The following is a 169,570-nucleotide window of genomic DNA, read 5'->3' on the forward strand; positions in this document are numbered from 1 at the left end:
CCAATCCAGGTCCTTCTGTGACCGCGATAGCATCGATATCAGAAAAGTGGAGGTTTGCTTTTTCCATTGCTTCTTCAAGAACCACTGTCAACTGTTCTACATGGTGCCGGGAAGCAATTTCAGGGACAACTCCACCAAAGCGTTTATGACTTTCTATTTGTGAAGCAACAACATTCGCAACTATTTCACGGCCATTTTTTACAATAGCGACAGCTGTTTCATCACAGCTTGTTTCGATTCCCATAATATATTGATCTTTTTTCATAAATTCACCCACATTACTAAAGCATCTTCGTGATTATCTGTATAATAGCCTTTTCGTATTGCACCATCTTGAAACCCTAGCTTCCGATAAAGGGACTGAGCAATATAGTTAGTTACTCGAACTTCCAATGTCATTGATTTCGCTCCCTTTTCTCTTGCAACCTCGATCACTTTTCTCAATAAGGCTTCCCCTAGTTTTTTCCCTCTATACTGCGGAAGCAGGGCAATATTGGTTATATGCGCTTCATCTGCTATGAGCCACATTCCACAATACCCAAATACCTCTTTTTCTTCTTCAAATACGATATACACAGCAAACTGATTTTTCGTTAACTCATTTTCGAATGATTCTCTGCTCCAAGGAGTTGTAAAGGATTCATGCTCAACCTTTAATATTTGATCAATATCCTTTTCTTCCATGTATCTGAAAGTTAATTGTTTATTCATATTCTTTCTTCCTAGTCCTTTAATTTATTGGCCTCCAGCCATTTCGATTCCGCCTCTGCCAAACGAATATAATTCGGAACAAAGGAATGAATCTCTTCCCCTTCCATATCCGTTCCTAATAGCGCTAACTCCGCTGGACGTGGATTATGTTCCGTTATCTCTGCAAAAAGCGCCTGACTACCCAGAATATCAGTTAAAGTAGACTTATGTAATGGCAGATCATTCCCGACAAAAAGAATAGGCTCTGACGATTCTTTCAGTTGTGCTGCCCAATCCTTCGCTAAAAGAATTTGATCCTCTACACTTGTCGTAAATTTCGCATCCTCATAACGATATAGACCAGTATAAATTTGTCCTCTTCTTGCATCAAATAAAGGAGAGACACTTCCTTGGTAATAACGCCCTACTGATGAAGCTAAAATCGCTAAACTTGAAACTCCGACAAGAGGAATGTTTAAGGTCCATGCCAATGTCTTTGCAATGGTTACCCCTATTCTAACACCTGTATAAGATCCTGGTCCCTTTGCTACAACAATTTTTGTTAAATCCGCGGGCTTTAAATCACAATCCAGTAACAACCTTTCAATAGAGGGCATGACACGGATGGAATGATTCTTCTTTACGTTAGTGATATATTCCCCTATCACCTTTTCCCCGTCAATGACGGCAATCCCCAAAGCATAATTAGAAGTATCGATGGCTAAAATTTTCATGAAAATAACTCCTTACATAATTGCTCATACCTCGGACCCTTTGGTTGTAACACGATTTTTCTCGTATCATCCCCAGTATGTCTTAATTGAATGGTCAAAATCTCTTCCGGAAGCTGTTCTTCAATTAAATGAGCCCATTCAACAACGGTTACTCCACTGCCTTCGAAGTACTCATCAAACCCCAGATCTTCACTGGAATCACTCAAACGATACACGTCCATATGGTATAATGGCATCTTTCCGTTATACTCTTTAATAATAGTAAAAGTAGGACTATTAACAGTTCTTGTTATATCCAGGCCTAAGGCTAGTCCCTTAGTAAATGTAGTTTTTCCTGCACCTAAGTCTCCTTCTAATGCAATGACGTCACTCGGCTGTAAAAGTGCAGCAAGCCTTTTCGCAAAATCTAGTGTATCCTGTGTCTGAGTCGAAATAAACTCATATTCACTCATATCTTTATCACCTTTTATTCTTAGCATTTTATCTATATGGTTAATATCTCGTTCGCACACCTATTAAAAAACCTTAGGATGCGTGTCCTAAGGATTCATGATCACATATGTAGTTTACCTTAATTTTGTCAATTGAGCAAAAATGCCACTTTCCAAATTAAGGATTTAATGCATAAAAAAAACGAAACTTAGTTTCGTTGTTAATTTATTATTTAAATGGCGGTCCGGACGGGACTCGAACCCGCGACCTCCTGCGTGACAGGCAGGCATTCTAACCAACTGAACTACCGGACCAGAGATTTTTCGAGGTACGAGAAAATATCTTTCCTTCTCTTCCTTGAAAAAACTTGATTGCGGGGACAGGATTTGAACCTGCGACCTTCGGGTTATGAGCCCGACGAGCTACCAGACTGCTCCACCCCGCGATAATATTATTAACATAGTATTTCCTATGCTTATAGTGAACATAATGACTGTCCCGATCTCTAGAAGCTTACTCAAGCAGCAATTTCGATCGGTACAACTCGCAGTATTTCAATGAAGCATATGCTCGTTGCTCCACCCCGCGATAATATTATAATTTTAATGGCGGAGGAAGAGGGATTCGAACCCCCGCGCGGTTTAACCCGCCTGTCGGTTTTCAAGACCGATCCCTTCAGCCGGACTTGGGTATTCCTCCGCAAAATATAACTGGTGGACCTTGTAGGACTCGAACCTACGACCGGACGGTTATGAGCCGTCTGCTCTAACCAGCTGAGCTAAAGGTCCTAATTTAAATGGTAGCGGCGGAGGGGATCGAACCCCCGACCTTACGGGTATGAACCGTACGCTCTAGCCAGCTGAGCTACACCGCCATGAATTATTATAATGATATTTATTGGTGGAGCCTAGCGGGATCGAACCGCTGACCTCCTGCGTGCAAGGCAGGCGCTCTCCCAGCTGAGCTAAGGCCCCAATATATTCTACATAATGGTCGGGAAGACAGGATTCGAACCTGCGACCCCTTGGTCCCAAACCAAGTGCTCTACCAAGCTGAGCTACTTCCCGTATTACTTAAATAACGCGCCCGACAGGAGTCGAACCCATAACCTTCTGATCCGTAGTCAGACGCTCTATCCAATTGAGCTACGGGCGCATAGAAGGTAAGTATTTTACACTTTCAAGAAAAACAATGGTGCCGAGGACCGGAATCGAACCGGTACGGTAGTCACCTACCGCAGGATTTTAAGTCCTGTGCGTCTGCCAGTTCCGCCACCCCGGCTTACTTGGAGCGGAAGACGGGATTCGAACCCGCGACCCCCACCTTGGCAAGGTGGTGTTCTACCACTGAACTACTTCCGCAAATAATAAAGGTCAATACACAAAACTATGGTGCGGGTGAAGGGAGTCGAACCCCCACGCCTTGCGGCGCTAGATCCTAAGTCTAGTGCGTCTGCCAATTCCGCCACACCCGCATAATGAAAGCTATTTGCTATTGCAAAAAACTATGGTGAGCCATGAAGGACTCGAACCTTCGACCCTCTGATTAAAAGTCAGATGCTCTACCGACTGAGCTAATGGCTCATAAAAATAACCAATTACTACATTTGAAACAAATACATCAACGATGTTCCCATTATTTATTTCACGCTTAAGAACATGTTTCAAAGTCCTTAGGACTTTGTCGCAGATTTTAAAAGATGCCATTCGGAGAAGAAATGCTTCGATGTAGCATTTTTAAAATCTGGTGCCGGCCAGAGGACTTGAACCCCCAACCTACTGATTACAAGTCAGTTGCTCTACCAATTGAGCTAGGCCGGCATAATGTATATGGTGGAGGATGACGGGATCGAACCGCCGACCCCCTGCTTGTAAGGCAGGTGCTCTCCCAGCTGAGCTAATCCTCCATTTATATTAGCGACAAAATTTATTATACTATTTTTTATAGAATTTTCAAGAGAAATTTTAAAATTTCTTCTCTCAAAACTTGTCACATTATGGAACTAAAAAACGACTTAATTAATATATCACATATTGTGAAACATAGTCAACATCGCCTAAGTTCACAAATACTTCTAAACCTATAAGTCATAGATAAGAAAGCTTGTACATATATTTTAACTAAGATTATTCTTTATGAAAGGAATGAAATCATGTTAGAATCCGCAGCTTTATATCTATCATTTATCATGGCCGTTTATTTATTTGCTTTTTCCTTTTTTGAAGGAATAAAAATTGCTGATTCAGATGAAAAGGTGAATGGAGGGACATTTATTTTCTCCTTTACTTCTGCGTTTATCTTTTCTGGTTTAACATACATGCTTTAATCGCTATCTTAAGTAATGAAAAAAGAAATCTAGCCTAGATAAAAAGGGTTTCTTTTACTATAGTAACTAACACAATGGCATGCGAAGTTGTTTCGCATGCCATTCATTAAATAGGTCCAGAAATATGTAATAGAAATAGTAGCCTTATGCTGTTATTTTATAGAAACTATAAAAACTTTATTTTATATGGTCATCATTACTTGATGTGATACTTCTGCTTCTCTTCCTATCAGGTTTTAGTCTTCATTCACTTGATGAAAACCTTTTTCCTTCTGTTTCCTACCAGGTCTCGGTCTTCATTCTCTTGATGAAGACCGCTTTCCCTTCTCTTCCTACCTGGTTTCGGTCTTCATCCTCTTGATGAAGACCGCTTTCCCTTCTCTTCCTACCTGGTTTCAGTCTTCATTCTCTTGATGAAGACCGCTTTCCCTTCTCTTCCTACCTGGTTTCGGTCTTCATTCTCTTCATGAAGACCGCTTTCCCTTCTTTTCCTACCAGGATTCGGTCTTCATTCACTTAATGAAGACCGCTTTCCCTTCTCTTCCTACCTGGTTTCGGTCTTCATTCTCTTGATGAAAACCGCTTTCCTTCTCTTCCTACCAGGTTTCGGTCTTCATCCTCTTCATGAAGACCGCTTTCCCTTCTCTTCCTACCTGGTTTCGGTCTTCATTCACTTATTGAAGACCGCTTTCCTTCTCTTCCTACCTGGATTCGGTCTTCATTAACTTAATGAAGACCGCTTTCCCTTCTCGACTAACCGATCTTTGGTCTTCATCCACTTAATGAAAACCGCTTTCCCTTCTCGCCATACTAAGCTTTGCTTCAAATACGTTTTCATAACATTTTAGTCAAAATTGATTAAAAAACTCTTCTCTTAAAACTGCTGCAATGGCTGCATCAACAAATTTTCCCTTTTCTAAGAACCGTTTCTTTAAGATCCCTTCTATTTTGAAACCATTTTTTTCTAAAACCTTTTGCGAACCATGGTTTAGCGGTTCATAAAAAGCTTCTACACGATTTAGTTCAAGATTTGTAAAACCATACTCTACGACCCTTTGGATTACTTCCGTCATAATGCCCTTGTTCCAATAATCTGGATGAAGCTCATAACCGATTTCTGCTTTAAAATGTTCTAATTCCAGCGCATGAAAACCACAGCTGCCTATGATCCCTAAACGATCTTTCGGTTGTATCCCCCACCTAATTTGCTTTTTCGCCTTATATCGATATAAAAGACTGTGAATTAACTCAATCGCTTCCTGTTCCGAAGAAAATGTCTCCAGGTCATAAAATTTTGTGACCTCATTTTTTGAGAAATAATTAAAAATACTCTTCGCATCTGTAAGCTCAATTTTCCTTAGATAAAATCTTTCCGTCTCTAACACCGGAAAATCTTCAAACGCATCATCCCAGCCCATCTACTCGTTCCTCCCTATGGTCATAAAGATTAATGATAATGCCCACATCATCAATCATTGTTTAGCCCTAGCGATGCTTGCTTCTTCCTTTTTTCTTGCCTTTTTCCATCAATTAAAAAAATCGCTAATGATCCAATTATGATAGAACCACCCAAAACTTGAGTCCAGAGAATATTTTCACCCAGCAAATAATAAGCCAAAATCGCTGCTCCTACTGGTTCCAACAAAATTGCCATCGAAATAACTGACGTACTCACCCATTTAACTGACCAATTAAAAAGTGAATGTCCTAATAATGTTGGAACAATCGCCATAAGAATAAAGTATATCCAATCACTTGCCGGATAGGGAAATAAGGGTTCCTGAACAACAAGAACGTACACAAATAACGAAATGGCGCTAACGCTATACACGACAAAAGTGTAGGTGACAAGGGAGACTCTTTGCCGTACAGCTTGTCCAAACATCAAATAAGCAGTTATTAACGCACATGCCGCTAAAGCAAGAAAATCACCGAACAATGCAGTACCGCTTATTCGAAAATCACCCCAGCTGATGATCACACTTCCCATCACAGCAAAAATACCGCATATAACTGATTTTAAACTGAATTTTTCTTTAAAAATAACATATGTTCCAATGAAAGCGAAAAGCGGCTGCAGCGTAACTAAAACAGTCGAACTTGCAACAGATGTGTAATTAAGAGACTCAAACCAAAGAATAAAGTGGAACGCTAAAAACATCCCGGCAATACTCGAAAATACCCAATCTCGCTTCGTTATAAATTTTATTTCAGAAACATACCTTAAAATAAAAAACGGAAACATAATCATTACAGTAAAAAATAACCGGTAAAATGCGATAATCCCAGCTGGTGCTGAGGAGAGTTTTACCAATATCGCGGATGTGGAAACTGAAATAACACCTATCAACAAGACAACATACGGATTAAAAGTAGGTCTTTTCATAACAAACTCCTTAAGTCATAATGAAAATATCTATCCTATTTTACATTGTTATGCTTGCTTCTACTAACATATCGTTTCTTTATTATTCATAGAAAAGAGAGATTTTTATGATGCCCATTGGTATTGATGTGGAGATTTTAATGAAATTAGGAATCACTGCGTTTCTAGGACTTATTATTGGATTGGAAAGAGAATTAAAGAGAAAACCAGTTGGTCTAAAAACAAGCTTGGTCATTTCAATTGTCAGCTGTTTGCTGACCATTGTATCCATTGAATCTGCCTACATGTTTCCACATAACGATAATATCAATATCACCATGGATCCGCTTCGATTAGCAGCGCAAATTGTTTCAGGGATTGGATTTTTAGGTGCTGGCGTCATTTTACGAAGAGGAAATGACAGCATATCGGGATTAACTACCGCTGCATTAATTTGGGGAGCAGCAGGAGTAGGAATTGCTGTAGGTGCAGGATTTTATTGGGAAGCTGCGACAGGAGTTGCTCTTTTAATTATCAGTGTGGAGATTATTCCTATTATTATGGCATTAATTGGACCAAGACAATTACGTGAAAAAGAAATTAAACTTCAGCTTAACATCCAAAATAAGGAGAAAATTGTCGAGGTGATCACAGCCATGCGAGAAGAAAAGCTCTCCATCAAACATTTACGAATCAAGGATTTGGATAATGGCGACCATCTCGTCCAACTTAAAGTTACCGTGAACTATAAAAGACAGACTACAGATGTTTATTACACGATCTCAAAAATTAATGGAGTAAGAGGGGTAGAAATAGAAAGCTTATAACTAAACACTAAAATTTTCACACCAAAGTTAAGCGAGAGAAGGGATAAACTCAATCCCCTTCTCTCGCTTTATTTTTATGTTATGCAGCATACAACTCAAAAATTTCCATTTTCATTCATTTTGCTAAAATTCGACAATATCAGCGTTTTTCATATAGTAAAATCAAACTAGTACTATTGACACCTTAGAGGACCACTAGAAATCATTTTTTTGGTCAAAGTAGTAATTAGGGGGAATCGAAGAATATGAAAGGATTTGTTGGCAGACAACCAATCTTTAATAAAGATGAAGATATTTTCGCTTATGAACTTCTATATCGAAGCAATGATGAAAATATTTTTCCTAATATAGATGGAGATCAAGCGACAGCAGATGTGATCATTAACAGCTTTGTAAATATCGGAATCGAGGAGCTATCTAACGGCAAACCTTGCTTTATCAATTTTACAGAAAACTTGCTGCAGTTAAGAGTACCCACTTATTTTCAGCCAAATGATATTGTAGTAGAAATATTAGAAGATGTGCTTCCCGGTCCGGAAATTATTAAGATTTGTAAAGAATTAAAGCAGCTGGGGTACAAAATTGCTTTAGATGACTTTATCTATCATGACAATAATCCTTATTTTAGTGAATACCTGAAATATGCTGACATCATTAAAGTAGATGTCCTTAAAACACCACTTAAAATACGAGAAAAAATTGAATTTACGGCAAGAATGATGAATATAGAACTTCTCGCTGAGAAGGTTGAGACACGCAGTGATTACGAACTGTTAAAGAAAGAAGGATATGACTATTTTCAAGGATATTTTTTCTCAAAGCCTGTTATCGTTTCGACTCATGATATCCCAACCTACTTTCTATCTTATATAGATCTCATTAAAAACCTTTCCATGACCGAACCAAATGTAGATGTGATTACTGAATTAATTGAAAGAGATTTATCACTCTCTTATAAACTATTAAAACTCATTAACTCACCTGCTTTACGTCCGAGAAATAAAATAAGCTCAATTAGACAAGCAATTGTTTTATTAGGTTTCACTGAATTACAGAAATGGGTGTATGTTCTTTCTATACGTGGATCGCTAATCGGGAAAAGTGAAATGTCTGATGAGGTTATTCGCACGAGCCTAACTAGAGCAAGATTATGTGAATCTATCAGCCGCTTGAAGAAAAACCCTTCGTCAGAAGCTGGCTATTTCATGACTGGAATGTTTTCTTTAATGGATTCCATCATAGGTACACCGATGGACAAAATAGTAAACAGCCTGCCTCTTAAAGAGGAAATTTGTCAGGCCCTTATTGGACATGACAACCAGTACAAACAGGTACTAGACTTGGCAATTGCCGTTGAACAAGGAAAGTGGGAAATCATATCTGAAAGATGCAGGACTTTTATGATTGATGAGAGTGAACTATTCACAGAGTATTTTAATGCTCTTAATTGGTCCAATGAGTTAATTCTTTTAGAAAAACATTAAAAATAAAAAGAGCCAATCCTGACTACATCAAGATTGACTCTTAATCACACTATCAAGTTATGGAGAATAGGGGGCTCGAACCCCTGACCTCAACGCTGCCAGCGTTGCGCTCTCCCAGCTGAGCTAATCCCCCGTATCTATTATAAAAATTATTATACAATTGAAGCACGAGGTAAATCAAGTGAAAAATTTTAAAAAATACAGCCCAATCTATTCGACCTGAAAATAGATTGAGCAGGTATATTATTTCACAAGAGTGCTTGCAGCCCTGGATAAGGCTTGTTTATTTTGTTCATCGAGAACCGCCACTTGTTTACTAGTTTCCTCCAGCTTAATATCAACCTTTTTTGCTTCCTCAATATGTTGCTGTATTAGTTCATTAACTTCTTCAAAAAGCGACTTTGTGCTAGTGATTTCACTCATCACTTTCGTTGAATAGTCCGTTTGCTCCTCAATTTTCACGATTACATCACCAACCTCTGATTCCACTTGATGAATAACCGATGAAATAAACTCAATACTATTCGAAGTATTTTTGCTTAAGTCAATACCTTCCTTAATTAATCCTGCACTTGTCGTAGTCGATTGCATCGTATCTTTAATGTCTTTCTGAATATTCTTTGTAAGGATGCTTATATTGTTTGTACTATCCGCTGTATTTTCAGCCAGTTTTCGTACCTCTTCTGCAACAACCGCAAAGCCTTTTCCGTGTTCACCAGCTCTGGCAGCCTCAATGGAAGCATTTAACGCAAGAAGATTCGTCTGATCTGCAATCTCCTTAATTACCTTCACGATCATCTCAATTTCCTTTGATCTGTCGTTTAATTGATTCATTTTCTGGTAAGTTTCACCGAGCTTGTCTCCCAATTGGGTAATAAGCTGTTCCACCTTATTTACTAAATCTTTTCCTTCATCCGATTTAGTAACCATTTCCCCAGCAGACTGTAATAGATTGCCGCCCTTTTGTGAAAGCTCTCTGCTATTAACCACTGAAAGCTGACTAATATGATTCACTTGATCAAAATGCTCTTTTATTTTAGCCACCATGTCCCCCATTACATAATGCTGACGATTGACAAGCTCATGTTGTTTAATGGTTTCGCTGAGCTCATCGTTGAAGCTTTCCAGAAACACTTCGAAAAAGGATTCTTTTTCTTGACACTCCGAATAAATTTTATCAAATTTCTCCTGTAACTCCCTTTTTTCTTCTTCAATTAACAATAAACGCTTCTTTGTAATTAGCATATTTATTCCCCTATCAATTTGAAGATAAATCCTTCCTTTGATCCAATATAGTAATTAGTATAACAAGTTGAATACACTTGAAAATTGATTAATATCAATATTTTTCAATTACATAATCAGTTATAAATATTATATAGTACTTTTGGTATATAAGAACGAGCATCAGTTTATATATATTGAACATTTCGTGAATAGATGGATTTTTAAAACTTAATAATAAAATTCATAAATAATATTATTATCGGTAAAATATTTTCGTCGTTACTTTTGTTAAGAAACTTTGAATTTATGACAATTTTGTTAAAATTCCTTAATTTATTTGCCTATTTCTGAAAATTTTGATATGTTTAGTGTGTAGTATATTTCGACAAATTTTTTAGTAAAGGGATATGACATATGAGAAAACAAATCATTAATATGCAAGCGTTAATTAATAATAATAAGAAGGAAATTCTATCGAATAAGAAAGAAATGGCTAAGATTGAAAAAAGAATCGATGATAAGCATTATAAGCAATTAAAGATGACAACTAACCTTTCCAACTAAAGTTTCATCAAATTTCGACAAAAACGAAAGCGGCCTCTTCTTTAGAGAGCCGCTTTCTTCTTTTAAAAAATTATCTTAAATACTATTCATTTTTAAAACAGATGCTATATTGAAAGCTGTATTTTCCACATTTTCTTCTGCATTTTGAAGTGCATCTTCCAAGTCTGTAACACCAGGAACAACACTAAAAAGAGCATCAATGCCATGCTGATAAACAATGCTGCTGTCTCTTGACACATTGCCGGCTACTCCAATAACTGGCACACCAAACGTCTTTGCGGTTTTTGCAACACCGATTGGGGTCTTCCCATAAATCGTCTGACTATCAATTTTACCTTCTCCTGTAATCACTAAATCTGCATCTTTAACTAGTTGAAGAAGATTTGTTGCACTAATTACAATGTCCACTCCTCGCTTCAATTCAGCAGGTAAAAATGCCAGCAAACCTCCCCCAAGCCCGCCTGCAGCACCTGATCCAGGAACAATCATAATATCTCTACCTAAATCTCTTTTAATAATGCCAGCATAATGCTCAAGATTCTGATCTAGCTGCACGACCATTTCGGGAGTCGCTCCTTTCTGAGGCCCAAAGATGGCTGATGCTCCTTTCTCACCTGTCAGTGGGTTATCGACGTCACATGCGACTTCGATTTTAGTATCTTTTAAACGAGAATCGATGGAAGAGATATCAATAGAATGCAAATCTGCGAGTGAACCGCCGCCTTCTCCTATTTCCTTCCCTTCCTTATTCAAAAAGCGCACACCTAAAGCCTTGGCCATCCCTGCACCGCCGTCATTCGTTGCACTGCCGCCAATTCCGATAATAATATGATTAACCCCATAATCAAGACAAGCGGCAATCAACTCACCTGTCCCTCTCGTGGTTGTTTTTAATGGATTTCGTTTATCTTTAGGAACAAGGTGTAAACCTGATGCAGCAGCCATCTCAATAACCGCTGTTTTTCCATCACCGAGAAGCCCGAAAAAGGCGTTCACAGGCTCCCCAAGAGGACCTTTTACTATTTTATTAATAATTTTCCCATCTGTTGCGTCAACAAGTGACTGAACCGTTCCTTCACCGCCATCTGCCATCGGTACTTTAATGTACTCACTATCTGGGAACACTCTTTTAAATCCATTTTCAATCGAAACAGCCACTTCAAGTGCTGTTAAGCTTTCTTTAAATGAATCAGGTGCGATAACGATTTTCATGCCTGCGTCCTCCTACACAAATAATTTAAATACACCAAAAACCAAAGTAGAAATAATAGCAATGGTCAATCCAACTAACGATTCGTATGGGATTAACTTCAATCGTTCATTAATTTCCATATTGACACTTCCTCCAGTTGCATGGAAAAAGCTTCCGTGAGGCAAATGGTCTAAAACTGTAGCACCAGCATGAATCATAGCTGCACCTGCTAATGAGGCTACGCCCATTTCTAAAATCGTAGTGCTAAACACCTGACTTGCAACCGCTGTACCAGCAGTAGTAGATGCTGTTGCTGCAGACATGAAGATACCTGAGATTGGTGCAAGTGCAAATGCAGGAAGTCCAAGTGTATTCAAGCTATCAATTAAGACATCCTTCAAACCAGAGTTTGAAATAATTCCTGCTAGTGTACCTGTTCCAAGAAGCATGATCGCAACACCCGTCATTTTCCCAAGACCTGATACTGCATACTCATTAATTTTTCTGCCTCTCCCCATTATAATTGCTCCGACAATTCCTCCTGCCGGCAGGGCAACCATTGGATCAATATTAATATCAAACAACGGTCTTAATGCTAAAAGAATGATTGTCACTAATGGTGCTGCAATCGCAGGCAAAAACAATGGCAGCTTTTCCCCTTCACGACTTTCAATTTCATCTACTTTAACAAAAGTTCCTTTATTTACGAGCTTTTTCGCAATTAAATAAGTAACGATTAGTCCGAAAATACCTGGGATTATTCCAGCAGCCATAATCGATGTTAAAGGAACGTTAAATGCATCTGATGCCGCAATCGCATTAGGATTTGGTGACATGATGTTTCCCGCTTTTCCTCCACCGATCATAGCAAGCAGGATAGCCATTTTAGAAATTCCAGCTCTGCTTGCCAGAGCTAATGCAATTGGAGCGACCGTGATGACAGCCACATCGACAAATACCCCTACAGCCGTTAGGATCATCGTCGCAATTGCTAAAGCCAGCAACGCCTTCGTCTCACCAAGTTTTCTTACAATCGTTTCCGCAATGACAGCTGCAGCACCCGATTCGATTAGTACACCTGCCAAAATACCAGCAGCTAAAATCCTTAAAACAGCGGGGATAATACCTTTAGCTCCCTCCATCATTAAGGTTACCGTATTCGTTATATCAACTCCGCCTACTAGGCCGCCGATTAAAGCACCGGCTATCATACCATAGGCTGGAGACACCTTTTTCAAAATCAAAACAATCGCAATCACTAGTGCAACAAGAGCACCTAAAGCGCTTACTTGAATATCCATGCTGATTCCTCCCTTCAACTTATACACCCATTGTAAGCGGTATCAAACATGAATACATTGGCTAAATCATTAAAAATAAAACGAGGAATACAATTATTTTTGTGCAAATGCACAAAAGTGTTAGGATGAAGATTTTATTCGTCCCTTTGTGACCGACAAATAAAGATATATTAAATCCTTTACCCTCCTAGGGTCCTTTCCTGTTAATTCCACTATTTTGTCTAGACGATAGCGAAGTGTATTGCGATGTATGTATAATTTACTGGTAATGGCGTTGATATCTCCATTCTCTTCAAGATAAGCTAAAAGAGTTTGGATCAGCTCTCCTTTTTTGTCATGTTTTTGCAATTGTTCATAATAAGGTCCAATCCATTCTCCTAACCCTAGAGATTCTGCTTGAGCAAGGAATACCGGAAGCTTATAATCATCATAAAAATAAACCTTTTTGTCTGGATCAAGTCTAGAACCGACTTCCAACGTTAATTCCGCTTGTCTATAAGCTTTTGAAACACCTTCAACAGAAGGATAATATTGACCTGCGCTTATTCTGCATAAGATCCCTTTATCTTTTTTAAGAAAAGATGCCCATTGATCCATTTTTTTCAATAGAGCTCCATGATCCCATTTTTGATCCTTCAATGTAATTGTTTTCAGGATAATTACATGCCCTGACATCATAACAATTAAATCCTGTTCATCAAGCTTCACCTTCATGGCTTTATACAATTTCGGTCTATTTTCTGTAGTAAAAATAATAGGCACACGCGGAATAGTTAAATCAATTTTGAGCCGGTGAATTCTATCAAAATAAAGTGAATCCAGTTCTTCCTTCCCATTTAGAAGCTGGATGATCAACTCTTCCTTCAGTCTTTCATCCCATTGAATTTCTTCTGTTAGTTCTGCCTGCTGCAAGATCATTTCGGCCGCCATTTTCACCAGTTCTCCAAAACTTCGAATTTCATCAGGATGACCTGTTATTCCAATAACACCAATAATATTTCCTCTAAACTTAATCGGTAGATTTACCCCTTCTTTTACACCTTGGAGATTTTCTGAATCATCCCGATTAATCTCGTATTCACACTGTTTTTCAATCACCCTTAAGGCCCCTTCGTGAACGGAGTCTATCCTGCTTTGATCACCAGAACCAATAATGATTCCTTTGTCATTCATAACATTAATATTTCGGTTGATGATTTTCATCGTTCGATTCACAATTTCCTGGGCCAATGATTTATTTAAATAGATCATCCTAAATCTCCCCTTTTAATCTGATAACCATCTTTCACTATACACCAATTTTTGATGAGAGAAGATAAGCAAAAAGACATCTCACCTTTGTGGATGTCTTTTTGCGGGTAAAGCATTATGGTGTTTTGGGATTCTGTTTAGTACTTTTAGGTTTTTTCGGTTTAAGATACAAGCCAAGCTCTTTCTTTTCCCTCGTCAATGACTTATAGAGTGAAAGCATCATCAAAATCATAATAAAGGAAAATGGAAAAGCTGCGGCTATCAGTGCATTTTGTAAAGCTTGCAGCCCTCCGCTATATAAAAGAATTAAAGCTACGGTTGATTGAGCTATCCCCCATGTGAATTTAACACGGTTTGGAGGGGTAAGCGAACCATACGTAGTTTGCATCCCCAGTACGAATGTAGCTGAGTCCGCTGACGTAATAAAGAAAGTACTCACAAGTAAAATCGCAATAATTGATAAAATCGCAGACCACGGTAATTCACCAAAAACAGCGAACAATACTTCCTCTGTAGCAAATTGAGATAAATCGATATTCCCCGCCTTTTGAATTTCAATAGCTGAAGTTCCAAAGACTGAGAACCAGAAAAAGCTAACAAGCGCAGGAAGCAATAAAACACCAATGATAAATTCGCGAATTGTTCTTCCTCTTGAAACACGCGCAATGAAAATACCAACAAATGGAGACCAAGAAATCCACCACGCCCAATAGAAAATCGTCCATCCATTGATCCACTCCCGGTGATCTTCGTTGAGTGGAGCAATTCGGAAACTCATGCGAACAATATTCTGTATGTATCCGCCAATTGAATCAGTGAACATATCCAGAATGAGCACAGTAGGTCCGACGATGAAGAGTAACAAAAGCAAAGCAACTGCTAAAACCATATTTGCATTACTTAAAATCTTAATTCCCTTTCCTAAGCCAGTAGAAGCTGAAATCATAAAAAGAACCGTAACAACAGCGACAATGATAAATTGAACAAAGAAACTCACAGGAATCCCGAATAAGTACGATAATCCACCATTAATTTGAGCTGCACCAAATCCTAATGTTGTCGCAACACCAATAACAGTTGCAAACACCGCTAAAACATCGACAACCGTTCCCCATACTCCGTCCATACTTTTTCCTAAAACAGGTTTTAACGTGGCTGAAATCAATCCTGGTTCATCATGACGGAATTGAAAGTAGGCCAGCGCAAGCGCAACAATGGCATATATCCCCCAAGCATGTATCCCCCAATGGAAAAATGTGTAGCGCAAGGCTTCTTTGTATGCCTCATTTGTTCCTGGCTCCGCAAGAGGAGGTGCCATAAAGTGAGAAAGCGGTTCAGCTGCTCCCCAAAAAACTAATCCAATTCCCATACCTGCACTAAAGAGCATCGCAAACCAACTCATTCTAGTGAATTCAGGTTTCTCATCAGGTTTTCCCAGTCTAATGGCCCCAACAGGACTAAAAATTAGAAATAAGCAAAAAAGGACAATAATCGTAACTAAAATTAAATAATACCAACCAAAGGATGACGTTAAGAATGTCTGTATGTTTCCGGTTGCCTCTTCAAAACCTTCTGGAGCTGCCACCCCAAAAATAACTGAAGCAAGTACAAGTGCAACCGTTATCCAGAATACGTTCGAAATCTTTTTCATTGTACGTTCCTTTCCATAAAACTTAATAATTTTTTTGAACTGATAAATTTGTTTTTATTTAGCTCTGATTCATATGTCCCCCTTATTTTGTAAAAGAAAGGTGGAAATTATGTTAGTGATTTCAAGGTTTTACTTTAATGAATGAAAAGAGCGGGCATTTAATAGGTATGTACGCATACATTCGCTTTGTTACATCACAACCGCGGCGAGTTAAAACTTGTAATATCAGCTTGCTGATCATTTATTTTTAAAAGAACCATCGTTATATCGTCCTTTTGAGGAAGTCCTTCTGTAAACTCAATGATGGAATCCATTACACATTTCTCTAATTCTCCAACATCTTTTTCTATATGCCTTATAAGTGTTTGAATCAGGCGTTTCAATTGATATTGTTCACCTTCTTGATTCATTGCTTCGATGATTCCATCAGTGTAAAAGAAAATAGTATCCAGACTATCTAATTTTACAGATTCTTCTTCATATTCTTGATTCGGCAGGCCACCTACCATAATCCCTTTTACCTTAGGAAGTTCATTGATTTCATGGCTCTTTCCTCTAATAAAAAGAGGAAGGTGATGCCCAGCATTAGCATAGCTAAATATCCCTGTTTGCGGGTCCCAATCTGCACAAAATAAGGTAACAAAGGAACGCAATGTTCTTAGATCTTCATAAATAGCCTGATTCATCGCTGTTAATGTTTCACCAGGTCCTTGCGTACTTTCTGCCGCACTGCGAAACGCTCCTCTAGTTAAAATCATCAGCATGGCAGCTGGAATCCCCTTGCCCATTACATCGCCGATCACAATCCGAATTTTTCCATTCACTAATGGATAAAAGTCATAATAATCTCCGCCAATTAACCTTGCGGGAAGAGTATTCCCAGATACTTCGCCCCCCTCGAATGTCGGTGTTTTTCCATTTAAAAGCTTCGTTTGGATATTCCTAGCGATGTTAATTTCCCGTTGCAATGTTTTATCAATTAATTGCTGCTCATCTTGTGTGTTTCTAACTGTAAGATTGTCTAAAATCATCACACACCCTCCAATTGGAGGGTATTCAAAATCTGATAAAGTCCGACTGTTTCAAACACTTCATTTGTCAGTTCATCAACACCCTGAAGTTCAAGCCTAAACTGTTTCTCTTGAGACAGATAGATCGCATTCATGATGGAACCAATGCCGGTAGAATCAATAAATTCTAATTTACTAAAATCAATCACAAGTGTTTTAACCGTTCCTATGTTTTCTAAATAATCATCTATTACACCACTTGTTGAAATATCCAATACCCCTTGAAGCGTAAAGATAGTAGTCAAACCTTGTATTTCTTTTTTAACTTTTAGACTCAACTAATTTCCCTCCCCTTTATAGCTTAAAATTACTCATTCTCTCGAGCATTGTATTTGAAATAAAAGATAATTCTCTCGATTGTTCATACAAAGATTGCAGTAAATCTGATAGTGTAATCGTAATATTTGTTGTAGCAGCGGTATATTGATTAGCCCTTTCTCGCATCTTACCCATGCTCTCTAAAATATCCTGAACATTTTCATCATGATTATATGGAATCAATGTCATTTCAACTTTTTTTAAATAATCATTTATTTCATCTAATTGTTCTCTGGCATCTATCGTTATTTCTGTTGATAGTTCGTAAATTCTTTCTAAGGAGTCGGATGCCTCAGACTCTAATTCCTCTGAAAGGACTTGCGTTTTTACTGCTTGCTCCTGAGTATCCTTTATAAACTTGTTTATATTATCTACCATGATATTCGTAGTAACAGAAAGCGAAGAAAGTTCACCCGCATTAAGGACTTGACTCTTTACCGTTAAATCTCCCGTTTCCAGTATTCTTATCTGTTTTATAATTTTCTTGATATTTTCATAGATTTTATCAAAAAATTTAATCGTCATTATAGAAAGAACAATTAGTGACACAAAACTTGAAATTACCAAAATAATTGAGTGACGGTAAATTTGGCCTGTCACTTGGTTGTAATCCATGGAAATATATATCACTTGTCCATTCTCCACTTGTAAATATAACTTCAGTACTTTTTCACCATTTATTTTTTGTATACTTTTCTCTTTCCCTTTTTCACCAAGCTTTTTGATCATTTCTATATCCTCCTCTGATAAAAACCCTAAAGGAGGAGCGTTTTGCTTCTCTAAATCGGTATTCTGAAATTCTTTTAAATCAATGACAGTGATATCATGAATAAACGTATGATCTCTTTCCATTTTTTGAATCCAAAAATTCAAGCCAACTTCATCGGTAAATCCATATGATTCCTGTGCTTCAAAATACGCGTTGATACCATGTACAATAATCGTTGACCATGTTTCCAGTTCATGCTTCACTTGCATATTAATAAAATATAATTGCAGACTCCCTGAAATGATTGTGATGATCATTAGAACCGTTAACATTCTAATGATAAATTTCGTTCTCAAAGATGAGATTCTTAATTTCAAAGTAAAATCCCCTTTCCCCCATATATCATTTTGCTCATTGGTGAAGAGTTACTTTGTGATCCTTCCTCGGTCCATTCGGCGGTGTTTATCATTTCTTTAAAATACTGACAGAACTCAGTATTTCTTCACTTTTCCGCGTCCCAAGATCGAATATTAGAATGAGAGTGGATCCTTTTGGAGAAGTGTATAACAAGATTTGTTTTGCCATTTTCCTCATGATCGTAAACCCTTGCCCCATCGATCTTTTCGTTGAATACCCTGATAAAAGAATTTTCTTAGGTAAATCTTCAAGAGGAAATCCCGGTCCTTTATCTTGAATAACAAAAAGCAGTTCATTTTGTTCGTCATTTTCTATCAGTATCAATTGGCCTTCTTCAGCATGCTTGATCGTATTCGTAATCGCTTCAGAAAGTGCTAATAACCAGCTCATCATCTTAGCATTGGCGAGCCCCTTCTTTTCCAGTACTTTTTGAACAGAATTTCGAGTTTTGGGAATATCTGATCTCTCCTTTATCGTGCCGTTGCAGAGAATATTTCCTGTTAAATATGCTGTTGCTTCTCTTTCTGAAATGAGCATAAACTGACCTTGAGTAGCAGCGAACATAACATCGCGATAAATTCTCCACTCATTTTGTTTTTCTTCCGATAAATGAATTTTTTCGTGTTCCATTGCCAAAGTAGATTGTAAAAAAAGATCTCTCCTATGTACCTCATAAACCTTCATCATTGCATTTTGTATTTTGATATGAATATCCAGGTCCATGATTTTCTTTTGAATATCTTCATTTCGTTTATTCCATTCCAACATTTGTTGTGACAGATAAAGGATAAGTTCATTTTCATTTTCAAAATTAACTTGAGAAAATGATACGTTCTTTAATGAAGAATAAAATAATTTATCCCATTCTAACGATTCCAACCCAAGATATTGGCCTATTTTCTTAGCGAGATATCCTCGATTAGTTTTATAGATCAATTCTTTGTAGGAAACATCTAACGGCGGAGACGGTAGCTCAATATATTTTGTCTCAGTGGATTTCTTATACTTACTAAAAAGCCGTCTCAACGGTCCTAAGCCTCCTTAAAAACCTTTTTGTAATAAGAGGAAAAACTCACCAATAATTTTTGGAGAGTTTTCCCTAAAAGTTATCACCTTAAATTAATTTAACGATAAATAAACTTTTTCTCTCAAGATTTCATCAAGTTGAAGGATTTCAAAAACCTCTCTTACCATAGGTTGTATTTTCTTTATTTTGATCTGAACATCCTCTTGGTTGTTTTTTAGTGAATCAATCAGATTCAGCAATAGACCAATACCAGTCGAATCCACAAACGGAACTCCATCAAAATCTAACTCAACACAAGCAAAATTCATTAATGCTGGGATAATTTCATCTTCAATTAATTCTGAGACCTCTATATCAAAATCCCCATTAAATTGAACTGAAACAGATTGATCTATTTTGTCTAATTTGTATGTAAACATTCCTATAGCTCCTCTTCCTAAGGTTAAAAGACTAATCTTGCATTTTCGTCTAACCTAGCATTGATGTTCCTGCACTCCTCCTGAAATGTATGCTTTACTTTTCCTATTTGAATTACCGTGCCTTCTCTAGCCAGGTCCATTCTAATCTTCCCATCACTAGGCACAATAATTTTATTCATAACACCACCTTCTGAGCCGGATTCCCTAATGTTCACTCCCTGTGCAGAATAGATTTCTCCCCCTCGAAAGACACCGTTAATATCGACAACTCCGCCAGCGTGAATTTTGGAATTATAGCACCCTTGTCCACTAATACGGACATCTCCGCCAGAATAGATATGGCTATTTAGTGCATAGCTTAGGTGTATAAAGCAGTCCTTGTCTTGATCCTCAGCATATTGTCCTATCATTTCTGCTAAATTCTTCTCCAAAGCGATCATACTGTCAAAAGAATGATATTCATTCATGACTGTAGAAAAAAAGCACGATTTCAATTGTCCTGCTAGGGCTAGCCATTGATGATCTAAAAGATGATTTCCTTTTTGGCTCAAAGAGATAAACTGTTTCACACTTGTACCTAATAATTTAAACTTCTTTTCTATCAAGATTTTTATGAGAGGAAGCAGTCCTTTCTTGCCATGATCTGTCATTTTTAGAGCTGGCAAGTTCATTAACTGTTCTATCGTTAAGATCATCTTTTTCATCTCTTCTTGAATATTTCTTAGTAGATAAACCATTTGTGAGGCAAAAATATTTTGTTTTCCAGCTGAAATCATACTGCCAATTGCATTTCCGCGAATGACAACATTCGTATTAGACGAGACCGATGCAGAATAGACATTTTTAAAAATCTCAACATTTCCTTCTGCTTCTACCATCATTCCATCCTCTACATTTCCAAGCACATCAATGTCACCTTTAAAACGGATATTTCCAGATGAAATATTCACTTCACCGCGATGAACTAATTTTTCAATAATCGAGACCTTTGCCATTAACCCATTTTGTTCAAAAAAGGGACGCCCCTTTTCTGTTGCAACCAGCTTGTTTTGACTTTCTAAAAAGGTAATCCCTTTTCCACACTGAACAACAAGAGGATAGGTCTGTTTCGGAGGAATCGGTTCGTTTGTAACTGTATACCCTGGTATCCCTGGAACAGGCTGATGGATCTTAGCGACTACTTGGCCCTTTTGTACAGTAGGGATCACTTGAATATCTCGGAAATCCACTGTACCGTTTGCACGTTCTTTTAAACCCATTTTCTTTTCGGTTTCTACAATGAGCTCAATTCTGCCATTTTTACCTTCTTTAGGACTTACCCCGCTGGCAATTGTAAATGTCCCTGGTGTATCCGTATTAACAGCTTTCATAATTTCACTGTGATTAAAACCGTGGATCACCCTTAATTCATTTAGTGCTTGCAGTATTTCTTTATACTCTAAGTCATTTATAATCTCGACAGTCTCTTCAGCTTCCAAAACAATATGATAATCCGGTTCAATGTCCTTTATTTTGCTTGTCTTTTTCATCCCAGGTTCGATATGCAAGTAGACATTTAACTTCTCGGAATCCATCGTTATATTCCATATGGTATCTTTACTATCATCCTGTGTTTGAATTTCAAATCTGTCTTCTTTTGTAGCAATGGTTGAAAGCGCAATTTGTTCATTATTCTTTAAAAGCTTGATTCCATTGCCAACAGAAATTGTCGGATAGTGAAGCTCTGACGGCTGACAGTAAATCTGACCTTCCTTAACCCATACCTTCCCACCAAGCTGTTCATCAGGGCGATGTTCATCGGCCTTGGCGTTCATTGAGACAAGTTCGACCTTTTTATCTGCCAATCCCAAATTGTCGACAACCTTCTCAATCACAGCGAGATCCACTGACATCGAAGCACTTTCACGATGGGTACTATTTGCTTTGATTTTCGTTAATTTTACTACTGCCTGTCTTGACCTTAACTGCAAAAATCCTTTAGTTTCTTTCTGAATGATTTCGATGGCGGCTTCCTCTTTACCGATCCCTAACAAATCCAGTCCGAGTTCTATTGCTTCCCTAACATTTTTTCCTTTTGAAAGAATCGTTTGTTCCATTTCCCTTCACCATTCCTTGTAATATAGAAACTCACGTTAATATTTATAATCGTTATAAAAGATAGATCAGATTATTTAAAACTCCATTTTCCAAGTTAGCTTGTCTGTAAACACATTATCCTTTAACTTCCATATCCAGGGTATCACCTAGTATTCCCATTCTCACAATTAGGACAGATTAGGAGTCTATTCCCATTGTATTCCTAGTCCACTTTTTACTAGAATTTAAGCAAGCCTAATGAACATCATTATGATAAAATAAGAATCCCTAAAGAAATTTAAGGCTTAGTACAATTTGGGATGTGAAAAAGTGAATAATAATAAAATTTGGCTCCTCAGCATTAGCATGACCATTTTTATCGAAGTAATCATATTCTTTAATATTGATAGTTGGAAGGTACCGTTCGTCTTTTACCTGCTGCCGTTATTATCATTGATTCCTATTTTTACGGCAGATAGTAAACTAAAAAGACTAGTAGATAATCGTAATAAAGATGTTCAGGCATTAACCGGCAGAATCAATTTATTAGAAGAGAAACTAGAGGATTATCAATATTTCGAAAAAGAATATCGGAACATTTTGGATCAAAATCAAGGTTATATATTCTCATACAATACGGATGATCAAAGAGGGTTTATATCCAGCGAATTTAAGCAGGAAACTGAAATGACGATAGAAGATTTCGCTCTCTCCTTAAAAGCGATCGAAGAAAATATTCATGAAGAAGATAGAGCCCGATACTTAAAAAAGAAACAACAATGGATGGCAGGTGTACCTGTAAACATTGAATTTAGAATGATACTAGGAGAAGAACAAATTCACTGGAAAGAGCTGCGAGCCTCTTCCAAGATGACAGAATCCGGGGAAGGCAAAAATATTACTGGGATGATAATTGATATCACAGATAGAAAAGTGAAGGAAGAAAGATTGTCACAAATGGCATTCTATGACAGTCTGACCGACCTCCCAAATCGATCGATGCTGAAAAGTCATTTAAAGAAAGCACTATCTCGTGCAAGGCGTAAAGAACATGAAGTAGACATCATGTTCATTGATTTGGATGGCTTTAAAAGTATTAACGACACTTTAGGTCATGATGTAGGGGATTCCCTGCTGAAACAAGTCGCTGAACGCTTAATCGAAACTGTTCGTGAGGAAGATTTAATTTCGAGACTGGGCGGCGACGAATTTATCGTCGTATTTGAAGAAACAAATAAGGAAGAAATAAGCGGCATTGCTGAACGAATCCTGCAAAGTATCTCGACTCCCTTCCTTATTGACGATAACAATGTTACTGTTACGCCAAGTATTGGAATCGCTATCTATCCAGATAATGGATCAGATATCGAAGCATTAGTTAGAAATGCAGACAAAGCCATGTATTATGTTAAATCAAAAGGAAAAGGCCACTATGAATTCTACAGCACTGATTTGGATGATATCGTTCCAAAGAAGTCACTTTTCGACAAGGTTTTAAGTTTATTTCAAAAATAATACAAAAAAAGCTTACTCTCTTTCCATCCGAGAGTAAGCTTTTTTATATTAATCTATAATACGGTTGACTCGCCCATTAAATTTTTGTTTCCAGTATCCTGATGACATATCTGCAATCGCAACACCCGTTGAACTTTGAGAGCCAATGAACTTGCCACCGCCTACATAAATCCCAACATGTCCATCTCTTTTATACGTATCAAAGAATACAAGATCTCCTGGTCGCATTTCACCAACAGAAACGCGCTTCCCTTGACCTTTCAATGCATCTGTACTTGCACCAACTTTAATTCCTGCTTGTGAAAATGCATAATGCACAAAACCAGAACAATCAAAACGGCCATTGGCAATGTCATATGAATTTCTTCCACCGCCAAATACATATACGGAATTTCCGATGTATTTATAGCCTGCTTTGATAACATCATTCACATTTCCGCTGTAAGTTGCAGCTGTATATGTATAATTTGCTCCGCTAGTACTTTTAGCACCAGATACAGAAGATACGGAAGATACAGAAGCTTGAGCTGCAATTAATTGTCTTAACTTTTCTGCTTCTAAATCACTTTTCTCAGCTGTTAATGCTTGAATCTTCTCTTCTAACTCTACTTTTAGCGCATCATTTTGCTCTTTTTGCTCCGTCATTAGAGCCTTCATACCTTCAAGTTCTTCCATCATGCTGTTAAGATTGGCCAGCTTATCCTTTACAGCATTTTGCTTCTGCTCAACTTCCGCTTTGTCTGCTTCATGCTTATTAATTAACTCTTTATCTGCATTTGCAATTTGCGCAACGGCGAACGCACGATCAATAAAATCACTGAAATCCTCAGATCCAAGTAAAACCTCGATGTAGCTTACGGTTCCACCAGTTTCCTGATAGGATTGAGCTCTCAATTTTAGGACATCCGTTCTTTTCGCAATGGTTTCTTTTAATACACTAATTTCTGCTTCTAATACTTTTACTTCATTTTGTGTCGCTTCTATATCTTTTTCAGTCTTTGCTATTAAATTATTATTATCTTCTAAAGCTTTTTCAACACGTTGGATTTGCTGTGCCAACTCCGTTAGTTCACTTTGAGCTTTAGTAATATCTTGTGTTAATTCTTGAATTTGGGTATTTACATCCTCCGCACTTGCTGTTGGAATCCCTACTAAACTACCTACCCCAAGTAGAATTGTTGTGTTAAGCACTAATAATTTCTTCTTAATCATTCTTAATCCTCCGACTGCCATATGTACTTATATGAAATAAGTATGAGATTATTACACTTTCAAGAATATATTATTCATCTACTTGAATCTGACAAAATCTAATCTAAAAATACAAATTTCTTAATTTCTTTTTTCTCTACTCTAGTACTATAGCAGGCAATGATAACAAAAAGATTATAATAATATTACATTTATATTTCAATTTCGGTACCAGGTACCGCTCGTGGACAGATAACTTGATTTTGTCTTTGTGGGGAGGACAGTTTTTAGGTATATTTTCACTTTATTTTTAATATTTGTTAATTTGCCACGAATTCGACTTATTTCGTGCTATTTGACAATATTTTTTCTAATTGCGATTGACAATTTTTGAAATATTTTATAATTTATGTAGGTATTTAGATGCGTATTCTTCAAAGTGTATTTTTATGCAATTAGTACTACATTCATAGTGTTAACCAGATTCATTAGCTAGCATGATACATCGCATTACATGATCTTTATCCACTACTAGTTTTTTTACCAAATCCATCATCCATCATGATTCTTTATCAGACCATCCTTACCATTCCAAAAGAAGCAACAAAAATTAGCTGAAGGGAAGAGAGTACAATGAAAAGCATCCAAACAAAATTAATGATTCTTGTTACGTCCCTCATTATATTAGTGTCGCTAGGTGAAGGTATCGTTAATATGTTTCTTACTAGAACTGCATTGGAAAACCAAGCGATGCAAAGTTTACAACTTCAAACAGAAGAATTAAACAATCTGCTGAGTGAATCAGAAAAGTCAGTAGATTTATTAAGAGAACAAGCACTTGATTCTTATGACAACAACATCCGAAATCAAGTTGAAAATGCGATTAGCTTAGTGAACTCCTTTTATCAACAAACTCAGGATGGAATTCTTACGGAAACAAAAGCCAAGTCAGAGGCGCTGCGCAGCCTTAGAAACATTGTCTATGGTGAAAACGGTTACTTCTGGATTGATGATACAGAGTATAACCTTGTCCTTCTTCCTCCTTCTCCTCAACAAGAGGGCATATACCGCGGGAACGCAACCGATCAAAATGGTACGCAGTATGCAAAGCTATTTGTTGATGGAGCCTTACAGGGCAATGATAATTTTGTTGATTACTATTTTCCAAAACCAGGGGATGACACAATAGCCTATCAAAAACGCGGATATACGAAATTATTCGAACCATGGGGATGGGTCATCGGAACAGGGAACTATGTGGATGATATTGAAGCCGCTATTAGCCAATACGAGGAGGAAATGAAAGAGAATATTAATGCCAGCGTAACCAAACTAGGAGAACACGGAGGAGCAGGAGTCCTTTCTGCCGATGGTATTCTGCAATACTTTAATGACCCTAAAGCAATCGGAACGAAAATTGAAGTAGTTGACCTTCAAAATGGTGAAGATGTTGTTAAAAAAATAGTTGAAACAAAAAATGATTTTCTAACTTACGAGATTCAAAATCCAATCACGGGTCAAACGCAAAAAGAAATTTCATATGTCCATTATGATGAGGACCAAAACCGTTTTGTCTTTATTTCAAAAGCAGAGGAGCATATCTATCAAGGTGCTTCTAAATCTGTTTTTAATACCATTATCGTCATTGTAATCGGGGTTATCCTTGCATTCGCAGCTACCTACTATGCCGCTAGGGGGTTCGCACGTCCCATCTTACAAATACAAAGAGTCAGCGAAGAAATTAGCAGCGGCAACCTAAGCGTTCCAAAATTAACATTAAAATCAAAAGATGAAATAGGCAGACTGGCCCAAAGTACCAACATTATGATTGAAAAAGTGAAAGAAATGATCATGCAAGCTGCAGATATCTCCAGGAAAGTCTCTTCCTCCAGTGAAGAACTTACTGCTTCTGCAAACGAAATGAGAGATAGCATCGAACAAGTATCTGCTACTAGTGAGGAAATTGCCAGCGGGGCCACTTCTCAGGCTAGTGATGCGACAGAGACGTTAGAAAAAGTAAGATCGGCAGCAGAACAAATGGAGATGATGACAAGTTTTACTTTTGAAATGAAACAGAATTCAGATAAAGCAAACCTTGCCTCTCAGCATGGTCTGAAAAGTGTTGATCAGTCGATGCAGCAAATTCAAATGATTGAAGAAAGAGTTTCCGAGACTGCTCGCGTCATACAATCCTTAAGTGAAAAATCAAAGGATATTAACCACATTTTATCTGTGATTCATGACATTTCAAACCAAACGAACTTACTTGCCCTTAATGCTGCGATTGAGGCAGCACGTGCTGGTGAACACGGGAAAGGATTTGCGGTTGTAGCTGATGAAGTTCGAAAGCTTGCTGAGGAAACATCCTCTTCTACAAAGCAAATTTTTGAAATCATAACTGCAGTTGAAAACGAGTCTGAACAGGCGGGACAGTCTATGGCAGCGATGGTTAGCGAAGTAAATGTCGGAATGACAGTCATAGAGGGAAATAAAGACGCTTTTCATGAAATTAGAGAAGCAATCAGTCAGTTAACAGAACGCATTATGGAAGTGACTATTTTAACAGAAAAGAACGCTGATAACATGACGGATATATTAAAGCTTGTTGAAAACATTGCAGCCGTCACAGAGGAGTCTTCTGCAGGCACAGAACAATTATCGGCAACTATGGAAGAGCAGAATGCTTCCGTTCAACAAATCAGCTCAATGGCGTCAGAACTCTCTAGTCTAGTCGATGAATTAAACAAGACGATTTCCAAATTCAACTATTAATAGGGATGAAAGTCTAAAAAGAAAGGCTGCCACACGGCAGCCTTTCTCATATAGTAGATTAATTACTTTTTATACTTTCACTATAAGCACTGACACTTTCAAGTAATACTTTTACAAAATCATTCCCTGTCCTGATATCAGAACGATTGAGAATAAATGTTTTTGCAGCTGTCAGACAGATTTTCTCTGCTAAAACGCGGTCGTTATCATCCGTAATTGAAGTAATGTCCTTCACCTTCGCAAGCCCAATGATTCTGCGCGATAACTCAAGTCCCGTTACTGCAGCAGTATCTTCAAGAATTGAATTCAAGTAAACTTCTTTAAAGCCTGGATATTTTGCAGTTCTCTCTGTTGCCTTCTCATCCCATAGTTTTAAGAATTTATCCGTAAACAACTGTACTACATCTGAAATTGTATTTTTCAAGTATAGCAGATAATCCTCTTTCTTCTCTTGATCCTCAATCACAAAGTTTGAACTCACATAAGCAAAGATCAAGTTGGCAATTACGTTGCCAATATCATAGCCCGCAGGTCCATAAAAGGCGAACTCAGGGTCGATAATTTTAGTAGAATCCTTCTTGATAAAAATCGATCCAGTATGAAGATCGCCATGTATCAAGCTTTGCGCCTTTGTCATGAACTCAAACTTAAGCTTAGCTGTTTCCAATGCTAATTTTTGATCATTCCAGAACTCTTCAACAACGAATTCTTTCGTCCCAGGAAACACTTCATTTTGTTCACAATCATAAAACGGTTCTGTGTACACTAAATCTTCAGATATCTCACAAAGCTCAGGATTGATAAATTGCTTTACCAAATCCTTTTTATCCTTATGCTCTAACACCACATCTGAAGTTAGCAGCAATGTATTCGCAAGGAAAGTAGAAATATGATCAGCGAACAACGGAAACTTTTGATGCTTCAACAGTGCTGAACGCATAATTTCATGGTCCGATAAATCATCCATCACACAGCAATTCATAATAGGATCATAGGAATATACTTCAGGAACAAATCCTGGAGCCAGTTCCCCTTTCAGCTTTAAGATGTCACTTTCAATTCGGTTACGATCGGGTGACAGCTTAAATGCATCCGAAATCCGCGCTACCGGCCCTGCCTGCTTAATAATAATTGATTTACCGCTCTTCTCATCCACGACTCTAAACACATAGTTTAGATTTCCATCCCCGATCTCCCGGCATGTCAGTTCAGCATTTTTATCGAAAAAATCCAGCTTTGTTCTGATATAATCCACTGCATCTTGTTCACTCATTGTAAAGTAAGCCGAAGTAAAGTCCTTCATCCTGTATCCCCTCCACTTATTTCTGTTTATAATACGTAAGCCCTAATGCAAATGCCAATACGGCCCCTTTTACAATATCCATGGCATAATAGGGAACGGACATCATCACAAGTCCATTTGATAGTATCCCTATAAGAATAGCACCGACAAATGTTCCAAACGCATTTGGCTTTCCAGCTCCAAGCACAGAAAACCCAATGAAAGCAGCCGCTACTGCGTCCATCAAATAAGGAGAACCAGCGTTGATTTCTGCTGTCATGACCCTTGACGCCAGCACCATTCCGCCGATTGCTGCAAGAACCGCTGACAATAAATAAGCGATTGTTTTATATTTATTTACCGGAATTCCTGATAGTCGTGCAGCTTCCTTATTTCCGCCAATGATATACATATAACGGCCATGTTTTGTGTAAGTAAGAAAAATATGAACCACAATGACAACCACTAGCATGACGACAATAATCCACGGAACCTGTCCCATTTTTACAAACAGAGGACTAATCACACCTGTCGCATATGACCCATCTGGCATGACCATATTTTCAGAAACGGTTGCCCCCTTTGTGTAGGTCAAAGCAATTCCTTGGATGATAAACATCGTAGCTAATGTAGTTAACATGTCTGGAATTCTTAACTTCACAATTAACAGTGAATTAATTAAGCCAATCAGTATGGCAGCCGCAAGTACGACAAGTATCGCCACAAACATATTTTGCGAATACCAGACGAACATAGAAATCACCACAGCATTTGCTACCGAGGCTGTGGAACCAACGGATAAATCGAATCCATTCACAGATAAAGAAATCGTCACTCCAATTGCGATGATCGTTACAATTGAAATGGATCGTAAAATATTAATTAAGTTATTGCCATCTATAAAAGCTGGGTTAGCCCAAGTAAAAATCAAAATTAGCAGTGCAATCGTTAAAATCGTGCCGTATTTATAAAAAAAGTCAAATAGTTTAAAAGGTTTCTTTACTAATTGTTTTTCTACTGTGGAGGCTTCTGGTTTTGTCATGTCTATTTTCCTCCTGTTGAATAAAATAAAATTTCTGCTTCATTGGTTGTTTTTGTTTCCATCTCTTTTACAATTTCTCCGTCATAAATAACACATAATCTGTCTGTCATTCCAAGAATATCTGTTAATTCGCTAGAGGCGTAAATGACCCCTTTTCCTTGGTCCGCTAATGCTGTGATCAGATCGAAAATCTCTCTCTTCGCCCCCACATCAACGCCCTTTGTCGGTTCATCAAAAATATAAATATCTGCATCAGTTTCGATACACTTTCCAATTACTACTTTTTGCTGATTTCCACCAGATAAATTCGCCACTTTAGTCTCAGACGAAGGAGTTTTTATGGCGAGCTGTTCAATCATTCTTTCGGCTTCCCTCTTCTCATGCTTGAAGTTTAAAAAGCCGCCCATTTGAGAGAATTTCTTTAAATTCGACATGCTTAAATTAGATGAAACAGATTCAGTTACCACCAAACCCTCTTTTCGTCTTTCTTCGGGAATAAGAACGATTCCTTGTCTAACCGCGTCATAAGGTGAAGATATTTTCACTTTCTTTCCGTTGATAAAAATTTCGCCGGAAACTGTGTCTGCTTCTCCGAATAGAGCTTTACATATTTCCGTTTTACCCGCACCTACAAGGCCGGCCAGTCCTAAAATTTCGCCCCTTTTTACATGTAAATCGAGATGATCGATCATGTTTCCATCAGATAATCCTTTTACTTCAAGGATATGTTCTCCATGTGAAGAAGACCTTTCAGGATATTGATCCGCCAGCGGTTTTCCCAGCATTTTTTCGACAACTTGGTTTGGTGAAGTTTCTGACACTTTTTCACTCATGACAGACTCACCATTTCTCATCACCATAATTTCCTCACAGATTTCAAACAGTTCTGGCAATCGATGGGAAATGAATATTATGGCCACACCTTGTTTTTTGAGCAACCCTATCAGCCGAAATAACTCTTCTGTTTCAGTTTGACTAAGAGGCGCAGTTGGTTCATCCAATATCAGACACTTACAAGAATCCGAAACAGCCCGTGCTATCAGAACCATTTGCTTTTGTGCGAGTGTCAATTCGCTGATCGATTTTGTTGTAGGGATATTCACATGAAGGCTGGCGAGGATTTCTGCAGCCTTTTCATGGATACTCTTCCAATGAATAAACTGTTTTTTACCCATCCCGTGAACCATGCTTTCAAGCATGATGTTTTCTCCAACAGATAAAGAAGGAATAAGGGCAGTGTCAACTTCCTGATATACCATTTGAATGCCGAGCTGCTTTGCGTCCTTCGGTGTCCGTATGGTTACCTTCTCCCCATGCAGATAAATTTCACCGCTATAATGATCATAGGCCCCTGAAAGAACCTTCATTAGCGTTGATTTTCCTGCTCCGTTTGCTCCAATTAAAGCATGAGCTTTCCCTTCTTCAACTAGGAAACTAACATTTTTTAATGCGGCCACGCCGGGGAAGTGGATGGATATATTGTTCATTTGAATCATGTATTTGCCTTCCTTCCTAGTGGCTTTTTGCAGCCTTGCTTTCTAATTGGCTCTTTTTATTTCTATTGTTCACGAATCCGCGCCGTGATGACCCTTTCCACATGCTGTTATTCATCTCAGAAAAAAGGCACGTTCTAAGGACCCATCACTCTGCTAGTATTTAATTAATACATTATTTGTTTTTCATAGACATTTCATTAAAGAAGAAATCGGTACGCTGACCGATTTCTCTTAACAAAGAACTTTTTTATTTTTGATAATGTTCTTTCAACGTCTTCATCCAGTCTTCTTCAAAATCTGTTGATTCTCCCCAGCCTGCTACAACTTTTGATAAGTTGACCATGTTGATTGGTTCTTCAGAAGAAGCTAGTTCTTCCTGTGAAATTAAGCTTGCGTCAAGTGCGTATTCCTGCGGCGTTTCTTCACCAGCTAATTTCTTAGCCAAAATTCTCATATTTACTTTACCAATCAAAGCAGGGTCAACCGCTGCTGTATACTTCCAAGTGCTTCCTTCTTCTTGCATCAATTGTAAATCTGCATTCGAAACATCAATTCCATAGATTTTAATTTCATCACGACCTGCTTCTTTTAACGCACGAACTGCCCCTGTAGCAAAAGCATCCCAGGTTGCGAAAATCGCATCCAGTTCACCTTCTGGGTACTTTTTTAGCATTGCTGCGACAGCATTCTGTGTATCAACAGACGTATTAGCAGATGCTACACCAAAACGGTCAATTTCTTTAATTCCTGGGTTGTTCTTCAATGCTTCTTCATACACAGCATTACGGCGAACCATCGGCGGAAATCCATCTACCCAAAGGTAAGCAATTTTTGCTTCACCATTAAAATCATTAATAAGCTGATCCAATGCTAATTTCGCAAGCGCTTGGTCATCTTGAGCAGTCAACGTAACCCCTTCAACTTCTTTTAAACCATCAATCGAATCAAACGTCACAACTTTCTTATCTTTTTCTACAAGATCCTTAACAGCATCAACTGTCGCCGCATCGTCACCGTGTGAAATGATGACACCATCATAATCTTGAGTGGAAGCTTGAGCAATCGCATCGTGGAACTTAGCGGTATCCCCATTTGCAGTAAAAGTATCTACTGTAAATCCTAGTTCCTCGCCCTCTTTTTTAGCTCCTGCCAAATACTGAGCTGTATGATCGTCACCGCCAATTTTACGAATGACCATTATTTTTACTTCTTCTCCATTAGCAAATCTCTCTGGAACATTTTCAATCGGTGTTTTTGTTTCTTCTGTTGAAGAGGTCTTCTCTCCTGAAGAACATCCAGTCAAAAGAAGGGATAAAGCCAAACCAGTTACAGCAAACTTTTTAAATAATCCTTTCATGTGAAATTCCCCTTTTTATTTATATTTTTTTTAAAAATAACACTTTATTAAATCTCATTTAACCAATTTGTTAAATCAGAATTAAACTTGTACATAGGCAATGCGTTTTCTATTAAGGTAAAATGATTAGATCTGTCCTACCCGCATTAGACTTGCTTTTGCCTGCATTAATTTAAGCTGGTACTGAAATAAAAACTCGCATGCTTCAAGAACTTTCTTTGCTTCAAAACTATCTTTTCCCCAAACCGTTATGCCGTGATTGCGAATCAGCACAGCTCCACGATCTTCATTTACATACGGAGCCATTGTCGCTGCGAGTGTAGGAATATGGGCAAAGTTATGAATAATCGGGATCTTCCATTCCGCATCTTCTTCCCAAAGTCCATATGCTTTGATCAGTTCCTGTCCTCTAAATACGACTTCCCCTTCATCACCATACAGTTCAGAAATGACATTATTTGCCACTGTATGAACATGAAGACTGCAGCCAGCATTGCTTCTACTGTAGATCTCACAATGCAGAAGGGTTTCAGCTGACGGCTTCAAATTCGTCTCGCCAACTGGGTTTCCTTCTCCATCAACAAGTAAAAAATCCTCATGTGTTCTTTTCCGCTTGTCCTTCCCGCTTGCTGTTACAAAAAATTGAACAGGGTCATCTTGAACCTTAATCGCTAAGTTTCCGCTCGTTCCCATGAACCAGTCACGCTCTGCCAGCTCTGCCTTAATATCGGCAAGCTCGTTTACTCTTGATACCACTACACTCATCTTTCTTCACCTGCTTTAGTCTTTAAACTTTCTAATATATTAATACAATCGTAAAAAGTTTCAAATGGTTGAAAGGGAATCGAAAGCTCTTCACATTTTGATGTTAAATAATCTCTTGAAATCACTGTATGAGCCATTTTTGCAGCCTCTACATCCGTAACTGAATCACCAATCATAATGGTATGGGCATCAGAATGGGCTAGACTCCTGATGACAGCCGGCTTACAGCAGCCGCAATTTTGATTGGTGCAGCGTTCATCACAGGAATGCGGCCATTCTATGCGGATGGTGTCACCGCTGAAATCAGCTTGATTGCAATACAATCCAGTAATGTCACCGAACTGCTTTAACATCGGTTCTACAAAAAAGTCAATTCCCCCGCTGACAATATAAAGCGGAATGTCATGCTGCTTTGTATATTGAACAAACTCACCAAAGCCATCTCTAATTTGGGCTGTCTCTAGTACGTATTGAATAATTTCTTCTTTTTTAGCAGAGGGAAGGAGTGCAAACATATTGCCTACCCCCTCCTGAATGCTGATTTCTTGAGACAGGACCCCGTCCTTCCATTTCTCCCAGCCTGGCGGGTTAAAGTGTTTCATAATGCTGACAATATTATCCTTCTTGGTTACCGTTCCATCGAAGTCACAGAAGATAACTGGTTTTTTCATGATGTACTGACCTCTTTCCAACCCCAAAGTTTAATCGCCTCTTGTAATTCTGCTGCCTCATCTGCCTCTGGCAGCTGTTTTCCGTTCAACACAGCTTCAATCGCCTGACGAAAAGCCTTTCCTCCGCCTTGTGCACCTTGCGGATGGCCGTGAACCCCGCCTCCTGCATTAATCACGCAATCATTTCCAAAATCATGCATAAGCTGCGGTACTAGTCCAGGATGAATACCAGCTGATGGTACAGGTAAAGTCCGTTTCAGCGCTGTTTCTTTAACCAATTCTTCCTTCAACGCCATTACCTTTTCTTTCTCTAGTGCCACACTTCCATAAGGAGATGGGAACAGTGAAAGGTCAGCTCCTGCTAATCTTGTCAGCGTTCCTAATAGCAGTGCATGAGTGACGCCATATTTCTCAGACGATGTAAACGCACCGCTGAATGCCGGATGTGCCATGATTGGCAAACTAATCTCATCATCTTCCCGCAATGCTTGAAGGACGTCTAATCCGTATGTATGAACATTAAACAGAAGAATGTCCGCACCTAATTCTTTCGCTTTCCTTGCTTTATCTCTTAATTCAAACGTTCTGCCAGACAAGTTAACGGCATAAAGTGTGCGATGTCCCGTTTCTTCGAAAACCTGCTGAAGGACCTTTTTTCCTTCTGTAATTCTTTGCTCGAAAGGAGTAAGCTCATTATCAAAAAGAATTTCGTCATCCTTGACGAGGTCGACACCGCCTAATGCTTGTTCCCGCAATTGGCCTAGCAGATAATCCATATCTCTTCCAATTACACCTTTAAAAATACTCATAACTAAAGGTCTGTCATATACGCCAAGCTTCTCGCGTATCCCTTCGATACCAAATCTTGGACCGGGAAAGCTTTTTAGAAGATCTTCATCAACCTTCAAATCTACTAATTTAACTTCTCCATCCAGTGATAACTTTCCAAACGTTGTCGTGAGGATCGCTGGGATATCATTTGAAAAGTTTGCGCTTGGGAAGTCAATTTCGTATCTGGCGATGGTTTTCCCTGTCTCTTTGTCCTCGCCCAGTTCAGTTATACTGACAACCTGCCCTTTATGCTTTTTTAATTGTTCCTGTTCTAAAAGAGGAAGATTCGTCCATGAACCAATCGTAAGTCCCAATGCGATTTCTTCACCTTTTTTTTCTAATTTGGCCTTATCTAAAATGATTTGATAAGCTGCTGTAACTTTACTCATGTTAGGTACCCTCTTATCTCTAGTTTTTATTCATTCTATTAAAAAAACCTCTTCCAAAATAAGAAGAGGTTTCCGTAAAAACAACTTCTTATCTTTCAGCTTTCGCTGTGAGAATTAGCACCGTGCTCATACAAAATAAGTCGGTTGCCGGGCTTCATAGGGCTCTTCCCTCCACCTGCTCTTGATAAGAGATTATTTATTAAATTTATATATTCAAATAACTTTACTGCTGTAATGAATTATCGCATTCCATTTTAACACTGTCAACATGTTATTTATGATTTTTTTAGTGTAAACGCTTTTATTTTTATTCATCTGTCAGTGTTAATCCACAGGATGCCGCAATTAATTCTACTAGGTGAACAACTTCTATTTTTTCTTCAAGTTTTTCTCGATGAACTCCTAGACGCATTTGAAGAAGACATCCTGGATTGGTTGTGACAATCATCTCCACGTCTTGCTCTACTCCCTTCATTTTCTCATCAAGGATCTTCATGGATTCATGGAAGTGTACAAGATTATATATCCCTGCAGATCCACAGCACATCTCCGCCTTGCTCAACGGTTTGAAGATCACACCAGGAATGCTTTCTAACAATTGCAGTGGTTCATCCACCACCCCTTGGACATTCGTCATATGACAAGAAGGCTGATAGGTGACCTTTCTATCCATCTCAACATTCCCTAACGGCAGCTCGCATTGTACGAGGATCTGACTAATATCTCTTGTCTTCTGAACAAACGCATGAGCCCGTTCTGCCCACTCTTCATCATTCTCAAGCAATTTATCATATTCGGCTAACATCGCACCGCAGCCGCCTGCATTATTCACGATATAATCAATATCCATTTCTTCAAATGCCGCAATATTTTTCTTTGCTAATTGGATTGCATCCTGCTTGCGTCCAGAATGGGCATGGAGAGCACCACAGCATGTCTGTTCTGGAATTACGTGTACTTCACAGCCCGCTAACTTCAGTAATTCAAGAGAAAGGCTGTTCACCTTCTCAAACAAACCATCCATAATACACCCTGTAAAAAAGGCTATTTTCCACTTAGGACTAGTACTTGGCTTCAACACTGCTGCACGTTTTTTCCGTTTGGCAGGTGATGCTGCCTCAGGTAAAATCTTCTCAAATGAAGACAGTGAACCTGGCAATACATCAGTGAGTTTTGTTTTTCGAGCTAGCTTTTGCAGCCCGCTAGACTGATAGAACCAAAGCAGGTTCGCTCCTCGAGTTATTTGCTTTGAGCTCGGAATTACCTTTCGAAACAAAAGATCCTGCGTTCTTTGAAAAGGAAGTGAAGAATTCTCCCGGTGGTTGTGATAGAGTGCTTCCCGAGTTTCTTCAAGAATTTTTCCATATTTCACACCTGATGGACAAGCTGTTTCACAGGCGCGGCAGCCTAGGCACAGATCAATGGGTTCTTTTAACTCATCATAAGAAATAACCCCCTCTGCAGCCAGCTTCACCAAGTTTATCCTCCCTCGCGGCGAATGAGTCTCGGTCCTTTTACTAAGGTAGGTCGGACAAGCCGGCAGGCAGTAACCGCATTGAACACATTGAATCGTTTCATCATATGGCAGACTGTTCACAGGACTACTCCCCTTCCATTAACGAGAAAACTTGGTCTTTTCCCGGAAAAATTTTACCAGGATTCATGATTCCATTCGGATCCCAGCTTTCCTTAATTCTTTTCATCATGTCCAATCCGACAGGCCCCAGTTCCATTTCCAAAAACGACGACTTCATCGTGCCAATGCCATGTTCTCCTGAAAGAGTGCCTCCCAATTGCAACGCTGCTTCAAAGATCTCTTTCACAGCCTGCTCCACTCGTTTCATCTCATCACTGTCCCGTTTATCAGCCAAAATATTAGGATGAAGATTGCCATCTCCCGCATGTCCAAAAATGACGAGATCAAGCTGATACTTCTCTTTTATATTCTTCAGTTTTTCAAACATATCAGGAATTTTACTGATAGGTATCGTAGCATCTTCTGATATTTTCGTCGGCTTTATTCTCGTAATCGCCGGTGACACCATTTTTCGTGCCTTCCAGAGATTTGCTTGTTGAGATAATTCCGTCGCCATTACGACGTTTCTTGCCCCTGAGCTGCGGCAAATTTCACCGACCTCCTGAATTTCTTCTGCCACCGATAACGGTTTCCCATCCACCTCGATAAGCAAAATCGCCTCAGCATCTAAAGGCAGGCCAGAAGGGGAATAGTCTTCTACTGCTGCAATGCACGCTTGATCAATCATTTCGATTTTTGACGGGAGGATACCTGATGTGAGGATCGTGGAGATTGCTTTCCCTGAAGTTACCACGTCATCAAATATCGCCATAGCTGTTGCTGTACTCGGTGGTTTTGGAATCACTTGCAGCGTCGCTTCTGTGATGATACCAAGCGTACCTTCAGAGCCGATAATCAACTTGGTTAGGTCGTAGCCTGTCACATTCTTGACCGTTTTCCCGCCCGTTCGAATAATATCCCCTTGTGGAGTCACGACTTCAAGACCGAGGACATAATCCTTCGTCACTCCATATTTCAGCCCCCTTGGTCCCCCAGAGTTCTCAGCAAGGTTCCCGCCGATCGTTGAAATGGCAGAACTGCTTGGATCAGGCGGATAAAAAAGACCATATTTTTCTGCTGCCTCATGAATAGCACCTGTTAATACTCCTGGTGACACAATCACAATAAGATCCTCTGGAATAACATCTAATTTCTGGTCCATTCTCGATAGATCTAAAACGATTCCCCCTTCAACCGGCAGCGGGCCGCCTGAAAGTGAAGTCGATTGCCCGCGTGGATAGATCGGTATGGACTTTTCGTTAGCCAGCTTCACAATGTCTGCCGCCTCTTGAGTTGTTAACGGTTGAATGACCACTTCTGGAAAATAAGTACCGAAAGAGGCATCAAACGAATAGCCGGCAAGATCATTTTTGTCTGTCAACACACGACTATGTTCGGGGATTATATCTTTTATCAACTCTATAATTTGACGATCAATTTTCTGAAATACCAAATGATTTCCTCCTCAATAATGGTGCTTCTTTACGTATTTTCCATGTATAGGCCGAATTCCTCTAAAAGAGCGGCATAAAGTGTTCTACATAATCCCGCTGTCCTGTTTTTTCAATAACAAAAAGACACCTTCACATAGGTGCCTCACAGTCATATCAATATTTCCTTACACTAGCTGCTTCGTATAATAAACCATTGCGATTTCATCACAATTATGCAGCTTTGGACAATGGATACAATCAATCCATACCTTTTGCGGCATCGTGTCTTTTACCGTCACCTCAAAACCGCATTTTGAAAAGAATTCCACTTGGTAGGTTAAAGATATAAGTTTATCAATCTCTAAATTTTTTGTTTCATCAACGACTTTTTCAACTAAACGCTTTCCGATCCCTAGCTTCCCTTGATCCTCAGCAACAACCAACGAACGAATTTCCGCTAATTGCTTATCTAAAATATGCAAACTTGCGGAGCCCACCACTTTATTATCCTTAACAGCTACAAAGATTGCTTGGAGGTTTTGATATAAAGACTCTCTTGTCCGTGCTAAAAGGAGCCCCTGTTCTGCATAAAGTTGAATTAAATCAAAAATCGCCTCAACATCAGACACCTTTGCTTTTCTAATCTGTATCATGTTTTCTCACCTTTTTATATGTCCTTTAGTTCATTCTAAAGAATTGAAGTTTATATTAATATTTAATCATAAACCTGTATAAATATAAACCATTATTTTTTATATTTGTTAAAAAACTCCCCCTTCCTACAGATAAAAAAAAGCAGGAGCACTTCCTGCTTATAAAAACACTGCTTTCAATTATTGAACATCCTTTTATTCATAAATAATTTCATCCGTTACTGGATCGTAGGTAACATTGCTTGTAATTGGAACGAGCTTTCCATCTTTTGCTTGAGTCAAGAATAGGGTTGTTGTTCCATAGCGGTGTTCCGGTGTATAAGTAACACCATTATAGAAAGAACCATCCCAGTTATCGAATGTTTCCATTTGTTTAATGAAATTATCCCATGTTAAATCATCACCAGAACGCTTTAATCCTTCAACAAAAACCTGTGCGGTTGACCATGCCCCTTGAGAAAGAGCTCCGAGTGTTTCCTCGCCGAATTCCTCTGTTACGTATTCAACATATTTTTGAACATCTGGATCATCCATACTGTCTTCATAGCCAATATTTGTTATAGAGCTAATGGTACCTTCCCAGACATCCTCACCCGCTAAGTTAAATTGGTTCTTGTCTCCACCTGCAGTGGTTGTCACAATGAACGGTGTATCCATTAAACCAATTTTGTGCATTTCCTTACGAAGTGCTGCAGAAGGCGCTGGTGTCGAGTTCATGATAAATACATCAGCACCCGTTTTCTTCATCTGCTGCGCCTGTGAGCTGAATTCTTTATCCGTCGCTAAGAATGGAATTTCCGCTACAATTTCTACCCCTTCATACTTTTCAAGATTATCTTTAACTGCTTGAAGCCCCTGCTTACCAAAATCATCATTTTGATATATAATAGCAATCTTCTTAGCATTCAATTGTGTTGCTGCATAATCCAAGAACAATTTTGCCTCAATAACATAATTAAATGTTCCTCCAAAAATATTCTTCTTTGGCGGGTTTACAAACTTATCTGCTCCTGTTCCTAATCCAGTTACCGGAATTCCTGTTTCATCTAGAAGCTGCATGGCAGCTGCGATATTTGCTGTTCCGATTGGATAAAGAATAGAGAATACTTTATCTTCTTCAATTAATCTTTGCATACCTTGAAGAGTCTTCGCTGGCTGGTACTGATCATCATATGCGATCAGCTTAAGCTTTCTTCCGTTCACACCGCCATTATCATTTACATATTTGAAATGCGCCTCTAAGCCTTTGCGAACTTTATCATATTCAGCTACCGGGCCTGTCTGCGGTCCTAAATGTCCAACTAGTATCTCTGTATCCGTTACCCCTTGGGCCAGCTGTTTGCCATCACTAGAACCATCATTCCCGTTTGACTGGTTCCCAGCATCTTCACTGCTGCACGCCACTAGTAACATAAACGCTATAAAGATCGTTAAAAAAACATGGAGCTTCTTTTTCATTCAACAATTCCCCCTTCGAAAATTTCTATTAAATTTTTATAAATGAATGCACGATAATAAAAGATTTACAGCTGATGTTTCTACCTCCCTCCTCTATCACCGCAATCTACGAGGAAAACACCCCCATTGTAAGCCTTTTCATCTCAACCGGTTGCGGAGTATAGAATTAAGTGTAATAACATTTTTACTATTTTTCAATATATTTTTTAGAAATTTTAAACTATTCTGAATAAAGTTATTTCAGAATTATATCTAGTAAATAGAATTAGGTTGTTTTCATTTTAAAAGTATTGAAAAAAGCTGCCCATTGGACAGCTTTTTTCAATACTTATCATTATCATTATTCAGCAGTTTCTTCTACTAGAGATAGTTGATAATTATATTGCGAACGATCAACCGGCTCAAAATTTTCCGGTGCATAGAATCGTAATAAATCTCCATTTACCACTCTATCAGAGAGAGCTAATTTTTGCTCTGCAATTTCCTGATATTTTTTCGCTTCCTCAATTTGTTCTTCTGGCAATTCTTGACCTGTTCTTGAATCAAAGAATTTTCCATCCACAAATGTAATCGTTGGACTTACAAAATCACCGTTACGGAACGGAATCACTTCATCATGGTCCTCTGATAATAAATCTGTCCCAAACTGAACATATTCTTTCGTATCAATACCCAGCAAGTGAAGAAGTGTTGGCAGAAGATCAATTTGACCTCCATATTCATGATTTACCCCGCCTTCTAGGCCTGGAACACGAATAAATAATGGCACACGTTGTAATTCTGCTTTACTTACAAACGGCGTCACTTCTTTTCCAAGAACCGTATTCATCGCTTTATTGTGGTTTTGCGAGATACCATAGTGGTCTCCGTACATTATAATAATAGAATTATCATATAACCCTGATTCTTTAAGAGAAGCGAAGAACTGCTCTAAAGCTTCATCTGCATAACGCGCAGTTTGGAAATAGTTATCTACTGATTTATCACCTGTTGTATGTGGTGCAATCGTTGTTTTTTCCTGGTCCATTTTATACGGATAGTGGTGCGTAACCGTAATAAACTTTGAATAAAATGGCTGCGGCAGTGTTTGCAGCATTGGTATTGATTGCTCAAAGAATGGTTTGTCCATTAAACCGTATTCTGCAAGATCTTCCGGCAGCATATTGTAGGCACTAGAGTCAAAAAAGTGATCATAACCGAATGATTTGTAAATTTCGTCGCGGTTCCAGAAGCTTCCTGAATTTCCATGGAATACTGCTGATGTGTAACCACGTTGTCCTAAAATCGCCGGTGCAGCTTGATATGTGTTAAGACCCTTCGTTGTAAAAGCTGAACCTTGCGGCAAGCCGTACAATGAATTTTCTAAAATAAATTCTGCGTCGGCCGTTTTCCCTTGCGCTGTTTGATGGAAGAAGTTATCAAAATAAATCGTATTTTCATCTCTGATTAAAGAGTTCAAGAACGGTGTTACTTCTTCCCCATGAAGCTGATAATCCATTAAGAATGATTGTATTGATTCGAGGTGAAGATAAATCACGTTCATTCCTTCACCAACACCAAAGTATTCTGGATTTGGTTCTGCATAATTAGATCTCGTGAAGTTAATGACTTCTGTAATATCATTACTGTCCGCCATAACTCGTTGTGCAGAAGCCTTTGTACTTTGAACAGCATCGTAAATAGTGTAATTATACATACCTAAATATTTCACAATATAATTGCGGTCAAAGCCTCTTGTTAATAATTGCGGGCGATCAGTTTCTGCCATAGCAAGGTTTAAGCTTGAAATACCTAAAGCCATTAACAGTAGTGCAGCAACCTTACGGCGTCCAAAATTCTTCATATCAATCTTCACAGTTTTAAATGAAAGCAATCCAATCAATAGAAGAATATCAACAAAGAAAAGAACATCATATGGTCTAACTAAAGTGATGACACTCCCGCTTACATCGCCAAAGTTCTCTGTTTGGAAAAGCGTTGGCAGCGTGATAAAGTCATTGAAAAAACGGTAATATAATACATTGGCATATAAAAGAAAAGTTAAGACAAAATCTAAAATAATCAGCCAAATATATTTTTTTCTGCCTTTAAAAATGGCTGCCAAACCTAAAAATAATATGGAAGATCCTAAAGGATTTAAAAACAATAAGAATTTTTGCAGTGAGTTATCTATTCCTAAGTCAAACTGCGTTAATTGTATCACGTATGTTTTTAGCCAAAGTAAGACTACTGCCAAAAAGAAAAAGCCAATATATTTGTTAAAAATACTTTGACCTTTCTGTAATGTGTTATTCATTTTGTTACACCTACCTCTACCAAACTAGTATACCTAATATGGTTAATTTATATGACTATGAATGTCCACCAGTAATACCAATAATTATCATACCTGCAAAATATGAACAAATTATTAACAAACAAAAAATAAATCATTAATAAAAACTTAACACAATACAAGAATCATACTTCTTTTTTAAAATTTGTCAAGACTTACTTTTGTCATATAAGAGAATAATCCTATCTTTAAAGAATGCCGTCATATAGCGGTTAAGATCACTTTTTATTGAATCATCATCAACCATTATATGTAAAAAGAAAATGAGTATGTCCATAAAAATGAACATACTCTTCATAATCTTTTTACTTATATACCCTTTTTCTTTTCGTCTTCTGGCTTATCATCATCCATTAATCCTTTTGTCGAATTTTTAAATTCTCTTAAGGATTGACCAACAGCTCGTCCCATTTCAGGCAGCTTCTTTGGCCCAAAAATAACAAGTGCAATAATTAAAATTAATATTAAACCGGGGACTCCAATGTTTGATAACATGTAACCCACTCCTCTTAAAATGTCTATCTCACAGACAGGATTTGTAACCGATTTTACGCCGTCACAAACTAAAAATCAACCCATTGTCCTAAAATACATCGACAACATCTTTTACATGCAGCACATAAAATCCTCTAAATTCCTTGTAACAGTACTTTTTTGTTATCTCTATTATACGACATAACCATGACCTTAACAATATTCGCGCTTTCTCGACAAGCACTCTCCTATTATTGAAAATCTCCATTATCCTTGTCGAAAATAATAGAAAAAAGCAGGATTATGATCGCCAATGTAAGGCCTTCCATTTTCTTAGAATCCGGCTTTATCATCTCAAAATTCGACATGTTTTTGTCAGATTAAAGGAGTATTTGATCGTAACTTACATAAAGGACTTTATATCATAAGTTGTACTTTTTTATCCTAGTTTCTTCATATTATATTATCTGACTGTTCAACCAAATGTTTTTTATAATTGTGTCAAAAATCACAGCCTTTCTTTTCGTCCTATATTAAGATTGGAATAAATGACTAAAAAGGGGGTTTTTCCCATGTTTCAAATTTTTGAAAAAGACGATTTAATCAAAATGATCGAAGCACTTCGATTGGATATGATTAAAATTGGACTTGTTCATGGATTAAGCAGCAAGAAAGTAATTCAGCTTAGCGAACAGCTTGATTATTATATTGTACAGTACCAAACGCTGCACATAAAAAACGATAACAAGACATTCCACTAACCACTTCAACATCCTGGAATCACCATAATTGCGTAAAACCAAAGCTTTACAACTTCTAGTCTTTAACACATATAATGGGTTTCCTACACAGATCATATCAATCTACTACAACATCAACTTTCTAATCTTCTACATATTTATGATACTCCTACATAGAATTATTAATGGTACTGCAGTACTATTCCCATTATCAATTAGAATGTATAATTCTTAATTCTAAACCATTTCATCACTATATTTTCAACGATAGATATCATTCTTCTATACGCGACAGCACTCTATAATTAAGGTAAAGTAATTAGCATTGATATTTTAGTAATATTTTTTATTAATAATTATTATAATTTAGTATTGATTTTTTACTGAGAAGTGTTATCATTGTAATCAAGAGTTATCAAACAATAAATTTATGAGGTGATTGTTTTGACTAATAATAACAAGAAACTTACTACTAGCTGGGGTGCACCTGTCGGTGATAATCAAAACTCTATGACGGCTGGTCAAAGAGGTCCAACTTTACTTCAAGATGTACATCTTCTTGAGAAACTTGCCCATTTTAATAGAGAACGCGTACCTGAGCGTGTTGTACATGCTAAAGGCGGCGGTGCACACGGATACTTTGAAGTGACAAACGACATGTCTAAATATACTAAAGCAAAAGTGTTTAATGGAGTTGGCAAACGCACACGAATGTTCATCCGTTTCTCTACTGTTGCTGGCGAATTAGGTTCTGCAGATACAGTGCGTGACCCACGTGGTTTTGCTGTAAAATTCTATACGGAAGAAGGAAATTACGACCTAGTTGGAAACAACACACCAATTTTCTTCATTCGTGATGCGATTAAATTCCCTGACTTTATCCATACACAAAAAAGAGATCCAAAGACACATTTGAAAAACCCTACGGCTGTTTGGGACTTCTGGTCTCATTCTCCAGAATCGCTGCACCAAGTTACGTATTTAATGGGTGACCGCGGCCTGCCAGCTACTTGGCGCCATATGAACGGTTACGGAAGCCATACATTCAAATGGGTAAATGAAGATGGTGAAGGCGTATGGGTTAAGTACCACTTCATTACTGATCAAGGTGTTAAAAATATTTCAAATGAAGTTGCTGGAAAGCTTGCTGGTGAAAATCCTGATTATCATACAGAAGATTTATTTAATGCGATCGAAAAAGGCGACTACCCGTCATGGACATTAAAGGTACAAATCATGCCGCTTGAAGATGCAGATACTTACCGTTTCGATCCATTTGATGTGACAAAGGTGTGGTCTCATAAAGACTATCCACTTATTGAAGTAGGCCGTATGGTTTTAGATAGAAACCCTGAAAACTATTTTGCTGAAGTAGAGCAAGCAACATTCTCTCCAGGAACATTAGTACCAGGTATTGAGCCTTCTCCAGATAAAATGTTACAAGGTCGTCTGTTTGCTTATGCTGATGCACATCGCTATCGTGTCGGAGCGAACCATAATTCACTTCCAATTAACCGTCCAAAATCAGAAGTGAACAGCTATCAACGCGACGGCCAAATGCGTCCAGATAATAACGGCGGCGGTTCAGTATACTACGAACCAAATAGCTTTGGCGGTCCAAAGGAAACACCTGAAAACAAAACAACCGCTTACCCTGTAACAGGTGTAGCTGAAAACGTGGCATATGATCATGATGATCACTACACTCAAGCTGGTGATTTATATCGTCTGATGAGTGAAGAAGAACGCACAAGACTTGTCAATACCATTGTAGAAGCAATGAAGCCTGTCTCATTAGAAGAAATCAAACTTCGTCAAATCTCGCATTTCTACAAAGCTGACGCAGAGTACGGTACTCGCATCGCAAAAGGTCTAGGACTAAGCGTACCGCAGGAAGTGTAAGAGATTTTTATATAAAGTAATATTTTTTGAAACTCTTTCTCTAGTATTCTCAAACTTTATTCTCAAAAATTCACAACAACTTCTCATCATAAAAAGCCTAAGGGACCCCCTTAGGCTTTTCTAATTATCGTAATTATTTTGATGAATTCATTCCATTAGAAGTGTTAATTGTAAGTTGGTTTGCGCGTTTCTTGTTTGTTGCAATAATATAGATAGCTGCAATTGCGATAAGCGCAACAATAATCGATCCGAGATTAAAAAGTCCCTTTTCTGCATACCAAACAATGGAAAAGCCTAATGCTCCTGAAAATAATGCATAGTATACGAACGGTAAAAGTGTTTTCCTGATAACCGATCCTTCTTTCCCTACCATGCCTACAACAGCAGAGGCAGCAACAACGTTATGCACACAAATCATATTTCCAGCAGCTCCGCCGACAGCCTGTAAAGCCACGATCCACGCCGGGTTCACTCCAATTTGCGCACCCACATCGTATTGGAATAGTGAGAACATCATATTACTTACCGTATTACTTCCAGCAATAAAGGCCCCAAGCCCGCCAATGAAAGTAGCAAAAAATGGCCAAAACTCTCCCGTCAATGATGCGACTGCATCCGCCAGTACAATTGGCATTCTTTCAAAGCCAGCAGCACCGTCCGTTGTATTTAAAAATACTTGTACCATTGGCACCGTGAACACTAAAGCAGTCGAAGCAGAAAGCATTGTTTTTCCAGATGCTGACCATGCACGCCCATAAGCTTTTCCATTCATACCATGAATAAAGTACGTAATGATCGATACTAAAATAAAAATAGCTCCTGGTGAATATAACGGCTGGAAACTTGTCGTAATTCCTGAACCAAAAATATTTTCCCATTTTAACGTCCAAGCCTGAGACCATTCTAGTAGTGGAAGTGATTTCAATCTAGTTAAAACTAAGAATAAACCAATAAGTACATACGGTGCCCATGCTCGAACGCCGCTCATCGTGCCGCTTTTATGTGCAATGTCCTTAATTTCCAGCTTTCCATTCCACTCAGGATCCCATTTTGATTTCTCCTCAAAATCCCAAACTTCCTCTTTTGGAGGCATAAGAAAACCTTTTTTAGCTGCCGTAATAACAATTGCTAATCCAACTAATCCCCCGATCATAGATGGGAATTCAGGTCCAAGTGTATTGGCAACAATCACATATGGTATGGTCATAGCAAAGGCCGAGAAGATAGCAAACTTCCAAACTTTCAATCCTTCTGTAAATGATTTGTTTTTGCCAAAAAATCTGGTCATAAATGCCACAACGATAAGCGGGACAAGGGTTCCTGCGATTGTATGAAGAATCGCCACTTTCCCTCCGATATCTACAGTCAAAGCCAGAAAGTCATTTGTAATGCTAGTATCAGCAGCTAAACCAGTTTGAACTCCGACCAACATTGGTGTCCCTACTGCACCGAATGATACAGGTGTACTTTGGATAATCATCCCAGCGACAACTGCTGCCATAGCCGGAAACCCTAAACCAACCATTAAAGGTACAGCTACTGCAGCAGGTGTCCCAAAGCCCGCAGATCCTTCAATGAAGGAACCAAATAACCAAGCAACAATTATTACTTGAATCCGTCTATCCGGAGAAATATCAATAAATCCTTGACGTATCGTCTTCATTCCTCCACTTTCTTGGAGTGTGTTTAATAGAAGAATCGCTCCAAAAATGATATACAACAATGTTAATGCGGTAAAGAAGCCATGTAAAGAAGCAGCAGCAACCTTTGCTCCAGGCACCTGCCATACAAACAAAGCAAGTGCAATCGCTACCAAATAAGAAATTGGCATTGCTTTACTAGCTGGCCATCTAAGACCAACGAGGAAGACTCCAACTGCAATAATTGGCAGCAGCGATAATAAAGCTAACAACCCAGTACTCATAAAACTTTTCCCCTTCCCTTTTCATAATAAGAAACAATAAGTTCACTTTGTTGCGGTTTACGAAACATTGTTATATAAAAATAGAATAATGTTATATAACAGTTAGTAAACCTAAATCTATTATACAAATTTCTGTAAGAATAGCAATAATTTTTTGAAAATTCAGTACTGAAAATAACAAAAAAAAAATTTGTACAAAATATCTTTATTTCAAAGAGTTTGTACAAATTTTATTATGCTTATTTTGTAATGTATCCTAATCTTGCTGAAATCTCTTTGCTTGCATGAAGCATTTTCTCTTTCAAACTTTCTAACCGTTCCTCTGTCATCCTCATTGTCGGCCCCGAGATACTTACCGATGCCACAACCCGGCCTAAATGATCAAAGATTGGTGCTGCAATACAGGTGATTCCATACTCATTCTCTTCTAGGTCGAGAGCGTACCCCTTTTGCTTAATTCCGTTAAGCTCTTTCAAGAATGACTCTTTTTCCGTAATCGTATTTTCTGTATGCATCGGCAGGCCTTTACGATCGATAATATCCATTACAGTAGTTGATGGCAAATGGGCAAGAATGGCTTTTCCAACAGACGTACAGTGCATAGGAGCCCTTTTTCCGACTCTTGAATGGGTTCTCAGTGTTTCTGTGCCCTCAAGCTTTTCGATGTAAACTACCTCGCCTTGATCATAGACAACGAGGTGAATCACTTCATTTGTTTCTCTCTCTAATTCTTGCAGAAACGGTTTCGCTTCCATGCGCAGGTCAATCGAATCTAACAACTTCGAGCTGACTTCCAAAAATTTATAGCCCAACTTATATTTGCCGGTATCCGCATCCTGCTCAATATAACCATACTGTGCAAGTGTAGAAAGAATGCGGTAAACGGAACTTTTATTTATATCAATTTGGTTGGCAATTTCTGTAACGCCTAATCCACCCTTTTTAGCGCTGACCAGGTCAATGATATCCAATGCCCGGCCGACAGATTTAACCATATTATCTCTTTCCAACCTCTCTCACCTCTCAAATAATGAGCTCATTATATCATACCGGGCATTTCATTGTGATTAACGATTCAATTGACTTTCCCGTACAGCTGCAAAGGTATTCTTTAGTGTACCAATGCCTTTAATTTCACATTCAATGATACTGCCTGCTCCGACAAATTCCGCACCAACTGGGCTCCCTGTTAAAATAACATCTCCTTGCTTGAGCGTCATCACTTTAGATAGATAAGAAATCATCTTGCGAATAGGAACAATCATTAACTCTGTGCTGCTGTTTTGTTTCTCCACCCCATCCAGTCTTGCTTCTACTATAACCTCAGATGGGTCGAGCTCTGTTTCAATCACTGGCCCTAAAGGTGTGAACGTGTCAAAGGATTTTCCGATCGTCCAATGACCTGCTTCATGAAAGAACTGCGGTGCTGTCACATCATTGCCCACTGTATAACCAAAGACATAATCCAACACATCATTCTCAGAGATATTCTTCGCTTCTTTCCCAATAATGACCGCTAATTCTGACTCGAATTTAATCTCTTTTATCCCGCCTGGAATGATAATGTCTTCTTCAGGACCAATAACAGAGGAAGTTGGTTTAAAAAAGAAAACAGGGATTTCAGGTAATTCTTTTGGAAGTTCCTCTACTTTCGATACAAAATTCGCACCAATGCCAATAATTTGGTTTGGTTCTAGCGGCGCAAGAAGCTTTACATCATTTTTATCGAACGTCTTTCCCGTATATTCCCAAACACCAAATATATCTCCAATGATCTCCTTAATTTCTCTTCCTTCAATTGTGCCCTTATATGTAGTCGAATTGGCTGTAAACCGAATAAATTTCATTTAGCTTTTCTCCTCTCTAATTGTAGAGTCATTCTCTTTTCTTTAGCAGTCTAAAAAGTTAATTTAACAGATTATCCGATAACTGATCTTATGAAGAGAGCATTCTAAAAAGTATTTAGAATGCCCTCTAGTTCAATTATAATGTTCATCTGTGTATCCACGATACTCGAACATCAGTATTTAGTTTATTGGCCGACTTTCACTTTCGCTTTGAATTCAGCACGGCGGCGATGAAGGATTGGTTCAGTATATCCGCTTGGCTGCTCATAGCCTTTGAAGACCAGTTCCAATGCAGCTTGGAATGCAGTTGAATTGTCATAATCTGCTGCCATTGGACGGTACGCATCGTCCCCTGCATTTTGTTCGTCTACAACCTTCGCCATGCGCTTAAATGTTTCAAGCACTTGCTCCTTCGTTACAATTCCATGGTGTAGCCAGTTAGCGATATGCTGGCTGGAAATACGCAATGTTGCACGATCTTCCATTAAACCGATGTTGTTAATATCCAATACCTTTGAACAGCCAATGCCCTGCTCAACCCAGCGGACAACATAACCAAGAATTCCTTGTGCATTGTTATCAATCTCAGCTTGAATTTCATCAGAACTCCAATTAGGATTTTCAGAAACCGGAATTTGAAGGATATCATCCTGTAAATCTGCCTTTCCCGCATCCTTTAGCAATTCATCCTGGATAGCTTTTACATTCACCTCATGATAGTGAAGCGCATGCAGTGTTGCTGCAGTTGGAGAAGGCACCCACGCCGTATTTGCACCTGTCTTAGGGTGACCAATCTTTTGTTTAATCATCTCTGCCATCAGATCAGGCATAGCCCACATACCTTTACCAATTTGTGCATGCCCTTGGAAACCTACTGATAAGCCAACATTTACGTTGGATTTTTCATACCCTTGCAGCCAGCTTGTATTTTTCATATCGTTCTTGCGGATCATTGGACCAGCTTCCATGGACGTATGCATTTCATCACCCGTACGATCAAGAAAACCAGTATTGATAAATACGATTCTTTCTTTAACTTGACTGATGGCATTCTTCAAGTTTAATGTTGTACGGCGTTCTTCATCCATAACCCCGATTTTGATCGTATTGCGCTTAAGTCCCAGCAAGTCTTCAGCACGATTAAAGAGCTGATTTGCAAATGCTACTTCCTCAGAACCATGCATTTTCGGCTTAACAATGTAAATCGAACCTTTTGAGGAGTTCTGGAATTTTCCGTTTCCAAGGATTGTATGCTTACCAACTAAGCTCGTTACAACCGTATCCATGATTCCCTCTGGAATTTCTTGTCCGTCAGCATCGAGGATCACATTTGTTGTCATTAAATGCCCCACATTTCGTGTGAACATTAAAGAACGACCTTTTAATGTTACTTCTCCTCCGTTTGGAGCATTGTAAATACGATCAGGATTCATCGCACGAGTCATCGTTTTACCATCTTTGCCAAACGTCGCTGTTAAGTCGCCTTTCATTAGGCCTAACCAGTTGCGGTACACATGAACTTTATCTTCAGCGTCTACAGCAGCAACGGAGTCTTCACAATCCATAATGGTTGAAACAGCTGCTTCCATTAAAATATCTTTTACTCCAGCTTTATCGGTTTTACCTATCGGTGAATTGCGATCAACCTGTATTTCGAAGTGAAGCCCATTGTTTTTGATTAAAACAGCAGAAGGCTCTCCTGCCTCTCCTTGATAACCTGCAAGCTTTGATTCATCTGCAAGCCCTGTTGTTTGGCCGTTTTCAAGTGTCACTGTTAATTTTCCGTCCTGGATGGCATAGTTAACAGCATCCTTGTGTGAACCGTCTGTTAAAGACGCTGATTTGTCTAGGAAGTCACGGCCAAACCTAATGACTTTTTCTCCGCGAACAGGATTATAAGCTCCGCCGCGATGTGCCCCATCTTCTTCACTGATTGCGTCTGTTCCATAAAGTGCATCGTATAGACTTCCCCAGCGTGCATTCGCAGCATTGAGGGCGTAGCGGGCATTGTCGACTGGTACAACGAGCTGCGGCCCTGCCTGAAGGGCAACTTCCTCATCAACGTTCTCTGTAGTTACCTTGTAATCTTCAACCTCTGGCTCTAAGTAGCCGATCTCTTTTAAAAATGCTTTATATTGATTGAAATCAAATTCCTTATTTTCCTTATGCCATGTATGAATCTTTTCTTGAATAACCTCTCGATGAGCGAGTAACGCCTTATTAACTGGCGCCAAGTCATTTATAAGTGCTTCAAAGCCCGCCCAGAAGCTTTCGCGGTCAATACCGCTTTCAGGAAGTGCTTCATTGTTAATAAAGTCTGCAAAAATATCCGCTACTTGAAGATTTCCGATTTTAACATATTGAGTCATGATAAAATTCCTCCTTAAATTTCAACTAGATGTTTTCCTACTCACGATACACCTGTTTCCTATTGCAAAACACCGTTTCTGTTTTTATCAAAAAAGAGATATTAGCAAATTACTAATCTATCAATGATATCCATGTCTCTTTTTGTTTGTTATTACGAAACAGCGTTTCATAAATAATCCTTAATAGGATAATAACATGCTGTTTAAGATATTTTCAACAATTTTCTAAAAATAATCTATATTTTTTGGAAGAGGGAACGCGTTCAATTTACATCCCCCCTATTGGTTTAATTTGCAGCGGTGGAAGCGGCCTTCATTTCCTTTTTAATCTCCACACAGCGTCCTGGAGTCGGAAATAACTTACCAGCATTCAAGAGATTCTTAGGGTTAAAAACTTCCCGTATATCAGTTTGAGCAATAATCTCCTCATCCTTGAATACAAAGCGCATTTCTTCCCTTTTTTCAATCCCAACTCCATGCTCTCCTGTAATCGTACCGCCAACATCCGCACATACTTGTAGACATGCACTTCCAGCTGCTAGTGCTTTTTCTGTTTCCCCAGGTATTCTTGCATCAAAAAGAACAAGCGGATGGAGATTCCCATCTCCTGCGTGGAAAATATTAGAGATTCTTAAGCCGTATTCTTCACTAATTTGATTAATTCGTTCCAATACGATAGGAAGCTTGCTTCTAGGGATCACCCCATCTTGAACAAGATAGTCAGGGGAAATCGCTCCCATTGCACCAAAGCCTGTTTTCCGGTTCGCCCACCATCTGCCTCTTTCAGCTTCATCTTGGGCGACCTTGACCTCGCGAACATTGCGCTTTTTACAAACATCGAGAATCTCGTTAATCTGTTCATCAATCCCCGCTGAGATGCCGTCTACTTCAATCAGAAGAACGGCTTCAATATCTTTCGGGTGACCTACCGGAAAAGCAGCTGCTTCTACCCCTTCAATAGCCGTCTTATCCATCATTTCTAGAGCAGCAGGGACGATTCCCGCTGAAATAATATCAGAAACCGCCTGACTGCCATCCGCAACTTTATCAAAATAGGCCAATACGGTTTGTTTTGCTTCTGGATTCTTTAAGATACGGACAGTTATTTTCGTCACGATCCCCAAAGTACCCTCCGAACCTGTCAATAATCCCAATAAGTCATATCCTGGCGCATCTGGTATGCCGTTTGCCCCGATTTCGATGATTTCCCCATTCGGCATAACCACTTCTAATCCCAAAATATGGTTCGTTGTTACACCGTATTTCAAGCAGTGGGCACCACCTGCATTTTCAGCAACATTTCCGCCAATCGTACAACAGTATTGACTCGATGGGTCCGGTGCATAGTAATAGCCTTTATCAGAGATCGAGTTTGTTAGTTTTAAGTTAACAAAGCCCGGTTCTACCACCGCTCTTCTATTTTCAAGGTCAACACTTAATAGCTTCTTCATTCTAACCAAGCTGATAATAACCTCCCCATTTAAAGGGATGGCACCTCCGCTTAACCCCGTTCCCGCACCCCGCGCAAGGAAAGGAAGATCATGTTCATGACAGTACTTTACGAGACGCGCGACTTCCTCGGTGTTTTTTGGAAAAACAACAGCTCTAGGTAAATGCTTGTGAATCGTAAAGCCATCGCAATCATAAGCAAGCAAATCCTCTTTTTGATAAAGAATCGAACGAGGGCTGTTAACGATATTTGCGAGATTGATAATATGCTGGTCCTTTGTTTTCAAGCCTTTTACCGCCATTATTTCCCCTCCTTCCCTTCATCTTCTTTTTGATAAGCCCAATCTAATAGCTGTACCGTATGCACAACTTGTTGGTTTCTTCCATATTTTTGCACGCCAATGGCCATTTGCAGCATACAACCTGGATTGCCCATCGAAATCATTTCCACATCATCAGGGACGTTTTCCATCTTGCTTTCCAGCACCGCACCAGCCATTTCTGGATTGGTAATATTATAAACGCCAGCACTTCCACAGCAGCGGTCAGAGTTTGGCATATGAACCATTTCAACCCCTGGAATATTAAGGAGCAGATCGCGCGGCTCCTGCCGGATACCCTGGCCATGTGCAAGGTGACACGCATCGTGATACGTAATCCGCTTGTTAATCTCTGCCTTTGGCTTTTCATAACCTGTATCATAAAGATATTTTGAGATATCCTCTACTTTTTTAGAAAACTCTTCCGCTTTCTCATGCCATTCTGGCTCCTCACGGAATAATTCCGGATACTCCTTTAACATACAGCCGCAGCCAGCCGCATTAACAATGATTTTTTCAGAGTCCTGAAACGCTTCAATGTTTTGCTTCGCAAGCTTTCGCCCTGTCTCTCGGTCACCAGCATGAACATGGAGGGCACCGCAGCATGTTTGGTTTTTCGGTATTTTCACGTCATTCCCATTCCGTGTCAGTACGTTAATCGTTGCTTCATTAATATCACCGAACATCACATCCATGACACAGCCCGTTAAGAAAGAGACCTCATGCTTTGACTCACCCTTCGCCTTGATGACGTTTTCATTTTTATATTTTTTACGTACAGATTCCTTGATTTCCGGCATGATCGATTCCATCTCTACCAGATGCTTCGGCATGATGTTTATCAGCCCTGTTTTCCTTACCGCCTTTTGCAGACCGCTTTTTTGGTAAAATTTTAAGAGTCCTCCCAAAGAATCTAAGCGGTTAGGGTGCGGGAATAACCCCTCTAGTATGGCTTTGCTGACCGTGCCCTTCCATCCTGTTAGCGGCATCGCTTGACGAACCTGCCCTCTCGCTTCTTCAATTAAACCTCCGACATCAACATCCGCCGGACACGCCGTTGTACAAGCGCGGCAATCCAAACACTGAAAGACTGGATCTGCAAACATCTCATTTACTTTCAGCTTTCCTTCAGCAACCGACTTGATTAAATGAACACGTCCGCGCGGAGAATGCTGCTCCTGTCCGGTATGTTCGTAGGTAGGACAAGATTCCAAACACATACCGCAGTGTACACAATCCGCCCATTTATTTTCATCTGGCGGGTCACTCCATAAATAATTGCTCAAACTGTTAGTTGTACAAGATGGATCTGCTTTAATATCCATTTCTCTTACGCTCACCTTATATCCCCCCAACAAACCTTCTAGGATTCATAATTCCATTGCTATCGATTTTCGATTTAATTCCTTGCAGAAGGAAGAAATAGGATGGGTTATCTCCCCATACATTGACCTTCTGTCTTAAGGAGTATGGAAGATGCTTCACAATCGCATAGCCGTTATTCTTTTCGGCAGATTCTCTAAGGTGTTTTATGGCTGATTCAACATCACCGATCGCACCGCGCACATGGATTTGACACAGACCATGACCAAGCCCGCCGTGCGCCTCAACGACTAAATTATGGCTGTCACGAAGGAGTTCGCTTTCTCTTACAATCTCAAGTACATCAAGATTCACCACGCCGACTTTTAAGGAAGCTTCCGTTTCATTTGTTGAACTGCTTCTTGCTCCATTAGGGCCATTTTTATAAAAAGCATTCCAAAATTCTTGTGCCTTTTCTCTTTTGTAAATCTCCAACTTCGCCTCAAACGGCTTCATTTTCTTAACCATATCTTCCTGATAATGAACCGAGCTCTCAACATCCTCGAAAGCGATTACCAATGTATAAAGCTTTTCTCCCGTTAATTTTTCTGATAAAGAAGGGCTTAAGAGCTCCAACGAAACCGGTTCTAGCATGGAATCTAAAAGCTTTACTGCGAACGATTTCATTTCGTCTGATTTACCTTCAGGAAAAGATAAAAGAATAAGACTTTCATATTTCGGCAGAGGGCGCAGCTTTAACGTTACTTCAGATAATACACCTAACGTCCCCATCGAACCGATGAATAATTTGTTCATATCGTATCCTGCTACATTTTTAACAACCTTGCCTCCAGCACGAATCACCTGGCCATCCGGATAGACCACTCTGAGGCCGATCACGGCATCCCGTGAAGACCCGTAGCCTAAGCGCTTCGGTCCGCTTTCATTCGCCGCAATGATTCCGCCTATAGTGGCATCTTCTGGCCATGCTGGGTCAAGTGCAATTTTTTGATTATGCTTAGCAAGATAGTCCTGAAGTTCTTTAAAAGAGGTACCAGGCTTTACGGTTAATGTCATATCTCCAACGGTATGCTCAACAATTCCTTTATAGTTTTCAAGCGAGAGCAGTAAATCATTATTCTCAGAAAGACCGCCAAATCCTCTCTTTGTCCCGCCGCTAACGACAGATATGGTTTTTCCATTAAGATTTGCATAGTTTAAAAGCTTTGAAATTTCCTCTTCAGTTTCTGGACAAACCTTCACCTTGCCGCTGTTTCCCAGAGGATGATCTAACTCATGATTTTCCCCTATACGTTCTTCGGGTAAAATCATTTTTAATTCATTGACTAAATCAGCTGTAACCACTCTGTACACCTCCAATGTCTCTACTACTGTTATTGCGATATTTCATGCAAAATGCTGTTCTTTAAAATGTTCTCAACATAATCTAAATGCTCTATCATCGCTTGTCCTGCGTTCCCCTGTTTACTATTTTTAATAGCTTGATAGATAGATTCATGCTGTGCATCTATTTTCATTACAATGGATTGATTTTCTTGGATGTATTGGTGAAAGTCATTCATGGCTTTTTTCGTGGTAGTTGAGATGAATTGCATAAGTTGAGTAATAATATCATTTCCCGTTGCGTTTGCTATAGCCATGTGGAAGTTATAATCAGATTCCCAGCCTTGTGAGTTTTCGTTAAAAAGCGCATTCTCCATTGCTTCAAGGTCAATGTCATTTCGATTTAATGCTGCTGTCTCTGCAATGCCAGGTTCGAGAATTTTTCTTACTTGAAAAAGCTGACGAATGTCTTTAATGTCTGGAAGAATCAATTGACTGGTAAATAATTTCGTAGAATCAAATTTACGTATAAATGTCCCTTCTCCTTGTTTTACATCTACCGCCCCTTTCCCTTTTAGTGTAATGATGGCATCTCGAACAGCAGACCTGCCGACACCAAACATTTCACAAAGTTCACGAACAGACGGAAGCTTTTCCCCTGGGAGAAAGGTACCCTCCTCAATTAGCTTTTCAACTTGTTCTACAACAGACTCTGAAACCTTCTTAATTGAGATCTTTTTTACATTCACGAATTCCCCTCCATCTTGGTTGTTCTATCTGGTTTTCAGATATCTGATATCTGATCTATAACAGCTAATTACTATTAAACCATCGACTTTATCATTTTTCAATAAGTTTTTTGAATTTAAATAAAAATCAGAAATAATGAACTCGCTTCTCTTTCGCTGCATACAATAATAATAATATTAATGTAAGCGCTATCATTTCCTTATAATAATTGGTAATTATTTTGTGAATACATGTATAAATTCTGCTCATTTATTAAAAACTATAATAAAAATCGAGGTGAATTCCATGGGGCTCCTAAATGCTTTTAATGAGTGGAGAACAGCACGTTACGAGAATCATGTGACGCAGATGAAAGATGAAAACAAATGTCCGGAATGCTACGGAAGAGGATTCTTGATCTATCCTGCCAACGAGTTCGTCTATCTTGCTAACCCGTTTGAATGCCCTGGCTGCAATGGGAGCGGGCTTTATAGCGAGTGGTCGGACCTAGTTTAAACAAGCCTAATAAAAATGCACAAGAGGTGTAAGTTGGCCTCTTGTGCATTTTTTATGGGCATTTGACACGGACATTGATGCTGAGCGGGCGCTCATGGACCGGTTTTCTCCAAAAATAACAAACTAGGGTCTTTAGAGAGATTCTTATGACCTATTATCAGGTGATTTTTCACTTTTTGGGTCATTAGAAACTTCTCATGACCCTTTTATCAATTATTTTTCACTTTTTGGGCTATTAGAACTTCTCTTATAACAGAGTAACTTCCAGTATATTACATATTTAAGTTTTAAAAATTTTATTTAAACAAGGTTTTTCCGAAAAATTACATATCTTCTTGCAAAAGTTCCTTTTTCAACAAACATCTTCCATATATCCCCTATTTCAAGCTTAATCAAGCCAGTCACGAGCGCCGGCTGCTCTTCGGGTCAAATGCATCCCGAAGCCCATCACCAATAAAGTTGATGCAAAGTACAGTCACCAAGATCGCCAGCCCCGGCGGCAGCCACGCCTCAGGGCTATTGCGCAGCACCCGGATGCTTTGTGCCTCGGAGATCATATTTCCCCATGTTGGCGTTGGCTGTGGGATTCCGAAGCCAATAAAGCTCAGCGCGGATTCGATAATGATGTAAGTCGCCATCATCAACGTGGCGTTAACAACAATGGGCCCAATCGCGTTTGGCATGAAGTGTTTTAAAATTATTCGCAAATCACTTGCGCCAATTGCTTTTGCTCCTTGTATAAATTCCTGTTCCCTAAGTTTTAAATAAGCACCTCGGATGATCCTCGTTAAATTAGGCCACGAAGTTAACGCAATAATCGCGACAAAAATGCCAATCGTTACTTTTTCTAAAATCGCGACGATCGTTAAGCACAGAACTAAAAACGGCAGCATAAGCATCAGATCGGTCAGCCGCATAATGATGGCATCGACTTTTCCGCCGTAATAACCTGCCAGCGAGCCTAGCGTGACCCCGATGATCAAGGTAAAAAACATTGCACTGAAGCCAACAATAAGCGAAACACGTCCTCCATATAAAAGACGGCTTAAATTATCCCGGCCAGAACTGTCTGTACCTAATGGATGATCATCACTTGGGGGACGTTCAATCAACATTAAGTTCGTTTTCGTTGGACTGTGATCCGTCAAAAATGGAGCGCAAATAACAGCTGAAATAATCACTATAAGGACAACGACACTGACAACGGCCAGTTTGTTTTTTAAGAACCTTCGCAGTGCAATTTGTGATGGACTTGTTCCGCGAACCCCTTTTTTTACTCCAACGGCAGAGTTTCCATCAATATTTCCTTGGGGTTTCAATTCCATGATTTCTCACCTCAATCATAGCGGATTCGTGGATCAACGATACTGTAGAAAATATCAGCAAGTAAATTTCCAACCAGGACAAATAAACCGAGCATTAAGTTGATTGTCATAATCACTGGATAGTCCCTGTTTCCAATAGAGCTGATGAATAATGTGCCAATTCCGGGATACTGAAAGACTGCTTCCGTGATGACAGCGCCGCTTAGCAATATTCCAATTTCGAGCCCAAGCAAGGTAATAATCGGAATCAATGCATTGCGGAGTGTGTGCTTGTACAAGATCACTGGTTCTGTCATTCCCTTCGCTCTTGCAGTCCGGATATAGTCGCTGCCGAGCACATCCAAAACCTCAGACCGCATGTACCTCATATAAGTAGCAGTTCCTGCTAAACCAAGAGTGATGCCAGGGAGAATTAGATGCTGAAGTTTATTAAAAAATAACTCAAGCCCTTCTAATCCTGGTTTACTGACAGACCCTTGGGCGGGCAGCCATCCGAGTTGAATCGAAAAGACATAGATCGCCACAAGACCGAAGAAGAAATTTGGGACAGCCAACCCGAAAAATCCGAAAGCCGTCGCCCCGTAATCTAACAGCGAATAAGGGTGCCGTGCCGAATAAATGCCGATCGGAATCGCAACGATTATTGTAATAAAAATCGTAAAAATACCAAGATAAACGGTGTTGCTTAACCTTTCAGCGATCAATTCTGATACAGACCGTCCTTTATAAATGAGCGAATCACCAAAGTCACCTCTAACAGCACCTTTTAGCCAATTCCAATATTGAACATGAACAGGATCGTTCAGACCAAGTGCCTCTCTTTGTTTTTCATAAACTTCTCGATCAACATTCGGATCCATTTTTCCCGTAAAAGGATCTCCAGGGGCAGCTAGAATAAGAGCAAAAACCAAAACGGTCAGGATAAACAGCATGGGAATAAACACCAAAATACGCCGGATGATGTATTTGTACAACGTGATCAGCCCTCCTTTTACAAGAAAAGAACGTTGCGCGGAGACCGAACGTCCTTTTCTTGACTGTCATTTCAATGTTTTCACTCTGTTACATACCAAAGATGTGTTTTATTAATAAAATTGTATGGCAGGACATCAACATTTTTCAGACGGCTGTTATGTGCGTATAACTTGTTCTGAGCATATAGAATTAACGCAGGCAGATCCTCGCCAAATTCCACTTGCCATTCGCTATATTTTTGTTTGCGGAACTCTTCTTCAAATGCATCTGGTGCTGTTGAAGCTTCTTTTAAAAGTGCGTCAGCATCCGGGTTATGCCAGCGTGAATAATTGTAAGCTGCTGTCGAGGACCATAAACCACTTGGATCAGGATCCGTACTATCCAAGCTCCAGCCAAGCAAATAAAAATCCCAATCTTGGGCATTCTTTTCAAGATCCTCGAAATAGCTTTGCGCTTCCTTCGGCTGGCGAAGGTCAATGTTAATGCCTACCTCTTCTAAGAACTCTTCAATAATTGGAGCTGACCTTTCGCGAAGCTGATTTCCAGTTGGATAGTTTAAATTTAATATCCACTCTTCTCCGTCTGGATTTTCACGGAAGCCATCACCATCAAGATCGACATACCCCGCTTCTTCAAGGAGTTCCTTAGCTTGTTCTGGATCATATTCGTATTGCGGTGGATTAGTATCATCATAGGCCCAGAATTGAGTAGCGATCGGTGAGTTTTGCACCGTGCCTTTTCCATATAACAAGCCATCAATGATACCTTGACGGTCAACTGCGTATGCAATCGCCTGACGGACCTTTTGATCTTTTAATTTTTCATTGACTGTCCACTTCGATGGATCAAGCGTCATATCTCCTTTTGCACGGTGATTGACCATCATTCCCATAATTTGATAGCCAAAATCAGCCTGCTCGATGATTTCGATATGTTCCATATCCTCAACAATTTCATAGTCAGCAGCCTGGAAACCATTCGGCTCCGCGACAAAGTCAATTTCCCCATTTTCTAGTAATCCTAAAATAACGGCTTGATCGACGACTCTCCAAATAACGCTGTCAAGATAGGGTTCACCTTGCCAGTAGTCTGCATGCTTTTCAAGAACATACTGCTCCCCTTGCACCATTTCCGTAAATTTGAACGGACCTGTACCAATTACTTCCCCGGCATTGCGTGATGCACTTGCGGCAGGCATGTCAGCAATCGGGATATCTTTAAAAATATGTTCGGGAATGATTTTGAAAGCTGCATCAGAAAGAGCTTTTACATTTGGCTCTGCAAACTTAAAGGTCACAGTCAAATCATCTTCAGCTACAACACCTTGAAATTCGGAGCTTTCACCTGAGCTGAACTCCTCATAACCAAGTAGTTTTTCGGCATAGTAGGAACGAATCCCGCCGGCCTCAATGTAACCAGGCGATGAAAGAATTTTATACGTAAAGACCACATCATCTGCTGTAAAAGGTTCTCCGTCATGCCAAGTTACATTATCCTGTAAATGAAAGGTGACTTCAGTGTGATCTTCATTGAATGTCCAATCCTTAGCCAACTGCGGAATGAAACCAAGCGTCTTATCCTGACCTACCAACGCTTCATGTGTGATGTCTAGAATGTTCGCTTCATATGCTTCTTCATAAAAGACAGGGTTAAACTGACCTGATGGAGCAGTGTCCATAGCACCGATAACGGTTCCACCCTTCTGCGGCCCTGCTTGTTCTGCATCCTTTTCATTCTCTTCATTTGTCGACGATGATTCGTTATTGCCTGAACATGCTGCCAGTACACCAAAGATTAAAACAAAGCTTAGCAGTAAAAACCATCTATTCTTTAAATTCAAAAGCCTTCACTCCTTTTTCCGGAATATTCTTTATTTTAAAAAGTCCAAATTCCCCTATAAGACATTCCTAGCCCCATCACCCCCTTAACTGAACAACATAACACTACGCATAGAGATGGCAAGCAACCATATGGCCTTCTCCTGCATCCATTAACTCTGGACGTTCTACTGCACAGCGATCATGCGCCTTTGGGCAGCGCGTTCTGAATCCACAGCCAGATGGAGGATTCGCCGGACTCGGAAGATCACCTTTTAAAATAATTTTTTGACGGCGATTCAGGACATCGGTGGATGGCACGGATGATAATAAGGCTTGTGTATAAGGATGAAGTGGATTTTCATAGAGGTTTTTCTTAGGAGCTATTTCTGCCAAACGTCCGAGATACATGACGGCTAGGCGATCGCTAATATGTTTCACCACGCTTAAATCATGTGCAATAAATAAATACGTTAAATTCAATTCTTCCTGCAAATCGGCCATTAAATTAAGGACCTGTGCTTGGATGGACACATCGAGAGAGGATACAGGCTCATCGCAAACAACAAATTTAGGATTTAAAGATAGAGCACGAGCAATACTGATGCGCTGACGCTGTCCTCCAGAAAATTCATGAGGATATTTCAATCTGTCGTCTGCACGCAGACCCACTTTCTCAAGCAGGCTGATTGCTTTTTCTTCCCTGATCCTTTTTTTGATAGATGTTTGCACAAGCAGCGGTTCTTCAATCAATTCCTGAACATTCATTTTTGGATTAAGCGAAGCATACGGGTCCTGAAACACGATTTGCATATCCCGCCGAAGCGGACGAAGCTGTCTATTTTTAAGCTTAGAGATATCCTCATTTTCAAAATAAATCCTGCCGTCTGTTGGTTCTAATAGGCGCAGGATTACCCGTCCAAGTGTGGATTTCCCCGATCCAGACTCCCCAACAATGCCCAGCGTCTCCCCCTTCACAATGCTGAGTGAAAGATCATCAACCGCCTTTATATGGCCGACAGTTCTCTTCATAATCCCGCCTTTAATAGGGAAGTATTTTTTGATATTCCTCGCTTCAAGTATATGATCTGTTTTTTGCGTCATATCATCGCCCCCTTACTCATACAAACAGCAGCGCACATTGTGCCCTGTTTGAATCGGTTTTAGATCAGGAATTTCTGTCCTGCATTTCTCCATCACATGCCGGCAGCGATCGGAGAAACGACAGCCACTTGGAAAATCGTATGCAGGCGGAACCATACCTGAGATAGCGCCAAGTCTATCAACCTCTTTCTCCAAAGATGGCAAACTATCAAGCAGTCCTTGTGTATAGGGATGCTTTGGATGCAAAAAGAGATTCTTGACCGTTGTTTCTTCGACAATTTGACCGCCATACATGACCATCACCCGGTCTGCATACTCAGCAACGACCCCTAAATCATGGGTGATTAAGAGAACGCCCATATTCAATTTATCTTTCATTTCATTGAGTAACTCCAATATCTGTGCCTGAATTGTGACATCCAGCGCAGTGGTTGGTTCATCGGCTATTAATAGCTTCGGATCACATGAGATCGCAATCGCAATCATCGCGCGCTGCCTCATTCCGCCGGAAAGCTGGTGGGGGTATTCTTTCATCGTGTCTTCTGCCCGAGGAAATCCTACTAGCTTAAGGAGCTCGATTGCTTTGCGTTCCGCCTCAGCTTTTGAAACTCTTGTATGCTTTCGTATGGTTTCCTTTAGTTGATTCCCAATTGTAAAAACAGGATTTAAGGCTGTCATGGGTTCTTGAAAAACCATCGATATTTCCTTGCCGCGAATTTTGGCCATTTGTTTTTCGCTTAGCGGCGTAATGTCTGTTCCATTCAGAATAATCCTGCCATCTTCAATTTTTCCAGGCTTATTTATCAGTTTTAGGATCGACAATGATGTGACACTTTTCCCGCTTCCAGACTCGCCCACCAGCGCGACCGTTTCACCTGGATGAACGTGAATGTCAACGCCATCAACTGCTTTGGCGACTTTCTTGCCTTCTAAGTAAAAATACGTTTTTAAATTCTTTACCTGTAACAAAGGCTCTGACAATGCTTGCACCTCTTTTCAAAAAAGAACTTCAAAGGTGGAAAATATTTCATATATCAAACTACTATATAATTAGCAGAATTATACTATTTAAGTGTAATTTTTTCAATATAAAGAAAATTTTAGCAAAATTGATGTGTGGTTCTAATTCATTTATATTGTGACTTTAGGTTAGCATGTTGAGGTATATTTGCGGGTGGAATTTACTAGAGGGAAGTTGGTGAAAACTAAGTAAAAGAGCACTTCTGCGACTTATTTTTTGCTTTTTCTATCCCTTATGGACCAATGTCTTCATCTTATCATTGATTACGGCTTTAAGACTCTTTCTAATGTCCCATAAATATCTAAAAATAATAATTTTGGGTCTAGAGAAACATTCTAAAGGCCGTAACTGCCTTTATTTACGAAAATTTGGGTCATAAGAACAAAATGAGGCACCCTTTTTCAAGGATGCCCTTAATATATGAGTCTATTAAACTTAAACAGCGTCCCTTTTCTTGGCAGTCGCCATCGTATTCTTCGACGAACTGAACGATTTTTCCAATAAATATCCAAAAAGGGAGGCGAGTACTTGCTGAAAAAGGATGCCGATCACCACAGGAACGGCCACTGCTGGTGGGAAGTAAGCAACGGCGATTACAGCACCTGAACTTATATTTCTCATTCCCCCAGTAAATACGAGAGAAATAATTTCATCTCTTTCCCATTTTAGTAACTTCCCAATCAACCAGGCAAGAATATACCCTGTTGCGGCAACAAGAAAAACAATCAATGCGGTAAAGACAAGCTTCGCATCAATATTTTTCAAATAAGGTGCAATTGTTGAACTGTTGATCATCACTACTATACCCAAAGCTATTTTTGAAAAAGGTGCTAATGGAGCTCCCAGCTTTTCATTAATTTTCCCTTTCGTAATCTGATTACAGATCATTCCTAATAGCGAAGGAATCACAACCATTCCAAAAAGACCCTTCATCATGGACAGGACGTCCATCTCAATGCTTTCTCCAAGTATAAAAGCCATGCTGGCTGGCACAATAAACGGAGAAAGGAATGTATCAATTAAAATAATCGAAAGTGCTAACGCGAAATTTCCTTTATAAATGGTGACCCATAAAAAACTTGTAACCCCAGTTGGAATAACAACGGCGAGTACAAGCCCAGTTATCGTGAAAACGTCACCTGGAAAAGCAATATGACCAACACTCCAAGCCCAAAGCGGCATAATAACATGCAGAATCAATAATGCCACGATAATATTAGAAGGATGGGCAAGAACATGTTTTAAAGAAGTAAAATTCGAGGAAAGACTTCCTGAAAACGTCATAAAGGCAAATAGCCAAACAACCAAAAAGGTATAAGAATCAAAAAAATCGGCAAGCAGCACTCCAATTACAACACTAGCGGGAGTAATCAGCGGCATAACCCGATTAAGAAAAGTATTTAAATGATTTAATGACATATTCCAAAACTTCTTTCTCTTCGTTTTGTGTGTCTTGCTAGTTACAAGTACACATTTTACCACTGTTTTGGAATATCGTCTATCGGTGTTCTAACTATTCTTATTATTTGCAAAGCTGTTTAGATTATTTATCGAAAAATTATGCTGTTTTTACTCATTAACCTGCCCATTATGAAGAATACTAAGCAAAGAACGCATGGAAAGGATTGCTTGCAGATGCTATCAAACGAACAGATTGAAACGTTTAAATCACAGCTAGAACAACAAAAGAAAGAAGCAGAAGATAGATTTGACCAAAATGATCATTTTGGTTTAACATCCGGACATGCCCATGAATCGGTAGGTGAATTATCGAGTTACGACAATCACCCAGGCGATGAAGGAACGGAGCTGTATGAAAGAGAAAAGGATATCGCTTTAAATGAACATTCTCAAAACGAACTAGGAAATATCACGAAAGCGTTACAAGCAATTGAAAATGGGACGTATGGAAAGTGCGAGGTGTGCGGGAAGGAAATTGCGGTGGCCCGCTTAGAAGCACTGCCAACCACCACTTATTGTATTGAACATACACCAGATCAAATTACATCACACGAACGCCCGCTAGAAGAAGGAGTCCTCATGCCTCCTTTTGGCAAGTTCGACCAAGATGAAAAGGATGAAACGACTGCTTTTGATGCGGAAGATGCTTGGCAAGAGGTCCAAAGCTGGGGCACATCGGAATCACCATCCGATTTTTACAATGTAGCCGGCCACTATAATGACGTTGGCAATGAGTCTGAAGAAAACACCGGCTATGTAGAGGAATATGAGAACTTTGTGGGTACGGATATCACAGGTAAGCATATTACGGTATATCCAAATAATCAGCATGAACGCTATGAACAGAACCTTGATGAAGAAGGAATCATGACGTCATTCGGCGATTTGCCGGCATTTGAGCATGATCCATATGTGGAAGAGAAAGAGGACAATGACTGAATGTGGTCATTGTCCTCTTTTCTAGAAAAGTAGTTCGTATATCTCATTTAATTGATTTGCACGTTCCTCGTCTTGCTCATTTTTAGCATAACTAATCGCATCTGAGAGAATTTGATCCAAAAAGCTAATATGCTGTTCATTGAGCTCTCGTACAAAAGATGACTCTGTTGTGAAATCTTTCTCCCGAATAATCGAGTAAATTTCCTGTGCTACATCTGACCGGTCTGTGTAATTCGATAAAAATTCTTTTAAATAGCCGACTGGTTGATTCATCTGCCACTATCCTTTCATCTTGTGATCCTTTACTTATTTTTACCAATTAAATAAAAATAATAAGGGATTTTTATATTGACACTGAATATGTTTAGCAATTATAATTCATTTAGAATTAAAATATCTCGAATTTGAGATTAACGAATTAAAAATATTATTTTAAAATAGGGAGAGATATTAGATGGTAAAAACAAAATGGGCAGTAGACACAGTACACAGCAGCGTAGATTTTTCTGTAAAACATATGATGATTGCAAACGTGAAAGGGACATTTAAGAACTTTGATGCAGCAATTGAGGCAGATCCAACTGATTTAACATCAGCTGTGATCGAATTCAGCATTGAGACTGCAAGCGTAGATACGCGTAACGAAGACCGCGATAACCACCTTCGTTCTGCAGATTTCTTTGATGCAGAAAACTATCCAAAAATGACATTCAAATCCACTTCTATCGCAAAAACAGATGACGGTGAATATGATGTAACAGGTGACTTCACGATTCGTGATGTAACAAAACCTCAAACGTTCAAGGTTACTTACGAAGGCTCTGGAAAAGATCCATGGGGCAATGAAAAAGTTGGATTTGGCGTTGAAGGCGTCATCAACCGCAGTGAGTACGGATTAACTTGGAACGCAGCACTAGAAACTGGCGGCGTGCTGGTTGGGGATAAGGTGAAGATTTCGTTGGATGTGCAGGGTGCGAAGGCGGAGTGATAATAGGGATTGGGAAATGCAGGCTTTCTTTTTGGGGGAGGGCCTGCATTTTTTGATATTTTTCAAACAAGAGGAATAATCCAGTATAAATGTAGAACATTAACACCCGAATATAGGATTGATGCAGCTACGACTAGGACCTTCGTACAAGTTTTAAGAGGAACCTTATTTATAAAAGCCAATATGCTTATTAAACAGGAAAGGAATACCTTGAAGAATAGAAATAACAAAGGATGCGCTTCAAAAAGAGCATTCATAAACGGATTCCATTCGTTGATGTAAGAAAAGCTAATGCCCCAAAAGGTTAAAACTCCATCTAGGATATTTAAAAAACCTAGATATAAGAATAGGAATTTCTGAGTAATTAACTTTCCACAACGACTAATAATTAGCATTCCCTCCCCATCTACCTGGCTCTTCATTACCCAAGATTTATAAATGTGTTGGTACTTGCTGAATCTCTAGCAATTTACTGATTTCTTTCTCTGTTGTTAAAATTGGCTCTCTATCCATATCTCGTATCCAAAGAAGCCCATCCGGAAGAGGATTAATTTTCTTTTCTAATGAAGGAAACTTTTGATAAAGCATGATATCTTTATATATTTCAGGCATATTCAGCCCTGCTTCTGTAAAGAAATAATTAGTCGTAAAAAAGCGCATGTTGATTTCAGTCGGATTTGGAAAATCATTTTGATCATATGTCATATCGACTCCATAGACGCCATGAGGTTTTGGATCAACCGCATAGATAGTGTCCTTTGCTACTCGATTAACCGTTTCATCAGAATATGTTTCACCAACACCAGTAATACCTGTTACACCTGAGAGTGTTCGATTTCCGAAGCCCCATGACTTTCTACGTCTTGTCTGAGCAACAACCAGTTCTCCCTCATACCAAATTGACAACCAGGTCACGGTTTTTTCAGACTGAAGTAATTCTGATGCTGTAAAACTTCCCCAGCCTTTATAGATATCAATCCAGTTTTGTGCAAACTCAAAATCATTTGTAGGAAGCGCACCTTTTCCACCCGCACCAATCGTTGATCTTAGCCAGACTTTCCCCTCTTTATCACCTAATTGTTCGAAAGCCTTTTTTAAATCAGATGATTCATTAATGGGAACAGTCTTTGGAACTTTAATTCCCTCTGACTCCCAGATCTTATAAGATAGATATTTATCTGTACATGTCTCAATAACTTCATGATCGGGCATAAATAACTTAGTGCCCACTGCTTGAATTTCATTTCGAAGCTTTGATACTTCTAAAATTTCTCTATCATTCATAAAAACTGCCAAACTCGGTTTTTCATCCGCTAGTAATTTGAGCAATGCTTTCTTATATTCATCCCCAAACGCATGCTCATATGGAATATGACGTTTTGTATCCGCTTTTGATGAAAATAGCTGAATTGGATTCCTCGAAACGCCAATGATTTCTTCTTTCTTTGCTGATTGATTAAATGACTTTATAACATTTTCTGCTGGAGCTACGCCAACATCTGTAATTAAGATTTTTTCCACAATAGCACCTCTTCAAATTTATAAGTTTTTCGACATTCCCTTGTAATGTTCCATACTATAGTGCTGCTTTGCACCAATGCCTTCTTTCTTCACAACCTTCACTACGGTCAAAATCAGTATTTTTAAATCTACAAGAAACGATTGATGGTCGACATACCAAATATCAAGTTCAAACTTTTCATCCCAGCTAATTGAGTTTCTTCCATTAATTTGTGCCCATCCTGTTATACCGGGCTTTACATCATGCCTTCTGGCTTGTTCGGCTGTATATAAAGATAGATATTCGGTTAGTAAGGGGCGTGGTCCGACCAAACTTAAATCTCCTTTGATGACATTAAAAAGCTGAGGCAGTTCATCCAAACTATATTTTCTTAAAAATATTCCGAGCTTTGTCAATCTTTCCTTTCCTGGAAGCATTTTGCCTGTCTCGTCCCTTTTATCAATCATTGTTCGAAACTTATACACATGAAAAAGCTTTTCATGTAATCCAGGTCGAGTATGTTTAAAAATAATTGGTGCCCCCATTTTGATCCGAATCAAACTTGCAATAAATAGCATAATAGGAGAAAAAAGAACGATAAGGATGATTGCAACCGTTAAATCCGTGATTCTTTTCAAACTAGTTTCACCTCCGAAGTAATGATTAAAGATTTTGTTCTTTGATCCGATTTAATGGATGATTATATAAGAAGAAATATTGCCTTCTTTTTTCAATATACTTTGGCTGGTTGATCTTGATGTCCGTTCCAGTTAATGTATTACTTGCATTCGTTTGCAAGTACTGCCGATAGTCAGAGGAATACTGACGATCTAAGAAATCATAACAACTTTGCAGTTCGAACTTTCGCCGAATATGATGATGGGCATCAGAAGCAATAAAATGAACAAGTTCATGATCCAATAAATGCCTGGAGAAATTTTTCAGCCTTTTTCCATGCATACCGGTAATACTTCCTGCAGTTACTTGGACTAGAATCCCGTTTTTTACCCATTTGTAGATGAGTCCAGGATTTTTTCTTATAATCCTATTTCTCTCCGGATGGGCAATAATAGGCGTGAACCCTTTCTTCTGCAATCGGGAAAGTGCTTCTTCCGTTTGCTCTGGCAGGTGATGGCAGGGGGGTTCGATAAGCATGTACTTTCCTGTATTATTTAACGTGAGAAAATCCTCGAATCTTTCTTCAATATCTTCAAGAATTTGCTCATGTAAATGAAATTCTATTCCAGGGTGAACTTCCAATGGGACATTCTGTTCCTTTAGCAATTCGTTAGCCTCTTCAACTAATTTCAAAATATTAGATGGACTATTTTCATAGAAATGTTTTTTATGTTGATGCTTATGATGCGGTGTGGCAATTACATGATCTATTCCTGTATCCACTGCTTGCCGGGCTAACAGAATCATTTCGTCCCAATTCTTAGGGCCATCATCTAGACCGGGAAGGATGTGATTATGGATGTCAACAATCAAACGTTCCTCCTCCTAACATATATTCTTAATTAAGAACACATAATTAATAAATATCCTTTATAAAAAGTTAACTTTACCTATATTCTGTTATTACTTATATTTTCTTCTTTTAGTTTTGGCAGTTTTTCTAAAAGTCTTAAATCGGTGATTATATCAGAGCTTATAATCAACGTTTCATAATTTTGGATATTGAATTCCATCTAGTTTAGGTTTTTTTATACTTAAACCTCTACTCCCTTAATAAATCTAATTATCCTTGAAAAATCGCTTGCAAATTGTCTAGTCTCGAACTGTATTAATCTTAAATAAACATCCTCCAGATAAAAAAGTTCTTTATTATTTATAGAATGAGTGTAAAAATAATCACTCAGGAGATTATTAATATCTGACTCCTTGAAGTACCTATTAATTCTTTCCAGAATATAATCATAAAATTCTTCTCCAAGAAAAGGGAATCTCGCTTTAAACTTAAGAAAATCATAAAAGGGAGTTCTAAATTCACAAAACTCCCAATCTATCAGTACTATTTCATTATTTACCTCTAGTAAATTGTCCTGTTTTATATCTCCATGACTAAAAGTTAGGATAATTTTATTTCGCGAATAACTTTTTATAAACTTTTCATACTCTATTTTAATGAAACTTTTTACTGTTTCTATTTGTTCTTCAGATAATTTCCCCGAATTTCTGTTTAGAATACCGAGAGATTTACTTAGTAAAAATTTGGCATAAACATGGGACTCAACTTCCTTAATAGCTGATTTATATAATAAATTTATAAACATATCACTTATTTTATCTCTAAGATGGTTATTAATAGAAGCGTTTATAAGGTTAGGATGGTGCCCGTTATAGAACCTTCCTTTTATTATCCTATTTTCAATATCTACATCGTAGATTTTTTCATACATTAAACTACTTTTATTAAATCTCAAACTCCTTAATATATAACTTTCGTTATGTTCATCATAAATCGTATAAATAACCCTATCTTTTAACCTTATTATTTTATAGTTATTGTTTCCTACACTTAGGGCAATATCCCCATCTATGATTAATGATTTCTTTTTGAACTTATTTTTTTTATATTGAAGAGCATAATTCAATATTACCTTAATCCTCTTAATTGGATTTCTAGGCATTAATGGTTTACAATTAAACAAAATTAACGGCCACAAAATTATAGGGAACTTCTTATTTATACTTATAAAATTATTAATAGATGAGTATTGGTACAACCGTGAATCACCTCGCTTAATTGGTCTCAAACTAATCACTGAATTATTACATAACAGACTGTTCCAAATTTTTTTTACTTTTTGACATTAACCTTCCATTGTTTATTTTAAAAACAACGTCACAATTTTGTATGGTGCTTAAGCGATGAGCTATTATAATTAATGTCTTCTCTCCCTTCAATCCGTTAATTGCCTTCATAATCTCTTGTTCTGTTCCATTATCAAGTGCAGATGTTGCTTCATCCATAAATAATATCTCTGGGTTATGGTAGAGAGCCCTGGCAATTCCAATACGTTGTCTTTGGCCTCCAGAAATTCTTACTCCTCGTTCTCCAACAGTTGTTTCTAATTTATCAGGCAAAGATTCAACATATTCCTTTAGCTGTGCCTGTTCTAGTGCTTTCCAAACTACAGCATCATCAATCTCTTTTTTGTTTATACCGAATGCAACATTCCCTCGAATAGTATCATCTGACAAATATATTGTTTGAGGAATATAACCAATTTTTTTTTGCCAAAGTGGTATTTGCTCGAATAAGTCTTTTCCATCTACAGTAACGGATCCCTCTTCTGGACGAAAGAGCCCAAGAATTATATCAACAATAGTTGTTTTTCCTGCACCAGATTCTCCGATAAAAGCCACTGATTGACCAATTGGAATTGTCAGCGAAATATCCTTAACTACTAAATTTTTCTGATTAGGATAACGGAATGAGACATTCTTTAATCGTATTTCTTCTTTAAACATTCTTTTTGGTAGATTGCTTTCTTCTTGTTTAAAAGTAGAATTCAGATTCGGTTCACTGTTTTCGCAAAGCTCATTATCCATAAATAAATCTTCGTAGACAGCGGACAATGCGGGTTGATTATAGCGTATACTATTAATTAATCCTATTACCCGACTTATAGACGGCATAAGTCTAAAAGCAGCCATTGCAAATAATGCCATAGTCGATACAAGATTAGAAGTATTTACATTTTGAAAAATAATGATTAGCATCGTTATTAATACTATTGATACTACTATGGTCTCTATAAAAAGTCTTGGTGCTAAATCTAACATCCGCATATATATACCATTCTTAGCGAGTAATACATTGGGTTTAGTATATGCATCAACAAAGAAATCTTCTTTTCCGGACACCTTAACTTCTTTACTTGCGCCCAATCCTTGATTTACCCATTTTATCAAATCACTATTAAATTCTGTCTGTTCAGCTCCTAATTCCTTAACTCTTTTCCTGAATATTCTTAAAAATAAAAATAAACTTCCACCTAATACGCTGGCCACTATAAGTGTTAAGAACGGTTCCGTTACTATCAGTAATAATACGATAAAGATGATAATAAGTATTTCTGTGAGTAAGTGAAATCCTGCCATAATAATCCCATTAAATACCTTAGGTACTTCTCTACTTACATTTCGAAGTAATGTAGCAGTATTTCTCTGTAAATGAAAAGAATATGGTTTTGTTAAGTATTTTTTGAATAATCTTTGGGATAGCTTGACTTGTTGATTGTATATTACCCTTCCCTGTGCATATTGAAAAAATAATATATATAAATTCTTTAATATAAAAACCGCTAATAATATAACAACTGAAAATGTCACAAATCCCTTATGGGAATTAAAATTCAGCAAATTATAAATATACTGCAAACTAGTTTGATTTTCAATTATTGTTGGGTCGGTAACAATTCCCACAAAGGGTACAATTAAACCTATTCCAACTGTTTCAAATAGCGCTGCGAAAATCATTAGAAAAAATAGTAATAATAATTTATACTTTTCTCTTTTGCTAAAAAGCATAATTATCTTATTTGTTGTATCCTTCACCTATATCATCCTTTTATAATTTTATATTCTCCTCCAAATGAGGGTAGGTGAGAAAAAGCTTCTATATAACTTAGTAAATAAAAAAAGTAAGTTTACAATTAAATCTATCAATCCCTATATCATTTTGAGTAGTTGGTGAATTTCAGAAATATTATCTACATCCATGGACCTGAGATTTGTTTCAAACTGTTTTAATACATACTCATTTTTTAACAATTGTTCTATTTTGTTGTATAAGCTTATTTCATCACATTTGACAATACTTCCCGTTCTTCCATCTATTATTTGTTCCATCGCTCCTGGAAAGTTAGTTGTAACGATTGGTTTAAATAGTGCTCTTGCCTCTGCTAAAGTAATACAATACCCTTCATGGCGAGAAGTTTGTACGTACAGATCACAATCTCTCATGTAAGGATAAGGATTATTCTTTGTACCAAGTAGAATTAATTTATCTTGTAAACCATTTTCAATTATTTTATTTTCTATTTCCTTTCTGGATTTACCATCACCTATACAATACCAACGGACATTATAGCCTTCTGAAACTAATCTACGAAGTATATTCGGAATAAGATCCTGACCTTTTTCAGGGGTTAATCTTCCTACGGTTAATATCCTTATACCATTAAAGCTATCTTCGAAGCCTATATTCTCCTCGGACATGCATTTAAGTTTCTCTTTATCTAAGATGTTGTAGAATACTGATGTAGTTTCTTTGAATTCAGGGAATAACTCATTAAATTTTAACATTGAATAATATGAAACACAGAATATCTTGTCATATTTATGATAAAATCTTCTATACTTCCCTAGAGAATTTTTATATTTGGAGACATCACTATGTATCCATGCAACTTTTTTATTTGCAATAATCTGATCGGCAACATAAACTACTGGAAAAGATGCAGGAACGTGGTAAGCAATTGCTAAATCATATCTATTTTCATCAAATGATATGGTCTTAGAAAGATACATTTCCTGCTTGAATACAGAATTAGCTCTTTTTGCTAAAGATGTATAAAGCCCAACCTTAAAAGCATCTATGAATTTTCTCCTCTTTATTAAATTCCATATTTTTTTTCCTGTAGTTTTTTCATTTCCATACATGCATTTTACTTTTACATGACTAGGGATTTTATCTAAAAGCTCTCCACCAGATCCCATCACTAAAATTGTTACATTATATTGATCTTTTGGAATTTTCTCCAGCATGGAAATTAATGCTCGTTCTATACCACCCATGATCATTCTTCGAGTAACTATAATGATACTTTTCATAAATCTCTACCCTTCTAATAAAAATACCTATTTAATTTAAAGCAGAAACGTTATTTTTTGAATATCTTTTGATAAACTACTTATATTTTTATTAGCTAAATTGTAGGAGAGGTTTTCTCGTAGAGTCTTATCTCTTAGTAATCTATTTATCCCATGATATATTTCTCCGACGTCTATAGGTACAATGATACCTGTTTCACCATTTTTTATTTGTTCTTTTGCCCCTGTAAAATCTGTAGCAATGATAGGCCTGTTCAGACACCTTACCTCAGCAAGTGTTATACAATATCCTTCATGCCGAGAAGGTTGTACATAGATATCGCATTGTTTCATGAATGGATATGGGTTTTCTTTTGCTCCAAGAAGGAAAAAATCATCTTCTAAGTTATGTTCTTTAATTAATCTTTCATATTCTTTTCTCTCTCTACCTTCACCTATACAGTACCATCGAACATTGTAGCCATCTTCTTTCAACTTAGCTAACACTTTGATTGTTAAATCCTGCCCCTTTTCCTTACTTAGCCTTCCTACAGTAAGGATTCTATATCCACAGAAGTCATCCTGGAATCCGCAGCCTTCTTCTGCAAGCCTTAAAACCTGTTCTTGAGACAAAAAATTTAAAAACTTCTCAGTTTTGTATTTTAAACTCGGTATAAGTTCAATAAGTTTTTGTTTACCTTCATTTGATACCACAAAAATCTTGTCAAACTGCCTATAAATTCTTTCTGCAAATTTCTTATTAAAACCAATTTTTGTAATATCAAAATGTATCCATTGTATCTTCTTTTTTGCCTTTATCTTATGAATAACAAAATAGCTTATAAGGTCCATGGGTCCTGCATAAGCTACTGCTGCATCATATTCTTCTTCTAGAACAGGGTAATTTCTTAAAATATACTTATAAAATAGACTTCTTTCTTTCTTCATCTTCGTTATAAGATGTACTGTTATTAAGCTAGTAGTATCAATGATTCTTCCTTTTTTTAAAAATTCTATTGCTGATACTTGAGGAGGATTATTAATAGTTTCTTTTATTCTGTCATACCCTTTTAAATATTTAACTTTAACTCCTTGAGGGATCGAATTTAGAAGTCCTCCGTATTCCTCTAGCATTAGCAGTGTAATATCATACTTTTCTTTCGGCATCTCAGATATCATATTGAGTAATGCTTTTTCTGTACCGCCTATATTCATATTAATAAGCATAAAAAGTATTTTTTTCTTCATTTAAGAATCACTCACAGAACTTAGATTTTCTTAACATATTAATCGATAAAATTTTTCTATTTCTTCCGTGTTTCCTTTTTTCTCATTTTGCAAGTAATTAATTATACTTTTCCTTAGTTCATGATCATTGATAATCCTAAGTATCGCTTCGCAAACTGCAACTGCATTTCTTTCGACAACTAGACCGTTTTTTTCATGTAACATTTGGTTGTAAACTGCATCAAATTCTGTTGTTACTACTGGGACATTAAGCATTCTTGCCTCAGCAATCGCAAGACCAAATCCTTCAAACCTTGAAGTTTGCACATACAAGTCAGAGTTTTTTATATACGGATAAGGATTTGCTTTGACTCCTAATAAAATAAAGTAGTCAGTTAAATCATTTTTACAAATATACTTTTCTATTTCCTCTCGCAAAGGCCCTTTACCCAAAACATACCATTTGAATTTAATGCCTTTATCCTTTAATTTTTTGCATGCCTCCAAAGCAACATCGTACCCCTTCTGATGAGCAAGCCTTCCGATAGTAAGAATTTTGATTCCATCAAATTCATCTTCTTGATTTTCTCCTAGCTCTGCCATATTGGTTATAAATTCAGGGTTATTAATATCGTAAATCACATCGACATAATTACTATATTGTGGAAAAGTTTCAAGGAATACCTCTTTAGTAGAATCTGATACTGCCACAATTTTATTAAATTTATCGTAAAAATGTTTCTGAAAATCTTTGTCCTTTTGTTCTAGTCGATAACTAACATTTACCCATGCAAACTTCTTCTTCGCTTTTACTTTTTCTGCTATATAGAAAGTCGGAACTCCCTGGGCATAACTTATCGCTATATCATAAGTAGTAGAATTCTCTTCAATAACAGGTGATATTTCTTCCCAAAACATCCTAGCTTTTTGAGCATTGCTACACTTATTTTTACGTATACGGATAGAATACCGAGTCCTAGCCGCTAACATTTTGAAATCAAATTTCTTTAACGAATACTTAGCGGATTCTATCAAAGCCATTTGACTAAAAAGTGTATATTTTAATGGTTTTAAAATATTTACTTCTGGAGGAACAAGCTCCTCGAGTACTTTTCCATGGGCAAATAACATAAGATCAACATTATATTTTTTATAATCTAAAAGATTAAGTAATGTGACTAAGCTTTTTTCCGCGCCTGCACAATCTAGAGAGTCAATAACAAATAATATTTTTTGTTTCAAATTACAAATCACCTCGTTTTCCGTAACTAATCGATATTAACCCTTCTTATCCCTTATTCTCCTGTTGCCACTTAATAAATTCGAGAAGAATCTTATAATCTTGAACTGTTTTTTTATCCACACCTCTTTCTTTTAATTCGTTTATTAGTTTTAGCCATTCTTTATCAATTGATGGAGTTGGTTCTGTTATATCTGCATTTGGATTAAGCAGAAGCTGTAGATCAACCTGCAGAACTCCGGAGATTTTCTCAAGTACTTGAATGGATGGGTTCTTATTCAAGCTGCGTTCGATATTGCTTAAGTACGACTTCGAGATTGCTGCCCTTTCAGCTAGTTCGGATAGTGTTAGACCTCTTTGTTTTCGAATTCGATAAATGTTTTTACCAATCATTTTTATACCTCTTTATTTTCTAATTAACTTCGCAATTATCAAACCACCTCTTGTTGCGAAATTTACTCATAAAAAAACCCATTTAAAGGTTTACTTTTTAAAAAGGAATTATATCCATTGACACAAGTATCAAGTTTCTCATCATAACATGTTGATGAGAGGTTTATGTATAAGCAAAAGTCGTCTTGTCGAAGTCTATTGCATCATAAATGTCTTTAATCTGGAGGAAAAGCCATGTTTTCAATTTTATCTAATCCATTTCAGACACTTAAAAAACGTTATCATCGAATCATGCACATGTACTATTACCATCTTTATAAAGATTGCTATGATCCTACATTTAAAGATAAGTTCTACATGAAGTGCATATATCATGAAAAGAAAATCATTTCATAAATTATAAACCTGTGCATCAATCAGATTGACTTACCTCTACACCTCTACTTTTAAGCTATTTCTTATACTATTTATTACTCTTGAAAGATCCTCTTCATTCATATTTGATCCAGATGGAAGACAAATACCAGTCTGAAACAACTGTTCTGAAACATTCTCACTTTCGCTGTGAGCATAAAAATCAGCATCTGCAAAGAGAGGCTGCATATGAAGCGGCTTCCAGACAGGCCGGGCTTCAATATTTTCTTCTGAAAGAATTTCTATTAATTCTTGTACAGAGATCCCTGTTCGCTCTTTATCAATGGTACAGGCTGTGAGCCAACGATTTGAGTAAGTGTTTTCCAGCTCAGGCATAAAAGTGATCCCTGAAATCGATACTAACTCGTGATAATACCTATCAAAGACAGCCCTTCTAGCTTCCACGCGGTTTTCCAATACCTCTAATTGTGCCCTTCCCACTCCCGCTAAAATATTGCTCATTCGATAATTGTAACCAACATTGCTATGCTGATAATGGGGAGCTGGATCTTGAGCCTGAGTTGCCAAAAAGCGCGCTTTTGCTAATGCTTCAACATCATCAGAAACGAGCATTCCTCCGCCTGATGTTGTAATGATCTTATTGCCGTTAAATGAATAAATTCCAAATCTGCCGAACGTCCCGCTTGCTTTCCCTTTATAAAAAGATCCCAATGACTCAGCAGCATCCTCAATTACAGGCACTCCATATCTATTGCATAATGTTAAGATTTCATCCATTTTAGCGCTTTGACCATATAGGTTAACGACGATAACAGCTTTTGGTATATTTCCTGAATGAACAGCATCAGTTAATGCACGTTCTAGCGCTTGAGGTGACATATTCCATGTTTCAGGTTCTGAGTCAATGAACACGGGCTTTGCTCCTAAATAGGCAATAGGATTGGCACTGGCAATAAAGGTAAGACTTGAACAAAAAACCGTGTCGTCTTTTTTCACATCTAACAATCTTAAAGCTAAATGAATAGCTGCAGTCCCTGAACTGACAGCTGCAGCTCCCTTCATGCCAACATATGATGCCAATTCCTCTTCAAAGGCATCGACATTTGGTCCAAGAGGGGCAATCCAATTCGTTTCAAAAGCATCTTGAATATACTTTTGTTCATTACCACTCATATGTGGTGAAGATAAATAAATTCTTTTATTATTCTTCATAAAACACACCCTTTGCCTATAGAAATAGCTCTTTATAAAATTATTTTTTTCTTCTCCACAATCCCGCGGTAAATTGGGAAAAAGTCTGGATTATATTCATAATTTTTCTTTACCAAGCCTGTTAGATCTTCATACACTTCCTGGCAATGAATTTTTTTCCCGATAAAATAGTCATAATGATTGCTATTAGTAAAAGATGCTTTAAAATGAAAAAGCCCATCATCTTCTTGATAGCCACCACCTAGGTGAAGAAGAGATGAGCCCTTTGACCGACAAAACTCAATCATAAAATCAAACAGCATATTATTGGGTCTAACATGCAGATAGTCTGTTTTAGAAGCACCTAGATGATAATGTGAAAATTCCGATCCTACCATCACCATCACAGCAGCAACAATGTTTTGGTTATATTCTGCAAACAATAAATACGTTTTGCTTTCATTTGTATCCTTAACTTGTTCAATGAAATACGCCTCATCAAAATAATAAAAAGGGCTGGCATGATTTCGATCCATTGTTTCTTTGTACAAGTCCATAAAAATCCTTATGTTTTCCAAATTATTCTCTGCAAGAAAGCAAGTGATCCCTTTCTTCTTTCCTTTTTTAATATTTCTCTTTACCATTGATGAATAATTTCTTCTAATCTCTTCTAATGGCAGTGATAAATCGACAGCTGTTGTCTTTCTTATATATTGGACAACCATACTGCTCGCAAAATTCCGCCGGTTATCCTTTAATGGATGGAACCTGATTGTTTCAGTAATAACATTATTTTCCCGGCAATATAGGCTGAATTTGTCATAAAAGTTTTGAACATTATCGATGCTTCCCTGTATGTGGGGGCCTCCGTAGCCATATGGTGTGACGATATCATATAGGCTTTCATCAATAATGGAGATCTTTCTTTTAATAAATGGATAAAAAACCTGTGTTGATCCTTCCTTATAATAAGCTGCCATTAATTCACCGGACTCATGATTACTCCATAACTTGCCATACTCATATGAATAATAGACATCTAGGTTAGTAAAGGAACTTGCTGCCCTTTTCCATGAAACTGGGTCTATAATAATACTGAATTCACTGAATTCACTCAATCCTCTCACCACTTCCTATTTGTTCTATTATTAGTCCTGTTCGCTTTGTTTAGATAACGCTGTAAGAAACTGTTTCTTTATTTCATTAACGAATTCTACTACTTCCATCATTTCTGATTCCTGGCCTTTTTGATATGTGTTTAGAAGTATTTCTTGAAAATCCTGTTTTGTTAACTTATCCGAAATATCCATTTCCCTACCTCATTCATAAAAATCAGTTCATTTTCATGCCGATCCCTTTCTGATTCTGAGATTCATATCCATTTGGATTTTGGAGCTGCCATCTCCAAGTATCTTCACACATTTCGTGAATATCTCTTTGTGCAGCCCACCCCATTTCCTTTTCTGCCTTTTTGGCGTTGGCATAACAGACAGCAATATCTCCAGGTCGTCGTTCCACGATTTTATAAGGAATCTTTCTCCCAGACGCTTCTTCAAATGCAGAAATCATTTCTAGTACACTGAAGCCCTTACCTGTTCCAAGATTATAAATCTCTACTCCCTTTACTCCTATAATTTTTTCGAGTGCACGAAGATGTCCTTTGGCAAGATCGACTACATGAATATAATCTCTGACCCCAGTTCCATCTGGTGTATCATAATCATTGCCAAAGACCTTTAACTCGCTGAGTTTCCCGACGGCTACCTGCGATATGTACGGAAGAAGATTATTGGGAGTCCCATTTGGATCTTCACCAATCAGCCCGCTTTTATGTGCACCAATTGGATTAAAATAACGCAAAAGAGCAACACTCCATTCACTGTCAGAAACAAACAGATCTTGTAAAATCTCTTCAATCATCTGCTTGGTTCGCCCATAAGGATTTGTTGCTCCTGTTAAAAAATCTTCATTGATTGGTACACGTTCTGGTACTCCGTAAACTGTTGCGGAGGAACTAAAAACTAGCTTTTTCACCTGATGCACTTTCATGACTTCACATAATCGAATCGTACCCGTAATATTATTTGAATAATACCAGAGCGGCTTTGATACTGATTCTCCAACAGCTTTTAGTCCGGCAAAGTGAATAACTGCATCTATATCGTTTTCTTTGAATATGGTATTGATTGTTTCACTATCAAGCAGGTCCGCTTGATAAAAGCTAAATTCCTTACCGGTAATTGTACGAATTCGATTCAATGCCTCTGGTTTGCTGTTTGAAAAATTGTCTACAATGACAATCTCATAACCCTCATTTAATAGTTCAATACATGTATGTGACCCAATATATCCAGCTCCACCGGTTACCAGGATTTTCACCATTCTCCCCTCCTAACACTAGTTATTTACATCAATATTCCTTTTCCACTTCATTCATGACCCTTTAAGCCAAAATAAAAAAGCCCTATTATGTTAATAGCACTTTTGACTTGTGATTATTTTTTAGATATATCCTTTTTCCATTGCTTCAATGGTTTTTATCACGATGTAATTTTGTACCTTAGTTTCGAACACTCTTAGCTGCGCTTCCTCTAATTTAAGCTGTGCTTGCTCAAAATCAAATCGAGATACTCTTCCCAGGTTATAGCGAACTTCTAAAAGTCCAAGATTGACTTTTGTGATTTCTAATTGCCGAACCGCCTCTTGGTACGCAGTGTATGAATTTTCACCATTACGGTATAGCTGCTCAATTTGATTTCTTAGATCGTTTTCTGTAGCAACAATATTTTTTTCAGCAATGGTAACAAGGTGCTCTTGATTTTCTTTTTCGTATTTTGTCGCTTTTCTTTTTTCATAATCCTCATAGGTTTGGTCGCGATTTAAAATAGCATTTTCTAAGTTTTTTTGTGCACTCTTCATCGTTAAGGAATTTTCAATCAATAAAGAAATATCAGATGGCGTTTCGACCTTTACTGGGTCTATTTCCAATGAATTTATCTTCACTTCCGGATTGTAGGAAACACCAATATCATAGCAAAGTGCTGCAACTGCATAATTTAAATTCTTTTCTTGCTCTTCTAATTGTTTCTCAGCGTTTTCATGAGCAATCCTTATCTGACGTAATTCCTCCTCAGATACTCTGCCAAACTTATATAGTATTTCAAATTTTTCTAGGTTTTTAATAGACGATTGGAATGATTTATTCATATTAACCAGCCAATCTTCCTGCAAGAGAAGATCTGTATAAGCAGTTGTCAGCATAAGCCGAACCCCATTTTTTGCAGCTTCTTCCTCTAACTGTAGATGCAACTCTCCCGATTCAAATTGTTGAATGGCTAATTCTAGTGCCTTAATCTTTTCTCTAAGAGCTTCTTGTTCCTCAAGATTATCTTTTCGTTCATCGAATGTATCCTCTTGCTCTCTTAGTTTATCCATACTATTTTTTAAGTCTTTTATTTGACGTTCAGTTTTTCTATGATCAGTTTTAGTAAGCAAAAAATCGTTTTTACTCATTTCTAATTCAAGCTGCAATACTGCAAGATTTACACTATTTTCCGTCCCTCTATGAATCACATCTTCTAGAGTTAATTCCTCAACCTTCTCTAGCTGACTTAACTCTTCTGCTACCTCCTTTACTTGTTCTTTATCTGTTATTTGATCACCTTCAGCTTCTTCCTGTATCCCACTAGCATGGGCTGTTGCAGCAATCGCTCCAATAACAATTGACACTGCAAAAATCAATGGAAGAATCTTTTTCATCGTTTTAGCCTCCTTCTCTCCAAATATATAAAAGTAATCGATTATAAAAAGCACACTTTCAAGAAAAGGTTCACCTACAAAGGGTTAATAATGTCTAATTAATGATTCATAAATTTTTTAAACAGAGATCTTTTGCTTAACAATCGTCGACGAAACACCCTTTGTGTATGGAAAATAGACGATTTCCACGCCAACGTTATGAAACTTCTTTTCTACTTCCTCAAAGAGAGGATTTCCCCTCCAATCATCTCCATGGAACATTACATCGAATTTATATTCTTCCCATGCAGCTAGTTTATCCATTGTCTCCTGGACTACTACTTTATCTACATATTTAATAGCTTCAACAATTTTGATTCTCTGTTCAAAAGGAATTATAGGTAATTTTTTTTTGTAACTTAATACTAAATCCTCAGTACTCACTCCCACGATCAAATAATTACACTGCTCTTTTGATCTTCTTAGAACATTAAGATGACCGACATGAAATAAATCAAAAACACCTGTTGTATAACCCACATTATATTTTTTCATAAGATTAAGTCCCCTTTTTTACAATTTCTTTTTCAATTTTTTGAAGTAAATTTCTGCTGGCATTTCCATTCTCATACGAATTTATTGTGTCTAATAATTCCAAAATATCTTTTGTATACCTTTCCTGGTTAAAATCATGTATATTATTAACCAAATCCTGCTGGGTTGTCGCACTTGGAAATGGTAGATCCCTCAAGTTAAAATATAGCTTCCTGTCATTTTTTAGATAGCTTTCTAGATCCGGAACATATAAAAAGCAGGGTTTTTTAGTTATTAGAAAACTAAACATAACTGAAGAATAATCAGTAATAAGTACATCCGATATATACATTAACTCTTGAACATCATCATAACTAGTTACATTTCGTATAGTATCCGTATTTTTAATTTCTGATGAAATTGCAGAAAGATGCGGGTGTAATCTTAAAAGTAAAATCCAGTTACCTCCGAATTTCTTCTTTAATTCGTTTAGTACTTCTTCATAATTAAGGTCATATACAGATATTTTGTTATCTTTCCTAAATGTTGGTGCATATAGTGCAACCTTAACTCCTAAAGGAATATCGAGTTTTTCAAAAATTTCACTTCTATTTTTTATACCAGTTTTAAAAAATATATCATTTGCTGGTGTACCGTGTTCAAAAATTTCTCCATCATACCAAAACGCTTGTTTGAAAATTTTTGTACTATACTCACATCCTGATAATAATAAATCACATTTTAGCGAATCCTTTTTTGCCATCTGTATGTAATGCCTTGGTAGAGTATCCTCTGCATCTTTTTCTATTTGTTTCAAACGTAAGGAGCTATGCCATGTTTGGATGTAATACTGATTTTTACGCTTGATAAATAAGTCAGTTGTTCTAAAGTTTGTAATAATTACTTTCGAGGTACAAATCTCATAAAAATATCTTAAAGACATTATCTTCACTTCTTTAAAGCCAGTAATACCTTTTTTTTGTTCAATTTCATCAAATGCCCATACGACGTCAAACTTATCTTTGGGATAATTTTTAAGTATATATTCGGAGATGTACTTAGGACTATCACCGTATTGACTGCCATAGTAACTAAAAAAGAAAATTTTATTCCTTTTGATCGGGAAACAATGAAAAAAATATATGATTGCAATGGCTGAGGTTTTCTTAAGATTAGTTATTATGCTGTTCATTTTGCTTTAACTCCTCTAGTATTAGTAAGTGAACTCCAATCCATACAATGTTCCGGCATTATAAGAGGGATATTTATTCACTGTTTAATAACTACCTTTTCTAACATTAAAGGCTTGGGTACAAGTCCTAGTGCCCTCAATATCTTTAGATAAATCAAATATGAAATGTAGAGAGTAGGATGTATCTTAAAAAGACACAATTGAATTTTTAGTTGCTTGTCGTCATTAACAGCATTTTTTAAAGTACTGTAATTTTCTTTAATATAGGTTTGTAGCTCATCCCTATATTTTCCGCCAGCATCCTTTCTTCGATTTACAAGTAGGAGATTATAATGGATCAAACTTGTCTTCAAAATCATCTTTAGGGATTCGTCTTTTAAATCTTGATAATACCTTTCGATGAAGTTATGTCTCTCCTTTAACCCTTTAATAATGTCTAGATTTCTTGGTGTGTAATTCGCTACTATACTATCACTGCGCTGATAGTAGTAGCATAAAGGCTGATTTAAAAGAACAAATGTATGAACCCTTTGCATTACTTGGTGAGCCCAGAAAACATCCTCAAATAAAACCCCTTTTTTAAAAGGAATGTCTTTAATTAGATTTGTTTTATAAAGCTTTCCCCACGCAAAATTCTTTACTCTTTCATTAATGACTAACTCCTTCATTAATGTTTGATTGTTTAATACAACTGGAAGGTCTTGTCTTTGATAGTAGCGATTGTCATAAAAAAGCTCATGGTCATGAGCATAATAAAAAGCTGTTTGGACAACATCTGCTCCATACTTTATACTTGTTTCCACCAATGTTTCAATCATGTTGTGTTCCAACCAGTCATCACTATCAACAAATATCGTAAACTCTCCTGTTGCATACTGCATGCCGTAATTTCTCGCATCCGATAAACCGCCGTTTTCCTTATGGACCGATAAGATGCGTTTATCATTTTCCGCATAGGCATCAGCGATTTTCCCGCACCCATCAGGAGATCCGTCATCCACTAAGATAATCTCTAGAATCGGATACGTTTGATTGACGATACTTTCAACACATCTATGAAGATATTTTTCTACTTTGTATATTGGTACAACCACGCTTACTTTTGGCAACATAAACTTAACCGCCTATCCTATAGGATCCATATCAACCCAACAGCGAATAAAGCTTTTCAACTTCTTTATTGTTCCCATAGTTGGTTTTTCTACAATTGTTCGCAAGTTCTTGTCTCCAAGATGGAGTCTGATATGCTTTTTCTATACCCGCAGCTATCCCCTCTACCGACAAATCGGTAATATAACCGTCATAACCATCCTTTACCTGACTTTTGGCCGTTGCATAATTCGTGATGACAACAGGCTTCGAGAGAATTTGAGCCTCCGATACCGTCACTGCTTTCCCCTCATATCTTGAAGGCTGGACATATAGATCAGCTTCTTTCATATAAGGATATGGATTTGTTTTCTTTCCTAACAAGATAAAGCTGTTCTCCAGACTAAGCTCTTTAATCAATCCTCTTATCTGTACCTCGTCCCCGCCATATCCAACGACATACCAAGAAATATTGTCATACCCTTTTTCCTTTAGCAGCTTCAAAGCCATAACAGCATGATCGATTCCTTTTGCGTGTGAGAGCCTTGCAACGGTTAGGATTTTAAATCGCTGGTCATTTTCCATCGGGTTTTCAACTGTTTCCTCTGCCATCTTTCGAATGAATTCTGGTGAAGTAATATTTTCCATGACCATTACCTTTGAACTTAGTTCACAATATTTCTTTAAAAACGACTGTTTGCATGACTCCGAAACAGCAGCGATATGATCGAATTTATTCCACATTTTTAAATCCAGCTTCACATTTGTTTCCACTGTAGAATAATCCGTGTGGATCCATGCTATTTTCTTTTTTGCATTCACCTTTTCACCTACAAAATAATGAGGCCATAAATAACTAATCGCAACATCATATTCAGTATCCATTTTTGGTAAAAACGGCAGTGCATACTTCCACATCAATTGCATCTGATAATAGCCTGGTTCCGCAGCTTTTGTTATTTTCCCAATAAAATTTGCATGCATTTTCGAAAGTATCCTCGAAAACCCAATCCCATATTGTTTATTCTTTAATATCTCTCCTATTGAACTTCTAAAAGTACTATATTGAGGTATTTCCGGAAGTAAATTAGGACCTTTCGGCAGCAAGGGCAGAAATTCTCCTTCATGTTTAAATAACATAAGATCTACGTCATATTTGTCATAATCGATATGATTAAGCAGGCCGATGAGACTGCGCTCAACCCCGCCAATTTCCATGTCAAATGTAGAGATCAGAATTCTTTGTTTCTCTTTCATCATCACACCTACTATTTCTCTTTGATTAAGCGTATAACTGTTCCCAATCTGAAACATTTCTTTTGATATCAAAACCCTTTTGTGCAATTTGATCGAAAATTTTTTCTTTAGTGGGCCTGATTTTATCAAAAGCTTCTTCAATTGCCTCTGCCCATAATTCAATCCCTGTATGAAGACTTAAGAACTTCATTAAATCTAAATTCATGTCTGTGCTAATAGGCACCTCCTCTGAGACAACACATGGTGTCCCAGCACATTGTGCTTCTATCGTTACAATTCCAAAGCCCTCAAATAACGATGGAAAAAGGAAAACATCAAAAGCTTTCATTAATCTAGGAATATCTGATCTGACACCTATAAAGCGGACCCTTTCAAAAACGCTTAGTGCTTTTGCTTCATCCTCTATTTGTTTCCTTAAAGGTCCATCGCCCGCAAACACGACATACACATTTTTATTTTCTACTAGCAGCCTATTTAAAGTTTTAAGTATAAAAGAATGATTTTTTGATTGAGAAAAGTGTCCAACATGGCCGATTAACTTAGCATCCATTGGAATGTGAAGCTCCTCTTTTACACTTCTTTTAGCACCGTCATTCATTTCGATAAATGGCTCTATATCGATACTATTTTTCAACATGTGAATCTTGTTTTCGTCCACCAATCTTCTCCCAAATAAAAAACGAGCAGCTTCAAAACTGCACGCACAATAATCTGTTGCTGAATACTTAATAATGCTTTTCAAGACTGCCAGGACTGATTTCTCCTTCAATTGATTACCTTTAGGGTAATGGTTGCTATGAGAGTGACAAATTCTTCTTTGAATACCTGCCATTTTTGCTGCCAATGCTGGAAAACCACTTTGATAATCTGTATGTGCATGAACAGCAACATAAGGTTCAAGTGACATGATTTTTCTTAATTCTTTTAAATAAGCAACGGGACCGCTATGTCCCAAACTGGAAATTCTATAGATCTTGCCCCCTAAGGACGTAATTTCATCATCGTAATCACCTTTATCCTGCCTATGAACAATAAAATCAAATTGAAGATGCTCTTTATTAATGTTCCGGTATACATTCATTAAAAGGGTTTCAGCACCGCCTCGATTCATTGCGCTAACAACATGTAAAACACGCTTCAACCTATTATTATTCACTTTTTTCATCACCCCCTAGATTCTTTATTTCACCCTTCCTAGCCGATAAAATCACTGCGATACTGAATACCCATCGTTAAAACAGCATCTAAATAAAAGTAAAGGAAATAACAGATTAATATTAGGTAATAGACCAGCCGTTGTGAGTTTTCCGTAAATAGTTTCGGCACCCATGAAATTAAAATTAACTGGTACAAACCAAAATAAATCGTAAATCGGGCAAAAATCCAATTTTGCGTGGCAATAATCATAAAAACAACAGCTAGCAACGACATATTTACAATATAATCGCCCTGTGGGAAAATAATTCGCAGCTTTTCTCTTCCGAAGTAGGCAAGGATAACTGGTGCTGCATACACCATCACCCTGATGATGTTGGCACCGCCTTCCGACGAACTTTCATAGTCGCCGTAAGTAGTATCTTCTATTGCTCCGAAGAGAATTTGTGAAAACTTATCAAACCCTAACGTAAAGACGATTGCAAGTAATAACATCATAAAGGTCGTACCGGTCCATGCTTTTCTCCTCACAATAAAATAAATCGGAATGAGGATAAGTGCACTTTGATGAAAGAAAGATGCAAAAAGGATGATTAAAGCATATTTTTTAAAATCCCCCTCAAATAAGTACTTCGTTGCCGTAAACAAAATGGCTGCTGCTAGAAATTGTCTAATCCCATTCATCGAAACGATGTGCATCCCTGAGGTAATGTATACATATAGCGCAAGCTCCGGAAGTCTGGAATATTTGTATAATACGATAATAATAAGAACATTCGTGATAAGGGCAGTAATAAAAACCATAATCTGAGAATCATCTGATATTTGTTGCAACAGCATTTGCATAATTCCAAAACCAATATCCTTTTGTGACAATACATATTCCCAAGTAAATTCATTACTATCGTAAATATGCCTATAAAAATACGTGTCACCTATATTCCTTCTTAACCCCGATACTAGAACAATAGTGAGCATAACCATGAATATCATGAGTTTATTGGGCTTAATAGAAGATATATTGGACAGTGAAGGAACTGAGAAGTATCTCGAGAAAAAAGAAAAAAAGTAGACTAGGGTAAGATTGATCCAAAGAACTGTCATTTGTTAATTCCCTTCAATCTTTAAATCAATAAGAAATTTTGGTCCTACTTAAAATATAGCAATATAGCAAAAGTCCAAAAGGCATGGCAATCAGCGTCAGACCCTTACAAGGTGTTTCTCTTAAGAAACGGCTATTATTTGAGATAAAACTGCTCGAAACATAATGAATGGCCTGCCTAAATTTAAAAGAGCTACTTGCAAATGGAAGCTTCATCAATTCTTTTCGATAGAATGCGAAACCGTTTGGATTTCTTCTATACTGATTTAACATATTTTTGGAAGAGCCGTCCGGTAAATACTCAACACAGCATAATACCTTGTTTATTAATAACATTTCGTATTGCTGATCAAGCATATAGTACTTGTAGGCTAAACCTACATATCTTTCATTTTGAAAAATGGGATAAGGATATTGTTTTGTTAATTCTGTCCGATAAACGAGTTTCTTATCACCTGTTACGCCATGTTTATAATAGAGGTTAAAAAGAGTGGAAGTCTTAATTTCTTCCGGTAATGTTGAACCAATGATTTCTCCGTCTTGGTAGGAATCAAGACCAATGATTCCGCTTACCTTATCACTCCCATACTTTTCCCAGAATGAAATAATATCCTCCACAGCTGTTTCTGGCATATAATCATCCGAATCGATACAAACATTTAATTCCGTATCAATCATTTCGTACGCAGTGTTATGTGCACCATGCATCCCTTGATTCTCTTGCCAATGATAACGAATTTCTACTGCATTCTCACCGCCCCATCCCTTTACCAATTCCTTCGTCCCATCTGTTGAACCATCATCGATAATTAACCAGACAAAGTCTTTACATGTCTGACGCTTTAAGCTTTCATAACAGATCTGAAGACAATAGGCACGATTATAAGATGGTGTAAAGACGGTTAATTTTTTCACATCATTCACCTCGCTATTGACATGTAAAAATTTTCGGTCCATTTCGCCGTATTTTTAATGTCGTATCCTTTTTCAGACAAAGTTGACATCGGTATCTGCCTTGTCATCTTAGCAGCTTCACAGCTGTTAATTTTCTCAACCCACTGGTTTATTTCGGATAACGAAGCGAATTCAACTAAATTGAGTCCCAGATCAACTTCTTTTGAGATTTCCTTCGATATCACACATGGCAGCCCGGCACATTGTGCCTCAACAAGTGTTACCGGAAGGCCTTCATGAAATGACGGAAACACAAAGAAATCAAATGCTTGAAGCAGCCTGTTGATGTCGCTGCGGATTCCTAAAAACTTTACATGGTCTGTTAAATTCAAGGACCTAACCTTCTCAACCACTTTTTCCCGCAGTGGTCCATCCCCTGCCATGATGAGAATGGCTTCAGGTTTCTCCTTCAGCAATTTCGCAAAGATATCAATAAGGAATAAATGATTTTTTTGCTCATTAAATCTTCCTACATGCCCGATCACAACATGCTCATGACCTAGTTGGAGTTCCTCTCTTACTTCATTTCTAACCTGTGAAGAAAATGCAAATTTATCACATTCGATCCCATTTTTTAAGATTAGTGCTTTATTAGCCCTCTTCAAAAATAACCAGTTCGCAGCAAGCTCTGAACAGGCCAATAAATGGTTTGCTCCCTTCGAAATAAAAGCCCCAGCATACGTCTTATATGCCCTTGCTACAGCCCCTCCTTCACTATTCGTGTTATGGCTATGAGCAATTCTGATAGGAATCCCTGCTTTTTTGGCTGCATACAAGACCAAGCCGCTCATCTTATCCATATGGGAATGAACAATTTTATAATCTTGATGGGAAGAAAAGAATGTGTTTAACGCCTTCACATAACCAAAATGACCGATATCGGTAACATACGGTATGCGGTGAATTCTGCCGCCCATTGCTGTTATTTCTTCATCAAATACACCTTTTTTACAAGTCAAGAAATCAAATTGAACCCTCGATTTATCGATATTGCGATATAAATTCATAATCAAAGTTTCAGCGCCGCCTCGGTTCATATTGACGACCGCATGCAGTATTCTTAATGGACCGCCCACATGACCCCCTCCTGTTCTTTCATATATGATGAATAGAGCTTACTTTTCTCCTCTAAAACTTTAGTTAGACTATAAGTGCTTTCCATTAATTTTCGCCCTGACATACCATAACTCTTTCGCAATTCAGGGTCCCTTGATAACAGCTTGATTTTTTCTGAAAATTCCTTTTCATCTTGATCTGTTATCACCCAGCCGTTTCTATCATTCTTGATTAATTCCCGGTGCCCGCGATTATCAGTAGCCACAACTGGAAGTCCGCATGCCATTGCCTCCATAATGTTTACAGGGAGTCCTTCCCGCAAGCTTGAGGCCACTGCGACATCTGATATTGATAGTAGTGATTTCATATCGGTGCGATAACCAAGAAAGTGTACAATCTTCTCTAAGCTAAGTTTCTGCGTTAATTCCTTGCAATCTGCTAATAATGGACCGTCCCCTGCAAGCACCAATTTAACATTTGGTACCTTTGATTTAATCTCGTTAACACTCCGTATAAGCAGCTGCTGATTTTTGTTTTGATTAAATTCTGCACCATAAAATAATAAAAAATCGTCGGAGTTATATCCGTACGATTTTCTTAATTCATTCTTTTCATGGTGGCTGGCCGGTTGAAAATGACTTGTATCAACGCCAACACCGTGAACATGTTCAATTCGCTCTGCCTTAAATTGATGGGTAAAGGCAGTTTGATAATCTTCTTGATTAATCGTAATGAGACAATCGGTAAATTGGGCAAACTTCTTTTCAATTGGATAATAAATCATCCAATTTAGGATTGGAGCACCCTTACAAAAGTGAAACCCATGCGCAGTGTAGAGGACCTTTGTCCCTGTTTTCCTAACCTCTCTTGCAGCTAATCTTGCCAGTACCCCGCCAACAGGAGTATGACAGTGAATAAGATTGTATTGATTTTCCTCGATAATGCCCTTCAGCTTTCTATAAGCATCAATGTTTGCCCTACAAAAGGGAGACCTTTGAATAGGGAGGTGATATTTTTTGTCCACGTAAGGAAGATCCTTTTCACCGTTTGCCGCAACGTGTACCTCCCACCCTCGCTCTTTGAACCATTTCATATACGGAAGATGAAAAGCACTAAAATGATAATCGACCGTTGCACATAATAATATTTTCCCTGACATCGATATCACCTCCTCTTTGTTCTACTAGGATTGTGCTTCAGCACTTTTCAGTTCCTCTCTCAAAGTAACAACAGCCTTCATACCTGCACGGATTTTATGGCCAGTATTTTCGACCAATACCTTAACTGGATATGTCTGCCCCTCACCGCTTGGAACCAGCCCAACATAAGCAACGGTTCCTTTAACAGTTAACTCTTGTGTCGGAAAAAGGACTTCCACTGATTGATTTTCTTTCCATCGATTAATCATACTCTCTGAAACCTCGATTGTAATATAAAGCCGGTCGAGGTTTGTAATAACAAATAATGGTTCGCCTGCCCCAATCATCTCGCCAATTCTGCCAGAGCTTTCTGTAATGAATCCGTTAAATGGAGCTACGATTGGCAGATTGTTATATTGATTACGAATAGCTTCAAGCTCGGATTTGGCATTTTCAATGGCAATTTGAGTCATTTTTGCTGTCACTTCAGCTGACTTTTTTTGCATTTCTAACGTATCGCGTGCCGAAATTTCTGTCTGCTGTGCTGCTTGATTCGCGTCTTGATCATATTTAGCACGTGCATTCTCATATTGCTTTTTCTCCGCCTCAAACTTCTTCTTTTCCTCTTCATATTTCTGTTGAATATTTGCTTTGACAGTTTCTGTTTCTACTTTTTTCTTAGCTCGTTCAAGTTCAATCTCAGCCCTGTCTTTTGTAGCGGTAACTTGATCCAACTCTTGCTTGGAGACTAATCCATTATTAAATAATTCTGTTGTTGCTTGCAGCTCCTCTATTATTTCAGTAAGCGCTAGTTCAGCATCCTGAACAGCTACCTTTGCTGCTTCTAGTTCTGGAAACCCTGCTAACTGGGGTAAGACCGGTGCTTCAGGTGGTGCCATATTAAGGCTTACCATCGCTTGATTCAGACTTGCCATTGTTTGATTTAAAGCAATTTGCTGCTCCATCGCCTGCAAATTCCCTTGAGCTTCGACTACCTTAACTTGATCTTCCGCCCGCTTTACTTGTTCCGCGAGATCGCCTTCATCTAGTTCTGCTAAGACCTGACCTTCTTTTACATATGCACCCAGCTCAGCTTTAATTGCTTTGATCTTTCCATTAATTTTAGGTGAGACTAGAACTTCTTGGTATGGAACTGCTCTTCCACTAATCGTAATCTCATCTTGAGACGTTGCTTGCACCACTCGATTTGAGAATTGATCGGTAGCCTCTGTTCCTGTCATACAGCCAGCTAATAATGCGATGGTGCAAACAGCGGCTCCTACTTTTTTTATTGCCATGAATTTCTCTCCTTTTTAACACCATTGCTAAAGGGTAATTCAAATCTCTTTCGATAACTCTTTTTCTATTACATTGGTAAGATAGTCTAATAATTCATTCTTTATCTCCGGGTGTTCTAGTGCAAATTGGATTGTTGTTTTAATAAAGCCCATTTTTTCACCAACATCGTATCGGGTCCCTTCAAAGTCATAAGCAAAAACGGCTTCAACCTTGTTCAAGGCCGCGATGGCATCTGTTAATTGAATTTCTCCTCCTGTGCCTGGCTCCTGTTTTTCTAAAATATCAAAAATTCTTGGGCTTAAAATATATCTCCCAAGAATCGCTAAATTCGATGGTGCTTCATTCAAACTAGGCTTTTCTACTAAACTATGAACATTAAAAAAACGGTCAGCGATCATGCTTCCGTCTACAATCCCATATCGTGATACTTCATCATCAGCTACATGCTGAACGCCAATAATCGATGAATGGTGCCGTTCATATAGCTCAATCATTTGCTGCAGACACGGTTTTTCCGCTTTCACAATATCGTCCCCAAGCAATACCGCAAATGGTTCATTACCAATAAACTTGCGTGCACACCAAATCGCATGACCTAAGCCGCGGGGCTCTTTTTGACGAATATAATGAATATCTACTAGTTTTGAAGATTTTTGAACTTCATCCAGCAATTCAAATTTTCCTTTTTCTAATAAAACATGCTCTAATTCAAAGGAGTGATCAAAGTGATCTTCAATTGCCCTTTTGCCTTTACCTGTTACGATAATAATATCCTCAATCCCTGACTGTACCGCTTCTTCGACAATATATTGAATCGTCGGCTTATCAACAATCGGCAGCATTTCCTTCGGCATCGCTTTTGTAGCAGGAAGAAACCTAGTTCCAAGTCCTGCTGCCGGAATAATTGCTTTTTTAACTTTCATTGTCTTCTCCTTTCAAATGCTACCCTGATATTTTAATTTTTTCTGGTACTTCTTTATGATTGGCTAACATTAATAATTCTTCCCGCAGCTTCTCACGATCGAGAATAGGATATACAGATAGTAGGTTTTCAATTTCGTCTATTGAGAGGTTTGTCGCTTTTCCTATATAAATTTTCGGGTACACCTGCTGTTTTTCAACCTCATTATCTTTAAATAACTCTTCATATAGTTTTTCACCAGGCCTTACCCCAGTAAATTCGATGCCAATCTCCTCCACGGTGTTTCCAGAGAGCTTTATCAAATTCTTCGCAAGATCAACGATTTTAACTGGATCCCCCATATCCAGAACAAAAATCTCTCCTCCTCTGGCTAGAGCACCTGCTTGTATGACAAGTCTAGATGCCTCCGGGATCGTCATAAAATAGCGAATCATATCAGGATGCGTAACAGTCACCGGTCCACCCATTTGAATTTGCTTCTTAAATAGTGGAATAACACTCCCTCTGCTCCCCAGCACATTCCCAAATCGAACAACCACAAATTTTGTATGACTCATTTTATCCATATGCTGGATGATCATTTCCGCGAGCCTCTTTGTTGATCCCATCACACTTGTTGGGTTAACCGCTTTATCGGAAGAAATCATCACAAATGTATCCACCCCATGATTATTAGCGGCTTTTGAGACATTCATCGTTCCAATGATATTGTTTTTAACCGCTTCTTCAGGATTCCGTTCCATTAACGGTACATGCTTATGAGCTGCGGCGTGGTATACAACGTGAGGATGGTGCATATTCATAACATAGTTCATTTTCTCCTCATCCTGTAAATCAGCAATTTCAGTAATAAATTCTATCCCTGATTCTTTATATAAATCTCTTAATTCCATTTCTATACTATAGATACTATTCTCACCATGCCCTAGTAAAATCAATTTTCCAGGATGAAAACTAGCGATTTGTCTGCATATTTCCGATCCAATTGATCCACCTGCACCAGTCACTAACACGACTTTTCCTGTAACATAATCAGAAATACTATCGATATCTAACTCCACTGGATCTCTTCCTAATAAATCTTCAACTTGAACATCCCGGAATTGATTAACGGAAACCTTCCCCGTCGCTAAATCCTCTATCATAGGAAGAATTTGCGTTTTGGCTTTTGTTTTTGAGCATTCCTGAAAAATAACATTTAGTTCCTTTTTACTTAATGACGGAATAGCTATTACTACATTGTCTATGGCAAGTTTCTGTACATATTTTTCTATTGACGCCACCCCTCCTACTACCGGAATGCCTAGTATATCCAGATGCTGCTTTTTCTCATCATCATCTATAAATGCAACGGGCAGAAGTTCAGTACTGCGATTATTTAACAACTGTCTTACAATCATTGACCCTGCTGAACCAGCTCCAACAATAAGTGTTCTTTTTTTGTTAACCGCGTTATTAATATATGTGTCACGGTACATTCTCCAAAAAAACCGAGAACCTCCTATTAACAGCATATGCAGCATCCACGTCACAGCAAGCATACGAAAATGGATCTGATGACTCACAATAATTTGCATTCCCGCCACCAGCAAAATCGTGTAGGTGATCACTTTCCAGATAATCAGTAGTTCCCCAATACTTGCATACTCCCATGCCTTTTTATAAAGCTTATTAAGATAAGAAAAAATATGATGACCCAACAACAAAGTAACGGAGTAGATAACAATTGGGAACGTAATGACCTCAATACTTGCGTTTACTAAAAAACTGCTAAAAAAAACGGCTGTCAACACGATAGCCGAATCCAAAAAGGTCAAAAATGATAACCTTTGACGATATGTCAAAAAAATTCACCCCTTTACCCAAATGACATCATTAAGAAGTTCTTTTTAAAGCAGACGTTCTTCTCTCAATCGCATAATCAATTAACTTTTTGATAGCTTCTAACTGTTCTCTAGTTGCATCCTGTTTTATATAACGTACTGCTTTTTTAATTGATTTCGGATATTGATCCATTTCTAGCATGACATCTATCTCCTCCTTAAATTTCCTTTTTAAAGTGCTTACCTATAACCCCTTTTCCATATAAACGAAGGACTTATAGGTAAATACTTTAATAAAAATCGGGCATTCAACCCGCCCTCACATCACACTCTCGACGACTGGCGTCTAAGGTTTATTTCAACCCACAGCATGACCGAGTGCCTCCTTTGATAACGGTAAGGAGACATCACCGTATACATTTTTCCCTAACACACCAATATAAGAATCATTTTATTCTTTATTAAGAACAAAATATTAAAAAGGAGAGAGCTACTTTTTATTGAGGATGACCCCAATACAGTTTGCTCTTGCTAGTTCTAGTAATCTTTTAGCCTCTAATGCATCTTCTGCTTTGGTTTTCCCATTACCAAACACAAGGATCGTTGCTTCACATCTATTTGCTAAAATTCTTCCATCAGTTACGTCAAGTATGGGGGGAGAATCAAAAAGGACTATATCGTAACATTGTATTGCAGTGTGTATAAGCTGTTCCATTTCCCTTGATGCTAGTAACTCTGCAGGGTTTGATGGAATCTGACCTCCTGCAAGGATCTCTAAACCTTCAATTTCTGTTGATGTAATCGCTTCCTCCAAAGAACTGTTTGTTGATAAAATAGACGCTAAGCCTGCCTGGTTATCCTTAGAAAAAATAGTATGCAGAGAAGGTTTCCTTAGATCAGCATCAACAATTAATACTTTTCCGCCCTGTTGGGCCATTGATATTCCTAAATTAGTGACAGTTGTTGTCTTTCCCTCTCCATATCCTGGTGAGGCGATAAGCAATGTTCGATACTGTTTTTCAATGGAGGAAAAGTTTATATTCGTTCGAATCGTCCGGTATTGTTCAGAAATGATACTTCCCGGGTTCGTATAAGAAATAAGGCTTTTATCCTTTTCTTTTAGCGCCACTTTTTACACCTCTCCGTTTCTTTTCACTACGTTGACCAGGTTGAGTGTTGATATTTTTTTTGTCTATTTTCGATACATATCCGATCGCTGGGAGAGCTAAAAGCTGCTCGATTTCTCTTTCTGATTGAATTGTTTCATTTAAACTGTCTAAGAAAAGTACAACTCCGATACTAATAATGAATCCCGCTGCAAACCCGCCAATTATAAACTTAAGTATGGATACTGAATCTACGAATACTGGTGTACTGCTTACTTGAGCCTCAGATAGTACTTTCGTTTCATACATTCCAAGAATACTGCCGAGTTGCTTTGTAAAATTGTTTGCTGTAGAGTTAGCGATTTCTGCGGCCAGCTCTGGATTAGAATCCACTGCAAATATTTTTAAAATTCTCCCACCCTCGCTAGAGAAATCTATTTGACTATTTAACTCACTAGAGGATTTTGCTAAGCCTAGTTCCTCAACCACACTATCTAATACAACAGGATCTCTTAAAATGACTTCTAATGTAGTATTTGCCCCGACTTCACCACTTAATAATATACTCGCTGAAGATTGATACCTAGGCGGCCCAGCTTCTAATGACAAACTATAAAGGCCTGCTAGTACTGTCGTGATAGCTGAAATGATTAAGATAAGCCGCATTCGCCTTTTAAGGACACCGAACAATACTTTTAAATTTATTTCCTTTTGCATAGCAACCTCCAATTACCCCAGCCTATTAGCTTATTAAATCAGAATTACACCGGAGGAACGTTCCATATAGAGAACGATTAGGTAAAAAAATAAAACTTTCAATCCCCATATGAATAAATATTATGTAAAACTCTGATTATTTAGTACTTACGTCTCACTTATATATCTATATTAATTCTTTATAAAGAACATGTCAATGTTTTATTTCTGAGTTTTCAGATTATATGATGCTTTAGTATTTATATTATTTTGGATCAATTTACCTCCCAATTTACCTCTTAACCATGGAACCTTCTCCAATGATTCCAATCCTTATTATGATAGCAATCTTTATCATGCGCCCAATGATGCTCATCATCGTCATCATGTTGTTCGCCTCCGTCATTAAAACAATTTGATCCATGGTTTTTTTTACCCCATCCAAAAGATTTTTTCCATATTTTCTCTGAGGTACATTCTTCATTTTCATCTTCCTCAGTATGATCCCACTTTTTCTTCCACCACCATTTCCATAAATCATCATCCCATTTTTCATATTTTTCTCCCGCATGGTCTTTATATTTATTATCATTCGTATCATTTCCGTCAGTTTCATCCGAGTCATATGTTCCGTTATTAACGTAAGCAAGCACGATCTGTGTTAACCTTGAAAAAAAATAATGATCGTTTGTTCTATCGTATCCTGATGACGCAAAAGTAGTAGAAGGTATTGTTAACAATCCAATTAAGAAGATCAATATACACAGTCTTTTAACCTTAATCATTCCTATTCACCTCCGTTCCATTTTCACCTAACTCTCATTTCTTCAGTAGTTCTTATTATATCATCATATGAACCTTTATAAAGAACAATCCATCCTGCAAAATTCGATTTAAATCGCCGAAATGACTTTTTCTAGCAGATTTTTAGCATCATTCCCATGGAAACCAAAATAGTTGCCTATTAACTTTACATATTCAACAATTTCTCATAAGCTCAACAGAGAAAAATGCATTTTCTGTTGTACTTTGCGCTTGTTTTTCAAGAATAATAGAATCAGCAGGAATCCCCAATTTCTGGGCACCTTCAAAGAGATTATCCTCAGCCCCGTTAGAGATAATTAGATAAGGTGCATAGCCTTCCTTGTATAACTCTGATGCCTTCAGCAGCCGTTCTGTTCCTCCTCCACTTAACACGATGATTACATCTGACTTTACTGGCTTTTCATCAAGAACAAGAAAGCTGCCTGCATTCTTTACCAGTGTAAAAACTACCACAATGACCAATATAAAAAAGGTTAATAGTATCCATTTATATTTATTCATGGTAATTCCTCTTTATTCTTGGTTCGCTAGTATTTGTTGATTTTCAAGAAGTTGGCTAAACAACCCTTTCTTTTCTGACGCCAGTCTTTTAAATCCGCCATTTTGAATGATTTCCCCTTGATCTAGGACAATTACCTGATCTGCGTGGTAAATAGTCGATAATCGATGGGCAATGACAATAATGGTCATGGTACCTTTAAGCCTTTCTAAAGCGTCTTGAATTCTACGTTCATTTTCCGTATCTAATGCACTTGTCGCTTCATCTAGAATTAAAATGGCAGGCCTTCTTAAAATTGCTCTTGCAAGAACAATGCGCTGCCTCTCTCCTCCAGATAATCTGATCCCACGATCACCAATAAGGGTATCAAGTCCCTGTGGAAGTTTTTTGACAAACTCTGCGGCAGAAGAAAATTCAAGAGATTCCCAAATTTGTGTTTCACTGGCACTTTCGTCAATAATCATAAGATTTTCCCGGATTGTGGCATTGAATAAAAACGGGTCCTGTGGAACATAGCTAATACAACGCCTTAAGGATAAAAGATTGTCTTTTGTCAAAGGCACCCCATCAATAAGGATTTCACCTTTTTCAGGTTGATTTAATCCCATTAATAAATCTATCAAAGTACTTTTTCCCGCCCCAGATTTACCGACAACGGCCGTCATTTTGTTAGCAGGGAATATCAGATTAATTCCTTTTAGTGCATAAGCAGGTTCATTTCTCATATAACGAAAAGATACATCACGGCAGTGTATACCTTCCACTATTTTTATAGGAGGTACTCCTTGAAATGATAGGTGATCTATTTCCTTCGCCTCCCGTGATTGTGTCCTCAATTGAATTAAGGCATTCAATCCGGGAATGGTAGACGCTAACTGTTCAAGACTTGCCTGGATATTGGTCACTCGAGGCCATAATCTTGAGAATATCACCATAATAATCATGAGTTGAGCTGACTGCGCATGGAACAGATACACAGATAAGAAAATAAAAATTGAAATAAGAACAGCTGATGCAATTTTGTAAAATAGCTGAGAGGTTGTTTTCAACGTTGTATAATTGACTTGTTCATCATACATCCGCTGTGTGATAGCTCGGAACCACTCCATTCGGGATTGCTCCAATGTATTACTTTTAATATCCTTCATACCATTAAAATTGTCTGTTATACCAGCTAAGAAATTTCTCCCAATTTCAGAAGTATGGCTTCCAAGAACACGTGAACGTTTAATAAATCCTCTTGAAAAAAAGGCCAAGATTAAACCGCTTAATAAGACAAAAAGAGTAATCTGTGGAGATAACAATAAAGCAATTCCCACCTGGATCACTGTAAAAATCAGAGCTGTAATAAGCTGCAGGAATGTATTGGTTCCTGCGCTTACACGTGCCAATTCAGCAGTAATCGTATTTATAAGATCCGATTTTCTTCTTTTTATATAAAAGTCCCAGTTTGCACGAAGCAAATCGTGATAGGTTTCTACTCGTAAATGTCTTGCAAAGCCGTGCTGAATCTTTACGTTCTTTATAGCAATATTTCTCTGAATAATATTTATTAAAATATTAGCTATTAAAAATAGAAACAGAATAAAAGATAGACCAAGTGTACTCGGAATCCCCTGGAGAAAGTCTAAGGATTTTATTATAGGGATTGATCCTGTATCTAAGTTAACCACTCCACTATAGTTGATAACAGGGATTAAAAGTAATAAGGCAACTCCATCCAATAGACTAATCATGACCATTCCTAGGAGATTGATAAATAATTCGTTTCCTGAATATGCGTATAACTGTTTAAAAAAGTATAAGACCTGTTTCATGTGTAAAGCCTCCTAGAATCATGCTAGTTTTTTCGTTTTCCTCCATGCCCATAAGAATGGACGTAAAGGAAAATATAAAAAATGGAGCTTCTTTGGTAATGGGAAAGTTTCTATATCTGTATAATAGGGATGTAATATCGTTAGTAAATAAATAAACCTTTGACTCTTTGACATTAACGTAAATAAATGTTTTGAATGATATTTTGCAATATCTTTAGGAACTGGATCTGAATGCAAGTTAATCATTCGTTCTAAGTAAAAAATAGCGTCCTGTGCCAGCTTTTTTGATTGCCTTGGTGTGGTGAGGACTACTGTTTCATTTGGTATTTTAGAATTTATAAGACTAGCTGATAAGATCAATGCTTGCCCGGCAATATGTTCTGCTTTATGCATTCTCAATACCTTTAGCACGTTCTCCCATTTGAGATCCTTCATTAAGATTTGGTGGATATCGGTCAGCCAGCGCAGTCTCGACCATCCGTGACGAGCTCCATGGGAGACAAGAAAATAGAATAAGTCCTCATAGCCCAATGTATAGATTGGAGTATTCCCAAACTCGGTTTCTCTTTTTCTCTTCCACAGCTCCTTAAACGATGGTTCTTTACTTGGAGCTGGATTCAGTCTCCAATGAATTTCAATTTTCGTTCCATTTTTATGGTAATAAGTAAAATGATGGTGCCGCCATTTCCAGTCATTTAAAAATGATTTTATATATTCGTCTTTTTCGTATCCTATATTTATAAGGAGTTTCTCCGCAAGATGTAATGATTCAAGCGGTACGAGTATATCTAAATCTCCGCAAGTACGCTTCGATATATCTTCATACAAATCCGCTGCTAGAGTCGGCCCCTTTAGAAAAAGAGGGCGAATATCATTTTCCAAAAATAACTTGCTAATCCTATCCATTTCCCCACATAGATGAAGCATTCTGAAGGTATTTTCACGATAGGAATCTGCTAATGTTTGAAAAACGTTAGCGGGTACCAAACTGTTATTGTTTTTATTCAACTTGGAATATAGCAATGGATAAAGGCGATGGTGGAAAGCTTGCTGAAGAAATAACTCCCAGTCGATATCGACGTACCTTTCCTTAGGGATTTTCTCATGTTCTTCCGTTTTGAGGATTTCGAAGATAAGGTTTAGTTCGTTTGGAATTTTGGTAGTGTTAAGATCCAGATTTTTCTCCATTGCTTTCCCCTTCTACTCGTTTATCACTAGCTCTGTTTGCAAACATACTAACAACCGTAAACTTTTCCATGCCTTCTGAACCTGACACGTAAAATGGACCACTTCGAAGCCAAGCATGAGCAATCATTTTTCCTGATTCATCTCTTGCTGTTCCCAAATAAAGAGTGCTATCAATGTGACGCCTATTTAGCATTCTCATACCTGCTATCGCCTTGACAAGACACTGACTCTCCCAAAAGGTATATCGGCTCATCAAGTGAATGGCATGGGATACATTTTTAATGATTGCTTTATCTGATGTTAAATGAATAGTGGAAGTTTCATTCATATGTTCACCAAGGGAAGGAGCCACTTTCGAAAATGGGAGCAGCTTCAGAATACGTGCATACCCTAAGTAACAAAATGCCTCCATATAGAGCAACCTTGTCTCTGTTTTTATAGAAAAAAAGGCTAAGATCTTAGTTAAAACATTCATTGGATAATCCCCTTAAATTTCCATTAGGAAAATTGTATTAATCCTTCCGTATAGAGATGATTTAAAAAGGAGAGTACTTCCTCCTCGCATTCCTTTTTCCCTACCTCATAATTTTCCATAAGGGCTTTGACAATATCATTAACGACTATGGGAGTCTCTATCAAATCCCAAATAGCTCCGCCTATTTCTCCTAAATTGTAGTACTTACCATTGGAGATACTGAGCATCACTGTTTCACCGCCCATATCGGTTGCAATATTCCCCTTTACTTGTTTCACCGTTGTTTCTAATGATAGTTTTGTGTTTGTCAGCATTTTTGCTACTTCCTTTCGATTGTATTTAATACGAGTGAAGTTAACTCATCTGCAGTAAATCGATCTTCAGGTCTCTGCAATTGATAGATTTTTATTTCATGAATAATGGCTGCTGTCATCTTAAAATGCCATTCCATTAATCCTAATGGCCCAATCATGAAGTTGCGGTATGTATGATAATAGAGCGTATGCAATCGTTCGAGATGAAGGATAGGTGTCAAGTTAATATCTACTGAATTCGACTTGATTAATTCAAATACTCCTGCTAATGGCAAACAATCCGTAGCAAATTTATCGGAAACAGGGACTGCAAATTTTGTTTCGCGATCGACAATTGGACGGAACTTTTCAGATGATATTCCAAACTGATTCAGACTTTCCTGCCACAACTTCTGTTGAGGATAAGAGGGGGTCACCATAGGAATCCCTTCGGCTGTTAGTGTCACAGGGATTACATCATCAGTTATCAGCCGTTTACCTCGATTTATAAGAGCTGAAGCTAAAGTAGATTTACCTGCACCCGAATCCCCTACGATTAGATATGCTTTCCCATTCACTTCAATCGCACTGCCATGGAGAGGCAGGATTTTTCTCTGAAGCAGAATGGCGCCCATGCAAGTACCGAGAATATAAAGGCGAAGATAATCTTCAGTCGCATCTCTTAATGGTGAAACTAGAATTTTATAACCATCCTGTACTATGAATGTCGCAATATTAGGTATCTGAAAAAGCACCGAACCTTCATCAATATAGAAGTAACGATTTGGTTCATTTACTTCTGCCCAGATCTCGGTTAAGTCCGCAAATTCTATTAAAATATCAATTTCTTTTTTAGTGTAAACCCATGGCAACTCAGGTAACGGAATTTCACTCATAACATTGAAACCGAATGCTTTATACACCTTCCCGTTTAAAGTTACTGTCATACTACCCCCATGCTTTCTTGTGATATTTTACCCTTACACCCTCCATGATTGGGTATAAGGGTAAGTCATCTAAATAACTTAACTCCCTAGTCCTGGTTTACAGCTCGCATTTGATGTCTCACTACTCTGATTACCATTCATATTTCCATTATGCTCTCCAACATCAAAACAATCCGGAACTGCATTCCCATTTCCGTTGAAGGTCATCCTAACCTCAAGTACCTCTAACCTCGGTACTTTCCATTGTCTCCTCATTCGTTCACCTCCCTTCAATATAAATATTTGAGAAACCGATAAAGGATAAGGCTCCGAATTAAAATTTTAAATTGATCCGAGAATATAATATTTGGATTATGGTCCTTACCGATATAATCTATTCCGTTTTGTATGACATCCCGATTTACGAATTCTGTCATCATTGAATCATTGGAAAGTCGCTTTAATTCCTCTACAAAGGCACTCCAGCATGACCTCATTCTATGAACCGTATCAGCCCCCTGGATTCCACGAATCTGATGATTCAGCCTCACCTTATCTGGGAGGATATTTTTCGTTGCTCTTCTTAAAAATGATCGTTCCATTCCATTTTTAACATATTGCTCTTCGGGGATTGATAAGCAAAATTGAATCACACGCAAATCATTTGTTGGGTCTCGGTCCCATAGTGAATAACGTAAAGACAGCTTCGTTGTAGCAGTACCGCTTTTATTCCAAAAATAGAGTTGATTATAGTGCTTTCTTCTATACTGAGTGAAATCACCGCTAGACGTCCCTGATATATCAAAGTCATTTTCTAAAAGTCTGATAAACACTTTTGTCCTTTTTGCAAAGTCAGGATTGATAAAGGAAGGAAATTGATAGTCTGTCTCATTCCTTCTTGCCAGCATCTTATATAAATCAGGAAAAGCATTTCTAGCGACAATGGGAAGCATCACCTTTTTACCTGTACAAAAGTTTGTACAATATGATTCTAGTTCCTTATTAAGCCGTAATATCCTTAGCTTTCTTAAAAGTGAAGAATAGTAATCAATTGATAAACTCCTAGATCCCCAGGATATTGAATGGTTCCCTCTCGAGCCGTTTAGCAGGATTTTCACACCCTGTTTAGAAGCATGTTCATTAATCCCTTTAAGCCAAAAAGCATTTTCAAAAAATTTATACGGCATTTCCATAAGGTTTAGAAAATCATCTACTTCTGTAAATGGATCCTTACCAGTAAAATTCAGATAGTGATCCTTTATATTCCCTATAAATTGAACTGTCTCTTTTATAAAAGGTCTTTCATCGGCTAAATAATATTTTGGGGTCCAATCAAAAAAGTCATCTTCTGGAATGTAGCTGTATGTATGTAATAATTTATTCTCTTTTTGTAGGGCTTTGGCTGCAAAGCTGACAACCGTGCCTGAATCTAATCCGCCGCTTAAATGCGAGCCAACCTTGCCGTGGGTGCGTAATTTTTCACTAACTGACCGTTGAAAAACCTCATGAAAAGCCTCTTCGTATTCTTGATCAGACTTTAATTTCAATTCCCTATCAAGAGATAATTTCCAATATCGATGTAAATGGATATTTCCTTTTTCAATCGTAATAGTGTGCGCTGGCGGAAGTTGATAGATATTTTTGTATACGGTATGATTTACATCAGTAGATTCAACCATTGTGGGTATAGCTAGAAACTCTGCAAGCCACTCTTCATTTAACTTTTTTTCTACGTTTGGTAATTCAAATAAAGGTTCAATAGTAGTACAAAAAGCAAACCGTGACTGATCTTTATAATAGTAAAGCGTACGTGCACCAGAAAAGTCTCTAGCACCAAATAGGATTTGTTGATTTTCATCCCAGATCATAAAGCTAAAATCCCCGACTAGATAGTTAGGAGATTCTTTACCCCATTTCTCGTATGCTAGTAATATAAGTTCAGTATCTGTAATTGTTTCTCGTATAAATCGGGAAACTTGTAAACGTTCAAATATCTCATTTCGATTATCAATTATGGCATCAGCTGTAATAACTATTTTTTTATCATTAACATATAAAGGATTCTGTTCACCTACAGATTCAGGGGTAATCCATTGGTTGTGACAGAGGAATAATAAGTAATCCTTTTGCCAAGTTTGAACATTATCTACTGGAATTTCCTCTAAAGCTTTGATTACTTTATTAAAAAGTTCAATATTAACTGGTTCCTTGAGAATATTGTATATTCCAGTAATAGCCGCCATGTCGTTCGTTCCTTCTTTCAACTATCTTGTATAAGTAATATAGTCATAAATTAAATTATTAGTTGTCCCTAACCAAATTGTGATTTAGAGTTTTGTTATCTGTAGAATTCCATTTTTTCCTAAATATGGTTTTACAAGCCCTTATACATGCTATCCTTGTATAAGGGCTATGTTTGTTAATTAAATTCGGTAAGCAATTTTTTGTCTACACTTAACTATGAAATGTTAAATCACCTCTGTCGGTTTCAGCAGGAAATTCTGCATCTGTTCTGTCTCCATATTTTCCAAGCAATGTCATTTTTACCTCGAGTACTTCTAAAATAGGTTTTTCCCATTCCTTTTTCACTTAATCACCTCCTTCATTTATTTTATTAATAAATCGGTATACAATTAGGCTTCGCATTAATGTTCTATAATCTGGGTCTGTGTCAAGTGAGACTTGAGGTCCCTTTTCACCTTTTGCAATAGCTTCTCGTAATATTTTTTTATCTAGAAAATCTAAAATTCTAGTATCAGTACTAAGTATTTTTAACTCTTCTATAAATTTGTCCCATTGAGAAGCCATTCTATGGACCCAATCAGTCCCCTGTACTCCACGAATTCGTTGATTGAGCCTGACCGTATCAGGTAAATATGTTTCAGTAGCACGTCGGACAAGAGCACGATCCACTCCATTCTGAACATATTGTTCTTCCGGTATCGACAAACAAAAACGCACTACGCGGAGATCATTTGTGGGATCACGCTTCCACATTGAATGCCGTAAGGATAGTTTTGTAATAAGGGTATTACCAGTATTCCAAGGAAATATATTATTACCTATAAGATTTTTTCTTTCGTCAAAAATATTGGCTGCGGTAATCCATCCTGTGTCGTTAACTCCATATTTTTCAAGTTTTTCATAGATTGAAGTCCTTTTTGCAAATCCCTTATTTATAAGAGCAGGAAGATAATATCCTGTTTTTTTTTGTGGAATTTTACGAATAACTGGAAATGCTAACTTTACAACTGTAGGCAACCTTCTTAGCCTAGCACCTCCTGTCTTAATAGAATATTGATTTAATTCTTGCAATAGTTTAAACCACTTTAATCGTCTTAACAGCTTTGCATAATAGTCTAGAGCAGACCCCCAAGAAATAGTAAAATTTCCTCTATCCCCATTTAGGAGTACTCCAATTCCTTCCACCTCAGCACATTCAAACACGCCTTTTAGCCAAAACGAATTTTCAAAAAATTTATACGGCATTTCCATAGCTTCAAGCATATCGTCGATTTCCGTATAAGAACTTTTCCCTTCAAAATCTAGATAGTGATCGTTTATTCCTCCAGTATATTGAACAGTTGATTTAATGAACGGTCTCTCGTCAGCTAATAAGTGCTTTGGAGTAAAATCAACAAAATCCTCCGGAGGAATATAACTAAAGGTGTGCAATATTTTATTTTGCTTTTTCAAGGTTCTTGCTGCAAATCCAACGACTGCGCCAGAATCTAGACCTCCACTCAACTGAGATCCAACATTCTTAAATGTACGAAGTCTTGAATCAACAGCCTCCTGAAAAACTTCTTGAAATGCTTCAACATACTCTTCATTAGAACTGAGTTTTAAACGTTCACCTGTAAAAAAAGAGCCATATCTATTTAATTTTATTTTCCCTTTTGAAATTGTGATGCTATGTGCCGGTGGAACCTGGTCAATATTTTTATATGGAGTTGTTCTGGCATCTACTGTATCGATAGTTCCCGTAATAGCCAAGTATTCTGCGAGCCATTCCTCATTTAGTTTTTTCTTAACATAGGATAAAGACAACAATGGAGCAAGTGTAGTACAGAAAGAAAATCGCCCGTTGTCCATGTAATAATAAAGTGTCCGATAACCAGACAGATCCCTTGCCCCAAATAGCTTTTGTTCTCTCTCATCCCATATCATAAAAGCAAAATCCCCAACCAAAAACTTCGGTGAGTCTTCTCCCCATTTATGATAAGCTAGAAGAATTAACTGACTGTCCGTGATTTGTTTTCTGTCTTCTTTATGTATCTGTAATTTTTCAAACAGTTCTTCTCTATTATCAATAATGGCATCAGCTGTTATGGCTAATTGTCTCTGATAATCATAAAAAGGAAGCTGCTCACCAATTGATTCTGGTGTAATCCATTGTGCATGGCAGCCAAGAAAAACATGATCCTTTTGCCATGTTTGTACATCATCAGCTGGAAACTTACTGAGTGCTTTCATGATTCCTCTACTATATTCAATTGAAATAGGTTCCTTGTTAAAATGAACAATTCCTGCGATTGCACTCATTCTTTTCCTCCTGCCCAAATGTTCCTAATAAAGAACAAAAACTATAAAAAAATAAACTAAAGCTAATTACCTATTGAAAATCCTTTATAAATCACATTGAGTTCATTATAAAGAACAATATATTCTTAATTTACCATGGCTTCTACAAGCTGTCAATCAAATCTTAGATTGTCATTTTATATAACGAATGTATATACAAGTAAAAGCTTTTCATCTATTAGTTATAATCCTTTAGCACCAATAAATATGCTTTTATGCCACTTATTATAACAACGCTATAGCTAGAAACCTAGATAATTCTTATATAATTTTTCAACAACTTCTACCATTTTTTGAGTTTTGCAAAATGAATTATTATACGACTTCTGCCAGAAGTGCACGAGAAAAAACATTTTAACAAAATAACTTTTGGGATATCTGTCTACTTTTGTCGGAATTAGTATTAATTTTTAGATAATTTTGGTATTTTTTCCAAAACCACAAAGTAGTATAATTTAACTACACGATAATAGTGAAAATTAAAAAAATACAAACTACTGACAAAGGCAAACTTGCTGAAAGGTGAGGACGCAAAGTTACAGATCTAAGGTGCGAGGGTGCTAGGATGGCTGTGCTGCCACATAGGAGGTAAAAAGGGTGGCAAATTTTGAGCAACTGGACCAAGAATGGATTGAATTAATGAAAGAAGCAAGAGACTTAGGCATATCGATTCAAGAGGTAAAAGACTATTTTCAAAGAAACAGCGCTAAGCTGACAGAAAAAGAGGAAGCACTGCCTACCATTCGACTTCTCCCTTCATAAAACTTCAATACCCTAGAAAGGGTTATTTTTATCACCAGTAAATTTAGCATTCCTTCGTTTAGCCTCCCCCACAAATGACCAAGATGGTAATAGAAATTTTAAGTCTTGGAGTGAGAGGCCATGTCGCACCATTTTTATCATATTTTTGCACGTCTGCCGATGTTTTTTCGAATATTGTTGATGGCCTTAACAGTCATTCTAACTCTCGGTATCATCGTTACGTTTATTGAACCAGAAACGTTTCACACCATTTTCGACGGAATCTGGTGGGCAATTATCACGGCGTCTACCGTTGGGTACGGAGATATTGTACCGCAAACGACAGCTGGGAAAATTACAGGGATCGTGCTGATTTTTTTCGGAGCTGGCTTTCTCTCAGCTTATCTTATTTCACTTGCGACATCAGCGGTGACAAGACAGACTGATTTTCTGGAGGGAAAAGTGGCGTTTAAAGGAAAAGATCATATTGTCATTATCGGCTGGAATGAGCGATCCCGTGAAGTTATACATAAATTCTTAGAATTCCATTACAAAGGATCGATTGTCTTAATTGACGAGACGTTGAAAAAGAACCCTTTCTCTGATTACCATGTGCAATTTATTCAGGGAAGATCCCATACCGATCAGACCCTGTTGAAGGCTAATATTGAGGATGCTTCAAAGGTGCTCATTACAGCTGATCAAAATCGTGATGAATTGCAGGCAGATATGAATACGATTCTTACCTTGCTAGCCATTAAAGGCTGTAACAACACGGTTCCTTGTGTCGTTGAGGTGCTTACTGCGGAGCAAGCCGCAAATGCGAAAAGAGCGGGTGCGGATATTGTCATTCAATCGAATAACATAACAAGTTCGGTTATGTTGAACAGCTTAAAAACTGAGGGCCGTGTAGAATCACTGCTGAGTTTGCTTGAGCAATTAGATGGAAGCAGAATTGTTTCCCGTTCTTCAGAACCATTTATCAACAAGAAGTTTAACGATGCCAGTAAGATTTTATTGGAGGAAGACTCGATTTTATTAGGGATAAAAAGAGGAGCAAACACGACTGTGAATCCTCCCCCAGATTTTATCATTAAAGATCACGATGTACTTATCGTCATCACACCTGCATCATAGCTATTCATTTAACAATGTTACTTCAAGCTCGGACACTAACGCTTTCCCTGCGTCAATATATTGATAAGGAACTTCTGCGTCCTTGTCGATTGGTTCCTGGAACTGGTTAAGGGTACCGGCATCGTCGACCTCTTCGTCTATGCCTACCTCGTACACATGAGAGAGTAAGAAAGGACGCCCGAGCTCTACGGTACAGTTTCTAGAATCGAGCTGACCATCAACCGCCCGAAATGGCAACCGTACAAACTGGTAACCATTTTCATCGTTTAACTTGTAATCGAAATAACCGTGATCGTAGTCCCAATTACCTCCAATCGAATAACCAAGCGGTTTCAAGTACTGTTCGAGCTTATACAAATCAAATTGTCTGCCTTCTACTTTTGAAGGAATCTCAATCATGACAGCAACCCCTTTCAAGCTTTTGGCTTAGTTTCCCCCAAAAAAAGAGTGTTAGTCTTTAAAAAGTAACGGGTTCGAAAATACAGGTTAAATAACTTACAAAAAGCATGGCAAGAAAAATCTGCCATGCCTTTTAGGCGTAGAATTTACCGTTAAAGTATAGTGGGGAGGCTTAATAGGCAGAAATAAATGGAGAAATTCCGCTTATCCTTTCTAATTAAGGTAAAATCCAATGATTTGGACCATATAACGGGAAAATTTGCCCTTATTGTTAAGGAAATATCGGTATTTCCCAAAATAAGCGGAATTCTTCCGCTTATTTTTCAAACACGATTAGATTTTAATTTGTCCAAAACATTGATACAGAAATAGGGTGAGAAAATCACTTTCTCACCCCATTTGCAAGTACTTATTTCTTCAAAAAGACAAACAAATTATTTCAACCGCTTCTCCAACTCCGCCTTCTTCTCTTCAAACCCAGGCTTGCCGAGCAGCGCAAACATATTCACTTTATAAGCTTCAACCCCAGGCTGATCGAACGGATTAACTCCCAATAAATAACCGCTCATCGCACATGCTTTTTCAAAAAAGTAAACTAGGTAGCCGAATGTGTACTCATCAAGTTTCGGGATGGATACAATCAGGTTCGGCACTCCGCCGTCCGTATGGGCGAGCAGCGTTCCTTCAAACGCTTTGTTATTGACAAAATCGATTGTTTTTCCAGCGAGATAGTTCAAGCCATCGAGATCGTTTTCCGTTTTTTCAATGGTTAGTTCGTGACGTGGATTTTCCACTTTAATGATCGTTTCAAATAAGTCACGGCGACCTTCTTGAACATACTGACCTAATGAATGAAGGTCGGTTGAGAAATTAGCAGATGCTGGAAAAATTCCCTTTTGATCCTTTCCTTCGCTTTCACCAAACAGCTGCTTCCACCATTCTGAAAAATATTGAAGACCTGGCTCATAATTGATGAGCATTTCAATACTTTTTCCTTTGTTCAGTAAAATGTTACGAACAGCTGCGTACTGATAAGCAAGGTTATTTTCAAGTTCTGATTCGCTGAACTCCTCACGGGCATCAGCCGCACCCTTCATCATCGCTTCAATATCAGCACCGCTCGCCGCAATTGGCAGAAGTCCAACCGCAGTTAACACCGAATATCTGCCACCCACATCGTCGGGGATAATAAACGATTCATAGCCTTCTTCATTGGCGAGTGTTTTAAGAGCACCTCGAGCTTGATCAGTCGTGGCATAAATGCGTTTCCGAGCTTCCTCCGCACCGTATTTTTCTTCTAACATTTTGCGGAAAATCCGGAAAGCAATTGCTGGCTCTGTAGTCGTCCCAGATTTTGAAATCACATTCACAGAAAAATCTTTTCCTTCCAACAGGTCCATGACATCTCTCATATAAGTGGAGCTGATGTTATTCCCAACAAAAATGATTTGAGGTGTTGTCCGCTTTTCTTTCGGAAGAGCATTATAAAAGCTATGCTGCAGCATTTCAATCGCAGCACGCGCCCCTAAGTAAGAACCGCCAATTCCAATCACCAATAAAACGTCAGAGTCACCTTTTATCTTTTCTGCCGCTTTTTGGATTCTTGAAAATTCCTCTTTATCATAATCAACCGGAAGGTCAATCCAGCCTAAATAATCACTTCCCGCTCCTGTTTGTTCATGCAGGGAGTGGTGAGCCACTTTAACGAAATCTCTCATATATTCAATTTCATGTTCTCCAAAAAAGGATAGTGCCTTCGAGTAATCAAAACGCAACTTTGTCATCCTTGATCCTCCTAAATTCTATGTATTCTTTTACACTCTAAACAATCTTTGCTCCGTAATCAAGAAACCCTGATATTGTAAGCGTGTCCAATTAAAGACATTATTTTACATACTATTTAAAAATAAAAATAACGTGCCGAAACGACACGTTATTTCTACAATAATGACGATTTCACCTATAAAGAAGCGCGATAAATCGCAAGCACATCATCACGGTTTAATTTTTTAAAGTTACCGAATTCACCGTTAACCATCGCTTTATCGGCCATTACTTCGATTTGGCTGTCATCAATATCATAATCCGCTAAGCGGGAAGGTGCACCGATGCTGTTCCAGAACTCGCGGAGTTTTTCGATTCCTTCCAGGCCAGCTTCTTCATCACTTTTTCCTGTTGGATCAACACCGAAGACGCGGACAGCTAACTTTTTAAAGCGCTCAGGTTTCACATTCAAGTTGTGCTTCATCCAATTCGGGAATAAAATTGCCAGTCCGCCGCCATGAGGAATATCGTAAACCGCTGAGACAGCGTGCTCAATATTATGTGTAGCCCAATCACCGCGGAAACCCATCGAGAACATTCCATTTAGTGCCATTGTTCCGTTATAAAGGATCGTTGCTCGCTCTTCATAGCTTTCCAAGTTTTCTAACAGCCTTGGTGCCGACTCCATCACCGTAAGAAGCTGGCCCTCGCACATACGATCTTGCAATAAAGTATTTTCTTCCAAGTGGAAATAATGCTCGATGACATGTGACATCATATCAACAATGCCGTAGACAGTTTGGTCTCTTGGCACAGTATAGGTATTTTCAGGATCAAGGATCGAGAATTTCGGGAATGTCACAGGACTTCCCCAGCCATACTTCTCCTTTGTTTCCCAATTTGTAATAACAGAACCAGCGTTCATTTCAGAACCTGTTGCAGCAAGTGTCAGCACAGTTCCAAACGGAAGTGCCTCTTTCGCGAATGCTTTTTTCGTGACGATATCCCATGCATCGCCATCATATTTTGCTCCGGCTGCGATTGCTTTCGTGCAGTCAATAACACTGCCGCCTCCTACCGCTAGTAAAAATTCTATTCCTTCCTTTTTGCAAAGCTCCACACCTTTTCTTACGGTAGAAATACGCGGGTTCGGCTCTACACCTGACAATTCAAAGACTTCAGCACCCAGCTCTTTTAACAATGACATGACATCATCATAAAGTCCGCTGCGCTTAATGCTGCCGCCGCCGTAAACAAGGAGAACCTTCTTGCCGTACTTCGGTACCTCATCTTTTAACGCTTCTAGCTGCCCTTTTCCGAAGATTAATTTCGTTGGGTTCCAATATGTAAAATTGATCATGTTTAAATCATCCTCCTTCAGGTACTTATTATCTTTCATCTTTTTTGTGAATGCAAAAATTACGATTTTTTAAGGATTACCATTGCATATGCATAATATTCTTTTAAAAAAATCACACTATAGGTAATCCCAAATATAAGGAGGTACAGCATGAGCACAATTCAACGTATTGCATTAATTCTTACCATCATTGGGGCCATTAACTGGGGGTTAATCGGATTCTTCCAATTTGATCTTGTTGCCTCTATCTTTGGAGGACAGGATTCAGGACTGGCAAGAATCGTCTATGGATTAGTCGGACTTGCTGGTTTAATCAACCTCGGTCTATTGTTTAAACCGAACGAGCAAACCGAACCTTCCCCTGAAGCTAGCCGTTAAATTACATCAAACAATCCTTGCTGATTTCCAGCAAGGATTGTTCATTTCAACTTTCCTAAAAAAACTCAGCAATCTTACACTCATCTTCCGCTTTATATAAAAAATGTATACTCGGACGCCCAACGGAACCATGGTACACCCTGGCATCCAATGCATTTATTTCGCTTAAAAAGTTCAAATACTTTCTAACCGAAACACTTGAAATCCCTGTTTTTTTAGCAAGCTCTTCCGATTCAAAAGCTATGCCTTCTAATTTCTTCATTTCGGTAAGAATGATTCTTAATGTTGGCTTCGTCAATCCCTTTGGTAATTCCTTGGATGTTGAGGATGTTTGTTTTGAAAAAAAGCTTTTATCCAGTTCAGCTTGGGAGAAAGCTCTTTTCCCCTTCATTAAACTTTTCCGATCCTGATAGGAATGAAGAGCTTCACTCAGCCGTATGAATGAAAAGGGCTTGATCAGGTAATCAATTGCGCCCAGCCTAACTGCATCTTGAACGGTGATTAAATCTGATGCTGCTGTTATCAGAATAACATCGATTTTCTTGTCATTTTCCCTTATGATTCTCAATAGCTCAAGTCCTGTCCCACCTGGCATATAAACATCTAGAAGAATTAAATCAACTATATTTGATTCTAAAAACCTCGCGGCATCCATTACACTTCCTGCCACCCCAACTGTTTGAAAGCCTTCTAATGAATCAACAAATTTCTTATTTAGTTCTGCAACCATTGGGTCGTCTTCCACAATAAATACCTTAATCAAGTCTGATCTCTCCCTGCATTATACGGTATTTCCAATACAAATATAGTTCCTTTGTTTTCTTCAGAAGTAAACGCAAGGCACCCGCCATATTTTTCTGCTGACTTTTTCGCCAAATAAAGTCCATAGCCTCTCTTTTCACCCTTGCTGGAAAAACCTTTATCAAATAAATTACCCTTATCAACTTCTCTAATGCCTACACCTGAATCTTCAACCACTACAGTTAAAAGCTCCCCATCAAAAAGTAGTGACATCGATACCTTTTTATCTTCTGATTTTTCAACGGCATCGGCAGCATTTTGAATAAGATTTCCCATGATCGTAATCAAGTCATGGGTAAACTCCTGATTATTTGTATTAGGGATTACGTTTTCAATCGAAAGTTCTAGAGCGATCCCCTTCTCTCTGGCTGCACTATGCTTCCCAATGATAAAACCTGCTAGGTACGGATTTTTAATCTTTCTCGTAATATTCTCCATCTCATCCTGGCTGTTGTGGACAATTCTGTTGATATAATTTGACATGCTGTCATATTCCTTCAATGTTAATAGCCCTAAAATGACATGAAGCCTATTCATAAATTCATGTGATTGCGCACGTAAAACTTCTGCGTAATGCTTTACACCCGAGAGCTGTTCCGCCAGCAGACGAACTTCTGATTGGTCCCTAAAGGTAGAAATGGCGCCGGCTATTTTTCCATTAACAATAATCGGGACCGAGTTAATTAATAATTTCACATCTTTGATTTGAGATTCTTCATCCTCAAGTGATTCCCCAGTCTTTAAAACACGCACCAACACTGAGTCCTTGACGAACAGATCGATATGCTTTCCTGTCTCAATTTTATCCATCCCTGTCTTCTTAAAAATTTCCTCAGCTGATCTATTTACAATGGTGATATTCCCGGTATGATCAACTGCAATAATTCCTTCACGAACAGATTCCAACATCCTATTTCTCTCTTGATGTATTTTCGCAATTTCAAATGGCTCGAGTCCATATAAGATTTTTTTTATAAAATGAGCAATTACTACAGCACCAAAAATTCCGATTAATAGACCATAAGAGATACCAATCGCATTATCCTTTTGAACGGAGAGGATTTCTTTCTCCAGCTCGTCGATTAGTACTCCTACAGCAACCGCGCCTATCTGTGTCCCATTTGAATTATAAACAGGCGTAAACGTTCTTAACGACACACCGAGAGTTCCTTCTGATATCGAAACATATTCCTTTCCAGAAAGAACAGGATCCTCGTCACCGCCCTTAAATCTCTTCCCAATTTCATCGGGGTCTGGGTGAGATTTACGGACTCCATCCATATCCATGACAACAATGAACTGAACATCGAGCTCCTTTATTAACTTTTCTGTGTAATCTTGAATACGGGGCTCAGGAATTATCCCCTCCAATCCGCCAATGACTATGGGGGCGTTCGCTATGATTCTTGAGACATGAAAGGCGACTTCTTCTTTATGTTTCTTCACTCTATCTGAAACCGCTTTATCAGCACGTATATTCATCATCAACAGTGACATCAGCACAACTATACAAACCAATAGGACGATCATGAGCTTCAAAGATAACTTGTTTCGCAACTCTTCCACCGCTTTATTTATGACTTCTCTATTATGATAAAACAGAAAGGATGCTTATAACTGCACATTTCTTGTCTATTTCAGCAAAAATGAAATAGAGGACCCTTGTAAGGATCCTCATTGTGGTTATAGTGGTATTTTTGTTTTTTTATAATATTTATAAATGCCCGTCTTTATTCTTACATGAAGCTGTTCTTCTATTTGTCCGAACCAGCACTTTTCAATTTCTCCTGGCGTAAATTTTGCTAATCCTCCTTTTACTTTTATCCACAGCTTTGAATCATGATCCTGAAAATAACCTGTAATGGATGTGGATAGCGGATGAAACGGTTCTCTGCTGGAGTGAATAGTTCCGTAATAGATATAGCTTTCGCCGTACTGATCGTGGATCCAGTCATCCTCGCGATTGAGCAGCCACAGCATCCCTTTTTCAATATTCCCGACCAATTTTGCCTTCTTTTCATAGGTATATTTCATAGAAAATATCCCCTTTTAGATGAAACACTTCATTTCTCTCTAACTTTTTAGACAAGCTGCAAACTCCGTCTTAGCATTGGAATCGCATCAACCACATGACGTTGAATCGCAAGTTCCTCAGGTGAAAGACCTAACGCCAGCCCAATCAGCTGCGGTAAGTGAAGAATTGGCATCGTAATATCTTCCTTAAAGCCTTTTTGAGCATCCGGCTGATAAGCATCAAGCTGCATTTGGCACAGCGGACAAGGTGTTACTAAACAATCAGCACCAGATGTTTTAGATGATAAGGTATTCATTCCCGTTAGTCCCATAACTTCTTTTTCGGCAGGAAAGACGGAATGGAAGCCGCAGCAAGCAAGTCTTTGATCAAATTCAACACTTTCGGCTCCAAGTACTTCCGCTACCATTTCCATTGATTGTGGATTACGGTGATTTTCAAAGCCCATAATTTTCGGCGGCATTAAAATATGACAGCCGTAGAAGTTCGCAACTTTTAATCCTGTTAATGGGCGAACGACTTTCTTCCTTAAATTCTCAAGCCCATATTCTTCAATCAGCATCCACAATAAATGGGTCACTTCCGTATTTCCCTTATACTGCATGCCTGTCCCTCTCAGGCTTTCATTAACTCTCGTTTTAAGGTTATCATTGCGGTCCAGCTTATCCTTTGCAGTGCGAAGCATGAGTGTACATGTGTTGCATACTGTAATAATTTTCGATACTCCCAGCTCTTCACCCAAGGCGATATTGCGTGCGTTGATTGAGGTAGCTAAGAAGTCATCCACGTCCTGAATATGGCTTGCCCCGCAGCATGTCCATCCCTTTAACTCAATCAGTTCAATTCCCAATGCCTCTGCAACTTTCAGGGTGGATATCATTAATTCTTCTTCAGCCGATTCTAACGTACATCCTGGAAAGAAAGCGTATCTCATCGGTTTTCGACCTCCTCAGCATACTTATAAATTTCTTGAACCCCTTTAATTCCTTCAACTGCTTTTGGCATATGAAATGGGTTAATTTTTCCTTTTTTAATCATTCTCAGTGCAAAAGGAACCTTCGTTGTTGCCGTTTTGAAAAGACCATCTGTCTTAATCGGCAGCATCGTTTCATTTAATCGTCCTTTTGTACGAACATCGTTCACAAATGCGAAAGCATGCTTTGCTCCCTGGTTATTAACTTCACCCATTCTAATTGATTCCTGACGTAAGAAAGCAACTTGCTCTGTTAGCGGAATCCCTTTTGGACAACTCGTTGCACACTGCATGCAGTGCATACATTTCCATAGTTCATTTTCAATAACAGGTCGAATATGCTCCTCAGGGGAACCATCCCTCGAATCGACTGCGAAACGGTAAGCACGATTTAGAATAAATGGATCTAGGTATGTTCCATCATTCACAGCCAATTGATTACATTCTGAAGCACAGATCCCGCAGAGAATACAGTCTGTCGGGGAAGCAATATGATGAAAGTCCTCTTCGCTTTGAATAAAACCTCCTTCAACATCTCCTTCTACTGATGGAATTAACCATGGCTTCACTTTCTCCATTTTCTCCATCTTTGGCTCCCACGCAACGGCGAGGTCTTTAATGACTTCAAAACTTCCCATTGGTTCAAAAGTTAAGTAGTCTGTTTTGAATGTATCAAGGACTTCATCAAGCGATGTTTTACATGCCAAGTAGGATGATCCGTTCACTTTAACTCCACAGCTTCCGCAAATAGCATGTCGGCAAGCTGATGTAAAGACCAGTGTGGGATCGAACTGTTCACGGATAGAGGTAAGAGCCCAAAGGATCGTCTTCCCTTTTTCATATGCTAATTGATAATCCTGATACCATTCTTTGTTCCCATCGAATCGTTTGATTTTAAAATGTATCTTTCTCATCAATACTTCCGCTCCTCCGGCTGATATTTCGTAATGGTAACTGGGCTATACTCGAGACGATATTTTTTGCCTTCGTTATGAATGAGCGTATGCTTTAAGAATTTCTCATCATCACGGGTTGGATAATCACCTCGGGAATGTGACCCGCGGCTTTCCTTCCGATTAATAGCCCCCATCGCGACTGCTTTTGCTAATTTTAATAGATTGCCAATTTCCACATAGTTGATAAACGCCATATTGTATTTTTCAGAAGAATCTCCGATATAAGCTTCTTTAAATTGTTCTAGTAAAACTTCAATTGTGTCGCATGCTTTTTGCATTTCTTTTTCCGTTCGGAAGATTCCTACGTTGTACCACATCGTCTCTGCCATCTTGTCACGGATTTCGAACATGTTAATACCTGTTTTCTTCTCGCGCATCTTTTTGAATTTTTTCACCCAATTTTCTGCATCTTGTTGAAGCTTTTTAGCATCAGTAAAGCTGCGCTTCTTCGCGGTATCCCTTGCGCCAAGTCCTGCGTATTTACCAAACAGCACCACATCAGCTACTGAATTGCCTCCTAGGCGGTTAGCTCCGTGAATGGAAACAGCACAGCATTCACCAGCAGCATGGATCCCTTCGATTGGAGTTGCACATGTTTTGTAATCACTTACATGAATTCCACCCATCATATAATGGCAGCTTGGGCGAATAGGCACCGGATCTGTAATTAAATCTACGCCTTCGAAATCCATCGCCAGTTCCCGCACCTGCGGCAAGCGTTCCATAATTTTTTCTTTTCCTAAATGACGCAGGTCCATCAATACATAGGATCCCATTCCGTCACCGAAACCTCTGCCTTCTTTAATCTCTGTCTCAATACTGCGGGAAACAAGATCACGTGGTCCAAGCTCCATTTTTTCAGGAGCATAGCGTGCCATGAATCTTTCTCCATCTTTATTTATTAAATATCCGCCTTCTCCGCGGCAAGCTTCCGATAACAGTACACCCGTAGAAGCTAGGCCAGTTGGATGAAATTGAACGAATTCTGGATCTTTTATTGGGATACCGACATCAAAGCAGGCTGCCGTTCCGTCTCCAGTCATATTGATCGCATTAGTTGTTCGGCTCCAATAGACACGTCCAAATCCACCAGTAGCAATGACCACTGATTTTGCTTGGATGGCATGAATTTCACCTGTTCGGATATCCATGGCAACCAATCCTTGAAACTTTCCTTTGTCAACTGATAATGACAATAAATACCAATCATTATGAAAGTTTACCTTATTTTTTAAGCATTGTTCATATAAAGCATGTAGGATAACATGCCCTGTTTTATCGGCTGAATAACAGGTTCTTGGGCTTGAAGCTCCTCCGAATGGACGCTGTGCAACCCTTCCGTTTTCATCACGAGAGAATGGTACCCCCATGTAATCTAACTCTGAAATAAGTTCTGGCATATGAGTGGTGAAAAACTCAACAGCGTCCTGGTCAGCTAAGAAATCGCTTCCTTTAACGGTATCGCGAAAATGCTTTTCAATGGAGTCTGTTGCATCACGATATCCCATTGCTGCATTGATGCCGCCTTGTGCAGCACCTGTATGTGAACGAGTCGGAAAAATTTTACTAAGTACAGCTACGCTTAAATTAGGATCTTTACTGGCATATAGGGCTGACATCATTCCCGCACCGCCAGCTCCTACGATTACTACATCGTATTTCAACATTGGGTGAATCCCCCTTGTAATAGTCTTTTCTCACATGCCCGTTCAAGCTTCCCCATTTGTGGAGAAAATCGAACGGTGCATGAATGGTGCATAGTTCATGAATTTACTCTGTAACACGATACTGGTGCACACCTAATTCGTATAAGTTATTTCCTTCTGAATCGATCGCTACAATACAAGGATAATCAACGACTTCAAGACGGCGGATAGCTTCCGGACCTAAATCATCAAACGCCACTACCTCCGCACTTTTTACGGAATCAGCGATTAAGGCTGCTGCTCCGCCAATTGCTGCGAAATAAACGACATTATTTTTGATCATACTGTCAATAACCTCTTTGCTTCTTGGACCTTTTCCGATCATTCCTTTTAGGCCCTGTTCCATCATCGTTGGTGAGTAAGCATCCATCCGCCCGCTCGTAGTAGGCCCGCATGATCCAATTACTTTTCCTGGCTTTGCTGGAGTAGGTCCTGCGTAATAGATTACTTGATTCGTAAAATCTACCGGCAGCTCTTCTCCACTTGCAATTGCCTCGGTTAATAGCTTATGAGCTGCGTCCCTAGCCGTATAAATCACGCCTGTAATCGAAACCTGATCACCTGCTTTTAACCCTTTTACAACTTCATCCGTAAGTGGTGTACTTACCTTTTTAATATCAGTCATGGCAGTTTCTCTCCCTTTATAAAATAACTTCCTTGTGGCGAGCAGCGTGGCAGTTCAAACAAACAGCAACTGGCATCGTTGCGATATGGGTAGGATAAGTCTCGATATGAACAGCGAGTGCCGTTACCTTCCCGCCAAAGCCTTGTGGTCCGATCCCAAGCTTATTGATTTCTTCAAGCAATTCTTCTTCCAGTGCGCGATAAGCAGGATCTGGATGTGGTGCACCCGCTTCACGGGACAGCGCCTTCTTCGCTAACAGCGTGCTTTTGTCCATTGTTCCACCAACCCCTACCCCGACTATGACTGGCGGACAAGGGTTTCCGCCTGCTTCCGTTACAGCCTGGATAATAAATTTCTTCACACCCTCTAATCCCTCAGCTGGTTTTAGCATTTTAAGAGAGCCCATATTTTCGCTTCCTGCACCCTTTGGAAGAACCTGAATCTTAAGTTCATCTCCCGGTACAAGCTCCGTATAAATCACTGCTGGTGTGTTGTCTCCTGTATTTTTTCGATTAAGAACAGGATCACCTACAACGGACTTTCGTAAATAACCATCAATATATCCTTGGCGAACACCTTCATTAATCGCGTCCTGTAATGTACCGCCCGTAATATGCACTTCCTGCCCCACTTCAACAAAGACAACGACCATTCCTGTATCCTGGCACATTGGCGCATGCTCAGCACGGGCTAATTCAACGTTTTTCACAATTTTTTCAAGACTGTACTTCCCAAACTTTGATTCTTCTTTATGTACTGCTTCACGGAGCAGTTTTTCTACATCCTCTGGAAGATTGCATGCCGCATCAATACATAATTCTTTTACCGCTGCTGAAATAACATCTACTGTAATTTCCTTCATGTTAAAATCCTCTTCTTTCTTTAGTTGATTGGTAACCGTTGCTGGAATCTATTTCTTTTTAGCTGATTTTCAGATAAACCGGCGTTTGTTTGGAATAGGACTCAGGTATAAAAGTTAGCATATCTAGACTTTGACATTTAGAACACCGATACGCCGGAACTTTTAATTCATATTCATCATCACAGCCATGGTATAGATCGACGATAAACTCTTTTTCTAACTCAGCAGAACAGCATTTCGAGACATTCATTTTGGTTTTCCTCCTATTAGCTGACCTCGAACAATTGTTTACTATTGTTCGAGGCCGAGAGATTTTTTTACCATAAACCAAGAATCTTCCACCATACTCCGCCGACAATTCCCCAGATCAGGATATGGGCGATTGATACAACAAAACCAAGGGACCACCATTTGTTTTGTGATGTATATCCAGGACCAAAGAATACTGGAGCAGGACCGCATCCATAGTGTGTTGTACAAGAGAACAAGTTTGAGAAAAATGCTAATAGTAACGCTGATAACATTGCAGGTGCACCTGCCGCAATGGCAACGGCTAAAAACGCTGCATACATTGCACTAACATGAGCTGTGTTACTTGCAAAGAAATAGTGAGAGTAGAAGTATACTAATGCTAGAACGACAATTGCCCAAATCCAATTCATTTCGCTGACTGCACCCTTCATCATGTCACTGAACCATGGGATCATGCCGAGATTATTTAAATAAGTCGCCATCATGACGAGAGCCGCAAACCATACTAATGTATCCCAAGCTCCTTCTTCTTTTTTAATATCACTCCACTTAAGTACTTCTGTCAGAAGCAGTACCGCTAAACCGATTAATGCTGTAGTAGTCGCATCAATGCCGATCTTACTGCCAAATATCCATAATCCTAGAATCAGAACGAATACCATGATCATGTTCCATTCTGCTTTCTTTAACGGACCCATTTCTTTTAACTTTTCTTTTGCAATTTCAGCAGCTGCCGGTGTTTCCTTAATTTCCGGCGGGTTTAATTTATAGAGAATAAGCGGAATCGCAATTAAGCTGACGATTCCCGGAACAATTGCAGCAATTGCCCAGCCTGTCCAGGTTATTTCCTGCCCCATTACGTCCTTTGCAATTGAAGCAGCTAACGGGTTCGCTGCCATCGCTGTCATGAACATTGCGGATGTAATCATGTCGCCTTGGAATGCTACCGTTGATAAAAATGAACCCATTTTCTTTTGTGTGCCATCTTCTACTTTGGAACCGAATGTATCTGATAAAGATCGAATGATAGGAAATATAATTCCGCCTGCACGTGCAGTATTACTTGGCATCGCAGGAGCTAAAACTAGATCACTGATTAAAAGTGAATAAGACAGCCCTAATGTTTTCTTACCGAACTTTTGAACAAACATGTAGGCAACCCTGTTTCCTAGTCCAGTTTTTATAAATCCTCTTGAGATGAAGAATGCGATCACAATTAACCAAATCGTACTGTTTTGAAATCCCGATAGTGCATCTGACAACGCTAATGTCCCTGTCAAAACGGTCGAGGTTATTGCCAAAATCGCGACTCCTCCCATTGGCAAAGGTTTAATAATTAAACCAACAATGGTTGCAACAAAGATTGCAAATAAGTGCCAGGCCTTTGGATCAAGTCCCTCTGGTGTAGGAATGAACCAAAGTATTGCCCCGATTGCCAACGTGATTAAAAGTGGGATTAGCTTTACATCTTTTTCTCCCTTCGTCGGCTTGAGTGGTGTTACCTTATGAGCTCTTTTTAATGCTGAGTGGCTCATTGCCATCGTTAACACTCCTTTTTATTTTGTTCAAGCGATTCCTTTACGTGAAACACTTCACATAATACCTTGAATTAAAAAATTAGAACTACCAAATACTGATGGCTGTCAATGGTATTACCGCTTTAATTTTACCGAGTCAATGAAATATTTCAGATAGTGAAATTTCACTGTACTGCACCTCCCGATCGCCTTTCAGATAACGATGTTGTGCCTCGTTTCTATGCATTTATCATAATGAAAAGGACTCAATCAGAGAAGTTTTAAAAAGTTAATGCATGATTAATAAAAATTATAAAAATAAGCATGTGATGATGTTCACATACTTTAAGGGAAAAGGCTGTTTCTGTAACATTTCAGCCTACATTCAGACAATAATTCTTCACTACATTTACTTGACAAAGCAAAAAAAGCTTGCAAAGGAAAATTCCTTAGCAAGCTTTTTTTATACTTATTAAAATTAGCGTTGTGATTGTTCAATCCACTCTTGAAGCTTATCTTTAAGTGTGTTGAAGCCTTGTGAAGAATCTGTATCTGTTTTGAAAGCTGCTGCAGCTTGACGTCTGCGAGGTGCTTTTTTAGCTTTTGGTGCTTCTGTTTCTGCTGGAGCTTCTTGTGTAGCGCGGATTGATAATCCGATTTTTCCAGCTGCTTCGTCGATTGATAACACCTTAACTTGTACTTCATCTCCAACTTTTAGATGTTCGTTAATATCTTTAACAAAACCATGTGTAACTTCTGAAATATGCACAAGTCCTTGTGTATTTTCGTCTAATGCTACGAATGCTCCGTATGGCTGAATTCCTGTTACTTTACCTGTTAATACACTACCTACTTCGATTTTCTCTGACATATAAACACTCCTAAATATTTTTTGTTTTTTATACTTTTCCCCACTCTACAAGACATAACCGTGTCCTCTGAATGATTGCTTGTAAGAGCACCACTAATCCTAAGTGAAAGAAGGGCAGACTATATTTATTCCCGTTCCGATACATCTGCTTTTAACTTATAAATACAATAAATTTCACTAAGACAGCTTAACTATATACGCAATGCAAAATTATAACACAAGTTAAAGCATTTATCAAAAAAGTTATTACTATTATATATTCTTCACTGTTAGCTTACTCAGAAAAATCCCTACACATTTCGGGGAAATAATAGTAACATGGAAAAATACGAGTTTTTTGGAGGAGACAAGCATGAACACACAGGAACAATGGACATCAAAGCTAGGCTTTATCCTTGCCGCAGCAGGTTCCGCCATTGGTCTCGGGGCAATTTGGAAATTCCCTTATGTGGCTGGAACAAATGGAGGAGCTATCTTTTTTCTTATTTTTATCTTAATGACTTTATTTATAGGAACACCTATCTTAATGGCTGAATTTATCATCGGCCGGAACACACAGAAGGATGCAGTAAGCGCCTATAAAACACTTGCACCGCATTCAGCCTGGCCGATGCTGGGATATCTGGGCGTCATCGCCTCGATGATCCTTCTATCGTTTTACGGTGTTGTCGGAGGATGGATCCTCTCGTATTTATGGAGAAGTGTAACAGGGGCCTTTACCGGATTAGCGTCAGAGGATTATGGTGCTTTATTTAATGAAACAATTGGCAATCCCGTTGAATCAGTAATTGCCCAGCTCATCTTTATGATCTTAACGATTTGGGTTGTACAGGGCGGTGTATCAAAAGGCATTGAAAAAGCCAATAAATACATGATGCCTGCGTTATTTATTCTTTTTATCGTTCTTGCCTTTCGTTCGCTGACACTGGATGGGGCCATGGCAGGGGTAGAATTTTTATTAAAACCTGATTTTAGCTCTATTACAGCTCAAACGATTTTACTGGCGATGGGGCAATCCTTTTTCGCATTAAGTGTTGGTATTTCCGTAATGGTAACTTATGCCTCTTATTTATCAAAAAAAGAAAACATTACCAAATCGGCGTTTTCCGTTGTTGGCTTAAATATCCTGATTTCACTATTAGCAGGGCTGGTCATTTTCCCGGCAGTTTTTGCCTTAGGATTTGAACCTGGTGCAGGACCCGGACTAGTATTCGTCGTACTGCCTGCTGTATTTAATGAAATGGTTTTCGGTGGAATCTTTTTAACGATCTTCTTAATCCTCCTCTTATTTGCGACCATGACTTCTGCTTTTTCGATTTTGGAAATTGTTGTTGCCGTGATGGTGAAAAAAGAAGGAAAGAAACGAAAGAAAGCCTCTTGGATTGCTGGGATGATTATTTTCGTTTTAGGAATTCCCAGCGCATTGTCGTTCGGGGTACTATCTGAAATCACGATCTTTGGAAAAAGCATATTTGATTTTGCGGACTTTCTTGTGAGCAACCTCAGTCTGCCGATTGGAGCATTATTCATTTCCTTATTCGTCGGTTACCGTATGCCAAGAAAAATGGTGAAGCAGGAATTAGAGCAAGGAACAAAAGGTTTAGCGCAATTATTTAACCTATGGTATTTTGCCATTCGTTATCTTGTACCTGTAGGAATTATTCTCGTCTTTTTAAATTCAATTGGTTTAATCTAATTATTTGAATATTTAATGAATTTTATTTAAAAACACATAAGTATCACCATCCCTGTGATAAACTATAATAAGAATAACAGGAAGGGGTGGTGATACCATGGTTTCTATTGGAGATAATATTAAGCTTTGCCGCGAAAGATTAAATATGTCCCAGGAAGAACTTGCACTAAAATTACGTGTTGGCCCTTCAAAAATTCAAAAATACGAGTCTGGAGAAATTGTTCCAAACACAGATACACTTTTAAAAATTTCAACAGCTCTTGATACTCCTGCTTCCGTCTTCTTTGATACAAGAATGCCATTAATGGAGGATACAACATTCGAGCAGCTGCATTAATTTTATGGCGGGGAATCCTCGCTTTTTTTTGTTAAAAATTGTTTAAAAAAAGTAAAAGTGGAAAAGCTAGTCCTATAAGGCTTTCTAGTATTCCCCCCTTTTTGAAGTGGACGACCAATATGGTTGTCCTTTTTTTGTGTTTATTTTAGTTCGGTTCCCAAAAGCCGTACCGGTGGACTTCCGTGACTCTCACGGCTGCCTCTTCCTTTTGCTTTTCCACTTTGACAGCTCCGTGATCACACTCCCCCAACAAAAAAACTGCCGAGTTTCCCCCGACAGTCTTAGCGCTTCTATAACTTATCAATAAAGCGTTTCATTCTTTTTACTGCTTCTTGCAGCTGTTCCATTGAAGAAGCGTAGGAACAGCGTATATGGCCTTCTCCGCTTGCTCCGAATACGTCTCCTGGAACAACGGCGACTTTTTCCTCTAACAACAAACGTTCTGCAAATTGTTCTGAAGATAAACCTGTTCGTTTGATGGATGGAAATGCATAGAAAGCTCCACCTGGAATATGACAATCCAGTCCAATCTCATTTAATGACTGAACAAAATAATTCCGGCGGCGGCGGTAGCTTTTCTTCATTTCCTCCACATCTTCTCTGCCGTTCTTCAGAGCTTCTAAGGCAGCATACTGTGCCATCGTTGGCGCACACATCATGGCATATTGATGAATCTTCAGCATCGCCTGTGTGATTTCTTCAGGCGCACAAACAAAGCCTAAGCGCCACCCTGTCATCGCGAACCCTTTTGAAAAACCAGAGATTAAAATCGTACGTTCCTTCATCCCTTCAATCGCAGCCAAGCTCACATATTTCTCATCATAAGAAAGCTCTGCGTAAATTTCATCAGACAAGATGATAAGGTCATACTTTTTCGCGATGTTTGCGATTTCTTCTAGCTCCTCGCGATTTAACATGGACCCTGTTGGATTATTTGGCGAACAGATCATAATCGCTTTCGTTCTGTTTGTAATCGCTTTTTCAATATCGTTTGCCCGTACTTTAAAATCATTTTCCTTTTCCGCCTGCACCGTCACTCCTTTTCCTCCTGCAAGCGTAACAAGAGGTCCATACGATACGAAGCAAGGCTCCACGACAATTACCTCATCACCGGGATCCAAAATGGCTCTTAAAGCAATGTCTAAAGCCTGACTGGCACCAACCGTGACAATTATTTCACTTTTAGCAGAATACGGAGCTTGAAAATTTTTCTCCATATAAGCCGATATTTCTTCTCTCAGATCCATTAAGCCGGCATTAGCCGTATAGGATGTGTAGCCTTGTTCAAGTGATAAAATTGCGGCTTCTCTTACCGACCAGGATGTAACAAAATCAGGTTCCCCCACGCCGAGAGAAATAACTCCTTCGATTCCAGCAGCTAAATCAAAAAAGCGGCGTATCCCTGATGGTCTTAATTCATCAACTGTCTTTGACAGGTAGGATTTTGTTTGTTTCATTACGGTGACACCACAATTCGTTTATCGTCATCTAGCTTTTCAAAAATAGTGCCGTCATGCTTGTATTTTTTCAAAATAAAATGAGTGGTTGTTGAAATAACTGAATCAAGTGTAGACAATTTCTCAGATACGAATTGAGCCACTTCATTCATCGACTTTCCTTCAATCACAACTGACAAATCATATGCACCAGACATTAAGTACAATGCCTTCACTTCTTTATATCGATAAATTCTTTCAGCTACATCATCAAAGCCCTTGCCGCGTTTCGGTGTAACCTTTACATCAATCATCGCAGTTACCCCTTCATGGCCGGAAATCTTTGACCAGTCCACGATCGAAGAATATTTTACAATAATCTTCTGGTCCTCTAACTTTTTCATCATCGCTTCTGTTTCTTCGAGGCTTAAATTGACCATTTTTGCGACGTCTTCATTGGGAATGCGAGCATCTCTCTCTAGAATCTCAACGATTTCTAGTTCCTTTTCGGATAACTTCATTAACCTTCACCTCATAATACTGTCATAAAATATCTAAATTATAGCAAAATATTCGAAGAGTTGATATTTGATTTTATATTTTTTTTATTATTTTTAACTAGTTAGGTAATAAGTAACCGGAGTATACGAAGGGAAGATTAAAATGCAGTATAAGTTTTATAAAGGCCACAAGGAGATTAACGGCAATGATCTTTACTACGAATATTTTAAAAAACAAGAGAATTCCGCGAAGACCTTATTATTAATACATGGTTTTCTTTCGTCTACCTTTAGCTTCCGCCGTCTCATCCCATTTTTAAAAGAGGACTATAGCATCATCTCCGTTGATTTACCTCCCTTTGGTAAAAGCGGAAAGTCGGTACAATATGTGTATTCTTATGAAAATATGGCAAAGTCGGTCATCGAGCTTGTCGAACATCTGGGCCTCAAGGGAATTGGATTAATTGGGCATTCAATGGGCGGGCAAATTTCCTTAAACATTGCCCATTTACGGCCGGATCTGGTTGATAAAGCTGTATTACTATCAAGCTCAGGGTATTTAGCACGTGCGAAACAATCGCTGATTTTAACGAGCTACATTCCCTTTTTTCATTTCTTTGTGAAGCGGCATTTGGCGAAATCCGGAGTGATGCGGAACCTGAAGAATGTGGTCTATAACCATGCACTTATTGATGATGAGATGTTTAACGGGTATTTAGTACCTTTTTTGGAGGATGATATTTTTAAAGCATTAACGAGAATGCTTAGACATCGCGAAGGGGATCTGCCTGAAGAAGTGCTGCATAAAATTGAAACGCCCAGCCTGTTAATTTGGGGAGAACATGATAAAGTCGTCCCCCTTGGGATTGGGAAACGACTGCATAAGGATTTAAAAAATTCCGAGCTGATTGTCCTGGAAGAGACCGGACACCTCGTTCCTGAAGAACGGCCGGAGGAAGTTTATTGCCATATCAAGAAGTTTTTAGAAAGGTAAAAAATCATATCGAACACGAATCCTCATTCTTAATGGCAAGCATCTCAACGCTTATTTGTTTGCATTTTACCAGCGGGATGATTTCTTCAAATGAAAATTCATAAATAGCCTGAATTTTTCTGGCGAGCTTATCTCTATCATTCAACATATGTACAGCTTGAAGGGTATCAGCAATTTCTGAATCGTATGCTTCTTCCCCATAACCGAGGGGATCCCATTCCTTTAAAAGCTTAACAAGCTTTAAATTCGTATTAAGCATTTCCATGTTTCATCACCTAATTGTTTTATCTTTTTATCCATATATCTTATCATAGAGTGAGGGACGTTTATACTTACAAGAGGAGTGTTAAGATGGCAAAATATAATTTTCACGAAAAGCTCGATCGGTACAACACATCTTCAGTTAAATGGGAGATGACAAAGCAAGTCTTTGGGGAAGAAGAAATCCTGCCTATGTGGGTTGCAGATATGGACTTTCAGCCGCCAAAGGAAGTAACGGACGCATTGAAGAACAGAGTGGAGCACGGAATCTATGGCTACACCTTCACACCACCCTCTGCAACAGAAGCTGTCCAATCATGGTTGAAAAAGCGCCACGACTGGGAAGTTGATTCATCATCTGTCATCTACAGTCCCGGTGTGGTACCTTCAATTGGCATTGCTGTAAACGCATTGACAGAACCAGGGGATAAAGTCTTGATGCAATCTCCAGTCTATCCACCGTTCTTTAATATGGTTAAAAACAATGACCGGGTTGTCGTCAACTCTCCTTTACTTTTGAAAAACAATCGCTTTGAAATTGATTTTGCGGATTTTGAGGAAAAGTTAAAGGAAGGGGTCAAGCTTTTTATTTTATGTAACCCCCATAATCCTGGAGGCCGGGTTTGGACGGAAGAGGAACTGCGAAAGATGGCCGACCTTTGTATTAAATATGACTGCTTAATCCTATCTGATGAAATTCATTCGGATTTAATTTACTCACCAAATGTGCATGTTCCAATGGTCAAATTGGATAAAAAGTATGAAGACTATATCGTAACTTGCATTGCACCAAGCAAAACCTTTAACATTGCCGGTCTGCAAGCGTCAGCAGTAATCGTTCCTAATGAGAAGCTGCGTGTTGCTTTCCAAAAAGTACAAGGAAAGCAGGGCTTTCACGCGTTAAATACATTTGGAGTCATCGGACTTGAAGCTGCCTATCGACATGGCGAAGAATGGCTTGAGGAATTACTAGTTTATCTAACTGAAAACGTTGAGCTTTCAATCAAGTTTATTGAGGAACAAATCCCGAATCTGTCTGTAATGAGACCAGATGGAACGTACCTGCTGTGGATCGACTGCCGGAAATCGGGCTTGTCTGATGCAGAAATTAAAGAAGCGCTACTTAAAAAGGGTAAAATCGGCTTAGAGCCAGGTCCAAAATACGGTCAGGGCGGCGAAGGATTTGTTAGAATGAATATCGCATGTGCACGCGATGTTCTGATGGATGGATTAGAACGATTGAAGAAAGCTTTTGATTGACACTCGTTTTTTAAGTTTCGCTAATAAAATTGATTAAACGAGAATAAATGTGGAAGTTTCGCGAATATAATGAGCTGAACGAGAATAAACGCGTCGGTTCCGCGAATAAATTCCGATGAACGAGAATAAATAACAAATTCGATATAAAAATAGCCGCCTGATCCGCTACCGGTTCAGGCGGCCTTCATTTTTATTGATCCACGTTCTTTTCACCGTTTAAAATCCTGTCTTCTAGTTCTTTCGCTTTTTCCGCGTCTTTGCGCGATTTTTTCACAATGAATCTAAAAGTAAAGATGCATAAAATAAGAAAGACCGCAAACGAAAATGCTGCTGGTATATATTCTGTTTTGTCTTCAGGAAAATACAAAAATAATGAGAGAATCGTCCATTGAAACATCATATTCTTCCTTTCTGCCAAGACAGGCAGTTGTCAAAATACCATTATATCAACAACTTTCGAACCTAACCATCTTTTCCACTTATTTCACAATGGTTATTTTTTTAATTAACACGTCCTCAACAGGTTTGTCGAGCTTCCCTAGCTCAACATTGGCAATATGTTGTTTTTTCACGGCATGTCCCTCCAAAAAACTTTGATTATATGTTGTTTTAGGTCATAATTATCATAAATCATTCTTTTAGTGTTTGGAAAGGAGTTCGTACAATGGAAGAACTTAAAATTGGCGATACTGTGACAGCCATTAATAAAACAGGGAAATATATTGGGGAAATAACAGATATACGGCCGCAGCACTATTTGGTTCGAGTATTAGCCGTGTTAAAACACCCGATGCAGGGTGACTTACATAATCCAAAGGATGCGGACGTTCCATTTTTTCATGAAAGAAAAGCACTTGCATTCAGAGAACAGACGAATGTACCGCTGAAGATGGTAAAACCTTATGATGGGGAAATCCCTGATTATGGGCAGTCACTTAAAGACGCTGTAGAAAAGCTTAAAGGAGAATTAAAGGAAGATTCTTCAGCATGGGCTTTGCAAAGTATAAGGAATATCGAGACTCTCGAAAAGGAGTATTTCAAATAAAAGTTGACTCCATTATATAATAAGCCAAATCAATTTATAAAGATTTGGCTTATTATGCAAGAATATTCATGAGCTTGGATAGATCGATTCGATCCCCGATCGTAGTCGGCTCATGCTTTTGTAAGTAACGCTTGTCTTTCTCAACTAATTTAAAGATATTATAGGTTGTCAGCGCATCATCTAAGGCACGATGATGTTTTCCTGTGCCTTCCTTGCCATATTCTTGAACCGCTTTCCATAACCCTGTCTGATTTTGATCACCAAAAAACCGCTTATATTCCATGGATAAATCAACTTCGTGTGCCTTTAGCGGAAAAGGTACACCGCCCTTTTGACAGTTGTTTCGAAGCACCTTCATATCCATGTTCCCCCACGTTACAACCGTATTCTTTTTGACATCTGCACTAATTTCCTCAAACTTTGTCACTAGATCAACAAAACGAATCCCGGAATTCACCTGTTCCTGTGAGATATTCAGAAATGATTTGCACCTGTTCGATAATTCAGGGAATCTTAATGGCAGCACATAAGAAGAATATTTTTCATAAATCTCCTCATTTCGAACCGCAACAATTCCAACTTCAATGATTTCTGGATAAAATCCTTTAAATTTCCCGCTTTTTTCTGGCATAGTAAACTCGAAATCAATAAATAAGTATTGATGGTCCTCCTTCATCCCTTCACCTGCCTCCTTTCCGAATGAATAGTTTCATAGACTTATGGATCACGAAATCCTAAAAAAGGGTTACACTAGCTAGATTGTTTACCTCCTATTATACCATGAAATAGCGAGAAATTTTTTTATTTTTCTGTAAAATAATGCTAATTTTCGCAGTCAACTGTCCCTTTCAGTTCAACGTAAAAAATTAGGGATTTTATCACCTTCACCTTCATGATATTCACATTACCCTGACTTTTATTCACAGTTTTAAATGCAGCATGAAGAAGCAGTATATCGGAGTGATCGCAACACAAATTGCCCCATTATCAGAGGGGTTTCAGTCCAAGTCGGAAAACTACCTCTAAAAGCTAATAAAAGAACCCCCTCACCATCAATATGAAGGGGTCCTGCCTTATTTTCGCTATGCCTTTGGAATATACACACAGTATGGCTCACTTTCAAGATAATCTCCGGTTACGCGTAGGTTTGTCTAATTGAAAAATGAGGGTGACGCAAAAGCCACCCTCTCCTTTATTAAAGCCCTTCGATTCTCACATACTCTCGTGACTTAAAGATCTCATACCGCTTTTTCCCAGTATTTCCGACTTGATAATTTATGGGAACAATCTCAACTATTTCTTCTTCTTCCGCAACAGCCATTGGGTCATAAAATTCCCTGTTGTCTTTATTATTGATCACCCAAGCCAGTGAAAATAAAAGGATAAATATGGATAGAGATGCAATTACTTTCAATTTCAATCTGCACACCTCCGTCTATTAGATAGTGTGGATTGAAAAATACTCTTTTATTCAACAAAATTTTTAAAAAGTTTTTTAACAAAAAATACGTGTTTCTACCTATTTAATAAATCTAGAAAAGTCCTTTGGTTATAGGAATCTGAAACATGCACGAACATTTATTTTAGGTTATAATTTTTTTATGGCGGTCAACTGAACGGAATGATTTCGTTTTATGGGCAGTAACTAGAGAACTACAATCGAGCTGGCAATTCGTTATATTGGAAGCATTTAGGGAATGTCGAGTATAAAATGAATTTTTTCCATGAATGATAATGGTGTTGACCATTGTAGAAAATTGTCTTTTTATAAAAGGAGGTTTCGGTTTGTCACTACTGCATTTAGCAATAATTTCACCACTATTATTGGCAATTTTTATTCCGATGTTGTATAAAGCTTTTCGCAATATACATACTGGATGGTTTGTATTACCTCTGCCAATACTCTTATTTTCCTATCTCCTTACCTACTTATCTGCAACAACCAATCAACAAACTGTTGCAGAAACATTAAACTGGATTCCGTCACTAGGAATTAACTTTACTGCAAAAGTAGATGGACTTGGTCTTCTCTTTGCATTGTTAATTACGGGAATAGGATCTTTAGTCGTTCTCTATTCAATTTATTATTTAGGGAAGGAAAAAGAGAAGCTAGGTAACTTTTATGTCTATTTATTAATGTTTATGGGTGCCATGCTCGGGGTTGTTCTTTCAGACAACTTAATCGTGATGTATGGATTTTGGGAGCTAACGAGTTTCTCCTCTTTCCTCTTAATCGGATATTGGTACCACCGCGAAAAATCACGTTATGGTGCACAAAAGTCGATGATGATTACCGTCTTTGGCGGACTTGCCATGCTCGGAGGGATTATTCTTTTATACAACATGACTGGATCGTTCAGCATCACGGAGATTGTCAGTCAATCAGGAGATATATTTAATCACCCGTTATTTGTTCCTGCACTTCTCTGTATTTTATTAGGTGCATTTACAAAGTCAGCACAGTTTCCATTTCACATCTGGCTTCCAGATGCGATGGAAGCGCCAACACCAGTCAGTGCCTACTTGCACTCCGCCACGATGGTTAAAGCAGGTATTTATTTAGTAGCACGATTAACACCGGTCTTCGGCGAATCACCAGTATGGCTATGGTTAATTGCCGGATTCGGAATTGTCACCTTATTCTGGGGATCTTTCTCTGCCGTCAAACAAACCGATTTAAAAGCGATACTTGCTTTTTCAACGGTCAGTCAGCTCGGGATGATTATGTCTATGCTTGGAATTGGAGCTGCCGCTCTACACTATGAAACACTAGATGATAATATTTTTACAGTCGCTACAACAGCAGCGATTTTTCACCTTATTAATCATGCAACCTTTAAAGGTAGTTTGTTCATGGTTGTCGGAATTGTCGATCATGAAACTGGAACGAGGGATATTCGTAAACTCGGAGGATTAATGAATTTCATGCCGATTACGTTTACCTTGTCGATTATTGGAGCCTTTTCAATGGCCGGCTTACCGCCATTTAATGGTTTCCTAAGTAAAGAAATGTTCTTTACAGCGATGGTTCGTGTTCTTGAGCTTGATATATTCAGCCTTGATACATTTGGAATACTATTCCCTGTCCTAGCTTGGATCGCTAGTATCTTTACGTTCATTTACAGCATGATCCTTGTATTCAAAACATTTACAGGCAAATACCAGCCAGAAAAATTGGACAAGAAGCCGCACGAAGCACCATTTGGTATGTTAATTTCACCGATTATCTTGGCATCGCTTGTGCTAATTATCTTCTTTTTCCCAAATTTATTATCTCAAAGTATCATTGCCCCAGCGATGGCTTCTATTCTGCCAAGTCTGCTGGAAACCGGGAAAGAGTTCATTGTTCACATTTATTTTTGGCATGGATTCACGATTGAATTATTCATGACCTTCGGAGTCATTGTACTCGGAGTACTCCTATATTTGACCAAAGACAAATGGAAGAAGGTTTATGGCCTATTCCCTGAAAAGCTTGCACTAAATAAGGCCTATGATGGAATTTTAGCAGGTATGCAATCAGGGTCCTATCGTTTAACGAGCAGCTACATGAATGGTTCGATCCGTTCGTATCTTGTGTACATTTTTGGTTTCTTTATTTTGATATTAGGTACTTCTTTATTTGCAAAAGGTGCCTTTAAAATGGATACCAGTAATGTAGCATCGATAGGCATTTACGAATTATTGCTGGCGATTTTTATTGTCATCGGAACTGTTAGTATTCTATTTTCTAAGTCACGGTTAGCGTCCATCATTATTCTCGGGGCCGTCGGGTACATGGTATCGCTATTTTATGCCATTTTCAGAGCGCCGGATTTAGCACTAACACAGCTTACGATTGAAACCATTTCGGTAGCATTATTCTTAGTATGTTTCTATCACTTACCAGAGCTTAAAAAAGAAGAAGCAGGTATGAGCTTCAAGCTTACAAATGCTGTTATTTCGGTTGGAGTAGGTGCAATCGTTACCCTTATTGCCCTTTCAGCACACAGCAATAAGTTGTTTGATTCAATTTCTAAATACTATGTTGAAAATACGTATACAGAAGCAGCTGGTAAAAACATGGTAAACGTAATTCTAGTCGATTTCCGTGGATTTGATACATTATTTGAGATTACGGTTTTAGCAATCGCATCACTTGGAATTTACGGCATGATTAAATTACGAAGCACAAGGAGGAAAGAAGGATGAGAACAACTAATAACGTGATCCTGCAAACATCTATAAAGATTCTTCTTTTCTTCATCGTGTTGTATTCAGTTTATATCTTTACTGCAGGTCACTATTATCCCGGCGGCGGCTTTATCGGCGGACTAATGACCGCTGGAGCGATTGTACTATTATTGATCGCTTATGATATTAAAACAGTTGCTAAAATTCTGCCTGTAAATTATCGAATTTTAACGGCTGTTGGATTGATATTCGCGATTGGAACTAGTGCAGGCGCACTGCTCTTTAATGTTCCTTTTTTAACGCACGCCTTCGGACATGTGGTGATTCCTGTCTTAGGGGATATTTCTCTTCATACTGCTACACTATTTGATTTAGGTGTTTATTTTGTTGTTGTCGGTGTCACGATGACCATTATTCAAACAATAGGGGAGGATGAATAATGGAAATATTAATGGCTTTTGTTGTTGGTATTCTATTTATGACTGCTACTTATCTAATGCTGTCTAAAAGTTTGCTGCGTATTATTGTCGGGACTGGGATTTTGAGTCACGGCGCACATCTCCTGCTATTAACAATGGGTGGATTAAAAAGAGGGGCTGCGCCTCTTTTAGGAGAAAATGCTGAAGCTTATACAGATCCATTGCCACAAGCGCTAATTTTAACTGCAATCGTAATTAGCTTTGGGGTAACAGCATTTTTCCTTGTATTAGCTTACAGAGCCTATCAAGAACTTGGGACGGATAATTTGGAAAAAATGAGAGGAACAGAAGGTAATGAATAATTTAATTGTTTTACCGATCTTAATCCCATTATTAACTGGGGCAATCTTAATATTTTTTAGCAAGCGTGTAATGGCTCAGCGCTGGATTGCCACCCTTTCATCGATTGCAACTATAATTGTCTCCTTCTTAATTGTTCAGAAGGTTCGTTCAGAAGGCATTCAATCCCTTAATATCAGCAGCTGGGATGCTCCTTTTGGGATTACTCTCGTATCAGATATGTTTTCATCCTTGCTTGTCTTGACTACAAGCATTATCGGATTTGTGATTTTAATCTACTCCTTTAAATCAATTGGAGAAGAACGAGAAAAATTCTACTATTACGCTGTATTTAACTTTTTATTAGTTGGGGTCAACGGTGCGTTCACAACAGGTGATATCTTTAACTTGTTCGTGTTCTTCGAAGTTATGTTGATGTCATCTTATGTACTGCTTGTTTTAGGGGGAACGAAAATTCAGTTAAGAGAATCCATTAAGTACTTGCTCGTGAATGTGATCTCGTCTGCGCTTTTTGTTATTGCCGTTGCCTATTTGTACTCGGTTGTCGGTACCCTGAATATGGCGCATGTGTCCCTTCGCATTGCTGAAGTAGGACAACCCGTTATCATAACGGTTATTGCAGTTTTATTCTTGGTTGTATACGGCCTGAAAGGCGCTATTTTCCCGCTATACTTTTGGATGCCCGGCTCTTACTATGCGCCGCCTATTCCAGTGCTGGCACTGTTCGGTGCATTGTTAACAAAAGTTGGTGTGTATTCAATCACAAGGACCTATACATTGTTCTTTTATCATGATGCAGGTTTTACCCATCAGCTTCTCGGTATTTTGGCTATTCTCTCTATCATCGTTGGGGTAATTGGTGCGATTGCATACTGGGATATTAAAAACATCGTTATTTACAATATCATCGTCGCTGTCGGCGTCATCCTTTACGGTATATCTGTCATGACTCCTGATTCTTTAGCTGGATCTGTTTACTATCTATTACATGACATGATTATTAAAGCAGCCTTGTTCCTGCTTGTCGGTATTGTGATTGCCGTTACGGGAACAAGCAATTTGAAAAAGATCAGCGGTTTAATCAAGCATTATCCAGGGCTGGCATGGACTTTCTTTATCGCCGCGATGGCTTTAGCGGGAATCCCTCCTTTAAGCGGCTTTATCGGAAAAGTGCTGATTGTCAAAGGTGGATTTGAAGGAGAAAGCTATGTCGGAGCTGCAATTGTTCTAATGTCCAGCTTGCTTGTTTTATTCTCCATTATGAAAATATTCATTAACGGATTTTGGGGTGAGGATCGTTCCTATGACGTGAAGGAAAAAGCACCCGTGAAGTGGCTGCTTATCTCTCCAGTTATTCTAGTTATCCTATCTGCACTATACGGTCTTGGTTCAGAAGCCATTTTACCGTATATTTATCAGGCAGCTGAGACGCTATCGGATCCAAGTATTTATATTCAAGCTGTCTTAAAGGAGTGATAAGGTATGGCATTTCAAATTTTATTAAATATTGCTTTGGCGTTCCTATGGATGTTCATCAAAGTATCCTATGATCCGGTTAGTTTTATCAGAGGTTATCTATTCGGACTTCTGATCATCTTTGTACTAAGACGATTCTTTCATTCTCGTTTTTATTTATACCGAGTATGGTCGATGATTTCCTTAGTTTTACTCTTTTTTAAAGAGCTCGTCCTATCGAACTGGTCTGTTGTAAAATTAGTAATAAGACCTAAATTAAATATACGTCCGGGGATCTTCGCCTATGAAACAAATTTAACGGAGGACTGGCAGATCACCATTCTTTCGAACTTAATTACATTGACCCCTGGTACATTGGTACTTGATGTATCTGACGATAATAAAACTTTGTACATTCATACGATTGATATCGATGATGTGGATGATGCCGTTAGCTCTATTAAGAATTCATTTGAGAAAGCCATTATGGAGGTGAGCCGTTAATGCTAGAGATCATCATTAAATTATCATTGTTGGTTTTAGCTATTGCAATGCTGGCGCTCATCTACCGCGTCATAAAGGGGCCCACCACACCAGATCGAGTTATAGCTCTCGATGCGGTTGGAGTCAATCTGGTGGCGATTGTGGCGCTTCTATCCATTGTGTTAAAAACACATGCTTTTCTTGAGATTATTCTATTAATCGGGATTATCGCATTTATCGGAACTGTCACCTTTTCAAAGTACCTAGAGAAAGGGGTTATTATAGAACGTGAACGCGATAATTGAGTTTCTCATAGGCTTCTTCATTTTAGTTGGTGCTCTCCTAAGCTTGGTTGCTGCTTTTGGTGTCATTAGACTTCCTGACGTTTATACCAGAAACCACGCAGCATCTAAATCAGCTACATTAGGGGTCATGTGTATTTTATTAGGAGCTTTCTTATATTTCTATCATTTAGAAGGACATTTTAATTCAAGACTGATTCTAGGATTCGTCTTTCTGTTTATGACCTCTCCGGTTGCAGGGCATTTAATCAGCAGAGCTGCCTACCATTCTGGAGTTCCATTATGGAACAAGAGTGTTAGAGATGATTTAAAGAGAGATATGAAAAAAGCTTCAGCAGGTAATAAAGATGATTTAAAGAAAAACAACAAGAAAAAAGCTTTAGTAAGTAAATAACCTATATTAACGAATAAGAGCCCGTTCTCGATAGAAGAACGGGCTTTTTACATATTAAGTATTTTATCTCCTTTTAATAACCGCCATCGTACATCTCGAAACACAAACTAAGTTACCTTCTTCATCGGTAATTTTAATGTCCCAAACATGTGTCGTTCTCCCTTGATGAAGGAGGGTAGCAGTAGCGGTAACAATCCCCTCTGTCTTACCTTTAATATGATTCGCGTTAATCTCTAACCCTACCGCTGCTTCTGTCTCTTGATCAACCAATTCAAAAGCACCCATTGAAGCAACCGTTTCAGCAAGAGCAACCGATGCCCCGCCATGCAGGAGGCCAAATGGCTGCCTTGTCCGTTCATCAACAGGCATGGTCGCAACCACTAACCCTTTTTCTAATTTAAGAATTTCAATCCCTAAATTGCTGATAAGTGTATTTTTATGACGTTCCAACCTCTTCCACCCCTCAAATTTTACTGTGTTGATTTTAATTTCTGTCTTCTTTTTCTTCTCATTAATTTAAATAATACAACAACAAGTAAGGAAATTCCTGCCACTACAAATAATTCGGTTTCATATTTGACAATCGTATCGCGATGATCGCCGAACCAAAAGCCTAAACTAAACATAATTGTCAGCCAAATAAATGCCCCAGAATATGCAAATAGGGCAAATGTTTTAAAAGGCAGCTTGCTTACCCCATACAAAAAAGGAACAAAGTTTCTTAAACCAGGGAAGAAATAACTGATCATCAGAGAATGAGCGTGGTATTTGTTCATGAACTTAATCGATTTATCGATCGTCCTAGAGAGCCTTTTCCTTTTTTGAAAAAAAGGAAGAAGAGGCCCCCCTATATATTTCCCAATCAAAAAACAGGTTGTTAATGCCGCCATCATTCCAAAAAAGGTAACAAAATATGTAATAACGGGATTAAGAACTTCTTCAGAGGCAGCAAGTCCCACAGTCATAATAATGACTTCATTTGGGATCGGCGCACCAAATACACCTAGCCAAAGCCAAAGAAAAAGTCCTAAATATCCGCTTTTTTCGATAAGATCTAATATGAATTCTAACTCCATTGAGGCAATCTCCCCTTAACTTCGTACATTCTTGTGGATTCTAAAGTAATCCACACGAGGGATCTGTTTATTTAAATATGATACTACTTAAGTATATCAGATTTTCCCCAAAACCCATGTGTTCTGCTTGCTTCGCAAATGGGAAAAACATCAGATAAGCTGCCAATGCATATATATGAAAAGGATGTAATTACCATATTTACACCGAAAGGAGATGAGTTCATGCATAGCTATTATCCATACTATATAAATCCTCAATACTACTCTAGACCATACGCTTATGTCCCGTATTATCCCTATCCAACAACTTATTACCCTTACCCCCGCCAACTGCCGGATGTAAACCCATCCATCTTTATGGAATCCGCACACCATATGCAAAATATTATGAAATCTGCCAGCGATTTATTAGAAAAAATGGCAAGTTCAAAGAAATTCTCACTAGATTTAATGGATGCGGCTCAAAAGTCAGATAAACAGAAAGTAAATGCATTAATAAAAGAAACGGGCATTCCTATCATTCCGAATGCTACCTACACACCAGATGGGCTAAAGCTCCAATTTCAAGCACCTTCAGAAACTGCTGATTGCTGCAGCTTGACCCTTGCATTAAGGTGGATGTAACCGAAGAACGGTCTCGATTTGGAACCGAGACCGTTTTAATATGCTATTAGAATTTCTTTTTTGCCTAATAATAGAATGGACCGCCATAACCCCCATATCCATACGGACCATAATAGGGCGGATATGGTGCATAAAACGGGTATGGTCTAGGACGCGGATAAAATGCAGTGCCTAATAGTCCCCCAGCTAGGCCCCCTAAGAAGCCTCCAACTAGTGGACCCCCAAAGAAGAAGAACCTGTCATTACGCATTGGCATTGGTGCCGGCGGCCTCCTATAATATTGCATATGCTTACCTCCTTCAACTATCTAAAAGTAATTCTCTATAGTACTGCATATGCAACGAATACCTAGTTGGCGTGGGCTAACTCTTAATGTTTCCGTTTTTGGTTTTTTCAAAGTGTGATTTATTCCTAAACAGATTTTCAATTGAATTTTTAAAACACCTGGAGTTTACTTTTACGAAAATGTTTGGACATAACTGTGGGGGAGTTGTGCTTACTGATCAACGATTTTTTTACTGTAGCCTAACTCAGCGTCAATCCACTGATCTAAACGGGAGATACTCTGTCTTGCCCGGTCCTCATCTATTTTGCGATAGTGATGTAAACCGCCTTTTTCTTCATCCTTCTCATCAGCCCATTTTACGACTTGCTGCAGTGCTGTGCGTTCAATATCGTTCGTGGGTAAGAATGAATCTGTGTGAAAAAGAATAGCTAAAGCAATTTCTTTTGCTCTTACAGGATTCTCACCAAGGCGAATGAGTAATTTATGGGCTCTTTCCGCACCTTTAATCGCATGTATATCATTTTTCTTGTATAAATCATAATCCCACTTTCCATTTTTATACCATGTAAAGTGGCCAATATCATGAAGGAGCCCGGCCTTGGCTGCAATATCTACATCTACTTTATGTTTTTTTGCAAGATGATAAGCATGGTATGCAACTGCAATCGCATGAGCTAATCCAGATCGATTTAAATATTTTTGTGCAATATGGTGTTCAAAAATTGCTAAAAGTGTCACATCTCGCATCATCAACACTCCTTCCATTTTGAAAAAAAGACTCCTTTAGAGGAGCCCTTACTTTCTAAAAATTTTTATTATTTCGCATTATAACATAAGCGGCTAAAATTTAATACTCTTCTGCATATTATAGTGTATTCAAATACCACCAAATTAATTAAAGCAAAACCCCAAATTCTTCAGCACAAGTCCGAACCTTTTTTAATTTTAAAATAAGAATTGATTAAGATATCAAGCTCTTGACTGCATTCAACCGTTTCTTTATTCGTAAGTCCTTTCAAATTGGCCACTTCAATTAATGCCCTTCTCTTAATTGAAATTTTTGTAAGAATATCATTGCTTTCTAAAATGCTTGTCATAAACCCGACCTCCTAATAATTCCTATTTCAATAGATAATTATATTTTCCAATAAAAAGTGAATTTGAGGTATCACCATCGAGTCCCATTTTAGTTGATATCCAAGATTAGGAATCCATTCCTATTCTGAAGCATGTTCCATATACACAAAAACAGCTCCCCATGAAGAGAAGCTGTTTCCTTTTTATAAAATCATTGCCGCAATCCAGCCGAAAATGATTAATGGAATATTGTAGTGGATAAATGTCGGAACACATGTATCCCATATATGATTATGCTGTTCATCTGCGTTAAGTCCTGCGGTAGGTCCAAGCGTGCTGTCTGAAGCAGGAGAACCCGCGTCTCCTAATGCTGCAGCTGTACCTACTAAAGCAATCGTCGCCATTGGGCTAAATCCTAATTCTAATGCCAGCGGAACAAAGATAGTGGCGATAATTGGAATCGTTGAAAAAGAAGAACCAATTCCCATCGTAACAAGCAAACCGACAACAAGCATAAGAATAGCCGCTAACGCTTGATTTCCACCTATGAATGCAGCCGATTGAGAAACTAACGATTCAACATGACCCGTTTCTTTTAGCACATCTGCAAATCCAAATGCAGCCAGCATAACGAAACCGATAAATGCCATCATCTTCATGCCTTCAGTCAAAAGATGATCTGCTTCCTTCCATTTAATTGCACCACTGATGTAAACAATAATGATACCGGCTAATGCACCAAAAATCATTGAATCTAGCAAAATTTGGACAGTAAGAGCCGCAATAATTGCAATCAATGAAAAGAGAATTCCTATTTTAGAGTATTCTCCCTTTTCCACTTCAACAAGCTCAAATGACTTATAATCACGAGGCTTACGGTATACAAACATCGCGATCAATAACCCTATAACCATCCCGCCAATCGGGATTAATAATGCAACTGGAATGTCATTCATGTCGATAGCCAGACCGCTTTCAGCCATATTCGTTGCTAGAATATCGTGAAATATTTTTCCGAACCCAACCGGGAGCAATATATACGGTGCGGTTAACCCGAAAGTAAGTACAGTCGCAATTAATCGACGATCAATTCTTAATTCATTCATTAACATTAATAACGGCGGAATTAAGATCGGGATAAAAGCAATGTGAATCGGAATTAAGTTTTGTGAGAAACAAGCTATTACTAGAATAGAAAAAATAATGAGTGCTTTTGAATATAGTTTCCCTTTGGAGTCGCCATTTTTTCTTACAACGCTTAATACCCCTTCAACCAATAAGTTTGGCAAACCTGTCTTTGAAATAGCAATCGCAAACCCGCCAAGCAATGCGTAGCTTAGCGCTACCTCCGCACTTCCGCCTAGACCGCCTGCAAAGATTTCAATCGTTTTATCTATTGATAAACCGCCTGTCAATCCACCAACAAGAGCCCCAATAATTAACGCAAGTACAACATTTACGCGTAAAAGGCTCAATATTAACATGACCACAACGGCAAGAACTACAGCGTTCATGTTCGTTCCCCTCTCGATGCTTTAGTTTGGTAAACTAGTAGAGAATTAAAATCTAGTTACTAAAATAGCATACTAGCTTATTGACTGTCAATCACTTTTAAGAACAGCATCTCAAAGAACGTTTCACCTTTCATTTACGATAAAATAGATAAATGGCAGCAAAAAATAAAAGCATGGCTGAAGCTCTCTTCATGTCAAACGGGATTTGTTTTCCTCCTAACAATCCGAAATGATCAATGACTGCCCCCATTAACAGTTGACCAACGATAACAGCCATAATCGTTGAGGCTACTCCAAGTTTCGGTACAACCAAGACAGTAACAAATACATAAATAGCCCCCAGCAGTCCTCCCGTTAATTGCCATTTTGGTGCAGTTCCAATTGCGAGAATGTTACCTTTCCCCAGGAAAATCACCATAAATAACAGAGCCAATGTCCCAATTGCAAAAGAAACAAAGGATGTCTCAATCGTGCCAATTCTTTTTCCTAATCCACCATTGATCGAGGCTTGCAAACTAATGGCCAGCCCGCCGATTATCGCAAAGATGGTAAACAAAAGCTTGATCACCTTCACCACTCCCTTCCTCTTAAAAAAAGCTCTAGGTCGCAGCGCCTAGAGCTCTATATTGTCTTTAAGCCTCAAACCGCTCAACCAGCAGCGCAAGAGTACGAACCATCACCCCTGTTGCTCCAGATGGACCAAGATCTGTGTCCTTGCTAGTCGTCGCTGTCCCGGCAATATCTAAATGCACCCATGGGGTATCCTCTGCAAACTCTCCAATGAAAGCACCGCCCATGATCGCATGTCCTTCTCTTCCGGGTGAATTGTTCAAATCGGCGATTTTGCTCTTACGGACTCTTTCTTTGTCTTTTTCAATTAATGGCAAGAGCCAAACGGGTTCTCCTGCTTCATAGGAAGCTTCTAACACTTGTTCATACCATGTCTCATTATTCGTAAGCGCCCCCGTAATTTCTGTTCCCAGCGCCGTAATAACACCGCCAGTTAATGTAGCTACATCCACTAAGTAGTTTGCTCCATGGTGTTTTGCATACGTAACAGCATCCGCCAACACAAGCCGCCCTTCCGCATCCGTGTTTAACACTTCAATTGTTTTGCCGCTCATCGACGTAATCACATCGTCAGGTTTAAAGGCGCTTCCGCTAATCATATTATCTGTTGAAGGAATGACAGCAACCACGTTTTGCTCCGGTCGTAATTCTCCGATCACTTCCATTGCACCGAGTACCGACGCAGCACCACCCATATCAGTTTTCATTCCAACGATGCCATCTTTCGTTTTAATGGAATATCCGCCCGTATCAAAGGTAATCCCTTTTCCTACTAATCCGATGACATCCTTCCATTCCTCTCTGCCTTGATATTTCAAGACAATCATTTTCGGCGGTTGTGCGGACCCTTGGTTAACCGCTAACAAGGCTCCCATGCCAAGCTTCAGCATATCTTCCTTTTCTAGAATTTCTAATTCAAAATCGTATTTTTCAGCAAGGCTCTTTGCATACTCAGCCATATCAGTAGAGGTCAGCATATTACCAGGCAAATTCACCAGTGTGCGGGCTGAATTTGTGCCCGTTCCATAGACAAAACCAACGGTTAATGCCGATTTGATATCCTCTTCATCACCTGGTTCACTTAAAACAGTCACTTCTTCTATTCTTTTTTCTGGTTCGTTTGATTTTTGTTTATATCCCTTAAACTCATATGTAGAGAGCGCCAGCGCTTCACTTAGTGCATGAGCAGCATCAAGTGCATCAATTTCCTCCCCAGTAAAAGAATCCAAATAGACAGCAGTTTGCGTCCATTTCATTTTATGTATTTCTTTAAAAGCCTTTCCAAAAGCTTCCCGAACACCATTAAATGTAGCGGCCGTCTCTTTGCCAAGTCCGACAAATATCAGCCTTTTCGCTCCAATTAATCCAAATGTATGTACCTTTGAAATTCCTTGGTTCTTTGCGGAAATATCACCACTCTTTACTAACTCTGTTAAATGTCCGTTAAAATATCCGTCTAATTGAGCAAGTGCCCCTTCAAACTTGACAGGCTTGTCATACAGACCAACAACTAAACATTCCTGTTCTGATAAAAAATTCATTTCTTTACTTACCGTAAACATCTCTTCACCTCTACGAGAAATATTAATCCTCTTCTAAATACAAAAGCAGCTGTGGTAAAACAGGCAGTTCGTGTACTTTCTCATACTCAACTCGATCTATATGTTGTGGTATAATAGAAAGGCATTCTTCAATGAAAATATAGACTTTTTCTAAATCTAATCCCCAATATTTTGGGCGATAATCCTGCAAATATTCGTGTGCAGCCTTCATCATCAGCCGGGCTCCTTTGACATTGCCGTACTCATAATGATAAATGGCAACACTCATTTGCAGCAATCCTTTAAAAAAGTAATTGCGCTTGTTAGTCATCCACATTTCTTCAAGCAGATCATGACAAGTGTAATAATCACCCTCGTTAAAGTGGATGAAAAAATGGTAATATTCGATTGGATAATCTTCCATCGAGCCTCACCTTTTTCTAAAAAGTGTATAAGCGGAATGAACCATTGGAACTTCCTTATATTTCTAATAATATCTTAACAAAAATATCAGAGTTTCTGCATTTAATCTGTTTTAATAAGTGATATAGTATTAAGCAACAATAAATCATTGTTATCAACAAAGGTGGTTTCAAAATGGACTTATTTATGAATTTCCCCTTATGGGCCTCATTTTCAGCGATCTTCTTTGCACAATTCGTGAAGGTTCCCATTCAATTTATTGCAACAAGACAGCTGGACTGGTCCCTTTTAACCAGTAATGGCGGAATGCCTAGTTCCCACTCTGCAGCCGTTACTGCTTTATCTACTGGCGTGGCATTAGAATCCGGGTTAGATTCACCGCTGTTCGCCGTCTCAGCCATTTTTGCTGTTATTACGATGTTTGATGCAGCTGGCGTGCGCCGCCAAGCAGGTGAACAGGCAATCGTCTTGAACCAGCTTCGAACTGATCTCAATCGTATTTTTAAAGATGCAAAAGATTGGAATGAAAAACCCGAGCAAGAGAAGCGAAAAGAGCTGAAAGAATTATTAGGACATAAACCAATTGAAGTTTTCTTTGGAGGATTAACAGGGATATTTCTGACCCTGCTGCTTCATTATCTCGTACGTTAGGAGTTGAGTAAATGAGAGTCATTTCTATTTGCCCCAGCAATACCGAAATAATTGAATATTTAGGGTTAAGTGATTTATTAGTCGGAGTTGATGACTATTCAGACTGGCCTCCAGCCATAGACAAGCTGCCAAGACTCGGTCCCGATTTATCCATTAATATGGATGCTGTCCAAGAACTGCAGCCTGACCTTGTGATCGCATCACTAAGTGTTCCTGGGATGGAAAAAAATATTGAAAATCTTAAAAAGAGAAATATTCCCCATATTGTCTTGAATCCTCAAAGCTTGTCAGACATTGAAGAAGATTTACGGAGAACAGCCATTGCTCTCGGAGAACAAGAAATTGGAGAAAAAGCAGCGAGTAAATTTCACAATGAAGTCGAAGCATTAAAAGAATTAGGCAAAAAACACTCAAAAAGACCTTCCCTTTACTGGGAGTGGTGGCCAAAGCCGGTGTTTACACCAGGACGGGTCAATTGGCTGACAGAAATCAGCGAATTAGCAGGTGCCAATAATCTTTATGAAGATGTAGAACTAGCGAGCGTCCAGACGGACTGGGATGATGTATACAAACGCAATCCCGATTATATTTGCCTATCATGGGTAGGAGTTCGAACAGAAAAGATAAAACCAGAAACCTTGCTAAAAAGGCCAAATTGGTCGAATCTTGATGCAATAAAAAATAACAGAGTCCTTGTTCTAGAAGAAGAATTATACTGCAGGCCATCTCCCCGCCTTTTAGAAGGCGCTAGGAAGCTCATAGGGCTATTGCACCCGGAAGATTAGATACTGCAGCGAAAAGGGCGGGAAACTCATTTCCCGCCCTTTTGTTACTCTCTTTCAGATTTTATATACTGCTGCCTGAATACCTGTAATGATTCATCCTCATTTAGGGCTCGCAGTTCTTCTTCCGTTAACGTACCATTTCCATGTTCTACGACGAATACTTCTAGTTCCTTCTTGCCCCACTTTGAATAGACATCTTCAACTGTTTCAAAGTATAAATCAACCTTATTCCCTTTAATCGCTCCCCCTTTATCGGCGACGACGCCATATCCATAACCTGGGATAAACAGAATCGTCCCGATCGGAAAAACGTCCAGGTCAGCTGCGACAGTAGAAAATAGATCTCGTGTTACTTTAACGCCAGAATAGGTGATCCCAAATTCGGGATGGCCCGGGTTTTTGCCAGTCGATTCGTATCCGGCAGTATACCCAGTCGCAATGACCTTTTTCTTTTGGTATTTTGACCAATCAATTGCTTCTTCTAATGTTTTCACAGTTCCTGCTACTTTTTCTGTTGATGCAATTTTTATATCAAAGTTTGCCACGCTTGATATGAACTTAAACGCCACTTCTACAGGTTTAAATTTATGATCAGAATAAGAGCCTTCAATATCTTCTCCTGTTATAGAATGGCCTTGCAGATAATTTGTGAGGAACCTTGCCTCAACACCAGATATTCCCTGAAAGGTCGTTAAAACTGCTGCGCAAAATAAGATTGTCATAAGTAGACGCCTAGTCCATGTTGTAATATGACTCATCATTTAATCTTCCACTCCTCCCAGAACTAGTCATTTCCCATCTCGAAATGAAATATTCATAAGAGAGGAGCAGGAAAAAAGAGGTAAAATAAAAAACCCCCACAAAGTGAAGGTTTTTAGAACATTCTATATCCACGATTGCGGAGCATTTTAATCGTAATCCCAGCGACGATCGCACCCGCTAATCCGCTGCTTAAGATTAAGATATCCGCCATAGCTAAACTCGTAATTCTACTAGCTAAATTACTAAAAGAATTCATGCTATCTGTAAAATACTCAATAAATCGAACCTGATCAATGATTAAAACAGCAATAATTGGATAAATAATAGCCATAATCCAAGACATACGTAATAACATATTTAAAATAAAACCAATTCCAAAAAACAACACAAAAAATAAGAGCATCGAAATCGGCAGCACAAAAATGGTCATCTGCATTTAGCATGTACCTCCCTTACGTCAACCTTAAGTGTACTTAATGTATTTTTTAGAGTCAATAAAAAAGATGGCCGAAGGATACCGTCAGCATTAAGAAAGAGCAGACCTAAAGGCCTGCTCTTTTAGTCGTCTCTTATAGGAAATTAAATTTACCTTTTTTAAATACTAATGTTGGTCCGCCAATCATATAGAGAGAACGGTTATCGATAACTTTTTTCATGAACGAAGCCTTGCCGCCGACCATTTTCTTCCCGAAAGCAACCCCAATAGCATCGTCTTCACCAAGGGAACATACCGTCCCTTTGATATCAGGTGTAAAGGATTGAATTTCACCTTTCCCGCGAATTAATACAGCCAGGTTATGTGCACATGTTTCCCCTTGCTGCATGGCAATTTGCGCAGTAGGCGGGTAAGGACGATTGATTTCCTCATTAATAATTAATGCTGAATCACCAATAATAAACACATCATCATATCCAGGCGCTCTTAAATCCGGTTGAACCTTCACACGGCCGCGCATTGCCTCGAATCCTGATTTTTCAATGACTGAATTTCCTCTAATTCCAGCAGCCCATACAACTGTACCAGCCTTAATCTCTTCTAACTCATCTTCACCTTTGGCCACAATAATACCTTCTGGTGTGCCTTCTTTTACAGCCGTACCGATCATGAATGTTACGCCTTTTTTCTCCAATTGAGCAACAGCGTATTTAACTAATTCGGCATCAAACCCAGGTAAAACCGTTGGAGCTGCTTCCACACAAAGCATTTTCACTTTATTTGGATCAACATCATACTCACGGCATAATTCTGGAACGCGATTTGATAGTTCTCCTAAAAATTCAATTCCAGTAAATCCAGCTCCGCCTACAACAATGGTTAGTCTTTCTTCTTTTTTCTCTTCTTCAGCCTTATAGGTAGCAAACTGATATTCAATATGTTCACGAATTTGACGGGCTGAATCAACATTTACAATTGAAAATGCATGTTCCTTGAGCCCTTTAATTCCAAATGTTTCAGATTCTCCGCCTAAAGCAACAACCAGGTAATCGTATTCAAGTTCTCCGTCCTCGAGAATTACCTTCTTTTCCTTCGTGTTAATCTCAGATACTGTTCCTTGAATAAAATCAACTTTGTTACGATCAATCACTTCTGAAATATTGTATCGGACGCGATCATGGTGTAATGTACCTGCTGAAGCCTCATGCAACCAAGTTGTCTCATAATGATAATCATTTTTGTTCACTAGTAGAATTTCTACCTCATTCACCCCGACAGCTTTTTGTAATTTCGTAGCCGTCATTAATCCCCCATAACCTGCTCCTAAAATAACAACCTTTGGCTTTCTCAAAGTAATCACTTCCACCTTTTTTTATTAGAATTATATATATCATATCTACTTCTTCTTATTTTCACTCAGCGGCGGTATTTATATTTAAAGAAATAAGAAAAAGTATGTGAAAACCTTCACGAACCAAGACATAAAACCGTACTAATTTTGTCACAAAAAATTAACAATGCGTTTACATATAACATAATATTCCTTCTGACGGCGTTTTTCAAGACTAAATTCATCATTACTGGCCAAAAGTAAGATATAATAATACTTTTTTTCATATTATTATTGTTATAACCATTGTATTACTGCTAATTGCCAAATGTGAGTAATATTTTAATTTGTGTTAATATTTATAATAGAGTGAACTATTCTCTTAGGGGGGTTCTGTAATGAAAAAAGATCAAAAAATTTATGATATAACCATTATTGGCGGTGGTCCCACTGGTTTATTTACTGCATTTTATGGAGGGATGAGACAGGCATCTGTGAAAATCATCGAAAGTTTGCCGCAGCTTGGTGGTCAGTTGTCTGCATTATATCCAGAAAAATATATATACGATGTCGCCGGGTTCCCGAAGGTACGGGCACAAGAACTTGTTAACAACCTTAAGGAACAGATGTCTAAATTTGATCAAACCATTGCCCTGGAACAGTCCGTCGAAAAAATAGAAAAACAAGATGATAACATCTTTAAATTAACCACAAACAAAGAAATTCATTACTCGAAATCCATTATTATTACTGCCGGAAATGGTGCATTTCAACCCCGCCGGCTAGAGCTTGAAAATGCTGTTCACTATGAAGGAAAAAATCTGCATTACTTTATAGATGATTTAACTCAATTTGCAGGACAGAAAGTCGTTGTTTTTGGCGGAGGAGATTCCGCTGTCGACTGGGCGCTTATGCTCGAACCTATTGCAAAAGAAGTAACCATTATTCACCGTCGTGATAAATTCCGAGCCCATGAACATAGTGTAGAGAACCTTCACCGATCAAAAGTTCATGTAAAGACGCCGTTTGTTCCAGCTGATCTGATTGGTGACGAGATCGGAATCAAACAAGTGGTCATTCAAGAAGTTAAAGGCGAAAACAAAGAAAGTATTGATGTTGATGCGGTGATCTGTAATTATGGCTTTATTTCTTCTTTAGGACCCATTAAAGAATGGGGTCTGGAGATACAAAAAAATTCTATTGTCGTGAATTCAAAAATGGAAACGAATATCCCTGGAATTTATGCGGCAGGAGATATTTGCACTTATGAAGGCAAGGTGAAACTAATTGCTTGCGGTTTTGGCGAAGCACCTACAGCAGTCAACAACGCCAAGACCTATTTTGATCCGAAAGCAAAAGCCCAGCCGCTTCACAGTTCATCCATGTTTGATTAGAACACCTTTTTACTGACATAAAGGAAAAAGCAAAGCTCCAAAGATATGGCGCTTTGCTTTTTCTTATTAGATCATCATGTTTAGCATTCTTCTGGAGACCCCTCATTTGTTGCTGTACGGAAGGATGAACCACATCCACAAGAAGCGATCGCATTAGGGTTATCAATTGTAAACCCGCCGCCCATTAATGATTCTTTATAGTCAATTTTAGTCCCTTTTAATGCAGGAGCACTCGTTTTATCCACAAGAATTTTGATGCCGTACTGCTCAAGCTGCGAATCTCCATCTTCTACTTCATGAGCAAAACCCATTCCGTAAGACAAACCGCTGCAGCCTCCTCCTTGGATGCTGACACGCAGGAATGCACCTTCTTCTTCATTTTCTTTCATCATTTCTTTTATATGAAGAGCTGCCGATTCAGTTAACGAAACAATTTCCATGAAATTCCCCTCCTAATTTAAGGATTATATTATTAGTATATACACGATCAAGGTGTAACTCAACTAGACTGCTTTATCAAAAAGCAAACGATGAATTAAATGCAGGTATTAAGATCTAGTTAATTTACTGTATTTTAATCCTTTTATCACAAAAATTAATGTATAATATAAATAAACACATCTATTAGACCTATTTCGAAAGTTGGTGATGAAATTGGCTCAACAATTAGAACCTCATTATGATAAAAAATATAAATGCCTTATGTGCAGCCATTCTTTTACATCCAAAAAAATTCGTTCACGATTTGTAAAGGTCGTCGACTATGACAGTGACTTTAGGCCTATCTATTCTACGGAAGAAATCAATCCCATTTTCTATTACGTGAAAGTTTGCCCCCAATGCGGATTTTCCTTTTCTGACGACTTTCAGCCTTATTTCCCTCCAAACGCAAAGGAAATCATTACAGAAAAAGTATGTGATCAGTGGGTCCCTCATGAATTTGGCGATATTCGTGATAGCAGGATGGCACTGCAAACATTGAAGCTTGGCGCCTATTGCGGAACGTTAAAGAAGGAAAAACATATTTCTATGGCAGGTATATACATGCGTCTCGCCTGGCTTTACCGTTCCATCAGTAACGAAGAACAAGAACAAAGATTTATGAAATTAGCTTTAAAGGAATATACTGAGTCCTACATGACCGATGATTTTCGAGGCACTCAAGTAACAGAATTACGCATTCTCTACTTGATTGGGGAATTATCACGCCGAACGAATCAAATTCAGCAGGCCATTAAGTATTTCTCAAAGGTTATTGAGAGGCAAAATACTTCAACTGAACCAAAAACAGTTGAAATGGCCAGGGAGCGCTGGTACGAGATAAGAGAAAAACAGAAAGAGACAATTTGATTAGTAAATGAGGGGCCAGCATCTCCCCTCATTTTATTTAGAACATTGGATGATCCTCTAAGTACTGATAAATATTTTCTACTAAAGCATCCGGTGTTTCACCTGTTACGACCTCACCATTGACTAATGCATATAATGAAGCCCCACATTTGCCGCAAAAACCGAGACAGCCATACTCAATAATATCAAAATTAGGATCTTTTTCTAATTGCTCTCTTGCCTTTTGAGCTCCACTTGCTAGATTGCTAATGCAAAACTCGATGATAGGCTGAATCATCACTTTCACCTCACCACTACAACTAATCCTACAGATTCTATTGCATTTCCGCAAGACGGAATATTCTGTGTTATATAAAAGTTATTGTGTTATATAACTAACTTTATGATTTTTGCCACAAATGTGTTGTTATTTTGACACAATTTCGTTATACTTTTTATGGTGTGAAAATAATTATATTGATATAAATAGCCTATTATCTCCTTAATAGTATCTTGATTGCAAGTCTTTCGGATCTACCATTTATTTCAAAATGTTATATTAATATATTGTGTGATGGCTTAAAAGAGAAGAGACAAAGGGGAATTTAAAAACATGAAAAATCTCGTAGTTGTAGGCGGCGGCTATGGTGGTATGAGAATTCTTGCTAGATTTTTGCCGAGTCAGCTCCCAGAAGATGTAACGATCACTTTAATTGACCGCAATCCTTATCATTGTTTAAAAACAGAATATTACGCATTAGCAGCTGGAACAATCTCTGATCAACATGTGCGTGTTGCATTTCCCGAGCACCCTCGCTTGAAGATCACCTATGGTGATGTAACTGGATTTGACTTAGAGAAGAAAAAGGTTTTAATGAAAGATGCAGAAGCGATTAACTATGATGATTTAATCATCGGTCTGGGCTGTGAGGATAACTATCATGGTGTCCCTGGTGCGCAAGAAAATACCTACAGCATTCAATCTATTGAAAAGTCTCGTGAAACTTATCAAACGTTAAATAATCTTGCACCTGGTTCGATTGTAAGTATTGTCGGAGCAGGTTTAAGCGGTGTTGAATTGGCAAGTGAACTTAATGAAAGCCGTCCCGATCTAAGAATTAAACTATTCGATCGCGGAAATCATATTTTGTCAGCATTCCCAGTTCGTCTAAGTACGTATGTAGAGAATTGGTTTGACTCCCATGGTGTTGAAATTGTCAGCAATTCGAACATTACAAAAGTAGAACCAAATACGTTATACAATCACGAGGAATCTATTTACAGCGACGTCATTGTTTGGACTGCAGGGATACAGCCAAGTAAGATCGTTCGTGAAATGGATGTTGAAAAAGATCGGCAAGGCAGAGTGGTTCTAACTCCACATCATAATATCCCTGGCAATGAGCATGTATATGTAATCGGAGACTGTGCAAGTCTTCCACATGCCCCAAGTGCCCAGCTTGCTGAAGGACAAGCAGAGCAAGTTGTTCAAATCCTCCTAAAGCGCTGGAATAACGAAGAACTGCCAGAATCACTGCCGACTATTAAGTTAAAAGGCATTCTCGGTTCTCTCGGTAAAAAACATGGATTTGGCATGGTAGCAGAACGGCCTTTAACCGGGCGCGTTGCGCGTCTATTAAAATCAGGAATACTGTGGATGTACAAATATCATAACGGATAAGCCTTATTTAATTTAAAAACATACGCATGCCAAGCTGCGTATGTTTTTTATGTTTCATTCACCTGCACTGTACCCATACTTTTCCATTTCAGCATAAATCGTCTTTAACCGAGGATTGCCTTCACCCACCACTTGATCTCCTATTGTGACAACCGGGTAAAACATATCTTCCTCGATTACTTTCTGCGAAAAGCTTTGGATGCTCTCTTCTTGTGGCGGATTGTATATGTCAATATAAGAAATTTTAAAAGGCTGATTAGGATACTTTCGGCTTAATGCAGCTTCTAACCATTCATACGTTTCTTTTGAAGACGGAAGGTTTACGCAGCTAGCGCAAATCTGTTCAGCTCCAAAAACAAATATTTCTGCTTCTTTCTTTTTCATAAATTCCCCACTCCTTTGCATTCTATATTATATTTTACAGTATACTAAGGTGAACACATAAGAAAATCACGTCATAATGGATTTTTATTGAGAATTTTTGCAACTAATAGAGAATATTTAAGTCAGCATCCGCCTTTATTTTGACAAAAAGGATTGTAGAATAATGGATTTTAAGGTTTAAGGATAGATTTTTTTCGTTAGAAACATTATAATAATGATTAGGAAAGGAGCGATGAAATTGGCTGAACAAATGTTTGAACAAGTACAGGAAGTTTTAGATAAATTAAGACCATTTCTTCTTCGCGATGGAGGAGACTGTGAATTAGTTGATGTTGACGAAGGTATTGTAAAACTACGTTTATTAGGTGCTTGCGGATCATGCCCAAGTTCAACGATCACATTAAAAGCAGGGATTGAACGTGCTCTTTTAGAGGAAGTTCCTGGCGTAGTAGAAGTTGAACAAGTATTCTAATTCATTCTTTATTAATACAGCACGCTTTCTTTTATAGAAGGCGTGCTTTTTTATTTGGGCCGCGTATTTTTTGGACAGAAATCTCATGGATTTATATAGGGCTTGTCTGAATCCGTGGCATATTCAGACAGGACCTACCCTCGCAATTATCACAAAGGCGAATTCCCCAAAAAAGAGAATTCGCCTTAAAAACTTAAACTATTGCTTGACCCTTTTTTGTACAGTTACTTGACTGCCCGCTTGGTCTATTTGTAAACAAGTGTATTCCATGCCAGGGTCGGCAGCTTTTAATTTTTCTAAAAGCACTTGGCCATGGCCGCTTTCACAGAAACAAATGACGGTTGGACCTGCTCCGCTTAAAGCGACACCGTAAGCCCCTTCTTCATAGGCAAGCTCTTCTATTCCTTCTAAATGAGGAACAAGCTTTCTGCGATATGGCTGGTGGTATAGATCTTTTCTCATCATCTTGCCTGCTAAACGGTAATCACCGCTTAATAGTGCGGCAACCATCACGTTTCCGATTGATCCTGCTTTCACCGCTTCCGCAAACGGCAGCTCATTAGGCAGAACATTCCTTGATTCCTTTGTTAACAGCTCTTCCGTCGGAATCACCGTAACTAAATCAAATTGCAGAAGGTTGTTTACAACAGCAAACACTTCATCTTCCTGCAGGCTGCCGATCACTAGACCACCATAAAGCGATGCTCCAACATTGTCTGGATGACCTTCCATTTTGGAAGCAATTTGGAACTTTTCCTCTTTTGATAAGTTCAATTGTGCTGCTGCGTCAGCAAGTTCAATTCCAGCAATAATAGCTGCTGCACTGGAGCCTAAGCCCCTTGTGAGAGGAATGTCACTTTCCATTTTAATTTTGCATGATGGCAATGTCTTCCCATGCTTCGCTGCAGTGCTGATTGCTACTTGTATAATAAAATTTGATTCATCCTTTGGAAACACATTCAGTTCCTCTGATAGCATGACCAATTCCCAAGTTTCAGCTTTTTCCACTTCTAATCTTAAGTATCGATTAACGGCTAATCCGATGGAATCGAACCCAGGACCTAGGTTGGCCGTACTTCCAGGCACCTGAATTGTTAACATATCACCATCACCCATACACGTACAACTCCTTTAATATGACACAACCGCTGCTTCACCGGCGGGAAGAAGCACTGGTTTATTTGACTGACTTCAGGCTTTTATTTTATTTTTATCCTGCTTTAAGACCTTTGCCAGTTAAAATACTCAGCTTATTACGTTTGCATTTATTACTTTCCAGTTCCCTCAACACGATAGGAACTGTCAATATGATGAACGGCTTGCAGATCTCTCAATTGAACTAAGATTTCTTCATAATCCTGCAATGAAGCATTATGAGTCACTAAAACGATCTCTGCTAGTCCTTTTTCTTTATTAGGCAATTGGAGGATCTTTTCAAAGCTCACTCCATGGCCAGAGAAGATGGTCGTGATATTGGCAAATACACCCACTTCATCTTTTACATGCAGGCGTAAGAAATACTTAGAAAATACTTCATTCGGTGCCTTCAATTGTTTTTCATATTGTGGTGTTACGACATTTTTACCGTTAACTCCAAGCACCATATTCTTCATGACCACAACTAAATCTGAGACAATAGAGGTCGCCGTTGGAAGGCTTCCAGCTCCAGGTCCGTAAAACATCGTTTCACCGACAGCTTCTCCATAGACATAGACAGCATTAAATTCGTCATTAACAGATGCTAATGGATGGGAATCAGCTAAAAGAGTTGGCTGTACGCTGACCTCAACTTTATTTCCTTCAAGCTCCGCAATTCCAATTAGCTTCATTGTATAGCCTAACTGCTTTGCATATTGCAAATCATCTTCGGTAATTTCTGTGATCCCTTTGACCTTAACATCATCAAGATCGATTTTCATCGAGAACCCAAGAGAAGCGAGAATCGCCATTTTGCGAGCGGCATCGAGTCCTTCGACATCAGAAGTTGGGTCTGCTTCAGCAAAACCTAGGTCTTGTGCTTCTTTAAGGACTTCCTCATAAGCACTTCCTTCTTTGCTCATTTTCGTTAAAATGAAGTTTGTTGTTCCGTTCACAATTCCCATCATTTTTGTAATTCTGTCAGAAGCCAGCCCCTCTGTTAAGCTTCTCAGGATTGGAATACCGCCCGCAACACTAGCTTCATAGAAAAGGTCACAGCCGTTCTCAGAAGCAACTGTTAGAAGCTCTGAACCGTACACAGCCATCAAATCCTTATTCGCCGTCACAACATGCTTTTTGTTTCTAAGTGCTTGCAGTAACAGCTTGCGAGTATCTTCTACTCCTCCCATTACTTCTACTACTACATCGATTTCAGGATTTTCAATTACATCCTCAGCATTCGTTGTCAGCAATTCCTGTTTGATTTCAACACTTCTTGGTTTATCGATACTTTTAACAAGAATTTTATTTATTTTTATCGGACAGCCAATTTGATGCATTAGTTTATCTTGATGATTTTCGATTATTTGAACCACACCAGAGCCGACCGTTCCTAAACCTAATAATCCAATTGAAATTGCTTCCACGCCATTCCCTCCAAGTTCTTCGAATATGTTCTCCCAAGGAAAACAACTGTATTTGTATAGTAGACATTATAGTGCTCTATCTGCTTTTTTACAATAGAAATTTTCATAATTAAAAATAATGTAATCGCTTTATCACTGTTATTTCAGTCATTTTATAATAAAAAAATTTTTCTTAATAAATCGAAAGCTTGTCCAGCCTAACTCTGAACCTCAGAAGAGAACCCGCTTTACCTAGTAAGAGTCCAATCTTTATTCACGAGAGTAAGCGGCTCTTTTTCACTTAAAATAGCATCAATATTGTCCACACAAAGCTTCATCATGCCCATTCTTGTCTCAATAGAAGCACTGCCAATATGCGGGAGAGCTACGACATTAGACAGTTGAAGCAGCGGATGATTCTCATCAATCGGCTCTTTCTCAAACACATCCAAACCTGCCGCGGCAATCTCTCCTTCTTTAAGGGCCAGATAGAGATCTTGCTCATTTACGACTGGCCCTCTAGAAGCATTGATAAAAACAGCAGTCTTTTTCATTTTCTTAAACACTTCTCTTGTAAATAAATTTCTAGTTTCCTCTGTTAATGGAGTTAAACAAACAATAAAGTCGGAAGTCAGAACTAAATCGTCAAAAGAGCTGTAGACGGCCCCCAATTCATTCTCGACATCCATTTTTCGGGAACGGTTATGATAGATGACATTCATATCAAATCCTTTTGCCCGCTTTGCTACGGCTGACCCAATGCTCCCCATACCAACGATTCCAATCGTCTTATGATGAATATCTTGTCCAGCTAATAAAAGCGGTGTCCAGCTTTTCCATTTTCCTTCCTTCACGAACTCAGCCGCTTCAACAAGACGGCGAGCCGCAGCCATTAACAGCGCAAACGTTAGATCAGCTGTTGAGTCTGTCAATACATCTGGTGTATTGCAAATAGCCACGCCATGAGCTGACGCAGCCTCTACATCAATATTATCAAATCCAACAGCCAGGTTTGCAACGACTTTTAGATTTTTACTTACCGATAATAATTCTTCATCAACTTTTTCCGAAAGCATTGTTAAAAGCGCATCCGCTTTTGCAGCTTCTTGCAATAAAATATCACGCGGAACGAGTTTTTCTTCGCTGTTCCACATGTTCACTTCGTACTTTTCTTTTAGCGCTGACACGGCTTCATCTGGTAGTTTTCTTGTAATAAAGATATAGGGCTTCATTTGTATCTCCTTTTATTATGTAGTGTCAGTATTCATTATAAGACGAATTTCTCCTTCGTTGTAAAAAAAATGCAAGATTTTACCGGAATAGCCATTCTAATTCTGGTAAATGGTATTTTTTCACTGGAACTTCTGTCAGATGATAAAAATCTCTTAAAAACTTTTCATATTCTCTCGAGTGCTTTACATATTTTTTCAAACGTTCTTCGAGCAAATGCTGCTGCTGCTCTGAGTCAGTTATATAGTATTCCTCAATACATTCAAAATAATGAAGCGGAAACAACAACCGTGCATAGAGTAGGCGCCATGAAAAAGACGACAGAGGTTCAATGCTTTGATAATCTCGAAAGAATGCACTGACTTCTCTCTCGTACGTTTTACTATTATAAAAGTAACGATCTCTCGTCCATTCCGCTAAATCTCGTGCGCAGTGGTCGACGACCCAGTCAAAAGGATTTTTAACGACCATTTGATCTCCCCACGTTTTTTGCGAAAAACGGACGTGACAGACCGTTCCATTATCAATCCCCGTTGGATTATCGTCCAATTCGGTATCGGTCAAGTATTGGATTGCATTTTCCGTAAGGCCCATATAATATGGAAAGGACTCCAAAAACAATCGTTGGAATTCATTCTCCGGTGGATGAAACAACTGGTCATTCCAAACCTTTTCCATTTGATCTAACCGCTGCTCCCAGAAAGATTTCCACATGCCAATTCGGCTGATCTTTTGAATTTTGAGCGGCAGCATTCTCCCACGATGATGGAATTTACTAAGTTTTCTCCCGACTTTTTGAACCGGTACATGCTCACCACGCTGGTTAGCTAATACACAATAATGATCTTTTTTCCAATCAACGATTGCTTCTCCTTCTTTTGTTTTAAGAAAAGTATAGACATGGTAATCACCATATTGAACCATATGCTGTGAAATCTGATCGAGCTCCATGATTGTTTCCCCATCGATATTTCGTGCTGGAATTAATAAGTAGAGGCTGGATCCAGCTTTGCAAGCTTCATATGGACCCATTCTTAGCTCTTCCTCAGGCTTTATCCCAAATTTTTGTTGAAGCAATGCTTGAAGCATGTTGCCACCCCTTCAATTCTAAATAATACTTATATATATGTGGTGAAAATCTAAAACTTGTTGGATTCTTGAATAATGATGTTCTGCTGGGAAATGATGAAGATGACGCTTGCATATTTTGAAGTAAAGAAGTATATATATAGTCAAAAGATAAGAAAAGGTGAAGCTAATGGATGAAAAAAGATCGATGGATGTCGTTGAAACAACAGCTCGGAAATGGTTACAAGATCGAGGCGTAAAAACACAGGATATTGCAGAACTTGTCTTTTATCTTCAAGAAAAGTATCACCCCAATCTTCAAATGGAAGATTGCCTTTATAACGTGGAAAAGGTTCTTTCTAAAAGAGAGGTTCAAAACGCCATTATTACCGGAATACAGCTCGATATGTTAACGGAGAAAGGGCTATTAGAAGAGCCATTACAATCGATGCTGGAACAGGATGAAGGGCTCTATGGCGTTGATGAAATCTTGGCCTTCTCAATCGTCAATGTCTATGGTTCCATTGGATTTACCAACTACGGGTTTATTGACAAAATGAAGCCGGGGATTCTGCAAAGATTAAATGATAAATCCTCTGGCGGGTGCCATACATTTCTAGATGACATCGTCGGGGCCGTGGCTGCAGCAGCATCAAGCCGCCTCGCACACCGTGCCGCAAATACCGAATAAAGCGGAAGCGCCTTGTTCAGGGGCGACAAGCATAAGACGAGCCGGCAGAAAGGTTGTTCTTTGACCTTTTTGACGGATTGGCTAGACTTTCGTCCCTAGGCGCTGGAGCTTGACAGCTATCTAACTTCAAGGTAATTTGATAAATACAAAAGGATGGAGCCGCAGCTCCATCCTTTTTAAAATTCCCATTGATCCAATGTATCTACCGTATAGGTTGGCTTGGTTTGAACATTTGATAAATGCTCTCTTTTCGTTACACCAGTATGAACGAGTAAAGTATCCATTCCGGCATTGATTCCTGCCATTATATCTGTATCATAATTATCCCCAACCATAAGAGTTTCCTCTTTCTCCGTTCCCAGCACCTTTAAGGCTTGATCCATAATGATCGACTCTGGTTTGCCAATAAAAATCGGCTTGGTTCCAGTTGATACTGAAATGACAGACGTAAGCGATCCATTTCCTGGAAGGAGTCCTCTCTCTGTTGGAATTGCCACATCCCCATTTGTCGAGATAAAGGTTGCCCCATTCCGGACAGCCAAACAGCCTACTGTTAATTTCTCATAGCTTATTTCTCGATCAATTCCAATGACGACAAAGTGCGCATCCTCACCTGCAAACGAAAGCCCTCTTTCTTCAATCGCCGTACGTATCCCCTCTTCCCCTATTACATAAACAGAGGCATCTTTCTTACTTTCATATATGTAGTTTGCTGTAGCCTGGCTTGTTGTGAATACTTGATTTTCTTCAGCGGCAATATGAAAGGCGCGCAATTTTTCCGCCACTTGAAGAGGGGTCCTTGAAGAATTGTTTGTGACGAACAAATAAGGAATTCCATGCTCATTTAATTTATTTACAAACTCCGCTGCTTCAGCAATTTGTTCTGTACCGCGATACATCGTACCATCGAGATCAATTAAATAACCTTTATATTTTTTCACATTCATCACTCCTATGTTTATCGTTGCCAGACATGATTATTTTAAAGCATGTATTATTAATGGAAAAAACGCCCTGTTAGAGGCGTTTTCAATAAACGTTAATTTCTAAAAGCTGAAACCGGGCCCAGTTCATTGACCAAATACTCTCTAACTTTTGGTGCGAATTGCTTTAGGCTGGCCAATTCTGCCAAAAATGTTTTCAGAAGCTTCTCATGGTCAACTGAGATATATTCTTGAACAAGCATTTTTCGGTAAGCGACGATATCCTTTAATGAAATGCTCATTTCTTTAGTAACCACTTTTTCATCATCTAAAATATCAATAATATCCTCGTAGCTCCCCGGGTCACGCATGATGAAGCCATCAATCATGGAATTGCCCACATCGATGATGCCTTCCACGATAGTGTGGCAAATTCTTTCTAGAGCAGCCTTTTCAATTGGTGACTCCCAGCTGTTTGTTACCTCAAGTAATGCAAGCTGTTTTTCAGTATAAACTAAAATTTGATCAATTTTCTCACGATCTACAAAATACATAATATCACCCTTTCCATCTTAAGAAGCAAGTATATCTTGAATCATGAAGGTTTAAGCCCTTTTTGCAGGGAATTTGGTCTTGCAAAAAAATATCCTTGTGCAAGGTCTACTCGATTGCGAGAGAGTACAGATGCCTCTTCTGCATTTTCAATCCCTTCTGCTACTACAAGAGACCCTGTTTCTTTCGCAACTAACAGCAAACCCTTTAACATGGATTCTTTCACAGCATTTTTATCGATATCCTGAATAACAGATCGATCAATTTTTATTATATCAGGCATGACCGAGCTGATGGTGTTAAAACTTGCGTAACCAGCACCAGTATCATCAACAGCTAAACGAAATCCATAATTCCTTAAGGTTCTTACATTATGTAAAAGATGTTCAATTTCATCAATTGAATCTCGTTCTGTGATCTCTAATGTAATTTGGCTTGGCGGAATGCTTTTATATTTTGCCATAATTCTTTTTACATCTTTAATAATATTATGATTTCCTAAAGACACCGGAGTAAAATTAATAAAAATATCCTGCCTGCAGCCTGTTGAATGCACTTGTTCTAATGCTTTTTCTAATACCACTAATTCTAAATCATAGAGCATTCCTGTCTGGCGTGCAATTGAGAATAACTGCAAGGGGCTTTCATAAAAGGTATCTTTCGGTCCTCTTGTCAGCATTTCCCATGCGCGGATTTCCTTTGATTGAACATCGATAATGGGCTGTGCCAAAATGCGGATGCCTTTTTGAGAAACAATTTTACTGATCATATAATGCATTTCATTAAACTTTGACTGTTCCCGTTTTTCGGCCATGGCCTGCGCCTGCTGATGCGCTTTATAGATGGCGTCTTTTAGCGTATTATGCTTTTTCTCAACAAACATATAACCGCATTGAAAATTTATTTCTATGTATGAAAAATCCTGTTTTAAACTTTTTTCTATATTCTCTAAAATGGTATTCATGGTGACATCAATTTCTGAAACGCTGCTCCAATCATGGTCCACTCTTAAGAATAGCGTCACTCCATCGCTGTGATAATCATGCAGAACAAGGACTTCATCACTGCTTACTTCATTTTTAATAACCTGGCGAACATGGTTCTTAAAGCTTTTGATAAAAAGCTTGTAGTTTCGTTCATCAAGCTGATTGCCGATTTCCGTTAAATTAGCTATATTAAAAACGATCGCGGCTACCTCGAATCCACGCTTAAAAGACCTTTTCACACCTCGTGAAATTGGATCTCTTAGAATAAACTGAGGCGGATAATACCGTATTAGTTTTAATGGCAGCGCAATTTTCCCCCATCTCCTAAAGCTATTTAACCAATGAATTAGAAGCATCACAGCTCATTCCTCTCAGGAGTTCAGTCGGTAACTACAAATTATTGTAGCACATTTTTTCAAAATTACGTATATTTTCCTGTCGAGAATATGCGCATATTGGCATTTGCTCTGTTAAGATAGAAGGAATTCATGTATAGTGGTATTAACAAGGAAACTTTTTCAAGGAGGAAACAAATGTCTGAACGCTTTTTCCTGTATGATGATAAGGTTGATACAAAAACACGCTTCGTAAGCTTCATGGGTGAAAACACAAGATTTGACTTGGCTCTTATTCAATCAGATCGTTACTACGGTAAACATATTGTCTTAAATATCCAAAGTAACCGTTTTGCTATTATCGGTCAAGACGATTTAAAAGAAGAAGGGTACTTGGAGTATGCATTTCAAATTTCTGAGGAAGATGCTGCAGAACTGCATTCGTTCTTAGAAGAAGTTATTTAAGAGGGAGATTAATCTCCTTCTTTTTTATTTAGCAGAACTTACCTAGCTTTGTTCCTCATCGCAATCCTCATAATAAACAGTAAGGTGAGGTGAGGAAAATGAATGATCAAGATCGAGAAGTGTACACTGATTTTGCAAATGTAGAAACACAAAGGAATTTTTTAACAGCAGAAGAATTCCCTGAAGGGCCTTTTGGATCACCAATTGGACAAGATGAACCTGTCCAAAACAAAAATACCCCTTGGAAAGAGGGACAGCAGTACTATAGTAATTTCACCTATGAGAACCGTAACCTCCACGAAGGTCTGCCTCGTCAAATGGAAGGTTCGCATCCAACCCATGACGATCCGAATACGGATGTAGATTCCTTCCTTGATCAAAATAAAAATCAGCAAGAGAAATAAAATAAAATTCGCCGGAATGGAGCAGCTAAGCCCCAGCCGGCGAATTTCCCCTGCGTCTTACCCTTTTACCTTTTTTACTACAAAGTACGGGCATCCAAAATTACAATACTCATAAAGATACTCGGTTAACGTGCTGATTTTTGTATCAAAGTTAGCCTTTTGATTTCCATCATCAAAAAAACCTTTTAAGCGAAGCTGTCCATAGCCCCAATCACCGACTATATAATCATATCTAGATAAAATCTCGCTGTATCGTCCACGAAAGGCTTCCTCGTTAAAGCCATCGCGCCGCTCTTCTATAATTTCATAACAAACATTATTTATACAGATCATATACTCACCTCTTTTGACACACTATGTCTACATTATAACTTATTCCCCATCAATTACTAAGAGAAAAAAGATCAATCCTGGCTATTCTAATAATGTGGAGGTGCTTAAATTGAAAAAAACCTTGATGGTTACAGGAATTTGTTCCTTAATTTTTCTAGGAGCATGTAATAACAATGCCGCAGAACCAGGGATTTACGAAAAAAGCGGAAATACAGTAAATGTTAATAATCAGCGAGCTGATATTTATAACCATAATCGTGACGATATTACGGAGGACTTTGGATATGTCCGCCATCAAAAAAGCCAGATTATGGGCGATCAAATGGCTACAGAGGATTTTGCCGTCATTGATCGTGAAAAAGTCGCTGATATGATTGGTAAATATAGTATGGCCATCCCAAACGTTGACGATGTCTCCACGCTAGTAACGAGTGAAGAAGTATTAATTGTCTATGACACTGATTCAGACAATCGAAATTTAACAGCCGATCAAGTTAAAAGAACAGCGATGTCCGTTGTTCCGCGTTGGTACCACGTTTATGTCAGTGATGATTCATCTCTAAGAAACACGCTTGAAAGCTATGCGACCATGGACGCAGATAATCGAAAAGCAGAATACGCCATTGATCAGCTGATTAAAGAAATGAAAAAGTCACCACAGGGGAAAAATACCTCCGGCGACGAAGATCAAACTGAAGGGGCTTAATATTTAGCCAAAAAAGAGAGTTAAATGTAAATGGGGTGAGAAGGTTTATTCTCACCCTATTTTTTATTGCTTTATAAGGTAAATAAGGAATGTGTTTGAAAAATAAATGGAAAAATTCCGCTTATTTTGAGAAATACCCATATTTCCTAAAAAATTAGGGGAGATTTTCCGGCTATATGATCAAATTCTTTAGAATTTGCCTTAATTTGAGAGGATAAAGGGAATTTTTCCGCTTATATCTGCTTCTTCAGCCTCCCCTCTAACCATTAGCGGGAAATTCTCCGCCTAAAAAAGCATGGACATTTTTTCACATAAAAATCCCCATGCTTTTCGTAATTATTCACTTCATTCCCTGAACTTCTTATGCTTCTTTCGCGGCTTCTTCTGCCAAAGCCTGCTTATGCTTTGCAGCTTCGTTAACCTGCTCATCGGCATGATAGGAAGAACGGACAAGCGGTCCAGCTTCACAGTGGCTGAATCCTTTGCTTAGTGCAATTTCTTTAAGCTCTTGGAATTCATCCGGATGATAATATTTTTCGACCTTCAAATGTTTTTTGGTTGGCTGTAAATATTGGCCGATGGTCATAATATCAACATCGTTCGCTCTTAAATCATCCATCACTTCAATAATCTCTTCTTTTGTCTCACCCAAACCGATCATCAAGCTAGACTTTGTTGGAATAGATGGATACATCTCTTTAGAACGGTGAAGAAATTCGAGTGAACGTTCATATTTAGCTCTTGCTCTTACTCTTGGCGTCAGTCTTTTAACTGTTTCAATATTATGGTTCAAAATATCTGGTTTTGCTTCCATGAGGGTTTCAAGGTTTTCAAGAACCCCTCCCATATCGGACGGAAGTACTTCAATACTGGTAAATGGACTTTTTCTTCTGATTGCGCGAACCGTTTCAGCAAAAACAGCTGCACCGCCATCCTTAAGGTCGTCTCTCGCAACCGCTGTGATGACTACGTGCTTTAAATTCATAAGTGCTACAGAATCCGCTACACGTTCAGGCTCTTTCCAATCCAATTCCGTTGGAAGACCTGTCTTGACCGCACAGAAACGGCATGCTCTTGTACAAGTGTCCCCTAATATCATGAAGGTAGCAGTTCTTCTAACCGCCCAGCATTCGTGAATATTAGGACATTTTGCTTCCTCACATACTGTATGAAGGCTTTTTTCCCTCATCATCTTTTTTAAGCCTTTGTAGTTCTCATTGGTGTTAAGCTTTATTTTTAACCACTCAGGTTTACGTAAGTATTCTTCGTTCTTACTCAATTACCACACCATCCTCAAGTTGATTAGTGTCTTTGCTGACTCTCTATTGGTGACTTCCATTTAGCAAAGTTGTTCAAGACCAACGGTCACTTCTTCTCATGTCACTTTACCATAATGAAAAAAGAAGAACAAGCAGGACAGATTACGATTACCAATTATTGATATTTATTTATTTCGGTTAATATCCGCAAACTATGTGTGTCGATTAAAGTGAAGGGAGGATTCCTGTGCGGCTTTTCAACTTACTAATTCCTGCTTTATTTATCTTTCTACTAACAGGCAATATGGGAGTACGAGCAGAAACAGAGCCAAATATATACGAACAACGAATGACCCTTTACAAAAAGGTAGAAGCGGTTACTAATATACCTTGGTATTACCTAGCGGCTGTCGATCAATATGAGCGTAATATTCGTTCAGTCCGACGGGATTTACCAAAAGCTGAGGGTGTCACGGGAATATATTTCAAACCTGAAGAATGGGTTGGACTATTAAACCCGAATCTCGAGGACCAGAACCCAACCTCTATTAAATTTTTTAATGGCATTGGTGTAGATGGGAATGGCGATGGAAAAGCGGATGTAAAAAATGATGAAGACGTCCTTTTTGCGTTTGCTCAATATTTGTTATCTTACGGAGTCGATCATGACAATATTAAAATTGGTCTTTGGGACTATTTTCAGCGCGATAAAACCGTTGGGATCATTATTGGAAAAGCACAGATTTATAAGCATTTTGGTCGAATTGATCTAGAAGAACACGCTTTTCCGGTGCCGCTTAGAAGCAATCACAGCTATAAAAATACTTGGGGAGATGCCCGCGGCTGGGGAGGCAGAAGAATTCACGAAGGAACCGATATTTTTGCCGATTATGGTGTACCTGTTCGGGCAACCTCCTATGGTATCGTTGAAATGAAAGGATGGAACCGCTACGGGGGCTGGCGTGTAGGCATCCGGGATATCAATAACAACTATCATTATTTTGCGCACTTAAGCGGGTTTGCAAAAGACTTAAAACTAGGTCAAATTGTAGAACCTGGCATGCTCATCGGCGGGGGTGGAAGCTCAGGCTACGGTCCTCCTGGAACATCAGGAAAGTTCCCGCCTCATTTACATTATGGAATGTACAAAGATAATGGCTATACAGAATGGTCTTATGACCCTTACCCACATTTACGATTATGGGAAAAGCAGGAACGGCAAAAAGCTCGAAAAAAATAAGGTGCTGGGCACCCTTTATGGGAGCCCCGCACCTTTTTTAATTTGTGCTGATTTTTTTAGCAAATAATGCAAATGCAATTAATAAAAAGACGATTGCAATAAGCGGTATTAGAATGCTTTCTGTAAATCCTAAAAGTAAATAACCAACAGAAGAAATTCCCGCAGAAATTAATGCATAAGGAAGCTGTGTGACAACATGA

The 169,570-nt window shown here is 38.5% G+C and carries 168 protein-coding genes, 15 tRNA genes, 1 pseudogene and 2 riboswitches; of the genes and pseudogenes, 38 read left to right on the top strand and 146 right to left on the bottom strand.

Annotation, left to right across the window (positions count from 1 at the left end; genetic code table 11):
• From CZ487_RS21605 to CZ487_RS21690, 18 genes and pseudogenes are all read right to left on the bottom strand, one after another.
• Nucleotides 1-265: pseudogene (locus CZ487_RS21605) on the bottom strand (tRNA (adenosine(37)-N6)-threonylcarbamoyltransferase complex transferase subunit TsaD); the annotation flags it as partial.
• Nucleotides 262-711: a ribosomal protein S18-alanine N-acetyltransferase gene (gene rimI, locus CZ487_RS21610; RefSeq protein WP_077210604.1), complete on the bottom strand. Its 450-nt coding sequence runs from the start codon at nucleotides 709-711 to the stop codon at nucleotides 262-264. The gene rimI and the pseudogene CZ487_RS21605, both read right to left, overlap by 4 nt.
• Before the next feature lie 11 nt (nucleotides 712-722).
• Nucleotides 723-1,424: a tRNA (adenosine(37)-N6)-threonylcarbamoyltransferase complex dimerization subunit type 1 TsaB gene (gene tsaB, locus CZ487_RS21615; RefSeq protein WP_077210603.1), complete on the bottom strand. Its 702-nt coding sequence runs from the start codon at nucleotides 1,422-1,424 to the stop codon at nucleotides 723-725.
• Entirely contained in the window at nucleotides 1,421-1,876 is a 456-nt protein-coding gene (tsaE, locus tag CZ487_RS21620; protein WP_077210602.1) for a tRNA (adenosine(37)-N6)-threonylcarbamoyltransferase complex ATPase subunit type 1 TsaE, read from the bottom strand. The genes tsaB and tsaE overlap by 4 nt, the downstream gene beginning before the upstream one ends.
• A gap of 217 nt (nucleotides 1,877-2,093) precedes the next feature.
• Nucleotides 2,094-2,170 (bottom strand) — tRNA-Asp (locus CZ487_RS21625).
• Between the two features lie 57 nt (nucleotides 2,171-2,227).
• Nucleotides 2,228-2,301 (bottom strand) — tRNA-Met (locus tag CZ487_RS21630).
• 161 nt (nucleotides 2,302-2,462) lie between these two features.
• Nucleotides 2,463-2,555 (bottom strand) — tRNA-Ser (locus CZ487_RS21635).
• A gap of 12 nt (nucleotides 2,556-2,567) precedes the next feature.
• Nucleotides 2,568-2,644: transfer RNA gene (locus tag CZ487_RS21640), tRNA-Ile, on the bottom strand.
• 9 nt (nucleotides 2,645-2,653) lie between these two features.
• Nucleotides 2,654-2,730: transfer RNA gene (locus tag CZ487_RS21645), tRNA-Met, on the bottom strand.
• A 24-nt stretch (nucleotides 2,731-2,754) separates the two neighbouring features.
• Nucleotides 2,755-2,830, bottom strand: a tRNA-Ala gene (locus CZ487_RS21650).
• Nucleotides 2,831-2,846: 16 nt separating this feature from the next.
• Nucleotides 2,847-2,923 (bottom strand) — tRNA-Pro (locus CZ487_RS21655).
• A 14-nt stretch (nucleotides 2,924-2,937) separates the two neighbouring features.
• Nucleotides 2,938-3,011, bottom strand: a tRNA-Arg gene (locus CZ487_RS21660).
• Between the two features lie 37 nt (nucleotides 3,012-3,048).
• Nucleotides 3,049-3,137, bottom strand: a tRNA-Leu gene (locus CZ487_RS21665).
• Between the two features lie 5 nt (nucleotides 3,138-3,142).
• A tRNA-Gly gene (locus tag CZ487_RS21670) sits at nucleotides 3,143-3,217 on the bottom strand.
• A 28-nt stretch (nucleotides 3,218-3,245) separates the two neighbouring features.
• Nucleotides 3,246-3,330, bottom strand: a tRNA-Leu gene (locus tag CZ487_RS21675).
• 33 nt (nucleotides 3,331-3,363) lie between these two features.
• Nucleotides 3,364-3,439, bottom strand: a tRNA-Lys gene (locus CZ487_RS21680).
• 161 nt (nucleotides 3,440-3,600) lie between these two features.
• Nucleotides 3,601-3,676: transfer RNA gene (locus CZ487_RS21685), tRNA-Thr, on the bottom strand.
• Nucleotides 3,677-3,686: 10 nt separating this feature from the next.
• Nucleotides 3,687-3,762 (bottom strand) — tRNA-Val (locus CZ487_RS21690).
• 246 nt (nucleotides 3,763-4,008) lie between these two features.
• On the opposite strand from CZ487_RS21690, the gene CZ487_RS27315 reads away from it, so the two are divergent.
• A complete protein-coding gene (locus CZ487_RS27315) occupies nucleotides 4,009-4,182 on the top strand; it encodes a hypothetical protein (protein WP_202617865.1) in 174 nt (57 codons plus the stop codon).
• An 848-nt stretch (nucleotides 4,183-5,030) separates the two neighbouring features.
• Here the strand turns inward: CZ487_RS27315 and CZ487_RS21695 are convergent.
• Together CZ487_RS21695 and CZ487_RS21700 are read right to left on the bottom strand one after the other, a co-directional pair.
• A complete protein-coding gene (locus CZ487_RS21695) occupies nucleotides 5,031-5,600 on the bottom strand; it encodes a GNAT family N-acetyltransferase (protein WP_077214338.1) in 570 nt (189 codons plus the stop codon).
• Between the two features lie 50 nt (nucleotides 5,601-5,650).
• Nucleotides 5,651-6,568, bottom strand: coding sequence for a DMT family transporter (locus CZ487_RS21700; protein ID WP_077214339.1), 918 nt, complete (start codon nucleotides 6,566-6,568; stop codon nucleotides 5,651-5,653).
• A 122-nt stretch (nucleotides 6,569-6,690) separates the two neighbouring features.
• Here CZ487_RS21700 and CZ487_RS21705 point away from each other — a divergent pair, with 122 nt between their 5' ends.
• Together CZ487_RS21705 and CZ487_RS21710 are read left to right on the top strand one after the other, a co-directional pair.
• Entirely contained in the window at nucleotides 6,691-7,374 is a 684-nt protein-coding gene (locus CZ487_RS21705) for an MgtC/SapB family protein (protein ID WP_419865759.1), read from the top strand.
• Nucleotides 7,375-7,619: 245 nt separating this feature from the next.
• Complete coding sequence (locus tag CZ487_RS21710) at nucleotides 7,620-8,858, top strand: EAL and HDOD domain-containing protein (RefSeq protein ID WP_077214340.1); 1,239 nt, start codon at nucleotides 7,620-7,622, stop codon at nucleotides 8,856-8,858.
• Nucleotides 8,859-8,918: 60 nt separating this feature from the next.
• Here CZ487_RS21710 and CZ487_RS21715 read toward each other — a convergent pair.
• Together CZ487_RS21715 and CZ487_RS28190 are read right to left on the bottom strand one after the other, a co-directional pair.
• Nucleotides 8,919-8,991: transfer RNA gene (locus CZ487_RS21715), tRNA-Ala, on the bottom strand.
• A gap of 110 nt (nucleotides 8,992-9,101) precedes the next feature.
• On the bottom strand, nucleotides 9,102-10,103 hold the full coding sequence (locus CZ487_RS28190) for a methyl-accepting chemotaxis protein (RefSeq protein ID WP_077214341.1): 1,002 nt from the start codon (nucleotides 10,101-10,103) through the stop codon (nucleotides 9,102-9,104).
• A gap of 396 nt (nucleotides 10,104-10,499) precedes the next feature.
• Here CZ487_RS28190 and CZ487_RS26380 point away from each other — a divergent pair, with 396 nt between their 5' ends.
• Entirely contained in the window at nucleotides 10,500-10,649 is a 150-nt protein-coding gene (locus CZ487_RS26380; RefSeq protein WP_139339598.1) for an FbpB family small basic protein, read from the top strand.
• Nucleotides 10,650-10,724: 75 nt separating this feature from the next.
• Here CZ487_RS26380 and CZ487_RS21725 read toward each other — a convergent pair whose 3' ends face one another.
• From CZ487_RS21725 to CZ487_RS21770, 10 genes are all read right to left on the bottom strand, one after another.
• Nucleotides 10,725-11,861: a glycerate kinase gene (locus CZ487_RS21725; RefSeq protein ID WP_077214342.1), complete on the bottom strand. Its 1,137-nt coding sequence runs from the start codon at nucleotides 11,859-11,861 to the stop codon at nucleotides 10,725-10,727.
• 12 nt (nucleotides 11,862-11,873) lie between these two features.
• Nucleotides 11,874-13,142 carry a GntP family permease gene (locus CZ487_RS21730; RefSeq protein ID WP_077214343.1) on the bottom strand — a complete coding sequence of 423 codons (1,269 nt, stop codon included), beginning with the start codon at nucleotides 13,140-13,142 and terminating at the stop codon, nucleotides 11,874-11,876.
• A gap of 120 nt (nucleotides 13,143-13,262) precedes the next feature.
• Nucleotides 13,263-14,393 carry a sugar diacid recognition domain-containing protein gene (locus CZ487_RS21735; protein ID WP_077214344.1) on the bottom strand — a complete coding sequence of 377 codons (1,131 nt, stop codon included), beginning with the start codon at nucleotides 14,391-14,393 and terminating at the stop codon, nucleotides 13,263-13,265.
• 115 nt (nucleotides 14,394-14,508) lie between these two features.
• Nucleotides 14,509-16,044 carry a glycine betaine uptake BCCT transporter gene (locus CZ487_RS21740; protein WP_077214345.1) on the bottom strand — a complete coding sequence of 512 codons (1,536 nt, stop codon included), beginning with the start codon at nucleotides 16,042-16,044 and terminating at the stop codon, nucleotides 14,509-14,511.
• Between the two features lie 194 nt (nucleotides 16,045-16,238).
• A complete protein-coding gene (locus CZ487_RS21745) occupies nucleotides 16,239-17,075 on the bottom strand; it encodes a PP2C family protein-serine/threonine phosphatase (RefSeq protein WP_077214346.1) in 837 nt (278 codons plus the stop codon).
• Nucleotides 17,075-17,392, bottom strand: coding sequence for an STAS domain-containing protein (locus tag CZ487_RS21750; protein ID WP_077214347.1), 318 nt, complete (start codon nucleotides 17,390-17,392; stop codon nucleotides 17,075-17,077). Before CZ487_RS21750 ends, CZ487_RS21745 begins: the two co-directional genes overlap by 1 nt.
• A 16-nt stretch (nucleotides 17,393-17,408) precedes the next feature.
• The gene (locus tag CZ487_RS21755; RefSeq protein ID WP_077214348.1) at nucleotides 17,409-18,518 is read right to left on the bottom strand and encodes a methyl-accepting chemotaxis protein; all 1,110 of its coding nucleotides are present in this window, start codon (nucleotides 18,516-18,518) and stop codon (nucleotides 17,409-17,411) included.
• Nucleotides 18,519-18,606: 88 nt separating this feature from the next.
• Nucleotides 18,607-19,584 (bottom strand): ATP-binding protein, encoded by a 978-nt coding sequence (locus tag CZ487_RS21760; RefSeq protein WP_077214349.1) that lies wholly within the window; start codon nucleotides 19,582-19,584, stop codon nucleotides 18,607-18,609.
• A 93-nt stretch (nucleotides 19,585-19,677) separates the two neighbouring features.
• Nucleotides 19,678-20,004 carry an STAS domain-containing protein gene (locus tag CZ487_RS21765; RefSeq protein ID WP_077214350.1) on the bottom strand — a complete coding sequence of 109 codons (327 nt, stop codon included), beginning with the start codon at nucleotides 20,002-20,004 and terminating at the stop codon, nucleotides 19,678-19,680.
• Nucleotides 20,005-20,027: 23 nt separating this feature from the next.
• The gene (locus tag CZ487_RS21770) at nucleotides 20,028-22,100 is read right to left on the bottom strand and encodes a flagellar assembly protein A (RefSeq protein ID WP_077214351.1); all 2,073 of its coding nucleotides are present in this window, start codon (nucleotides 22,098-22,100) and stop codon (nucleotides 20,028-20,030) included.
• Nucleotides 22,101-22,410: 310 nt separating this feature from the next.
• Here CZ487_RS21770 and CZ487_RS21775 point away from each other — a divergent pair, with 310 nt between their 5' ends.
• Nucleotides 22,411-23,595 (top strand): sensor domain-containing diguanylate cyclase, encoded by a 1,185-nt coding sequence (locus CZ487_RS21775; RefSeq protein WP_077214352.1) that lies wholly within the window; start codon nucleotides 22,411-22,413, stop codon nucleotides 23,593-23,595.
• A gap of 48 nt (nucleotides 23,596-23,643) precedes the next feature.
• Here the strand turns inward: CZ487_RS21775 and CZ487_RS21780 are convergent, their stop codons facing one another.
• Nucleotides 23,644-24,807 carry a coiled-coil domain-containing protein gene (locus CZ487_RS21780; RefSeq protein WP_077214353.1) on the bottom strand — a complete coding sequence of 388 codons (1,164 nt, stop codon included), beginning with the start codon at nucleotides 24,805-24,807 and terminating at the stop codon, nucleotides 23,644-23,646.
• A gap of 612 nt (nucleotides 24,808-25,419) precedes the next feature.
• Here CZ487_RS21780 and CZ487_RS28195 point away from each other — a divergent pair.
• The gene (locus tag CZ487_RS28195) at nucleotides 25,420-27,558 is read left to right on the top strand and encodes a methyl-accepting chemotaxis protein (RefSeq protein ID WP_077214354.1); all 2,139 of its coding nucleotides are present in this window, start codon (nucleotides 25,420-25,422) and stop codon (nucleotides 27,556-27,558) included.
• Between the two features lie 58 nt (nucleotides 27,559-27,616).
• On the opposite strand, the gene mtnK is transcribed toward CZ487_RS28195, so the two are convergent.
• From mtnK to CZ487_RS21850, 13 genes are all read right to left on the bottom strand, one after another.
• Nucleotides 27,617-28,861 (bottom strand): S-methyl-5-thioribose kinase, encoded by a 1,245-nt coding sequence (mtnK, locus tag CZ487_RS21790; RefSeq protein ID WP_077214355.1) that lies wholly within the window; start codon nucleotides 28,859-28,861, stop codon nucleotides 27,617-27,619.
• A gap of 16 nt (nucleotides 28,862-28,877) precedes the next feature.
• Nucleotides 28,878-29,882, bottom strand: a complete 1,005-nt coding sequence (locus CZ487_RS21795) for an ABC transporter permease (protein ID WP_077214356.1) — start codon at nucleotides 29,880-29,882, stop codon at nucleotides 28,878-28,880.
• 2 nt (nucleotides 29,883-29,884) lie between these two features.
• Complete coding sequence (locus tag CZ487_RS21800; protein WP_237562926.1) at nucleotides 29,885-31,378, bottom strand: sugar ABC transporter ATP-binding protein; 1,494 nt, start codon at nucleotides 31,376-31,378, stop codon at nucleotides 29,885-29,887.
• 247 nt (nucleotides 31,379-31,625) lie between these two features.
• A complete protein-coding gene (locus CZ487_RS21805; RefSeq protein ID WP_077214357.1) occupies nucleotides 31,626-32,735 on the bottom strand; it encodes a sugar ABC transporter substrate-binding protein in 1,110 nt (369 codons plus the stop codon).
• A 126-nt stretch (nucleotides 32,736-32,861) separates the two neighbouring features.
• Nucleotides 32,862-33,500, bottom strand: coding sequence for a methylthioribulose 1-phosphate dehydratase (locus tag CZ487_RS21810; RefSeq protein WP_077214358.1), 639 nt, complete (start codon nucleotides 33,498-33,500; stop codon nucleotides 32,862-32,864).
• Nucleotides 33,497-34,171 carry a 2-hydroxy-3-keto-5-methylthiopentenyl-1-phosphate phosphatase gene (locus CZ487_RS21815; protein WP_077214359.1) on the bottom strand — a complete coding sequence of 225 codons (675 nt, stop codon included), beginning with the start codon at nucleotides 34,169-34,171 and terminating at the stop codon, nucleotides 33,497-33,499. The genes CZ487_RS21810 and CZ487_RS21815 overlap by 4 nt, the downstream gene beginning before the upstream one ends.
• Nucleotides 34,168-35,391 carry a 2,3-diketo-5-methylthiopentyl-1-phosphate enolase gene (locus CZ487_RS21820; protein WP_077214360.1) on the bottom strand — a complete coding sequence of 408 codons (1,224 nt, stop codon included), beginning with the start codon at nucleotides 35,389-35,391 and terminating at the stop codon, nucleotides 34,168-34,170. Before CZ487_RS21820 ends, CZ487_RS21815 begins: the two co-directional genes overlap by 4 nt.
• A gap of 85 nt (nucleotides 35,392-35,476) precedes the next feature.
• Nucleotides 35,477-35,582, bottom strand: a riboswitch (SAM riboswitch).
• A 116-nt stretch (nucleotides 35,583-35,698) separates the two neighbouring features.
• Nucleotides 35,699-36,988, bottom strand: coding sequence for a (Fe-S)-binding protein (locus CZ487_RS21825; protein WP_077214361.1), 1,290 nt, complete (start codon nucleotides 36,986-36,988; stop codon nucleotides 35,699-35,701).
• 4 nt (nucleotides 36,989-36,992) lie between these two features.
• Nucleotides 36,993-38,420: an FAD-binding oxidoreductase gene (locus CZ487_RS21830; RefSeq protein WP_084783344.1), complete on the bottom strand. Its 1,428-nt coding sequence runs from the start codon at nucleotides 38,418-38,420 to the stop codon at nucleotides 36,993-36,995.
• Between the two features lie 165 nt (nucleotides 38,421-38,585).
• Nucleotides 38,586-39,053 (bottom strand): N-acetyltransferase, encoded by a 468-nt coding sequence (locus CZ487_RS21835; RefSeq protein WP_077214362.1) that lies wholly within the window; start codon nucleotides 39,051-39,053, stop codon nucleotides 38,586-38,588.
• A gap of 195 nt (nucleotides 39,054-39,248) precedes the next feature.
• Nucleotides 39,249-40,511: an ABC transporter substrate-binding protein gene (locus CZ487_RS21840; protein ID WP_077214363.1), complete on the bottom strand. Its 1,263-nt coding sequence runs from the start codon at nucleotides 40,509-40,511 to the stop codon at nucleotides 39,249-39,251.
• 340 nt (nucleotides 40,512-40,851) lie between these two features.
• Complete coding sequence (ltaS, locus tag CZ487_RS21845; protein ID WP_077214364.1) at nucleotides 40,852-42,807, bottom strand: lipoteichoic acid synthase; 1,956 nt, start codon at nucleotides 42,805-42,807, stop codon at nucleotides 40,852-40,854.
• 348 nt (nucleotides 42,808-43,155) lie between these two features.
• Nucleotides 43,156-43,341 carry a twin-arginine translocase TatA/TatE family subunit gene (locus CZ487_RS21850; RefSeq protein WP_077214365.1) on the bottom strand — a complete coding sequence of 62 codons (186 nt, stop codon included), beginning with the start codon at nucleotides 43,339-43,341 and terminating at the stop codon, nucleotides 43,156-43,158.
• 551 nt (nucleotides 43,342-43,892) lie between these two features.
• On the opposite strand from CZ487_RS21850, the gene CZ487_RS21855 reads away from it, so the two are divergent.
• Nucleotides 43,893-44,081: an aspartyl-phosphate phosphatase Spo0E family protein gene (locus CZ487_RS21855; protein ID WP_077214366.1), complete on the top strand. Its 189-nt coding sequence runs from the start codon at nucleotides 43,893-43,895 to the stop codon at nucleotides 44,079-44,081.
• 423 nt (nucleotides 44,082-44,504) lie between these two features.
• Nucleotides 44,505-45,962: a catalase KatA gene (katA, locus tag CZ487_RS21860; RefSeq protein ID WP_077214367.1), complete on the top strand. Its 1,458-nt coding sequence runs from the start codon at nucleotides 44,505-44,507 to the stop codon at nucleotides 45,960-45,962.
• 133 nt (nucleotides 45,963-46,095) lie between these two features.
• On the opposite strand, the gene CZ487_RS21865 is transcribed toward katA, so the two are convergent.
• The 8 genes from CZ487_RS21865 to CZ487_RS21900 form a co-directional block, all read right to left on the bottom strand.
• Nucleotides 46,096-47,886 (bottom strand): L-lactate permease, encoded by a 1,791-nt coding sequence (locus CZ487_RS21865; protein WP_077214368.1) that lies wholly within the window; start codon nucleotides 47,884-47,886, stop codon nucleotides 46,096-46,098.
• A 239-nt stretch (nucleotides 47,887-48,125) separates the two neighbouring features.
• Nucleotides 48,126-48,896: an IclR family transcriptional regulator gene (locus CZ487_RS21870; protein WP_077214369.1), complete on the bottom strand. Its 771-nt coding sequence runs from the start codon at nucleotides 48,894-48,896 to the stop codon at nucleotides 48,126-48,128.
• Nucleotides 48,897-48,953: 57 nt separating this feature from the next.
• Nucleotides 48,954-49,733 carry a fumarylacetoacetate hydrolase family protein gene (locus CZ487_RS21875; protein ID WP_077214370.1) on the bottom strand — a complete coding sequence of 260 codons (780 nt, stop codon included), beginning with the start codon at nucleotides 49,731-49,733 and terminating at the stop codon, nucleotides 48,954-48,956.
• Nucleotides 49,734-49,918: 185 nt separating this feature from the next.
• Nucleotides 49,919-52,102: a malate synthase G gene (locus CZ487_RS21880; RefSeq protein ID WP_077214371.1), complete on the bottom strand. Its 2,184-nt coding sequence runs from the start codon at nucleotides 52,100-52,102 to the stop codon at nucleotides 49,919-49,921.
• Between the two features lie 287 nt (nucleotides 52,103-52,389).
• A complete protein-coding gene (locus CZ487_RS21885; protein ID WP_077214372.1) occupies nucleotides 52,390-53,853 on the bottom strand; it encodes an FAD-linked oxidase C-terminal domain-containing protein in 1,464 nt (487 codons plus the stop codon).
• Nucleotides 53,853-55,211 (bottom strand): (Fe-S)-binding protein, encoded by a 1,359-nt coding sequence (locus CZ487_RS21890; RefSeq protein ID WP_077214373.1) that lies wholly within the window; start codon nucleotides 55,209-55,211, stop codon nucleotides 53,853-53,855. The genes CZ487_RS21885 and CZ487_RS21890 overlap by 1 nt, the downstream gene beginning before the upstream one ends.
• A 1-nt stretch (nucleotide 55,212) precedes the next feature.
• Nucleotides 55,213-56,538, bottom strand: a complete 1,326-nt coding sequence (locus CZ487_RS21895; RefSeq protein ID WP_077214374.1) for an FAD-binding oxidoreductase — start codon at nucleotides 56,536-56,538, stop codon at nucleotides 55,213-55,215.
• 29 nt (nucleotides 56,539-56,567) lie between these two features.
• Complete coding sequence (locus tag CZ487_RS21900; RefSeq protein ID WP_077214375.1) at nucleotides 56,568-57,266, bottom strand: FadR/GntR family transcriptional regulator; 699 nt, start codon at nucleotides 57,264-57,266, stop codon at nucleotides 56,568-56,570.
• 286 nt (nucleotides 57,267-57,552) lie between these two features.
• On the opposite strand from CZ487_RS21900, the gene CZ487_RS27580 reads away from it, so the two are divergent.
• Nucleotides 57,553-57,762 (top strand): methionine aminopeptidase, encoded by a 210-nt coding sequence (locus CZ487_RS27580; RefSeq protein WP_077214376.1) that lies wholly within the window; start codon nucleotides 57,553-57,555, stop codon nucleotides 57,760-57,762.
• Between the two features lie 401 nt (nucleotides 57,763-58,163).
• Here CZ487_RS27580 and opp4C read toward each other — a convergent pair whose 3' ends face one another.
• From opp4C to CZ487_RS21935, 6 genes are all read right to left on the bottom strand, one after another.
• A complete protein-coding gene (gene opp4C / locus CZ487_RS21910) occupies nucleotides 58,164-59,087 on the bottom strand; it encodes an oligopeptide ABC transporter permease (protein WP_077214377.1) in 924 nt (307 codons plus the stop codon).
• An 11-nt stretch (nucleotides 59,088-59,098) separates the two neighbouring features.
• Entirely contained in the window at nucleotides 59,099-60,061 is a 963-nt protein-coding gene (locus CZ487_RS21915; protein WP_077214378.1) for an ABC transporter permease, read from the bottom strand.
• Nucleotides 60,062-60,141: 80 nt separating this feature from the next.
• The gene (locus CZ487_RS21920; RefSeq protein ID WP_077214379.1) at nucleotides 60,142-61,902 is read right to left on the bottom strand and encodes a peptide-binding protein; all 1,761 of its coding nucleotides are present in this window, start codon (nucleotides 61,900-61,902) and stop codon (nucleotides 60,142-60,144) included.
• A 103-nt stretch (nucleotides 61,903-62,005) separates the two neighbouring features.
• Nucleotides 62,006-62,983, bottom strand: coding sequence for an ABC transporter ATP-binding protein (locus tag CZ487_RS21925; protein ID WP_077214380.1), 978 nt, complete (start codon nucleotides 62,981-62,983; stop codon nucleotides 62,006-62,008).
• 12 nt (nucleotides 62,984-62,995) lie between these two features.
• Nucleotides 62,996-63,964: an ABC transporter ATP-binding protein gene (locus tag CZ487_RS21930; RefSeq protein WP_077214381.1), complete on the bottom strand. Its 969-nt coding sequence runs from the start codon at nucleotides 63,962-63,964 to the stop codon at nucleotides 62,996-62,998.
• A gap of 475 nt (nucleotides 63,965-64,439) precedes the next feature.
• Nucleotides 64,440-65,423, bottom strand: coding sequence for a bile acid:sodium symporter family protein (locus CZ487_RS21935; protein ID WP_077214382.1), 984 nt, complete (start codon nucleotides 65,421-65,423; stop codon nucleotides 64,440-64,442).
• A gap of 216 nt (nucleotides 65,424-65,639) precedes the next feature.
• On the opposite strand from CZ487_RS21935, the gene CZ487_RS21940 reads away from it, so the two are divergent.
• Entirely contained in the window at nucleotides 65,640-66,404 is a 765-nt protein-coding gene (locus CZ487_RS21940) for a TraR/DksA C4-type zinc finger protein (RefSeq protein ID WP_077214383.1), read from the top strand.
• Between the two features lie 21 nt (nucleotides 66,405-66,425).
• On the opposite strand, the gene CZ487_RS21945 is transcribed toward CZ487_RS21940, so the two are convergent.
• Nucleotides 66,426-66,677: a sporulation protein gene (locus CZ487_RS21945; RefSeq protein ID WP_077214384.1), complete on the bottom strand. Its 252-nt coding sequence runs from the start codon at nucleotides 66,675-66,677 to the stop codon at nucleotides 66,426-66,428.
• Between the two features lie 181 nt (nucleotides 66,678-66,858).
• Here CZ487_RS21945 and CZ487_RS21950 point away from each other — a divergent pair, with 181 nt between their 5' ends.
• Nucleotides 66,859-67,392 (top strand): YceI family protein, encoded by a 534-nt coding sequence (locus CZ487_RS21950; RefSeq protein ID WP_077214385.1) that lies wholly within the window; start codon nucleotides 66,859-66,861, stop codon nucleotides 67,390-67,392.
• Nucleotides 67,393-67,454: 62 nt separating this feature from the next.
• On the opposite strand, the gene CZ487_RS28075 is transcribed toward CZ487_RS21950, so the two are convergent.
• From CZ487_RS28075 to CZ487_RS22135, 41 genes are all read right to left on the bottom strand, one after another.
• Entirely contained in the window at nucleotides 67,455-67,814 is a 360-nt protein-coding gene (locus tag CZ487_RS28075) for a DUF5658 family protein (protein ID WP_419865735.1), read from the bottom strand.
• A 10-nt stretch (nucleotides 67,815-67,824) separates the two neighbouring features.
• Nucleotides 67,825-68,913: an ATP-grasp domain-containing protein gene (locus CZ487_RS21960; protein WP_077214387.1), complete on the bottom strand. Its 1,089-nt coding sequence runs from the start codon at nucleotides 68,911-68,913 to the stop codon at nucleotides 67,825-67,827.
• Between the two features lie 18 nt (nucleotides 68,914-68,931).
• Nucleotides 68,932-69,531 (bottom strand): sugar transferase, encoded by a 600-nt coding sequence (locus tag CZ487_RS21965; RefSeq protein WP_077214388.1) that lies wholly within the window; start codon nucleotides 69,529-69,531, stop codon nucleotides 68,932-68,934.
• Between the two features lie 25 nt (nucleotides 69,532-69,556).
• On the bottom strand, nucleotides 69,557-70,384 hold the full coding sequence (locus CZ487_RS21970; RefSeq protein ID WP_084783346.1) for a tyrosine-protein phosphatase: 828 nt from the start codon (nucleotides 70,382-70,384) through the stop codon (nucleotides 69,557-69,559).
• Nucleotides 70,385-70,605: 221 nt separating this feature from the next.
• Nucleotides 70,606-71,622: a protein kinase family protein gene (locus tag CZ487_RS21975; protein ID WP_077214389.1), complete on the bottom strand. Its 1,017-nt coding sequence runs from the start codon at nucleotides 71,620-71,622 to the stop codon at nucleotides 70,606-70,608.
• 46 nt (nucleotides 71,623-71,668) lie between these two features.
• Nucleotides 71,669-73,459, bottom strand: coding sequence for an ABC transporter ATP-binding protein (locus CZ487_RS21980; RefSeq protein ID WP_084783347.1), 1,791 nt, complete (start codon nucleotides 73,457-73,459; stop codon nucleotides 71,669-71,671).
• Nucleotides 73,460-73,573: 114 nt separating this feature from the next.
• The gene (locus CZ487_RS21985; protein WP_077214390.1) at nucleotides 73,574-74,737 is read right to left on the bottom strand and encodes a glycosyltransferase; all 1,164 of its coding nucleotides are present in this window, start codon (nucleotides 74,735-74,737) and stop codon (nucleotides 73,574-73,576) included.
• A gap of 36 nt (nucleotides 74,738-74,773) precedes the next feature.
• The gene (locus CZ487_RS21990) at nucleotides 74,774-75,964 is read right to left on the bottom strand and encodes a glycosyltransferase (RefSeq protein ID WP_077214391.1); all 1,191 of its coding nucleotides are present in this window, start codon (nucleotides 75,962-75,964) and stop codon (nucleotides 74,774-74,776) included.
• Nucleotides 75,965-75,994: 30 nt separating this feature from the next.
• A complete protein-coding gene (locus CZ487_RS21995; RefSeq protein ID WP_077214392.1) occupies nucleotides 75,995-77,185 on the bottom strand; it encodes a glycosyltransferase in 1,191 nt (396 codons plus the stop codon).
• A gap of 46 nt (nucleotides 77,186-77,231) precedes the next feature.
• A complete protein-coding gene (locus CZ487_RS22000; protein ID WP_077214393.1) occupies nucleotides 77,232-77,576 on the bottom strand; it encodes a helix-turn-helix domain-containing protein in 345 nt (114 codons plus the stop codon).
• A 432-nt stretch (nucleotides 77,577-78,008) separates the two neighbouring features.
• Nucleotides 78,009-79,163, bottom strand: a complete 1,155-nt coding sequence (locus tag CZ487_RS22005) for an aminotransferase class I/II-fold pyridoxal phosphate-dependent enzyme (protein ID WP_077214394.1) — start codon at nucleotides 79,161-79,163, stop codon at nucleotides 78,009-78,011.
• A gap of 32 nt (nucleotides 79,164-79,195) precedes the next feature.
• A complete protein-coding gene (locus CZ487_RS22010; protein ID WP_077214395.1) occupies nucleotides 79,196-80,260 on the bottom strand; it encodes a peptidoglycan bridge formation glycyltransferase FemA/FemB family protein in 1,065 nt (354 codons plus the stop codon).
• A 30-nt stretch (nucleotides 80,261-80,290) separates the two neighbouring features.
• Nucleotides 80,291-80,452 carry a YwzD family small protein gene (locus CZ487_RS26780; protein ID WP_154676054.1) on the bottom strand — a complete coding sequence of 54 codons (162 nt, stop codon included), beginning with the start codon at nucleotides 80,450-80,452 and terminating at the stop codon, nucleotides 80,291-80,293.
• A gap of 22 nt (nucleotides 80,453-80,474) precedes the next feature.
• Complete coding sequence (galE, locus tag CZ487_RS22015) at nucleotides 80,475-81,521, bottom strand: UDP-glucose 4-epimerase GalE (protein ID WP_077215423.1); 1,047 nt, start codon at nucleotides 81,519-81,521, stop codon at nucleotides 80,475-80,477.
• Nucleotides 81,522-81,644: 123 nt separating this feature from the next.
• Nucleotides 81,645-82,901: a TolC family protein gene (locus CZ487_RS22020; protein ID WP_077214396.1), complete on the bottom strand. Its 1,257-nt coding sequence runs from the start codon at nucleotides 82,899-82,901 to the stop codon at nucleotides 81,645-81,647.
• 117 nt (nucleotides 82,902-83,018) lie between these two features.
• Nucleotides 83,019-83,435: an FAD synthase family protein gene (locus CZ487_RS22025; RefSeq protein WP_077214397.1), complete on the bottom strand. Its 417-nt coding sequence runs from the start codon at nucleotides 83,433-83,435 to the stop codon at nucleotides 83,019-83,021.
• Nucleotides 83,436-83,439: 4 nt separating this feature from the next.
• Nucleotides 83,440-84,606, bottom strand: a complete 1,167-nt coding sequence (locus CZ487_RS22030) for a CDP-glycerol glycerophosphotransferase family protein (RefSeq protein WP_077214398.1) — start codon at nucleotides 84,604-84,606, stop codon at nucleotides 83,440-83,442.
• A 77-nt stretch (nucleotides 84,607-84,683) separates the two neighbouring features.
• Complete coding sequence (locus tag CZ487_RS22035; RefSeq protein WP_077214399.1) at nucleotides 84,684-85,718, bottom strand: glycosyltransferase family 2 protein; 1,035 nt, start codon at nucleotides 85,716-85,718, stop codon at nucleotides 84,684-84,686.
• A 31-nt stretch (nucleotides 85,719-85,749) separates the two neighbouring features.
• Complete coding sequence (locus tag CZ487_RS22040) at nucleotides 85,750-86,955, bottom strand: glycosyltransferase (RefSeq protein ID WP_419865736.1); 1,206 nt, start codon at nucleotides 86,953-86,955, stop codon at nucleotides 85,750-85,752.
• 22 nt (nucleotides 86,956-86,977) lie between these two features.
• Nucleotides 86,978-88,117, bottom strand: a complete 1,140-nt coding sequence (locus CZ487_RS22045) for a glycosyltransferase family 1 protein (RefSeq protein WP_077214400.1) — start codon at nucleotides 88,115-88,117, stop codon at nucleotides 86,978-86,980.
• A gap of 29 nt (nucleotides 88,118-88,146) precedes the next feature.
• A complete protein-coding gene (locus CZ487_RS22050; RefSeq protein WP_077214401.1) occupies nucleotides 88,147-89,211 on the bottom strand; it encodes an EpsG family protein in 1,065 nt (354 codons plus the stop codon).
• 25 nt (nucleotides 89,212-89,236) lie between these two features.
• On the bottom strand, nucleotides 89,237-90,124 hold the full coding sequence (locus tag CZ487_RS22055) for a glycosyltransferase family 2 protein (protein WP_077214402.1): 888 nt from the start codon (nucleotides 90,122-90,124) through the stop codon (nucleotides 89,237-89,239).
• Nucleotides 90,125-90,129: 5 nt separating this feature from the next.
• A complete protein-coding gene (locus CZ487_RS22060; RefSeq protein WP_077214403.1) occupies nucleotides 90,130-91,239 on the bottom strand; it encodes a glycosyltransferase family 1 protein in 1,110 nt (369 codons plus the stop codon).
• Entirely contained in the window at nucleotides 91,224-92,378 is a 1,155-nt protein-coding gene (locus CZ487_RS22065) for a glycosyltransferase family 4 protein (RefSeq protein WP_077214404.1), read from the bottom strand. The genes CZ487_RS22060 and CZ487_RS22065 overlap by 16 nt, the downstream gene beginning before the upstream one ends.
• 24 nt (nucleotides 92,379-92,402) lie before the next feature.
• On the bottom strand, nucleotides 92,403-93,656 hold the full coding sequence (locus CZ487_RS22070; RefSeq protein ID WP_077214405.1) for an HlyD family secretion protein: 1,254 nt from the start codon (nucleotides 93,654-93,656) through the stop codon (nucleotides 92,403-92,405).
• Nucleotides 93,657-93,695: 39 nt separating this feature from the next.
• Complete coding sequence (gene galU, locus CZ487_RS22075; protein WP_077214406.1) at nucleotides 93,696-94,580, bottom strand: UTP--glucose-1-phosphate uridylyltransferase GalU; 885 nt, start codon at nucleotides 94,578-94,580, stop codon at nucleotides 93,696-93,698.
• Nucleotides 94,581-94,599: 19 nt separating this feature from the next.
• Nucleotides 94,600-96,423 (bottom strand): polysaccharide biosynthesis protein, encoded by a 1,824-nt coding sequence (locus CZ487_RS22080; protein ID WP_077214407.1) that lies wholly within the window; start codon nucleotides 96,421-96,423, stop codon nucleotides 94,600-94,602.
• Nucleotides 96,424-96,454: 31 nt separating this feature from the next.
• Entirely contained in the window at nucleotides 96,455-96,604 is a 150-nt protein-coding gene (locus CZ487_RS27320) for a hypothetical protein (RefSeq protein WP_202617866.1), read from the bottom strand.
• 288 nt (nucleotides 96,605-96,892) lie between these two features.
• Nucleotides 96,893-97,531, bottom strand: a complete 639-nt coding sequence (locus tag CZ487_RS22085) for a CpsD/CapB family tyrosine-protein kinase (RefSeq protein WP_077214408.1) — start codon at nucleotides 97,529-97,531, stop codon at nucleotides 96,893-96,895.
• Nucleotides 97,509-98,225, bottom strand: a complete 717-nt coding sequence (locus CZ487_RS22090) for a YveK family protein (RefSeq protein WP_077214409.1) — start codon at nucleotides 98,223-98,225, stop codon at nucleotides 97,509-97,511. Before CZ487_RS22090 ends, CZ487_RS22085 begins: the two co-directional genes overlap by 23 nt.
• 278 nt (nucleotides 98,226-98,503) lie before the next feature.
• Complete coding sequence (locus CZ487_RS22095; RefSeq protein ID WP_077214410.1) at nucleotides 98,504-98,989, bottom strand: hypothetical protein; 486 nt, start codon at nucleotides 98,987-98,989, stop codon at nucleotides 98,504-98,506.
• Nucleotides 98,990-99,182: 193 nt separating this feature from the next.
• Nucleotides 99,183-99,530 carry a YdcF family protein gene (locus tag CZ487_RS22100; protein WP_077214411.1) on the bottom strand — a complete coding sequence of 116 codons (348 nt, stop codon included), beginning with the start codon at nucleotides 99,528-99,530 and terminating at the stop codon, nucleotides 99,183-99,185.
• Between the two features lie 12 nt (nucleotides 99,531-99,542).
• The gene (locus CZ487_RS22105; RefSeq protein WP_077214412.1) at nucleotides 99,543-101,345 is read right to left on the bottom strand and encodes an ABC transporter ATP-binding protein; all 1,803 of its coding nucleotides are present in this window, start codon (nucleotides 101,343-101,345) and stop codon (nucleotides 99,543-99,545) included.
• Between the two features lie 18 nt (nucleotides 101,346-101,363).
• A complete protein-coding gene (locus CZ487_RS22110) occupies nucleotides 101,364-102,533 on the bottom strand; it encodes a nucleotidyltransferase domain-containing protein (RefSeq protein WP_077214413.1) in 1,170 nt (389 codons plus the stop codon).
• Nucleotides 102,511-103,008, bottom strand: a complete 498-nt coding sequence (locus CZ487_RS22115) for a lasso peptide biosynthesis B2 protein (RefSeq protein WP_077214414.1) — start codon at nucleotides 103,006-103,008, stop codon at nucleotides 102,511-102,513. The genes CZ487_RS22110 and CZ487_RS22115 overlap by 23 nt, the downstream gene beginning before the upstream one ends.
• A gap of 23 nt (nucleotides 103,009-103,031) precedes the next feature.
• Nucleotides 103,032-103,322, bottom strand: a complete 291-nt coding sequence (locus CZ487_RS22120; protein ID WP_077214415.1) for a lasso peptide biosynthesis PqqD family chaperone — start codon at nucleotides 103,320-103,322, stop codon at nucleotides 103,032-103,034.
• Nucleotides 103,323-103,327: 5 nt separating this feature from the next.
• Entirely contained in the window at nucleotides 103,328-104,248 is a 921-nt protein-coding gene (locus tag CZ487_RS22125) for an HPr kinase/phosphorylase (protein WP_077214416.1), read from the bottom strand.
• Between the two features lie 78 nt (nucleotides 104,249-104,326).
• Nucleotides 104,327-104,503 carry a paeninodin family lasso peptide gene (locus tag CZ487_RS26385; RefSeq protein WP_139339599.1) on the bottom strand — a complete coding sequence of 59 codons (177 nt, stop codon included), beginning with the start codon at nucleotides 104,501-104,503 and terminating at the stop codon, nucleotides 104,327-104,329.
• Nucleotides 104,504-104,517: 14 nt separating this feature from the next.
• Nucleotides 104,518-106,470 carry an asparagine synthase-related protein gene (locus tag CZ487_RS22130; protein ID WP_077214417.1) on the bottom strand — a complete coding sequence of 651 codons (1,953 nt, stop codon included), beginning with the start codon at nucleotides 106,468-106,470 and terminating at the stop codon, nucleotides 104,518-104,520.
• A gap of 211 nt (nucleotides 106,471-106,681) precedes the next feature.
• Nucleotides 106,682-106,816: a paeninodin family lasso peptide gene (locus CZ487_RS26390; RefSeq protein WP_139339600.1), complete on the bottom strand. Its 135-nt coding sequence runs from the start codon at nucleotides 106,814-106,816 to the stop codon at nucleotides 106,682-106,684.
• Nucleotides 106,817-108,772, bottom strand: coding sequence for a lasso peptide isopeptide bond-forming cyclase (locus tag CZ487_RS22135; RefSeq protein WP_077214418.1), 1,956 nt, complete (start codon nucleotides 108,770-108,772; stop codon nucleotides 106,817-106,819).
• Between the two features lie 534 nt (nucleotides 108,773-109,306).
• A riboswitch (cyclic di-GMP riboswitch) is annotated at nucleotides 109,307-109,393 on the top strand.
• A 15-nt stretch (nucleotides 109,394-109,408) separates the two neighbouring features.
• Here CZ487_RS22135 and CZ487_RS26220 point away from each other — a divergent pair.
• Complete coding sequence (locus CZ487_RS26220; RefSeq protein WP_084783348.1) at nucleotides 109,409-109,573, top strand: anti-repressor SinI family protein; 165 nt, start codon at nucleotides 109,409-109,411, stop codon at nucleotides 109,571-109,573.
• Nucleotides 109,574-109,693: 120 nt separating this feature from the next.
• Nucleotides 109,694-110,689, top strand: a complete 996-nt coding sequence (locus CZ487_RS22145) for a potassium channel family protein (protein WP_077214419.1) — start codon at nucleotides 109,694-109,696, stop codon at nucleotides 110,687-110,689.
• Here CZ487_RS22145 and CZ487_RS22150 read toward each other — a convergent pair whose 3' ends face one another.
• The 3 genes from CZ487_RS22150 to CZ487_RS22165 all read right to left on the bottom strand — a co-directional run bounded on the left by CZ487_RS22150 (nucleotide 110,690) and on the right by CZ487_RS22165 (nucleotide 114,212).
• A complete protein-coding gene (locus CZ487_RS22150; RefSeq protein ID WP_077214420.1) occupies nucleotides 110,690-111,088 on the bottom strand; it encodes a YugN-like family protein in 399 nt (132 codons plus the stop codon).
• A 434-nt stretch (nucleotides 111,089-111,522) separates the two neighbouring features.
• A complete protein-coding gene (locus tag CZ487_RS22160) occupies nucleotides 111,523-112,872 on the bottom strand; it encodes a glucose-6-phosphate isomerase (protein ID WP_077214422.1) in 1,350 nt (449 codons plus the stop codon).
• A 176-nt stretch (nucleotides 112,873-113,048) separates the two neighbouring features.
• Complete coding sequence (locus CZ487_RS22165; RefSeq protein ID WP_077214423.1) at nucleotides 113,049-114,212, bottom strand: iron-containing alcohol dehydrogenase; 1,164 nt, start codon at nucleotides 114,210-114,212, stop codon at nucleotides 113,049-113,051.
• 150 nt (nucleotides 114,213-114,362) lie between these two features.
• On the opposite strand from CZ487_RS22165, the gene CZ487_RS22170 reads away from it, so the two are divergent.
• Nucleotides 114,363-114,590 carry a DUF378 domain-containing protein gene (locus tag CZ487_RS22170; RefSeq protein WP_077214424.1) on the top strand — a complete coding sequence of 76 codons (228 nt, stop codon included), beginning with the start codon at nucleotides 114,363-114,365 and terminating at the stop codon, nucleotides 114,588-114,590.
• A gap of 55 nt (nucleotides 114,591-114,645) precedes the next feature.
• On the opposite strand, the gene CZ487_RS22175 is transcribed toward CZ487_RS22170, so the two are convergent.
• From CZ487_RS22175 to yugI, 11 genes are all read right to left on the bottom strand, one after another.
• A complete protein-coding gene (locus CZ487_RS22175) occupies nucleotides 114,646-115,353 on the bottom strand; it encodes a response regulator (protein WP_077214425.1) in 708 nt (235 codons plus the stop codon).
• Nucleotides 115,350-116,948: a DcuS/MalK family sensor histidine kinase gene (gene dcuS / locus CZ487_RS22180; protein ID WP_084783349.1), complete on the bottom strand. Its 1,599-nt coding sequence runs from the start codon at nucleotides 116,946-116,948 to the stop codon at nucleotides 115,350-115,352. Before dcuS ends, CZ487_RS22175 begins: the two co-directional genes overlap by 4 nt.
• Before the next feature lie 126 nt (nucleotides 116,949-117,074).
• Nucleotides 117,075-117,425: a hypothetical protein gene (locus CZ487_RS22185; RefSeq protein ID WP_077214427.1), complete on the bottom strand. Its 351-nt coding sequence runs from the start codon at nucleotides 117,423-117,425 to the stop codon at nucleotides 117,075-117,077.
• Between the two features lie 47 nt (nucleotides 117,426-117,472).
• Entirely contained in the window at nucleotides 117,473-118,357 is an 885-nt protein-coding gene (locus CZ487_RS22190; RefSeq protein ID WP_077214428.1) for a CoB--CoM heterodisulfide reductase iron-sulfur subunit B family protein, read from the bottom strand.
• Entirely contained in the window at nucleotides 118,354-119,310 is a 957-nt protein-coding gene (locus CZ487_RS22195) for a succinate dehydrogenase/fumarate reductase iron-sulfur subunit (RefSeq protein ID WP_077214429.1), read from the bottom strand. The genes CZ487_RS22190 and CZ487_RS22195 overlap by 4 nt, the downstream gene beginning before the upstream one ends.
• The gene (locus CZ487_RS22200) at nucleotides 119,310-121,019 is read right to left on the bottom strand and encodes an FAD-dependent oxidoreductase (RefSeq protein WP_077214430.1); all 1,710 of its coding nucleotides are present in this window, start codon (nucleotides 121,017-121,019) and stop codon (nucleotides 119,310-119,312) included. Before CZ487_RS22200 ends, CZ487_RS22195 begins: the two co-directional genes overlap by 1 nt.
• Before the next feature lie 103 nt (nucleotides 121,020-121,122).
• Complete coding sequence (locus CZ487_RS22205; RefSeq protein WP_077214431.1) at nucleotides 121,123-121,683, bottom strand: Fe-S-containing hydro-lyase; 561 nt, start codon at nucleotides 121,681-121,683, stop codon at nucleotides 121,123-121,125.
• 16 nt (nucleotides 121,684-121,699) lie between these two features.
• Entirely contained in the window at nucleotides 121,700-122,545 is an 846-nt protein-coding gene (locus CZ487_RS22210; protein ID WP_077214432.1) for a fumarate hydratase, read from the bottom strand.
• A 58-nt stretch (nucleotides 122,546-122,603) separates the two neighbouring features.
• On the bottom strand, nucleotides 122,604-122,795 hold the full coding sequence (locus tag CZ487_RS22215) for a hypothetical protein (RefSeq protein WP_077214433.1): 192 nt from the start codon (nucleotides 122,793-122,795) through the stop codon (nucleotides 122,604-122,606).
• Between the two features lie 67 nt (nucleotides 122,796-122,862).
• On the bottom strand, nucleotides 122,863-124,338 hold the full coding sequence (locus CZ487_RS22220) for an anion permease (RefSeq protein WP_084783350.1): 1,476 nt from the start codon (nucleotides 124,336-124,338) through the stop codon (nucleotides 122,863-122,865).
• 454 nt (nucleotides 124,339-124,792) lie between these two features.
• On the bottom strand, nucleotides 124,793-125,185 hold the full coding sequence (gene yugI, locus CZ487_RS22230; RefSeq protein WP_077214435.1) for a S1 domain-containing post-transcriptional regulator GSP13: 393 nt from the start codon (nucleotides 125,183-125,185) through the stop codon (nucleotides 124,793-124,795).
• A gap of 352 nt (nucleotides 125,186-125,537) precedes the next feature.
• On the opposite strand from yugI, the gene CZ487_RS22235 reads away from it, so the two are divergent.
• Both CZ487_RS22235 and CZ487_RS22240 read left to right on the top strand, forming a co-directional pair.
• Complete coding sequence (locus tag CZ487_RS22235; protein ID WP_077214436.1) at nucleotides 125,538-126,881, top strand: sodium-dependent transporter; 1,344 nt, start codon at nucleotides 125,538-125,540, stop codon at nucleotides 126,879-126,881.
• Nucleotides 126,882-126,978: 97 nt separating this feature from the next.
• Complete coding sequence (locus CZ487_RS22240; RefSeq protein WP_077214437.1) at nucleotides 126,979-127,218, top strand: helix-turn-helix domain-containing protein; 240 nt, start codon at nucleotides 126,979-126,981, stop codon at nucleotides 127,216-127,218.
• A 290-nt stretch (nucleotides 127,219-127,508) separates the two neighbouring features.
• On the opposite strand, the gene CZ487_RS22245 is transcribed toward CZ487_RS22240, so the two are convergent.
• Nucleotides 127,509-128,675 (bottom strand): aminotransferase, encoded by a 1,167-nt coding sequence (locus CZ487_RS22245; RefSeq protein ID WP_077214438.1) that lies wholly within the window; start codon nucleotides 128,673-128,675, stop codon nucleotides 127,509-127,511.
• Nucleotides 128,675-129,175 carry an Lrp/AsnC family transcriptional regulator gene (locus CZ487_RS22250; RefSeq protein WP_077214439.1) on the bottom strand — a complete coding sequence of 167 codons (501 nt, stop codon included), beginning with the start codon at nucleotides 129,173-129,175 and terminating at the stop codon, nucleotides 128,675-128,677. The genes CZ487_RS22245 and CZ487_RS22250 overlap by 1 nt, the downstream gene beginning before the upstream one ends.
• Before the next feature lie 142 nt (nucleotides 129,176-129,317).
• Between CZ487_RS22250 and CZ487_RS22255 the strand changes: the two genes are divergently transcribed.
• Nucleotides 129,318-130,148, top strand: a complete 831-nt coding sequence (locus CZ487_RS22255) for an alpha/beta fold hydrolase (protein WP_077214440.1) — start codon at nucleotides 129,318-129,320, stop codon at nucleotides 130,146-130,148.
• Between the two features lie 4 nt (nucleotides 130,149-130,152).
• On the opposite strand, the gene CZ487_RS22260 is transcribed toward CZ487_RS22255, so the two are convergent.
• Entirely contained in the window at nucleotides 130,153-130,413 is a 261-nt protein-coding gene (locus tag CZ487_RS22260) for a DUF1871 family protein (RefSeq protein ID WP_077214441.1), read from the bottom strand.
• Between the two features lie 86 nt (nucleotides 130,414-130,499).
• Here CZ487_RS22260 and CZ487_RS22265 point away from each other — a divergent pair, with 86 nt between their 5' ends.
• Nucleotides 130,500-131,669, top strand: a complete 1,170-nt coding sequence (locus CZ487_RS22265; protein WP_077214442.1) for a MalY/PatB family protein — start codon at nucleotides 130,500-130,502, stop codon at nucleotides 131,667-131,669.
• Nucleotides 131,670-131,859: 190 nt separating this feature from the next.
• Here CZ487_RS22265 and CZ487_RS22270 read toward each other — a convergent pair whose 3' ends face one another.
• Nucleotides 131,860-132,066 (bottom strand): hypothetical protein, encoded by a 207-nt coding sequence (locus tag CZ487_RS22270; RefSeq protein WP_077214443.1) that lies wholly within the window; start codon nucleotides 132,064-132,066, stop codon nucleotides 131,860-131,862.
• 267 nt (nucleotides 132,067-132,333) lie between these two features.
• Between CZ487_RS22270 and kapB the strand changes: the two genes are divergently transcribed.
• Entirely contained in the window at nucleotides 132,334-132,714 is a 381-nt protein-coding gene (kapB, locus tag CZ487_RS22275) for a kinase-associated lipoprotein KapB (protein ID WP_077214444.1), read from the top strand.
• A gap of 52 nt (nucleotides 132,715-132,766) precedes the next feature.
• On the opposite strand, the gene kapD is transcribed toward kapB, so the two are convergent.
• Entirely contained in the window at nucleotides 132,767-133,390 is a 624-nt protein-coding gene (kapD, locus tag CZ487_RS22280; protein WP_077214445.1) for a 3'-5' exonuclease KapD, read from the bottom strand.
• Between the two features lie 519 nt (nucleotides 133,391-133,909).
• Entirely contained in the window at nucleotides 133,910-134,134 is a 225-nt protein-coding gene (locus CZ487_RS22285; RefSeq protein ID WP_077214446.1) for a hypothetical protein, read from the bottom strand.
• A 365-nt stretch (nucleotides 134,135-134,499) separates the two neighbouring features.
• Here CZ487_RS22285 and CZ487_RS22290 point away from each other — a divergent pair, with 365 nt between their 5' ends.
• From CZ487_RS22290 to mnhG, 7 genes are read left to right on the top strand one after another with little or no spacing between them, the layout of a single operon-like run.
• On the top strand, nucleotides 134,500-136,905 hold the full coding sequence (locus tag CZ487_RS22290) for a Na+/H+ antiporter subunit A (RefSeq protein ID WP_077214447.1): 2,406 nt from the start codon (nucleotides 134,500-134,502) through the stop codon (nucleotides 136,903-136,905).
• Nucleotides 136,902-137,327 (top strand): Na(+)/H(+) antiporter subunit B, encoded by a 426-nt coding sequence (locus tag CZ487_RS22295; RefSeq protein ID WP_077214448.1) that lies wholly within the window; start codon nucleotides 136,902-136,904, stop codon nucleotides 137,325-137,327. The genes CZ487_RS22290 and CZ487_RS22295 overlap by 4 nt, the downstream gene beginning before the upstream one ends.
• Nucleotides 137,327-137,668: a Na(+)/H(+) antiporter subunit C gene (locus CZ487_RS22300; protein ID WP_077214449.1), complete on the top strand. Its 342-nt coding sequence runs from the start codon at nucleotides 137,327-137,329 to the stop codon at nucleotides 137,666-137,668. Before CZ487_RS22295 ends, CZ487_RS22300 begins: the two co-directional genes overlap by 1 nt.
• Nucleotides 137,661-139,142, top strand: a complete 1,482-nt coding sequence (locus CZ487_RS22305) for a Na+/H+ antiporter subunit D (protein ID WP_077214450.1) — start codon at nucleotides 137,661-137,663, stop codon at nucleotides 139,140-139,142. Before CZ487_RS22300 ends, CZ487_RS22305 begins: the two co-directional genes overlap by 8 nt.
• Nucleotides 139,143-139,148: 6 nt before the next feature.
• Nucleotides 139,149-139,625: a Na+/H+ antiporter subunit E gene (locus CZ487_RS22310; protein WP_077214451.1), complete on the top strand. Its 477-nt coding sequence runs from the start codon at nucleotides 139,149-139,151 to the stop codon at nucleotides 139,623-139,625.
• A complete protein-coding gene (locus CZ487_RS22315) occupies nucleotides 139,625-139,909 on the top strand; it encodes a Na(+)/H(+) antiporter subunit F1 (protein WP_077214452.1) in 285 nt (94 codons plus the stop codon). Before CZ487_RS22310 ends, CZ487_RS22315 begins: the two co-directional genes overlap by 1 nt.
• Nucleotides 139,893-140,300 (top strand): monovalent cation/H(+) antiporter subunit G, encoded by a 408-nt coding sequence (gene mnhG / locus CZ487_RS22320; RefSeq protein WP_077214453.1) that lies wholly within the window; start codon nucleotides 139,893-139,895, stop codon nucleotides 140,298-140,300. Before CZ487_RS22315 ends, mnhG begins: the two co-directional genes overlap by 17 nt.
• A gap of 63 nt (nucleotides 140,301-140,363) precedes the next feature.
• On the opposite strand, the gene CZ487_RS22325 is transcribed toward mnhG, so the two are convergent.
• Nucleotides 140,364-140,750 carry a hotdog fold thioesterase gene (locus tag CZ487_RS22325; RefSeq protein ID WP_077214454.1) on the bottom strand — a complete coding sequence of 129 codons (387 nt, stop codon included), beginning with the start codon at nucleotides 140,748-140,750 and terminating at the stop codon, nucleotides 140,364-140,366.
• A gap of 20 nt (nucleotides 140,751-140,770) precedes the next feature.
• Nucleotides 140,771-141,376: a DedA family protein gene (locus tag CZ487_RS22330; protein ID WP_077214455.1), complete on the bottom strand. Its 606-nt coding sequence runs from the start codon at nucleotides 141,374-141,376 to the stop codon at nucleotides 140,771-140,773.
• Nucleotides 141,377-141,598: 222 nt separating this feature from the next.
• On the opposite strand from CZ487_RS22330, the gene CZ487_RS22335 reads away from it, so the two are divergent.
• Nucleotides 141,599-142,000, top strand: a complete 402-nt coding sequence (locus CZ487_RS22335) for a YuzC family spore coat inner layer protein (protein ID WP_077214456.1) — start codon at nucleotides 141,599-141,601, stop codon at nucleotides 141,998-142,000.
• A gap of 64 nt (nucleotides 142,001-142,064) precedes the next feature.
• Here CZ487_RS22335 and CZ487_RS22340 read toward each other — a convergent pair whose 3' ends face one another.
• The 7 genes from CZ487_RS22340 to CZ487_RS22370 form a co-directional block, all read right to left on the bottom strand.
• Nucleotides 142,065-142,286 (bottom strand): hypothetical protein, encoded by a 222-nt coding sequence (locus CZ487_RS22340; protein ID WP_077214457.1) that lies wholly within the window; start codon nucleotides 142,284-142,286, stop codon nucleotides 142,065-142,067.
• Between the two features lie 210 nt (nucleotides 142,287-142,496).
• Nucleotides 142,497-143,033 (bottom strand): HD domain-containing protein, encoded by a 537-nt coding sequence (locus CZ487_RS22345; RefSeq protein WP_077215426.1) that lies wholly within the window; start codon nucleotides 143,031-143,033, stop codon nucleotides 142,497-142,499.
• A 170-nt stretch (nucleotides 143,034-143,203) separates the two neighbouring features.
• Entirely contained in the window at nucleotides 143,204-143,383 is a 180-nt protein-coding gene (locus CZ487_RS22350) for an aspartyl-phosphate phosphatase Spo0E family protein (RefSeq protein ID WP_077214458.1), read from the bottom strand.
• A gap of 183 nt (nucleotides 143,384-143,566) precedes the next feature.
• The gene (locus tag CZ487_RS22355; protein ID WP_077214459.1) at nucleotides 143,567-144,877 is read right to left on the bottom strand and encodes a Na+/H+ antiporter family protein; all 1,311 of its coding nucleotides are present in this window, start codon (nucleotides 144,875-144,877) and stop codon (nucleotides 143,567-143,569) included.
• Between the two features lie 130 nt (nucleotides 144,878-145,007).
• Nucleotides 145,008-145,442: a DMT family transporter gene (locus CZ487_RS22360; RefSeq protein WP_077215427.1), complete on the bottom strand. Its 435-nt coding sequence runs from the start codon at nucleotides 145,440-145,442 to the stop codon at nucleotides 145,008-145,010.
• Between the two features lie 67 nt (nucleotides 145,443-145,509).
• A complete protein-coding gene (locus CZ487_RS22365; protein ID WP_077214460.1) occupies nucleotides 145,510-147,009 on the bottom strand; it encodes a leucyl aminopeptidase in 1,500 nt (499 codons plus the stop codon).
• A 22-nt stretch (nucleotides 147,010-147,031) separates the two neighbouring features.
• Nucleotides 147,032-147,412, bottom strand: coding sequence for a DUF309 domain-containing protein (locus CZ487_RS22370; protein ID WP_077214461.1), 381 nt, complete (start codon nucleotides 147,410-147,412; stop codon nucleotides 147,032-147,034).
• A 173-nt stretch (nucleotides 147,413-147,585) separates the two neighbouring features.
• Between CZ487_RS22370 and CZ487_RS22375 the strand changes: the two genes are divergently transcribed.
• Nucleotides 147,586-148,062, top strand: a complete 477-nt coding sequence (locus CZ487_RS22375) for a divergent PAP2 family protein (RefSeq protein WP_077214462.1) — start codon at nucleotides 147,586-147,588, stop codon at nucleotides 148,060-148,062.
• A gap of 11 nt (nucleotides 148,063-148,073) precedes the next feature.
• Nucleotides 148,074-148,847 (top strand): cobalamin-binding protein, encoded by a 774-nt coding sequence (locus CZ487_RS22380; RefSeq protein ID WP_077214463.1) that lies wholly within the window; start codon nucleotides 148,074-148,076, stop codon nucleotides 148,845-148,847.
• Nucleotides 148,848-148,891: 44 nt separating this feature from the next.
• Here CZ487_RS22380 and CZ487_RS22385 read toward each other — a convergent pair whose 3' ends face one another.
• The 3 genes from CZ487_RS22385 to CZ487_RS22395 form a co-directional block, all read right to left on the bottom strand.
• On the bottom strand, nucleotides 148,892-149,605 hold the full coding sequence (locus CZ487_RS22385) for a 3D domain-containing protein (protein WP_077215428.1): 714 nt from the start codon (nucleotides 149,603-149,605) through the stop codon (nucleotides 148,892-148,894).
• A gap of 116 nt (nucleotides 149,606-149,721) precedes the next feature.
• Nucleotides 149,722-150,045, bottom strand: coding sequence for a YuiB family protein (locus tag CZ487_RS22390; RefSeq protein ID WP_077214464.1), 324 nt, complete (start codon nucleotides 150,043-150,045; stop codon nucleotides 149,722-149,724).
• Between the two features lie 133 nt (nucleotides 150,046-150,178).
• A complete protein-coding gene (locus tag CZ487_RS22395) occupies nucleotides 150,179-151,405 on the bottom strand; it encodes an NAD(P)/FAD-dependent oxidoreductase (RefSeq protein ID WP_077214465.1) in 1,227 nt (408 codons plus the stop codon).
• A 368-nt stretch (nucleotides 151,406-151,773) separates the two neighbouring features.
• Between CZ487_RS22395 and CZ487_RS22400 the strand changes: the two genes are divergently transcribed.
• On the top strand, nucleotides 151,774-152,769 hold the full coding sequence (locus CZ487_RS22400) for an NAD(P)/FAD-dependent oxidoreductase (protein ID WP_077214466.1): 996 nt from the start codon (nucleotides 151,774-151,776) through the stop codon (nucleotides 152,767-152,769).
• Nucleotides 152,770-152,849: 80 nt separating this feature from the next.
• On the opposite strand, the gene CZ487_RS22405 is transcribed toward CZ487_RS22400, so the two are convergent.
• Nucleotides 152,850-153,209, bottom strand: a complete 360-nt coding sequence (locus CZ487_RS22405) for a HesB/IscA family protein (protein WP_077214467.1) — start codon at nucleotides 153,207-153,209, stop codon at nucleotides 152,850-152,852.
• 214 nt (nucleotides 153,210-153,423) lie between these two features.
• On the opposite strand from CZ487_RS22405, the gene CZ487_RS22410 reads away from it, so the two are divergent.
• A complete protein-coding gene (locus CZ487_RS22410; protein WP_272914214.1) occupies nucleotides 153,424-154,119 on the top strand; it encodes a DUF2225 domain-containing protein in 696 nt (231 codons plus the stop codon).
• Nucleotides 154,120-154,156: 37 nt separating this feature from the next.
• On the opposite strand, the gene CZ487_RS22415 is transcribed toward CZ487_RS22410, so the two are convergent.
• On the bottom strand, nucleotides 154,157-154,396 hold the full coding sequence (locus tag CZ487_RS22415) for a YuzB family protein (RefSeq protein ID WP_077214469.1): 240 nt from the start codon (nucleotides 154,394-154,396) through the stop codon (nucleotides 154,157-154,159).
• Between the two features lie 315 nt (nucleotides 154,397-154,711).
• Here CZ487_RS22415 and CZ487_RS22420 point away from each other — a divergent pair, with 315 nt between their 5' ends.
• The gene (locus CZ487_RS22420) at nucleotides 154,712-155,779 is read left to right on the top strand and encodes an NAD(P)/FAD-dependent oxidoreductase (protein WP_077214470.1); all 1,068 of its coding nucleotides are present in this window, start codon (nucleotides 154,712-154,714) and stop codon (nucleotides 155,777-155,779) included.
• 54 nt (nucleotides 155,780-155,833) lie between these two features.
• Here the strand turns inward: CZ487_RS22420 and CZ487_RS22425 are convergent, their stop codons facing one another.
• Complete coding sequence (locus tag CZ487_RS22425; protein WP_077214471.1) at nucleotides 155,834-156,163, bottom strand: YuzD family protein; 330 nt, start codon at nucleotides 156,161-156,163, stop codon at nucleotides 155,834-155,836.
• 214 nt (nucleotides 156,164-156,377) lie between these two features.
• Between CZ487_RS22425 and CZ487_RS22430 the strand changes: the two genes are divergently transcribed.
• Nucleotides 156,378-156,635, top strand: coding sequence for a NifU family protein (locus CZ487_RS22430; RefSeq protein WP_419865737.1), 258 nt, complete (start codon nucleotides 156,378-156,380; stop codon nucleotides 156,633-156,635).
• Nucleotides 156,636-156,833: 198 nt separating this feature from the next.
• Here CZ487_RS22430 and thrB read toward each other — a convergent pair whose 3' ends face one another.
• The 4 genes from thrB to yutH form a co-directional block, all read right to left on the bottom strand.
• Nucleotides 156,834-157,751 (bottom strand): homoserine kinase, encoded by a 918-nt coding sequence (gene thrB / locus CZ487_RS22435; RefSeq protein WP_077214473.1) that lies wholly within the window; start codon nucleotides 157,749-157,751, stop codon nucleotides 156,834-156,836.
• A 152-nt stretch (nucleotides 157,752-157,903) separates the two neighbouring features.
• Nucleotides 157,904-159,199 carry a homoserine dehydrogenase gene (locus tag CZ487_RS22440; RefSeq protein WP_077214474.1) on the bottom strand — a complete coding sequence of 432 codons (1,296 nt, stop codon included), beginning with the start codon at nucleotides 159,197-159,199 and terminating at the stop codon, nucleotides 157,904-157,906.
• 227 nt (nucleotides 159,200-159,426) lie between these two features.
• Nucleotides 159,427-160,410 carry a 2-hydroxyacid dehydrogenase gene (locus tag CZ487_RS22445; RefSeq protein WP_077214475.1) on the bottom strand — a complete coding sequence of 328 codons (984 nt, stop codon included), beginning with the start codon at nucleotides 160,408-160,410 and terminating at the stop codon, nucleotides 159,427-159,429.
• 79 nt (nucleotides 160,411-160,489) lie between these two features.
• On the bottom strand, nucleotides 160,490-161,497 hold the full coding sequence (gene yutH, locus CZ487_RS22450) for a spore coat putative kinase YutH (RefSeq protein WP_077214476.1): 1,008 nt from the start codon (nucleotides 161,495-161,497) through the stop codon (nucleotides 160,490-160,492).
• A 169-nt stretch (nucleotides 161,498-161,666) separates the two neighbouring features.
• Here yutH and CZ487_RS22455 point away from each other — a divergent pair, with 169 nt between their 5' ends.
• Nucleotides 161,667-162,167: a phosphatidylglycerophosphatase A family protein gene (locus tag CZ487_RS22455; RefSeq protein WP_077214477.1), complete on the top strand. Its 501-nt coding sequence runs from the start codon at nucleotides 161,667-161,669 to the stop codon at nucleotides 162,165-162,167.
• 176 nt (nucleotides 162,168-162,343) lie between these two features.
• Here CZ487_RS22455 and CZ487_RS22460 read toward each other — a convergent pair whose 3' ends face one another.
• The 3 genes from CZ487_RS22460 to CZ487_RS22470 form a co-directional block, all read right to left on the bottom strand.
• The gene (locus CZ487_RS22460) at nucleotides 162,344-163,108 is read right to left on the bottom strand and encodes a TIGR01457 family HAD-type hydrolase (protein ID WP_077214478.1); all 765 of its coding nucleotides are present in this window, start codon (nucleotides 163,106-163,108) and stop codon (nucleotides 162,344-162,346) included.
• Between the two features lie 98 nt (nucleotides 163,109-163,206).
• Nucleotides 163,207-163,644 (bottom strand): DUF86 domain-containing protein, encoded by a 438-nt coding sequence (locus tag CZ487_RS22465; protein ID WP_077214479.1) that lies wholly within the window; start codon nucleotides 163,642-163,644, stop codon nucleotides 163,207-163,209.
• 41 nt (nucleotides 163,645-163,685) lie between these two features.
• Entirely contained in the window at nucleotides 163,686-164,984 is a 1,299-nt protein-coding gene (locus CZ487_RS22470) for an EAL domain-containing protein (RefSeq protein WP_077215429.1), read from the bottom strand.
• Nucleotides 164,985-165,161: 177 nt separating this feature from the next.
• On the opposite strand from CZ487_RS22470, the gene CZ487_RS22475 reads away from it, so the two are divergent.
• Together CZ487_RS22475 and CZ487_RS22480 are read left to right on the top strand one after the other, a co-directional pair.
• Entirely contained in the window at nucleotides 165,162-165,428 is a 267-nt protein-coding gene (locus CZ487_RS22475; protein WP_077214480.1) for a DUF3055 domain-containing protein, read from the top strand.
• A 98-nt stretch (nucleotides 165,429-165,526) separates the two neighbouring features.
• Nucleotides 165,527-165,832 carry a cytosolic protein gene (locus CZ487_RS22480; RefSeq protein WP_077214481.1) on the top strand — a complete coding sequence of 102 codons (306 nt, stop codon included), beginning with the start codon at nucleotides 165,527-165,529 and terminating at the stop codon, nucleotides 165,830-165,832.
• A 57-nt stretch (nucleotides 165,833-165,889) separates the two neighbouring features.
• Here the strand turns inward: CZ487_RS22480 and CZ487_RS22485 are convergent, their stop codons facing one another.
• The gene (locus CZ487_RS22485; protein WP_077214482.1) at nucleotides 165,890-166,165 is read right to left on the bottom strand and encodes a YutD family protein; all 276 of its coding nucleotides are present in this window, start codon (nucleotides 166,163-166,165) and stop codon (nucleotides 165,890-165,892) included.
• Between the two features lie 109 nt (nucleotides 166,166-166,274).
• Here CZ487_RS22485 and CZ487_RS22490 point away from each other — a divergent pair, with 109 nt between their 5' ends.
• A complete protein-coding gene (locus CZ487_RS22490) occupies nucleotides 166,275-166,871 on the top strand; it encodes a YhcN/YlaJ family sporulation lipoprotein (RefSeq protein ID WP_077214483.1) in 597 nt (198 codons plus the stop codon).
• Nucleotides 166,872-167,232: 361 nt separating this feature from the next.
• On the opposite strand, the gene lipA is transcribed toward CZ487_RS22490, so the two are convergent.
• The gene (gene lipA, locus CZ487_RS22495) at nucleotides 167,233-168,150 is read right to left on the bottom strand and encodes a lipoyl synthase (RefSeq protein ID WP_077214484.1); all 918 of its coding nucleotides are present in this window, start codon (nucleotides 168,148-168,150) and stop codon (nucleotides 167,233-167,235) included.
• 284 nt (nucleotides 168,151-168,434) lie between these two features.
• Between lipA and CZ487_RS22500 the strand changes: the two genes are divergently transcribed.
• Nucleotides 168,435-169,370: a M23 family metallopeptidase gene (locus CZ487_RS22500; protein ID WP_077215430.1), complete on the top strand. Its 936-nt coding sequence runs from the start codon at nucleotides 168,435-168,437 to the stop codon at nucleotides 169,368-169,370.
• Nucleotides 169,371-169,570 lie beyond the last annotated feature (200 nt).

The sequence above is a fragment of the Robertmurraya dakarensis genome, assembly GCF_900156875.1.
Classification (GTDB): Bacteria; Bacillota; Bacilli; order Bacillales; family Cytobacillaceae; genus Robertmurraya; species Robertmurraya dakarensis.

What these genes read in the sequence shown, in the direction of transcription:
- rimI (WP_077210604.1), bottom strand. Translation starts at nt 711, where the DNA reads ATGAATAAACAATTAACTTTCAGATACATGGAAGAAAAGGATATTGAT.
- tsaB (WP_077210603.1), bottom strand. Translation starts at nt 1,424, where the DNA reads ATGAAAATTTTAGCCATCGATACTTCTAATTATGCTTTGGGGATTGCC.
- tsaE (WP_077210602.1), bottom strand. Translation starts at nt 1,876, where the DNA reads ATGAGTGAATATGAGTTTATTTCGACTCAGACACAGGATACACTAGAT.
- CZ487_RS27315 (WP_202617865.1), top strand. Translation starts at nt 4,009, where the DNA reads ATGTTAGAATCCGCAGCTTTATATCTATCATTTATCATGGCCGTTTAT.
- CZ487_RS21695 (WP_077214338.1), bottom strand. Translation starts at nt 5,600, where the DNA reads ATGGGCTGGGATGATGCGTTTGAAGATTTTCCGGTGTTAGAGACGGAA.
- CZ487_RS21700 (WP_077214339.1), bottom strand. Translation starts at nt 6,568, where the DNA reads ATGAAAAGACCTACTTTTAATCCGTATGTTGTCTTGTTGATAGGTGTT.
- CZ487_RS21710 (WP_077214340.1), top strand. Translation starts at nt 7,620, where the DNA reads ATGAAAGGATTTGTTGGCAGACAACCAATCTTTAATAAAGATGAAGAT.
- CZ487_RS28190 (WP_077214341.1), bottom strand. Translation starts at nt 10,103, where the DNA reads ATGCTAATTACAAAGAAGCGTTTATTGTTAATTGAAGAAGAAAAAAGG.
- CZ487_RS26380 (WP_139339598.1), top strand. Translation starts at nt 10,500, where the DNA reads ATGAGAAAACAAATCATTAATATGCAAGCGTTAATTAATAATAATAAG.
- CZ487_RS21725 (WP_077214342.1), bottom strand. Translation starts at nt 11,861, where the DNA reads ATGAAAATCGTTATCGCACCTGATTCATTTAAAGAAAGCTTAACAGCA.
- CZ487_RS21730 (WP_077214343.1), bottom strand. Translation starts at nt 13,142, where the DNA reads ATGGATATTCAAGTAAGCGCTTTAGGTGCTCTTGTTGCACTAGTGATT.
- CZ487_RS21735 (WP_077214344.1), bottom strand. Translation starts at nt 14,393, where the DNA reads ATGATCTATTTAAATAAATCATTGGCCCAGGAAATTGTGAATCGAACG.
- CZ487_RS21740 (WP_077214345.1), bottom strand. Translation starts at nt 16,044, where the DNA reads ATGAAAAAGATTTCGAACGTATTCTGGATAACGGTTGCACTTGTACTT.
- CZ487_RS21745 (WP_077214346.1), bottom strand. Translation starts at nt 17,075, where the DNA reads ATGATTTTAGACAATCTTACAGTTAGAAACACACAAGATGAGCAGCAA.
- CZ487_RS21765 (WP_077214350.1), bottom strand. Translation starts at nt 20,004, where the DNA reads ATGTTTACATACAAATTAGACAAAATAGATCAATCTGTTTCAGTTCAA.
- CZ487_RS21770 (WP_077214351.1), bottom strand. Translation starts at nt 22,100, where the DNA reads ATGGAACAAACGATTCTTTCAAAAGGAAAAAATGTTAGGGAAGCAATA.
- CZ487_RS21780 (WP_077214353.1), bottom strand. Translation starts at nt 24,807, where the DNA reads ATGATTAAGAAGAAATTATTAGTGCTTAACACAACAATTCTACTTGGG.
- CZ487_RS28195 (WP_077214354.1), top strand. Translation starts at nt 25,420, where the DNA reads ATGAAAAGCATCCAAACAAAATTAATGATTCTTGTTACGTCCCTCATT.
- mtnK (WP_077214355.1), bottom strand. Translation starts at nt 28,861, where the DNA reads ATGAAGGACTTTACTTCGGCTTACTTTACAATGAGTGAACAAGATGCA.
- CZ487_RS21795 (WP_077214356.1), bottom strand. Translation starts at nt 29,882, where the DNA reads ATGACAAAACCAGAAGCCTCCACAGTAGAAAAACAATTAGTAAAGAAA.
- CZ487_RS21800 (WP_237562926.1), bottom strand. Translation starts at nt 31,378, where the DNA reads ATGATTCAAATGAACAATATATCCATCCACTTCCCCGGCGTGGCCGCA.
- CZ487_RS21805 (WP_077214357.1), bottom strand. Translation starts at nt 32,735, where the DNA reads ATGAAAGGATTATTTAAAAAGTTTGCTGTAACTGGTTTGGCTTTATCC.
- CZ487_RS21810 (WP_077214358.1), bottom strand. Translation starts at nt 33,500, where the DNA reads ATGAGTGTAGTGGTATCAAGAGTAAACGAGCTTGCCGATATTAAGGCA.
- CZ487_RS21815 (WP_077214359.1), bottom strand. Translation starts at nt 34,171, where the DNA reads ATGAAAAAACCAGTTATCTTCTGTGACTTCGATGGAACGGTAACCAAG.
- CZ487_RS21820 (WP_077214360.1), bottom strand. Translation starts at nt 35,391, where the DNA reads ATGAGTAAAGTTACAGCAGCTTATCAAATCATTTTAGATAAGGCCAAA.
- CZ487_RS21835 (WP_077214362.1), bottom strand. Translation starts at nt 39,053, where the DNA reads ATGATACAGATTAGAAAAGCAAAGGTGTCTGATGTTGAGGCGATTTTT.
- CZ487_RS21840 (WP_077214363.1), bottom strand. Translation starts at nt 40,511, where the DNA reads ATGAAAAAGAAGCTCCATGTTTTTTTAACGATCTTTATAGCGTTTATG.
- ltaS (WP_077214364.1), bottom strand. Translation starts at nt 42,807, where the DNA reads ATGAATAACACATTACAGAAAGGTCAAAGTATTTTTAACAAATATATT.
- CZ487_RS21850 (WP_077214365.1), bottom strand. Translation starts at nt 43,341, where the DNA reads ATGTTATCAAACATTGGAGTCCCCGGTTTAATATTAATTTTAATTATT.
- CZ487_RS21855 (WP_077214366.1), top strand. Translation starts at nt 43,893, where the DNA reads ATGTTTCAAATTTTTGAAAAAGACGATTTAATCAAAATGATCGAAGCA.
- CZ487_RS21865 (WP_077214368.1), bottom strand. Translation starts at nt 47,886, where the DNA reads ATGAGTACTGGGTTGTTAGCTTTATTATCGCTGCTGCCAATTATTGCA.
- CZ487_RS21875 (WP_077214370.1), bottom strand. Translation starts at nt 49,733, where the DNA reads ATGAAATTTATTCGGTTTACAGCCAATTCGACTACATATAAGGGCACA.
- CZ487_RS21880 (WP_077214371.1), bottom strand. Translation starts at nt 52,102, where the DNA reads ATGACTCAATATGTTAAAATCGGAAATCTTCAAGTAGCGGATATTTTT.
- CZ487_RS21885 (WP_077214372.1), bottom strand. Translation starts at nt 53,853, where the DNA reads ATGGCGGTAAAAGGCTTGAAAACAAAGGACCAGCATATTATCAATCTC.
- CZ487_RS27580 (WP_077214376.1), top strand. Translation starts at nt 57,553, where the DNA reads ATGGGGCTCCTAAATGCTTTTAATGAGTGGAGAACAGCACGTTACGAG.
- opp4C (WP_077214377.1), bottom strand. Translation starts at nt 59,087, where the DNA reads ATGGAATTGAAACCCCAAGGAAATATTGATGGAAACTCTGCCGTTGGA.
- CZ487_RS21925 (WP_077214380.1), bottom strand. Translation starts at nt 62,983, where the DNA reads ATGACGCAAAAAACAGATCATATACTTGAAGCGAGGAATATCAAAAAA.
- CZ487_RS21935 (WP_077214382.1), bottom strand. Translation starts at nt 65,423, where the DNA reads ATGTCATTAAATCATTTAAATACTTTTCTTAATCGGGTTATGCCGCTG.
- CZ487_RS21940 (WP_077214383.1), top strand. Translation starts at nt 65,640, where the DNA reads ATGCTATCAAACGAACAGATTGAAACGTTTAAATCACAGCTAGAACAA.
- CZ487_RS21945 (WP_077214384.1), bottom strand. Translation starts at nt 66,677, where the DNA reads ATGAATCAACCAGTCGGCTATTTAAAAGAATTTTTATCGAATTACACA.
- CZ487_RS21950 (WP_077214385.1), top strand. Translation starts at nt 66,859, where the DNA reads ATGGTAAAAACAAAATGGGCAGTAGACACAGTACACAGCAGCGTAGAT.
- CZ487_RS28075 (WP_419865735.1), bottom strand. Translation starts at nt 67,814, where the DNA reads ATGAAGAGCCAGGTAGATGGGGAGGGAATGCTAATTATTAGTCGTTGT.
- CZ487_RS21985 (WP_077214390.1), bottom strand. Translation starts at nt 74,737, where the DNA reads ATGAAAAGTATCATTATAGTTACTCGAAGAATGATCATGGGTGGTATA.
- CZ487_RS21990 (WP_077214391.1), bottom strand. Translation starts at nt 75,964, where the DNA reads ATGAAGAAAAAAATACTTTTTATGCTTATTAATATGAATATAGGCGGT.
- CZ487_RS22000 (WP_077214393.1), bottom strand. Translation starts at nt 77,576, where the DNA reads ATGATTGGTAAAAACATTTATCGAATTCGAAAACAAAGAGGTCTAACA.
- CZ487_RS22005 (WP_077214394.1), bottom strand. Translation starts at nt 79,163, where the DNA reads ATGAAGAATAATAAAAGAATTTATTTATCTTCACCACATATGAGTGGT.
- CZ487_RS26780 (WP_154676054.1), bottom strand. Translation starts at nt 80,452, where the DNA reads ATGGATATTTCGGATAAGTTAACAAAACAGGATTTTCAAGAAATACTT.
- CZ487_RS22020 (WP_077214396.1), bottom strand. Translation starts at nt 82,901, where the DNA reads ATGAAAAAGATTCTTCCATTGATTTTTGCAGTGTCAATTGTTATTGGA.
- CZ487_RS22025 (WP_077214397.1), bottom strand. Translation starts at nt 83,435, where the DNA reads ATGAAAAAATATAATGTGGGTTATACAACAGGTGTTTTTGATTTATTT.
- CZ487_RS22030 (WP_077214398.1), bottom strand. Translation starts at nt 84,606, where the DNA reads ATGAACAGCATAATAACTAATCTTAAGAAAACCTCAGCCATTGCAATC.
- CZ487_RS22035 (WP_077214399.1), bottom strand. Translation starts at nt 85,718, where the DNA reads ATGTTGCCAAAAGTAAGCGTGGTTGTACCAATATACAAAGTAGAAAAA.
- CZ487_RS22040 (WP_419865736.1), bottom strand. Translation starts at nt 86,955, where the DNA reads ATGATGAAAGAGAAACAAAGAATTCTGATCTCTACATTTGACATGGAA.
- CZ487_RS22045 (WP_077214400.1), bottom strand. Translation starts at nt 88,117, where the DNA reads ATGAAAAAAGTGAATAATAATAGGTTGAAGCGTGTTTTACATGTTGTT.
- CZ487_RS22050 (WP_077214401.1), bottom strand. Translation starts at nt 89,211, where the DNA reads ATGACAGTTCTTTGGATCAATCTTACCCTAGTCTACTTTTTTTCTTTT.
- CZ487_RS22065 (WP_077214404.1), bottom strand. Translation starts at nt 92,378, where the DNA reads ATGTCAGGGAAAATATTATTATGTGCAACGGTCGATTATCATTTTAGT.
- CZ487_RS22070 (WP_077214405.1), bottom strand. Translation starts at nt 93,656, where the DNA reads ATGGCAATAAAAAAAGTAGGAGCCGCTGTTTGCACCATCGCATTATTA.
- galU (WP_077214406.1), bottom strand. Translation starts at nt 94,580, where the DNA reads ATGAAAGTTAAAAAAGCAATTATTCCGGCAGCAGGACTTGGAACTAGG.
- CZ487_RS27320 (WP_202617866.1), bottom strand. Translation starts at nt 96,604, where the DNA reads ATGCTAGAAATGGATCAATATCCGAAATCAATTAAAAAAGCAGTACGT.
- CZ487_RS22090 (WP_077214409.1), bottom strand. Translation starts at nt 98,225, where the DNA reads ATGCAAAAGGAAATAAATTTAAAAGTATTGTTCGGTGTCCTTAAAAGG.
- CZ487_RS22095 (WP_077214410.1), bottom strand. Translation starts at nt 98,989, where the DNA reads ATGATTAAGGTTAAAAGACTGTGTATATTGATCTTCTTAATTGGATTG.
- CZ487_RS22100 (WP_077214411.1), bottom strand. Translation starts at nt 99,530, where the DNA reads ATGAATAAATATAAATGGATACTATTAACCTTTTTTATATTGGTCATT.
- CZ487_RS22105 (WP_077214412.1), bottom strand. Translation starts at nt 101,345, where the DNA reads ATGAAACAGGTCTTATACTTTTTTAAACAGTTATACGCATATTCAGGA.
- CZ487_RS22110 (WP_077214413.1), bottom strand. Translation starts at nt 102,533, where the DNA reads ATGGAGAAAAATCTGGATCTTAACACTACCAAAATTCCAAACGAACTA.
- CZ487_RS22115 (WP_077214414.1), bottom strand. Translation starts at nt 103,008, where the DNA reads ATGAATGTTTTAACTAAGATCTTAGCCTTTTTTTCTATAAAAACAGAG.
- CZ487_RS22120 (WP_077214415.1), bottom strand. Translation starts at nt 103,322, where the DNA reads ATGCTGACAAACACAAAACTATCATTAGAAACAACGGTGAAACAAGTA.
- CZ487_RS22125 (WP_077214416.1), bottom strand. Translation starts at nt 104,248, where the DNA reads ATGACAGTAACTTTAAACGGGAAGGTGTATAAAGCATTCGGTTTCAAT.
- CZ487_RS26385 (WP_139339599.1), bottom strand. Translation starts at nt 104,503, where the DNA reads ATGAGGAGACAATGGAAAGTACCGAGGTTAGAGGTACTTGAGGTTAGG.
- CZ487_RS22130 (WP_077214417.1), bottom strand. Translation starts at nt 106,470, where the DNA reads ATGGCGGCTATTACTGGAATATACAATATTCTCAAGGAACCAGTTAAT.
- CZ487_RS22135 (WP_077214418.1), bottom strand. Translation starts at nt 108,772, where the DNA reads ATGAGTGCAATCGCAGGAATTGTTCATTTTAACAAGGAACCTATTTCA.
- CZ487_RS22145 (WP_077214419.1), top strand. Translation starts at nt 109,694, where the DNA reads ATGTCGCACCATTTTTATCATATTTTTGCACGTCTGCCGATGTTTTTT.
- CZ487_RS22150 (WP_077214420.1), bottom strand. Translation starts at nt 111,088, where the DNA reads ATGATTGAGATTCCTTCAAAAGTAGAAGGCAGACAATTTGATTTGTAT.
- CZ487_RS22160 (WP_077214422.1), bottom strand. Translation starts at nt 112,872, where the DNA reads ATGACAAAGTTGCGTTTTGATTACTCGAAGGCACTATCCTTTTTTGGA.
- CZ487_RS22165 (WP_077214423.1), bottom strand. Translation starts at nt 114,212, where the DNA reads ATGATCAATTTTACATATTGGAACCCAACGAAATTAATCTTCGGAAAA.
- CZ487_RS22170 (WP_077214424.1), top strand. Translation starts at nt 114,363, where the DNA reads ATGAGCACAATTCAACGTATTGCATTAATTCTTACCATCATTGGGGCC.
- CZ487_RS22185 (WP_077214427.1), bottom strand. Translation starts at nt 117,425, where the DNA reads ATGAAATATACCTATGAAAAGAAGGCAAAATTGGTCGGGAATATTGAA.
- CZ487_RS22190 (WP_077214428.1), bottom strand. Translation starts at nt 118,357, where the DNA reads ATGAGATACGCTTTCTTTCCAGGATGTACGTTAGAATCGGCTGAAGAA.
- CZ487_RS22195 (WP_077214429.1), bottom strand. Translation starts at nt 119,310, where the DNA reads ATGAGAAAGATACATTTTAAAATCAAACGATTCGATGGGAACAAAGAA.
- CZ487_RS22200 (WP_077214430.1), bottom strand. Translation starts at nt 121,019, where the DNA reads ATGTTGAAATACGATGTAGTAATCGTAGGAGCTGGCGGTGCGGGAATG.
- CZ487_RS22205 (WP_077214431.1), bottom strand. Translation starts at nt 121,683, where the DNA reads ATGACTGATATTAAAAAGGTAAGTACACCACTTACGGATGAAGTTGTA.
- CZ487_RS22210 (WP_077214432.1), bottom strand. Translation starts at nt 122,545, where the DNA reads ATGAAGGAAATTACAGTAGATGTTATTTCAGCAGCGGTAAAAGAATTA.
- CZ487_RS22215 (WP_077214433.1), bottom strand. Translation starts at nt 122,795, where the DNA reads ATGAATGTCTCGAAATGCTGTTCTGCTGAGTTAGAAAAAGAGTTTATC.
- CZ487_RS22220 (WP_084783350.1), bottom strand. Translation starts at nt 124,338, where the DNA reads ATGGCAATGAGCCACTCAGCATTAAAAAGAGCTCATAAGGTAACACCA.
- yugI (WP_077214435.1), bottom strand. Translation starts at nt 125,185, where the DNA reads ATGTCAGAGAAAATCGAAGTAGGTAGTGTATTAACAGGTAAAGTAACA.
- CZ487_RS22235 (WP_077214436.1), top strand. Translation starts at nt 125,538, where the DNA reads ATGAACACACAGGAACAATGGACATCAAAGCTAGGCTTTATCCTTGCC.
- CZ487_RS22240 (WP_077214437.1), top strand. Translation starts at nt 126,979, where the DNA reads ATGGTTTCTATTGGAGATAATATTAAGCTTTGCCGCGAAAGATTAAAT.
- CZ487_RS22245 (WP_077214438.1), bottom strand. Translation starts at nt 128,675, where the DNA reads ATGAAACAAACAAAATCCTACCTGTCAAAGACAGTTGATGAATTAAGA.
- CZ487_RS22250 (WP_077214439.1), bottom strand. Translation starts at nt 129,175, where the DNA reads ATGAAGTTATCCGAAAAGGAACTAGAAATCGTTGAGATTCTAGAGAGA.
- CZ487_RS22255 (WP_077214440.1), top strand. Translation starts at nt 129,318, where the DNA reads ATGCAGTATAAGTTTTATAAAGGCCACAAGGAGATTAACGGCAATGAT.
- CZ487_RS22260 (WP_077214441.1), bottom strand. Translation starts at nt 130,413, where the DNA reads ATGGAAATGCTTAATACGAATTTAAAGCTTGTTAAGCTTTTAAAGGAA.
- CZ487_RS22265 (WP_077214442.1), top strand. Translation starts at nt 130,500, where the DNA reads ATGGCAAAATATAATTTTCACGAAAAGCTCGATCGGTACAACACATCT.
- CZ487_RS22270 (WP_077214443.1), bottom strand. Translation starts at nt 132,066, where the DNA reads ATGTTTCAATGGACGATTCTCTCATTATTTTTGTATTTTCCTGAAGAC.
- kapB (WP_077214444.1), top strand. Translation starts at nt 132,334, where the DNA reads ATGGAAGAACTTAAAATTGGCGATACTGTGACAGCCATTAATAAAACA.
- kapD (WP_077214445.1), bottom strand. Translation starts at nt 133,390, where the DNA reads ATGAAGGAGGACCATCAATACTTATTTATTGATTTCGAGTTTACTATG.
- CZ487_RS22295 (WP_077214448.1), top strand. Translation starts at nt 136,902, where the DNA reads ATGAGAACAACTAATAACGTGATCCTGCAAACATCTATAAAGATTCTT.
- CZ487_RS22300 (WP_077214449.1), top strand. Translation starts at nt 137,327, where the DNA reads ATGGAAATATTAATGGCTTTTGTTGTTGGTATTCTATTTATGACTGCT.
- CZ487_RS22305 (WP_077214450.1), top strand. Translation starts at nt 137,661, where the DNA reads ATGAATAATTTAATTGTTTTACCGATCTTAATCCCATTATTAACTGGG.
- CZ487_RS22310 (WP_077214451.1), top strand. Translation starts at nt 139,149, where the DNA reads ATGGCATTTCAAATTTTATTAAATATTGCTTTGGCGTTCCTATGGATG.
- CZ487_RS22315 (WP_077214452.1), top strand. Translation starts at nt 139,625, where the DNA reads ATGCTAGAGATCATCATTAAATTATCATTGTTGGTTTTAGCTATTGCA.
- CZ487_RS22330 (WP_077214455.1), bottom strand. Translation starts at nt 141,376, where the DNA reads ATGGAGTTAGAATTCATATTAGATCTTATCGAAAAAAGCGGATATTTA.
- CZ487_RS22335 (WP_077214456.1), top strand. Translation starts at nt 141,599, where the DNA reads ATGCATAGCTATTATCCATACTATATAAATCCTCAATACTACTCTAGA.
- CZ487_RS22340 (WP_077214457.1), bottom strand. Translation starts at nt 142,286, where the DNA reads ATGCAATATTATAGGAGGCCGCCGGCACCAATGCCAATGCGTAATGAC.
- CZ487_RS22345 (WP_077215426.1), bottom strand. Translation starts at nt 143,033, where the DNA reads ATGCGAGATGTGACACTTTTAGCAATTTTTGAACACCATATTGCACAA.
- CZ487_RS22350 (WP_077214458.1), bottom strand. Translation starts at nt 143,383, where the DNA reads ATGACAAGCATTTTAGAAAGCAATGATATTCTTACAAAAATTTCAATT.
- CZ487_RS22355 (WP_077214459.1), bottom strand. Translation starts at nt 144,877, where the DNA reads ATGAACGCTGTAGTTCTTGCCGTTGTGGTCATGTTAATATTGAGCCTT.
- CZ487_RS22365 (WP_077214460.1), bottom strand. Translation starts at nt 147,009, where the DNA reads ATGTTTACGGTAAGTAAAGAAATGAATTTTTTATCAGAACAGGAATGT.
- CZ487_RS22370 (WP_077214461.1), bottom strand. Translation starts at nt 147,412, where the DNA reads ATGGAAGATTATCCAATCGAATATTACCATTTTTTCATCCACTTTAAC.
- CZ487_RS22375 (WP_077214462.1), top strand. Translation starts at nt 147,586, where the DNA reads ATGGACTTATTTATGAATTTCCCCTTATGGGCCTCATTTTCAGCGATC.
- CZ487_RS22380 (WP_077214463.1), top strand. Translation starts at nt 148,074, where the DNA reads ATGAGAGTCATTTCTATTTGCCCCAGCAATACCGAAATAATTGAATAT.
- CZ487_RS22385 (WP_077215428.1), bottom strand. Translation starts at nt 149,605, where the DNA reads ATGAGTCATATTACAACATGGACTAGGCGTCTACTTATGACAATCTTA.
- CZ487_RS22390 (WP_077214464.1), bottom strand. Translation starts at nt 150,045, where the DNA reads ATGCAGATGACCATTTTTGTGCTGCCGATTTCGATGCTCTTATTTTTT.
- CZ487_RS22400 (WP_077214466.1), top strand. Translation starts at nt 151,774, where the DNA reads ATGAAAAAAGATCAAAAAATTTATGATATAACCATTATTGGCGGTGGT.
- CZ487_RS22405 (WP_077214467.1), bottom strand. Translation starts at nt 153,209, where the DNA reads ATGGAAATTGTTTCGTTAACTGAATCGGCAGCTCTTCATATAAAAGAA.
- CZ487_RS22415 (WP_077214469.1), bottom strand. Translation starts at nt 154,396, where the DNA reads ATGATTCAGCCTATCATCGAGTTTTGCATTAGCAATCTAGCAAGTGGA.
- CZ487_RS22420 (WP_077214470.1), top strand. Translation starts at nt 154,712, where the DNA reads ATGAAAAATCTCGTAGTTGTAGGCGGCGGCTATGGTGGTATGAGAATT.
- CZ487_RS22425 (WP_077214471.1), bottom strand. Translation starts at nt 156,163, where the DNA reads ATGAAAAAGAAAGAAGCAGAAATATTTGTTTTTGGAGCTGAACAGATT.
- CZ487_RS22430 (WP_419865737.1), top strand. Translation starts at nt 156,378, where the DNA reads ATGATTAGGAAAGGAGCGATGAAATTGGCTGAACAAATGTTTGAACAA.
- thrB (WP_077214473.1), bottom strand. Translation starts at nt 157,751, where the DNA reads ATGGGTGATGGTGATATGTTAACAATTCAGGTGCCTGGAAGTACGGCC.
- CZ487_RS22445 (WP_077214475.1), bottom strand. Translation starts at nt 160,410, where the DNA reads ATGAAGCCCTATATCTTTATTACAAGAAAACTACCAGATGAAGCCGTG.
- yutH (WP_077214476.1), bottom strand. Translation starts at nt 161,497, where the DNA reads ATGCTTCAAGCATTGCTTCAACAAAAATTTGGGATAAAGCCTGAGGAA.
- CZ487_RS22455 (WP_077214477.1), top strand. Translation starts at nt 161,667, where the DNA reads ATGGATGAAAAAAGATCGATGGATGTCGTTGAAACAACAGCTCGGAAA.
- CZ487_RS22465 (WP_077214479.1), bottom strand. Translation starts at nt 163,644, where the DNA reads ATGTATTTTGTAGATCGTGAGAAAATTGATCAAATTTTAGTTTATACT.
- CZ487_RS22470 (WP_077215429.1), bottom strand. Translation starts at nt 164,984, where the DNA reads ATGCTTCTAATTCATTGGTTAAATAGCTTTAGGAGATGGGGGAAAATT.
- CZ487_RS22475 (WP_077214480.1), top strand. Translation starts at nt 165,162, where the DNA reads ATGTCTGAACGCTTTTTCCTGTATGATGATAAGGTTGATACAAAAACA.
- CZ487_RS22480 (WP_077214481.1), top strand. Translation starts at nt 165,527, where the DNA reads ATGAATGATCAAGATCGAGAAGTGTACACTGATTTTGCAAATGTAGAA.
- CZ487_RS22485 (WP_077214482.1), bottom strand. Translation starts at nt 166,165, where the DNA reads ATGATCTGTATAAATAATGTTTGTTATGAAATTATAGAAGAGCGGCGC.
- CZ487_RS22500 (WP_077215430.1), top strand. Translation starts at nt 168,435, where the DNA reads ATGGGAGTACGAGCAGAAACAGAGCCAAATATATACGAACAACGAATG.